At 47.2% G+C, this 230,686-nt stretch carries 228 protein-coding genes, 7 tRNA genes, 1 rRNA gene and 2 riboswitches (1 of these 238 cut by a window edge); of the genes, 78 read left to right on the top strand and 158 right to left on the bottom strand.

Annotated features, from left to right (window positions below):
- From KNQ11_RS12665 to msrB, 3 genes are all read right to left on the bottom strand, one after another.
- Positions 1-407: the 5' portion of a HAMP domain-containing sensor histidine kinase gene (locus tag KNQ11_RS12665; protein ID WP_082874248.1), read on the bottom strand. The gene continues 2,164 nt to the left of window position 1, outside the view; only the first 407 of its 2,571 coding nucleotides appear in the window; its start codon is at positions 405-407; its stop codon lies beyond the left edge, outside the window.
- A 145-nt stretch (positions 408-552) separates the two neighbouring features.
- Positions 553-3,450, bottom strand: a complete 2,898-nt coding sequence (locus KNQ11_RS12660; protein ID WP_214772129.1) for a S8 family peptidase — start codon at positions 3,448-3,450, stop codon at positions 553-555.
- A gap of 144 nt (positions 3,451-3,594) precedes the next feature.
- Positions 3,595-4,695, bottom strand: a complete 1,101-nt coding sequence (gene msrB / locus KNQ11_RS12655; RefSeq protein ID WP_214772127.1) for a peptide-methionine (R)-S-oxide reductase MsrB — start codon at positions 4,693-4,695, stop codon at positions 3,595-3,597.
- 186 nt (positions 4,696-4,881) lie between these two features.
- On the opposite strand from msrB, the gene KNQ11_RS12650 reads away from it, so the two are divergent.
- Positions 4,882-5,268 (top strand): DUF302 domain-containing protein, encoded by a 387-nt coding sequence (locus KNQ11_RS12650; RefSeq protein ID WP_064300582.1) that lies wholly within the window; start codon positions 4,882-4,884, stop codon positions 5,266-5,268.
- 64 nt (positions 5,269-5,332) lie between these two features.
- Here the strand turns inward: KNQ11_RS12650 and KNQ11_RS12645 are convergent, their stop codons facing one another.
- From KNQ11_RS12645 to KNQ11_RS12605, 9 genes are all read right to left on the bottom strand, one after another.
- Positions 5,333-6,109: a sulfite exporter TauE/SafE family protein gene (locus KNQ11_RS12645; protein ID WP_214772119.1), complete on the bottom strand. Its 777-nt coding sequence runs from the start codon at positions 6,107-6,109 to the stop codon at positions 5,333-5,335.
- 51 nt (positions 6,110-6,160) lie between these two features.
- Positions 6,161-6,388, bottom strand: a complete 228-nt coding sequence (locus tag KNQ11_RS12640; RefSeq protein ID WP_029343316.1) for a sulfurtransferase TusA family protein — start codon at positions 6,386-6,388, stop codon at positions 6,161-6,163.
- 43 nt (positions 6,389-6,431) lie between these two features.
- Complete coding sequence (locus KNQ11_RS12635; RefSeq protein WP_064300580.1) at positions 6,432-7,568, bottom strand: MBL fold metallo-hydrolase; 1,137 nt, start codon at positions 7,566-7,568, stop codon at positions 6,432-6,434.
- Positions 7,569-7,603: 35 nt separating this feature from the next.
- Positions 7,604-8,179, bottom strand: coding sequence for a sulfurtransferase TusA family protein (locus tag KNQ11_RS12630; protein WP_064300579.1), 576 nt, complete (start codon positions 8,177-8,179; stop codon positions 7,604-7,606).
- Between the two features lie 28 nt (positions 8,180-8,207).
- Positions 8,208-8,504 carry a rhodanese-like domain-containing protein gene (locus tag KNQ11_RS12625; RefSeq protein WP_023466941.1) on the bottom strand — a complete coding sequence of 99 codons (297 nt, stop codon included), beginning with the start codon at positions 8,502-8,504 and terminating at the stop codon, positions 8,208-8,210.
- A 25-nt stretch (positions 8,505-8,529) separates the two neighbouring features.
- The gene (locus KNQ11_RS12620; protein ID WP_047391640.1) at positions 8,530-8,889 is read right to left on the bottom strand and encodes a rhodanese-like domain-containing protein; all 360 of its coding nucleotides are present in this window, start codon (positions 8,887-8,889) and stop codon (positions 8,530-8,532) included.
- A 22-nt stretch (positions 8,890-8,911) separates the two neighbouring features.
- Entirely contained in the window at positions 8,912-9,391 is a 480-nt protein-coding gene (locus KNQ11_RS12615; RefSeq protein WP_023466937.1) for a DsrE/DsrF/DrsH-like family protein, read from the bottom strand.
- Positions 9,392-9,446: 55 nt separating this feature from the next.
- On the bottom strand, positions 9,447-9,710 hold the full coding sequence (locus KNQ11_RS12610) for a metal-sensitive transcriptional regulator (protein ID WP_023466936.1): 264 nt from the start codon (positions 9,708-9,710) through the stop codon (positions 9,447-9,449).
- A 144-nt stretch (positions 9,711-9,854) separates the two neighbouring features.
- Positions 9,855-10,703: a LysR family transcriptional regulator gene (locus KNQ11_RS12605; protein WP_064300577.1), complete on the bottom strand. Its 849-nt coding sequence runs from the start codon at positions 10,701-10,703 to the stop codon at positions 9,855-9,857.
- A 133-nt stretch (positions 10,704-10,836) separates the two neighbouring features.
- Between KNQ11_RS12605 and KNQ11_RS12600 the strand changes: the two genes are divergently transcribed.
- Complete coding sequence (locus tag KNQ11_RS12600) at positions 10,837-11,667, top strand: sulfite exporter TauE/SafE family protein (protein WP_251139694.1); 831 nt, start codon at positions 10,837-10,839, stop codon at positions 11,665-11,667.
- A 50-nt stretch (positions 11,668-11,717) separates the two neighbouring features.
- Here the strand turns inward: KNQ11_RS12600 and KNQ11_RS12595 are convergent, their stop codons facing one another.
- Complete coding sequence (locus KNQ11_RS12595; RefSeq protein WP_023466934.1) at positions 11,718-12,575, bottom strand: YihY/virulence factor BrkB family protein; 858 nt, start codon at positions 12,573-12,575, stop codon at positions 11,718-11,720.
- A 187-nt stretch (positions 12,576-12,762) separates the two neighbouring features.
- Between KNQ11_RS12595 and KNQ11_RS12590 the strand changes: the two genes are divergently transcribed.
- From KNQ11_RS12590 to KNQ11_RS12580, 3 genes are all read left to right on the top strand, one after another.
- The gene (locus KNQ11_RS12590; RefSeq protein WP_214772115.1) at positions 12,763-13,857 is read left to right on the top strand and encodes a nitric oxide synthase oxygenase; all 1,095 of its coding nucleotides are present in this window, start codon (positions 12,763-12,765) and stop codon (positions 13,855-13,857) included.
- Entirely contained in the window at positions 13,854-14,300 is a 447-nt protein-coding gene (locus KNQ11_RS12585; protein ID WP_214772113.1) for an NUDIX hydrolase, read from the top strand. Before KNQ11_RS12590 ends, KNQ11_RS12585 begins: the two co-directional genes overlap by 4 nt.
- Before the next feature lie 66 nt (positions 14,301-14,366).
- Positions 14,367-15,050: a hypothetical protein gene (locus tag KNQ11_RS12580; protein WP_133208313.1), complete on the top strand. Its 684-nt coding sequence runs from the start codon at positions 14,367-14,369 to the stop codon at positions 15,048-15,050.
- A gap of 96 nt (positions 15,051-15,146) precedes the next feature.
- Here KNQ11_RS12580 and KNQ11_RS12575 read toward each other — a convergent pair whose 3' ends face one another.
- From KNQ11_RS12575 to KNQ11_RS12550, 6 genes are all read right to left on the bottom strand, one after another.
- Positions 15,147-15,929: a GNAT family N-acetyltransferase gene (locus KNQ11_RS12575; RefSeq protein WP_214772111.1), complete on the bottom strand. Its 783-nt coding sequence runs from the start codon at positions 15,927-15,929 to the stop codon at positions 15,147-15,149.
- Positions 15,930-16,022: 93 nt separating this feature from the next.
- A complete protein-coding gene (bcaP, locus tag KNQ11_RS12570) occupies positions 16,023-17,411 on the bottom strand; it encodes a branched-chain amino acid transporter BcaP (RefSeq protein ID WP_023466930.1) in 1,389 nt (462 codons plus the stop codon).
- A 216-nt stretch (positions 17,412-17,627) separates the two neighbouring features.
- Positions 17,628-19,424 carry a mechanosensitive ion channel gene (locus KNQ11_RS12565; protein ID WP_214772110.1) on the bottom strand — a complete coding sequence of 599 codons (1,797 nt, stop codon included), beginning with the start codon at positions 19,422-19,424 and terminating at the stop codon, positions 17,628-17,630.
- 215 nt (positions 19,425-19,639) lie between these two features.
- Positions 19,640-21,496 carry an ABC transporter ATP-binding protein gene (locus KNQ11_RS12560; protein ID WP_285800985.1) on the bottom strand — a complete coding sequence of 619 codons (1,857 nt, stop codon included), beginning with the start codon at positions 21,494-21,496 and terminating at the stop codon, positions 19,640-19,642.
- Positions 21,493-23,217: an ABC transporter ATP-binding protein gene (locus KNQ11_RS12555; protein WP_214772108.1), complete on the bottom strand. Its 1,725-nt coding sequence runs from the start codon at positions 23,215-23,217 to the stop codon at positions 21,493-21,495. The genes KNQ11_RS12560 and KNQ11_RS12555 overlap by 4 nt, the downstream gene beginning before the upstream one ends.
- Positions 23,210-23,695, bottom strand: a complete 486-nt coding sequence (locus tag KNQ11_RS12550) for a MarR family winged helix-turn-helix transcriptional regulator (RefSeq protein ID WP_029343299.1) — start codon at positions 23,693-23,695, stop codon at positions 23,210-23,212. The genes KNQ11_RS12555 and KNQ11_RS12550 overlap by 8 nt, the downstream gene beginning before the upstream one ends.
- 157 nt (positions 23,696-23,852) lie before the next feature.
- On the opposite strand from KNQ11_RS12550, the gene KNQ11_RS12545 reads away from it, so the two are divergent.
- Positions 23,853-24,194 (top strand): ASCH domain-containing protein, encoded by a 342-nt coding sequence (locus tag KNQ11_RS12545; RefSeq protein WP_214772106.1) that lies wholly within the window; start codon positions 23,853-23,855, stop codon positions 24,192-24,194.
- A gap of 46 nt (positions 24,195-24,240) precedes the next feature.
- Here KNQ11_RS12545 and KNQ11_RS12540 read toward each other — a convergent pair whose 3' ends face one another.
- Entirely contained in the window at positions 24,241-25,110 is an 870-nt protein-coding gene (locus KNQ11_RS12540; RefSeq protein ID WP_058703546.1) for a cation diffusion facilitator family transporter, read from the bottom strand.
- A 299-nt stretch (positions 25,111-25,409) separates the two neighbouring features.
- On the opposite strand from KNQ11_RS12540, the gene KNQ11_RS12535 reads away from it, so the two are divergent.
- Positions 25,410-25,733 (top strand): thioredoxin family protein, encoded by a 324-nt coding sequence (locus KNQ11_RS12535; protein WP_023466923.1) that lies wholly within the window; start codon positions 25,410-25,412, stop codon positions 25,731-25,733.
- A 38-nt stretch (positions 25,734-25,771) separates the two neighbouring features.
- On the opposite strand, the gene KNQ11_RS12530 is transcribed toward KNQ11_RS12535, so the two are convergent.
- From KNQ11_RS12530 to KNQ11_RS12480, 11 genes are all read right to left on the bottom strand, one after another.
- A complete protein-coding gene (locus KNQ11_RS12530; protein ID WP_029343294.1) occupies positions 25,772-26,068 on the bottom strand; it encodes an excalibur calcium-binding domain-containing protein in 297 nt (98 codons plus the stop codon).
- 114 nt (positions 26,069-26,182) lie between these two features.
- On the bottom strand, positions 26,183-27,037 hold the full coding sequence (gene rsiV / locus KNQ11_RS12525; RefSeq protein ID WP_214772104.1) for an anti-sigma-V factor RsiV: 855 nt from the start codon (positions 27,035-27,037) through the stop codon (positions 26,183-26,185).
- Complete coding sequence (locus tag KNQ11_RS12520; RefSeq protein WP_047392144.1) at positions 27,021-27,524, bottom strand: RNA polymerase sigma factor SigV; 504 nt, start codon at positions 27,522-27,524, stop codon at positions 27,021-27,023. The genes rsiV and KNQ11_RS12520 overlap by 17 nt, the downstream gene beginning before the upstream one ends.
- Before the next feature lie 124 nt (positions 27,525-27,648).
- On the bottom strand, positions 27,649-27,798 hold the full coding sequence (locus KNQ11_RS12515; protein ID WP_156772485.1) for a hypothetical protein: 150 nt from the start codon (positions 27,796-27,798) through the stop codon (positions 27,649-27,651).
- A 30-nt stretch (positions 27,799-27,828) separates the two neighbouring features.
- Positions 27,829-28,302: a hypothetical protein gene (locus KNQ11_RS12510; protein WP_214772102.1), complete on the bottom strand. Its 474-nt coding sequence runs from the start codon at positions 28,300-28,302 to the stop codon at positions 27,829-27,831.
- Positions 28,303-28,679: 377 nt separating this feature from the next.
- The gene (locus tag KNQ11_RS12505; RefSeq protein ID WP_214772100.1) at positions 28,680-31,037 is read right to left on the bottom strand and encodes a carbohydrate binding domain-containing protein; all 2,358 of its coding nucleotides are present in this window, start codon (positions 31,035-31,037) and stop codon (positions 28,680-28,682) included.
- Positions 31,038-31,098: 61 nt separating this feature from the next.
- Positions 31,099-32,445 (bottom strand): GH1 family beta-glucosidase, encoded by a 1,347-nt coding sequence (locus KNQ11_RS12500; protein ID WP_214772098.1) that lies wholly within the window; start codon positions 32,443-32,445, stop codon positions 31,099-31,101.
- A gap of 23 nt (positions 32,446-32,468) precedes the next feature.
- Positions 32,469-33,392, bottom strand: a complete 924-nt coding sequence (locus KNQ11_RS12495; RefSeq protein ID WP_214772096.1) for a carbohydrate ABC transporter permease — start codon at positions 33,390-33,392, stop codon at positions 32,469-32,471.
- Positions 33,393-33,395: 3 nt separating this feature from the next.
- On the bottom strand, positions 33,396-34,292 hold the full coding sequence (locus KNQ11_RS12490) for a carbohydrate ABC transporter permease (RefSeq protein WP_023466912.1): 897 nt from the start codon (positions 34,290-34,292) through the stop codon (positions 33,396-33,398).
- A gap of 60 nt (positions 34,293-34,352) precedes the next feature.
- Positions 34,353-35,660: an ABC transporter substrate-binding protein gene (locus tag KNQ11_RS12485; protein WP_058703541.1), complete on the bottom strand. Its 1,308-nt coding sequence runs from the start codon at positions 35,658-35,660 to the stop codon at positions 34,353-34,355.
- A gap of 204 nt (positions 35,661-35,864) precedes the next feature.
- A complete protein-coding gene (locus tag KNQ11_RS12480; RefSeq protein ID WP_214772094.1) occupies positions 35,865-36,878 on the bottom strand; it encodes a LacI family DNA-binding transcriptional regulator in 1,014 nt (337 codons plus the stop codon).
- Positions 36,879-37,099: 221 nt separating this feature from the next.
- On the opposite strand from KNQ11_RS12480, the gene KNQ11_RS12475 reads away from it, so the two are divergent.
- Positions 37,100-37,528, top strand: coding sequence for a VOC family protein (locus KNQ11_RS12475; RefSeq protein ID WP_214772092.1), 429 nt, complete (start codon positions 37,100-37,102; stop codon positions 37,526-37,528).
- Positions 37,529-37,605: 77 nt separating this feature from the next.
- Here the strand turns inward: KNQ11_RS12475 and KNQ11_RS12470 are convergent, their stop codons facing one another.
- The 8 genes from KNQ11_RS12470 to KNQ11_RS12435 all read right to left on the bottom strand — a co-directional run bounded on the left by KNQ11_RS12470 (position 37,606) and on the right by KNQ11_RS12435 (position 49,124).
- Positions 37,606-37,950 carry an IS3 family transposase gene (locus KNQ11_RS12470; RefSeq protein WP_214772089.1) on the bottom strand — a complete coding sequence of 115 codons (345 nt, stop codon included), beginning with the start codon at positions 37,948-37,950 and terminating at the stop codon, positions 37,606-37,608.
- A 52-nt stretch (positions 37,951-38,002) separates the two neighbouring features.
- A complete protein-coding gene (locus KNQ11_RS12465; protein WP_214772082.1) occupies positions 38,003-38,257 on the bottom strand; it encodes a hypothetical protein in 255 nt (84 codons plus the stop codon).
- A gap of 331 nt (positions 38,258-38,588) precedes the next feature.
- The gene (gene drmB / locus KNQ11_RS12460) at positions 38,589-40,463 is read right to left on the bottom strand and encodes a DUF1998 domain-containing protein (RefSeq protein ID WP_214772080.1); all 1,875 of its coding nucleotides are present in this window, start codon (positions 40,461-40,463) and stop codon (positions 38,589-38,591) included.
- Positions 40,464-43,991 (bottom strand): helicase-related protein, encoded by a 3,528-nt coding sequence (locus tag KNQ11_RS12455; protein ID WP_214772078.1) that lies wholly within the window; start codon positions 43,989-43,991, stop codon positions 40,464-40,466.
- Positions 43,984-45,513: a hypothetical protein gene (locus tag KNQ11_RS12450; RefSeq protein WP_214772076.1), complete on the bottom strand. Its 1,530-nt coding sequence runs from the start codon at positions 45,511-45,513 to the stop codon at positions 43,984-43,986. The genes KNQ11_RS12455 and KNQ11_RS12450 overlap by 8 nt, the downstream gene beginning before the upstream one ends.
- Positions 45,488-46,453, bottom strand: a complete 966-nt coding sequence (locus KNQ11_RS12445) for a hypothetical protein (protein WP_214772074.1) — start codon at positions 46,451-46,453, stop codon at positions 45,488-45,490. The genes KNQ11_RS12450 and KNQ11_RS12445 overlap by 26 nt, the downstream gene beginning before the upstream one ends.
- Positions 46,454-46,479: 26 nt before the next feature.
- Positions 46,480-48,804, bottom strand: coding sequence for a DEAD/DEAH box helicase family protein (locus tag KNQ11_RS12440; protein WP_214772072.1), 2,325 nt, complete (start codon positions 48,802-48,804; stop codon positions 46,480-46,482).
- Positions 48,801-49,124 (bottom strand): nucleoside triphosphate pyrophosphohydrolase, encoded by a 324-nt coding sequence (locus KNQ11_RS12435; protein WP_214772070.1) that lies wholly within the window; start codon positions 49,122-49,124, stop codon positions 48,801-48,803. The genes KNQ11_RS12440 and KNQ11_RS12435 overlap by 4 nt, the downstream gene beginning before the upstream one ends.
- 89 nt (positions 49,125-49,213) lie before the next feature.
- Here KNQ11_RS12435 and KNQ11_RS12430 point away from each other — a divergent pair, with 89 nt between their 5' ends.
- Positions 49,214-49,603: a RidA family protein gene (locus tag KNQ11_RS12430; RefSeq protein WP_047391772.1), complete on the top strand. Its 390-nt coding sequence runs from the start codon at positions 49,214-49,216 to the stop codon at positions 49,601-49,603.
- Positions 49,604-49,637: 34 nt separating this feature from the next.
- Here the strand turns inward: KNQ11_RS12430 and KNQ11_RS12425 are convergent, their stop codons facing one another.
- From KNQ11_RS12425 to KNQ11_RS12415, 3 genes are read right to left on the bottom strand one after another with little or no spacing between them, the layout of a single operon-like run.
- Complete coding sequence (locus KNQ11_RS12425; protein ID WP_214772068.1) at positions 49,638-49,901, bottom strand: hypothetical protein; 264 nt, start codon at positions 49,899-49,901, stop codon at positions 49,638-49,640.
- On the bottom strand, positions 49,891-50,253 hold the full coding sequence (locus KNQ11_RS12420; RefSeq protein ID WP_214772067.1) for a hypothetical protein: 363 nt from the start codon (positions 50,251-50,253) through the stop codon (positions 49,891-49,893). Before KNQ11_RS12420 ends, KNQ11_RS12425 begins: the two co-directional genes overlap by 11 nt.
- The gene (locus KNQ11_RS12415) at positions 50,250-50,690 is read right to left on the bottom strand and encodes a hypothetical protein (protein ID WP_133208284.1); all 441 of its coding nucleotides are present in this window, start codon (positions 50,688-50,690) and stop codon (positions 50,250-50,252) included. The genes KNQ11_RS12420 and KNQ11_RS12415 overlap by 4 nt, the downstream gene beginning before the upstream one ends.
- Positions 50,691-50,836: 146 nt before the next feature.
- On the opposite strand from KNQ11_RS12415, the gene KNQ11_RS12410 reads away from it, so the two are divergent.
- The 5 genes from KNQ11_RS12410 (at position 50,837) to KNQ11_RS12390 (ending at position 55,769) form a co-directional block, all read left to right on the top strand.
- On the top strand, positions 50,837-51,517 hold the full coding sequence (locus tag KNQ11_RS12410) for an ABC transporter ATP-binding protein (protein WP_214772065.1): 681 nt from the start codon (positions 50,837-50,839) through the stop codon (positions 51,515-51,517).
- Positions 51,510-52,541: an ABC transporter permease gene (locus tag KNQ11_RS12405; RefSeq protein WP_214772063.1), complete on the top strand. Its 1,032-nt coding sequence runs from the start codon at positions 51,510-51,512 to the stop codon at positions 52,539-52,541. Before KNQ11_RS12410 ends, KNQ11_RS12405 begins: the two co-directional genes overlap by 8 nt.
- Before the next feature lie 79 nt (positions 52,542-52,620).
- The gene (locus tag KNQ11_RS12400; RefSeq protein ID WP_214772061.1) at positions 52,621-54,693 is read left to right on the top strand and encodes a methyl-accepting chemotaxis protein; all 2,073 of its coding nucleotides are present in this window, start codon (positions 52,621-52,623) and stop codon (positions 54,691-54,693) included.
- Positions 54,694-54,714: 21 nt separating this feature from the next.
- The gene (locus KNQ11_RS12395) at positions 54,715-55,365 is read left to right on the top strand and encodes a Type 1 glutamine amidotransferase-like domain-containing protein (protein WP_214772060.1); all 651 of its coding nucleotides are present in this window, start codon (positions 54,715-54,717) and stop codon (positions 55,363-55,365) included.
- Positions 55,362-55,769, top strand: coding sequence for an NUDIX hydrolase (locus KNQ11_RS12390; RefSeq protein WP_214772058.1), 408 nt, complete (start codon positions 55,362-55,364; stop codon positions 55,767-55,769). Before KNQ11_RS12395 ends, KNQ11_RS12390 begins: the two co-directional genes overlap by 4 nt.
- A gap of 47 nt (positions 55,770-55,816) precedes the next feature.
- On the opposite strand, the gene KNQ11_RS12385 is transcribed toward KNQ11_RS12390, so the two are convergent.
- Positions 55,817-56,908 carry a GGDEF domain-containing protein gene (locus KNQ11_RS12385; protein WP_214772056.1) on the bottom strand — a complete coding sequence of 364 codons (1,092 nt, stop codon included), beginning with the start codon at positions 56,906-56,908 and terminating at the stop codon, positions 55,817-55,819.
- Between the two features lie 145 nt (positions 56,909-57,053).
- Between KNQ11_RS12385 and KNQ11_RS12380 the strand changes: the two genes are divergently transcribed.
- Positions 57,054-57,230, top strand: a complete 177-nt coding sequence (locus KNQ11_RS12380) for a hypothetical protein (RefSeq protein WP_023466867.1) — start codon at positions 57,054-57,056, stop codon at positions 57,228-57,230.
- Between the two features lie 89 nt (positions 57,231-57,319).
- Positions 57,320-58,969: a methyl-accepting chemotaxis protein gene (locus KNQ11_RS12375; protein ID WP_214772046.1), complete on the top strand. Its 1,650-nt coding sequence runs from the start codon at positions 57,320-57,322 to the stop codon at positions 58,967-58,969.
- 47 nt (positions 58,970-59,016) lie between these two features.
- On the opposite strand, the gene KNQ11_RS12370 is transcribed toward KNQ11_RS12375, so the two are convergent.
- Positions 59,017-59,544: an NUMOD4 domain-containing protein gene (locus KNQ11_RS12370; RefSeq protein WP_214772044.1), complete on the bottom strand. Its 528-nt coding sequence runs from the start codon at positions 59,542-59,544 to the stop codon at positions 59,017-59,019.
- Between the two features lie 132 nt (positions 59,545-59,676).
- On the opposite strand from KNQ11_RS12370, the gene KNQ11_RS12365 reads away from it, so the two are divergent.
- Positions 59,677-60,255, top strand: a complete 579-nt coding sequence (locus KNQ11_RS12365; RefSeq protein ID WP_214772041.1) for an AAA family ATPase — start codon at positions 59,677-59,679, stop codon at positions 60,253-60,255.
- Between the two features lie 38 nt (positions 60,256-60,293).
- Here KNQ11_RS12365 and KNQ11_RS12360 read toward each other — a convergent pair whose 3' ends face one another.
- The 3 genes from KNQ11_RS12360 to KNQ11_RS12350 are packed head-to-tail and all read right to left on the bottom strand — an operon-like array spanning position 60,294 to position 62,722.
- Positions 60,294-60,635 (bottom strand): GNAT family N-acetyltransferase, encoded by a 342-nt coding sequence (locus KNQ11_RS12360; protein WP_149426706.1) that lies wholly within the window; start codon positions 60,633-60,635, stop codon positions 60,294-60,296.
- Positions 60,636-61,682, bottom strand: coding sequence for a DNA alkylation repair protein (locus KNQ11_RS12355; protein ID WP_214772040.1), 1,047 nt, complete (start codon positions 61,680-61,682; stop codon positions 60,636-60,638).
- Positions 61,679-62,722: a bifunctional transcriptional activator/DNA repair enzyme AdaA gene (locus KNQ11_RS12350; RefSeq protein WP_149426704.1), complete on the bottom strand. Its 1,044-nt coding sequence runs from the start codon at positions 62,720-62,722 to the stop codon at positions 61,679-61,681. The genes KNQ11_RS12355 and KNQ11_RS12350 overlap by 4 nt, the downstream gene beginning before the upstream one ends.
- Positions 62,723-62,885: 163 nt before the next feature.
- Between KNQ11_RS12350 and KNQ11_RS12345 the strand changes: the two genes are divergently transcribed.
- From KNQ11_RS12345 to KNQ11_RS12330, 4 genes are all read left to right on the top strand, one after another.
- Positions 62,886-63,461, top strand: coding sequence for a class I SAM-dependent methyltransferase (locus KNQ11_RS12345; RefSeq protein WP_214772038.1), 576 nt, complete (start codon positions 62,886-62,888; stop codon positions 63,459-63,461).
- Entirely contained in the window at positions 63,439-64,128 is a 690-nt protein-coding gene (locus KNQ11_RS12340) for a response regulator transcription factor (RefSeq protein WP_058704642.1), read from the top strand. The genes KNQ11_RS12345 and KNQ11_RS12340 overlap by 23 nt, the downstream gene beginning before the upstream one ends.
- Positions 64,125-65,474, top strand: a complete 1,350-nt coding sequence (locus KNQ11_RS12335) for a sensor histidine kinase (protein WP_149426702.1) — start codon at positions 64,125-64,127, stop codon at positions 65,472-65,474. The genes KNQ11_RS12340 and KNQ11_RS12335 overlap by 4 nt, the downstream gene beginning before the upstream one ends.
- Positions 65,475-65,609: 135 nt before the next feature.
- Positions 65,610-67,403, top strand: coding sequence for an acyltransferase family protein (locus KNQ11_RS12330; protein ID WP_149426701.1), 1,794 nt, complete (start codon positions 65,610-65,612; stop codon positions 67,401-67,403).
- A 51-nt stretch (positions 67,404-67,454) separates the two neighbouring features.
- Here the strand turns inward: KNQ11_RS12330 and KNQ11_RS12325 are convergent, their stop codons facing one another.
- The 3 genes from KNQ11_RS12325 to KNQ11_RS12315 form a co-directional block, all read right to left on the bottom strand.
- Positions 67,455-68,444, bottom strand: a complete 990-nt coding sequence (locus tag KNQ11_RS12325) for a copper resistance D family protein (protein ID WP_149426700.1) — start codon at positions 68,442-68,444, stop codon at positions 67,455-67,457.
- Positions 68,441-68,968 carry a copper resistance CopC family protein gene (locus tag KNQ11_RS12320; RefSeq protein WP_149426699.1) on the bottom strand — a complete coding sequence of 176 codons (528 nt, stop codon included), beginning with the start codon at positions 68,966-68,968 and terminating at the stop codon, positions 68,441-68,443. Before KNQ11_RS12320 ends, KNQ11_RS12325 begins: the two co-directional genes overlap by 4 nt.
- A 63-nt stretch (positions 68,969-69,031) precedes the next feature.
- Entirely contained in the window at positions 69,032-70,399 is a 1,368-nt protein-coding gene (locus KNQ11_RS12315; RefSeq protein ID WP_149426698.1) for a copper amine oxidase, read from the bottom strand.
- A gap of 245 nt (positions 70,400-70,644) precedes the next feature.
- On the opposite strand from KNQ11_RS12315, the gene KNQ11_RS12310 reads away from it, so the two are divergent.
- On the top strand, positions 70,645-71,664 hold the full coding sequence (locus KNQ11_RS12310; protein ID WP_149426697.1) for a hypothetical protein: 1,020 nt from the start codon (positions 70,645-70,647) through the stop codon (positions 71,662-71,664).
- A gap of 66 nt (positions 71,665-71,730) precedes the next feature.
- On the opposite strand, the gene KNQ11_RS12305 is transcribed toward KNQ11_RS12310, so the two are convergent.
- The 3 genes from KNQ11_RS12305 to KNQ11_RS12295 all read right to left on the bottom strand — a co-directional run bounded on the left by KNQ11_RS12305 (position 71,731) and on the right by KNQ11_RS12295 (position 74,434).
- The gene (locus KNQ11_RS12305) at positions 71,731-72,216 is read right to left on the bottom strand and encodes a FixH family protein (protein ID WP_149426696.1); all 486 of its coding nucleotides are present in this window, start codon (positions 72,214-72,216) and stop codon (positions 71,731-71,733) included.
- Positions 72,209-73,576 (bottom strand): PepSY-associated TM helix domain-containing protein, encoded by a 1,368-nt coding sequence (locus KNQ11_RS12300; protein WP_149426695.1) that lies wholly within the window; start codon positions 73,574-73,576, stop codon positions 72,209-72,211. Before KNQ11_RS12300 ends, KNQ11_RS12305 begins: the two co-directional genes overlap by 8 nt.
- 276 nt (positions 73,577-73,852) lie before the next feature.
- Entirely contained in the window at positions 73,853-74,434 is a 582-nt protein-coding gene (locus tag KNQ11_RS12295; RefSeq protein WP_058704651.1) for a DedA family protein, read from the bottom strand.
- 272 nt (positions 74,435-74,706) lie between these two features.
- Here KNQ11_RS12295 and KNQ11_RS12290 point away from each other — a divergent pair, with 272 nt between their 5' ends.
- Positions 74,707-75,492: an NUDIX domain-containing protein gene (locus tag KNQ11_RS12290; RefSeq protein ID WP_149426694.1), complete on the top strand. Its 786-nt coding sequence runs from the start codon at positions 74,707-74,709 to the stop codon at positions 75,490-75,492.
- A gap of 48 nt (positions 75,493-75,540) precedes the next feature.
- Here the strand turns inward: KNQ11_RS12290 and KNQ11_RS12285 are convergent, their stop codons facing one another.
- Positions 75,541-76,389, bottom strand: coding sequence for a VOC family protein (locus tag KNQ11_RS12285; protein WP_149426693.1), 849 nt, complete (start codon positions 76,387-76,389; stop codon positions 75,541-75,543).
- 121 nt (positions 76,390-76,510) lie between these two features.
- Here KNQ11_RS12285 and KNQ11_RS12280 point away from each other — a divergent pair, with 121 nt between their 5' ends.
- On the top strand, positions 76,511-76,861 hold the full coding sequence (locus KNQ11_RS12280; RefSeq protein ID WP_058265500.1) for a winged helix-turn-helix transcriptional regulator: 351 nt from the start codon (positions 76,511-76,513) through the stop codon (positions 76,859-76,861).
- Between the two features lie 103 nt (positions 76,862-76,964).
- Entirely contained in the window at positions 76,965-77,747 is a 783-nt protein-coding gene (locus KNQ11_RS12275; RefSeq protein WP_149426692.1) for a nucleotidyltransferase domain-containing protein, read from the top strand.
- Between the two features lie 259 nt (positions 77,748-78,006).
- On the opposite strand, the gene KNQ11_RS12270 is transcribed toward KNQ11_RS12275, so the two are convergent.
- From KNQ11_RS12270 to KNQ11_RS12260, 3 genes are all read right to left on the bottom strand, one after another.
- Positions 78,007-78,591, bottom strand: a complete 585-nt coding sequence (locus tag KNQ11_RS12270; RefSeq protein ID WP_149426691.1) for a DUF4352 domain-containing protein — start codon at positions 78,589-78,591, stop codon at positions 78,007-78,009.
- Positions 78,592-78,760: 169 nt separating this feature from the next.
- A complete protein-coding gene (locus tag KNQ11_RS12265) occupies positions 78,761-79,696 on the bottom strand; it encodes an NADP-dependent oxidoreductase (RefSeq protein ID WP_214772036.1) in 936 nt (311 codons plus the stop codon).
- 112 nt (positions 79,697-79,808) lie between these two features.
- Entirely contained in the window at positions 79,809-81,278 is a 1,470-nt protein-coding gene (locus KNQ11_RS12260; protein ID WP_149426689.1) for a methyl-accepting chemotaxis protein, read from the bottom strand.
- 154 nt (positions 81,279-81,432) lie between these two features.
- Between KNQ11_RS12260 and crcB (KNQ11_RS12255) the strand changes: the two genes are divergently transcribed.
- Both crcB (KNQ11_RS12255) and crcB (KNQ11_RS12250) read left to right on the top strand, forming a co-directional pair.
- Positions 81,433-81,831, top strand: a complete 399-nt coding sequence (crcB, locus tag KNQ11_RS12255; protein WP_214772034.1) for a fluoride efflux transporter CrcB — start codon at positions 81,433-81,435, stop codon at positions 81,829-81,831.
- Complete coding sequence (crcB, locus tag KNQ11_RS12250) at positions 81,832-82,182, top strand: fluoride efflux transporter CrcB (RefSeq protein ID WP_149426687.1); 351 nt, start codon at positions 81,832-81,834, stop codon at positions 82,180-82,182.
- 53 nt (positions 82,183-82,235) lie between these two features.
- On the opposite strand, the gene KNQ11_RS12245 is transcribed toward crcB (KNQ11_RS12250), so the two are convergent.
- The 11 genes from KNQ11_RS12245 to KNQ11_RS12195 all read right to left on the bottom strand — a co-directional run bounded on the left by KNQ11_RS12245 (position 82,236) and on the right by KNQ11_RS12195 (position 95,255).
- Positions 82,236-83,090: a DegV family protein gene (locus KNQ11_RS12245; protein WP_058265493.1), complete on the bottom strand. Its 855-nt coding sequence runs from the start codon at positions 83,088-83,090 to the stop codon at positions 82,236-82,238.
- A gap of 70 nt (positions 83,091-83,160) precedes the next feature.
- Positions 83,161-84,192, bottom strand: coding sequence for an aldose epimerase family protein (locus KNQ11_RS12240; RefSeq protein WP_244290085.1), 1,032 nt, complete (start codon positions 84,190-84,192; stop codon positions 83,161-83,163).
- Between the two features lie 89 nt (positions 84,193-84,281).
- Positions 84,282-85,958 carry a LytS/YhcK type 5TM receptor domain-containing protein gene (locus KNQ11_RS12235; protein ID WP_149426686.1) on the bottom strand — a complete coding sequence of 559 codons (1,677 nt, stop codon included), beginning with the start codon at positions 85,956-85,958 and terminating at the stop codon, positions 84,282-84,284.
- A gap of 179 nt (positions 85,959-86,137) precedes the next feature.
- Positions 86,138-87,454, bottom strand: a complete 1,317-nt coding sequence (locus tag KNQ11_RS12230; RefSeq protein ID WP_047391857.1) for a hemolysin family protein — start codon at positions 87,452-87,454, stop codon at positions 86,138-86,140.
- 36 nt (positions 87,455-87,490) lie between these two features.
- Positions 87,491-87,859, bottom strand: coding sequence for a MerR family transcriptional regulator (locus KNQ11_RS16930; RefSeq protein ID WP_149426685.1), 369 nt, complete (start codon positions 87,857-87,859; stop codon positions 87,491-87,493).
- 155 nt (positions 87,860-88,014) lie between these two features.
- A complete protein-coding gene (locus tag KNQ11_RS12220) occupies positions 88,015-90,150 on the bottom strand; it encodes a (Fe-S)-binding protein (RefSeq protein WP_149426684.1) in 2,136 nt (711 codons plus the stop codon).
- Between the two features lie 178 nt (positions 90,151-90,328).
- Positions 90,329-91,663, bottom strand: a complete 1,335-nt coding sequence (locus KNQ11_RS12215; RefSeq protein WP_050677287.1) for an alkaline phosphatase — start codon at positions 91,661-91,663, stop codon at positions 90,329-90,331.
- A gap of 104 nt (positions 91,664-91,767) precedes the next feature.
- Complete coding sequence (locus tag KNQ11_RS12210) at positions 91,768-92,205, bottom strand: NUDIX domain-containing protein (protein WP_214772032.1); 438 nt, start codon at positions 92,203-92,205, stop codon at positions 91,768-91,770.
- A gap of 55 nt (positions 92,206-92,260) precedes the next feature.
- Complete coding sequence (locus tag KNQ11_RS12205) at positions 92,261-92,680, bottom strand: hypothetical protein (protein ID WP_050677289.1); 420 nt, start codon at positions 92,678-92,680, stop codon at positions 92,261-92,263.
- A complete protein-coding gene (locus KNQ11_RS12200; RefSeq protein ID WP_244290083.1) occupies positions 92,670-93,092 on the bottom strand; it encodes a YwiB family protein in 423 nt (140 codons plus the stop codon). The genes KNQ11_RS12205 and KNQ11_RS12200 overlap by 11 nt, the downstream gene beginning before the upstream one ends.
- A 504-nt stretch (positions 93,093-93,596) precedes the next feature.
- Positions 93,597-95,255 carry a glycoside hydrolase family 13 protein gene (locus KNQ11_RS12195; RefSeq protein WP_167507599.1) on the bottom strand — a complete coding sequence of 553 codons (1,659 nt, stop codon included), beginning with the start codon at positions 95,253-95,255 and terminating at the stop codon, positions 93,597-93,599.
- Positions 95,256-95,646: 391 nt separating this feature from the next.
- On the opposite strand from KNQ11_RS12195, the gene KNQ11_RS12190 reads away from it, so the two are divergent.
- From KNQ11_RS12190 to KNQ11_RS12150, 9 genes are all read left to right on the top strand, one after another.
- Positions 95,647-97,083 carry an NAD-dependent succinate-semialdehyde dehydrogenase gene (locus KNQ11_RS12190; RefSeq protein WP_023466816.1) on the top strand — a complete coding sequence of 479 codons (1,437 nt, stop codon included), beginning with the start codon at positions 95,647-95,649 and terminating at the stop codon, positions 97,081-97,083.
- Positions 97,080-98,708 carry an acetolactate synthase large subunit gene (locus tag KNQ11_RS12185; protein ID WP_149426680.1) on the top strand — a complete coding sequence of 543 codons (1,629 nt, stop codon included), beginning with the start codon at positions 97,080-97,082 and terminating at the stop codon, positions 98,706-98,708. Before KNQ11_RS12190 ends, KNQ11_RS12185 begins: the two co-directional genes overlap by 4 nt.
- Before the next feature lie 5 nt (positions 98,709-98,713).
- Positions 98,714-99,040: a bacillithiol system redox-active protein YtxJ gene (gene ytxJ / locus KNQ11_RS12180; protein ID WP_029343222.1), complete on the top strand. Its 327-nt coding sequence runs from the start codon at positions 98,714-98,716 to the stop codon at positions 99,038-99,040.
- Between the two features lie 304 nt (positions 99,041-99,344).
- Positions 99,345-100,880 carry a DHA2 family efflux MFS transporter permease subunit gene (locus KNQ11_RS12175; RefSeq protein ID WP_214772030.1) on the top strand — a complete coding sequence of 512 codons (1,536 nt, stop codon included), beginning with the start codon at positions 99,345-99,347 and terminating at the stop codon, positions 100,878-100,880.
- Between the two features lie 117 nt (positions 100,881-100,997).
- Complete coding sequence (locus KNQ11_RS12170; protein ID WP_149426679.1) at positions 100,998-101,294, top strand: metal-sensitive transcriptional regulator; 297 nt, start codon at positions 100,998-101,000, stop codon at positions 101,292-101,294.
- 13 nt (positions 101,295-101,307) lie between these two features.
- Entirely contained in the window at positions 101,308-103,437 is a 2,130-nt protein-coding gene (locus tag KNQ11_RS12165; protein ID WP_149426678.1) for a heavy metal translocating P-type ATPase, read from the top strand.
- Positions 103,434-103,640 carry a cation transporter gene (locus KNQ11_RS12160; protein ID WP_035399161.1) on the top strand — a complete coding sequence of 69 codons (207 nt, stop codon included), beginning with the start codon at positions 103,434-103,436 and terminating at the stop codon, positions 103,638-103,640. The genes KNQ11_RS12165 and KNQ11_RS12160 overlap by 4 nt, the downstream gene beginning before the upstream one ends.
- An 86-nt stretch (positions 103,641-103,726) precedes the next feature.
- Positions 103,727-103,951 carry a hypothetical protein gene (locus KNQ11_RS12155; RefSeq protein WP_023466807.1) on the top strand — a complete coding sequence of 75 codons (225 nt, stop codon included), beginning with the start codon at positions 103,727-103,729 and terminating at the stop codon, positions 103,949-103,951.
- 171 nt (positions 103,952-104,122) lie between these two features.
- Positions 104,123-105,424, top strand: a complete 1,302-nt coding sequence (locus KNQ11_RS12150; RefSeq protein WP_149426677.1) for a protoglobin domain-containing protein — start codon at positions 104,123-104,125, stop codon at positions 105,422-105,424.
- A 56-nt stretch (positions 105,425-105,480) separates the two neighbouring features.
- On the opposite strand, the gene KNQ11_RS12145 is transcribed toward KNQ11_RS12150, so the two are convergent.
- Complete coding sequence (locus KNQ11_RS12145; RefSeq protein ID WP_029343216.1) at positions 105,481-106,089, bottom strand: class F sortase; 609 nt, start codon at positions 106,087-106,089, stop codon at positions 105,481-105,483.
- Positions 106,061-106,849 carry a DUF4397 domain-containing protein gene (locus tag KNQ11_RS12140; protein WP_023466804.1) on the bottom strand — a complete coding sequence of 263 codons (789 nt, stop codon included), beginning with the start codon at positions 106,847-106,849 and terminating at the stop codon, positions 106,061-106,063. Before KNQ11_RS12140 ends, KNQ11_RS12145 begins: the two co-directional genes overlap by 29 nt.
- Positions 106,850-107,066: 217 nt before the next feature.
- On the opposite strand from KNQ11_RS12140, the gene KNQ11_RS12135 reads away from it, so the two are divergent.
- Both KNQ11_RS12135 and KNQ11_RS12130 read left to right on the top strand, forming a co-directional pair.
- Entirely contained in the window at positions 107,067-107,528 is a 462-nt protein-coding gene (locus KNQ11_RS12135) for an Lrp/AsnC family transcriptional regulator (RefSeq protein ID WP_244290082.1), read from the top strand.
- A complete protein-coding gene (locus KNQ11_RS12130; RefSeq protein WP_149426676.1) occupies positions 107,528-108,121 on the top strand; it encodes a LysE family translocator in 594 nt (197 codons plus the stop codon). The genes KNQ11_RS12135 and KNQ11_RS12130 overlap by 1 nt, the downstream gene beginning before the upstream one ends.
- Before the next feature lie 45 nt (positions 108,122-108,166).
- Here KNQ11_RS12130 and speB read toward each other — a convergent pair whose 3' ends face one another.
- From speB to KNQ11_RS12115, 3 genes are all read right to left on the bottom strand, one after another.
- Positions 108,167-109,039 (bottom strand): agmatinase, encoded by an 873-nt coding sequence (gene speB, locus KNQ11_RS12125; protein ID WP_149426675.1) that lies wholly within the window; start codon positions 109,037-109,039, stop codon positions 108,167-108,169.
- A 115-nt stretch (positions 109,040-109,154) separates the two neighbouring features.
- Positions 109,155-109,997, bottom strand: a complete 843-nt coding sequence (gene speE / locus KNQ11_RS12120) for a polyamine aminopropyltransferase (protein WP_149426674.1) — start codon at positions 109,995-109,997, stop codon at positions 109,155-109,157.
- 144 nt (positions 109,998-110,141) lie between these two features.
- The gene (locus tag KNQ11_RS12115) at positions 110,142-110,813 is read right to left on the bottom strand and encodes an NAD(P)H-dependent oxidoreductase (protein WP_214772028.1); all 672 of its coding nucleotides are present in this window, start codon (positions 110,811-110,813) and stop codon (positions 110,142-110,144) included.
- A 377-nt stretch (positions 110,814-111,190) separates the two neighbouring features.
- On the opposite strand from KNQ11_RS12115, the gene KNQ11_RS12110 reads away from it, so the two are divergent.
- Positions 111,191-112,747 (top strand): BCCT family transporter, encoded by a 1,557-nt coding sequence (locus tag KNQ11_RS12110; protein WP_214772026.1) that lies wholly within the window; start codon positions 111,191-111,193, stop codon positions 112,745-112,747.
- Between the two features lie 90 nt (positions 112,748-112,837).
- Positions 112,838-113,683: a metallophosphoesterase gene (locus tag KNQ11_RS12105; RefSeq protein WP_149426672.1), complete on the top strand. Its 846-nt coding sequence runs from the start codon at positions 112,838-112,840 to the stop codon at positions 113,681-113,683.
- Positions 113,684-113,718: 35 nt separating this feature from the next.
- Here KNQ11_RS12105 and KNQ11_RS12100 read toward each other — a convergent pair whose 3' ends face one another.
- Both KNQ11_RS12100 and KNQ11_RS12095 read right to left on the bottom strand, forming a co-directional pair.
- Positions 113,719-114,213 (bottom strand): YwhD family protein, encoded by a 495-nt coding sequence (locus tag KNQ11_RS12100; protein WP_149426671.1) that lies wholly within the window; start codon positions 114,211-114,213, stop codon positions 113,719-113,721.
- A gap of 65 nt (positions 114,214-114,278) precedes the next feature.
- Positions 114,279-114,803 carry a hypothetical protein gene (locus tag KNQ11_RS12095; protein WP_058265479.1) on the bottom strand — a complete coding sequence of 175 codons (525 nt, stop codon included), beginning with the start codon at positions 114,801-114,803 and terminating at the stop codon, positions 114,279-114,281.
- 168 nt (positions 114,804-114,971) lie between these two features.
- Here KNQ11_RS12095 and KNQ11_RS12090 point away from each other — a divergent pair, with 168 nt between their 5' ends.
- Both KNQ11_RS12090 and KNQ11_RS12085 read left to right on the top strand, forming a co-directional pair.
- Entirely contained in the window at positions 114,972-115,157 is a 186-nt protein-coding gene (locus KNQ11_RS12090) for a 2-hydroxymuconate tautomerase (RefSeq protein ID WP_023466792.1), read from the top strand.
- A 72-nt stretch (positions 115,158-115,229) separates the two neighbouring features.
- Entirely contained in the window at positions 115,230-115,874 is a 645-nt protein-coding gene (locus KNQ11_RS12085; RefSeq protein ID WP_149426670.1) for an NAD(P)-dependent oxidoreductase, read from the top strand.
- Between the two features lie 55 nt (positions 115,875-115,929).
- Here the strand turns inward: KNQ11_RS12085 and KNQ11_RS12080 are convergent, their stop codons facing one another.
- From KNQ11_RS12080 to KNQ11_RS12070, 3 genes are all read right to left on the bottom strand, one after another.
- Entirely contained in the window at positions 115,930-117,108 is a 1,179-nt protein-coding gene (locus tag KNQ11_RS12080) for a NupC/NupG family nucleoside CNT transporter (RefSeq protein ID WP_023466789.1), read from the bottom strand.
- 122 nt (positions 117,109-117,230) lie between these two features.
- Positions 117,231-118,058 (bottom strand): phosphotransferase family protein, encoded by an 828-nt coding sequence (locus KNQ11_RS12075; RefSeq protein ID WP_244290081.1) that lies wholly within the window; start codon positions 118,056-118,058, stop codon positions 117,231-117,233.
- Between the two features lie 26 nt (positions 118,059-118,084).
- Complete coding sequence (locus KNQ11_RS12070) at positions 118,085-119,392, bottom strand: HD domain-containing protein (protein WP_075642766.1); 1,308 nt, start codon at positions 119,390-119,392, stop codon at positions 118,085-118,087.
- Positions 119,393-119,537: 145 nt separating this feature from the next.
- On the opposite strand from KNQ11_RS12070, the gene KNQ11_RS12065 reads away from it, so the two are divergent.
- Positions 119,538-120,359: a lipoate--protein ligase family protein gene (locus KNQ11_RS12065; protein WP_214772025.1), complete on the top strand. Its 822-nt coding sequence runs from the start codon at positions 119,538-119,540 to the stop codon at positions 120,357-120,359.
- A 16-nt stretch (positions 120,360-120,375) separates the two neighbouring features.
- Positions 120,376-121,224: a DegV family protein gene (locus tag KNQ11_RS12060; protein ID WP_214724861.1), complete on the top strand. Its 849-nt coding sequence runs from the start codon at positions 120,376-120,378 to the stop codon at positions 121,222-121,224.
- A 68-nt stretch (positions 121,225-121,292) separates the two neighbouring features.
- On the opposite strand, the gene KNQ11_RS12055 is transcribed toward KNQ11_RS12060, so the two are convergent.
- From KNQ11_RS12055 to KNQ11_RS12015, 9 genes are all read right to left on the bottom strand, one after another.
- Positions 121,293-121,508 (bottom strand): hypothetical protein, encoded by a 216-nt coding sequence (locus tag KNQ11_RS12055; protein ID WP_149426666.1) that lies wholly within the window; start codon positions 121,506-121,508, stop codon positions 121,293-121,295.
- Positions 121,501-121,911, bottom strand: coding sequence for a hypothetical protein (locus KNQ11_RS12050; protein ID WP_149426665.1), 411 nt, complete (start codon positions 121,909-121,911; stop codon positions 121,501-121,503). The genes KNQ11_RS12055 and KNQ11_RS12050 overlap by 8 nt, the downstream gene beginning before the upstream one ends.
- The gene (locus KNQ11_RS12045; protein ID WP_023466783.1) at positions 121,911-123,431 is read right to left on the bottom strand and encodes a flotillin lipid rafts scaffold protein FloT; all 1,521 of its coding nucleotides are present in this window, start codon (positions 123,429-123,431) and stop codon (positions 121,911-121,913) included. Before KNQ11_RS12045 ends, KNQ11_RS12050 begins: the two co-directional genes overlap by 1 nt.
- Positions 123,428-123,949, bottom strand: coding sequence for an NfeD family membrane protein (locus tag KNQ11_RS12040; RefSeq protein WP_055969938.1), 522 nt, complete (start codon positions 123,947-123,949; stop codon positions 123,428-123,430). The genes KNQ11_RS12045 and KNQ11_RS12040 overlap by 4 nt, the downstream gene beginning before the upstream one ends.
- A complete protein-coding gene (locus tag KNQ11_RS12035) occupies positions 123,939-124,166 on the bottom strand; it encodes a hypothetical protein (RefSeq protein WP_035399178.1) in 228 nt (75 codons plus the stop codon). The genes KNQ11_RS12040 and KNQ11_RS12035 overlap by 11 nt, the downstream gene beginning before the upstream one ends.
- Before the next feature lie 152 nt (positions 124,167-124,318).
- Positions 124,319-125,506, bottom strand: coding sequence for a multidrug effflux MFS transporter (locus tag KNQ11_RS12030; protein ID WP_244290080.1), 1,188 nt, complete (start codon positions 125,504-125,506; stop codon positions 124,319-124,321).
- An 11-nt stretch (positions 125,507-125,517) separates the two neighbouring features.
- Positions 125,518-126,651 (bottom strand): YfbR-like 5'-deoxynucleotidase, encoded by a 1,134-nt coding sequence (locus KNQ11_RS12025; protein ID WP_023466777.1) that lies wholly within the window; start codon positions 126,649-126,651, stop codon positions 125,518-125,520.
- Between the two features lie 51 nt (positions 126,652-126,702).
- Complete coding sequence (locus tag KNQ11_RS12020; RefSeq protein WP_029343196.1) at positions 126,703-127,467, bottom strand: TerC family protein; 765 nt, start codon at positions 127,465-127,467, stop codon at positions 126,703-126,705.
- Between the two features lie 165 nt (positions 127,468-127,632).
- Complete coding sequence (locus KNQ11_RS12015) at positions 127,633-128,490, bottom strand: TerC family protein (protein WP_041255251.1); 858 nt, start codon at positions 128,488-128,490, stop codon at positions 127,633-127,635.
- A gap of 329 nt (positions 128,491-128,819) precedes the next feature.
- On the opposite strand from KNQ11_RS12015, the gene folE2 reads away from it, so the two are divergent.
- The 4 genes from folE2 (at position 128,820) to KNQ11_RS11995 (ending at position 134,211) form a co-directional block, all read left to right on the top strand.
- Complete coding sequence (gene folE2 / locus KNQ11_RS12010) at positions 128,820-129,725, top strand: GTP cyclohydrolase FolE2 (protein WP_023466774.1); 906 nt, start codon at positions 128,820-128,822, stop codon at positions 129,723-129,725.
- Between the two features lie 109 nt (positions 129,726-129,834).
- Positions 129,835-131,601, top strand: a complete 1,767-nt coding sequence (locus KNQ11_RS12005; RefSeq protein ID WP_214724849.1) for a LytS/YhcK type 5TM receptor domain-containing protein — start codon at positions 129,835-129,837, stop codon at positions 131,599-131,601.
- Positions 131,582-132,277 carry a LytR/AlgR family response regulator transcription factor gene (locus KNQ11_RS12000; RefSeq protein ID WP_029343193.1) on the top strand — a complete coding sequence of 232 codons (696 nt, stop codon included), beginning with the start codon at positions 131,582-131,584 and terminating at the stop codon, positions 132,275-132,277. Before KNQ11_RS12005 ends, KNQ11_RS12000 begins: the two co-directional genes overlap by 20 nt.
- 140 nt (positions 132,278-132,417) lie before the next feature.
- Positions 132,418-134,211: a carbon starvation CstA family protein gene (locus tag KNQ11_RS11995; RefSeq protein WP_029343192.1), complete on the top strand. Its 1,794-nt coding sequence runs from the start codon at positions 132,418-132,420 to the stop codon at positions 134,209-134,211.
- A 61-nt stretch (positions 134,212-134,272) separates the two neighbouring features.
- Here the strand turns inward: KNQ11_RS11995 and KNQ11_RS11990 are convergent, their stop codons facing one another.
- From KNQ11_RS11990 to pta, 12 genes are all read right to left on the bottom strand, one after another.
- Positions 134,273-135,097, bottom strand: coding sequence for an energy-coupling factor transporter transmembrane component T family protein (locus KNQ11_RS11990; protein WP_214772023.1), 825 nt, complete (start codon positions 135,095-135,097; stop codon positions 134,273-134,275).
- Positions 135,088-136,791 (bottom strand): ABC transporter ATP-binding protein, encoded by a 1,704-nt coding sequence (locus KNQ11_RS11985; protein ID WP_214772021.1) that lies wholly within the window; start codon positions 136,789-136,791, stop codon positions 135,088-135,090. Before KNQ11_RS11985 ends, KNQ11_RS11990 begins: the two co-directional genes overlap by 10 nt.
- Positions 136,792-136,861: 70 nt before the next feature.
- Complete coding sequence (locus KNQ11_RS11980; RefSeq protein ID WP_058704610.1) at positions 136,862-137,413, bottom strand: ECF-type riboflavin transporter substrate-binding protein; 552 nt, start codon at positions 137,411-137,413, stop codon at positions 136,862-136,864.
- Positions 137,410-138,267, bottom strand: coding sequence for an SAM hydrolase/SAM-dependent halogenase family protein (locus KNQ11_RS11975; protein WP_214772019.1), 858 nt, complete (start codon positions 138,265-138,267; stop codon positions 137,410-137,412). Before KNQ11_RS11975 ends, KNQ11_RS11980 begins: the two co-directional genes overlap by 4 nt.
- 373 nt (positions 138,268-138,640) lie before the next feature.
- On the bottom strand, positions 138,641-139,084 hold the full coding sequence (locus KNQ11_RS11970) for a GDYXXLXY domain-containing protein (protein WP_214772017.1): 444 nt from the start codon (positions 139,082-139,084) through the stop codon (positions 138,641-138,643).
- Complete coding sequence (locus KNQ11_RS11965; protein ID WP_214772015.1) at positions 139,081-140,268, bottom strand: DUF2157 domain-containing protein; 1,188 nt, start codon at positions 140,266-140,268, stop codon at positions 139,081-139,083. The genes KNQ11_RS11970 and KNQ11_RS11965 overlap by 4 nt, the downstream gene beginning before the upstream one ends.
- Before the next feature lie 169 nt (positions 140,269-140,437).
- Positions 140,438-142,417, bottom strand: coding sequence for a methyl-accepting chemotaxis protein (locus KNQ11_RS11960; RefSeq protein WP_023466764.1), 1,980 nt, complete (start codon positions 142,415-142,417; stop codon positions 140,438-140,440).
- Between the two features lie 155 nt (positions 142,418-142,572).
- Positions 142,573-142,872 carry a rhodanese-like domain-containing protein gene (locus tag KNQ11_RS11955; RefSeq protein ID WP_023466762.1) on the bottom strand — a complete coding sequence of 100 codons (300 nt, stop codon included), beginning with the start codon at positions 142,870-142,872 and terminating at the stop codon, positions 142,573-142,575.
- A 120-nt stretch (positions 142,873-142,992) separates the two neighbouring features.
- Positions 142,993-144,369 carry an amino acid permease gene (locus tag KNQ11_RS11950; RefSeq protein ID WP_035399195.1) on the bottom strand — a complete coding sequence of 459 codons (1,377 nt, stop codon included), beginning with the start codon at positions 144,367-144,369 and terminating at the stop codon, positions 142,993-142,995.
- 221 nt (positions 144,370-144,590) lie between these two features.
- Positions 144,591-145,892 (bottom strand): nucleobase:cation symporter-2 family protein, encoded by a 1,302-nt coding sequence (locus KNQ11_RS11945; RefSeq protein WP_214772013.1) that lies wholly within the window; start codon positions 145,890-145,892, stop codon positions 144,591-144,593.
- The gene (locus KNQ11_RS11940) at positions 145,889-146,473 is read right to left on the bottom strand and encodes a xanthine phosphoribosyltransferase (RefSeq protein ID WP_035399199.1); all 585 of its coding nucleotides are present in this window, start codon (positions 146,471-146,473) and stop codon (positions 145,889-145,891) included. The genes KNQ11_RS11945 and KNQ11_RS11940 overlap by 4 nt, the downstream gene beginning before the upstream one ends.
- 75 nt (positions 146,474-146,548) lie before the next feature.
- Positions 146,549-146,648: riboswitch (purine riboswitch) on the bottom strand.
- Between the two features lie 70 nt (positions 146,649-146,718).
- Positions 146,719-147,705 (bottom strand): phosphate acetyltransferase, encoded by a 987-nt coding sequence (pta, locus tag KNQ11_RS11935; protein WP_214724837.1) that lies wholly within the window; start codon positions 147,703-147,705, stop codon positions 146,719-146,721.
- Positions 147,706-148,050: 345 nt separating this feature from the next.
- Here pta and hemQ point away from each other — a divergent pair, with 345 nt between their 5' ends.
- Both hemQ and KNQ11_RS11925 read left to right on the top strand, forming a co-directional pair.
- A complete protein-coding gene (hemQ, locus tag KNQ11_RS11930; RefSeq protein WP_214772011.1) occupies positions 148,051-148,827 on the top strand; it encodes a hydrogen peroxide-dependent heme synthase in 777 nt (258 codons plus the stop codon).
- Positions 148,828-148,930: 103 nt separating this feature from the next.
- The gene (locus tag KNQ11_RS11925; protein WP_023466754.1) at positions 148,931-149,080 is read left to right on the top strand and encodes a hypothetical protein; all 150 of its coding nucleotides are present in this window, start codon (positions 148,931-148,933) and stop codon (positions 149,078-149,080) included.
- 97 nt (positions 149,081-149,177) lie between these two features.
- Here the strand turns inward: KNQ11_RS11925 and KNQ11_RS11920 are convergent, their stop codons facing one another.
- Together KNQ11_RS11920 and KNQ11_RS11915 are read right to left on the bottom strand one after the other, a co-directional pair.
- A complete protein-coding gene (locus KNQ11_RS11920; protein WP_023466753.1) occupies positions 149,178-149,546 on the bottom strand; it encodes a DUF423 domain-containing protein in 369 nt (122 codons plus the stop codon).
- Between the two features lie 2 nt (positions 149,547-149,548).
- The gene (locus KNQ11_RS11915; protein WP_023466752.1) at positions 149,549-150,154 is read right to left on the bottom strand and encodes a trimeric intracellular cation channel family protein; all 606 of its coding nucleotides are present in this window, start codon (positions 150,152-150,154) and stop codon (positions 149,549-149,551) included.
- A gap of 165 nt (positions 150,155-150,319) precedes the next feature.
- Between KNQ11_RS11915 and KNQ11_RS11910 the strand changes: the two genes are divergently transcribed.
- From KNQ11_RS11910 to KNQ11_RS11895, 4 genes are all read left to right on the top strand, one after another.
- The gene (locus tag KNQ11_RS11910) at positions 150,320-151,948 is read left to right on the top strand and encodes an ABC1 kinase family protein (RefSeq protein WP_058265463.1); all 1,629 of its coding nucleotides are present in this window, start codon (positions 150,320-150,322) and stop codon (positions 151,946-151,948) included.
- Positions 151,949-152,090: 142 nt separating this feature from the next.
- Positions 152,091-152,942, top strand: a complete 852-nt coding sequence (locus KNQ11_RS11905; RefSeq protein ID WP_174514744.1) for a GRP family sugar transporter — start codon at positions 152,091-152,093, stop codon at positions 152,940-152,942.
- A 17-nt stretch (positions 152,943-152,959) separates the two neighbouring features.
- Positions 152,960-153,745 (top strand): glucose 1-dehydrogenase, encoded by a 786-nt coding sequence (locus tag KNQ11_RS11900; RefSeq protein WP_149426654.1) that lies wholly within the window; start codon positions 152,960-152,962, stop codon positions 153,743-153,745.
- A 32-nt stretch (positions 153,746-153,777) separates the two neighbouring features.
- Positions 153,778-154,755: a cation diffusion facilitator family transporter gene (locus tag KNQ11_RS11895; RefSeq protein WP_149426653.1), complete on the top strand. Its 978-nt coding sequence runs from the start codon at positions 153,778-153,780 to the stop codon at positions 154,753-154,755.
- 41 nt (positions 154,756-154,796) lie between these two features.
- Here KNQ11_RS11895 and KNQ11_RS11890 read toward each other — a convergent pair whose 3' ends face one another.
- The 3 genes from KNQ11_RS11890 to KNQ11_RS11880 form a co-directional block, all read right to left on the bottom strand.
- Positions 154,797-155,492 carry a thermonuclease family protein gene (locus KNQ11_RS11890; protein ID WP_251139692.1) on the bottom strand — a complete coding sequence of 232 codons (696 nt, stop codon included), beginning with the start codon at positions 155,490-155,492 and terminating at the stop codon, positions 154,797-154,799.
- Between the two features lie 90 nt (positions 155,493-155,582).
- Positions 155,583-156,233 (bottom strand): SDR family NAD(P)-dependent oxidoreductase, encoded by a 651-nt coding sequence (locus tag KNQ11_RS11885; protein WP_214772007.1) that lies wholly within the window; start codon positions 156,231-156,233, stop codon positions 155,583-155,585.
- Positions 156,234-156,293: 60 nt separating this feature from the next.
- Positions 156,294-156,560, bottom strand: coding sequence for a DUF5327 family protein (locus tag KNQ11_RS11880; protein WP_050677319.1), 267 nt, complete (start codon positions 156,558-156,560; stop codon positions 156,294-156,296).
- Between the two features lie 57 nt (positions 156,561-156,617).
- Here KNQ11_RS11880 and KNQ11_RS11875 point away from each other — a divergent pair, with 57 nt between their 5' ends.
- Both KNQ11_RS11875 and KNQ11_RS11870 read left to right on the top strand, forming a co-directional pair.
- Positions 156,618-157,586: a Gfo/Idh/MocA family oxidoreductase gene (locus KNQ11_RS11875; RefSeq protein WP_149426650.1), complete on the top strand. Its 969-nt coding sequence runs from the start codon at positions 156,618-156,620 to the stop codon at positions 157,584-157,586.
- 32 nt (positions 157,587-157,618) lie between these two features.
- Complete coding sequence (locus KNQ11_RS11870; protein WP_149426649.1) at positions 157,619-159,280, top strand: glycerol-3-phosphate dehydrogenase/oxidase; 1,662 nt, start codon at positions 157,619-157,621, stop codon at positions 159,278-159,280.
- A 46-nt stretch (positions 159,281-159,326) separates the two neighbouring features.
- Here KNQ11_RS11870 and bcaP (KNQ11_RS11865) read toward each other — a convergent pair whose 3' ends face one another.
- The 6 genes from bcaP (KNQ11_RS11865) to KNQ11_RS11840 form a co-directional block, all read right to left on the bottom strand.
- On the bottom strand, positions 159,327-160,763 hold the full coding sequence (gene bcaP, locus KNQ11_RS11865) for a branched-chain amino acid transporter BcaP (RefSeq protein WP_047391976.1): 1,437 nt from the start codon (positions 160,761-160,763) through the stop codon (positions 159,327-159,329).
- Between the two features lie 225 nt (positions 160,764-160,988).
- On the bottom strand, positions 160,989-162,284 hold the full coding sequence (locus tag KNQ11_RS11860; protein ID WP_214772005.1) for a DUF2252 domain-containing protein: 1,296 nt from the start codon (positions 162,282-162,284) through the stop codon (positions 160,989-160,991).
- Positions 162,285-162,351: 67 nt separating this feature from the next.
- Positions 162,352-163,299, bottom strand: a complete 948-nt coding sequence (msrA, locus tag KNQ11_RS11855) for a peptide-methionine (S)-S-oxide reductase MsrA (protein ID WP_214772003.1) — start codon at positions 163,297-163,299, stop codon at positions 162,352-162,354.
- 69 nt (positions 163,300-163,368) lie between these two features.
- A complete protein-coding gene (locus KNQ11_RS11850; RefSeq protein WP_035399267.1) occupies positions 163,369-163,551 on the bottom strand; it encodes a hypothetical protein in 183 nt (60 codons plus the stop codon).
- 60 nt (positions 163,552-163,611) lie between these two features.
- A complete protein-coding gene (locus KNQ11_RS11845) occupies positions 163,612-165,372 on the bottom strand; it encodes a solute:sodium symporter family transporter (RefSeq protein ID WP_214772001.1) in 1,761 nt (586 codons plus the stop codon).
- Between the two features lie 543 nt (positions 165,373-165,915).
- On the bottom strand, positions 165,916-167,397 hold the full coding sequence (locus tag KNQ11_RS11840) for an amino acid permease (protein ID WP_055969897.1): 1,482 nt from the start codon (positions 167,395-167,397) through the stop codon (positions 165,916-165,918).
- A 131-nt stretch (positions 167,398-167,528) separates the two neighbouring features.
- Positions 167,529-167,717: riboswitch (Lysine riboswitch) on the bottom strand.
- 165 nt (positions 167,718-167,882) lie between these two features.
- Between KNQ11_RS11840 and KNQ11_RS11835 the strand changes: the two genes are divergently transcribed.
- Both KNQ11_RS11835 and KNQ11_RS11830 read left to right on the top strand, forming a co-directional pair.
- On the top strand, positions 167,883-168,338 hold the full coding sequence (locus KNQ11_RS11835; protein ID WP_087682215.1) for a MarR family winged helix-turn-helix transcriptional regulator: 456 nt from the start codon (positions 167,883-167,885) through the stop codon (positions 168,336-168,338).
- 138 nt (positions 168,339-168,476) lie between these two features.
- Positions 168,477-169,568: a diguanylate cyclase gene (locus KNQ11_RS11830; RefSeq protein WP_231884709.1), complete on the top strand. Its 1,092-nt coding sequence runs from the start codon at positions 168,477-168,479 to the stop codon at positions 169,566-169,568.
- 42 nt (positions 169,569-169,610) lie between these two features.
- Here the strand turns inward: KNQ11_RS11830 and KNQ11_RS11825 are convergent, their stop codons facing one another.
- Positions 169,611-170,216: a TetR/AcrR family transcriptional regulator gene (locus KNQ11_RS11825; protein ID WP_050677328.1), complete on the bottom strand. Its 606-nt coding sequence runs from the start codon at positions 170,214-170,216 to the stop codon at positions 169,611-169,613.
- Positions 170,217-170,408: 192 nt separating this feature from the next.
- On the opposite strand from KNQ11_RS11825, the gene KNQ11_RS11820 reads away from it, so the two are divergent.
- From KNQ11_RS11820 to KNQ11_RS11805, 4 genes are all read left to right on the top strand, one after another.
- Positions 170,409-171,065 carry an HlyD family secretion protein gene (locus KNQ11_RS11820; RefSeq protein ID WP_149426645.1) on the top strand — a complete coding sequence of 219 codons (657 nt, stop codon included), beginning with the start codon at positions 170,409-170,411 and terminating at the stop codon, positions 171,063-171,065.
- 12 nt (positions 171,066-171,077) lie between these two features.
- Positions 171,078-172,769, top strand: coding sequence for a DHA2 family efflux MFS transporter permease subunit (locus tag KNQ11_RS11815; protein ID WP_058265449.1), 1,692 nt, complete (start codon positions 171,078-171,080; stop codon positions 172,767-172,769).
- 345 nt (positions 172,770-173,114) lie between these two features.
- Positions 173,115-173,672, top strand: coding sequence for a hypothetical protein (locus KNQ11_RS11810; protein ID WP_149426644.1), 558 nt, complete (start codon positions 173,115-173,117; stop codon positions 173,670-173,672).
- Between the two features lie 125 nt (positions 173,673-173,797).
- Positions 173,798-174,355, top strand: coding sequence for a nitroreductase family protein (locus KNQ11_RS11805; RefSeq protein ID WP_023466727.1), 558 nt, complete (start codon positions 173,798-173,800; stop codon positions 174,353-174,355).
- Positions 174,356-174,475: 120 nt separating this feature from the next.
- On the opposite strand, the gene KNQ11_RS11800 is transcribed toward KNQ11_RS11805, so the two are convergent.
- Genes KNQ11_RS11800 through KNQ11_RS11790 form a run of 3 tightly spaced genes read right to left on the bottom strand, consistent with a single transcriptional unit; the run spans position 174,476 to position 177,445 of the window.
- Positions 174,476-175,678 carry a CDP-glycerol glycerophosphotransferase family protein gene (locus KNQ11_RS11800; protein ID WP_149426643.1) on the bottom strand — a complete coding sequence of 401 codons (1,203 nt, stop codon included), beginning with the start codon at positions 175,676-175,678 and terminating at the stop codon, positions 174,476-174,478.
- Positions 175,679-175,709: 31 nt separating this feature from the next.
- Positions 175,710-176,735 carry a ribitol-5-phosphate dehydrogenase gene (locus KNQ11_RS11795; protein ID WP_064300479.1) on the bottom strand — a complete coding sequence of 342 codons (1,026 nt, stop codon included), beginning with the start codon at positions 176,733-176,735 and terminating at the stop codon, positions 175,710-175,712.
- Positions 176,732-177,445, bottom strand: a complete 714-nt coding sequence (locus KNQ11_RS11790; RefSeq protein WP_056064491.1) for an IspD/TarI family cytidylyltransferase — start codon at positions 177,443-177,445, stop codon at positions 176,732-176,734. Before KNQ11_RS11790 ends, KNQ11_RS11795 begins: the two co-directional genes overlap by 4 nt.
- Positions 177,446-177,737: 292 nt before the next feature.
- On the opposite strand from KNQ11_RS11790, the gene KNQ11_RS11785 reads away from it, so the two are divergent.
- The 3 genes from KNQ11_RS11785 (at position 177,738) to KNQ11_RS11775 (ending at position 182,133) form a co-directional block, all read left to right on the top strand.
- Positions 177,738-179,510 carry a CDP-glycerol glycerophosphotransferase family protein gene (locus tag KNQ11_RS11785; RefSeq protein ID WP_214772000.1) on the top strand — a complete coding sequence of 591 codons (1,773 nt, stop codon included), beginning with the start codon at positions 177,738-177,740 and terminating at the stop codon, positions 179,508-179,510.
- Positions 179,507-180,568, top strand: a complete 1,062-nt coding sequence (locus tag KNQ11_RS11780) for an acyltransferase family protein (protein ID WP_214771998.1) — start codon at positions 179,507-179,509, stop codon at positions 180,566-180,568. Before KNQ11_RS11785 ends, KNQ11_RS11780 begins: the two co-directional genes overlap by 4 nt.
- A 368-nt stretch (positions 180,569-180,936) precedes the next feature.
- Positions 180,937-182,133 carry an MFS transporter gene (locus KNQ11_RS11775; RefSeq protein WP_214724823.1) on the top strand — a complete coding sequence of 399 codons (1,197 nt, stop codon included), beginning with the start codon at positions 180,937-180,939 and terminating at the stop codon, positions 182,131-182,133.
- A gap of 64 nt (positions 182,134-182,197) precedes the next feature.
- On the opposite strand, the gene KNQ11_RS11770 is transcribed toward KNQ11_RS11775, so the two are convergent.
- The 3 genes from KNQ11_RS11770 to KNQ11_RS11760 are packed head-to-tail and all read right to left on the bottom strand — an operon-like array spanning position 182,198 to position 183,884.
- Positions 182,198-182,692, bottom strand: coding sequence for a DM13 domain-containing protein (locus KNQ11_RS11770; RefSeq protein WP_353049818.1), 495 nt, complete (start codon positions 182,690-182,692; stop codon positions 182,198-182,200).
- Positions 182,693-182,752: 60 nt separating this feature from the next.
- Complete coding sequence (locus KNQ11_RS11765; RefSeq protein ID WP_023466724.1) at positions 182,753-183,205, bottom strand: DUF4385 domain-containing protein; 453 nt, start codon at positions 183,203-183,205, stop codon at positions 182,753-182,755.
- A 49-nt stretch (positions 183,206-183,254) separates the two neighbouring features.
- Positions 183,255-183,884 (bottom strand): TetR/AcrR family transcriptional regulator, encoded by a 630-nt coding sequence (locus KNQ11_RS11760; RefSeq protein ID WP_214724822.1) that lies wholly within the window; start codon positions 183,882-183,884, stop codon positions 183,255-183,257.
- A gap of 108 nt (positions 183,885-183,992) precedes the next feature.
- Here KNQ11_RS11760 and kynU point away from each other — a divergent pair, with 108 nt between their 5' ends.
- The 4 genes from kynU to kynB are packed head-to-tail and all read left to right on the top strand — an operon-like array spanning position 183,993 to position 188,160.
- Positions 183,993-185,270, top strand: coding sequence for a kynureninase (gene kynU / locus KNQ11_RS11755; protein ID WP_214771996.1), 1,278 nt, complete (start codon positions 183,993-183,995; stop codon positions 185,268-185,270).
- A 10-nt stretch (positions 185,271-185,280) separates the two neighbouring features.
- Complete coding sequence (locus tag KNQ11_RS11750; RefSeq protein WP_152995538.1) at positions 185,281-186,660, top strand: amino acid permease; 1,380 nt, start codon at positions 185,281-185,283, stop codon at positions 186,658-186,660.
- 23 nt (positions 186,661-186,683) lie between these two features.
- Positions 186,684-187,523 carry a tryptophan 2,3-dioxygenase gene (gene kynA, locus KNQ11_RS11745; RefSeq protein WP_149426635.1) on the top strand — a complete coding sequence of 280 codons (840 nt, stop codon included), beginning with the start codon at positions 186,684-186,686 and terminating at the stop codon, positions 187,521-187,523.
- Positions 187,524-187,536: 13 nt separating this feature from the next.
- Positions 187,537-188,160: an arylformamidase gene (kynB, locus tag KNQ11_RS11740; protein WP_214771994.1), complete on the top strand. Its 624-nt coding sequence runs from the start codon at positions 187,537-187,539 to the stop codon at positions 188,158-188,160.
- A 40-nt stretch (positions 188,161-188,200) separates the two neighbouring features.
- Here kynB and KNQ11_RS11735 read toward each other — a convergent pair whose 3' ends face one another.
- The 3 genes from KNQ11_RS11735 to cydD form a co-directional block, all read right to left on the bottom strand.
- Positions 188,201-188,842 carry a cyclase gene (locus KNQ11_RS11735; protein WP_214771992.1) on the bottom strand — a complete coding sequence of 214 codons (642 nt, stop codon included), beginning with the start codon at positions 188,840-188,842 and terminating at the stop codon, positions 188,201-188,203.
- Between the two features lie 125 nt (positions 188,843-188,967).
- A complete protein-coding gene (gene cydC, locus KNQ11_RS11730) occupies positions 188,968-190,677 on the bottom strand; it encodes a thiol reductant ABC exporter subunit CydC (protein WP_214771990.1) in 1,710 nt (569 codons plus the stop codon).
- Positions 190,674-192,404 (bottom strand): thiol reductant ABC exporter subunit CydD, encoded by a 1,731-nt coding sequence (cydD, locus tag KNQ11_RS11725; RefSeq protein ID WP_214771988.1) that lies wholly within the window; start codon positions 192,402-192,404, stop codon positions 190,674-190,676. Before cydD ends, cydC begins: the two co-directional genes overlap by 4 nt.
- 208 nt (positions 192,405-192,612) lie before the next feature.
- On the opposite strand from cydD, the gene KNQ11_RS11720 reads away from it, so the two are divergent.
- Both KNQ11_RS11720 and KNQ11_RS11715 read left to right on the top strand, forming a co-directional pair.
- Positions 192,613-193,095, top strand: coding sequence for an Rrf2 family transcriptional regulator (locus KNQ11_RS11720; RefSeq protein ID WP_214771986.1), 483 nt, complete (start codon positions 192,613-192,615; stop codon positions 193,093-193,095).
- A gap of 22 nt (positions 193,096-193,117) precedes the next feature.
- Positions 193,118-193,486 carry a nuclear transport factor 2 family protein gene (locus KNQ11_RS11715; protein WP_029343141.1) on the top strand — a complete coding sequence of 123 codons (369 nt, stop codon included), beginning with the start codon at positions 193,118-193,120 and terminating at the stop codon, positions 193,484-193,486.
- A gap of 63 nt (positions 193,487-193,549) precedes the next feature.
- Here KNQ11_RS11715 and ypfJ read toward each other — a convergent pair whose 3' ends face one another.
- Positions 193,550-194,392: a KPN_02809 family neutral zinc metallopeptidase gene (gene ypfJ / locus KNQ11_RS11710; protein WP_029343140.1), complete on the bottom strand. Its 843-nt coding sequence runs from the start codon at positions 194,390-194,392 to the stop codon at positions 193,550-193,552.
- Between the two features lie 183 nt (positions 194,393-194,575).
- On the opposite strand from ypfJ, the gene KNQ11_RS11705 reads away from it, so the two are divergent.
- Complete coding sequence (locus KNQ11_RS11705; protein ID WP_214771984.1) at positions 194,576-199,021, top strand: polysaccharide biosynthesis protein; 4,446 nt, start codon at positions 194,576-194,578, stop codon at positions 199,019-199,021.
- A 48-nt stretch (positions 199,022-199,069) separates the two neighbouring features.
- Here KNQ11_RS11705 and KNQ11_RS11700 read toward each other — a convergent pair whose 3' ends face one another.
- Positions 199,070-200,242: a glycosyltransferase gene (locus KNQ11_RS11700; protein WP_214771983.1), complete on the bottom strand. Its 1,173-nt coding sequence runs from the start codon at positions 200,240-200,242 to the stop codon at positions 199,070-199,072.
- Between the two features lie 49 nt (positions 200,243-200,291).
- Between KNQ11_RS11700 and KNQ11_RS11695 the strand changes: the two genes are divergently transcribed.
- The 3 genes from KNQ11_RS11695 to KNQ11_RS11685 are packed head-to-tail and all read left to right on the top strand — an operon-like array spanning position 200,292 to position 203,473.
- On the top strand, positions 200,292-201,458 hold the full coding sequence (locus KNQ11_RS11695; RefSeq protein ID WP_214771981.1) for an MATE family efflux transporter: 1,167 nt from the start codon (positions 200,292-200,294) through the stop codon (positions 201,456-201,458).
- A 12-nt stretch (positions 201,459-201,470) separates the two neighbouring features.
- On the top strand, positions 201,471-202,610 hold the full coding sequence (locus KNQ11_RS11690) for a glycosyltransferase family 4 protein (RefSeq protein WP_214771979.1): 1,140 nt from the start codon (positions 201,471-201,473) through the stop codon (positions 202,608-202,610).
- A complete protein-coding gene (locus KNQ11_RS11685; protein ID WP_214771977.1) occupies positions 202,607-203,473 on the top strand; it encodes a glycosyltransferase family 2 protein in 867 nt (288 codons plus the stop codon). Before KNQ11_RS11690 ends, KNQ11_RS11685 begins: the two co-directional genes overlap by 4 nt.
- Here the strand turns inward: KNQ11_RS11685 and KNQ11_RS11680 are convergent.
- Positions 203,457-204,068, bottom strand: a complete 612-nt coding sequence (locus KNQ11_RS11680) for a response regulator (RefSeq protein ID WP_214771975.1) — start codon at positions 204,066-204,068, stop codon at positions 203,457-203,459. The genes KNQ11_RS11685 and KNQ11_RS11680 overlap by 17 nt on opposite strands.
- Positions 204,069-204,108: 40 nt before the next feature.
- Here KNQ11_RS11680 and KNQ11_RS11675 point away from each other — a divergent pair, with 40 nt between their 5' ends.
- Positions 204,109-205,443, top strand: a complete 1,335-nt coding sequence (locus tag KNQ11_RS11675; protein WP_214724799.1) for a sugar phosphate nucleotidyltransferase — start codon at positions 204,109-204,111, stop codon at positions 205,441-205,443.
- A 41-nt stretch (positions 205,444-205,484) separates the two neighbouring features.
- Here KNQ11_RS11675 and manA read toward each other — a convergent pair whose 3' ends face one another.
- From manA to KNQ11_RS11610, 13 genes are all read right to left on the bottom strand, one after another.
- The gene (gene manA / locus KNQ11_RS11670; RefSeq protein WP_064300458.1) at positions 205,485-206,435 is read right to left on the bottom strand and encodes a mannose-6-phosphate isomerase, class I; all 951 of its coding nucleotides are present in this window, start codon (positions 206,433-206,435) and stop codon (positions 205,485-205,487) included.
- 176 nt (positions 206,436-206,611) lie between these two features.
- Positions 206,612-207,253, bottom strand: a complete 642-nt coding sequence (locus tag KNQ11_RS11665; protein ID WP_214724797.1) for a peroxiredoxin-like family protein — start codon at positions 207,251-207,253, stop codon at positions 206,612-206,614.
- A gap of 40 nt (positions 207,254-207,293) precedes the next feature.
- Positions 207,294-208,361 carry a YcjF family protein gene (locus KNQ11_RS11660; RefSeq protein WP_214771973.1) on the bottom strand — a complete coding sequence of 356 codons (1,068 nt, stop codon included), beginning with the start codon at positions 208,359-208,361 and terminating at the stop codon, positions 207,294-207,296.
- Between the two features lie 98 nt (positions 208,362-208,459).
- Positions 208,460-208,942 carry a GNAT family N-acetyltransferase gene (locus KNQ11_RS11655; RefSeq protein ID WP_214771971.1) on the bottom strand — a complete coding sequence of 161 codons (483 nt, stop codon included), beginning with the start codon at positions 208,940-208,942 and terminating at the stop codon, positions 208,460-208,462.
- Between the two features lie 64 nt (positions 208,943-209,006).
- Complete coding sequence (locus KNQ11_RS11650) at positions 209,007-210,365, bottom strand: DUF4179 domain-containing protein (protein ID WP_214771969.1); 1,359 nt, start codon at positions 210,363-210,365, stop codon at positions 209,007-209,009.
- Positions 210,340-210,882, bottom strand: a complete 543-nt coding sequence (locus KNQ11_RS11645; RefSeq protein WP_214771968.1) for a sigma-70 family RNA polymerase sigma factor — start codon at positions 210,880-210,882, stop codon at positions 210,340-210,342. Before KNQ11_RS11645 ends, KNQ11_RS11650 begins: the two co-directional genes overlap by 26 nt.
- Before the next feature lie 102 nt (positions 210,883-210,984).
- Positions 210,985-211,422, bottom strand: coding sequence for a GNAT family N-acetyltransferase (locus KNQ11_RS11640; protein WP_133208220.1), 438 nt, complete (start codon positions 211,420-211,422; stop codon positions 210,985-210,987).
- Positions 211,423-211,529: 107 nt separating this feature from the next.
- A complete protein-coding gene (locus KNQ11_RS11635; RefSeq protein WP_214771966.1) occupies positions 211,530-212,231 on the bottom strand; it encodes a YjjG family noncanonical pyrimidine nucleotidase in 702 nt (233 codons plus the stop codon).
- A 2-nt stretch (positions 212,232-212,233) separates the two neighbouring features.
- A complete protein-coding gene (locus KNQ11_RS11630; RefSeq protein WP_133208219.1) occupies positions 212,234-212,704 on the bottom strand; it encodes a DMT family transporter in 471 nt (156 codons plus the stop codon).
- Between the two features lie 12 nt (positions 212,705-212,716).
- Positions 212,717-213,379, bottom strand: a complete 663-nt coding sequence (locus KNQ11_RS11625; RefSeq protein ID WP_058713385.1) for a Crp/Fnr family transcriptional regulator — start codon at positions 213,377-213,379, stop codon at positions 212,717-212,719.
- A 12-nt stretch (positions 213,380-213,391) separates the two neighbouring features.
- A complete protein-coding gene (locus KNQ11_RS11620) occupies positions 213,392-213,817 on the bottom strand; it encodes a DMT family transporter (protein WP_023466686.1) in 426 nt (141 codons plus the stop codon).
- Between the two features lie 190 nt (positions 213,818-214,007).
- Positions 214,008-214,862: a PPK2 family polyphosphate kinase gene (locus tag KNQ11_RS11615; protein WP_050676896.1), complete on the bottom strand. Its 855-nt coding sequence runs from the start codon at positions 214,860-214,862 to the stop codon at positions 214,008-214,010.
- Between the two features lie 74 nt (positions 214,863-214,936).
- Positions 214,937-215,791: an NAD(P)H-binding protein gene (locus KNQ11_RS11610; RefSeq protein WP_214771964.1), complete on the bottom strand. Its 855-nt coding sequence runs from the start codon at positions 215,789-215,791 to the stop codon at positions 214,937-214,939.
- Between the two features lie 122 nt (positions 215,792-215,913).
- Between KNQ11_RS11610 and KNQ11_RS11605 the strand changes: the two genes are divergently transcribed.
- Positions 215,914-216,246, top strand: a complete 333-nt coding sequence (locus tag KNQ11_RS11605; protein WP_353049817.1) for a winged helix-turn-helix transcriptional regulator — start codon at positions 215,914-215,916, stop codon at positions 216,244-216,246.
- Positions 216,247-216,306: 60 nt separating this feature from the next.
- Here KNQ11_RS11605 and KNQ11_RS11600 read toward each other — a convergent pair whose 3' ends face one another.
- The 4 genes from KNQ11_RS11600 to KNQ11_RS11585 form a co-directional block, all read right to left on the bottom strand.
- On the bottom strand, positions 216,307-217,299 hold the full coding sequence (locus KNQ11_RS11600) for an NAD(P)/FAD-dependent oxidoreductase (RefSeq protein WP_214771960.1): 993 nt from the start codon (positions 217,297-217,299) through the stop codon (positions 216,307-216,309).
- A gap of 64 nt (positions 217,300-217,363) precedes the next feature.
- Positions 217,364-218,257: a phosphotransferase family protein gene (locus KNQ11_RS11595; RefSeq protein ID WP_214771953.1), complete on the bottom strand. Its 894-nt coding sequence runs from the start codon at positions 218,255-218,257 to the stop codon at positions 217,364-217,366.
- Positions 218,254-218,736, bottom strand: a complete 483-nt coding sequence (locus tag KNQ11_RS11590; RefSeq protein ID WP_214771951.1) for a GNAT family N-acetyltransferase — start codon at positions 218,734-218,736, stop codon at positions 218,254-218,256. The genes KNQ11_RS11595 and KNQ11_RS11590 overlap by 4 nt, the downstream gene beginning before the upstream one ends.
- A 13-nt stretch (positions 218,737-218,749) precedes the next feature.
- Positions 218,750-219,310, bottom strand: a complete 561-nt coding sequence (locus KNQ11_RS11585; protein ID WP_214771949.1) for an isochorismatase family protein — start codon at positions 219,308-219,310, stop codon at positions 218,750-218,752.
- Between the two features lie 129 nt (positions 219,311-219,439).
- On the opposite strand from KNQ11_RS11585, the gene KNQ11_RS11580 reads away from it, so the two are divergent.
- The gene (locus KNQ11_RS11580; protein ID WP_155960197.1) at positions 219,440-219,613 is read left to right on the top strand and encodes a hypothetical protein; all 174 of its coding nucleotides are present in this window, start codon (positions 219,440-219,442) and stop codon (positions 219,611-219,613) included.
- A gap of 38 nt (positions 219,614-219,651) precedes the next feature.
- Here the strand turns inward: KNQ11_RS11580 and KNQ11_RS11575 are convergent, their stop codons facing one another.
- The 18 genes from KNQ11_RS11575 to rrf all read right to left on the bottom strand — a co-directional run.
- Entirely contained in the window at positions 219,652-220,251 is a 600-nt protein-coding gene (locus tag KNQ11_RS11575; protein WP_050676890.1) for a short chain dehydrogenase, read from the bottom strand.
- A gap of 38 nt (positions 220,252-220,289) precedes the next feature.
- Positions 220,290-221,057: an alpha/beta hydrolase gene (locus KNQ11_RS11570; RefSeq protein WP_214771947.1), complete on the bottom strand. Its 768-nt coding sequence runs from the start codon at positions 221,055-221,057 to the stop codon at positions 220,290-220,292.
- Positions 221,058-221,080: 23 nt separating this feature from the next.
- Entirely contained in the window at positions 221,081-221,647 is a 567-nt protein-coding gene (locus tag KNQ11_RS11565) for a hypothetical protein (protein ID WP_214771945.1), read from the bottom strand.
- A gap of 75 nt (positions 221,648-221,722) precedes the next feature.
- Positions 221,723-223,519 carry a glutamine--fructose-6-phosphate transaminase (isomerizing) gene (glmS, locus tag KNQ11_RS11560; RefSeq protein WP_214771943.1) on the bottom strand — a complete coding sequence of 599 codons (1,797 nt, stop codon included), beginning with the start codon at positions 223,517-223,519 and terminating at the stop codon, positions 221,723-221,725.
- 412 nt (positions 223,520-223,931) lie between these two features.
- Positions 223,932-225,287 (bottom strand): phosphoglucosamine mutase, encoded by a 1,356-nt coding sequence (gene glmM, locus KNQ11_RS11555; protein WP_029343107.1) that lies wholly within the window; start codon positions 225,285-225,287, stop codon positions 223,932-223,934.
- 29 nt (positions 225,288-225,316) lie between these two features.
- Entirely contained in the window at positions 225,317-226,603 is a 1,287-nt protein-coding gene (locus KNQ11_RS11550) for a CdaR family protein (RefSeq protein WP_035411620.1), read from the bottom strand.
- Positions 226,603-227,463, bottom strand: coding sequence for a diadenylate cyclase CdaA (cdaA, locus tag KNQ11_RS11545; RefSeq protein WP_050676886.1), 861 nt, complete (start codon positions 227,461-227,463; stop codon positions 226,603-226,605). The genes KNQ11_RS11550 and cdaA overlap by 1 nt, the downstream gene beginning before the upstream one ends.
- Positions 227,464-227,542: 79 nt before the next feature.
- Positions 227,543-228,163, bottom strand: coding sequence for an anti-sigma factor (locus KNQ11_RS11540; protein ID WP_023466661.1), 621 nt, complete (start codon positions 228,161-228,163; stop codon positions 227,543-227,545).
- Positions 228,164-228,179: 16 nt separating this feature from the next.
- Complete coding sequence (sigW, locus tag KNQ11_RS11535) at positions 228,180-228,743, bottom strand: RNA polymerase sigma factor SigW (RefSeq protein ID WP_023466660.1); 564 nt, start codon at positions 228,741-228,743, stop codon at positions 228,180-228,182.
- 125 nt (positions 228,744-228,868) lie between these two features.
- Positions 228,869-229,777 carry an arginase gene (rocF, locus tag KNQ11_RS11530; RefSeq protein WP_214771941.1) on the bottom strand — a complete coding sequence of 303 codons (909 nt, stop codon included), beginning with the start codon at positions 229,775-229,777 and terminating at the stop codon, positions 228,869-228,871.
- 211 nt (positions 229,778-229,988) lie between these two features.
- Positions 229,989-230,064, bottom strand: a tRNA-Ala gene (locus KNQ11_RS11525).
- Positions 230,065-230,073: 9 nt separating this feature from the next.
- Positions 230,074-230,145, bottom strand: a tRNA-Gly gene (locus KNQ11_RS11520).
- A 6-nt stretch (positions 230,146-230,151) separates the two neighbouring features.
- A tRNA-Lys gene (locus KNQ11_RS11515) sits at positions 230,152-230,224 on the bottom strand.
- Between the two features lie 4 nt (positions 230,225-230,228).
- A tRNA-Tyr gene (locus KNQ11_RS11510) sits at positions 230,229-230,312 on the bottom strand.
- A 37-nt stretch (positions 230,313-230,349) separates the two neighbouring features.
- Positions 230,350-230,422, bottom strand: a tRNA-Thr gene (locus KNQ11_RS11505).
- 13 nt (positions 230,423-230,435) lie between these two features.
- Positions 230,436-230,510, bottom strand: a tRNA-Glu gene (locus KNQ11_RS11500).
- Between the two features lie 2 nt (positions 230,511-230,512).
- Positions 230,513-230,587 (bottom strand) — tRNA-Asn (locus KNQ11_RS11495).
- A gap of 11 nt (positions 230,588-230,598) precedes the next feature.
- Positions 230,599-230,686 (bottom strand): 5S ribosomal RNA (rrf, locus tag KNQ11_RS11490); the annotation flags it as partial.

Here is a 230,686-nt window from a genome sequence, read left to right as displayed (position 1 = left end):
TCATTGACGTAAGACTGGGTCAACGGGAACAAGGCATCATAGTATAACTCATATAAATTCGTCATTTGCGCTGCGAATTCTTCTTCTTCATCTGTTTTTGCGTTTCGCATGAACCAATCCGTCTCACTTTTGATATCTGTTCGGAGCGCCTGAATCTCATCAAACCGTTCTTGGTTACCAAAAATGACGAATCCTCGCAATCCAAACTGGACGGTTTGCCAATTGTCCCACAAATCATTGGCCCGGCGATTTTGTTCACTGATCGTCTCGAGATTCTGTTTTGATGTTTCGATTCGTCCTTCCATATAGTCATAGACAAAGAACGAAGTAATCGATACTACGATCAGTACCGCATAAAAAACAGTCAGCAACTGCCGACCGATTCGTCGCCGAATCCAATTCACCATGAATGTATCCTCCTCATCATTCATCGAATGATGCTTTTTCATTTGTTTCTTTAAATATAATAGAAACGCTTTCGAAGCAACAGCTAGGATATACAAAAAAAGACCTTTTCTCGGAATGTACCCGAAAAAAGGTCTTTTTATCCGCTTATTTTTTTGCTTTCTTCACGGTCACAGAAGTCACAGGGCTCACTTGACCACGTGTATTCTTAACGTAGACGGAAAGCTTCGCTTTTGCTTTTTGCTTCGGAATTTTGACAGAATAGTTGCCTTTTGCAGAAACTGTTCCTTTTCCGATGACTTTTTTCTTCGCATCTTTTACATAAACACTCAATTTCTTTTCAGCTGTCCCGGTTACTTTCGTTTGTCCGGCATAGACTGATTTCACTTTGGGTGCTGTTGGTGCTGGTAGGACTTTTACGATCGTCGGTTTACTTGTGCGTTTGGCAATATCCGTCACTGTGACGATCAAGCTTGAACCACCGACTTGTTTTGGTAATTTCGCACTGAAATGACCTTTTGCATCAACTTTTGCTGTGGCGACTTTCTTTTGTTTCGCATCTTTGACAGTAATCGTACCGCCAGCGAGAGCTGTACCTGTCATTTTTGTCGCACCAGCAAGAACCGGTTTGACCTTCGGTGCTTTTGGTGCTTTTCCAGGAAGGACTTCTGTCCGTTCCGACGTGACGTCTAGTCCATTCGCATAGCGAACCGTCAAGACCGTCTTTTGGTTTTGCCGCGGAATCTTGACGCTGTATTTTCCTGCTTGAGCCGTTGTCGTAGCTAGCTTTTTATTCGTCGTCGTTTCTTTACCATTCTTATCTTTCGTTACGAGTGCTGCCCACACTTCAACTTTCGTTCCTGTCTTGACTGTTCCAGAGACAAACAATTGGTTATCATAGACGTCATTGACATTCCCGTTCAAGTTCAACTGAGAAATCGCGCGTGGAATACTGACTTTTCCGTATCCAGAGACTGGGCTGACGTAAGCTGGGAATTCAGGTTCCATCTTTTCCCCGTCTTCATCTTCTTCAAAGTCGAACCAGTCGTTTGGATTTTCAAACGCAAGCGGCTCTGCACTCTTACGCAAGATCTGTTCGATTTGTGTTGGTGTCAGTTTCGGGTTCAGTGACTTCAAGATTCCCGCTACTGCTGCAACGTGTGGTGAAGCCATACTTGTTCCATCCATGTATACCGTGTTACCGTCTGGAATCAAACTAGCGACTTTCGATCCTGGTGCTACGACATCAAGTCCAACACCATAGTTCGAATAATCAGCGACCATTCCGAGTGGGTTCGTCGCTCCAACAGAAATCGCATATTCCGAGTTCGCTGGGTAACCGACCATCATGTCATAGTCGTTTCCTGAAGCCGCAACGACCGTAACACCATGATCTGCTGCATATTTCATCATATACGCCATCGTCCGGCTCTCACCACCACCAAGACTCATGTTGATGACTTTGGCGCCATGATCGACTGCATATTTAATCCCGAGTGCGATCGCGTCTGTTTCTCCTTCGCCGTTTGCATTCAAGACTTTAACCGGTAGGATTTGTGCTGATTGATGAATCCCTTGGATCCCGTAATCGTTGTTCATCGTTGCTGCGATGACGCCTGCCACGTGTGTTCCGTGACCGTTATCATCGATCGCATCCCCGTCTCCATTAACAGAAACGTAGTTCTTTTCATTTGCGATATCAACTTTTCCTTGTAAGTCCTTTAAGCGATAATCGACACCTGTATCGATGACTGCAATCTTCACAGGCGCTAACTTCTTCGAACCGAAACGTTGTTGGAACGCTTCAAAACCGATTCCAACGTTATCAAATTGCTCAAAGACAGTCTTTTTGTTGACGGCCCATTGATAATCAAAGTTGATGTCCTTCGTTGCGCGGTACGTCTGAACTTTTTCAACATACTCGACAGCTGACGAACGGTTGAGTGATTGTTTTAACGCGGTTGCCGATTGTCCTTTGACAGTCGGATCTTCTGTTACGATGACGAAGTCTCCTGCATTACCAAGAGATAAACGTTCCACGTCCGTTGCCTGAACACCCGCAATCTTCATCGAACGATTCATTTTACCTGGTTTTAATTTAACGATGTAACGTGTCGCTTCTTTTGATTGAATGTTCATACCCATTGACTTGAATGTCTCGCTTAACGAACTACCACTTAATGTAGAGACATCCATTTTGTTGGCATATCCATCAATCTCTTCCGCAATCACAGCAGGAGATGCGTCACGTGATAATTTGTAGAGACGATCGACAGCTTGTTGATCGGCTTTCGTCAACGTGTACGATGTTCCACGTACGAGTGATTCCATCGCTGGCTTCAATGTTTTTAAATCTTCATATGCTTGTTGACGCTTCTCTTTATTGAATAAAAGCGTTTTGACGACGTAAGGAGACGCTTTGTAGTAAAGCGATGTCAAAGCACGTCCTGCATCCGATTGGCTCAACACTTGCTTTTGGATCGAGTGCATGAGTGCAAGCATCGGCTTTTCTTCTTTTGTTTGCTTGAGTGCTTCTTCTGCCATACAGCTGATGTCATTGATCGGCTCGTACTCGACAGGTAGTTTGACATTGTTATACGTCAATTTGACATGAGCGGCTTTCGTCGTCTTACCTTCTTCGATGTTCGGGTAATATTCGACTTTGACATAATACGGTCCATCCCATGCATATGGAACAGCTAATTTCGTCAGATTTTTTTCATCTGGCTCCGCTTCTGTCCGGTAACGATCAAACGTATCGTCTTCCGCAGCCATCGCTTCACTCGGATACGCTGTTACTTGAACAGGTTGATCCGTATCGATCGATAGTTCGAAGTGAGACGCGTTCTTCTCTACACCCGCTTCATGATTGACGCGGTACCAATATGTATTTTTTTCTTCCGTTCCCGTTTCAAGCGTCGTCTCTTGTCCTACTTTCAAGAGCGTTGCTTTAGCAAGGGCTGTTTCCGCCTTTGCTGTCGTAGGTCCTACTCCAAGCGTCAAAATCAGACAGCTCAGCATGACCCAAATCATCAGTTTCTTCACACATGTTCCTCCTTCAAGATGGATGTACTTTATCTTGATTATAAACAGGATATGGATAAAATGGATATTTATTTTATGGATGTATCTTACAATTTTGAAAGGAAAGGCATCCTATGCATATGAGCATCGGATGCCTTTTAATGATTATTTAAAATCTGCTAGATATTCACCGTATCCTTCTTGTTTCAAGTCCTCTTTCGGAATAAAACGTAAAGCGGCTGAGTTCATACAATACCGAAGCCCCGTTGGCTCTGGACCATCCGAGAAGACATGTCCAAGATGGGCATTTCCATGTCGACTCCGGACTTCCATCCGTTTCATGCCGATTGAAAAATCACTTTTCTCAATGATATTACCTGGCTCAAGTGGTTTCGTGAAACTTGGCCATCCTGTCTTCGAATCATATTTATCGTTTGATGAAAACAATGGTTCGCCAGAAATCAGATCGACATAGATACCATCTGCTTTCAAATCGTGATACGGATTATCAAACGCCGGCTCCGTCCCATCTTCTTGTGTCACCTTGTACTGGATGTCGGTTAATTTCTTTTTGATTTCTGCGTCTGATAATTTTGGATAGGTTGGAAGATCAAGTTTGGGTTGATCGTTCCAGTAACGGTTGATGAAGTCGTCGCGTCCAGAAGCTGCTCGGTAAAATTTATATTTCTTCTCACTCTTCAAATAGTAGTCTTGATGATACGCTTCCGCTTCATAAAAAGGACCTGCCGCAATCAACGGTGTGACGATGTTATCATCGAAGACTTGTTGCTTCTCTAAATCTTGTTTCGATTGCGCTGCGATTTCTTTTTGTTTCTCATTCGTATAGAAAATCGCCGTCGTATAAGACTCACCACGGTCGACGAATTGACCATCTGCATCCGTCGGATCAATCTGGCGCCAGTAGACATCTAACAATTGCTTGTACGAGATGACGTTCGGATCAAATGTGATCAATACAGCTTCCCGATGACCTGTCGTCTCCGCTGACACTTGGTTATACGTCGGATTTTCAACATCACCGCCTGTATAACCAGAAATGACGGACTTGACTCCTTTTAACTCTTCGAACGGGGGTTCCATACACCAGAAGCATCCGCCAGCTAAAATCGCTGTTTCTTCCGGTTGATAACTTAATTTTTTACTGCCGCTTGATTTTGCCTGCTGTTGCTGGAACACGAAGTATCCCCCGACCATGATGACGATGAGACCGATGACTGATACAATCGTCCACATTCGTTTCTTCATCTCCCTTCGCCTCCTTTATTTAGCTTACGTCGCATGACGTCTATTGGATGTTCTTTTATTTAACTGTACCGCGCTCATGCCGTCTTGTCGTAGCATGTGCTCAAACGGAGCACATTGGACCTTCCGGATTAAAGAAGTTCAATCAGGGAATAGACTATATATCAAAAAACACCAGGAGGGGTATTTATGTTTGATTACACTGTAACGTCACATCACGATTTGGATCACGTCATGTCTCAACTGAAGCAAGCTCTCTCAGAGGCATCGTTCGGTGTCTTATGGGAGTTTGATTTAGCAAACAAATTCGAAGAAAAAGAGCTCTCTTTTAATGAAAGTTATCATATTTTAGAGGTATGCCAACCCAAAGAGGCGCACCGCGTCGTTTCTCATGACTTACGGGCCGGTTACTTTCTTCCATGTAAAATCGTCGTCTATACCGAAAAAGGACAAACGAAAGTCGGAATGCCAAAACCAACTGCCTTGATGGACTTAGCAGACGAGGCAGCACTTCAAACTGTCGCCAAAGAAGTCGAACATACGTTACGACACGTAATCGATCAAGCTACACAATAACAAAACGCTCTACCTGTACATTGTTTCGTAAAGGAAACATCATACAAGTAGAGCGTTCTTTCGTTCACAGGATGTCGATCCAAATCTTCACGGCTGTCGCTAAAATCAGGACAGCAAGAATGACTTGGAGAATCTTCGTGTTCATCTTCTTCCCGGCGATTGCGCCAAGTGGTGCTGCAATTAAACTAGCAACGACCATGATTGCCGCAGGACCCCAGTCGACTTGTCCGGTCGTGATTTTACCAACCGTTGCGCCGATCGACGAAATGAACGTGATCGCTAATGACGAAGCAATCGTCATCCGTGTCGGGATTTTCAAGAGGACGAGCATAATCGGGACGAGTAAAAAGGCACCTGCCGCACCGACGATTCCGGCTCCGACACCTACGATGAATGCCGATACCGCCGCAATAGTTTTGTTGAACTGGACCTGATCAAGTGGAATGTCGTCGATTCCCTTTTTCGGAACGAACATCATGATCGCTGCCGTTAACGCAAGAACACCATAGACGATGTTGATTGTGTCTTCAGCCAGGATATTTGAACCATACGCACCGATGAAGCTACCGATTAAAATCGATCCCCCCATGTAGACGATCAATGATTTATTCAAATAACCGCCTTTTCGGTAAGCCCAGACGCCACCAATCGTCGCAAAAAAGACTTGAATCGCACTGATTCCAGCAACCTCATGGGCAGAAAATGCTGCAAAGCCGAGTAGCGGCGGGATGTACAATAACATCGGATATTTAATGATTGAACCGCCAATTCCTAACATTCCTGAAATGTAGGATCCGACAAATCCGATTAAGAAAATCGTCACGATAAAACCGAATTCCATCGTTTATCACTCCTTAAAAAAGAGAGCCGTAAATCAGCTCTCTTTTCGAAATTAACCTTTTTGAATCCAGAATTTGAGGACGCTTGCTTCTTCTTCATGTTTGACGAGTTCATGACCACCTGATGTCGCCCACGCCTGAAGATCGTTTTTTGCCCCTTTATCCGTTGCATGGACTTCAAGGATTTGACCTGATTCGAGTCCAGCGATGGCTTTTTTTGTTTTTACGATTGGCATCGGACAAGCAAGTCCTTTTGCGTCGAGTACGAGTTCTGATTTCATGTTGTATTCCTCCTGAATGATTTGATGTTCGTTATGCATCGGCTTAGCGTACCGCACAGCGGTTCGGTCCGACTTCCATTTCCCGTTGTGTTTCAAGATCGGGTGTCTGTTTCCCCATGTTTGTTTCACGGATATCTTGATACGCGTTCGGTTGTGGCGGCAGGTTCTCTGTGACCATTTTCCGGAATGTTGCTTCATCGTCGATGTTGAGACCATGATTGTTCGCAAGCAAGATGCTTAATTTTTCCGCTACACTACCATCCGTGTTCAATTCTTCAATGATCATGAAATGTGCCGGTAAGACGATGAGTTCTGGTGAAAGATCACGATACGTGTTGTAGAGCGAATCGCGTAAGTCACCAACCCAGTCTTCCGCGAGACCGGCTAAATCCGGACGACCAATCGAGTCGATGAACAAGATATCACCCGTCAATAAATAACGCTGATCGACGATGAATGAAGTCGATCCAATCGTATGTCCTGGGGAATAAAGAGCGCGTACTTCAATCGCTGTATCCCCTACTTGAACCGTACTACCGTCTTCAAGTGGTGCATAATCGAATGTGACATCCGTCGCATCTTTTGGCGGCAACCAGTATGTCGCGCCTGTTTTTTCGGCGATGTCGCGTCCTCCAGAAATATGATCCGCATGAAGATGTGTATCAAACACATGCTTAATCGTGACGTTGCGTGATGCGGCATAATCCAAATACACATCTGTCATTCGTGTCGCGTCGATGAGTACGGCCTCTCCTTCTGAGATGACCATATACGAGAGACAACCTTTACCGATTCGAACGAACTGAACGACTTCGCCTTGATCAGTTCCTGTTTCGTTCAGCGTTCCGAGTGAAATCGGTTCTAGATGTTCACTCCATGCTTTCATACCGCCTGACAGATACGATACGTCTCGTCCTGCTTCTTCTAGCATATCGGCGACGAAAATCGATGAACCTTCTTTTGCGCAAACGACGAGAACATCCTGATCCGTCGGAAGCTGATCGAGAATCTCCTCGACACCATCCAACAATTCAAAATACGGAATGTTGAGGTACTTGAAGTTCTCTCCTTCGATTTTCCAATCTTGAAACGCATCCTCATTCCGGACATCTAAGATGAACAGAGACTCACGTCCAATGATTTTTTTTGTAACTTGTGCGGCTGTCATTGCTTGTGCCATATCTACTCGTTCCTCCTCTACTTTACGCTGTTGTATTATTTCGCTGAAACGAGTGTCGTCGTCTCAGACGCCCATTCCTGCATACCCGGTACGACATTGTGGACCGTATACCCCTTGTCACTGAGCTGTCGGCATGCCATGTCACTTCGGCTACCTGTCCGGCAGATGACATAAATCGTCTGATTTGAATCCAGTTCTGCATGGCGTGTCTCCAGTTCGCCTAACGGAATATTGATGGCTCCCGGTACATGGGCGAAGGCATATTCTGCTTGTTCACGAACATCAAGCACCGTGATCGAATCGTCTTGGCGTGCTGCTTCGACTGTTGCGTTGTCGACGGTTTGAGCGAATGCTGCTGGTTCCGTGACATCACCTGTTGATTTCCGAACGTAATGACGGAGCACTTCGCCTTCTTCAATCGTGCCTAAATAATGATTGCCGGTGCTGTTTGCCCAGGCACGGAGATCTGCAGTTGATCCTTTATCCGTCGCCTGGACTTCGATGACTTGTCCTGGTTCTAACGTCTTGATCGTTTTTTTCGTCCGAACGATCGGCATCGGACAAGCGAGACCTTTGGCGTCCAATACGATATCTGATTTAATCCTAGTCATACAATTCGCTCCTTTACGGTGTGGGGTATTATTTCGTTTCGCCTTCGTACGACATCATGCCGCCATCCATGTTCGTCACGTCATATCCTTGTCCTTCGAGATATGTCGTTGCGCGACCACTGCGCGCACCAGAACGGCATACCATGACATACTCTTTTTTCTTGTCGAGTTCGTTCATCTTGAATTCAATCAATCCGAGTGGAATATGGATCGCTCCCGGAATCATTCCTTCTTTGACTTCATCGACTTCCCGGACATCAATGACGTTCAGTTGTTCACCACGTTCGATTTTTTCCTGTACTTCTGTTGCTGTCATGCGTTTCATGTTCAATTCCTCCTCTTGATTCGATTTAGCGCCAGGCATTCATTCCGCCACGGACTTCCGTGACATTTGAATAACCGGCTTTTTTTAGTACTTTGACGGCTTGTTTGCTTCGCATCCCGCTTTGACAGATGACGAGCACTTCTTTGTCTTTCGGGATTTGATTCAGTTGACTGTTTAGCGTTTGTAACGGAATGTTCTTAAATCCTTTGATGTGATTGCCTTTGAATTCTGCCGGTGTCCGAACATCGAGATAAAATCGTTTGCGGTCGTTTAGTAACGGCTTCAGTTCCGTGGTCGACACTTGCTTGACGCCTTTTGTTGGGGCGAACATCTTATAAGCGAGATAGCCGACGACGAGCAACAAGATAATCGATAGTACATCCATGCGTCATTCCTCCTTCAGATCATTAGATGAATAGATTGACGTTTCCGTTCTCCGCATCGGCGAGGTAGGCGGCAACACCTGCATACTCAATCCCGTCGTGTAATTCTTCCTGTTTCAAACCGAGTAAATCCATCGTCATCGTACAGGCGACGAGTTTGACATCCTGCTCTTTCGCTAATTCGATTAAGTCCGGAAGCGGCATCGCATTGTGCTTCTTCATGACGTTTTTAATCATTTTTTGACCTGCACCACCGAAGTTCATTTTCGAGAGTGGCATCTTATCAGCACCGCGTGGCATGAACTTACCGAACATCTTCTCAAGGAATGTTTTATCCGGCTGGATCGGTTCATCTTTACGCATCGCATTCAAACCCCAGAAGGTATGAAAAATCGTGACTTCGTGATCGTATGCGGCTGCACCGTTGGCAATGATATAAGCTGCCATGACTTTGTCGTACTCTCCACTAAATAAAACGATGGTTGTTTTTTTTGTATCTGACATGAACGTAATTCCTCCAAGTTTTTACCCTAAGGGGTATATTAATTCATAAAAAAATTTATCTGCTTTTCATTAAGAGTTGAACAGCCTCTGCAACGGCTTGTTCATGATTTTCCGTCGCATCATCCTGACGAACACAGTCGATCAAGTTCTCACTGACGACGAGACCGATGACGCGATCGATTGCACTACGTGTAGCGCTCAGTTGTGTGACGACATCCTTACAAGACGCCTCTTCTTTCATCATTCGAACGATTCCGTGGATTTGTCCTTCAATCCGATTCATCCGATGAATGATGCGATCTTCATAACCGTTTTCCATATGAAGTCCATCTCCTTTTTTAAATGTGACATGCGTCATACCTCGTTGGTACATTTCATACAATAATACCTACAGGGGTATAAGTCAACGAAAAAGATTTCCGATTTTATCGCCATTGTAGAACGTCCGGAAATCTTTTTACATTTAACCTTTCCAATTCGCCTGTAAAAAAGTGATCCAATGTTCTGCAAGGCGAGTCGGCATCTTCTCTGGTAACAGGTAGCGAAACGTTCGTTTAGAAATCCCTTTCGCATGAAGCGCAAAGGACTCGGACGGGAAAGACGTGACGAGTCGTTCCGACAAGGCTGCAATGCCACTCCCATTAAAAACAAGTTGACGCACTAAATAGTTGGCATCGACTGTAATCGTTCGTGCGGGAACGATCGACGAAGCATCTAGCCAACGATCGAGCGCATAGCGGGATGCAGATCCTTCTTCGCGAACGATCCACGTTGCATCGTTTAACGAAAGGTGAGCCGCACCAATGATGTGCAGTTGATCTTTCGCAAAGACGATTTGTTTGATCCCATCAAGTGTCAGTTCTCCTTCGATCATCCCGAGATCAATCTCACGATGTCTTAAGGCTGCTGCCACTTGATCGTGATTCATTAATTGGATATCTAGTGATACCTCGGGATGAGCGCTCGAAAACAGATGAATCATGTCATCGAGCAACATTTCGTGAATCGTATGCGTTGCTCCAATCCGTAAGGTTCCGCGGAAGACACCTTCCGATTCATCCAGCTGGGACTGCATCTGTTCGAGCTGGAAAAGAACTTCTTTTGCGTGGCGATAGACAATCCAGCCCATTTCCGATACCTCGACCCCTATTGCGAATGAATCACGTATTAATAATGAATGTCCGATCTCTTCTTCTAGTCGTTTGACGTGAACACTGACCGTCGGTTGCGATAGAAATAACTGTTCCGCTGTTTTCGTAAAATGACGTGTTTCAACAAGTGTGACGAACGTTCTCAGTTCAGTTAATTTCAACAATACCCCTCCTCATTACATTTCATAATCATTTGTATGTAATTAATTCATTTTTATAATCTTGTATTCCTCTTTCATACTCAAGGTATCACGTATTAGAAAGAAGGACAGTTTCATGATGTATATCTCATTTATGTTATTAGGAGCAACCATCGGCATACTCTCCGGCTTTTTCGGAATCGGTGGCGGCATCATCCTGACCCCACTTTTATTGATTCTCGGCTATGAAGCCAGCACCGCGATCGTCCTCAGTCTGTTGCTGACACTCGGATCGACTGTGACCGGCACGCTCTCGCATCTTCGATTAAAAACATTCCGTTTTCGTGATGCCGGGATCATTGGTCTGTCTGGCATCATCGGTTCTGCGTTGATCACACCAGTCGTCTTTTGGCTCGAGCGTCATGCTGGTGCTGATGTCGTCTTATCAAGTCTCTACATTGTCTTACTGATTGGTTTTTCGATTCAGTTCCTTCGTCCCCGTTCAAAGGAACGTCCGTCTTTTCCGGTCCATCATGCTTCCGTCGTAAAGCTCGCCGTCATCGGACTTGCTGCCGGAATCCTCTCGTCGTTGATGGGTGTCAGCGGTGGATTCTTGTTGACGCCGCTCTTGCTCGCCTGGGTTCGCTTCCCGCTCAAACAAGCAATCGGAACGAGCATCGCCTCTGCGACATTGATTGTTCTTGGAGGCGTGACGAGTTATGTTGCTTCCGGAACCAGTGCTCCGTTATCACTCGGGATTGCTTTAATCGTCGGTGCGTTCATCGGCTCACCACTCGGTGCTTCACTCTTGCATCGCTTCAATGAACCGTTCGTTCAAAAGACGTTAGGAATCTTTTATGGTGTCGTCGCCTTAAGCGTCATCGTCAAAGTATTCGGTCTTCCTTATCTGTCACTCGTCTTACTCGCTTTATTCACACTCAGCCTGTTGAGCGTCTTCGGTTACCGGATTCTTAAAACGGCCTAAATGAAAAAGCAGCTGACACATCGTCAGCTGCTTTTGTGCGTGCTCAATGATTAACGCACGCTTTCTTCTTTGATTTTTTGTGGTTTCATGATTTTTGCCTCTTTTTTCTGACGCATGCGTTCCGCATTCATCAATCCCCCTAACATCAGGACGACAGCGGACAAATAGAACCACGTCATCAAGACGATGATTCCGGCAAGCTGACCGTAAAGACGATCGTAACTCCCGAACTCAGCATAGTAAGAGAAGAATTCCGAAACGACTTGCCAAGCGATCGTCGCAAAAATGGCTCCAGGGAGTACTTGACGAACCGTTAGTCGGACACTCGGTAAAATCCGATACAATAAGATGAAAAAGACAAGTAAGAACAACGTCCCGAGTCCCCAGCGGAATAAGAACCAGATCCACGAATAGTTCGTCACGAAATCAGCGACGATTGCAAAGTGGTTGATGAAACGCCGTGTTAACTTTTCTGAAATCGGAACAATCAATGAAATCGGTAAGATGATCATCATCCCGATCGTAAAAGCGAAGTCTTGCAACAGTCCGCGCCAGAATGGCGCTTTTCGTGTCACTTCGAGCGCATCGTTTAGCGAGCGGACAAGTGACTGGACCGACATCGAAGCAAGCCAAAAGGCGGCGAGAAAACTGATCGAGGCAAGTTTAAAGCCGCCTTGATCAAAGATTCCAACGACGTTCCGCTGAATCAAATCATACGTTTCTGCCGGAGCAAACGGTCGAATTAAATCCAGCACGTTATCGGACGTAAACGGTAAGAACGAGACGATCCCAACTACGAATAATAAGAACGGGAATAAGGACAACATCAGATAATAGGCGAGCTGAGCCGATTTATCAAAAAAGGCTTCACCAAAAAAACGGGCAAATACAGGTTTGATTAAAGACATACAAATTTCCTCACTTTCAACTAATTCTCTACACTATCCCCCATTTCATACCTCCTTTAAACTTTTGGAAGTCTTTTGAACTTATAACAACCTTATACATCATTCAAGTTTGGCGCTTCGGTTCTGCGCGGGGTACACTAGGAACAGAGATTGTATCGTGCTTGTTTTTTAGAAAGGATTTCGATTCGTGTACTCACTCATTCAAACCGAAGCAGAACGCTTCTTTACTTCTTATATAGAGCAATACCCCGAAATGGCCGGACGTCAGCAAGAAGTCATCCGTTCGATTGAAACAACAGGAACGTACGAACAGACGGCTTCCGAGCTAGCGTTCGGTGCCAAGCTCGCTTGGCGGAACAGTAACCGATGTGTCGGACGTCTCTTTTGGGAACAACTCCATGTCTTTGACGCGCGGGATGCGTTGACCGTTGAAACGGTCCGCGACGCGTTATTTGAGCATATCCGGTTCGCGACGAACGAGGGACGAATTCGCTCGACGATCACGATTTTCCATCCGACACGTGTCCGGCTGCATAATCACCAACTGATCCGCTACGCTGGTTATGAAACCGCAACAGGAATCATCGGTGATCCGGCTTCTATCCAACTGACGCGACAATGTGAAGCACTTGGCTGGACCGGAGCGCGTACACCCTTTGATATCCTGCCCCTCTTGATTGAACTTGATGGACAAGTCAGCCTGCATCCGATTCCAGATGAGCTCGTGCTCGAAGTCAGCATCACACATCCTGACTATGATCTGTTCGGTGGTCGCGAAGTCCGCTGGTATGCCGTGCCGATGATTGCCGACATGCAGCTTGAGATCGGTGGCATCGTCTATCCGTGTGCTCCGTTCAACGGATGGTACATGGGAACAGAAATCGGTGCCCGTAACCTCGCTGATACGGATCGTTACGATCTGTTACCGCTCGTCGCGACACAACTCAGTCTGAATACCTCACGTGAACGATCGCTTTGGAAAGACCGAGCGCTCGTCGAACTGAACGTTGCCGTACTCGAATCGTTCGAACGAGCCGGTGTTACGATCGTCGATCACCATACGGCTGCCAAACAGTTCGCTCGTTTTGAAAAAAATGAAGCCGCGTGTGGTCGTGATGTCACCGGGGAATGGTCCTGGCTCGTGCCACCGATGAGTGGGGCAACGACGCATATGTTCCATAAGGATTACGACCCAGAAATCAAACGACCGAACTTCTTTCCAAAATCAACACAGACGGCACCTGTGACCGGCTGTCCGTTTCACCAAGGAGCATTGAAATGAATTATGTCGAACAGTTACGTCAAAAAATCGGTCATGACCCAGTCATTCTCGTCGGTTCTGTCGTCCTCGTCGTACAAAATGAACACATTTTGCTCGAACAATGGAACGAAGCACAAGCCCGCTTTGGTTTACCAGGAGGATTGATGGAATGGGCGGAATCACCGGAAGAGACCGCGCGTCGAGAGCTTAAAGAAGAGACTGGCTTAGAGGTAAAACGATTAACGTTACTCGATGTCTATTCCGGTCCGCAATACGTGACGACGTTAGCGAACGGAGACGTCTTTCAAAGCGTCACCCTCGCCTATATCGGTGAACATCCGATTGGAATGTTAAAACAAAGTGATGAGAGTATCAAGCTCCAGTTCGTACCGCTTGATGACTTACCTGATCATTTGGTCGGTTCTCACGCTCGAATGATTGAAGACTACAAAAACCGCTGCTGAACTATAGCGGCGGTTTTTCATTTGTTATAAAATGGAATTAATTCATTATTAGAAAGGAGCTTTCCGATGAAACCACTTGTAATTGCAGTCATGTCCACCCTCCTCAGTCTTTCATTGATCTCTTCGGCAGAAGCTGCTGCTCCTAAATCCGTCAAACAGACGTATACGATTGTCGATGCAAAAAACAAAAAGTACACCATTTCTGTCCAATCCAAAGCAGCAACTTGTCGCAAAGCGACGGCAGACGATTTTTGGTGGATGAAAGGAAAAGACACGTTGTGCACTGGAAAGTTTTCTTTGTACTTAAACAACAAATCGACAGCTTACCACTATACGTTCTCGAAGGATCGTCCGTATGTGATCGCCACTCACGATTTTCGCACGAGCGGGAAATTGAAAAATGTGTCCAGCAATCCGACCGTCTTTTCACTTTCTTTCCGCGAAACATCTTCTTACATGAGTTTAACTACATTCTCGATTCAGAATGGAAAATTAATTCGTCATCCAGGAACATTCATGTCTTACGGTATGCGACCAAAGATGAAAAGTGACTTGTTACAAGTTCCAATCTACTCGAACGCTGGAGACGAAGTCGGCTTTTTGTTCCAAGATAAAAAATTATCTAAAGGAAAATGGGTAAAAGGCAAAGAACATTCATTCTTATCTTCCAGTTTTAATAGCAAAACGTATAAAAAAGGAGTCCAAGAGTGGAACGCCTACAGTTCTAAGACGAGCTATTTCGTAAAGTAACGCTAGCCTATGTAATAAGGAAGCCCTTATATTTTTATGCACTCTATTGGCATACATAAAAATATAAGGGCTTTTATAGTCAAAATCAGTCACTTCTTATTTTAACGACTGACGCATGATGTATTGCTTCAAATCCCGCTGAGTCCACCCTTCAGAACGTAACGCCTCCCAGATCTGCACATCTGTTGATTGATAATGGTAGGTCGTTCCCGGTAAACGACGGACGACTTCTGTCGCATGTCGTGCTTTTTGTTCTGCTGGACCTACGACTGACAAGAGAGATGATCCGGCTACTGCCACTACACTTGCTTCTAATTGGTAATAATCCGTTTGTAATTGCTGCATGACATGAGGATCTTGCTGCCAGATGTATTCTCCTTGTCCATGGTATTGTTTTAAAAACTCCACTTCTTCGATCGTCGGCAGAGCGACCTCTTGACGTTCATCTGTTAAATGAAAATAACCAATTTCTCCAACAATCGTGTAGTGAAGCGATTCATACAAGCGAATCGCTGGGTCGTTCCCTTGAATGACTTCAAGCATCAGACCATCCATTCCGATTTCTTTAGCATGGCTCAGTTGTGCTTGATACAAGGCTTTCGCGATCCCAAGACGACGATACTGTGGTGAAATCCCCAGTCCCCCACACCGCATGATGCGTTGACCCTCAATCTCCTTCCAACCGTTCAGCCAGAGACCGACTGGTATTTCTCCATGATAGGCAACGAATGAATGCTCCAATTGGTTCCCGTCTCGTTCGATGATGCGCTCTTGGAATTCTGCTTCCGATAAGTGCAGTGGAATCAAATAATCTTGGAATCCATCCTGCATCGCTTTGTACGCCGTTTTTACGCCAGGTGCGCGTTGAATATGAATCATCGAAAAACCTCCTTTTCCACTGAGCTGTTTCGCTTTCGTTCGCCTCATTTCCTGCATACAAAAACACCCTTGTCGCCAAGGATGTTAGTCGATTCATTGATGGAGTTTCGAACGCTTGCGTCCATATCCGAAGTACAACAGTAATCCAATGGCTGTCCAGACAAAGAAGGCAATCCACGTGAATGGTTGTAAGTTGAACATGAGCATGATACAAGCAAGGACTGACAAAATCGGTAAGACTGGGACAAATGGAACTTTAAAGGCGCGCTTCAAATCGGGACGCGTCCGGCGTAGGACGATGACCGCGATCGAGATGAGCGAGAAGGCTGCCAGTGTTCCGATGTTGATCAATTCAGCAAGTGTACCAAGCGGCACGAATCCAGCGATTAAACCAGCAGTCGTTCCGAGAATCCAAGTCGCTTTAACTGGTGTGTGTGACTTTTCATTGACGTCTGAGAAGACTTTCGGTAATAATCCGTCACGGCTCATCGCGAACAAGAGACGGACGAGACCAAATGTCATGACGAGGATGACCGTCGTCATACCAACGATGGCTCCTAAGTCAACGAATCCAGCGACCCAGTCTTGGCCAGCCACTTTTAAGGCAAGGGATACTGGGCTATCAACACCTTCAAACTGTTTGAATGGAACGATTCCGACCATGATAGCAGAGACCACGACGTACAAAACGGTAACGATCGCAAGCGATCCTAGAATCCCAATCGGTAAGTTACGTCCCGGGTTTTTGACTTCTTCTGCTGCCGATGTAACGGCATCGAATCCAAGGTAAGCGAAGAAGGCAATCGCTGATGCTTGCAAGACACCGCTCATACCGAACGGCGCAAACGGTTTGTAGTTGCCTGGTTCGATATACCAGATCCCAACGACGATGAACAAGACGACGACGGCAACTTTGACGAGTACCATGATGTTGTTGACGCGTTTTGTCTCTTTAATCCCAAGCGAAAGCAAGAGCGTAATGACCATCAGAATCAAGAATGCTGGTAAGTTAAAGAACGTCTCGCTTCCTGGTACAGCACCTGGAGCAGCGGTTAAGGCTGTCGGTAAATGGAGACCAAAACCTGCTAACAGTGACTGGAAGTACCCTGACCAGCCAGTCGCAACGGCACTCGAAGCGAGTCCGTATTCTAAAATGAGACACCAGCCGATGATCCAAGCCACGACTTCCCCAATCGTTGCGTATGTATACGTATATACACTACCTGAGACGGGAATCATCGACGAGAATTCAGCATAACAAAGGGCTGCGAGCGCACAGACGATAGCGGAAATAATAAATGAGATCGGTAAAGCAGGTCCTGCATAAAGAGCGCCCGTTCCTGTCAGAACGAAAATCCCGGTACCGATGATGGCACCGATTCCAAGTAAAATAAGGTCAAACCCTGATAAGTGACGTGCCAGTTTGGAATGTTGTTTCATGTCCATCATCACACTGACATCTTTCTTGCGAAGCAAACTCATGTTTCATCCTCCGAACTTTTCTCTTTTTTCTGAATATTCAAATCATTGAGGTAATTGACTTTCTTATCATAACAAACGATGTCAGGTTCGATAAGTCTTTTTTTCTGTATTTTTTCACAAAGTGGTCAAACCACTTTTGTGAAAATGCGACAACGCTTTGATGCGTCAACGCAAAAACACCCTTTCCTCAAAATGAGAGGAAAGGATGTACTCGTATTACGGACGATCGTTTGGATGATCGAGGTTAGGACCTTTATGATCATCTGGATCGATCGGGTAATCATCTTGCTGTGCTAAATCGTTTTCTGGCAATGCACCTTTTGGTGTACCATGTGTCGTCTCATCTGTTGAAGAAGAGCGCGCTGAACGTGGTGCACGATCTGGTGTGACATCATCTGCTGCTTGTGAAGCTGCACCTTTTGCTGCATCTTTCAAGCTCGGTGATGAAGAAGTCGATGCTGACTTACTTGGAAGGTTCGATGTGTCGACTTCCGTGTTCTCTGCTTTCTTTTGCAGACGATCGAGGTAACGCGATGCATTATCACGTCCACCAAGACCAAAGGCAAGACCGAAAGCAAGCGCAAGTGCTCCAAGGATCAAGATGAAGGCTGAGTTGACAATCGTATCAGCAACACCCAATTGATCAAGTGCCATGAAGACAGCAAGTGCAAGAATCGCATACTTCGCAACGTTTGAGAGGACTTTTAGTTCAGAGTTGCCGAACAGGCTGTCCATCGTACGTTTGACGAGGTTGCTGACGATGATCCCGATTGCGAGAATGATGATCGCTGTCAAGACGCTCGGTAAGAACGCAAGGACGGCACGACCGAGGTCGACCATGAAGTCAAGACCAATCAAGTTGAATGCTTCGACGACGAAGAGAACGACGATGACGATCTCAACGAGTGCACCTACGATTGAAGCTGGTGATGTAGAAGCTTGGTTCGCATCCCATGAACCGATCTTCAAGTGACGTGTCAGGTTGTTGAATCCAAGACGTGATAAGAGATCCGTAACGAATTTCTTGATGAAACGTCCGACGTAAAGACCGACAAGAATTAGAACGACACCAACGATGATGTTCGGAATCATACCAAGGACATCGTTCAACATGTTGATCGCTGGTCCTGTGATTCCTTTAATGTTCAATTGATCAAGTGCTGAAATCGTGATTGGAATCAGAATCAAGATGAAGACGACTGTTCCGAGAATCGACGAAAGTGATTTCGCATCTTTTTGATCCGTTGATCCAAGGTTGAAGCGAGCTGCAAATTTATCCGTTCCAACAGCATGAAGGAAATTCGTCACGATATCGCGGACGATTTTCGCTACGAGGAAGCCGACGAAGAAGATGGCTGCCGCAGCAATCAAGCGTGGAATGAATCCAAGGAATGACGATAACAATTGGCTGAACGGTTGTGAGACACTCTCAATGTTCAACGCACCGAGTACACCCGGTAGGAACAGAAGCAAGACGAGGTAGAAGACGATCTCCCCTGCTACTTTTGGATAAGCTGAAAGATCCGTCTGACCTTGAAGCATCTTGTTCGAACGCACTTTGTCGTTCGCCATCAACTTCGTTCCTGCTTTGACGATGATCATGCGGAGAACGACCGCAATGACGTACGCCAAGAGAAGAATGAGGGCTGCTTTCAAGATATTCGGGATTGCCGCGAGTAATGTACTCATCGTATCCGCAAGTGGTCCAGCAATGATGTTCAGATCAAGGATGTTGAAGACCAAGATAAGAACGAAGACCATGAGCACCCAAAAGACGACGGTCCCGATGATTTTTTCAGGTGTCCACTTTTTCTTCTTTGGTGGCGTACCCTCTTTTTGAGGTGACAACTTGTTGACGACCCCAGACTTCTCTAACGCTTTTTGAACTCCGTTCGCGATCAGCTTGGCAATGAGCCATCCAATCAAGAAAATGATGATCGCTCCAAGCAAGTTGCCGAGTGATCCGAGAATGCCGTTCAAGTTCAACGACGTTCCGTTCCAAATGTTATTCATCCTGCCACACTCCTTCACCTAAATAAAATTATATATTTCTGACACTTCTTTAATTTCCCCAGCTAAAGGATTTATTAAACCCGTGTCCGTACCAGAATGTGGCGTTTTTTGTTTTCAATACAAAAAATGGGATGTTTGCTATATGTGAGGATACACTGCTACAACAATCATTTCGGAAAAAAGCAGTATCGTCTAAATGACGACACTGCCTTATATCAAACGACTTCTTTTTCAGAGAACTGACTGTTGTACAGATCTGCATAAAACCCGTCTGCCTCGAGTAATTCTTCATGTGTGCCCTGTTCGATGACACTTCCTTGATTCATGACGAGAATCAGATCGGCATCCTTGATCGTCGAGAGACGATGGGCAATGACGAAGCTCGTCCGCCCTTCCATCAAGCGACGCATCGCTTGCTGGATGAAGACTTCCGTCCGTGTATCTACACTAGAGGTCGCTTCATCGAGAATCATGATCGGCGGATCGGCAAGAACGGCCCGCGCGATCGTCAACAACTGTTTTTGACCTTGCGAGATGTTCGAGGCTTCCTCGTTCAAGACCGTATCATACCCGTCCGGCAACGTCCGGATGAAGTGATCAGCGTGTGCCGTTTTGGCTGCAGCGATGATTTCCTCCTCGGTCGCTCCACTCTTACCGTAAGCAAGATTATCTCGGATCGTACCGTTGAAAAGCCACGTATCTTGTAAGACCATCCCGAACGTCGTCCGTAAGTCTTCGCGTGACATCTCGCGGGTATCGATGCCGTCAATCCGGATCGTCCCCCCGTTCAACTCATAAAAGCGCATCAATAGATTGATCATCGTCGTCTTACCGGCACCCGTTGGTCCAACGATCGCGACCGTTTGTCCCGGTGCGACATCGATGTTCATATCCTTGATCAAGAGATCGGTTCCGTAACCAAAATCAACGTGTTCGAACGCGACCGCTCCTTCAGCCTGCGCGAGACGATGTGTCGTCACTTCCTTGATTTCTTCTTCTTCGTCTAGTAATTCAAAGACACGTTCTGCTGCCGCAACCGTCGATTGAACGATGTTCGCGATGTTCGCCGTCTGTGTGATCGGTTGCGTGAACTGGCGTGTATAGGTGATGAACGCTTGGATATCCCCGATCGAGATCGCCCGTTGCGTGACGAGAATCCCGCCGACGATACTGATCAGGACGTAACTGATATTTCCGATGAACATCATCATCGGCATGATGATCCCGGAGATGAACTGTGCTTTACGTCCTGCTTCATACAACTCTTCATTGACGGCATCAAACTGCTCGACCGCTTTGCGTTCATGTCCGAACGCTTTGACGACTGAGTGTCCGGTATACATCTCTTCGACGTGTCCGTTCAATTGGCCAAGTGTCCGTTGTTGGTCAGCAAAATACTTTTGAGAACGTTTCAAAATCGGTCGGATCGCAAAGATCGAAACCGGTAACGAAACGAGCGAAATCAGTGTTAACAGCGGACTGATCGTCAACATCATGATCAGAATCCCGACGATTGTCACGATTGAGGTGATGAACGATGTCACACTTTGTTGTAACGTACTGCCGATCGTATCGATATCGTTCGTCACGCGGCTGAGTGTCTCCCCGTTCGGACGACCATCGTAGTATTTCAACGGCAGGCGTTCGAGTTTATGATTGACGTCTTCGCGTAAATCGTAGACTGTTTTTTGAGCGATACCTGACATCAAATACTGTTGCAAGTAATTGAACAGACTACTGATGATATACAGTCCAGCGAGCCAGAGCAGGATTTGTCCGATTTTTGTGAAGTCGATCGCCGCTCCCGGCACACCTTGGAACTTCGCATATGCCCCTTCAAACAATTCCGTGATCGCTGTTCCCATGATTTTCGGACCGGCAATCATGAAGACCGTACTGAGGATGGCTGCAAGGAAAACACCAACGAGTGCTGTCCGACGCGGACGCAGATACCGAAGCAGACGACGGAACGTTGCTTTGAAATCCTTTGGTTTTTCTCCGAGCATCATCATATTTCCGCCACCGGGACCACCAGGCGGAGGACCGCCGGCAGGTCGTTTTTTCTCACTCATGCGATTTCCTCCTCTGATAGTTGTGACTTAACGATTTCCTGATAAACGGCATTGTCAGCAAACAATTCATCGTGCGTCCCGATTCCAGCGACTTTTCCTTCATCAAGGACGATGATTTGATCGGCATCGATGACGGTGCTGACACGTTGAGCGACGATCAAGACGGTTGCTTCGCGTGTTTCTTCCCGTAACGCTTTCCGAAGTGCCGCATCAGTTTTAAAGTCGAGCGCTGAAAAACTGTCATCAAAGACATATAAATCTGGTCGACGAACGAGGGCCCGCGCAATCGACAACCGTTGTTTCTGTCCACCGGAGACGTTTGATCCGCCTTGTTCGATCCGCGCATCGTAACCGTCCGGCATCCGTTCGATGAAATCGGTCGCTTGTGCGATTTGCGCTGCATGCGCGACCTCTTCGTCTGTCGCATCTTCTTTCCCGAAACGAATGTTTTCTGCGATCGTACCCGTGAACAGTAATGCCTTTTGAGGAACGAAGCCGATTTTCGACCGCAGTTCTTCTTGCGGTACATCCTGGCTATCGACACCGTTAACCCGGATACTCCCTTCCGTCACGTCATAAAAACGGGGAATCAAATTGACGAGTGTTGATTTACCGGAACCCGTTCCACCGATCACAGCCGTCACTTCACCTGGTCGTGCCGCAAAGCTGATGTCGGATAAGACGGGTGACTCAGCACCTGGGTAACGGAACGTGACACGATCAAAGACGAGCGTTCCTTTTTCACGGTCAGCGGTTTGTGTCCCCTCATCTGTCATCGTTGGTGTCATCTCGAGAACTTCATTGATCCGTTTCGCCGAGACAGCTGCTCGCGGAATCATGACGAACATGACCGACGCCATGACGAGCGCGAACATGATTTGCATGACGTACTGGATGAATGCCATCAAATCCCCGATTTGCATGCCGCCATTATCGATCCGAATGCCCCCGAACCAAATGACACCGACGACCGTCAAGTTCATGACGAGCATCATCACTGGCATCAAGAACGCCATGATTTTATTGACCTTGATCGAGACTTCTGTCAAATCCGCGTTCGCTTTTGTCAATCGTACTTGTTCATCACGTTCCCGGTTAAAGGCACGGATGACACGGATCCCCGTCAAGTTCTCCCGCAGGACGAGGTTCAGACGGTCGAGTCGTTTTTGGACTTTCCCAAACAACGGAACCCCTTTCCACAGGATCAACAGGATTGAAATCACAAGGACCGGCATCGCCGCGACGATGACAAGTGATAGTTTGGCATCTTTTGAGACAGCCATGATCAATCCACCGATGAACATGATCGGCGCACTGACGACCATCCGTAACATCATGATGACGACTTGTTGGACTTGCGTGATGTCGTTCGTCGTCCGTGTGATCAATGACGCCGTTCCGACTTGGTCGAACTCTTGCAGGGAGAACCGTTCAACATGGTTGAAGACTTGGCGACGGATATCCCGTCCGAGTCCCATCGACGCCTTCGATGAATAATAACTGGCGGCAACGGCAGCTAACGCCCCGACACCGGTTATCCCGAGCATGACGGCACCAATTTTCCAGATATACGCGGTATCGCCGGTAACGACGCCTTTATCGATGATGTCCGCCATCAGTGTCGGTAAATACAAATCGGACATCGACTGCGCAAAAACCAAGACGAGCACAGCAAGGACCGCCCATTTATAGACCGTCAACCGTTTGAGTAACTTAATCATCCGAACATCCTCCTTTCAGATCTGGACGTAAAATCTGACCGATTCCCTCAGCAATCACTGCGTGTGTTTCAAGCATCTGTTCGAATACGTCCGGGTCAATCGTCGCAAGCACTTGCTCCAGTTGACGTTGCATCCCCTTCTCTTGTTCCTTGATGTCAGTGACGAATTGCTGCCCTTGATCACTAAGCTTTAAGACGACTTCCCGTCGATTGTCGGGATTCGTCTCCCGAATGACCCAGCCCGATTGGACGAGACCTTCAATCGACTGACTGAGGGTACTTTTCGGTAAGTGCGTATGTGCGGCGAGCTCTTTTTGCGAGATCGGTCCACGCGGTGCAATCGTCATCAAGCTATGAAATTGCGGTAAACTGAGTCCGTTTTCCTGTGCCGTCTGATGCGCTGCTCGGACCAGATGGCGCTGGACATTCCAAAACGACTGCATCATCGCAGTCGAACGGGTCGTTTCCGTTTGATCCATCTTGTTTCGCCTCCTTGTTCCATTTCAAATCGTTCCAAAAGGAACAATTACTTATATGAATTAAATTACGCCGATTATTTTTGATTGTCAACGAAAAGGCAATGTGAAAAATCACATAGTTTTTGCTATGCTCAAGGAACACAAGGAGTGAGCATAGATGAGACATGAAATGGGATTATTTGAAGAACCGTTTCGTTCGATTGAACAAGGACGAAAGACCGTCGAGATTCGACTAAATGATTTAAAACGACAACAGGTAAAAGTCGGTGATCAGATTCGGTTCACGCATACGGAAACGAGCGAGACACTACTTGTTCGTGTAACAAAACGACAAGTCTTTCCTGATTTCCGAGCGCTTTATGAACAGATTCCAAACGAAGCTATCGACTGTATCGGTTGGTCGCTCGACGAACTCGTAACGTCAACTTACTCGATCTATTCAAAAGAAGCCGAGCAACAGTACGGGGCACTGGCTCTGACGATCACATTAGAACCATAAAAAAACGTCTTTTCTACGCTTACAGTAGAAAAGACGTTTTTTCGATTCATTCCGGTTCGACGTGAACATGGATATCGTAGACACCATATTCTTCCGTCAGCGTATCCTCGACACGTGTCGCAATATCGTGCGCCTGATGGATATTCAATGTGGAGTTGACGAGGATAACAACATCGACGACTTCATTGTTGCCGTAGTTACGTCCTTTAATTGACTTGATCCCTTTGACACCTTCGAGATCGAAGATGACATCTTCATACATCTTCAGCTTCTTCTCATCGAAGCCATCCGTCAGTTCGTGTGACGCTTCCGTAAAGATGTCCCATGCTGTCTTACAGATCAAGAAGCCGACGATGATCGCGGTCACGACATCGAGCCATGGCATACCGAACTGTGAACCGACGATCCCGATTGTCGTCCCGACACTGACCCACGCATCGGATAAATTATCTTTCGCTGCTGCCATGACGGCTTTACTATCAATCTCCTCGGATAATTTCTTATTGTAGCGGTACACGAAGTACATCACGAGGGCTGAACCGATTCCGACGTATGCTGCGAGGATATCCGGTGACTCCTGTTTGCCTTCGAACAACGTCGAGATTGTATCGATCAAGACTTGAAGACCGACTGCCATCATGATGAAGGAAGCTACGAGCGAGGCAATCGTCTCACTTTTCCAGTGTCCGTACTTGTGATCGTCATCTGCCGGACGTTGCGAAATCCGTAAGCCGATCAAGACAGCGATCGACGCGATGATGTCCGTCGCGTTGTTCAAACCGTCCGCCCGGAGTGCGGCAGAATCTGCTGTATACCCAATGATTAATTTTAAAGATGATAACAAGATATAAGCTGCGATACTGATCATCGCACCGCGTTCGCCGCGTTTTAGATTATCGTATTTTTGTTGTTCCATTCTCGTCGCCCCCACTTTCTCTGCGATTAGCAAACCTCATCGTACCAGTCAGAAATCGAGTGGGTCTAGAGAAATCATTTTGTTTCGAACTAGGTAATTAACAAAAGCACAATAATGTTTCCCTACACCAAAACAGGTTCAATAGAGCCATGTGGCGTTTTTGAAGAAAATCAGCAACATTACCTTAAAGAGCAACCAACTTTTTTGACTTGTCAGACTCTTTAACAAACATAATTCGTGCAAGTTCTGAAGGGAATCGGTAGACTAAAGATACAACACCAAGAGGAGGAGTTCTCACAATGGCAGAATTCATTAAGAGTGAAGAAACATTCAAGGAATTGATTTCAAGTGATGCACCGGTCATCATTAAGTTCGAAGCAGACTGGTGCCCAGACTGCAAACGGATGGATTACTTCATGCCGGACGTCGAGTCACAATTCGACCACTTACCAATCCACACGATCGACAAGGATGAGTTCCCTGAAATCGCATCGAACCATGATGTCATGGGAATCCCAAGCTTGCTCGTCTTCAAAAACAATGAAAAACTGGCGCACTTGCACAGTGCAAATGCTAAAACACCAGAAGAAGTTACAGCCTTCTTAAAGCAAAACTTCAACTAAGCAAAAATAACCTGACGCCGCAGCGTCAGGTTATTTTTTTAACGTTCACACGCGATGCCGTCTTTATCCCGGTCGCTCTTCGTGTTTAAGTTATACGTCGCAAGGCTCACGTACGCCTTGTACTTCGTTGCTTTATAGATCGGTTTTCCGTTCTTGTCATACCCTGTCCGATTTTTTAGACCCGCTTTTTTGGCGACACCGCCTTTGTATGTCTTTTGCATTTCCGTACAGTTCTTAAAGGCTTTCGCTTTCGTTGCCGCTTCACTGGCTGCTGGAACATGGATCAAGGCGAGACTGACGACACCCGCTAGTACGAGCCGACTCCATTTTTTCATAAGGCTTCCTCCTTTTTTCAAAAAACAACGATTCGTCTTTTGATTATAAGAGGTCATTTTTAGAAATTGTTTCCTTTTTTCATTTTTACATCAATGTTTTTTAAAATCTGACAATCAACGAATATAGGTCGAACTGACGAGATCGTCTTTTAAGATCGACGTCGGGATCTTGAATTCGACGATGCCCATATATCCTGGAGCGATGCTGTACTCATCAAACGACAAAACTAATTTGTGATCTGCCGTAATATAGAAGTTTTGCTTCGCTGAAATGTGCTTGAACTGTTCGTCCTCTGGCACATCTGATGTTCCTTCGACGAAGTAGACCTTTCCTTCATCGGCTTTCATTTGACGACGCATCTCTTCTTTTAGATAATCACTGATCGTCGTGATGTATCCGTCATCCTTGAACAAGGACGGTAACGTCAGGACCAGCTGTTGTTTTTTGTCGATCGTATCGTACTGGACGCTTTCCGATGCACTTGCCCGTGTTTCAGTGACAGTCCGCCCGATCGACAACAAGTCGTCCGTATCCGTCTTGACGTCATAGCGGCTATCGACGGCAAATGCCCCTTCCTGTCCGTTCGTCTCCTGTTTGAACTTTTCGTAGAGCGCTTGTCCTTCCGCGATATATTTTTCGTTCAATTGTTGCTCGAGTGCTTTGTCCGGTAACGTCACTTGAGGGGCTTTAATATCAGCCGCCTGCTGTGTCTTCGTCTCTTTCCAGTCAATCGTCACGATCTCGGTCAGTTGACCAAAGACCGGCACCTTCGCCATCGCGTCCGCAAATGATGTATTACTATTTAATCCACCAACGAATAACGTGATCGCGGCGGCTGTAATCAATACGGATCGTTTCGTCCGCGAAGGACGCGTCCGGTGCTCGACTCGGGCAATCATTTCATCGAGTTCTTTTGGAACTGGTGGTTGTTGGTATGCCTGCTTCAGATCATCAAGTTTGTTCGACATCTAAATCATCTCCATTCAATTTCATTTTCAGTAAGGTCAATCCTTTATACAGCCGGGACTTGGTCGTACTTAAATTCAGCTCTAAAATCGTCGCGACGTCTTTTAAGATCAAGTCCTCGAAATAGTGTAAGATGACGACTTCCCGGTACATGACCGGTAGCTCCTCAAGCGCCTGTCGTAAATCGGAATCCGGGTATGTATCTTCTTTCGTCGCGACGAGTTCGATCAGTCGATCCGTGTCGTAACTGATACTATGCTGACGCTTCCGGATTGCATCAATCGCTGTTCGTGTCAAAATCTGATAGAACCAGGCTTTCATCCGTTCCTCATCCTCGAGTCGATCGAGCGACTGTAACGCTTTTTGGATGCTATCCTGAATGACATCCAGGCTATCCTGTTCATTTTTCATATAACTGTAGGCTAACCAGTAGAGATTCGGTTTGTATTGCTTTAAAAAACGGACGAATGCTTTTTCCCGTTTTCTCATTTGACGAGAGGTCATAGGCCGCGGCTCCTTTTTTCGATATCGTTCTGTGTATACATCATTAAGACGGGCGAGTCGAGAAAAAAGTTGACGACACAACAAAAAAAGGTGACACCAGGTCACCTTTTCATGGAGCAGACTTCATTAAGATAAGAATGATCAACAGAAACGGAACGATGAAAAGTAATGGAATGCCGACGATCGTGACGCATCCCACATCGATTTTCCGTTGTTTTCGGCGTTCACGTTTCCCCGTCCGTTCTTCGCGCTCATTCACGGGACTCAACATACCATTCACCTTTTCTACTTAATAATGCAAATGCCGTGATGTATCATTCCAGACCTTTACGTGGAGCGTAATCAAGGCGATACCGTACAAGACACTCATGTATAACGAAAACTCACCAAACAATACATCGGTCCAGGCATTTAATCCAAACAATGGGACAACGAAGAGAAAATAGAACACGAACTGAACACTCGCCAATGCATCAAACCAAATCGTTTCAGAAAATGCGCCTTCGAGTAACGAAACACCATAAATGAATAACGCTGCAGCGAGACCAATCCGGATATACCAGACCACGAGGCGAAGCGCCTTTTCTTCCTTCATATAGAACAGCGACCCGACTAGAATAACGAGCCAGACGACGGAGGCGATGCTTTGCCATCCGTTAATCGTGCCGTCCGGATAGAGCATGGCGGACCATCCATTGATGCCGATCATGCCAAGTAAACCTACGATGAAGATGAGCCGATACGGTATGTACCTTTGACGCATGACGTTTCCTCCTCTGAAAACGAATAGATGTCACTTCTACGTTGTATATTCCATATGATGGGTTTTATTCCTTTTTCATCACGAAAAATAGTTCGGCTTTTTTGTTTAAGCTGATGACACTACAACAAGGGCTAACTCATCAGTCAGTCTATACAAAAGATAAGGGTGGCAGAATGATGATCTGCCACCCTTATCTCGTAAAAAAGAATGACGCGTTGCACGCCACTCCTACAGGAAGAAGCGCATTTTTGCGCTGTCAGAGACAAACAAGACCCGCTTTCCTGCTTGGATGAAGCAGGAAAACTGGCTTGTGTCTCGCCTGTGGAAAGAGCGTGCAAAGATGAGTCATTCTTTTTTGAGTCAAACCCTTGTTTCGGTCATTCCTTCACTTTAAGATTCACATCATCAATCGTCACGTCATGCGCGGCGAATGGCGAACCTTCCGCGCGTCCCATTAAGAACTTCAACGCCCCTGTATCGGCTTGTCCCATCGTGAAGGTGTAGCTGTACGTCTTCGGCGTTGTCGTGATCGGCTCGACTTGGCTGAAGTAACGCGTATACGAAGAATTTTCGATCGTTACTTCGATCGGACGCGGTACGGTCGACGATGCCGTGAAGCTTAGCTCATATGTTTTGCCTTTCGCGAGTGACAAGTTTCCTTGCTCGAGCAAGACACTCCATGGTTCTTGTCCTTCCGCTCCGATTTGGATGCGTGCGGCTTCATTGACAGCTTCGATAGCGGCTTGTGCATCATAGTGGACGTATGACGACCACGACGTCAATCCGTTCGCAAACGAACCGTTCTTCAGTGGTGACGGATCGACCGGCACTGGTGTGACATCGATCAACTCCACATCATCGAGCGAGATTTTCCCAGCTTGTCCACTGAAGTCAAACACAAGCTGATTGTCGTCTGCCGTTTGTGTAGCCGTAAACGGAATGTCGACAGTCGTTGCTTGTTTCGTCAACGGTACAGTCGTCTGTTTCAATTGCTCTTGTGCCCCAGTGATTTTCACCTGAAGTGACTTCGCTTTTTTCGCACCTGCCGTGAACCGCAGTTGATACGCATGCCCGGCTTCCAGTTGAAGTCCCTTTTGTGTTAAGCGCGCCGTCGTTTTTTGTCCATGTCCTTCATAACGGAAATGACGTGACTCGGGATCAACAGATCCCGTCGTCCGTTTGCTACCGTCGAAATGCCAATACGTCAAACGATCCATCGCCCCTTGATCGAACGTCCCGTTATAGACGAGGTTCCCGTCCGCGAGTGCCGGTTTTGTTGTATCTTCATCGATGACACCGCGTGGAATCTGCTCGACACGGACGTTCCCGATCTGAACGTTGGCTTTCTCAAGTCCGAGGTTGAACTCAAGACGTGCCGCGAGATCCGTCTCTGCTGCCATATCAAACGTGAACGTATGCCGTTTGACGCTTGGTGTCAGAGCAATCGACTGTTCATTTGAATATTTCGTATAGCCACGCTCTGCTCCACCGCCGACTTTGACCATCATCTTCCGGTCTGCTGTGCTGCTCGCGTCAAAGCTGACTTGGTAACGTCCACCTTGCGCGAGTGCTACGTTTTGAATCAGTTGATGAGAATACGTCTGTGAACCAGGCTGATCAATCGTGACGTCCGCCATCCGTTGCCCCTCTTTTTCAATGATCGCAAGACTTCCTTTGCCACCGAAGTCCGGGAGCGTGACGTAGTTCCAGTACAGTGGATCAAACGACTGATTCCCGGTGATCATCGTGACCGGTTTTTCAAATGCTGCATCATAGACGAGGTTCCCCTCAATCGGTTGCTTGGCTCCGTCCGGTAACGTCACGTTTTCGTAGGTCGGTTCGACCGGTTCACGGTACGCTCGGTTTTTTAAATCATAGACACGGACGTAGTCGACTTCCATCTCGGCTGGGAACTTCGTCGTCGCATCGACTTCTCCATCGAACCAACCGCCGACCGCGAGGTTCATGACGAGATAGAAGTTTTGGTCGAACGGTGCCGGATAACTATAGTTCGTTGCTGCGTTCAAGCCTTTGCTGTACCAATCGTTTTGTGTTTGATAGAGGTTGCCGTCAACGTACCAACGGAGTTCGCCCGGCTCCCACTCGACCGCATACGTATGCCATTGGTCGATTCGTTGTCCGTCTGGGAAGTGATAGTCTTTCCCCGTATATTTATTGTTCGGCCAGTTTTCTCCGTAGTGAATCGTTCCGGCGACCTTGTCCGGCTGACTGCCCCAAGACTCCATGACGTCAATCTCACCGGACGCTGCCCATGCCCCGTATTTATCTTGCTCCGGTAACATCCAGAATGCAGGCCAAAGCCCCTTTCCGGTCGGGAGCTTCGCTTTGATTTCATAACGACCGTACGTCTTACTGAACAACCCTTTCGTCTTCAGCTTCGCTGACGTGTAATCGTATGTACCGAGATCATCCGTCGTCTTTTCCTGCTTTGCCTTGATGACGAGTTTCCCGTTGCGAATAAAAGAGTTGTCCTGCTTCGTCGTGTAGTATTGTTTTTCATTGTTGCCCCAACCTGGTGAGACCGGTTGTCCGTTCGCATCCTTGATCCAGTTCCCCGTATCATATGTCCATTTCGTCCGGTCGAGTTGTTTCGCCTGAAACTCATCCGACCAGACGAGCTTCCACTTCGTCTCTTTTTTGTCTGCCTTCGCGTCGACCGCTTGACCGCTCAGCAATAAACCCGTCCCGACCGCCAGTGCTACCCATGTCTTCATATCTGTTTCCTCCTCTTAGTCAAAAAGAGGCAAGGACGAATGTTCGACCTTGCCTCCTTTGTCACGCTTCTTGCGGAATCGTTGCCTTATGCTGCTCGATGACGCCCGCATACCAGTGAGCGCTGTCTTTCCAAATCCGTTCCTGTGTCTCGAAATCGACGTAGAGAATCCCGAAGCGCTTATCGTAGCCGAAGCTCCACTCGAAGTTGTCGAGCAGTGACCAAAGATAATAGCCTTGGATGTTCATCCCTTCTTCGTTTAAATCAGACACGGCTTGCAAGTGTTGTGCGACGTAATCGATCCGGTTCTGGTCAGCGACGCGACCATCGACTAATTCATCGTCGAATGCCGCACCGTTTTCTGTGATATAGATCGGTAAATCCGTATACTCGGCGCGCAAGCGACGAATCAAGTCCTTGAATTCGCTCGGGGCGATATCCCAGCCCATGCCTGTTTTGTCATAATCCGAGTACGCATCCTTCTGCAGGAAATCGTTCGCAGCACTGAACTCGACGAGGTTGCGGCTATAGAAGTTGATACCGAAGAAATCACACGGGACGGAGATCGTCTCCATGTCGCCTTCCTCGATGAATGCGTACGAATGGACGTATTTCGAGAACAGGTTCATCATATCGACCGGATACTGACCTTTGAAGACTGGGTCGAGGAACCACCGATTCGCGTATCCGTCTGCATTGTTCATGGCCAGCTGATCGTTGACGGAATCCGTCTTCGCATACTTCGGTGCCAAGTTCAACGTGATACCGATCGGTGTGACCGATTTGAATTCACCCTTCAACAGTTCGACTGCTTTTCCGTGCGATAACAACAAGTGGTGCACGGCACGAACGGCTTCATTCATGTCCGTATGACCTGGTGCATGTTGTCCGAGATGGTAGCTGAGGAACCCGGCACACCACGGTTCATTGTGTGTGATCCACGAGTCGACGATCCCGTCGAGCTCCGTGAAACACGCGCGGGCGAAGTCGAGGAACCAGTCGACCGATGCTCGGTTGACCCAGCCGCCTTCTTCATGTGCCCAAAGTGGTAAGTCCCAGTGGTACAGCGTCACGGCTGGCTTGATGCCTTCTGCCCGCAGACGTGTCGCGAGTTTCTTATAGAACGCCATGCCTTCCGGATTGTAGACCCCTTTTTGTGGGAAGATCCGTGGCCAGGCAATCGAGAAGCGGTACGTGTCGACGCCAAGACGTTTAATGTGCTGAATGTCTTCTTCATAACGGTGGTAATGGTCACAAGCGACATCCCCGTTATGTTTTTCGAAGACTTTTCCGTCCTCCTCACAGAAGGCATCCCAGATCGAAGGCGTACGTCCGCCTTCGTTGTGGGCTCCTTCGATCTGATACGACGACGTCGCCGTTCCGAATACGAAGTTCGGTGCAAATTTCATATGTGTAATCTCCTTTAAGCTACTTATTCTTTAACGGCACCTGCCGAGATACTGCTGACGATATATTTTGAAAGGAACAAGAAGGCGATCATGATCGGTACGACGGAAATCGCGATCCCGAGATAGAGCGAGCCTAAATTCTCTGCGACTTGCGACCCTTTCAAGAAGCCCATCAAGACCGGTAACGTATACTTCTCTGGGGAGAAGAGTAAGACGAGCGGCATGATGTAGTTGTTCCATGAACCGATGAATGTAAAGATCGACATCGTCGCGATCGCTGGCATCATCATCGGCAAAGCAATCGTATGGAAGATCCGGAACTCACTCGCTCCGTCCATCCGTGCTGCCTCGATCAAACTCGGGTGCAAGACCGTCTGAACATACTGTCGGACGAAGAAGACCGTGAACGGACTCGCGATCGCCGGAACAATCAATGGGATATAGCTATCAAGCAAGCCGAGATTCTTACTTAGTTCATAGAACCCGATCAAACCGAGTTGACCCGGAACCATCATCATGACGAGCATGAAGACGAACATCGCATTCTTCCCTTTGAACTGATAGAATGCGAATCCGAATGCTGTCAACGCTGAGAAATACCCTGATAGGACGGTAACGAGAACGGCGATGATCAAGCTGTTCTTGAAACCGGACCAGATGTTGACGTACGAACTGAGTGCGGCGTAGTTCTCAGCAAGCGAGTTCCCCGGAATCAACGAGAACCCGGACAAGACTTCTTCGTTCGAGCGCGTCGCGTTGATGATCATCATCAAAAACGGGATGATACAGGCGATCGTCAAGACGACGAGACCAATATAGATGACACTTTTACCGAACCAGGATTTCTTTTGTTTCGGTGGTGGCGTCAACTTGAGCGGGCGTTCGGAACGCTCCGGTTGTTCCTCCGTTTGTGGCACGATCCGACGTGCTTCTGCATTTCGTTCCATCGGTCAGGCTCCTTTCGGTGAACGTTCTTTTCGGAACATCCCTTTGAAGACGATGATTGAAAAGACGAGCGTGATGGCAAACAGTCCGTATGCGACAGCAGCGGCGTAGCCATAGTTGTTGTATTTGAAAGCTTGGTTATAGAGATAGAGCACCATCGTGTTCAAGGCACCATCTGGCGCACCGACACCATCCGTGATCAACATCGGCAGGTCGAACAATTGCAGACCACCGATCAACGACGTGATCATGATGTAGAGCAAAATCGGTTTTAAGAGTGGCAATGTAATGCGTGAGAAGATTTGCCAACGTGTCGCTCCGTCAATCAAGGCTGCTTCGAAGTAATCCTTCGAGATCCCAGATACGCCTGCCATGACAACGATGAACGAGTGCCCGAGCCACATCCATGTCAGGATGAGCGAGACGGAAATTTGTGCCGTCACCGGTTGCGTCAACCAGTTGATCGGCTCCGAGATGATTCCGATTTTCATCAACATCATGTTCAGTGAACCATGCTGCCAGTCGAGCAAGATACCGAACAATAAGGCGACCGAGCTGATCGTGATCAAGTTCGGTAAGTAGAACGTCGCCCGGAAGAAGGCAAGCCCTTTTAATTTCAATTGGAGATCCGAGAACAATAAGGCGAGTAATAACGCGCCGCCAATCTGAAGGATGAAGTTAAGACCCCAAATCTTCAGCGTGTTAAAGAACGCTTCGATGAAGTACGTATCCCCGAGTAACCGCGTATAGTTCGCGAGTCCGACGAGTTGTTCGCCTTCAGCGCCCGTGTAGTTCGTGAAGCTGTAATAGAAAGTCAAGGCAACCGGATAGATACTGAAGATCAAGAAGACGATCCAAAACGGTGCGATGAACAGATACCCATGGCGATCGAGTTTTTTCACAGGTCAAACCCCTTTCTTAAACAAGAAGAGGTGAGGCGAGGATCGCCCCACCTACTCTCCTTATTCCGGTACTTTTACGTCCGGATACGCGTTTTTGACTTTTTTATAGAACTCAGCAAGTGCTTCGTCTTTTGATTTTTTACCTTGGACGTATTCCATGACCGATGCACCGTACAATGTATCGAGCTGTTGGTCATATTTCGTGACGATCCCTGGTGTGATCTTATCTGCTTGATCAAGGAAGAACTCATAGTTGTTCTGTCCGCCGAGGAACTCATCTTTGAAGTCGGTCTTGATTTTTTCAGTAACTGGTTTGTACGCTAACACGTCACCTGTTTCTTTTGCCCAATCTGTTAAGAACGCTTCGTCTTGTGTCATCATCTTGACGAAATCATACGCAAGCTTTTGTTTCTTCGAATCTTTGTAGACACCTAACCATGTACCGCCCCAGAAGTATGGGCTCGGTCCGCTTGTGACCGCCCAGTCACCCGCTGATTTTTTCGCGTTTTCTTTGAGGACACTGTGAAGACCCCATGTCGGGAGAACGTAAGAGAAGACTTCTGTTTCCGTCTCTTTACCGTTTTCTTTAACTTTGACCGGTTTATCCATGCCTGCGAACCATGATGGTGACCATTCTGGTGCAAGTGCTGTGTATTGTTTCGTCCGAAGCTCTTTTGCGTAATCCATGTAATCTTTCTTGTCTTGCGTCAAGACGAGCTCTTGCTTATCGTTGACCCAAGGTTGTGGGTCGTTTCCTTGTGCGAACCAACGGATCGATCCTTCATCCGGGAACATCTTGTAGCCTTTGCTCTTCATTTTTTCAGCGACTTCGAAGACGCCGTCCATCGAGTCCATCATGCCACCGATTTCTTTTGGATCATCTGTACCGAGGACTTTTTTCGCGATGCTGCGTTTGTAGTAGACGCCACCTGGTGTCGTTTGCCATGACAGCGCACGCACGTTGCCGTCTTTATCTTTTCCCATGTCATAGACGTACGGGATATAGTCATCTTTGACTTCGTCTGCGTTAAACGGTTTTTCAGAGAGGTTCGCCCAGTAGCCGGCATCAACCCATTGTTTGAGGAACGCGATCTCGCCTGTGAAGATATCCGGTGCTCCGACGCCACTTTCAAGGGCTGGTTTCAATTTCGTCGGGTAGTCAGCGATCGGTACGATCGTCAATTCGACTTTGACACCGTTTTTCTCTTCGAACTTTTTGATAGGCTCTTTTAACTCATCCGTGAACGACCAGATTTTTAGGACGTCTTTGCCGCCGCTCGTCTTTTCTTCGCTGCTCCCTGAACATCCAGCAAGGACACTTGCTGTTAACGCACCGACTGTTAACACGCTAACTAATTGCTTCTTCATCTCATCTCATCCTTTTGTTAAGTATTCCGCTCATAGGTAAGCGGTTTCAATTTGTTATTCAAAAATATCGAAAGCGCTTTCGAAAAGGCTTTAAAGAAAATTCCCGAAAGCCCTTTCGGAAAAAGTGATAAAAAATGATTTCGAAATCGCTCTCGCTTTTCCTCACTGACAACGAGCGAGAGCGATTCCGAAACAACCATTGTGTTATTCAAGTACTGGACCTGTCGATTGACGAACCATCAAGTTAACCGGGATGACATCACGTGTCGTGACCCGTTTTTTATTGACGATTTGTTCAATCAAGACTGATGCTGCTTGCTGACCGATCGTTTCCGTATCTTGCCGGACTGTCGTCAGTTTCGGTGTGATGTACTGCGACATGTAGATATCATCGTACCCAACGACTGAGATGTCTTCCGGAATCCGTAACCCGGCTTCATGAATCGCCTCAATCGCACCGATTGCCATTTCATCCCCAGCAACAAAGACTGCTGTCGGTCGTTCAGGTAGTGCCAGCAACTCGTTCATTGCCCGCTTGCCTTCTTCCCCGGAAAAGAATCCCCCGTTAACGAGATAACCGTCCAGAATCGGTAAATCAAGTTGTTCCATCGCTTGCTGATAGCCTTCAATCCGCGCTCTTCCCGCATCTGTCGACGTATCTCCCGCAATGTGGGCGATCAACCGATGACCGAGTTCGTGCAAATGATTGACGGCGAGCGTGCCACCGGTGATGTTATCCGAGTAGACGACACTACAATCGGCACTGTCCATGTCGACGACGACGATTGGAATCGTACTTTGAATCAACTCCTGGACGTGCTGGTCCATCTGATCGGAACAGATGACGACAATGCCGTCGACTGCTCGGTGCCGGAAATGCTCGAGGTAACTCATATCGCGATTGCGTAAGTTCCGCGATGCGAAGATGAGGTCATACCCTTGTTGTTCTGTTGCTTTTCGGAAACTCTCAATGATCGCGTTGAAGAACGGATGCATCATTCCGACGCCATGTGCTTCCGAGAACATGACACCGATCGTCCACGAACGTTTCGTCGAGAGCGACTGGGCGTGCGCGTTCGGTAAGTATCCCATCTCGGCTGCTGCCTGGACGATTTTTGCTTTCGTCTTTTCGCTGACATCCGAATAATTATTTAAGGCTTTTGAGACCGTTGTAATCGAAAAACCGGTCATCTTCGCTAAATCATAAATTGTTCCCATGCTACTCACTCCATTTCACCGAAAGCGCTTTCGATAAATTTAGTATACGAAGTCTCTCTGGAAGTTGCAACCTATTTTTTAATGAAAAATCAGATAAATTGAAAACGTTATCATTTATACTGGATTCAATACAAAAAGAAATCGATTTTTCTTTTAATACGAACAAATGTTTGGTATACTTAAAAAAACACACTTCGCCTTTTTTAGAGAGGAGCTTTCCCATGCCAATCAATCCGTATCTTGTCTTCAACGGCAACACGCGCGAGGCAATCACGTTCTATGCACACGTTTTCGGTCAAGAACTACCGGACATCATGGAGTTCGGACCAGGTCCCGGTCCTGACGGTCAGCCCTACCCAGAAGAGATGCAGTCGCTTGTTCTACATGCTGAACTGATCGTTCATGGTACCCGCTTAATGTTCTCAGACGCAATGCCACATGATCCGGTCACGATCGGTCAGAATGTTACCTTGGCGCTCCACTTATCTGACGTGGATGTGTTACAGAAGACATTTGATCAACTCGCAAAAGACGGTAACGTCATCATGCCGATCCAAAAGACATTCTGGAGTGAAGCATACGGAATCGTCGAAGATGCGTTTGGTGTCCAGTGGCAAGTCAATCATGTAGTGAGTGAAGTGTCGGTGTAACAACAGATTTTATATGTTAAGTAAAAGGCGATTTCGTAATGAACTGAACCAAAAAAAATTAGATAATAAATAATTTTTCAGGCAACCTTGAGGACCTGAGTCCAGTATTCCACCGGGCTCAGGTTTTTTAGTCGTCTCTTGATACGACGATGGTTATAGTACTCAATGTAACGCTTGAGCTCACATTTGAAGTCGTCCATGTCATTGAACTCATTGAGGTACAAGAGCTCTGACTTGAGCACGGCGAAGAAGCTTTCGATGGCTGCGTTGTCGAAGCAGTTGCTCTTACGGTACATGTTTTGCGTAATACCGTTCTCGTGGAACGTACCGACGAACGCTCGATACTCATAATGCCAATCTCGGTCGGAATGCAGAATCGGTTGGGCTTTTCCGTCGAGCTTCCCGATTGCCTGGTCCAACATTTTGCCAACGAATCAATATGTAGGGCAGTCCAATATGGTATAGGCAATAATCTCACAATTTCCCACGTCCATCATTGAGCATCTCCCCGAACAGGCGAAACTCAGTGACGTCAGTCACCCATTTATAGTTCAGACCAGTGGCCATGAAGTCACGTCGAAGAAGATTCGGTGCGATCTCTCCGATCCTTCTTTTATAGGAGCGGTATCGCTTCATGCTGACGAGACATTTGAGACCGAGCTCGTTTAGTTTTAGGATCGTGCCGGAAGCCCTGGCGTTCGAGAAGTGCGTGGATGCGACGATAGCCACATCGTCCCTAGTATTCGTGGAATAGGGTATGAATGGCTTCCTTCACCTCCGTATACTTGTCTTCGCCCGTCAGGTAACGTTCAGCGCCCTTGATCGTAAATGTCTTCGTATGTTTGACCATAAAAAACACCCCACAAAAGTTAGAGTTTTATGTCCAACTTTTATAGGGCAGTTCATAATAGAAAACGTCCTTTTACTTAGTTACTTTCTAAGGAGGTTGAATGTACAATCAAATTGATTACAAGTATGTACTTTTTACTAATTTAAAAACGTTTTTTAAGGTAGGTAGTGAATTAATTTTTCTGTCTTTATTAAATACTCGGTTTTCTGATTAAAATTTAAAGTATCCTATTTTTTCATCTATCAGTAAACTTCTGTCTAAATATAAATTCCAAATTTCACATGAAGTTTCAGGAATATAAGAACAGTTGTAACAAGAAGAACCATTTAATCTATTTACACCTTGTCCTTGTGTTTGTCCAATTTCGGTACATACTGGATCAGAACTACACCATTCAGCATTATTTTTTGCTTTGTCTAATATGGAGAAAAACTTATCCTCTATTCCTAATCTTACAAGTCCGCCTAATGTACCTTCCGAATCCCCATCAGATATATAAAGTAGGACTCCTATTTGATTATTTTCTAAATACAATCGTTCTTTAATAGATGAACGGTTATAACCACATTTATTTGCAAATTCATCAATCAAGAAGTGTGACAAAGTGTGCAACATAATATTTCTTGGATTTAACTCAATAAGATTTTGCTTTTCAATATGATTTACTCGATCTAAATATTTCTGAAAATATTCTTTTACAGGAACAGAATTTTCCCATTGGTCAACTTTCTCAACATTCAATTGCAAAAATATCCCTTCCCCATACACTTCACTTACGGGTAGCCAACGTTCTTTACAATCATCATAATTTTTATAAAGTAAGGGATAATATTTACTAAATTCAGTATCAATATTGTAATTTTTTCGATCGAATCCGTATAAAGCCGTTGTTTCTTTTAACCTTACTACTCTAGATATTCTTTCTAGATAGGATTTGTAATAATGATTTTCATAATTTTTATCTTTTTCGTAAATCCACTCAGGTTCAACTTTAAGTTCTTGAGAATTTACTCTTGATATAAGCTTTTCAAATTCCTTCTGTTTTATTAATCTTTCAGGATTCTCCATCTCCTCTTCAGTAAATTTATAATCGTCTCCAGATTCTAGATACATTAATGCATCCTCAATTTCTTGGTCTAAAATATTTTGGTTAATATCAAATCTAAGATGTTGTCTAACGCAATTAATCTTCTCCTTTATTTGTTTGCTATTATAAGAAAGTAACATTGTTCTTAATAAATTTTTATTTGGAGATTGAATTTTCGATATAACAAGATCGATATTTTCATTATAATCTCCGGGAATTGCAAGAGAACTGACATTTTTAGACATATACACGCTAATCGAATTTCTTAAAACTGCAACTGGTGCTGCAAAGCATTCGTCTCTCTCATCGCCACACCACGGTCGTTCTCCTTCACAAGTATATTTTTCAAGAGATTTTTTATTCAAGTTATCTCCAAGAAAACTTGTTTTAGTCTCTTCGTTGCTTGAAGTGATTCCTTTTAATTTTCGATTAATGCCACATTCATCACATTCTACTCTCCAAGATTCAAGTGTAGTACCACCAATCATACGAATTCTCAAATTACCCCTACACTCAGAATTTTGATTTTTATGGACCCACTTATTCCAAGGAAAATCAGATAAATGACCTTGTTCACAAATAACTACAAAAGGAACTTGTTTGAAGTATTTTTTAGTCATACAAATTGAGCAATCTAGATATACCGAGGTTTGATCTAGCTCTAATTTCTTGAGAGACATACATGAACTACAAAAATGCCATCTAGGAAAGCGCATCAACGGTATCACTAAATTACTATTAGGAATGCTATCTATACTATCTATACCACTCTTTCTAAATTCTGGAGGTTTATAAAACTTATCTACTTTTAATATTGCTTTTAAACGAGGTTCATGTACCTCAAATTCTTCAATACTTTTTGAACGAATACCTTTATAATCTCTAAACCAAAGATCTAAGGCCCCAACAACTGCAGTTTCTCCTTCTGGACTTATAACTAACGATCCAGGACCTTCTGTTCCAACCAACTTAGAACGCCTCATCGGTAATTGTCTCATTTATTCATCGTCCTCCCAAGTAAACTCATCTTCTTCTTTAAATAAAACAATTGATCCTCTACTTTCAGCATCAACACTTCTTAAAGAATTAATCACCGGGATACTTTCATAATATTTTTCTCCATCAATTAAATTTCCTGCTTGATACATTAATCCTCTTGACGTATCAGAAACCATCCAACTCTCGTATCTGTTTTGTAATAGTCTATCAATAAAAATTTTGAAATTATTTCTAAATATACTTAATTGAGTAGGATCTATTAACTTTATACGATCATTAAATCTCTTTTGAAAACTCTTAAATATTTCGTCATTTATAACCTTTTTTATATTTTCATTTGTTGGGTATGTTGATACCTGCATATCTATTCTTTGACGTATAAATCCAATTATTACAGCAGTTAATCCACGCTCTAAAGAAGAGGTAGAAAATGGCGTTAAGCTTGTTGTTTCAACTTGGGCATAAAGTCTTTGATGATACTCATTAAAGTGCTCAAAATGAGACTTATCGCGAGAATTTTGATTAGAGTACACAGTTACAATCAATCCGGGTCTTTCCTGTGGCTTTCTTCCTACTCGACCACTCACTTGAATATATTGAGCAGTCTGTTTGGGTTGTCCGACAATCCCCATTAGAGATAACCTATCAATATCAATACCAACTTCAATAATATTAGATGCTAAACATGAAGTTAATGCCTTAGTTCTATTTTTATTATCTTTAGTATCATAAGAAATATTTAGGTCATCGATTGTTTTAGAAATTTCGTTACTTTGCTTTCGTGAAGTCAATTCTAATGGTGTATTTAAAAATCTTTTACTTTTTAATCTTTCCCTTTTAAAAACTGAATCTATATAAGTTGGAATATCACTATTAAATAAACTTAATCCAGCTCCTAAATCTCTTAAACTATTGTAAAAAGATAATAAAGTCCAATAGGGATCACGTTCATCCTCTTGAAAATTTTCTACATTTTGTAAAATCGCTGAATAAGTCATTACTTGTGCCATTAAAACTTTTACTTTTGATGTAAATACTCCAATATATTTTCTTCCTGGTAAGTTCGTGCCTAACTCATCAACTGCTACTTTAGAAAAAAATGAATCATCAATATCAATTCCTGGACTAGGAAACAGCCTAGAACTTTCCCTTCCAAATAGGCACTTTGCTTGTTCCTCGAATTCTTTAATTGTAGCTGTAGCGGAAATAATCTTAGGTTTTATAGGCACTTTACCACGATCATCAATACATAGCTCTTCAATTAATACTTCATACAAACCAGCTAGTGTACCTAATGGACCGGATATTAAGTGTAATTCATCTTGAATAATTATTTGAGGTGGAGATACAATTCGCATACCTTGTTTATTTATACCAAACAAGGTTCGAGCATCTGGTTTCCAAGATAATTGAACGAACTTATCTATAGTTCCGATTAAAAAAGTAGGTTTCTTTTCATAGATAGTCTCATCAACAAAATAAACTGGTATTTCTTCATGGAAATCACATTCACTATCAGGACATGCTACTAATAGCTGATCATTTTTATTTTTAAAACCAATTACCTTATTATCTTTTTGTCTTGTTTTCTTATCTTTAATATCAACTTTCCCTATCTGACAACCACACCATGGGCATTTTGTTACAATTAAGTTATCAGATCCTTTTGATTTGCTCATTTCATTCAATTTTCTTAAAGCTTCTTTATTATTATTTGGTGACGTTGATGAACCAACCCAAATTCCAATAGAATATGGCGTATCTCCTAGTTCATCACTATAATCGCGCCTAATATATTCCATTGAACAAATCAGCCTTGATGCTCTCTGAAATTGATCTGCTGTAAGTAAACGTAATGTATAACGCATCATTATATCTACACCGACATCATTAGAATCTAATAATCTTCTATAAAACATTTGAAAGGCTGCTACTCCAAGATAAGCCTCAGTTTTCCCTCCACCTGTAGGAAACCAAATTAAATCAATGGTTTCTCGATCAAAAGATTCTTTTTCAACTAAAGATTGAATAGACAATAAAAAAAATGCAATTTGAAAGGCTCTCCAACTATTATCGTAAGAGTTTAAATTATTTTTATTAATGACTTCTGAGAATGTCTTTTCAAAAACTAAATTTATTCCATGCTCAGTTTTGTTATAGTAAGCATTACGATGGGTCTTACCATTAATTTGTTGTAATAAAATAGCTCTATTTGCCATTTTAAAAGCTTTTAAAACTTTTGGTTTTTTTAATAATAGTAAGCCTTTTTGAATTCTATTTAAGCTTTCTGTGCATAATTCTAAATTTTTGATTGCCGCTTCTTTTAATTCTACCCTTAGGCTTTGAATTTCTTTTTCACGAGTTTTGATCCACTCTTCATATCCTTTTATCATAGGAATTAAAATATCAGACAATTCCTCGTGATTTTGTACATCCATTAACATTTTCATTTCAATTTTTAAATTTTTGTTTATTCCATTCACATTTAAATTGATATCCGGAGTCATGCTTTCGGTTTCATACCTTGGGATAAAAGTTGATTTGATTTCTACGATATTACTTTGATGTTGATTCCAAAAAACAGAACATCCATGACCAAAAGCATAATTAACTTTATTTTTAAACAACAGCTCATTATTCCACTCATCTTTTGATAGTTCTAAATTTCTTTGGAGATTTTTAGGATAATTCAAAAAACCAACATCTTCATTTATTATCTTCAAACATGATTGAAAAACTGTAAATTCATCTAAATTACCATTTGAAGGTATTTTTGTTGTGTTTAATATTGTCACTGTTAAAAGACTAAACTCTTCTTTATAACGAAGTTGAATATGTACGTCTAATTTAATTTTATCAATTCTGGAATTTTCTTTATCGTATACTTGTAACGCAAATACTTTTACAATACCTTCTTTATTATCTGTAAAATCTGATAACTTTATTTCTTTTGATGCATATATAGATGTTCGAAACCACCAATCTTCTTTTGTTGATGTTTTTTCAATATCTTTATAAATTTTACGTTTTTCATAAATTCCGCCCTCAAATTGAATCTTAAAAGTGTTAGTTTTTTTAGATAGACAGAACGTAATTCCCATGCTTGATGGTATCGAATCTCTTTGTCGAAGTTCTGATAATGCACTCACATATTCGGAAGAATCATATACTTCCTCTCTATCTACTTCATCAATCTGATTTAAGATAGTTTCTGTTTCTATACCATAAATTGTATCACTTAATAATTCCTCTAATTCGGATTCTGAATCCATAATTGCTTTAGGATATAACATCCCTGCTGCATATCTACGAGAAGGAGGTTCTCTTTGAAGTATTTCTTCTTTGAGCGTAGCCGTATTCCAATAATAATTTATATTTAACTCATTATAGCTATTAAAGTTTATTTTTTCTGTAACATTTAGCAGTTTTTCGCAGTTATTAATATCTCCTGGTCCTACAATTTCTTGTTCTATTGCATTAATAATACTTTCTCTATTCATTAAAGATTTTTTCAATATATTATTCATTAAATCCCTCCGTTCTTTTGATAATCTTTAATATATTTTCTTCTGAGATAAAATAATTATTACTTGAAATACTCTTTATTTCTTCAACGTTAAACGATGCACCTTCAAATTCTTTTGATTTAAATATATAATATCCATTTTCATCAATTATACTTTCTAGATTTTCATCTATACTTTCTATCAGTGACTGAGAGATGTGTCTACCAGCTGATATGTGTGCTCCAACAATTATTTCAGCAGCCTTTAGTATTTCACTTCTATCTTTCGAATCAAATTTAAGTGCAAATAGTAGTTCTTCTAAACAGGAAGGTTTGATCGAGTAGTCGTTCATCCAGTTTTTGATATTGTTTTCTTTTGCGATTAAAATATTATATTTAGAAATAAAAATACTTGAAACCTTGGATAAACCTTTCTTCTTAACATTATATCTTAGTCTTTTTTTCCATTTCTCAAGTTTGTTTCTATATTCACTTGCACGATCTCCAATAATTTTATCAGCAACTTCCTGAACTAACTTTATCGCATTTTGATTTCGAAAAACTAACAAGTCTTTATTTTGAAGATTATTAACACTTATATTAATAACTTTAAGTATTTCTCTATCTATTATATTTACATCATGTATTAAGGGTAAAAATATATAATTCCCATTCGAAACGGTTACTAATTTAGTTTCTATTCTTTTATGATTAGAATTATATTTTTTTTCACTAATATTATTAATAATGCTGCTAATATCTTTTTGGATATTTAAATTACCCGAACCTTCAAAAATCCCTCCAGAAAAATTATTATTAAAAGTAACATTTTCATATGTAGTATTTATAATCTCATTTTCATTAATTAAATCTGGAAACGTATTTTTAAGCTTTATTCTATTCTCAAAACAAGAATATCCTAGGAAATAAATATTTTCCGCATAGAAAACTTTACTGAATTTTTCATCAAAATAATTAGGCGTACCTAAAAATATTATATTTTCAACAAAAATACCTTTCTTTAAAAATTCGTTAGCATTAATTGTTTTTATGTAATTTTTATCAATATTCAGAAAACCACTTTCAAGTTTATGTTTAATCAAAACGTACGTACTATCTAAATCAAATTTTTTTTCTTTTACCATTTTTTCTAAAGTTTTTATATACGAATTAGATTCATTTTTTCTAATGATTTTCAAAGATGTAATTATAGGTACTATCTTATTTTTAAATAGATCTGTATACTTCTTTTGTTTCATAAAGCTAAAATAATTTACTATTACTTCATTATTTTCTTTTAAGTAGGAACTATACATTTTTTCAGTTCCTAAAATCTTTCTGAAAACTCCCATAATCTTTTCAGTTTCTTCTATTAAGTGATAATCATTTTCGTAGTATATAATAATTTCTTTTTTTAATTCACTTAACCCTTTCATTAAGGTTTCAATCTGCTCTTCCTGAATTTTTATAAATTCTACTTCTACTTTTGAAGAGTAAAGTTTATTTGTTAAATTTAGATTATTTCTTACAACTGAACCATGCAAATAACTTAACCCCCTTTGGTATTAAAATCTTGTTATCTTTCATGTATTTAATAATTTCTTTATTATAAATTTTACTATTTCCCATTAAAAAATCTTGTTCTATTTTGAATTTCAATTCTTCAATTTTTTCAATAGAATCATGTTGGTTAATAATGAAAATACGTTTATTACCCATAAATTCATCCATTTTTTTTATTGTTCTACTACTCCCAATAAAAATAATTACCGATTCTGTAGGCAAATTTATATTCTGATTTCTTTCAATAAATGACATATTTTTAAAATCATGTGTTGTACCATCAAATAATAAATCACTAAGATACAGATGTTCTTGATTTATATTAAACTCCAAAATATTTAGATTGTTCTTCCATTCTTTCTTATTAGTAAATAAATAAGTATTTGGAGTATTTCGTATCATTGCTAATTGTAAGTTTTCTTTACCATATATATTTTTTAGTTTAATGTTTTCGGATATATTTTTCACTTCGTTAAACTTTCTCATCCTTTTTAATTCGAAAATTTCATTATTTTGAATCCTTACATATTTAATCCATCTTTCTTCAGGAATGTATGTTTTTGAATTGGAGCGATCTTTAATTACTATAGCTCTTTTATCATTAATAGGCATTTTTGTAACTTTAATTACAGAGAAGGATATCCATTCCTCCCCAACTTTATATAAAATACGCTGCCCCTTCTTTAAGTTTAAATATTCTTCTAGCAGTACTTCATTAGAAATATTATCAAAGTCAAAATTTACAGATCCTAAAACATAAAAATATGAAAAAAGTAAATTAGAAGGTACAGATATATATATGCTTAGCTTTTTTTTTGATTTTTTCATAAAATTTGCTAATTCAATACTAAACTTCATCCAATCTTCTAAAATAGTATATTCGTTCTCTCCATTTTTATATTTTATTTCATCTAAATTCATTATATCACATCCATTTTTATCTATTTTTAACTGAAATATAAGTATATCCTTAAATTAACAATATCATTTAGTATTTTTTTTAGTACAGTCATACTACACTTTTTAGAAGGTATCTTTAAAAATAAACTTCCAAAGTTTTTGGGTGTTTTAAATGAATCTCCCATTTTAGAAAAAGGTTGTTGCTTCAATAATGTCACTATTTTTGATTCATTGTATCCATTCTCAAATACTTTACCTTGTGCATCCTTCAATTCCCGATACTTCTCCGCATGCAGATACTCATAAAAGAATGGTGCTACTTCTTCGGCCGTAATCGGCTCCATCCAACGCTCTTCTCCCCGCTCAAGCATCGCTAACAGAACAACCATCTTATAACTCCGATTCATGATCGTCTTTTCGACCTGCTCGATCAATTCGCGATTTGCATCGTATGCCTCGATTTCTTCGTGTGATAACTCCCTATGCTCCTTCAAGAAACCAACGTAAGAACCCCATTCTTGTTTATAGCCTTGCGGAACAGCTGCGTATTCTCCAATCTCAACATAGGATGGTCTACGACCGAGTTCGTATTTGATTTGCTCATATTGTTCAATCAGTCGTAACTTCCGCTGACTTGGTTGCCGGAGTCGATGAATCAATTCCAGTGCCCGCGTATCGAACTCAATCACACAGCCGGGCGGTGGCATAATCGGTTCTGTCTCCCCTCGCTTGAACGATTCTTTCATCGTCCCGAGTAGTTTTAGTTTCGTCTCGACGTTACGATAGTTCCCGATCAAATCAATGATGACGCAATGCGATTTATCTTGCGCTAAACGTAAGCCACGTCCGATTTGTTGTGTATAGATGGCGATCGATTCAGTCGGTCGACAGAACAGCAGTGTATCGACTTTTGGAATATCGACACCTTCGTTGAACAGATCGACGGTAAAGAGAACGTCAATCTCGCCTTGCTCGAATGCTTGCATGTACTTTGCACGATTCGTCGTCTGCCCTGTCAGTGCAAACGTCGTCGTTCCTTTGTCCCGGAATACTTGCGCCAAATATTCCGCCTGCTTGATCGACGAACAAAAGCCGATCGTCTTCGTTTGCCGATGCTTCTCCCATGAATGATAGATATTATCCGCGACCTCACGATCAAGTTGTCGATGCTCAAGTTCCGATGCATCATACGTTCGACCAATTCTTCGAATCTGGGAATAGTCGATCGTGTCATGAATACCGTAATAATGAAACGGCGTCAAAAATCCTTCAGCAATCGCTGCCGTGAAATGCATCTGGAAAGCAACGTTATGGTGACAGATCGCATAGACATCCGCACCGTCCATGCGGTCTGGTGTCGCCGTCAGACCAAGTAAGAAACGAGGCGTGAAATGATCAATGATTTTTCGGTAACTCGTTGCTGCCGCGTGATGGAACTCGTCAACAATAATGAGATCAAACTGATCAGTTGCAAAACGGTCCAAGTGACGCTTTTGCGCCAACGTCTGGACGGAAGCGAAGACGATCTCTGTCGTCTCCGTGACGGTCCGGTCACTGCCGATGTAGAAACCAGTCTGCCACGCCGGATTGACTTTTTTAAACGAACGCTCGGCCTGCAGTAATAATTCTTTTTGATGTGCCAGGAACAGGACTCGTGTAAAATCTCCCGCAAAGAACGCACTGAGATAGGTCTTCCCTAGTCCAGTCGCAAGCACTGCCAACGCACGTGTCCGTCCTTCTTCCATCGTTTCCCGTAACGCATGGAGCGCTTCTTCCTGAACCCGGTGCGGCAGGATCTCTGGTGCGACGACGACCGTTCCTTCGTCATACTCGACTTCCGGTTCCGCGACATATTGGCGCGCCGCGTACTCTTGACGGTAAGCGTCTAAGACCACTGGATTCAGTTCTTCTGCCGATTCACTGAGGTAAAGGTCCATGAAGGCATCAATCGCATCATCAAGAATCTGTGGAGCGACAGCTTGTGGTAGATGAACGTTCCATTCGATACCGGACCGAAGCGCACTGTTCGAGATGTTTGACGACCCGACGATTGATAAGCCAGTCTCTGCGTTTCGAAACAGGTATGCTTTCGGATGGAACGAGCGTCCGCCTGACCGATAAAAGCGAACTGATAACCCATCAAGTGCAAGCAACTGCGCCAATGCTTCTGGATCCGTGATGTGTAGATAGTCGCCAATCAACATCCGAATCTCGGCTCCTCGTTGCAAGGCGCGACGAAACGCTGGAACGAGCAAGGCGACGCCTGACTTCTGGGCAAACGCTGCGACGATATAGACTTCCTCCGCCTGATCAATGGCCTCAACGAGTGAGTCATATAAGTGATGCGTCGTCAGCTTCGCTTCCGGGATCAATCCTCGACCTCAATCAGGTAGAGGCGTTCTTCGAATCCACCGCGTTGTTGCTGTTTCTTCGCCCGGACAGCTTCCAGTTCCTTGACTGTCACGCCATGTGTCTTCGCTAACGCTTGAATCAGCTCCAGTAAATCAGCTAATTCCTCGACAGCATCTATGTCTGTCGTCGCTTCCTCATATTCAGCTAGTTCTTCATGTAATTTCTTTTTCGCTTCCACTAGGAATTCATTTTCGTCCAACGTGCGGAACGTCGCTCTTTTCCCGTTTTGGTCTATGATGTTTGGAATCGCGTCTCGAACTAATTTATGATAAAGTGGCATATCAATTCACTCCTTTGAAGGGTTGAGGGATATCCGAGTCGAATCACTCGGTGTCGTACATATGTATTTTATAAGAGGAGGTTCTTTTCATGTCTACATTCAAACAAATCGACACAACGAACGCCCCTGCTGCGATCGGTCCTTACTCACAAGGCTTTATCGCGAACGGGACACTCTATGCTTCCGGTCAAATCCCGATTGATCCGGCAACGGGTGAACTCGTACCAGGTGGCATCACCGAGCAGACAGAACAAGTCATGCGAAACGTCGATGCCATCCTGAAAGAGGCAGGACTGACACCTGACCGCGTCGTCAAGACGACATGCTACTTAACGAGCATGGAACACTTCGCTTCTTTTAATACGATTTACTCCGATTACTTCGCACCGCACAATCACTTCCCAGCTCGGTCTTGTATCGCTGTGAAGGAACTACCAAAAGGTGCATTAGTTGAAGTCGAGATCTTAGGACTCGTGTGATCTGAACGCTACGCACTCGTTGCGTAGCGTTTTTTTATCGTAGTCCCCAGCGTCCTGTTCCTTTTCCGGTCTCACTGTAAAAAAGGTCCTGCTCTCCCTGGTACAATTCACACTCATTCGCATGCAGGTAAATCAATTTTCGAATGCGTGCCTCGAGTCCTGCTTCTGATGTAAAGCGTGATAAATCCAAATGCTCTGTTTGTCTGACACGCTGGTAGATATCAATTAAGTCGAGTGGCGATTGTCGTTCGAGGATTCGCTGAATTACATCAAGTAACTGCTGGCTCTCATCCGTCATGTCCTTCTAACTCCTTTTTCATCACTTTGTTTTGAATCGCATTCATCACAATTGGTATTTGTACGACCAGATTCAAGACGCTGACTCCAAGAACCAGTTGACTGGCTGTCAATGGTTTGAAGTATCCTTCTCCATATCCTTCCCCTACACTAAGTGCGATCCCATACGAAATCGCAAACGAGACCATGTTGCCGATGACGATGTATTTCGGTTTTCCACTCCGTGCAAGTGAATATGATAGAACACCAAGTCCAAACAAAAATAAGGCATACCCTAATATCGAACCCGTTTTCCAATCGAGGTAAGGTCCTAGCCACGCAAACGGAATCAGATACAATAGTGCTCTTTTCATTGTTCATCCTCCCATTCTTCATCTTCTCGATTACTCCCCGCGTCATAATAACCGTATAGCAGTTCTCGAATCATCCACCATCCAGGTGGATAGATATTTGATCCTGAAAGTTTCTCTGTACCATTTTCTGTCGTCACATGAATTTCCCAATCCGTGCCGTCACAAATCATAACGCCTTCAGGATACGGATAGTTTCGCCAAACTTCTGCATCGAACCGATCCGACCACATGTCGATTAAGTAGATGTCCTCTTCTGTCAGTTCTATCAGTAACGGATTCAATTCCTCTGGTAAATTTAGTTCTTGAAACCACCATCCGAATAATCGTCTTTCCTCATCTTCCGCACGAACCGTCCGACTTGCACGGTCCCACCAAAACGTCTGTCCTCTTCCCATACCGGACTCACGGAAATAAATTCGTTCGACTGTTTGCATCATGATCATCCTCTAAAATTGATATTTCCATTATAGCCCATTTGTTATTTTTAACCTGTTACATTTTTTACTATGGTTCTGCTGACTTCTGTTCCTGTGAAACATTTTTCTTCTTCTATCAGTAGATGTAGTGAAAGGAGATGTTTCACATGCATGTATCCATTCAACAAGCCGGTTATGACGTCGGTCAACCTGTCTTACAAGAGATTGCGTTTACCTTATACCCTGGATCCATCACCGGTTTGATCGGTACAAACGGTGCGGGAAAAAGTACGACGATTCAAGCGATGTTCGGTACGCTACCTTGGGTCGAAGGAGAGATCGATTTACCGGTCTCACTTGCCTATATTCCGGAACAGCCAACCTATTATGAATATTTGACGCTCGCCGAGCACCTTGAGCTGGTCGCCTCGCTCCACGAGACGGATCATGCCTATACCGAACGACTCTTAAAGACGTTCGAACTGCATGCTGTCACGAGTGACTATGTATCTTCTTTCTCTAAAGGAATGAAACAGAAGGTGATGCTCGTCTGTGCCTTGATGCAACGCGCAGACTGCCTGATCATCGATGAACCGTTCGTTGGTCTCGACGCGGTCGCGACGATTCGGTTGTTGCATTTACTCGAATTAGAACGAACGCGTGGCGTAGCGATTCTGCTCGTCACTCATGTCCTTGATTCCGCGGAACGTCTGTGTGACGACTTCGTCTGGATTGATCAGGGGCGCATCAAACATCAAGGAACACTCGCTCAAATCGGTGAAGCCTCCGGTCAGCCAGGCGCTCGCTTGTTCGACATCATGGAAGCGATGGTGCTCGAGCATGATTAAAACCTTTTTGAAGCAACGGATCCGTCGACGGCATGCGGAACAGCGTCGCTTCTTTCGAGAAATTTTTGATTGGACGATTTTGCTGTATCTCGTCATTCCAGTTGGTCTGTTCATCATCTATGAGACGGTTCAGATCTTAAACGGTCAAGCGGACTGGGTTCAAACGGTTCCGGTCGCTTGGATTTTACTCGGATGGATTCTGTATGGATTCCTGCCCGCCTTTTACGCCTGGTTCGAACCAGCAGATCGCCTCTTCTTCAAACCGGTTCCTGGAGCGATCGTTCGAATGAAGTGGTATTCCGTTCGGTATCACTTTTTGCGGATTTTTCTAATGACTGCCGGATTACATCTACTCTGTTTTCCGTTACATAGCATCCGGTTTGACCAATCTAGTATCACAGTACTGCTGATTAGTCTCGTGCTCTCTTTGCTCCAACCGTTCTTTAGCTTTTGGACATATCGGTTATCTGGACAACGATTCTTGCGGAAATGGAGCGGTCATCTCGTCCTGGCAACAGGACGCATCACTCTGTTGCTCCTGCTTTGGCTTCAACCGTATCCTGTCCTCTTCGTCGTCGCACTGTGTGTGGTGCTGCTCGGATTCCTTCATGTCCGGCACTGGTCACGGCGTGAGGACGGATTAACGGAGGATATCCTGTTGTCGATGAAACGACAGTCGAGTTTATCGGCGACCGTCCTTGAATTGAACGGTGCCTTACCGAAGCCGTCTCACCGAAAGCGTCCGTTCCTTCATCTGCGATTATTCAAACAGACGCACCAGCAACTTCCACTGATCACGTATCTGCGGGATTCGAGTAAGCGTCGCTTCTTGCTCCAGCTATTTGCTGCGATGAACTACGGTCTTCTCGTTTTACCATGGATCGGACGCGGACTCGTTTTCGCTTTCGTCCTGTTTGTTCTTTATCAGGAAGTAAAACAACATACCCAGTGGTTCAGACAGCAACGTTTCTATCGGCTCATTGACTCGAATTCTAAAGCACATAAGGAAAATAAAGTAATTTAAAATATATGGTAATGTAGTACTTTCCCCCTGTTTCCTTTCGTACACTAAAAGAAATCTAATATGAACGGAGTGTGTGCGGATGAAGTGGGGTCTGTATCCGAAAATGTTACTCGCTTTTCTCGGTCTTGCAATTGTACCGATCGTCTTGATCGGCTCGTTCTTGTATGTCGAAACAAAAGGTGCCTTAACGGACGAAGCCTATTCAAAGCTCGAGGCGATTCGTGATGCTAAAAAAGCAACGGTCACGCAACATATCGATGAGAAGTTCTTGAATCTCGAAGCGTTAGCTGAGAACGAACAAGTTCAGCAAGCATTCGCCCCCTTGACGAAACAGTTTGCAGACGGTGGACTTGCGAACGACGCCTACAAACAAGAAGCAAAGAAATTCGATACGTATTTCAATCAGTACATCGAACAGTTTGGCTTCTATGATGTCTTCTTCATTGATCCAGACGGAAATGTCGTCTACACAGCATTCAAGGAACCGGACCTCGGTCAGAATGTTGTCACGGGTGATTTAAAATCGTCTGGGCTCGGAAAAGCCTATCAGAATGCCTTAACACAACAAAAAGGCGTCATCGCCGATTATGCGTATTACGAACCGTCACAAGCTCCAGCAGCCTTCTTTGCGATCCCCTATGTTGATCCAAAGACGAAGCAACCGCGCGGAGTTCTCGCGCTCCAGCTCGACGGAAATCAAATCAATCAAATCATGAAAACAACAGCTGGTCTCGGTAAGACCGGCGAATCCTATCTCGTCGGCTCTGACCAACGCTTACGCTCTGATTTCCGAGCGACAAAACAGACGGAAGTCGGTGAAAAACGCATCCAATCGACGACGGTCAAACAAGTCATTGCCGGTCAGACGAAAACGACAGAATTGACGGACACAGATGGTCACGAAGTCGTGACGTCCTTCACACCCCTAAAAATCGCTGGTGTTAACTGGGGATTGATCACAGAAGTCCATACGGAAGAAGTGTTTGCTTCTTTATCTGATTTCGTCCAAAAGCTATTGATTGCATTAGTGGCGTTAATTGCTCTCGTTGCACTTGCTGCGATCCTCTTTACACGCACACTCGTCCGACCAATCCGCGCGTTACTGCACAGTGCGGGTGCGATTGCCGAACACGATTTATCACAGCCCGTCGTTGCGACGTCACGTGATGAGATTGGACAGCTCTCCCGTTTATTCGAGACGATGCGCCTATCTTTGATTGATCTCGTGAAACGGGTCGATACGATGTCACGGACGATTGATGACTCTCTCGCAGAACTTGTTGTTGAAGCCGAAGAAACAGGACATGGAACAAAAGAGATGGCACACGCGATGACCGGCATCGCCGCGACCGCCCAGCACCAATCTGGTGCGTTCGATGGACATACAGCGTCCTTACAATCCTTGACGGCAACAATCGAGCAGACCGCGCAGACATCGGCTCTCGTCGTCGATAGCGCCAGCCGTTCGGAAAGTCTTGCGACAACCGGACGTTCGGATTTACATGCGGTCACAGAACAGATGCAATCGATTCAAAATGCGATTGACGAAGCAGCCGATAAATCACGCCGCGTTCAAACCGCTTCTCAAAATATCTTAGAAATCATCAGCATCATCGAATCGATCGCTAACGAAACGAACCTCCTCTCGTTGAATGCTTCGATCGAAGCGGCACGTGCTGGGGAACAAGGTAAAGGATTCGTCGTCGTCGCGCGTGAGATTCAGAACCTTGCCAATCAATCAAAACAATCGATGGGACGTGTCCAGGAGACGATCGATTCGATCCAACGCGAGACAAAACAACTCGAAGACGCGATGGCACGCGGAACCATCGCTGTTCAGGACGGTGTCGTTCGTGTCACGGAAGCAACGCAGTCGTTTGATTCAATCGTCACCCAGTCCAAAGGTGTCACCGTTGATATGTCGGCCCTTTCGGAAACGAACCGGGATGTCTTATCGACCGCTTCGCACCTCGTCGCGCAAGCCGAACAGTTACGCGCCGGAATCATTGCCAGCGCCCAAGACAACCAACACGCATCCGAGCAATCGCTCGCTTTCAGCGAACGAATGGATGTCGTGCATACGCTGACGGAAGAGATTTATACGCTCTCACGTGAGTTGCACGAGACAATCAACCGCTATACACTCGATTAAACTTGAAAGGAGACATGCCTCATGCCGACTCACTTATTCCTCTTTGGAGGCGGTCCTCCTTTTAGACCGAACTTACGAACACGATTTGCCGCATTAACGAATGGTGGACCGGTCGCGATTCTATACGTTCCGCGGACCGGTAAGGACTGGACGAGCTACGCCTCAATCTATACGAAGCCGTTAGAGGAAGATGGCATCTCGTCGTTCGTCCATCTGCCACTGTCTGACGCACCAACGGACGAACAACTTGCACAACTACAGCAGTGTCAGGGCATCATCATCTCCGGTGGCGAGACCGAATTGTATCAGCAATACTTGGTCGCTACACCGATCGGTGACATCATTCAGTCGCGTTTCGCAGATGGTGTTCCGGTCGCCGGCTTTTCAGCCGGTGCCCTCGTTTCGCCCGAACGGTGTGTGATTCCGGAGATCGACCAACGCGACAATCGACGCCTTCGCTTACCTGGTCTTGCCTTACTGAAAGACGCGGTCGTCTGTGTCCATTATGAGACGTGGGGCGAAGCTGCTCATCTCACGCAATCCTTTACGGAAGAAAGCACAGACCGTGCCTTCGGACTAGCTGACGAGAGTGGGATCTATCTACGCGATCAGTACCTCGTCGAAACAGAAGGAACCGACCCTGTCGTATTATCGCGGAGTCTCGTCAGATGACGGCGATCGTTCCTGCCGTCAAAGGCATCATCATTCACGAGCAATGTCTCCTGATCGTCCGCCGGGCTGCTGCTGACTTCGGTGGCGGAACATGGGAATGTCCGGGTGGCAAGATCGACTTCGGTGAATTGCCAGTCGACAGTCTTGTTCGCGAGATTGAAGAAGAGACACAATTGACGGTGACGCCGGAGCGTCTACTCTATGCCTCGAGCTTCCTGACGCATCCCGATCGGCAAATCGTTCTCTTGATGTACGTCTGTTCGACGCATCAAACGGACGTTCAGTTATCAGAAGAACACGACGCTTATCTCTGGGCGGACGAAGAAACGATTCGTCAGTTGATTGCACCAAATATTTTGGCTGATTTTGAACGCCATGATGTATTTTCGTTACTGCATCGCTAAACACAACTGCCCCGTCTGACCATTTGGTCGAACGGGGCAGTTTTTATTTACAGTAAGGGATCTCGGTAACAGACGACGCGATTTCGTCCGGTTTGTTTGGCTTCATACAATGCTAAGTCCGCTTTCTGGACGGTCTCAAATACGGTTGATGCCTGATCAGATGAAGCAGCACCTAGCGATAATGTGACATGAAAGACGGGATGCTCCTTATAAACGAAGTGTTGATCGGCGCATGCAGAACGAATCCGCTCCCCGAGTCTTTCCGCTTGTCGGAGTGGTACGTCCGGCAACAGTAAGACAAACTCTTCACCACCGTACCGACCGACGACGCCCTGTTCTGGACAATACGATTGCAAGAGATGGCTGAGTTGCCGTAAAACGACGTCACCCCCTTCGTGTCCGTATGTATCATTGATTGATTTAAAATGATCGAGATCAAGAATCAGGACGGAAAAGACCGTTCCGTTCTGAGCATACTCGGCTAACGTTTCATCTAGCTTCCGGCGGTTTCCCAGTTGCGTCAGCCCATCCGTTAAAGCCAATTCTTGTTGCGTGTGGACGAATAAAAAATGCTTTCTTAGTTCCTGTAAGAAACGATAGGTGACGTAACCACCAATCATGATGACAATAATATAGACGAGCGCAATCTCTAAAAACCGCTCGAACGTGTTCGTCAATAAATAGAGCGCCGGTAAGCTATATGCGATACCTATTCCAAGCAACACGAGATAATCTTTCATCCGTTGAGCAGCAAACCGGCGATAAATCGTCGCTGTTACGAGTAACGCGACACAGATCAAGGTCGTCAGAATCAGTCCTTGGTATTCGCCAGCTGGTGTCACCGCGAATCGGGCACCGATGATGAACAGCATCGTGATGCTCCCGCTAACTAATCCCCCATAAAAGTACGCTGTGACGAGTGCAACAAGACGCAAATCAATCTTTGCAACGTCATAGGAGATACTGTTGAAAATCAACAGTGCACCAATCACACCGGCGATACAACCGATCGCGAGTCGGACTTGTAAGGAAGAGTTAGGCGAGATGCGCTCGATCCGTCTTAGTGGTAAAAACGCAAACAGCAATGTCGCAATCAACAGTGAGAAGTTCAACAACAATGAATTAAGCAACGTAAGCACGACGACATCCTCCTCATTCCATTTCAGATAGTTACTCTATTCCCGTCAGATTACACATTCCCCTCTTTTTCCAAGGTTTTCAAACAAGAGGAGAGGGAATCAAACAAATATGTCTATCGTCTACATCATTAAGGGGGAATCTTTCATGGACCGTCAAGCCGAAAAACGAAAAAGTAAGATGCCATTCTTCATCATTCTTGTCATCGCTATCTTCGTCATTGTTGCTGCTGCGTTGATCATTTACGTCACATCTGAACCAAAAGAAGAGACACAAGCACTTATGACCCATCTTGCAACTGTCCTTCCGATTTACGTGAATTAGATTCACAAGACCTTTACACAAGCCGTACAACACCTTCATACATGTTGTTTCTTCTCCTTCCGATAGGTACACGGGAGGAGATGTTTTTTATGCTTACGAAAAAACGATTACTAGCACAACAACTAAATGGGTGGTTGATTCCGATTGTTGCCATCGGATTGATCATGATCAGTGGACTAAGCGTTTACGCATCGTATCAACAATCCGTCGCAGCGACTGAGGAGCGACTAATGCGTGAGTTAACGATGTTCGACGCGAACGTCCGGGCAACGTTTCTCGCGTATCCGGAGGACGCGAAAGACCGCTCGCGTGCCATCAAACGATTGCAACAGCAACAGCGAACCGACTTATCACGTGACGACTACACGGTTCGCTTCCAAAGCCTGAACACGAGTGAGGCGTTCCGACCGTTGACACTCGAACCGGCAAAACGAAAACAACTACTACAGCACTTAAAGAATGCACGTACATATGCCTTTTCGTATCAAGACCAATTTCTTGTCGCGATGACGATTCCAGAACTCGATGACGTCATCTTACTGACGACCGACCGTGATAAATTAATCGCCCCTGCTCGAGATTTAGCTTGGACACTCGTCTGGGTGAGCGTAGTCACACTTGTCAGCATCAGCCTGTTGATTCGCTGGCGGATTCAACGCCAACTGGCACCGTTATCGAAACTCGCCTTACAGATTGAAGAAGCGCATGCGAAGCGATCGTATCGTCCATTAACGCTCAAGACGACGACCTTTGAGTTACAACAGCTGACGTTTCAATACAATCAGTTGATGCAACAAATTAATGACTTAACGACGGAGATGCAACAAGCCAGTCAGGAACTTGAAGCCGTCCAGCCCCACTTCTCTTCGCGCTTATCCGCGATGGATCAATCGGTCCAAGCCGTCGATGAAGTCGCCAGTTCCTTACTTGCGCAATCGACGCAGATGGATCAGACGATCGTCGCCTCGACACGTTTGACTGCCCAAGGACACGATGCGTTAAGCGAAATGCAAACGACACTTCTGAACAGTCAACATGCCGTAACCCGTTTTCAACATACTGTTCAGACGAATCACACGACACTCGAGACCTTACAAGAGGAAAGCCAGTTACTGAAGGAACAATCCGCGACGACAGAGCAGATTTTGCAACAGACCTCACACCTACAGCAACAGATGGAAACCTCGATTTCGCATATCCAGCGCGTTGCTGAAGAGACGCGCCGCTTGTCGCTGAACGCGTTAATTGAGGCAACCCGTGCCGGAGAAGCTGGTCGCGGCTTCACAGTCGTCGCTAAGGAGGTCGAAAAACTAGCGATCGATATCCGAACGAGTACGGACCATATCCGGCAGGTCAATCAGACGTGGACGACAGGACTCGATCAAGTCGAACAAGCGCTCTCGCAGATGACGGAACGGTTTCTCTCGACGTCACAACAGCTCGAGACGGCAACGGAGCATTTAAAACAGATGCTAACCGAAGCGACGACGATTGAGACGACACTGGGTACCGTGGAACACCAACGACAGATCGTCGCAGATGTTCAGTCGAACATGCAGGAACATCTACAGTCGGTTCAGCAATTGATGTCGGAGCTCTCATCCTACAGCCAGGTGCTCGGGGAACAGATGCAACACCATGTAACCCAGCAAACAGAACTGAAGACACATAGCGAGGTACTCGAGTCACGGATCAGTTCGTTGCAACAGACCGTTCGTTCGAGTGAATCGCCATCCTAACCAAAAGAGCGCCTGCCATTCTTGGCAAGCGCTCTTTTCCTCTGTTCTCAGCCGATATAACGTGCTTCCTTCTTATCGATGATGTTGCGAATCCGGTTCTCCGTCACCTGATACTGCTCTGCCAATTGACGGGTTGTTTTCCCTTTTTCGTACTGCGCGCGAATCGTTCGAATCTGAAAAGGTGACAGCGTCACACGTTGACCTAACAAGAGATCAAACTCACCAAGTAGTTCAGTATACTGCTGATCGATCGAAGGCAGAACCTCTAAGTTCGACAACTGATCGTCAGCCCGTTTGCCGTTGCGCCGGACGAGTCGCGCTTCCGTGACATCCGCCGTCAGAAAAGCTTGTGCGACGAGTAGACCGACCTGCACCCGCTCTCCTCGACCACGTTGGTAGAGCGTGACTTTGCGGTATCCTTCCCGATTGAGCCGTGGACGGAGCATGACACCTTTTCGTCGTTGCTGGACACCGCGACACGTCACGATCGTCCGGTCGAGCGACCTTACGCGACCAAGTGATGAGACTTCATATATACCTACATAGCCGATGACGGCTTTCCATTGTTCTTGCATGGTTGTCCTCCTTCAGACAAGGACACGACGGGACTTCATACTTGAATTATATCAAATCACGAACAAACGTTCTAGCGATGTCACTCGTCGGAATGTGCTATTCTTAGCAGAAAAAGGAAATGAGGTTCGTCCATGAAATTTGTCTTGTTACTTGGTCCGCAAGCGGTCGGAAAGATGACGATCGGTCAGGAAATCGAACGGTTGACGGAGATGAAAGTCTTCCATAACCACCAGACGATCGACCTGTTATTGCCTTATTTTGATTTCTCTGAACCCGCACACCACCGCTTAAAGGATACGATCCGCCGCGAGATGTTCAAGGAAATGGCGAACAGCTCGCTCGAAGGTGTTCTGTTTACATTCCTCTGTCTATTCGGCGTCGAAGGCGGTGGTCTCGAGTTCATTGAAGAGACAGTCGAATTATTCGAACAAGCGGGTGCTGACGTCTATATCGTTGAACTCGATGCGCCGGTCGCAACCCGTCTGCACCGGAACACGACCGAAAACCGATTAACGCACAAAGTAACGAAGCGTGACCTCGCTGCTTCTGAACAGGACTTACGCGAGACGGCGGACGGATACCGGACACGCTCGCTGCCGGGTGAATTGCCGGACGTCAACTATCTCTTCCTCGATACGGAACAGTTAAGCGCACGTGAAAGCGCTGAAGCGATTTGCGACCATTTCAACTGGTCCAAAGCAACGGTCTAATCACAACTAAGCCCCGTCCTGCTCAAGCAGGCGGGGCTTTAGTGATGGAGTTCGCGTTCATACCGATTCGACTGCAACTGAAATCCGTTTCGACGCCAGACCGCCGTACTGCCTGCTTCGCCGTAGACATGCGTCAGTAATAAAGTCCGTGCGAGATACGATAGAATCGATGTCAGTGCTTCCCTGATGTACCCGCGCTGATCGTCCTCATCCGTCGTCGTGTAACGTAAGTTTCCGGTCGATCCATTCCATGTGAAGGTAATCGTCCCGACGATCGTTTTCTCACGCAACGCATGCAGTGTCCACTTACAACCCGATTCGTCATCCGTTGCTTCGACAAACAGTCGTGACGTCGTAAAATCCGGATGTCGTCCTTTCATTCAGCTCTCCTCCTCGACCTCAAACGTTGCTGTCGCGTAAGCCTCTCCGTTAATCAAAATCGTCAATGTATGTGTACCAGGATAATGGACACGCGTCGTCATGTTCCGAAACGATTGGCGTCGTTCGACTTGTAAGACACCTTTGACTTCCCGCTCCCGCAGTTGAAACACCTTTCGACTCGTTCCACGTTGTTTGACGTAATCGATCGCGTATTCAAGACGCAGACGTTGTTCAACGGAACTGTGCACTTGAAACGAAAACTGTAACTCCTGACCAATCGTCACCGATGAGACGACTAAATCCGTTACCTCGACCTCACCTTGCGTGACATGCCCGAATAACTGCAACACGTCTGGGTTCCCACGCTTCAGTAACGTCCGGGAAGCGTGACGTAAAATCCAGTCCGTGTTCGGACCTGTTCCTAAGTGACGTCTAATTCGTTCGATCAAGTATTCCGGATGTGTCTTTGAAATATCATTCAAATGATTGGCGACACTTTTTCGGACATAGAGGGACGGATCCTGTAATAAGGCGTCAAGAATTGGTAACGCTGGACGCGGATCAGCAATCAGACGCGGGATCGCTTGTCCCCATGGTAAACGTGGTCGTGTCCCTTCGGACGCTAAACGACGGACGTGTTCATCGTCTGATCTTGTCCATTTAAGTGCCTGCTCGAGGAAACGTTCCTGATCAGCAAGTAAAAAGCGGCGAACGGCGAACTCCGACGTCGAATGCGGCGTCAACTTGGCAAGTGTCGCTAACGCAAGCGTCCAATCAGCAAGGTCTGCCGTCCGTTCGACATACTCTGGAAAAACAATTCCCGGTAGCCCGGTAAACTGCGGTGCGAGCCGCTCTAGTTCTCCCGCTGCGTCCGGAAACGGCGGCAAGATTGTCTCGAGTGTCTCCGCCACACGACGGACACGTTGCTTAAACGCGAGTTCTTCCCAGTCCCTCTGTTCGACTCGTCTTCGAAAATCCGGTACGTCGACCGCTACTCCTAAGCGGTCGAGCCAACTCGGTGAAAACACATCTTTAATCAAACTCATCCTTCATCCAGTCCCCTCTGTGTGCGCTCCAGTTTGAGCAATGTTTCCTTGCGTGCGAGTCCACCCGCGTATCCACCTAAATCGCCATTCGTCCGAATGACCCGGTGGCACGGAATGACGATTGCCAGTTGGTTCGCTCCATTCGCTCGTGCAACGGCGCGAACGGCAGTCGGCTGACCGATCCGGATCGCCAGTTCTTGATAGGAGATCGTCTCCCCACTCGGAATCCGTTCGAGTTCTTCCCAGACGCGACGTTGAAATGGCGTCCCGTACCGCATCAGTGGCGTCTGAAACGATACCGACTCTCCTTTGAAGTAACGACGAAGCTCCGCTTCAATCTGTCCAAAGACCGGTGATTCCCCGGGAACGATGACAGCGCGCGCTTTTAGACGCAATTGTTCAATTTCTCGCTCCAACCCGCGTCGGTCGACGAACTCGAGCAGATGTAAGAGTTGATCGTCGGCAATCGCCAGCATCGAACCGAGTGGTGTATCGAGCCATTTCGCGCGTAAGACCTGTCCGTCAAAGCGCGACGGTGCCTGTCCGAGAATCCGTGCTGACGCCTCCCGAAAACCGCTACTGGATTCATAGCCTCCGGCCAACTGCCCTTCGATGATCGGCTTACCGGTCCGAATCTCCTTCATCGCAAGCCCCATCCTCCGTGCTCGGGCATACGCGACGAACGTCATCCCGAAGCGTTTCTTGAACTGACGACGTGCCGTTGATTCGTCGAGACCAAGTGCTCTAAAATCGGCTTCCTTGAACCGTTTGTCCGGTTCTGCCTCGACCGCTTCGATCAAGCGCTGAATCGTACCATGATCCCCGGGATAAGCGAGCGGATGACAACGACGGCACGGTCGATAAGAGGCAAGCAATGCCTCTTGCGCCGTCTCGAAAAACTCACAGTTCTCCGCTTTTGGTTTTCGTGCCGGACACGTCGGACGGCAAAAGATGCCGGTCGTCTTGACGCCTACGAAAAACGTTCCTTCATACGTCGCGTCTCGGCGAACGAGCGCTTCATAATACGTGTGATGTTCCATCGCCTTCCCCCTCCTTTGTCTCTAGTATACCGGCTTGTTCGGTCACGATGTCGCCGAAAATCAGGCATCGATATATTTAAGATTCACTTAAGAAACATCGTCCTGTTTTCGAAAGGGACGATGTGCATACTACATGATATACTCAACGGAAAGTAGGGTTTTCATGTTTGATTTCTTAAAAGAAGCACTTCACGCACCACTGCGTGTCGGAGCGGTCGCACCGAGCAGTCCACGTCTTGCCGAAATGATGGCGCGCCGCGCCGTCGCCGATCGTCCGCATCAGATTCTCGAAGTCGGAGCGGGTGACGGGGCCATCACAAAAGCTTTGCTAGCCGCTCGTTCACCGGAGACACATCTCTTGATTTGCGAACGGAGCGAAACGTTTCGCCCTGCACTCGAGCAGTTGCTTGCTGACGAAACGAATGTCACTCTCTTGATTGGTGACGTTCAAGGATTATCCGATTCATGGAGCGGACAAATCGACATCATCGTCAGTGGTCTCCCATTCGCGTCGTTCTCGGCAGCGTTACGGCATGAATTATTGGCACAGTTCCAAACGTTATTACGACCAGGCGGTCACTTCATCGCCTTTCAATACACCCGATTCCAGTTCAAGATGTTCCGGGATTATTTTCAAGAACACAGTTATTCGCATACGCTTTATAATCTGCCCCCGGCTTACGTTTTCGAAGGGGTACAACAGGAGGAATCTACACATGCCCACGCTCTTAATCGTTGATGACGAAGCCGACATCCGTCAATTGCTTCGACTGTATTTAACAAATGAGGGCCACGAAATCATTGAAGCCGACAATGGCGAGGAGGCGTTAGCGATCCTCGCTTCGCGTCCAGTCGATGCGATGTTGCTCGACGTGATGATGCCCGTCCGCGATGGTTTCTCGACCGTTCAGGCAGCACGCGCTGCCGGACATACGTTACCCGTCTTGATGCTGACGGCGAAACGCGAAGACATGGATAAGATTCAAGGTTTGACCTTCGGGGCGGACGATTACATCGGTAAACCGTTCAATCCGCTTGAGGTCGTCGCCCGCGTCAAGGCACTGTTACGCCGCGTCAGCCAGTATCATGTCCCAACTACGGCTTCAGCAGTCCAGGTGGGACCATTCACGCTCAAAGAAGACGAACGCGTCATCTTTAAATATGATGTGCCACTTGCCCTGACCCGCCGTGAATTTGATTGCCTGGCGCTGTTCTTGAATCATCCCCGTCGTGTCTTCTCGGCTGACGACCTCTATGAACGGGTTTGGCAGGAGGAAGCACTCGGTTCCGCGTCGAACGCTGTCATGGTCCTGATCCATAAGCTCCGTGACAAGATCGAGGACGTCCCAAAAGAACCACGCTACCTCCAGACGGTCTGGGGCGTCGGTTATAAGGTCGAGCTATGAGACGGATCAAACTGACGATTTGGATGCTTGTCTTGTTGCTACTCGCGGCTTTCTTGAGCACAGCGCTTGCCTGGTTATTTGCCAGTCAGTTGCCGATTGGTACAAAGACACTTCCTCGTTATTACTACACGACAGAGCAAGAAGTCGTTCAAGATGTGAAGCGTGATATCACCCGCTACGAAAATGGACAGTCGCCCAATGGTCCTTATGAATGGGCTATCTACGATGCGGATAATCGTCGCATCGACGCTTCTGATAAGTATCCGGAAGATTTAACACCAAGTCGGTTGCTCGCTGCTCAAACTCCCACCGAAAGGGACCCGTCCGACACCGGAAAGATTCGGACTCTTCATCATATCGAAGCGATTGATTTATCAGAGAACGAACCCGGGTATTTTTTAACTGTACAATCAGAAAAGCCTAAACTGAACGAATATCAGATTGGGAATTCAAGTACTTTTTTCCTCCTACAATTGACGCTGTTCATCCTCTTTTTACTACTGTTAACGCGGTGGATTGCCGGATTGTTCCGGGAACTCGAGCGACGGCTTGAGCGGTTGACGGTCGAACCAGCGCCAACAGAACCGTTACCTCCCGTCAAAGGACCGAAGGAGTTCAAATTGTTCGCTCAATCGATCGAACGAATCGAACAGGAACTCCGAACGTTACGGATGCGTGATCAGGAGCGGTTCGTTCAACAGTTGCGGTTGATTACCAGTCTATCGCATGACTTACGGACACCCTTGACCTCAATCCAAGGCTTCATTCAGTGGCTGACGGAAAAACACGAGACGTTATCTGCGACAGAACGCACGGAGCTTCTAGCGATCGTCACCCGCCAATCGGAAACGCTCGCTGCCCGGATCGATGAACTGTTCACGCTCGCTAAATTATCGAACACCGATTATCCGGTCGAACCGATCTCACTCGATCTCGTAACCTTAACGGAACAAGTCCTGGAACTGTTTCCTGGCACTTCCGCTACTGTCAATGGTCCTGCACACGCGACTCTCTTCGCCGATCCGATGCTCTTACGGCGCTTGCTTGAGAATTTGATTCGCAATGCAACGCTTCACGGGACGGGGGATCTTCGAATTACGATCAAAGAAGAAGCAGAAGGCATCCAGCTGATCTGTTCGAATGCGATTGAAGCGACTTATACGCTAGAAGAACTAAACGAATGGCTAACACCGTTCGGGACGTCCGATGCTTCCCGCTCGTCTGGTGGCTCCGGTATCGGTCTGTCAATCGTTCAACAAATCATGGCGCGTCATGGGGGGAGCGTCGCGTTGACTTCACAAGACAACCGCTTCATCGTGACCTGTCGTTTTCCACATGTTTCGTAAGCCTGCATCCGACGCTTTCGTCGGGTGCTTTTTTAGTCAGGTTGTTACTTCTTAGACACTTCTTTGAAATTGGAATTCGATACACTAAAGACTGTTAGAAATTAGTTGTCGTTTTAAAGGAGTTGTTCGTGTTTTATGAAATCCTCGTCTCGTTCGATTACATATATGCCAGGGCTTGATGGCTTGCGTGCCTTCGCTGTCCTATCTGTCATTATCTACCACTTATCCGTTTCATTCTTCTCCGGTGGTTTCCTCGGTGTTGATCTCTTTTTCGTCCTATCCGGTTACCTGATTACCGGTCTCTTGTTGCGCGAGTGGCAAACGAGCGGACGCCTCGACTTGAAACGGTTTTGGATTCACCGCTTCCGTCGCCTGTTCCCAGCCCTATTCGTCATGCTGTTACTCGTTCTCGGGTACGTGACCATCTTTGAACGCGAACTGTTGCATACGGTTCGCCAAGATAGTGCCTTTGCGCTCATTTACGGGACGAACTGGTGGTATATCTTCCATGACGTCTCCTATTTCGATTCGTTCGGCAAACCATCACCGATTCAAAATCTTTGGTCGCTCGCAATCGAGGAGCAGTTCTACCTGCTATTCCCGATCTTACTTTGGTTCGGAATGAAAAATCGTCGCTTATTTTTGCAATTGATCGGTGTTGCGATCGGTGCATCCGTGCTCGCGATGGCGATTCAGTTCACATCTGGTGAAGATCCAAGTCGTGTCTACTATGGCACGGATACTCGCTTATTCGCCCTATTGATTGGGAGTCTGCTCGCTTTCGCGTGGCAACCGACCCGCTTTAAGCTCGATATCCCAAAACGTGGTGTCCGGTTACTGAATCAAACAGGTGCCGTTACTTTGCCACTCTTGCTTATATTAATGATCGTCACAAGTGAGTTCGGAAGCTTCTTATACCGGGGTGGTTTTTTCCTTGTCGCCGTCCTTGCTGCACTAATGATTGCTACGATTGCTCACCCGGCGTCGATCTGGAGTCGCTGGTTTGCACATCCAGCACTCGTTGCGATCGGTAAACGATCGTACGGTCTGTATCTATGGCATTTTCCCGTCATCACGCTGCTGACACCGGTCGAACAGATCGGCACGTTCTCGTTGCTCCGGACCGTATTGATCGTCGTCGTGCTTGTCGCCTTAACTGAAGGATCGTATCGCTTCATCGAGCGTCCGATTCGTCAGCACGGACTGTCCGGTTACTTAAAACGTCTATCGTTACATCCGCAACAGTTACGTCAGTTTTCAACGATGCAGTGGACGAGTGTTGCCATGTTGACGATTCTTATCGTCAGCTTCATCGGTAACTTATCGATTCTTGCTGTCTCCGATACGCCAAAGCCAGAACCTGCTTTCGAAAAGATAGCAGCGCCAAAAGAAAAACCGAAGCCGGTCCTGAAACCGACGACACCGAAAGCAACATCCGATCAGCGAAAAATCTGTCGACCGACGCTTGCGATCGGGGACTCGGTCCTGCTTGGTGTCGAAGATTATCTCGGTAGTACACTCAAGCAATTGACGATCGATGCGAAACTCGGTCGCCAGCTCCGGGAGGCGATTCCATTGAGTCAACAATACGCCGCATATAACCAGCATGGACGACAAGTCATCCTTCATCTCGGAACGAACGGTAGCTTCCGGAAGGATCAGTTGAACAGTTTGCTTGATCAATTCGCAAATGCCGATCACATCTATCTGGTCACTGCACGCGTCCCGCGTCCGTGGGAAGCGGAAGTCAATCAGATGTTACGCGAGGCATCAAAGCGGAAACGAGTCGAACTGATTGACTGGCATGCCGTTGCCGTCAAACATCCATCTTACTTCGAAGCGGATGGTGTTCATTTGAATATCAAGGGTGCACGTGCCTATTCGAAGATTCTTGCGAAAGCGACGAATTGCGCTGTTTCAACGAAATAAAACCACGTCAAACAAGGTAGCGGAACGATCCGCTACCTTGTTTTTTTGTACTCACCCTGTCGCTAGCAGCCCAAGATAGATCAAACTGACGCTGAATAAACTCAGTAAGACACCCACTGCATGCCGACGATATCCGAGTAAAAGCAATGGTAGCGTGGCGATTCCCATCATCAAGACCCACCTGTCCCCTGCTGGACCACTGACCGGTAGTTGCCCTAGCGTCGGTTGTTCCAGACGACTGAGTGAAGCGCTCGCCATGAACAGCAATACTAAAATGATACTCTCCATCCGGAGTAGTGGCCGCGGATCGTACGTTGAGTCAAAACGCAACCGACGCCGGACAAGCGTGCCATTACAGAAGGCATAGAATAAAAGTGGCAACAGCAGGAGGTGCTTCAGCAACAACGCTTGACCGTATGGCATACCCCAGAGATTCGGATAACGTTCAAGCGGAATCGCCAGTTGCATCAGTAACAGCCCTGACAGGATGACACCGGTAAAGGCGATCCGGGCAAACGGACTGAACCAACTTAAAAAGGCAGACCAATGAGCGGTCGAGCGAGCACCGATGGCTAACCAAAACACGACGCCGATCCAAGCCGTCACACATAAGAAGTGGCTAAATTGGAGTGTCCATCCGAGCGCACCGTATTTGGTCGCCGCGTGACTCGTTCCTGCGATACCAATCCATAACGGGATCGTCAAGAGTGCAAGTAGGATGGAGCGTTGTTTTTGCCATGCGAATACGATCAATAGGAGTAAAGCAGAGAAGTAAACGACAAGAAACATCCGACCGATATGCAACTCCAGTATCCCCGTTCGTAGAGCTTCCGTTATCGTTTGCGTCGAAAGTAGAAAACGAACGGCACCAAAGACCGGGATGCTTGTTCCAAGAACAAGCATCCCGAGTCCCGCTACCGCCCACGACGTACCGCCCATCAATGGCGGTTTCCGTTTCCTTGGGATGAAGCATAATACCAAATAGCCCATCCAAAGCGCTCCACCCATGTAGACAAGTAGTTCGCCTAGAAACGTACTCATGTCGAACGACGACGTAACAAGAGAAGGATGACGATACTGATTAACAGTCCCCCGACGATCCAAGGAAGCAGTGTCGGAACAAGTCCTTTTGAAACTGGCTCCGCTTCAGGAACGACTGCTGCTTTTGTTTCCATCGGCTCAGCCTTTTCTACAGTGCTTGTTTCAGCTTTTGCTGCACCTAGTACCGTAAAACGAATCGTTCCTTTCACAGGATGACCATCATCTGAAATCGACGCCCACTTGATCGTGTATTTTCCTTCCGTTAAAGGCTCTGAGACGACGGCACTGAGTTCATTTCCAATGATCAGTGGTTTTGCGAGAGGCTGTTCGACGCCATTCGCGTCTACTACACGTAAGGTACTTGTTTTTTCAACAGCCTCACTGAACGTCAACCGGATCCGATCGACGGGTTCAGATAATGCCGATCCCTCTGCCGGATTCGAGCTTTTTAAACTCGTGTGTGCTTCGACGGAGATGGGCAACAGACAAATGACGAATAGAAGTACAATTCGGATGATACGCATGTCGTTTACCTCCTTTCTGCTTGATGTGTACAAGAAAACCCGCTGTTGCCAGCGGGTCGTCCTTTATTGTTGCGGGCGACGACGGAGTGCGAAGAATCCAAGGATCGATGCTGCTGTGATACCAAGCAATGACCAAACGATACCTGTCGTCGATGCTTTTTCTTGCATACCACCGAGACCTGTGTTCGGCATTCCAGGCGCACCTTTGAATTTATCTGGGAACTGATCGACGATTGCTGTCGCAGTCCCTTCCCCTACACCGTACATATGCGCGTACGCTTCGCGAATCGCTGGGTACGCTTTGTCGTAATCTTTTTCATTGTAGCTATTGAAGGCAAGCAAGAGTTGGTCAATATGAACCTTCAATCCTTCTTCCAAATCTTTCGCTTTTAAGCGTCCTTCCGTTGCTGCATCGAGGAATGCTGCCTGTTCGACACGGTACTCATCAAGTTCCTTCACGGCCATGTCGCGTGCTTGATCATCTTTCGCACCTGTTGCTTTGACATAGTCGACGAAGTAGCCGATGTGGCTCGACCAGATTTTCTTGAATTGTTGCGCTGCTTCGCTACCATACACAGAACCAATCGAAGCAGTCAGGTCATCCGTATTTTGATTCAAGGCACCGGCTGCAGCATCAAAGTCTTTTGCTCCGTCAATCCCTTTTTGCATTGCGAGCACTGCAAGCGCCGCGTGTTCCGAGAAGTTTCGGTTCAGTCCGGCACGAAGATCAGCTGCTGGTGTATCCACTTTCGTATTTTTGAATTTATCTGGGTACTGATCGACGATCGCACCAGATAACCCTTCTCCTACCATATACATATGCTCGATAGCTTTGCGTAGATTACTGTAGGCAGCATCATAATCACCCGCTACATAGCTATCAAACGACGTTAACAGTTGTGTGATATGGACTTTAAGTCCAGCTTCGAGATCCGCTGCCTTTAGACGTCCTTCCGTTGCTTTATCGAGGAACGCAGCCTGTTCGACGCGGTACTCATCAAGCTCTTTTAATGCTTTTTGTTTCGCATCTTCGTCCTTAGCACCCGTTGCTTTGACGTAATCGACGAAGTAACCGATATGGCTCGCCCAGATTTCTTTGAAGGCAGCGCCTGCTTCTTCCCCGTAGACGGAACCAACAGCTGCCGCTAAATCATCCGTGTTTTGATTCAAGGCACCAGCTGCTTGCTCAAAATCTTCTTTACCATCGATCCCTTTTTGCATTGCAACGACTGCGAGATATGCATGTTCAGATAGAATTTGATCGAGTGTCGCTCGTAAATCCGATGCTGGAGATGAGACATCCAGTGAGACTTTTCCTGAACTGTGGGACATCTTACTATGGTCCTCATGACCATGGGCACTGACACCTGCTGCTGGAATCAACAATGCGGCACTAAGCGGAACAGCGAGATACGACTTTTTCATCTTCATCTTATGAACACCCCTTTGATTTTTTGGACTTCACATAGATAACGTAAGGAGTTCACGAATGGTTTTATCTTTTTACATTTTTTATTTAAAATATTTTTTGTGATGAAATAAACCTATGCAGCACTTTCATTATTTTTTAGTTTTTATTTACTCATTTCGCGAAACAGCCAACTTATTTTCTAATCAATTCATTAGAATCTTCTTATAACCCCATCTTTTATCTTTTATAGAACAGGAGTGAACTCATGAAACGGATTATCATTGGCGCAGTACTTGCTTTGCTCGTCGTCTCGCAAACAGTTGGACCTGTCGAAGCAAAAAGTAAATCGAAAAAGAAACCTGTCGTGCAAGTCGATCGAGACAATAACGGGATTCCGGATGCTTGGCAAAAACAATATCATTTGGGATATGGAAAACAAGTCGCAACAAAAGATCACGATCGCGACGGTTTGATGAATGTACAAGAGTATCAGCTTCGTCTCAACCCCACTAAATCGGATTCGGATCGTGACGGGATCAAGGATGGGAAAGAGGATTCGGACCGCGATTCACTAACAAACACGCAAGAATACAGTATACGTCTCAATCCATTGAAGAAGGATTCTGATCAAGATGGTATTTCTGATGATAAAGAAGACCAAGATCAGGATCGATTGACGACACGCGAAGAGTTCATCGTCGGTACGCAACCACTGAAAAAGGATTCAGACCGTGATGGCATCAAAGACAATGAAGAAGACCGGGATCGGGATACGCTTATCAACGAAGATGAATTTGAACTCGGTTCTAATCCAACAAAAGCCGACAGTGATCAGGACGGAACACGAGATGATCAGGAAGATACGGATCAAGATGGCGTTCAAAATAACCAAGAACTCAAACGGATCATGATCAAAGTGACGGATACGAATAAGAAAAAATTCGAGTGGCGTTACAGCAATGAACATCAACGGAAAGAACTGCGCTTTAAAGACGAAATCGGTATTACTGATGTCGCGACGTTAAAAGACCGCCTTCTCGTCACGCCATCGATGACGGAAGAAGAAGTATTAACGTTAGTCGCACAGGCACTTCGATTGCCAAACATTAAAACACTACACGTCCAAGTCAAGTTCTACAATGGACAGGAACTCGAATCGGAAGATGAACACTCGGATGACGATGATTCTTCGGATGACTCAGAAGATGATGATCAAGATGATGATTCAGACGATCATGGAGACGATGACGGGGATGATCACGGAGATCATGGTGATGACGATTAATCGTCTATACGAAAAATGAGAGGATGGAATAGTATTCCGTCCTCTCATTTTTTATTTCCTATTTCTTCAATGATGGTGACCGCTACTCCCACCAGCTGGTTTGGCTCCACCTTGTAAAATCTTTAAATCTTCTTTCGATAACTCACCGACGATGAACTGCCGCGTTGGCATGATCATCGCGCCTTCACTGCTTGCATGTGCTTTAACATAATACAAGCCGGATTTCGGTAGCGCCTTCGCAATCGTATAGACACCTGGCTTCGTCTCCTCTGCCGGTTCCATACTATAGCGCACTGTTCCATCCGCTTTCCAGATTTCGAAGTGGACATAATCGACTTTTTGAACCGGTTTGGCTTCACGCCAGACCGTTGCTTCAAACGTCTGCTTTTTCTTGGCGTCCGGTTGTAAGTCCTTTGGGATATTCATTTTGATCGATAACGGCTTAGCTACGGCATACTGTTCTGCTGCATCGGAATCGACCGCACACCCGGCAAGGCCCGTCGTCGTGACGAGCAGTCCGCCGAGCACGAGTGCTTGCATCGATTTACGCATTGAAGAACCTCCTTACACTCGGAATACGACGGATGATAATAAAATCGAGTAGCCAGACGATGAGTAATGAGAGTCCAACAAGCGGGAACAAAATACCGAGCACGACGAGTACCACAAGGAATCCTTTTAACATGAATGCTTTCGGACCTTTTGGCGCCCCCATCCCTTTATTTGGTTTCCGCTTCAGCCAAAGATAGAAACCACTGACTGCCACGAGAATGATCCCAAGACAAATCAAGAGACTGATCAATTGGTTGAACCAGCCGAATTCCGTTCCTTTGTGGAGCGTGATTCCGGTCGCAACAATTTTCCCGACGACACCATAGTTGTCATAACGGTAGTCGGCGAGCACGGCACCAGAATATTGATCGAGATGAATCGTTGCTTCATCCTGTGCTTTCGCTGGATACGCAGACAGCGTATAGACTCCACTCGGATCACTCGGGATGCTGATCTTAAAGCTTGGGTCCATCCCTTGTTGTTTACCGATCGCAACGATATCATCGATCGAAGCCGGAACAGCACCTTCGACTTTTGACTGCGGGACATCAAGTGTTTCAGCAGCCCACGGAACCTCCGCGATATCCTTCGTCTGAAGCGTCGACGTCGGTGCCTCCCCACCCCAGATGGACGGTGGATAACCCAGCCCTTGGTTGGTGACGAGTGACTGGAAGTTCGTTCCCCAGAAACCGGACCACGGTAAGCCAGTCAAGATCAGGAACAGCATCCCTGCTGTGATCCAGAATGCTGGAACAGCGTGGAGGTCACGACGGAATAACTTCTTGCCTTGACGAAGACGTGGGAACAAGACACCTGACAGTCCCTTTTGTTTACGTGGGAACCACAGGAACAGTCCCGTCACGATCAAGACGATTGCCCAACAGGCGACGAGTTCAACGATCCGGTCGCCAGTCGTTCCCGCCATCAGTTCCCCGTGGATCTCTTCGATTTTATTCATGATCCGGTCATCGTCTGATAATGTTCCGATGATCTTACCAGAATACGGATTGACGAAGACCGTCGCCGACATGTCTGGTGACGAGACCTTCACTTCACTTGATCGATCGTCAGATTCACCCGGTCGGTACGACGTGACAAGTGCATCGGGATACTTCGCTTTAACGCGATCAATCTGTTCCGTCGCAGTGATGCGATCTGCTTGTGGTGTAACTTCATAATACGATTGATACAGGACGTTTTCGATTTGTGGCTTAAAAAGATAAATGGATCCTGTCACAGCAAGCATGACGAGGAACGGTGCAAAAATGATACCAGCATAAAAGTGCCACCGCCAAATCGTCCGGTAAGCAGAAGAAGTTGGTGCTTTTTTGACCGTCTCTTCCGTCTGCATGAGATTCATATGTATCCTCCTCTAGCAATAAATATGTCCACTCTGTGAACACCTCCTAGTATAAGCGTTTACAATCCAATTTCAGCCACTTGCTTGTGACGATAAATTGCCAATACAGTGTGTAAATCAGGTAGCTTTTAAGAAGTGAAAAACGTCTTTTTTTGACAATGATTTCACTTTTCTTGTAGATTACTTCTTATTTCAAAAAACTATCCTTATTCATAAAACCAAACTTCATCTAAAAAAGCGAATCCTGATCTGGATTCGCTTGCTCGTGTGATGTTTTTATATTGAAGAACTTTCCTCGACGGAATCCTTTTGACGGCGATGATGCACGATACCGATGACGGCAATCCCGATCACAATGATCACGACAGAGCCGACGATCCCTGGATTCACCTGGAGCCAGTTCCATAGCTCCGACCACGTCACGGCTTCTCCGATTCGGACGATCAAAAAAGTCCAGAGTCCTGTATACACGCCTGCTGCTAAGAATGTCATTACTAAATAGCGCGGTAACGGATAACCGAGGAGTCCGGCGACATAATGAATCGGGTGTCTGACGCCGGGTAAGAAGAACGATAGTCCGATTGCCCATAATCCCCGTCGTTCAATGATCGTTTCTGCTCGTTCTAAGAAACGTGATTTCATCCAGCGTTTGACGAGCGGAATCTCACGGAAGAACCGAGCAAGTAGATAAAACCACGTAAAGGCGATGAAGAAGACCGGCCAAGCGGTCAGCCAGATGACGACCGGGTACATCCCCTCTCGTAATCGAAGTGCTGCAAAACTCATCATCAAGACATCGTCCGACAATGGGGTGAACATGATTCCGCCAGCCAGGCGGACGAGTGCCATGATATCCATCACGTATCCCTACTTTCTGTTTCTCTCTATATTCAGTATCCCCGATTTTTCTGAAGTTGAGCCCTATCCATTTCTTAAGTTCTTCTTTAGTTATACTTTTCTGATCAAAAGAGATCATCATCGATGATTTAAAGTCACTTAGACCGGATGACATGTATACGCAATCGTTTAATAAAACATCCTTTTCCCACATCGAGAAAAAGGGTTTCCTCCATCCGTTCGAGAAGGGGTACAACGTACATCTGAACGCTCATCTGATAGGAGGAATTTCCATGCTACATCGCCGGAAGACCTATACGATTCGTCCCGAACGCCTAGAAGAATTCACTGAGTTTTTCCATACCTATTTGTACCCGCTTCAAGTCAGTCATGGGGCCCGTCTTGTTGGGCGCTGGGTGACGGAGGCAGAAGATGAAGTCATCGCTATCTGGGAATACCGCGACCGTGAACATTACGAACAAGTCGATCGTGATGTCCGCAACAGTGCCTTACGTCGCGAAGCGATGAAGAAGCGCGCCCGACTCGGCAAAAACCTCTATATCAAATCCTATGAAGATTTCATGACGTCGACTGGTACGTATGCTCCCCCTCGCGCGATCGTCAGCGTGACCGCGTATATCACGAACGATGCCGGTGAAGTCCTCCTCGTCCGCAACCTACACCGGGGTGATACGTATGAGATGCCGGGTGGACAAGTCGAAAATCATGAGTCAATTCTTGACGCCATCAAACGGGAAGTCAAAGAAGAAACCGGTGTTGATGTCACGATCGATGGCATCACCGGTATCTATCAAAATGTCTCAAGTCATGTCCTGTGCGTCTGCTTCCGTGGGAAAGCGGTCGGTGGTGAACTCGCAACACAAGAAGGCGAGACGACGGACGTCGGCTTCTTCCCGCTGACACGTGACTCGCTGAGTGAGTATATCAAACGGGAACACTTCCAGTTGCGGACGCTTGATGCGATGGATCCCCATTACTTCCCGCATGCCTTATATAAAGTCAGACCGTATGAACTGATCAGCCGGTACGACGGTAACGCGACGTCGTCTTCACGGTAAACCAAAAATCCCCTTACCGTGTTTTCACGGTAAGGGGATTTTTTTCGGTTACGTTGTCAATCGAGCGGTAATTCCGGCATCATCGGTGACATAGACATCGCCTGCTTGATCCGTAACGGTATAAGCGGAAGACTTCAACGCCTCGATCGCTGCTTGGAGCGTCGCTTGATCCGGATAACGTAGTGTCCAGTAGACGAGTCCGACCGCATCTTCCGGATTCGTCGGTGCGTTGACACCAGACCAGACGTTCAGACCGATGTGATGGTGATAGCCACCGGCAGCAACGAACAACGCACGCATTCGCGAAGCGTCAGCGGCAACGTCAAAGCCGAGCGTCTCGACATAAAATGACCGCGCTGCTTCGAGTGTCTTGACGTGGAAATGGACATGTCCCATGACCGTCTCGCTCGGCATTCCATACCAATCTTCTTCTCCCGCTTCGACGAGCATGCTTTGCCAATCGACGGGATCCGTCGTCATCTTAACGTCGCCATTCGCTTCATACGTCCATGTCTCACGTGGACGATCGGCATAAATCTCGATCCCGTTCCCGTCTGGATCCGACAGATAAAAGGCTTCACTGACGAGATGGTCACCTTGACCAATCTCGATTCCTTGTTCGATCAAATTCCGGATGACGAAACCAAGTTCTTTTCGGCTCGGTAGCAAAATCGCAAAATGGTATAACCCGGCGACCGAGTTCGGTGGAAAACGGCGGGCATTCGGATGGACTTCAAGTTCAACGAGTGGTGTATCTTGTGCACCAAGTACCGTTAGCTGATCCGTTTGCGTCAGCACGCGTAATCCAAGTGACGTTGTATAAAATGAAATCGAACGATCGAGGTCCGTGATTCGCAAGCGAACAGGACCGAGTGTGATTTGTGGATGAATCGACATGGTGTTTCCTCCTTCAATGAAATAGCTCGTATCCCTATTATTACGCGGAAGCGATCGAAGCGGAAGTAGGCACGAATAAGTGGTATAGTATCCTAAACGATACCATGAAGGAGGAAGACCGATGGAAGAGACACCAAGCTGTCGGGTCGAGACAGCGCTCGAAATCTTGACCGGAAAATGGAAGCCGTCGATTTTACTCGTCTTGATCACACACGGAACGCTCCGCTTCAGTGAATTGAAACGACAATTGCCGAACATTACGCAAAAGATGCTGACGGCTCAACTACGCGAACTCGAACTGAACGATATCGTTCATCGCGAGATTTATCAGGAAGTTCCACCCCGCGTCGAGTACTCGCTGACGGATTATGGTCGGACGCTTATCCCGGTTCTTGACGCCATCAATGCATGGGGGGAACAGCATGTCCTCCATCTTGAACAGAAAGAAAAACTTGCTTCCGCTTCCCAATGAGGAATCCATTTCGATGTGATTTCTCATTTTTTATGGAAAAACCTGTCTATTATCACGTATACTGACGTAATAGACTTCTGTTTTCGGAAAGGAATGAGTCCTCATGCATCAACTTCATGCGATCGAGCAACTGGTTGCTCGACTCAAACAAGATCCTGCAGTCGAAGCTATCTTCTTGAAAGGATCTTTTGGACGGGGAGAAGAAGATGTCCATTCAGACATCGATCTGTACTGCCTCGTCTCGGAAGAACGTCAAACAAAATTCTTATCGCGTCGTTTGTCCCACCTTTCTGCTTATCGTTCAATCATCTGGAAAGATGAGATCGATATCATCGCCCCTCAAATGATCGTCGTCTATGATGATCTGCTACATATTGATTTATTCACGGTGACGCTTGATTCGCTGAACCATAAGGATCAATTGCGTGTCTTATATGATCCACAAGAACAGTTGACGGACTTTACCGATACATGTGACTTAACGCTTTCTGCTCAAGAAGCGACCGATGAAGCAATCGATGCTGTCTGGTTCTTGTTCCAATATAAAAAAGCAGCAGCACGGGGAAATGACTTATGGGCAGTCGAGATGCTCCGTAGTGCCTTCATCAAGTTCGCAAAAGTCTTACTCCATCATCATACTCCTGAACGAGCGCAACTCGGATTAAAGACGATTCCGACGACATTGCCAGACCATCCACGCCTTGCTCTTGAAGCAATCTACGACGTCCTGACACCTGCAACGCACGCTGAAGCGGCTCAACGTTATCTAGCATGTCTAGAGACTGAACGGAACGCGCTCGACCAGACGCTCGCCACTCATCCAGAGACGCTCGCTTTACTCGATCGATTAACGCCTGAACTCTCGATCCAACAATCAGGACGGTAACAAGAAGGGGCTGACTCAAAAGTCAGTTTCCACAAAGATAAGGGTGGTAGAATGATGATCTGCCACCCTTATCTCGTAACAAAAAGAATGATGCGTTTCACGCCACTCCTACAGGAAAAGCGCATTTATGCGCTGTCAGAGACAAACAAGATCCGCTTTCCTGCTTAAATGAAGCAGGAAAACTGGCTTGTGTCTCGCCTGAGGAAAGGGCGTGAAAAGACGCGTCATTCTTTTATTGAGTCTCTTCTATGGTCACTCATTACTGTGTCAATTGAATCTCTTTTGATTGTCCACCTGCCCAGCCAAAGCCAGACGAGACTTCAAGCATCGGATTTTTCACCTGTTTCGGTAATTCAAAGACGATGTTGCCGGTTTTCTCGATATTCGGGTTGATCGTCTCCAAGAAGAAGCCCATCCCGTCTTCATTCGCATAGAGATCGAGCTCCGTATCGGCTGAGTATTCCGTATCGCCGACATTGACTTTAAACATGTTGCTGTCGACGAATCGCTCTTCCTTATCTCCGTTTAGAATCGTCAGACCGATGACTAAGAATTGTCCTGATGTTTTCTTTTCGCCGAGAACGTTCGACAACGTATCGACCATCTTGACGTCGTTGACGACGTACGTCAGTTTCCCGACCTTTACCTGATCATTCACCCCGTACGTTTTCTTGACCGGTTTTGCAGCTGCTTTTGCCTTCACTGGTTTTGCTTCTGATTTGACTGTTTCTTGTTCGACTGCTACTTTTTTCTCCGGTGCTGCCTGTTCTTCGTCATCTCCTAGGTTTCCTAAAATGACTGCTCCGATCACGATGATTCCTGCCCACTTCAATCCTTTTTTCATGATACTTCCTCCTTTTGATATGGCTGACTCACGTCTGATAGCCCTAGTATAGGAAGAAGCAACCCCTTATCCTTTACACTTTTTTAACCTGGTTATTTTTTGTTTATGGTTCAAGAAAAAGAGTGACAAAAAAATAAAGGAGAACGCTGATTTCAGCGCCCTCCTCTTCTTATTCTCCTTTGACTCGGATGACGATTTTGCCTTTTGCGTGCCCTTCTTCGCCATAATCATGTGCTTCCTTGATTTGATCCAGATCAAAAATCCGATCAACGACAGGTTGTAGCTCGCCACGTTCGACGGCTTTAGCGATATTCTGTAAACGCTCACCCGTCGGTTGCATGAAGACATATGCAGATCGCGCATTATGCTCTTTCGCTTGCTCTTCATCCGGTGGCGTAGAAATCGAGACGAGCATGCCATTTGGTTTCAGCATCTGATACAGTTCTCCTTGCTTGTCGCCACCCATCGTATCAAATACAAAATCGACGTCGCGAACACGATCGGCCGGATTTTCCTGTTTGTAGTCAATGACTTCGTCGGCTCCAAGTGCTTTTACCCAGTCGACGTTTTTCGTACTTGTTGACGTGATGACGTACAAACCGTTCGCTTTCGCAAGTTGAATCGCAACCGTTCCGACGCCTCCTGATCCGGCACCAATAAAGATCCGGTCACCCGGCTTCGCATCCATCACTTCGAACATGACTTGCCATGCTGTATGTGAGACGAGTGGCAGAGACGCTGCTTCAGCAAAACTGAGTGATTCTGGTTTTTTGACGACGAGATGCGCATCGACTGCGACATACTCTGCATACGTTCCTTGACGAGCGATTTCCGGACGGCTGAAGACGGCGTCTCCGACTTGAAGATCCGAGACATTCGCTCCGACTTCCTGAATCACACCAGCAACGTCCCAACCGATGACGAGCGGCATTTCGTAGCTCAACATCTGACGCAAGTAGCCTTCGCGTAGTTTCCAATCGACCGGATTCACACTCGCGGCATAGACTTCGATTAAGACATCATCTGGTCCGATGACCGGCTTTTCCAGTTCTCCGACCTTGAATTGTTCCGATCCACCATACTGTTCAATGTAAGCTGCCTTCATCCGTTGACTCCTCCTTCAATATTCGTTCCCTATCTTCTTCCCCGTCCGTTCCACCGACAAACAGTCTGAAGATACACAACAGCTCCCCATCGATCGATGAGGAGCTGTTTCGTTAAGCATTCGTTTGTTGAAGGGTTGATGCCGTCTCGTTCAAGCCATGAATCGCCTGCTGCAGTTCCATGACCTGACCGACTTGATGACGTGTCAGACCAGATAACGACTCACTTTGTGCGAGCAAGGCATTCATGAACGTGTCGAGTTGACCGGTTGCTGTCGTGATAGCAGTAAGACTGCTCGTCATCGTCGCGAACTGAGTCTGCGCCGACTGGATCGAACCGACGACTTCCGTCGCATCCATCTCGATCGTCTGTAGTGCTAACTGACTCTCTGCCATCCGCTCTTCCTGCTCACGTAGCAATGTCGTACTGGCATGAATCGAGTTGCCGGTTTGCGTGACGTCCTGATCAACACGTTCGATGATCGCATTGATTTCTTTCGACGCTTCTGCCGTCTGTGCTGATAGATTACGAATTTCTTGCGCAACGACCGTAAAACCTTTTCCGAACTCACCCGCACGAGCTGCTTCGATCGATGCGTTAAGACTGAGCAAGTTCGTTTGCGCCGCAATCGCATTGATGCTCGACGTGATGGCGACGATTTCCTGGAACCGTCCGGCGAGTTGTCCGAACGACGTGACCGACTCATCCATGCTCGTCGTCAATTGTTGCAGGGATTGTCCGGCAAGACCAATCGTCTGTCTGCTCTTTTCGGCTGTCGTTCGCGAGGATGAACTGCGCTCGAGTGCGTGGTCGACTGAAACGGTCACTTCCTCCATCCGGTTAACTTGCTGTTCATTCAATTGACGGATTTCACGAATCGCTTGGACGCTACCTGCTGCATCATCTGCCAGCTGTTGCATCGCCAGATCAACCTGACTAAAGGAATCCTTCGCTGCGTCGACCGTTTCACTCATCTCTTCCGTGAATGTCGTTACTTCCGTTGCGGTTGCTGCCGTTTGCTCGAGGGCAATTTGCGACGTTGCCGCGTAGGCTTCCGACCGTTCTTGTTCTTGGCGGACGGCTAGCATGACGTTTCGTCCAAAGACAGCGACGAAAACCGCCGCTGAGAAAATCATCAAATAGATGACATAGGCGACGATCAAATCGAATGCATTCGTAAAGACAATCGTTCCAAGCATTGTGAATACAGCCATTTCAACGAGTCCAAGGATTCCGGCGAGAATGACCAAACGCGGAATCAAATAGACGATTGAAATCGTCAAGTAGAGATAGGCGATCGTCCAAATGCTCGGCGACGGCAAGGTCATCAAAACGAGAGCGAGGACGAAATACGTTAACGTCACTTGGACGTACTTCCCGCTCGGACGATGTCCAAGTAGGCGGTTGCCCACAAGCAACGCGACCGTCAAGATCAAACCACCGACTAAAAACTGATAAAACACACTGATTGGGACGTAATTCATTTGCGCAAATAAGAAAATCAATGGATGCGCGATCGTAATTAACGTTGCAATCAGGCGGGACAAAATCTTTGTACTTTGTTGCTCGAGGGCAGATACCATCTTGTTCAAACTCCTTCACCTTATTAAAGTCATACAGTTGTTCATCGGCAGAAAGAATTCATTCGTTAAGTCTCTCCAGTGACTTTTTTTTCTTGACGCTTTCTTGAAAGCGGGAGTACGGTTAACGTAGACTTTTTCAGAAAAGAGGATTTCTATGCTGTATGTACTCGTAGGTCTCGCAGGTGTTCTCGGTGCCTCGGCACGGTATGGACTCGGACTGCTGATTGGCGACTTGACGACTGGTCCGTTCCCGTGGCCGACGCTTGTCATCAACTTGATCGGGAGCTTTCTCCTTGGCTATGCGACACATTTTTTATTTCGAACGAAACTCTTACATCAATATGCGATCACAGCCATCGGCACGGGTTTCATCGGCTCATTTACGACGTTTTCGACATTTAGCGTCGAGACCGTGACCTTACTCAACGAACATCATTTAGCGGACGCGTTCCTCTACGTACTCGTCAGTCTATTCGGCGGTTTGTTCCTATCTTATCTTGGTTACGCGCTCGGAACACGACGACTTCGTCACGTGACGAAAGGACGTGAGTGAATGACGCTACTTGCTCTTGCCATCGGTGCTTTTTGCGGCGCCATCAGTCGGTTTGCCGTCAGTCAATGGATGAAGACGGTTTGGAAACGTGAATTTCCACTGGCGACGTTCCTGATTAACGTACTCGGTTCATTTTTACTTGGACTCGTCATCGGGGCGCATCTCGATACGACATGGACGTTACTGTTAGGTACCGGCTTCCTCGGATCATTTACAACGTTCTCGACGTTCAAAATCGAGACGTTGCAGTTATTTCAGGACGGAAATCGTAAAGTACTTACCCTCTATCTCATCTCAAGCTACGGTTTCGGAATTCTTGCAGCTTTCCTTGGAATCACACTTACAGCTTGAACGAAACAAGAGGCGACGGAAAATCCGTCGCCTCTTGTCGTATCCGTTTCAGTTTAATCATTCATCCAGAATAGACCAACCGTCTCTGCTCCGGCATGCGTCCCGATTGCTGGTCCGAACGTGCCCTCGAGAATCGTCAAATCCGGGAACTTCGCTGCGACTTGCTGCCGCAGTTCCGCTGCCATTTCCGGTGCCATCGTCGTCGCGACATAAATCCGGTTCTTATAGAACGTGTGCTGACGCATCGATTCATCGATTTGTTTAACCATTTCGATGTAAGCTTTCTTTAAAGAACGTGCTTTTTTGAATGGTACGATTTTTCCTGCTTCATCCGTCGTGATGATTGGTTTGATGCTGAGTAGGTTCGCAAGGAACAAGTCACCGGATGAGACACGTCCACCCCGGCGCATCGTTTCCATATTACCGACGATCATATAGAAATGGGTCTTTTTCGTCAACGCTTGTAAGGCTGCGACGATTTCCTCGACGGATTTCCCCTGTGCCGCGAGCTCCATCCCGTAACGAATGAACTCTTGTTGGTTCTCAAACGCTGTATGCGAGTCGATGATATGAACCGGGAAACTGGCTGCTTCCGCTGCTGATGCTGAACTTTGGACGGTACTTGAGAGCCCATTCGTACAGTGCACTGCAATGGCACAGTCATAACCTTCTTCTTTCAGACGTTCATATGTTCCAACGAACTCCCCAAAGATTGGTTGTGATGTTTTGGCAATCAGTTTCTTATCCGCATCAAGCGCACGGAATAGTCGCTCGACCGTGATCGCATTCTCTTGATACGCCGTATCACCGAGTAAGATTTGAATCGGTACGACATTGACGCCGATCGCTTCTGCCTCTTCCTTCGTGAAATAGGCCATACTATCGGTCACCCATGCTATTTTAGTCATTTTCCTTAGCCTCCGTTAGATTCTTCTCGCTTTATCCTACCATATACAGAAGTGGAAATCGCAAGAAACGTCATGACATCATCTGAAAATGAAACGATGTACGCTTATGATAGTGCTCGTCGGCATGCAAGACGACGGAAGGAAAATTCGGTTGGTTGATCGCATCTGGTAATCCCTGTGTCTCAAAACAGATTCCGAGGTATGGGGTTGCTCGTCTTCCACAAATCGTAAACTCGCCTGACAAGTGATTGGCGGTATAGACGACGACTCCCGGTTGATCGGTCACGACCCGTAATCGTCGACCACTGATTGGTTCGTCGAGAACGATTTCCCCACCATCTCTGAGCAGGAAGGGATGATCAACCCCACTACCTGCTTGCCGGAGTTGTTCGTCTGGTGCGTGTGTCACTTCGTGTAGCGAACGCGCTTCCGAAAAATCAAAGACAGTTCCTGCCACAGGGAGAATATCACCGGTCGGTACCGCATCTTTTGTCAACGGAACATAAAAAGGTGCATCCATTCGTAACAGATGCTGTTCGATCGTCGTTTTTGCCTCACCCGTCAAATTAAAGTACGTATGATTCGTCGGACTGAATGGTGTCGAAGCTGTCGTCTCCGCTTCATAATGGATATGCAGGACGTTCTCGTCAGTCCATTCGAAGGTCAGTGTGAACGACAAGTGACCGGGATACCCGTTCTCACCGCTTGGACTATCTAAGCGCAGGACGAGTCTGTCATCGTTGATTTCGTGCGTGAACATCCGGTTCGCCCAGTTTTCGCTTCCTCCATGGAGGTGATGCTCGCCCTCATTTTGTTCGAGTACATACGTCATTCCTTCTAGCGCAAACGCGCCGTTTGCGATTCGCCCTCCGACCCGCCCGATCGTTGCGCCTAAGTGATGCGGATCATCTTGGTATTCTGATAGATCGTCAAACGCGAGTACGACATTTTCGATCATTCCATATTGATCCGGAACTCGGATGGCAAGAATTTTTGCGCCTCGGTTCAAGATATCGATACTATGTCCATGCATATTCTCTAACGTGAATCGTAACAAGGACTGATCACCTAGTTGCCCTACTTCTGTTGTCGTAATCATCATCTGTTTCCTCCTGTACGATACATTTTCCTGTTTTCGTATTTACCCTCGGAACGAGACAAAAAAACAACAATGGCAAAAGACCATTGTTGTTACAGAGACGGAAGTGGTAATCGCACTTCGATCCGAGCCCCTTGATGGATGATCGAGTGGACGTGTAATGTTGCAGTCGGACCGTATGTCACGTCTAATGCGCGTCGAATCAGGAACAGATTCGAATCCCCCGTTTCCTGTTGATTCAGTTGTTGCATCACGGCAAGCGGCATCCCCTGTCCATTATCCGTGACTTCGATGACCCAGTCTGTCGTCGTCTTGAAGGCACGGACATCAATCCGATGATGTCGTCCTGCCTTTACGAATGCATGACGTAGTGCATTATCGACGAGCTGTGTCACAAGGAATGGAAACACGAAGTATTCTTCAACAGCGGTCTCGATATCAAGATCAACCGTGATATCAGCGGAGGTCAGTTGATTCGGGCGACGTCGTGTTCCTTCTAGTGATAAATAGGCCTTCAAGGTCGCCAGTTCCTCGCGTAGTGGATGTTCATCATGCCGCGTCGCTGTCGTCAACAGTTGAAGCAGCGCATTCAGTTGATGTTTCACAGGAGTTCCCGGATCAGCTGTCCGCTGGATTTCTTCGATGATCCCTTTCAGATAGCTGACGTGTAACATCGGTTTCATCTTTCTTCCGTTTAACCGGAGCAACTGATCTTCTCGATGCATATGCAGCTCTCGTGCTAATAAACGGACGAGTTGTTCCGTCATTCGCTCGACGGTGTCGTCAAATAGGTCTTTCGAAAAGTAACAGATGACACCTGCTTTTTGACCGTTAATGCGCATCGGATGAAAACTTAGAATTTGTCCCGTCTGCTCGTCTTCCTGTCGGACGGGTTCTTCTGCTTCGATCCATCGTTGTTCCTCACGTCTCGGTTGCTCGCCACAGACTGCTGGTTGCTGGTCCGTCATATCGATGACGACCTCTGTCGCACCGAGCACGACGATCCGTTGCATCTTCGTCTCCTTCAATAACGTCGCTCCGATTTGCCGCGCGACTTCCGAAGTCAATCCTTGCTTTCGTAAGGGTTGTAATGCTTGCAGTAGACGATCGGAACGCTCGGTTTGGCGGACGAAGAGTGCTCCTTCGAGTCGAAGTTGTGTCCGTAAGATCATGATGAATAGTACGACCCCACATATATTTGCGAACAGTAACGGAAAAGCGGCACGACTCATCAAATCCAGTGCCTCCGCTGTATCAGGGGCAAGTAATAATGTAATCCCACTTTCGAACAATAATGCCGTCAATACGATACCGATTGGTGGAACGAGCGCATAACCATCATGCAAGCGCCAGCGTTTTCGATACCAGCCGCTCGCAAGTCCAGCGAGCATGGCGATGATCCAACCGGCTTCTGCCCCTAACGAACCGAGTACGTAGCGGTGTAAACCAACCAAACATCCCGTAATGCCGCCGATCACTGGTCCACCAATCAATCCGCTCGTCACGATGACAGCGAGTCGGGTATCGAGCAACAAGGCATCCTTTTCGACAGCTAATCCGAGTAACGGATCAATCGTCGTATCTTGCGAAAGTTCAATTCCTGCGTAGTTCATCAAAATACCGGATGATACGAATGCAAAGAGCAGTGGAAGATTCATTCCGCGGTCCATCTTGAATATGTATCGGGAAATGCGCCACTGGGACAATAAAAAGGCTAACAGTGCTAACATACCTAAACGACTCAGTAAGAATGGGATCTGCTCGAGCACGGAATACCTCCTCGTTTCATAGGACGCGAATCAACAATAAAGTCGTATTAGATTACATTCCCGCTCCTCTCTGCATTTTCCTATCACGACTACCGAAAGTTCGCACAATCCGTCCATTCTTGATTTTTTGACTGATGCGATGAAAAAAAAGCCGGTTCCTCCATGAGGAACCGACCATCTTATGCTTCTGCTTGTTCAGCTGGATGCAACCAAATCTTGACGCGGTTGATTTGATAGTTTTCCATCTCCATCACTTCGACGGAGAAGTCTGGTGTGTCGATATGCTCACCTGGCTGAAGATCAATGTTATGCATCTGAATCCAGCCACCGATCGTATCAACATCTTCGACATTCGTAAAACGAATATTGAATCGTTCTTCCAAGTCAGCGAGCAAGACTGTACCGTCGAGTAGGAACTCGTCCGATTTGACCTGTTCGATTTCTTCGACTTCATCTGCGTCGAATTCATCACGGATTTCACCGACGATTTCTTCGAGTAAGTCTTCCATCGAGACGAGACCTGCCGTTCCACCGTATTCGTCGACGACGAGAACGAGATGGGTCCGGGTCCGTTTCATCTTGCGAAGTGTCTCTTGAAGCGACGTTACTTCCGAAACAACCGGTAAATCCTTCAGATAATGTGTCACCGGATGCTCATTTCCGTTCGCATAATCCGTCAAGACTTCCTTGACGTTGACGTATCCGAGAATCCGGTCTTTATCATTTTCTTCTGTAACCGGATAACGCGTGTACGGATTATCCATGAAGATTTCCATCAGTTCATCCTTCGTCAAACGTTCCGAGATCGTCTCCATCCGCATTCGCGGTACCATCAAGTCTTTGACGATGTGTTCATCAAACGCAAAAACATTTTGCATGAGGGCAAGTTCCGTTTGGTTGATCTCACCACTTTGGAAACTTTGCGCCATGATGATTTTCAATTCATCTTCCGAGTGGGCTTGTTCGTGCCCTGCTGGTTTGACACCGAACAGACCGAGGAATAAGCGCGCTGAACCGTTGAGTAACCAAATGAATGGGTACATGATTTTACCGAACACATAAAGTGGACGGGCGAACAACAATGTCATGCGTTCTGCATACTGAATCGCAAGCGTCTTCGGAGCGAGTTCACCGATGACGACGTGTAAGAACGTTACGGATACGAATGCGATACCAAACGACAAGAGTGTCGAAACAGCAGCAGAGATCCCGAAGTCGTCGAAGACAGGGTGCAAGATCTTTTCGACGGTTGGTTCACCAAGTGCCCCAAGACCAAGTGCCGTGACCGTGATACCAAGCTGACAGGCAGACAAGTAGTAATCGAGATCGCCCGCGATTTTTTTCGCAAGGACGGCACTTTTGTTCCCTTCTTGAATCATTTGATCCAAACGCGACATGCGAACCTTAACGACAGCAAATTCCGATCCGACGAAAAACGCCGTCAACGCAATCAACAAGACCACTAAAAATAAATTGATGAATAATATAGTATCCAAAATCCCCTAAACAGGGGTCACCTCCATTGTTTTGTATTAAAGCTGTGCAATCAAGGAAGCAATCAATGTTAGACGCCGGGACAGTTCTAAGCGGATCGCTTGTTTTTCGACGTCCGTCGAATACAACAAACGCTGCTCGAGTCCTTCAACCGTCGCCTGAAGTTGTTTCACTTCCTGATAAATCGTCTCCCCTGTTTTTTGTTCCCGTTCCGTAAAAGAAGCAAGAATCTCTTGCAGGGAAAGCCGTTGAGACTTCAAATATTCAATCTTTTCGATTTGATGAATGACCGATTCGTCATACAGACGGTAGCCAGACGCGGTGCGCTCTGGTGTTAATAGACCGAGTGATGTGTAGTAATCGATCGTTCGTTTTGATAAGCCGGTGGTCTCCGCGACCTGACCGATTCGAAGTAACGCCTTCCCAAAAGATTCTCACCTCCTTTCCATAGCTAGTTCTTTTATCTTATCACGTCAAAACCATACAGTAAAACGTCGCGCTTTTTCAGAGAAAAAAACGACTACTCTCGTTCGCACGAGAATAATCGTTTCATCCCACTTTTTCATACGGTTACGACAGGTTCTTCGACTGGTACACCGACAATCGAGCGTTCCAGTAATTCGACGACATCGTACGTAGCAACCGCCTCGTCGACTTCCTTCGCCTTTGTGCCGTCACTGAGCATCGTCAGACAGTACGGACATGCTGACCCAATGACAGACGGTTGGACCGTCAACAATTGTTCCGTCCGTGCGACGTTGACGCGTGCGCCGACTTTTTCTTCTTGCCACATCATCCCGCCACCAGCACCGCAACACATCCCTTTTTCCCGGTTGCGTTCCGTCTCGACGAGCGTGATTCCTGGAATCTTCTCAAGAATATAGCGTGGTGCGTCGTAAATATCATTGTAGCGACCAAGATAACATGAATCGTGATAGACGACACGCTCCTTGACTTCATGGAGCGGTATGATCCGTTTTTCGTCAATCAGTCGTGCGAGCAATTCGGTATGGTGATAGACTTCAACGTCCGGACTCAGTCCGAAGTCAGGATACTCGTTTTTAAATGTATTGTAGGCGTGCGGATCAATCGTGACGATCTTTTTAACGCCGTATTTCTCAAATGATTTGATGTTGGCTTCCGCGAGTTCCTGGAACAAGACTTCGTTCCCGATCCGGCGCGGTGTATCCCCTGAGTTTTTCTCATCGTTTCCGAGAATCGCAAACGAGATGTCTGCCTCATTTAGAATACGTGCAAACGCCATCGCGATTTTTTGACTTCGGTTATCGTACGATCCCATCGCACCAACCCAGAACAGATACTCGAAGTCTTCGCCCGCTTTTTTCTTCTCCTTTGCTGTCGGAACGACGAGTTCATCACGGTTTTTCCGCCAGTTTTCGCGTTCTTTCCGGTTCATCCCCCATGGATTACCTTGACGTTCGATGTTTGCCATCGTCCGTTGCATCTCCGGATCCATCTTGCCTTCCATCATGACGAGATGACGACGGAGGTCGATGATCTTATCGACATGTTCGTTCATGACCGGACACTGATCTTCACAGTTCCGACACGTCGTACACGCCCAGATCTCTTCTTCTGTAATGACGTTCCCAATCAATGAATCTGGAACGATATCCATCTGTCCGGCTGCTGCCAGTGAAGCGATTTGGTTGCCTTGCGATCCTTCGAACGCAAAGGCAGGTGCCCATGGCGAGCGCTGTGTGATGGCTGCCGTTTTCATGTTGAGATGGTCCCGTAATTTAACGATCAAATCCATCGGCGACAACATCTTTCCCGTTCCACTCGCTGGGCACATGTTCGTACAGCGTCCACACTCGACGCAGGCATATAGATCAACGAGCTGTTTCTGATTGAAATCTTCGATTCGGTTGACCCCGAAGCTAAATTCCGCTTCGTCGTCTTCTGCCTCTTCCATGACCGATAGATCGATCGGTGCCAAACGCCCGACTTTCGATGTTCGACCGAGCCAGACGTTTGCTGTGCCGGCAATCAAGTGCGCATGTTTACCTTGCGGGATATAGACCATGAAGCTAAGTAAGAACAGTAAATGCGCCCACCAGAAGAAAACGAATAGTCCGAACGCAATTGACTCCGGCACCCAACTGAATAAGAACGCGATGCTTGAAGCAACCGGTTCACCGAGCGTCGAATGATTCTCATAGACAAGGAAGAATCCATTTCCGAACAGGACGGCGACCATCAAACCACCGATGAAGATCAACGCAAGACCTGCCATGAAGTTTCGTTTCAAACGAACGAGTTTCTCGACGTACCGGCGATAAAATCCCCAAACGACGGCAATCAAGATGACGAGCATGACGATTTCTTGGAAGAATGTAAAAATCGGATAGAGCGGACCGAGTGGGACGTGCGGGAAACGCTGACCGACGGCGAGTCCTTTCCAGATAAAATCGATCGCTCCGAATTGAACGAGTAAGAAGCCATAGAACATCATGACGTGGATGGCGCCACTTTTCTTGTCCTTTAATAATTTCTTTTGACCGAAGACATTGACTAAGACTGCGTCTAGTCGTTCTTTGTTCGTCAGTGTCCATTCCGCCTTTTTCCCCCGTTTAATAGCGGCATAACGACTTTTGACGAGTGACGTGAACAGATAGCCTGCATAGCCGATGACGAGTAGGAAGGCAATCCAGTTAATGAGTAAAAACGTATTCATGTTCGAACAAACCCCTTTCCCCCTAAAGCAGTTGTGTTGAAATGAGTATAGCATATAATGAATGGCTATTCATTCATTTTTTTCATTTAGTTTTTACTGCGTCACACAAGCAGATACGTACTCAAAAAAAAATCAAGCGGTGGATGATCCACCGCTTGATTTAATCACGTCCAATACGTCATTTTTTTAATTTCATTGCATTGGCCATCAGACCAGGGATGTCCGTATTTTCATGCAACCCACTGAACTGTTCGCTTTGTGGACCGTACGCGTAGAGCGGAACGTCAACACCTGTATGCACGGCAGTCGTCCAGCCGACATACGCTCGTTTACTGATCATCTCATTCAATGTCATGACGCGTTTCTTCGCATCTACTTTTTGCAACGTCTGAATTTCTTCAGCCGTCAAATCAAACGTCGTTTCTCGTTTGACGACAGTTGCGATGTTCGATAAGTCGTCGTTGAACTGACGAACCATCTCATCCCCCGTCGCCTTGACGTTTTTCAAGACTTCTGGTTTCGCTACGTACTCATCGTATCCACCGACGGACATACCACCTGTATCATGGTCACCGGCGACGACGACCAATGTGTGTTTATCTTTTGCTGCAAAACGAAGCACTTTTTCGACTGCCTGGTGGAACGCTTCTGCATCCTTCATCGCCCAAGCAGCATCATGCGCATGACCCGCCCAGTCGATCTGACTTCCTTCTACCATCAAGAAGAAGCCATCGCGATCTTTCTTCAATGTTTGCAAGGCTTTCGACGTCATCGTCGCAAGACTCGGTTGATTCGTGTTTTCCCGGTCCAGTTCTGGTGCCATTCCTTCTTCTGCAAACAATCCAAGAACTTTACGACCATCCGTCTCATTCAGACTTTCGAGTGAATCCGCATACTGGTATCCTGCTCGTTCTGCTTTCTTCACTAGATTACCAGCCTCTTGAACGCCACCATTCTTTTGATCAAAAAAGAACTTCTGACCGCCACCCAGTAAGACGTCGACTTTCATTTCATCCATGTATTGTTTCGCGATGTCCGCTTCATTCGCACGCGTTGCGACGTGCGATGCAAAAACAGCTGGTGTCGCATGGGTGATGGCTGATGTCGAGACAAGTCCTGTTGCTTTGCCGGCCTGATCCGCTCGATCAAGAATAGACGCTACTTCTTTTCCACTTGGATCCATACCGATTGTTCCGTTGTTTGTTTTTGTTCCTGTTGCCATCGCCGTTCCGGCAGCTGCTGAATCGGTCACTTTCGTGTTTGCCGAATACGTCCGCATCATTCCTTTTAAGTGACCGTCGAGTTCCGTCTCCTCGCCTCCTTGATACCAGCGATAATTCGTTGCATAGGCAGCCGAATAACCGTCCGGAATCATGAAGATGACATTTTTAACCTTCGCTTGTTTCGTGTTTTGTTTGGCCTCGACCGGTTGAGCCGATTCATATGTATAGCCCGCAACTCCTGTCATAAGCACTGTACCGAGAATACCTGTCGCCATCCATTTCTTGTTCATTTGTGTTTCCTCCCTGTTCACGATGATGGTTTCATCATACCGAGCGAATGTAAATGAACGATGGAGACGGCTTTAAAGAATGTAAAGAAACGATGACAGCCGAGTTACCACTTCATCTCTTCAAACATGTAATAGCCTTTATGCTGTTCTTCTAAATATGCCGATAACGGAAGACGGACGTCTTCACTCGTGATGTACTCCGCTAACTCCGTTTGATCGATCCACTTCGTCTCAATGATTTCTTCATCGGGATCATTTGGATCAAGTACACCACTCACTTCGCAATCAAAATACGTCACGAAGCTGTGCGCTTGATAGGTCGGCATGAAGTTCTCCGTTAAGAAAGCAAACGATGACGATGTGATCGTCAAACCGGTTTCTTCTTCCACCTCGCGACGAAGTGCTTGCTCGAGTGTCTCTCCAGATTCAATCTGTCCACCGGGTAAGCTCCAGCGTTTCTCCTGACCCGATTGATTATTGACGATGAGCAGTTGATCGCCCTTGCGGATGATCGCGACGATGATTCGATAGAGTGGATACATGACGTTTCCTCCTAAAAAGACCACCTTGCCTAGAACAAGATGGTCCCCTGATTGTTTATTCTAAACCGAGCGATTGTGGCAGACGAACTGCACGTGCGAAGGCATTTTTATAGTCCTTTTTCGCGACTAATTTTTCGACTTCACGGATTGCTGGGTGCTGTTCGTCCGCGAACGCACCAAGGATCGTCAAGTAACGCTCGTATACTTGATCGTCTTCCTGACGTGCTTTCAAGAGCGCTGTATACAGCATGACGGTATCTTCGCCGTATAAGACCGGTAATTCTTCATTGATTAAAAGTAACGTATCGATGGACTCTGGATCGACCTTCGGATTGTATTCCGTGATGACCTGTTCTGCGAGTCCTTCGAGTTGATCGCGCCATTCGTTGTAGCGCGGCTCATCATTCTCGAGCCACTCAAACCATTCCTCTTCCAACATCTGCTCCATTTGACGTACTGTTTGTTCAAATGCCATTCGTCTCACTCCGTTCCCAAGTTAAATCAATCGTATACGTACCGACTGCTTGTCCATTCATCTTTAATGTATAGCGAAACTGCATCTGCTGCCGTTTCATATCAATCGTCTCCGTGTCCGTTTCCATCAACATCTGACCGAATTGACTACCATACTGGCTTTTGGTCGTCTCTCCTAAAATGAAGACGTGATGCATCGCAACAGGACCTTTGCGATTCAAAGCGATCTGGTCTTTTGACCATTTGATCGTCGTATCGATCGGTTGTTCATCCGGCTGAACGAACTTCACGGCAAAACCGTCTTTTGTTTCGAACAACGTGCCGTCTGCCTCAAGTTCGACCGATTCATGCATCGGACCATCTTCGATCGTCGTCACCTGTCGTAATGACACCGGGTACTTTACTGGTTTCACTTCTATCACCTCATCGTTTAGCGTACACGATTTTTTCGTCTGATGCACCTTCTGCTTACATGCAGGAAAAAAACGGATCCGATGTACGTCGAATCCGTTCCAGATTGTAGACAAATGGACTGACTCAAAAAATGACGCACCTTTTCACGCCCTTTCCTCAGGCGAGACACAAGCCCGTTTTCCCGCTCCATTCGAGCAGGAAAACGGGTCTTGTTTGTCTCTGACAGCGCAAAATTGCGCTTTTTCCTGTAGGAGTGGCGTGTAACGTGTCATTTTCTTTATACCCGGAAGGAGAATCAGAAAAGCGTTTTGTTCACTCGACATCGCTTCCTAGGGAAAAACAAGCAAGAGCGACCCTGCAGCGAATCGAAGCGGCGCGATGCTTGTCCCAGGAAAACGATGCGAGACGAACAAAAAAAAGCGCAATCCTTCTCGTTAGAGAACAATTGCACTTATCTTCAGTCTCAAACGGATTCGATGTACTTCGAATCCGTTCAAAACATATTAGCGCACACGGTACAGACGAGCTTCGAATGGACGAAGGACGAGTTCTGTTCCTTCGTGGTGCATCGTCGGATAGTTGCCAAGCAACATATTGTCCGAGTGCAAGATGATGTCCGTATCGATTTCTGCTGTTTCGCCTTTTAAGTTCGTAACGATCAAGAATTGTTCGTCACCAAGCGTCCGTGTATACGCGTAGACTTTCGTGTCTTCCGGTAAGATGAGATCGTACGCGCCGTAAATCAACGTCTCTTCCATCTTGCGGATTTGGATCATTCGTTTGTAGAAGTTCAAGATCGAATCTTCATCTTGTTCTTGCGACGCGACGTTGATATCCGCGTAGTTCGGGTTGACACCAAACCATGGAGATTGATTCGAGAAGCCACCGTTTTGCTCATTTGTCCACTGCATTGGTGTGCGTGAGTTATCACGGGACGAGTTCCAGATGACTTCCATGATTTCCTCATGTGTTTTCCCAGAAGCAAGTTGCATGTCGTACATGTTTTTCGTCGCGACATCATCATAATCCGAGATGTCCGGGAATTGAACGTTCGTCATCCCGATCTCTTGTCCTTGATAGATGAACGGTGTGCCTTGCATGAAGAAATACATCATCGCAAGCGACTTCGCGCTCTCTTTCCAGTACTGTTCCTCGTCACCCCAAAGAGAGACCGAACGAACCTTATCATGGTTTTCGAGGTACAAGGCATTCCAACCTGTTGCTTCAAGTCCTTTTTGCCATTTCGTCAGCACTTGTTTCAGTTTGACGACGTCGACGCCTTTTTCCGCATCGGCACGCCAGAGATCCATGTGCTCGAACTGGAAGACCATGTTCATCTTACCGTTCTCTTCCCCGACCCAGAGATCCGCTTCTTCCGGTGTGACGCCGTTTGCTTCTCCGACTGTCATGATATCGTATTTCGAGAACGTCTCATCCTTCAACTCTTCGAGATACGCATGGATGCCTTCGACGTTCATATGCATATCGAATGAAGGGACATACGGCATACCGAGCGGATTCGGGAGATCAGCGAATGATTGATCCTTGTTGATGTGACTGATCGCATCGATTCGGAAACCGTCGATACCTTTATCGAGCCACCAGTTGATCATCGTATAGACCGCTTGACGCATGTCGCGGTTTTGCCAGTTCAAGTCTGGTTGACGACGAGAGAAGACGTGCAGGAAGTACTGCTCTGTCTTTTCATCATATTCCCATGCTGATCCACCGAAAATACTTTCCCAGTTGTTCGGTTCTCCACCATTGACCGCATCTTTCCAGATGTACCAATCGCGTTTCTCATTGTCTTTCGACGAACGTGATTCAAGGAACCACGGGTGTTCATCCGATGTGTGGTTAACGACGAGATCAAGCAAGACCTTGATGTCGCGCTTATGCGCTTCTTCCATCAAGAGATCGAAGTCCGTCATCGTACCGAACTCATCCATGATGTCTTCATAATCACTAATGTCATATCCGTTATCGTCGTTCGGTGACTTGAACATCGGGCAAATCCAAAGAACGTCGACGCCAAGATCCTTCAAATAATCCAATTTTGCGATGATACCCGGAATATCGCCGATTCCATCGTTGTTTGCATCGTAAAAGCTGCGTGGATAGATTTGGTAAGCAACTGCTTCTTTCCACCAAGCTCGTGTAATTGTTTGTTGGGCCGTTTCAGGGCGCGGTATCATTTGTGTCATGTGTCGTGAATCCTCTCGTAGGTCAGTCTTTGGGGTGTTGTTTTCATCAGTTATTGAACTTCTATACACATAGCGCAACCGATTGCGCAATTCCTCTACCTTCATCTTATCAAATCCACTTTTAAAGTCAATGTTTCGGGGGTGATTCCACCATTTCACATCAACGGTTGTCACTCTTCGTTCACACTGAATATTTCAGGTTGTTTTACATTACATTTACTGAATTATCCTACACTGTTTATCGGTCGATTTCTACCCTTTTGCATAACCTTTCCTTCCGAAAGTGAATCTTTTTTTCTTCGTTCGGGTATACCCTTACCAATGCATGTAAAAAAGGGGGATTTTCAAGATGAAGGGACAATTCTTTATTGGTGGACAATGGCTAGATCATGGACGAGAACGGACGGATGTTACGAATCCAGCTACTGGAGAAGTCGTCGGTAGTGTACCAAACGGAACAAAATCAGACGTCAACGACGCAGTAGAAGCAGCACGGAAGGCATTTCCTGATTGGTCGAAACGGACAGTCTACGAACGTGCCGAACTTCTCGAGAAGTTATATGCGAAGATGATTGAGAAAAAAGATGAACTGGCTCGCCTGATGACGCTTGAAATGGGGAAACCGCTCGCTGAGTCAGAAGGTGAAGTGCAGTATGCCGCAAACTTCGTCAAATGGTTTGCAGAGGAAGGAAAACGCGCTTATGGACGTGTCATTCCAACACATGATGCTTCTAAACGACTTCAAGTCATCAAACAGCCGGTCGGTGTCGTTGCTGCGATCACACCATGGAACTTCCCGGCTGCCATGATTACCCGAAAGCTTGCTCCGGCACTCGTCGCCGGATGTACGTTCGTCATCAAACCACCAACAGCGACTCCGCTTACCGCGCTTCGTCTTCTTGAACTCTGTCAGGAAGTCGGGATTCCAGAAGGCGTCGTCAATGCCGTTACAGGGAGCGGGAAAGCACTCGGTGAATCACTCGCGACACATCCGCATGTCGATAAGATCACCTTCACTGGTTCAACCGAAGTCGGACGGACGCTGATGGCTCAGGGAGCAGAGACGATCAAGGCGATGTCGCTTGAACTCGGCGGACATGCACCGATTCTCGTCTTTGATGACTGTGACCTTGATTTAGCTGTCGCTGAGACGATTAAGTCGAAATTCCGTAATGGCGGTCAAACGTGCGTCTGCGGAAACCGGATTTACGTATCCGACTCGATCTATGACGCGTTCGTTGAAAAACTCGGGCAAGAGACAGCGAAGCTGAAGACCGGAAATGGTCTTGATGCTGAGACGAAGATTGGACCGATGATCAATAAAGCGGGTTACGATAAAGTCAAAAAACATGTCGATGATGCGACATCCGCTGGTGCACGAGTCGTCACGGGCGGAACAGGAACGACGGATGAGGAGAACGATGTCTATTATTATGAAGCAACCGTTCTCGCGGACGTAAAACCCGGCATGCTGATCATGAACGAGGAGACGTTCGGACCTGTTGCTCCCGTCCAGCGTGTCAGTTCTGATGAGGAAGCGGTTCGTTACGCCAACCAGACACCATTCGGTCTCGCTTCGTACGTCTTTACAAAGGATTACGCGCGTGCCATTCGTGCAATCGAGGGGCTTGATTATGGAATCGTCGGCTGGAATGATGGCGTTCCTTCTGCTGCGCAAGCACCATTTGGTGGAATGAAACAATCCGGTCTCGGACGCGAAGGTGGTAGTGAAGGACTCGAAGCGTATCTCGAGACGAAGTACATTTCAATCGGTGGACTAGCGTGAACGCGGCGGATTGGTTCGTCCAATGTTTAGAGGCAGAGGGCGTCACGCATATCTTTGGTGTTCCCGGTGAGGAAAACATCACATTACTCGAATCATTCAGTCGTTCGTCGATCACCTTCATCACGACGCGTCACGAAACGAACGCCGCTTTCATGGCAGCGATGTTCGGTCGCCTGAGTGGACGACCGGGTGTCTGCCTATCGACACTTGGTCCCGGTGCGACCAATATGATGACCGGTATTGCAAGTGCGACGATGGATCATTCCCCTGTCGTCGCGATCACTGGTCAAGGAGCGACAGCACGGCAACACAAAGCATCGCATCAAATGTTTGATCTCGTAGACCTCTATCGTCCGGTCACGAAGTCCAGTACGTCCGTTCTGTCAGCGGAGGTCATTCCAGAAATCGTTCGACGTGCCTTTGCGACAGCAAAAAGCGAAAAACCAGGGGCAACCCATATCTCTTTTCCAGAAGACATCGCAAAACAAGAACGTGATCAAGCAGCGACACCCTTGCAACAAGATAGCACGCCAACACATCTCCATTCCCTGACGATTGATGATCCCGATGCCTTACGTCTGATCGAACGAGCAAAACGTCCGGTCATCATTGCTGGATTTGGCATCCACCGGCAGCAAGCACTCGATGCGTTTCGAGCATTCGTCGAAAAGCTCCAAGCTCCCGTCGTCGAGACGATGATGGGAAAAGGAGCGATTTCTTCACACCATCCGCTCGCTGCACACACGATCGGTTTACCAGACGTCGATTACAACCAGCGGATTCTCGATGCGAGTGACCTCATCATTACGGTGGGCTACGATATTACGGAGTTACCTCCACAAAAATGGAACCCAAAAAAGACACCGATCGTCCATTTGGATACAAATCCTCACGAAATCGATGCCTATTATCCGGTCGTCGCGAACGTAGTCGGACCACTCGTCGATATGCTGACTGTATTGACTCCTTTACTGCCCGAGCGTGCGTGGAACGACTGGCAACAAGATCGCGATAAATTACGCAACGAGATTCAAGAAACGTACTCGCTTGCCTTGCCTTTACATCCTCAAAGTATCGTTCGTGAACTCGAACGAACCGTCGGGGAGGATGGCATGGTCTTCTCGGACGTCGGTGCACACAAAGTCTGGCTCGCACGCCATTATCAAACGACACGTCCGGATCAGTTATTCATTTCCAACGGATTTGCTTCGATGGGCTATGGTTTATCGAGTGCGCTCGCAGCCAAACTATTGTATCCGGACCGGCGAATCGTCTGTGCCGCTGGAGATGGTGCCTTTTTGATGAATGGTCAGGATCTCGAGACCGCCGTTCGTTTGAAGCTTCCACTTGTCGTGTTGATTTGGCGTGACGGTACCTATGGACTGATTGAATGGAAACAACAACAAGCGTATGGGCGGTCGTCCTACATCACGTTTGACAATCCAGACCTCGTTCAACTGGCTCATGCTTTCGGCGCACTCGGTCTCCGTGTCGGTGAACATGGCTCCCTCGCACATTGTCTTGACCAAGCATTTGCAAGTGATGGACCCGTTTTGATTGACTGTCCGGTCGATTACCGGGAAAATCTAAAGTTAAGTGAACGTCTCCGGACGTATGGAGGGTGATATACATGACACAACCACGTAAACTGCAATCTATTTCTGATTTTGATCAATTTGCGTCCGAACATACCGCGTTCGTGATTTGCAAACACAGCACGACATGCCCGATCAGTGCCGCAGGATTCTCGGAGTATACGAAGTTCGCGGATGAAACGTCTGTTCCAACGGCGTATCTTTTCGTCCAAGAAGCTCGAACGTTATCGAATCACATCGCCGAACATTACAGCGTTCGACACGAGTCACCACAAGTCTTGTTCATTCAAGACGGTAAATCGGTCTGGACAGCCTCTCATTACGACATCACGAAAGATGCACTCGAAACGAACGTCCAGTAATGCTAGCTATGAAACAAGCCTCCGGCTGTTTCATACTGAAGACAAAGCGCAATTTTTCTTTAACGAGAAGGATTGTGCTTTTTTGTTTACCTTGAATCGTTATCCTAGGAAGCGATTTCGAGTGTACAAAATGCTTCTCTCCTCGTTTAGCCTACTAGAAAAACGCTTTCAATCTTACATAAAAAATAAAATTATCTTTCTTAGCTATTATTATTTGTAATTCGAACTAAATCGGATTAAGATAAACTACAGATAGAACGACCGTATAGAAATATGTACCGTTAGTTTAGTTAGGAGGATACTTATGCAACAAAGTGCAACTCACACAGCTCGAGCTCCTTACGGCATTCTCGCCGTTTTGATGATCGGGGCATTCATTGCTTTCTTAAATAATACATTGCTCAACATCGCCCTTCCTTCGATCATGAAGGATCTTGTGATTGAACCATCGACTGCTCAATGGCTGTCGACTGGTTTCATGCTCGTCAACGGTGTCTTGATTCCGACATCTGCGTTCTTGATTCAAAAATATTCGGTTCGTCGCCTCTTCTTACTCGCGATGACTCTCTTCTCGGCTGGAACGATTCTTGCCGGCTTCGCAGAAGTCTTCCCTGTCTTGCTTGCAGGACGGATGATTCAAGCATCTGGTTCTGCGATCATGATGCCGTTACTGATGAACGTCATGCTCGTCAGTTTCCCGATTGAAAAACGCGGAACCGCAATGGGATTCTTCGGATTAATCATGATGGGTGCCCCAGCGATCGGACCGACGTTGTCTGGTTGGATCATCGAGCACTACGATTGGCGGATGTTATTCCACTTCATCACACCAATCGCCTTGATCGTACTCGTCGCTGGTTTCTTCTTACTTCGTGACGTCAAGGAACGGTCTGCCACTCGGATCGATCTCGCTTCCGTGGCACTTTCGTCACTTGGTTTCGGTGGCTTACTGTATGGATTCAGTTCTGCCGGCTCTAAAGGTTGGGACAGCTTCCACGTCTACGGTGCGCTGATCGTCGGAGTCATCGCACTCGTAACATTCATTTACCGTCAGCTCCATATGGAACGTCCGATGCTCAACTTCAAGATTTATCGTTACCCGATGTTTGCCTTGTCTTCTGCCATCTCGATGGTCGTCACGATGGCGATGTTCTCGGGCATGTTATTGCTTCCGATCTATGTCCAGACGATTCGCGGTATCTCACCACTTGATGCGGGTCTCATGCTATTACCGGGTGCCATCTTGATGGCCGTCATGTCACCAATCAACGGGAAACTGTTTGATAAGATCGGTGGACGTCCTCTTGCGTTGACTGGTTTGTTCATCACAGTCGTTACCAGCTACTACTTCAGTCAGCTTGAGATGGATACGACGTATACACATCTGATCGTCCTGTATTCGTTACGGATGTTCGGGATGTCAATGGTCATGATGCCAGTCTCGACGAACGGTTTAAACCAGTTACCAACGCGCTACTATCCACACGGAACAGCGATGAACAATACGCTGCAACAAGTATCCGGTGCGATCGGAACCGCGTTGCTTGTAACGATCATGTCGACGCATGCGAAGACACGTGGAACAGAACTCGCGTCTGAAGCGGCGAAGAACATGACGAGTCAACCGACAGCTGAAGCGGCTGCTGCTCTGAAACAACAGATCACAATGCAAGCGACGCTTGACGGAATCAACTATGCGTTCTTCATCTCGACGTTCATTGCTGGTCTAGCATTCGTCCTTGCTTTCTTCATTAAACGGGCGACACAAGCTGAAGACATCATTAGCGATCAACGTTCATTAAACGAAACGATCGTCAAACCACAAGTTTCCAATCAATAAGTACAAAAGCAGTCGCCTCTCGCGACTGTTTTTTATTTCTTAAGCTAAATACTGGTACCCCCCATACCTATATGTTACAGTAAAGATAACAACAAGATCACTAAAGGAGGTACGGCTATGACACACGATCACCCCGTCGTTCCACGAACGAACGAAGAACAAGATGCGTTGATGAAACGACTAAAGCGCATCGAAGGGCAAGTCCGCGGGATTGCCAATATGGTATCTGAAGATCGGTATTGCATCGATATCTTAACGCAAACGGCATCGATTCAAGCAGCTTTGCGGCAAGTCGAACTACAAATCATCGAACGCCATGTCAAGATGTGCATGCATGAAGTCGCCACCCGTAAAGATAGTACGGACGCTTACGTCGATGAATTGATGGCGGTCATCGCTCGATTGAAAAAGTAAGGAGGGTTTTCTGATGTCAAAAACGATTGAGTTTGATATTGAAGGCATGACGTGTGCCGCCTGCTCCGCCCGGATTGAAAAAGTCCTCAACCGGATGGACGGGGTCGAAGCCACGGTCAACTTGCCGCTTGAAACCGCTCGTGTCTCGATTTCTGATGCCTATGACGATCAAGCAATCATCGAAAAAATCCGAAAAATCGGCTACGGGGCAACGGTCAAACAAGCACCACACGCAACAAAATCAAATCGCCGGATGCTGTATCGCTTTATCATCGCGGCTATTCTATCGTTACCGTTGCTCGCGAGCATGCTGACGCATATTCCGAACAGTCCGTTCCACCTTCCATTCTTAATGAATCCGTGGCTACAGTTTGCTTTAGCGACACCGGTGCAATTCATCATCGGAGCGCCCTTCTATAGTGGGGCTTATAAAAGTTTACGGAGTGGGAGTGCCAACATGGATGTCCTCGTTGCACTCGGAACATCGGCAGCCTACTTTTATTCCGTTGCTGAAATGCTACTCGTTTCTGATATGCCGCATCTCTACTTTGAGACGAGTGCGATTCTGATTACACTCGTCTTACTCGGGAAAGTCCTCGAAGATCGTGCGAAACAACAGACGACGGGAGCGATTAAAAGTCTGCTCTCCCTACAAGCAAAAGAAGCCGTCGTCTTAGAGAACGGACAGGAACGAACGGTCTCCATCGATGCAATTCAAACTGGGATGATCTTACTCGTAAAACCTGGAAATAAAATTCCGACAGATGGTGTCATTCGTGCAGGCGACGCGTATCTCGATGAGTCGATGTTGACCGGTGAATCTGCGCCTATTCATAAAACGGTTGGAGCATCCGTCATTGGTGGTACGCTGAATACGAATGGATCTTTACAAGTCGAAGCGACAAAGATCGGACAAGCGACGGTTCTCGCACAAATAATTCGCGTCGTCGAACAAGCGCAAACTGAAAAGGCACCGATTCAACGACAAGCCGATCGAATTTCTGGTGTGTTCGTGCCGATCGTCGTTGCCATCGCGCTTCTGACGTTAGCCGCTTGGTGGATGATCAGTGGATCCTTTGCGGAAGCGATTCGTCCTGCCATCGCGGTGCTCGTCATCGCTTGTCCATGTGCACTCGGACTTGCGACACCGACTTCGATCATGGTCGGAACCGGAAAAGGGGCTGAACGAGGGATTCTCTTTAAAGGGGGCGCTCAACTCGAGAATCTTCAACACGTCGATGCTGTCGTCTTTGATAAGACCGGAACACTGACAGTCGGTCGCCCTGTCGTCGTCGAAACGTTCGGTACGGAGACAGCGCTCGATTTCGCTGCTGCGCTTGAACGGCAATCGGAACACCCTCTTGCTCGCGCCATCACAGCAGAACGGGATGTCGTCTTTGATATCGAACGGTTCCACGTCGAATCAGGACGTGGGATTACGGGACAAATCATGGGACATGATCTCATCGTCGGATCGGCGCGAATGATGCAGGAACGAAACATCGTTCTTCCTGATTGGACATCACCTGGAGCGACTCTCGTATACGTCGCTGTTGATGGAGAAGTCGCGGCCGGATACGCCATCCGTGACGCGCTAAAAGATTCAGCGAAAGAAACGATCCAGCGTTTGCGCCAGACAAAAGAAGTATATCTCTTGACCGGTGACCGCCGGGAAGTCGCCAATCATTTAGCAACAGAACTGGGACTGGATCCAGCGTTCGTCTTTGCTGACGTTTTGCCGATTGAAAAGGCAGATGTCATTCAGTCACTTCAACAAACGAAACGTGTCGCGATGGTCGGAGACGGTATCAATGATGCCCCTGCTCTCGTAACAGCGGATGTCGGCATCGCGCTCGGTAGCGGAACGGATGTCGCTCTTGAAGCAGCCGACGTGACGTTGCTTGGACACGATTTGAAACAAGTTTTACTTGCGATCGAGCTGAGTGAGCAGACGATGAAAAACATTCGTCAAAATCTCGTCTTCGCACTTGGCTACAATACGATTGGCATTCCGGTCGCTTTTCTCGGTCTGCTTGCCCCATGGCTTGCGGGTGCCGCGATGGCATTCAGCTCTGTCTCTGTCGTGACGAATGCGTTACGATTAAAACGTACCCCACTATCTGAAGGAGGAACATCATCATGAAAGAAACAACATTATCTGTTATCGGCATGACATGCAATCACTGTAAAGCGAGTGTCGAATCCGCTCTATCTGAAGTCGAAGGTGTGCAACAGGCAACTGTCTCACTCGAACAAAACCAGGTTACAGTCCAGCACGAGGATGTACCTCGTGAACGTCTCGTCGATGCGATCGAAGAGATTGGCTACGATGTACCGACTGCTTAAATTTTCATGCCAAACTGCTTCTAACACGCAGTTTGGCTTTTTTATTTTTTGAAAAGCGGGAATGTACGGAGTAAGGAGGGGTTCGTATGGTACCGAAAATCGAATTCGTAGAACACTTCGACGACAACAAAGGAAAACGATTTAAAATCGAACTTTGGAATCTCGGAACCTTCACATTCAGTGCCGAGTCAGCTCGTGGACCTGTCACCCGTTTCACCTCCATTGACATTCAATTCGTTCAAGCTTGCGTTCAACGAATGCGCTCCATCGTGGACGCCAAAAAAGCATTTCAGGAAGACCAACCAGTCTAATCCTGTTCTTTTTCTATTCTCCTCATGGCGCTTGCCATGAGTTTTTTTGTTTCCGGTCAATGTTTTTCAATATTCTCGTCTTTTTTTCGAAAATCAGTATCGCTTCGTCAAGATGAACCGATAAAAGACAGACATCATTTTATTCACATCTTGAGTATTGGAGGCAACTACGTGCGTAACCCTTTTAAAAGTAAGACTACTGCGGCTTATCAAGCTACCATCGGCTTTCCTGATTCCCGTCTCATCACAAAGACGGCAGATCCTGATCTCACATCCCGTCTCGTATACATGGGATATACAGAAGAACAGCTACAGACGCTCAAATCGATGGCACCTGTCGTTCAAGGGATTTTAGATGAGGTCCTTGAACAAGTTCTCGATCACCTTCTCTTAAATCCAGAGATGGCAACGATTGCGAAACAATCATCGACACGCGAACGACTGAAGAAAGTCTTCGCCGACTACTTCACGAGTCTACTGACAGGAAACATGGACGAGTCGTTCCTCGCGATGCGGACACGGATGGGACAGACGCATAAACATAACTTCGTTCCTGTCACTTGGTTCATCGCCTCGTATGCTGCGTTTCAGACGTTGTTGATTCCAAAAATCGTCGAACATTATCAGCATGACCCAGCGCAACTGACGACAGCCGTACTCGCTTTGACACATGCGATGAACTTAGATGCTCAAATCGTGACGAGCCAGTATGTCGATTCTCGTCTTCATGAAGTGACAGCAGCGAACGAGTCGCGTCGACAACTTTTGACAGACGTCGTTCGTGTCAGTCAAGAAGTTGCCAGTTCGGTCGAGCACACGGATCATGCCATCATTGAGACGAGCCGTCGCGCCTCACAAGTATTAGCAGAAACAGCTCAGACAGAGCAGACGAGTCAGCAGCTCGTCCAAATGACGATTGCCAACGAACGACAGATGCAACAGATGGAGCAACAATTCGCTCAATCGACACAACAAGTCGGTACTTCGCTTGAAAGCATCCATGAATTGAAGACGACGTCGGATGACATCGTCCAGATGACGCAAAGCATCGAAGCAATCGCCAATCAGACGAACTTACTCGCGTTGAATGCTTCGATTGAAGCAGCACGTGCCGGTGAACACGGTAAAGGTTTTGCTGTCGTCGCGACCGAAGTTCGGAACCTTGCTGAAAATGCCAAGTCATTAAGTAGCAGTATCAATGGTCTTATTCAAAAGAACAATGGTAATATCACACAACTCGTTTCTCAGATGGAAGACATCACACGCGCCAACACCGCATCTCAGCAAGAACTGCAACAAGTCAAACAAGGAATCCAAACCGTCAAGAGTGAGATGGAAAACTCTCTCACCTTATTTGGACGAAACAAGGAAAACCTCGGACAAATCGTCGAGACGATCCAAGGTCTCAGTAAGACGACACAAGGATTGACGACACTGACGACGGATCTTGTCGCTGCTTCCGAAACACATTAAAAAATAGGCAATTCTTATTCTCGGTTTTAACCGAAATAAGAATTGCCTATTTTACTTTACTCGTCTTGTTCTGCTGTGACGACAAGACGCTGATCGTATCCTTTTGACTCTGAAAACGTACCTATACATGAAATGAGTGTCAGTTTATTCATGACGGTCGCACCGAAGATTGATCCGACAGGTGCTTCATCGACAGGATAGGACATGACGTTCGTCACCACGTACGATACCTGTTGTCCTGCTTTTCCCGTCACTTCAATCCGTTGCCCTTTTTTCATCTTGGCTAAATCATAAAACACAGCGGGACCTTCTTGATCATCCAAGTGCCCGGCTAGTACGACATTTCCGGTTTGCCCGGCTTTTGCTCCGTACTTGTACCAAGCAACCTGATCAGTCTGTTTCGGAACATCCATCCGTCCTTGTTTATCCTTCCCGACGACTTCGATGTTCGCTTTCACATCGAGCGTCGGAATTGTAATACGCGTTGGTATGAACGCCTCTTCATCCACCTTTTCAGATGGAGTGGACGAAGAAGACGTCGTTGTTTCGGTTTGTTTTGGTTTTTCCGGCTTTGTAGCATCTGGAGGTGATCCCGATTGACATCCGGCTAATACGAGTAAGAGAAGAAGACTACTCTTAAGCGTTTTGTTTACGACGGACGACATACGCTGTTCCTACTAACAAGGCAGCTGCTGCTGCGACTGCCCATGGTGTAGCAGAAGCCGTATCAGATGAACCACCAAGTCCTGTTTCTGGCATTGATGCCATTTCACCACCGTCTGGGATCAAGAGGACTTCAAATGCTGGTTCGCCTTCAAGTAAGCCGATTGCGAGTGCTGTATAGTTTTTGCCACTGTCAAGTTTGACACCATCCAGTGCTTTGACGACATCCGTTGCGCCTGCAGGACGGACTTCAAGGTCATACGTACCTGCATCGAGTGTACCGTAGTCAGAGACTTTCGAGAATTCAAGGTTACTGAAGAGTGGGTCTCCACCTTTTGGTGCGACATCAACAGCTGGTGCATCTGGTGCAAAGTGTGCGACACGAACCATTGATTTTCCATCTTCGCCTTTACCGTTGTCTTCCATGACCGCAAGTTTGATATCAGCTAGTTTGCCGATTGCTGCGACCGAATAGAATTTACCAGCTTCTACGTTGAGTGTTTGAGAGAGCACAGGATCTTTCGTAGTTCCTGCAGCGAATACTTCTACTTTATGTTCGCCAGCTGGTAGTGTGAGATAATCTGTGACATCTTTGAATTTTGCTCCTGATACCGCTTTTTTGCCATCGACCGCGATATCGACTGCCGGAGCATCTGGTGAAGCATGAATGACACGAACCATTGCGTCATCTGCTGCGCCTACTGGTAGCACGAATAGTGCAAACAGTAACGTAGCGGTCACAAACGATAAGAGTTTCTTCATCTTTTTTCCACCTTTCTGATTGTCAAATGTACATCGCTCTCAAACCAATGTTCTTACACTTCTGAACATTTCCTTCGTGGTGACATCTTAAACTTAAGATACTTCCGTATATGTGTAAAGATTTCAGTGTGCTATGAACTTGTTTTGAAAACACATTGACTTTATCTTTATTTTCAAAATAAAATATGTAGTAAATCCGTTGAAAAGAAGGTTGATTATGATAGATTCTTACGATTTAAATATTATCTATTTATTAAGACAAGATGCCCGGATGAAATGGTCAACACTTGCACAGCACATCGGCTTATCGGCACCGGCTGTTGCAGAACGTGTCGCCCGCTTACAAGAGCAAGGTATCATCTGTCAGTTGACGACGGTGCTAGACCCTTCCTCCTTTGACTATCGCCTTGCTGCATTCGTCGCTGTTTCACTCGAGCGACCGGAACATCGGGCACCGTTTCTAAAACGAGTTCAAGAACTTGAGTATGTACTGGAGTGCCATCACGTCGCCGGGGACGATGACTATTTACTCAAAATACGCTGTCGGGACACGGAACAGCTTGATGAAATCATCACCTACCACATCAAAGAATTAGCAGGTATCCTACGGACGAAAACGACAATCATCATGCGGACGGAAAAGGAATCGCTCCATTTTCCGTTACCCGAGGTCGACTGATGTTTACGACTGGTTTTGGTATCGGTTTTGCCTTAGCCGCCCCCGTCGGTCCGATCGGCCTCTTATGCATGCAACGAACTCTTCGACATGGAAGAGTTTCTGGCATCGTTTCCGGACTCGGAGCCGCTACGGCAGACTTCACTTACGGGATACTCGCGTTATCTGGTTTTTCACTCGTGCAATCTTTACTCACCCAAGCATCTTGGATGCAATTGATTGGCAGTCTATTTTTGTGTTACATCGGCTGGTCGATGTTTCAAGCTTCTTCGAACGCCTCGATTTCTGATACGGCCACGTCACGGTTAAGTGCCTATCTTTCCGTCTTACTCCTGACGTTTTTAAATCCGATGACGATCACACTGTTCCTGGCGTTGTTTGCACGTTTTGAGTTAACGATGACGAACGGACAGGATGCGTTTTTGTTTCTAATCGGTATTTTTCTCGGTTCTGCCGCCTGGTGGGTCATTCTAGCGAACATCACGCACCTGCTCAAGCACCAGCTTGCGATACCCACTTTACGTATCATTCAGTGGACGTCTGCCAGTCTAATCATCGGATTCGGTGCATTCGGGGTCATTCAGTTCTTCTTCTGAGCAAAACAAAAGAGACCGACATCACGTCCGGTCTCTTTTGCTTTTTCATTTAATGAATCCAATCATCATTTCGCGTAATACTTTTGCTGCCGCGATCGCTGTCATATCGGATTGATCGTACGCTGGGCATACTTCTACCAAATCCGCGCCGATGACGTCAACGTCTGCTCGTGCGATCATGTGAACGACTTCAAGTAATTCCTTCGTCGTCACTCCACCGATTTCTTGCGTCCCTGTTCCTGGTGCTGCTGACGGATCGAGAACATCGATATCGATCGTGACGTAGACTTTTTTACCGGCAAGTGTTGGAAGAACTTGACGAAGCGGCTCGACGATCTCGTATTTGAAGAGGTTGTAGCCTGACGTCTTCGCCCATTCGAACTCTTCTTTCATACCTGAACGAATTCCGAATGAATAGCAGTTCTCTGGTCCGATCAAGTTTGCGATTTTCTTAAGTGGCGTCGAGTGCGACAATGGCTCTCCTTCATACTCATCGCGTAAGTCTGTATGCGCATCAAAGTGAAGCACGACGAAATCATCGTAGTGTTTATCGAACGCTTTGACGACCGGCCATGTGACTAAATGTTCGCCACCTATACCGAGCGGGAACTTGCCTGCTGTCAGTAACGAATCGACGTATTCTTCAATCATATCAAGTGATTTTTGAGCATTCCCGAATGGTAACGGGATATCTCCCGCGTCAAACAATTTCGCGTCAGCGATGTCACCATCTAAGTACGGGCTATATTCTTCTAAACCAAGTGAGACTTCACGGATACGTGCCGGACCGAATCGTGAACCCGGACGGAAACTGACCGTCCAGTCCATCGGCATGCCGTATAAAATTCCTTTTGCATCTTCGTGAGTCGGTTGACTCGCGATAAAGACTTTTCCTGAATATGCTTCATCAAAACGCATGATCCATTCCCCCTGTTCATTTGCCGCTTGCTGATGCAAACGCCTGTTTACCTGACAACAGAGCGATTTCGAAGATCGAAACCGCTCTGTTCATGTGTGTCTATAGTGACTGAACTCAGCCGTTCGTCAAATCTTTAACGAACTTCGGTAGCGCGAAAGCTGCCGTGTGAAGCTCAGGCGTATAATACTTCGTGTCGATCTCGTGGAAACGCTCTGCTGCAACTGCAAGCGGATCGTGTTTCTTTGATCCGATCGTGAACGTCCAAAGACCACTTGGGTATGTCGGAACGTTAGCGATGTAGAGCTTCGTGATCGGGAAGATTTCTTTGACGTCGCGTTGAACATCACGGATCAAGTCTGGTGTGAACCATGGGTTATCCGATTGTGCGACGAAAATGCCGTCTTCTTTCAATGCTTTTGAAATACCAGAGTAGAAGCCTTTCGTAAACAAGTTGACCGCTGGACCAACTGGTTCTGTCGAGTCGACCATGATGACATCATACTCGTTTTCTGCTTCTGCGATATGCATGAATCCATCCCCAACGATGACTTCGACGCGTGCATCGTCCAATCCACCTGCAATGTTCGGGAGGTATTTTTTCGAATACTCGATGACTTTTCCGTCGATCTCAACTAAAACAGCTTTTTCGACGGACGGGTGTTTCAAGACTTCACGGATGACTCCGCCGTCTCCTCCACCAACGACCAGAACCGATTTTGGATTCGGGTGTGTGAACAATGGGACGTGCGCGACCATCTCGTGGTAAACGAACTCGTCCTTATCTGTCGTCATGACCATTCCGTCAAGTAACAACATCGTACCGAACTCGTCCGTTTCAACCATCTCTAGGCGTTGAAACTCCGTTTGTTCGCTCTCATAAACGTGGTTGACACGGAATGTGATACCGTAATCTTCCGTTTGGTGTTCCGTGAACCATAACTTTAATTTTTGTTCCATTTGCGATAGAACCCCTTTCTTTCATCAAGACAAAAGTTGTTCGTATGCGAGTGGCGTTTACGGCGCTTCTTAATCATACAAATGCGAGTATACCGAATTTCGAAAGAAACTTCTATATAATTCGAAAATTTTTGTCTTCCGTCTTTACTCGACGAACGTCACGATTTCCTCAAGCGGACGACGTTGCTTCCCACGTTTTGGTTCTTCTGCCCGGTAACCGAATGCGACCATGACCGGCACCGTGAAAACAGAACGATCGAGCAGTCCACGATCGACGAGTAATTGCTCGACAGCTTGCTGGTCGAATCCTTCGATTGGGCATGAATCGACACCGATTTGTGCTGCCGTCGACATCATCTTCCCAAGTGCGATATAAGCTTGTTTAGCTGCCCAGTCTTCCATCGCTTTTGGGTTATCACCAATCGCGAAATCCTCCTCTAAAAACAGACCATAACGCTTCGTCCGTCCGGCCTTTGCTTCTTCGGATAGACCAAGGAAATCCATCATCTGCGTGACATGTGGACCATTTGCCTGCATTTGTTCTCCTGTCCGGGCGAGGAACAAGACAAAGTGACTCGCTGTCGGCAATTGTCCTTGTGCGCCCCAAGAGATTTCTTTTAAGGCGTCTCGGATTTCTGGATTTTGAATGACGAGCATATTCCATGGCTCATATCCGAACGAGCTCGGTGACAGACGCGCCGTTTCTAAAATGAACCGAAAATCGTCTTCTGGGATCATTTGACCATTAAATGCCTTTGTCGCATGACGAGATTGAAATGCTTCAAGAATTGTTTGTTTTTGTTGTTGTTTTTCCATTGGAAATGCCTCCTTCAAAATGATGACTGCTTTTGTTATATCAAATCTGATTTCAGACCGCCTCTGATTTGCTCACGTCAAGCTTTACGTTAGTTTTAAGACGAAACGGGAAATAATAGTATTAACGTTTTCCTTTTTTTATTTCCACATTATTTAAAAAACGCTTGATTGCAATCTTTTTTGCTTATCCTTCCATGAAAAACATTGATCTCTTTGTTCTCATTTCCCGGTCGATTTGCTTTTCCACACAAATGTTTGTTACGGTAGTACCCTGCGTGATTAGGTTTTGTTATCGGATCGACGGGGTAATGATAATGTCGTTGCCATCATTTGATACAGAACAACTATGTAAAATTCGAAAGAAGGTGTTGAACACGATGGAAAATAATCGAAAAAGTAAGATCACAAAAGTCTTTATGGTATCCGTCATTTTCTGTGTGCTCTTTACCATATGGGGAATCTTACCGGAATCCCTAATCGGTGCAGCTAGTCTCGGAAATGTCACAGCTCAAGCACAATCCTTTGTCTCTAACGGATTTGGCTGGCTTTATCTTCTCGGCATGAGTGCTTTTTTAATCATTGCTATCTTTTTAATCTTTTCCCGCTTTGGTTCCATCCGACTCGGTAAGGATTCGGATCGTCCTGAATATGGTCTCATTTCTTGGTTTGCGATGCTCTTCAGTGCTGGTATGGGAATCGGGCTTGTCTTCTGGGGTGTCTCAGAGCCATTGACGCACTTCCATACACCGCCAGTCGCAACAGATGATCCAACGGAAGCAGCACGCCTCGCAATGCGCTATTCATTCTTCCACTGGGGATTACATCCTTGGGCCTTATACGCGATCGTCGCGCTTGCTATCGCTTACTCGACATTCCGAAAAGGACGTCCAGCTACGATTGGTGACACTGTCGCTTCATTGATGAAGCCTCGGTATGCTTCTGCCGGTAAAGGTACCGTCGAAGTACTCGCCATCGTCGCAACAGCATTTGGTGTCGCGACGTCGCTCGGTCTCGGTGCACAACAAATCTCAGGTGGATTGAACTTCCTAACGAGTAGTATTCCTAACTCCTTCCTGACACAAATGATCATCATTGTCGTTGTGTCTGTCCTTTACATGATGAGTGCGGCATCAGGACTCGATAAAGGAATCGTTCGTCTCAGTAACGCCAACATCGTCCTCGCCGTTCTATTGATGATCGGCGTCCTGTTCCTCGGACCATTCAGTTTCATCATGGACCTCTTCGTACAAACAACAGGTGCTTATTTGCAAAACTTACCGGTCATGAGTTTCCGGGCATCTGCCTTTAATCCAGACGAACGAGGCTGGATCAACGATTGGACGATCTTCTACTGGGCATGGTGGATTTCCTGGTCACCATTCGTCGGTACGTTCATCGCCCGTGTCTCGAAAGGACGGACGATTCGTGAGTTCGTCATCGGGATTATGCTCGTCCCAACGATCTTTGGTCTCCTTTGGTTCTCTGTCTTCGGTGGATCAGCGATTTGGAACGAATTGTTCCAAAATGTCGATCTAATCTCGACGGTCAACGATAAAGGAGTCGAAACCGGTATGTTTGCTCTATTTGAAACATTCGGTGGCTTAGGCACGTTCCTTAGCATCGTCGCTGTCTTCTTGATCACGACGTTCTTCATTACGTCGGCTGACTCCGCGACATATGTTCTCGGTATGCTATCGTCTGGTGGTAGTCTCATGCCAAGCTTACGCATCAAGCTTGCTTGGGGTATCATCCAGTCTTCAATCGCCGCCGTCTTACTTTATGCCGGAGGATTGAGTGCCCTACAGGCAGCAGCTGTTCTAGCCGCCTTCCCGTTCATCTTCGTCGTCGGAATGATGGTCATCGCCCTGTTCAAAGATTTATCGGAAGAACCCGATGCGCAAAAAGAAGTCACAGACTTAAAACAAGATGCCTAAATCGTTTTGAATTCCTCCTTCCGTCGCATACGGAAGGAGGTCTTTTTTGTTATCCTGAATTATGCAAAGTAGAAAGAAATGAGGTGGCTCATGCGAAAACGTACACGCTGGTTAGTATCCCTCAGCGTCCTCGCATTAGGAAGCTGGTTTTTATATCGTGAAAATAATATCATCGATGTCTCACAGGTGACGGTTACGTCAAGTCGCTTACCGGAAGCATTTGATGGTTATCGTGTCGTCCAAGTAGCAGATTTACACGGCAAGGCGTTCGGGAATGAACAAGAACGACTACTGAAGAAAATTGATCGCGAAAAGCCGGATCTCGTCGTCATGACTGGCGATTTGATTGACTCGAGGCGAAACGGTGAAGAAGCTGCCCTTACACTCATGAAAGCGCTCGTTGATCGATACCCGGTCTACTTCGTCACCGGGAATCATGAGGTTCGGCTCAATCTAACGATTTTGCCAAAGCTTGAGCAACTGGGTGTCACCGTTCTCCGAAATCAATCACGTGTCATCGAATACCAAGGTCAATCAATTTCGCTGATCGGTATCGATGACCCGACGACGACACGGTGGCGCGAAGGGCTATCAGAACCGGATGGCATTCGTCAAAGTCTCGATCAAGCATTGCAAGACGTATCACCTGATGCGTTTCGACTTTTGCTTGCGCATCGTCCGGAATATAAATCCTTGTATGCCGAGCGTTCCGTTGATCTTGTCTTATCCGGTCACGCCCACGGCGGACAGATCCGCCTGCCGTTTACGGAAGGTCTGTATGCGCCTGGTCAAGGATTCTTTCCAACCGTGACGGCAGGTCGCTATCAGGAACAGCAGACCGAACTGATCGTCAGTCGTGGTCTCGGAAACAGCCTGTTTCCGTTTCGTCTGTTCAATCATCCAGAACTCGTCGTCTTGACGCTGAAACGACCATGAAAAAAGAACGTGTGCCGCGGCACACGTTCTTTTGTTTAGACCAACGCTTCATGTAAAGCAGCGTCAGCATTTTCCCACATCTCAGGTTTATGTGTCTGCAAGAAATCACGTAACAATTCTTTTGAACGCTCATCCATATGATCGACGACAATCCGTCCTTTAAGAGATTTATCCATCTTATTGACGTGATCAGCAAGAATCTTGAATCCGCGACGCGCTTCCGCATCGACTAGCAGATCGCACGCAGCCACACCGCCGTAATAGAATCCTTCTGGCTTACGACCGACCGTCACCCAGACGATCCAGTACAGTTTACCGTTTGGCGTTTCGGCTTTGTCCGTCGTGAACTTGACGCGTTTCTCGATGGCTGCTTTCGCGTGCATCGCACCCATGTCGATGTAAGCTTCGCCGTCTTCCGGAGAAATGATGACGGGTGACATACTATTTAAGCTAAGTGTCCCGACACCAAATCCACCATGACCGTCTGTTGAGTTATCTGAAATGATATTGAAGTTAATCTTTTTTTCCATCGTGTTTTGTCCCCTTTTAATCCTGTTGCTTCTATCATACCGTATTCCGAGGTGTCTGCAACCAGTCACTCATAACGAAGTAACTGTAATTGTTCCTCTGATGCTCGGCGAATCGTCGGGAGACGATAACACGTCATGGACGCAATTTCCTCATGTGCCGGGGGATTAACCTCTTCAAGATGAAGCAAAGCGCGGTCAAACAGGGTTTGCGCCGCGCGACCGAACAAGAAGAGACGTTCCAGCGAGGAACACCGCGACCGAATCGCACGTAACTGATGTGCGAGTTCTCGTACCTTCGCCTCGACCTCTTCTTCCATGTCAGCTGTCGGTTTTCGATTTTGAAACAACGGTTTGAAACGTACATCGTCTTCAAGCAACGTCAACATCCCGTATCGCTTTGCTTCTTTTTGATTCAGCAGTTGAGCGAGTTCTTTATCCGTTACGAGTCGTCCGAATGGAATGTTCTGTTCAAAAACGATATCTGAGACTTCGAGTCCTTTTGCACCAGACAACGGATAATTCGTATCTTCCGGTAACGCCCGATCAAAAATCAGTAACGTATGAATCTTCTTCCGTATGATTGCGTCCATATGTCTCTCCTTTTCTGCCGTATGTGTATGACTACCTTCGCTTCCGACAATAATAGCTCCTACCTTATACCCTTCTTTTTCGAAAACGATGTTCGAATTGACGAATCCCCTATCGAATGCGCTATACTGATGGCGTATCGTCATCATGCTAGAGGGGGAAATGAAGTCATGCCATATGTTACGGTTAAAATGTTATCGGGTCGTACAGTCGAACAAAAACGCGCTTTGATTGAAAAAGTTACGGAAGCGGTGTCGGAAACGACGAATGCTCCTAAAGAAAACATCACGGTCTTCATCGAAGAGATGGAAAAAACAGATTACGGTCAAGCTGGCGTCATGTTCGCAGATAAATAAACAACAAGAGACGTCCGGTCGTTACCGTGCGTCTCTTTTTCCCATCTACTTGATCTCTAAGGAGGAATTCTTATGACTACTGTTACTGTACTTGGTGCGACCGGTCGAACGGGTCGACCTTTGATTGATCGATTATTAGAAGATGGCTACGACGTTCGTGCACTCGTCCGTTCCACGTCACCGGGCTTACCCGTCCATGATCGCCTTCATATCCTGACGGGTGATGCGACAAATCCAGATGATCTCGAACAAGCACTCGCAGGAAGTACCGCTGTCTTCAGTTGTCTCGGTACCGATCAACAGCAGGTCCTTTCGACAGCGATTCCACATCTCGTCACGAAGATGAAGGAAGCAGGCATTGAACGAATCGTCTTCATTGGTACAGCAGGCATTCTCGATGCGTCAGAAGAACCTGGGAAGTATCGTTTCCAATCGAGTGAGTCCCGTCGCCGCTCGACGATTGCAGCAGAGGATCACTTGAAAGCTTATTTGACGTTAAAGGATGCAGACGTCGACTTCACCGTCATCTGCCCAACACAATTGACGGAAGACAAAGCACTTGCTGCTGACGACCTGTTGATCGAGACGACACGCTTCACGGCACCGACAGGTCCGATTCCCCGGGAAAACGTCGCCCAGTTCGCCTTTGAAGTTTATCGTGACGGAACCCATCATCGCGTCCGTGTCGGGATTGCTTCGCATGGATCAACTGAATGAAAAACAAAAAGAGCAATGGATCTGCTGATCCATTGCTCTTTCATATGTGTAACGATTATAGCAAGACGCTGACGACGATTGCCGTCAAGACACTAACGAGTGTTGCGCCGTAGAGTAACTTCAGACCAAAACTAGCCGCAACGCTTCCTTGGCGGTCGTTCAATCCTTTAACCGCACCAGCGATGATTCCGATCGACGAGAAGTTCGCAAACGAGATCAAGAAGACAGACACGATTCCGAGTGTGCGTTCCGAGAATTCTTTTGAGTACTCTGGAAGGCTCAACATCGCAACGAATTCGTTCGTGATCAATTTCGTTGCCATGACACTACCGGCACTGACAGCTTCCGCCCATGGAATACCCATGATGAAAGCGAACGGTGCAAAGATGTATCCGAGGATTTCTTGGAACGAGATGTTTAGAACCATCAAGAAGATATCGTTGACCATTCCGATCAAGGCGTTGTAACCAATCAACATCGCACCGACGATGATTGCGACTTTGAATCCATCCATGATGTATTCGCCGAGCATCTCGAAGAACGTTTGTTTTTCTTCGACGATTTCAAGAATATCTTCTTCCGGATCAACCGTGTATGGGTTGATGATCGAGACGATCATGAAACCACCGAACAAGTTCAAGACGATTGCTGTAACGACATATTTCGGTTCGACCATCGTCATGTATGCACCGACGATCGACATCGAAACCGTCGACATCGCTGACGCACACAATGTGTAGAGGCGGTTTGCTGGTAATTGACCGATTTGTTTTTTGACTGTGATGAATACTTCTGATTGTCCGATCGCAGCTGAAGCAACCGCGTTGTAAGACTCAAGACGTCCCATACCGTTGACTTTTGATAGGACGAAACCGATACCGCGCATTAAGAGTGGTAAAATCTTCGTGAATTGTAGAATCCCGATCAAAGCAGAGATGAAGACGATCGGGAGCAAAACATTGATGAAGAATGGTTGTGCGCCTTCGTTCGCTAAACCACCGAAGACGAAATCAATTCCGATTGCCGCATAACTAAGCAGTTTTTCAAAGACTTTCGCGACGCCACGAATGACGATATATCCGAACGATGTATTGAGTAAAATGAACCCAAGTACGAGCTGAAGAACTAGCATGACCGCAAGCGGTTTCAATTTGATGCCTTTACGGTTACTGCTGACAAGGAGTGCCAAGCCGAAAACGATAGCTAGTCCGAGTAGTGCGATAAGATATTTCATGAAGTACCCCTCTATCTATTAGTTGTTTATCAGTTGTACATTCGTACGATGTCTGACGTTTAATCTCTTTCCAAGTAATAGAATAATCAATATTTCGAAGAACTACAAGAGGAAAAGTTCATTTAGTAACCGCTTTCGTTATTTTCATAGACTTTCAAGACAAACTTTTCCAAGCGTTCCCGAACATTGTCCTGACTAAGGTTTTGCCTTCCATATGCTTTCCACCCCGGATAGACGTCGATCGTTTCCGGTCCAAAATCAAAAATAGCCCGAATATCCCAAGCGTGATCGTAAGAACGTTTCGTCTGTTTAAGGTAACTTTTTAAAAAATGATCCGCCATCTCGACGGATTCGAGCAAGGCAAGATTCAAACGACAATGCGCAAGGTCGACTTCAATAGGTCCTACACACGCATTAATCCAATCAATCGTATGACACGTTCCATTCATTTCGTATAACACATTGACCGGGTGAAAATCCCGATGAATGAACCGGATCGTTTGACTTTCGTCCGGTTCGACCGCCAGTAGCTGACGCCATCTCTCCGGATGCTGCGTCCACGTCGGAACGTGACGCTCTGTCGCATACGGCTGATAGACATACCGAGATTCTGGTACCGGTAGCGCATGGATCGCAGCAAGCATTTGTGCCAGTCGATCGACATATTGCTCATCCACCTGATCAAGCCGGATCTCTCCCGGCGAGCGGGTCATATATAACCACGGCGGGACTTCGTCTCTAACATCGGTTTGATAGTCCAACACATCTGGTGCTAAGTCACCTGCTGCTTGTAACGCAAACACTTCATGCAAGACAAGATCCGGCTCCTCATGTAGCCAGTCTTGATTCGTATGGACGCGAAGAATTCCCTCATCGACTCGAAAAACAAGGGAGGATGTCGCGCCTTTTAAGACTTCGACCTCTCCTCCCTCCTGTCCAAGCTGTTGCAAGATTTTCGTAAGGACAGCGGACGATATCATGATGTCACGCTGCCAATCAATAACTGGTCGATTTGCATCTTCTCATTCGCATGTTCGCGCAAGTCATGCAAAATTTCTTGCGGGAAGAACAGCTTCTCATCCGTCTGGCGTGACGTCGCAATGGCTTGAACGAGCGGTGAAACTTGCGAAATTTCTTTCATCTGTCCATCCTTCATCTGTAACATGATCGGTTGCTTACTGATTTCACCGTTGTCTCCATATAAATCGTAAGGAAGACGACTGAGTTTATCTTCAAGCAGATAATAGGTCGGATTCAAGCCGATTGCTTCAAACAACTCACACAGTTTATCGTGGACGAGTTCACGTTTTTCAGCCGGATAATCGACATACTTGAACAACTTCCGGTCAACGAATCGCCCCGATAGATCTGCAAGGATTGGATCCTGTTCATTCGCCCACTGCTGAAAATAGAAGTAGACGATTGTCTCATCCAGCCCAAGGAAATCACGCAACTCCATCTTCTGATCAAATAGCGGCATCAAATGGATTGGTGCAATCGCAAACGGATATGCGGACAGGTACAACTCCTGTGCCCGTTCGAGAATGGCTTTTAATAGGTAATCACTCGATCGTGTCACCGGATGCAGGTAGACTTGCCAATACATCTGATACCGCCGCATGATGTAGTCTTCGATCGAATGCATTCCGGATTGTTTGACGACCATCTGATTATGGGCTGGACGCAATACTCGAAGCATCCGCTCGAGATCGAATTTTCCGTAGCTGACACCGGCAAAGTGCGCATCGCGCAATAAATAATCCATCCGGTCGACGTCGAGTTGTGAGCTGATCATCGTAACGAGCAGTTGATTCGGGTGCGTCTTGTTGATGATCGATGCTACTTCTTCCGCAAATCCGTCTCCGACTTGGTCGAGGACTTTCTTGATTTCCGTATCCCCGAGAATGATCCGCTCCGTCCACGTTTCGTGATTAACACCGAAGACGTTCTCGAATGCGTGCGAAAACGGACCGTGTCCGACATCGTGTAAGAGTGCCGCAGCCAGCGTCAACTCCCGGTACTGATCGTCCCAATCGGCGCGACCATTGAAGACATCGATCAGTTGACGCGTGATTTCATAGACACCGAGCGAATGATGGAACCGTGTGTGCTCTGCTCCATGAAACGTCAAAAAGGATGTTCCGAGTTGTTTGATTCGGCGTAGTCGCTGAAATTCACGTGTACCGATCAGTTGCCAAATCAACTGATCACTGACATAGATATAGCGATGAACCGGATCCTTGAAGACCTTCGTTTCCTTTAATTGTCCTAATGATTGATACATATGTTTCTCTCCTTTAAATCGTGTCTATGTCGTTGTTGTTCGGTTTTGTTTCCAAGGATTCCTGTCTCCCGCGGCGCTTCGCACAGAAACTTTACACACCCTGTGCTATAATGATGTCGCAAATCTACAATAAAGGAACGAGCCTATGGGAATCGAACTCTTAAAACAAGAACATTATCGTATTTTTGATCAAACGTCACTCGGAACTGCTTTCCATGCGACACAATCGTTTGCGATGGACGACACATTATGTGCCTCTGTTGCAACAGAAGGAGCCGCACTTCGCTCTTGGATTCACCACGAAACCGTCGTCCTCGGCATCCAGGATGCCCGTCTTTCTCATCTTACTGACGGTGTAGCCGTTCTGCATGAACATGGTTTCTCGCCCGTCGTCCGTAACTCAGGTGGTCTTGCCGTCGTCCTCGACGCCGGTGTCTTGAATATTTCACTTGTCCTACCGGAACGCGGCGGCATCGATATCGACAGTGGTTACGAAGCGATGCTTGCGCTCGTCCGCCGTATGTTCGCACAAGAAACGGACGCGATCGTCGCTGGTGAAGTCGTCGGATCGTATTGTCCCGGTTCTTATGACTTATCGATTGCGGGTAAAAAATTCGCTGGTATCTCCCAGCGTCGTGTCCGTGGCGGAGTTGCCGTTCAAATCTATCTTTGTGTCAACGGAAGTGGAAGTCAACGCGCCGCTTTAGTCCGTGACTTTTACGCGGCAGCGCTTCAAGGTGAAACGACGAAATTCGTTTATCCGACCGTCGTGCCGGAAACGATGGCGTCACTCGAGGAACTGCTTGGTACTGCATTGACAGTCGAGGAGTGCTTACGTCGTGCATATGAAGCGTTACTTGCGCTCGGCGCTGATTTGACGCCCGCAACTTTGACGGAACTCGAGAATGAGCGTTTCGGCGTCAACTTGAGTCGGATGCTTGATCGAAACGAAAAAGCCCTAGGTTAAGAAAGGAGAGAACGTGATGATCCGATTGATCACAGATAGTGGTGCTGATGCACCAAAAGCCATGTTAGATGCTTATGATTTTACGGTCATGCCATTCGGCGTATTGATCGACGAAGACACGTTCTTCGATGGAGAATCGATATCTCCAAAACAACTGTATGATAAGATGCGTGACGGTGCAGCACCAAAGACATTCCAAGCAGAAGTCAGCCGGATGGTCGAGGTGTTCACGCGTCACTTCGAACAAGGGGATCCCTTCCTCTACCTCGCCTTCTCGAGCGAATTATCGGGAACATATCAAACCGCGAAGATGCTAGCAGAGGAACTCGCCGAAAAGTATCCGAACGTTCCTTATCTCGTACTCGATACGAAAACCGCTTCGACAGGACAAGGATTGTTCGTTCTCGACGTCGCAGAATACGCACAAACGCATTCGTTTGAAGAAACAGTGGCTTATGCTGAAGCCAAGGTAAATACGATTCGTCATCTGTTTACAGTCGAATCACTCGAATATTTGATGCGCGGTGGACGCGTTTCGCGAGCTAGCGCCTTCATTGGTGGCCTCTTATCGATCTTGCCACTATTGACAGTCGAAGACGGGAAGTTGATTCCAAAAGAGAAGATCCGTGGTCAGAAAAAAGTCATGAACCGGATCGTCGAGTGGATGGAAGAAGCACGTCCCGCAATTGACGGACATCGAATCATGATTGGTCATGGGGATTCGATCGAACGCGCAGAACAATTAAAACAATTGATTGAAGCACAGTTTTCACCAAGCGAAGTCATCTTGACGATCGCTGGCGCAGCGATCGGTTCACATACAGGACCGGGACTCGTAGTCATTGGGTATGACCTTCCACGTTAACGGCACTCATTTTTATCTTATAGTACGACAAAATGGGACAGACTCTGTTTAGAGCCTGCCCCGTTTTTTTATGAATTGTATCCGAAGAACAGCAATGCCATGCTTAATCCAAGCGAAGAGACGATGAACACGATCGCCATCCCACCCATTCCGAAAACTAACAGCTTTGGTAAATCACGTCGCTTCTTCAGAAGGGCAGTCAATAACCCGACGTTGATCAAGAGGACGACGAGGAACGGAAGCAACAGCATCCAACGTTCTTGCAGTAGAAATAAACTATCCATTTCTTTGCTCCCTTTTTTCAGACCCCAAGAATGGTCGGAATAGATTCAGACATAAGAAACGGAATAAGACATAAGCGAACAGAAGTGTCGATACTACTTCGAAACCAACATATCCGACATCACGCCACGTGATTCCTGTCGTCACCCCAGCGAACCAGTACGGGAAGTCGACCGTCAACAAACTGCACATCAAAGCGAGAACGGCTTCCTGACGTGTTTGTCGATCGTAAAGTGAGTAAGATACCTTCTTCATGTTAAATATATTCGCGATTCCGTCATCCGATGTGTACCCTTTGATGATTCCAATGACGCCACCTAGTACCGCCAGTGCATACCATGGAAGCGGCCAAGCGACATGAAAAAGCAGGAGTGCGAACACAATCAATAAGACGCGGATTGCCATCAGTCTTCTGTTTTCGACGCTGCCACCGCATCATGGGAATTCAAGTTGACCGTCAACGGTTTTGCTGTTCCTTTACCGGAGAAGTTCTCGATCAACTCTTTGACATCTAATCCTGACGACGCTTTTAACGTTTCTTGCAGTGACGCCATCAAATCCGTTGCGTAACCGGTGACACGGTTCGCACCGCCACCTTCACCACTACCTGTATCAACGACTGTAATTTTATCGATGTTGCCGAGTGGTGCTGCAATCTCTTTCGCGTACTCTGGCATCATCCGAATGACCATGTCGAGAATCGCTGCTTGTCCGAATTGTTCGAACGCCTGCGCGATTTTTTCTTTTGCTTCTGCTTCCGCAAGACCCTTCAAACGAATGATCTCCGCTTCTGTTTCCCCCTGTGCCCGCTCAGCGTCCGCTTTCGCAAGACCATCCAGACGAATTCGTTCTGCATCTGCTTTTGCCGATGCCTCGATCCGGTATTTCGTTGCATCTGCTTCCGCATATTGCTTCGCACGGTCCGCTTGGGCAGCTTGCTCAATCGAGTACCGATCGGCATCGGCGCGTTTTTTGACTTCCGCATCATATTGTTTCTCACGACGGAGGATTTCGCGTTCTTCGAGCTCGATTTGTTTTTGACGCTCGATGATTTTGATTTGCATCTGTTGCTCGGTGACTTCTTGTTGCGCGCGTGCATTCTCAAGATCATACGCTTGGTCGGCTTTCGCCTTCGCGATATCTTGTTCACGGCGGTAATCTGCCATCTTCAATTGATTTTCTTTTTCCGCTTCAGCGATTTCTGTCGCACGTTCGAGTTCTGCTTTTTTCGCATCTTTTGAAGCTTCCGCCCGTTTGATGCGTGTCTCTTTTTCCGCGTCTGCCGTTGCGATGTCCGCATCACGGCGAACCTGTGCAATCCGCGGTTTCCCGAGTGATTCTAAGTATCCGTTCTTGTCACGGACGTCTTTGATCGTAAAGGAAACGATGACGAGTCCCATCTTCGCCAGGTCTTGAGACGCGACCCGCTGGACTTCTTGTGAGAACTTATCACGGTTCTTATAAATTTCTTCGACGGTCATCGACCCGAGAATCGAACGCAAGTGTCCTTCAAGAACTTCACGTGCTTCGCCTTCTCGCTCCTCCTTTGATTTTCCGAGGAACTGCTCCGCTGCCGTCGCAATCTCAGAAATCGAGCTACCGATCTTGATGATCGCTGTACCGTCTGCCATGACCGGTACACCTTGCTCCGTATAGACTTCAGGTGTCGTGACTTCGAGTTTACTCGATAACAAACTCAGTGGTGTCGCCTGTTGGAAGACAGGTAACACGAATGTTCCGCCACCTCGAATAATTTTTACCCGGTTACCGGACTCATCCGTATTGACGTTGCGTCCTCCGAGATAACTACCGGATACGATCAACGCTTCTTCCGGACCGACCGTTCGGTACTTCGTGATGAATAAGACGATTAAGGCAACGATCAACGCGACCGCGACGATCGATACGATTAACACTGGATTCATGTAAACATCTCCTTTTTCCATTGTTGGGGGTACGTCACGACAGACGCGACGCCTTGTTTGATCTCAATGACAAGCACCTTCGTGCCTTGTGGTAAGGCAGGTCCTTCAAACAGAACGGCTGACTTTGATACGCGCCCTGAGACGTCATCAAGTAAGATTTCACCATATCCTTCAGTCGGAATCGGCACGATGACGGTTGCGCTGCGACCTTCTAGCATCTGTTCCGAAAATCCAAGCGACTGTTCAGCTTGTGCCATCGGAACGAATAAAAAGATGTGCATCAGCGTCGTCACTAATAACGCAATCACACTGCTGATGATTAAAATCAACATCGAACGCAGCGGACTGAGCTGTTCGAGTCCGAATCCGATGGCTGACGTGATGATGACAAAAGATAAGATCAACGTGGGATGAAAGATTTGATCGACGCCTGGAATGACGTCTGAGAATAGGATGGACACAAACACACCACAAGCAGCGGCCGCTAACGCATATAAATAAAGTGTACTAACGTCCATCTTCGTTCACCTCGATGTAAGGATGTGAGCCATACAGTTCGTGGTAAGCCCTTTGATAAGCAGCCCGGTTTTCCTCAAACAATAAACGAGCCACTTCTTTGTCTCGTTGATCGATTGCCTCTTCTTGACGACGTAAATATTTTTTCTGTGCGGCAAAATGACGTGCTAATCTTGCCTCAATCGACGGCTCTCGTTCACGCTGCAACTCCTGTTTCATCGCTCCACTCCTTTCTGAAGTACTGGCTTTCTTTCTCTTCTACGCTTATTTTTTAGAAAATGTTTCAAAATGAATTCCAATTCTTTTCCTTTCATTAAAAGAAAAAAACGTTCATCCCATACAGAGGACAAACGTTTTTGAATAATTAGCGTTTATGAACGATTCGGTCGACGAACAATCAGACCATAATAGAGAATGAGCGCCAGGCAATCTAAGGTCATGATGATCAGTCCCATCGGAACAGCCGATTGTTCTCCCATGATCCCGACGAGTGGTGACACGAGCGAACCGACGAGCATCGGCAAGAGCCCTAAAAGAGCCGAGGCACTGCCTGCCGTTGCTCCGTAATTTTGCATCGCTAAGGTAAAACCGAGCGTCGAGATCAAACCGACGCTTGAAACGACGAAGAATAGTGGAATCATAACGAAGATCAGCTGATTCGTTAACGTCAAGGCGAGGAACAATAAGATGCTCGCACTCGCAACGATCGTCAAACTGATTCGCATCAGCCGCTCTGAATCGACACGACCAGCAAGGCGACCAGCGATCTGTGCTGCTAAGATGATTCCGATTCCGTTTAAACCGAACAAAAAACTGAACTGTTGCGGCGAAGCGCCATAAATATTTTGTAAGACGAATGGTGAACCCGAGATGTAGGCAAACATCGCGCCCATGACGAATGCTTGCGCGAACGCATAGCCGATGAAGACGCGATCCGTCAACAAGCGTCCGAACGTCTTCAACGTCGTCGTCAGGTTTCCTTCGACACGTCTATCAAGCGGAAGCGTTTCCGGTAAACGGAGTGCGACGGCAAGTAACATCATTGTGCTTAAAATCGCAAGCAAGTAGAAGACGAAATGCCAGTCACCGAACCGAAGCAACTGTCCCCCGATGACGGGTGCGAGAATCGGTGCCGTTCCGTTGACGAGTGACAAGGCAGCAAAAAACCGCGTCAATTCAGGTCCGTCAAACAAGTCACGAACGATTGCCCGGGAAATGACGATTCCTGACGCTCCAGCTGCCCCTTGGATGAATCGAAGCGCGATCAACACTTCGATCGTTGGTGCCATCGCACAGGCGAGAGAAGCGAGCAGATATGCGAGCAGAGCAACCATCAGCGGTCGTTTACGTCCGCGAACGTCACTCAGCGGACCAACAATCAATTGTCCGAGCGCCATTCCGAGCATACAAGCCGTCAAACTCAATTGAATCAGTGATGCACTCGCATCAAACGAGCGTGACATATCCGGAAAAGCAGGTAGATACATGTCGATCGAGAGCGGTCCGAGTGCAGCAAGCGAACCGAGGATCAAGATCAACGTTAAGCGGCGTGGGGTCATGGTTTCTTTCGTCATGACGTCACGTAATCCAAATCGTGCAAGACATAAGCGAGGAAAAAGACGACCGATGGATTTTCATATGTCATCTGAACCTTTTTAAGTTGTGCGCGGTAACCGGTCTCATACTCGACCCCGTTCAACTTCCGTTCCATGTTCATTTTAATCAATGCGTCGAGTTTATCGATCACATCGACCATCTGTCCTTCGTATGTCTCGTCTTTTGCTTCAACGACGAACCGACGGAACGGTGCTCGGATTTCTTTCGGTAGATTATTGATCAACGTCTCTCCTTCTGCCCGTTCGTAAGCTTCGAAGGCTGCTGCTGTGACCGGTGTCGCATGTTTGACAGGTCCAAGAACATCTCCCGTCGTTCCTTCAACGAGATCATGACACAAGAGACGCGAGACGACTTCTTCGATGTCGATCGTGACGCCGTACTTCTCTGATTCAATCAGACCATTGAAGATACCAAGCGAGGCTGCTCGAAACGCATGTGTCGCGTCGTTATCATCAATCGTATTGAAACGTCCTTTCCAGCGCCGAATCGTATCCATCATCAAGACGTTTTCAATGAAATGAGACATCTCATCCTCTTCCATGACCGACTGTGTCAAGCGACGGATTGAAACGAGTGGGTGTCGTTCGAGAACAGCCTGTAATTCCGCTGCTTTTTGTTCGAAAAAGACGGACTCCGTCATCCGTGCTTCTCGGCGTGCGTACAACATCGCATCGAACGTATCGATGGCTTCGACGATCCGCCCTTCCGGCGATTCATCCTCTGCATGCACGAGGTATGTCGTGAACGCTGGTTGAAGCGACTTTGAGAGTAAGGCAACGAGCTGTTCACTTGCTTGTTGTTCCATTGCCTGAATGTGTGCATGTAACGTTGGCTCTTTTTTTGTCCGGTGTTTGATTGGTCCGGTGATGACTTCGTTCATGTCATGGAATAGAGCTTTTCCGAGCAATGTCAGGCGATCGACTGGTGTTTGCCCGTCTGCTTCTTCTAAATAGCTTGCCATCAAACTGAATAAGGCAACACGAAAGCTGTGACTGGCTGCGTTATCCGGAAAACGTGGTGCATATTCATCCCACCGTGGAACGTTTTGCATCCGCGTCAGCATCCTAATGAAATTACCGTTTTGCATGAAATCTCTCCTAACGAAAGACGGACAGAGAGTACCCTGCCCGCCATTGTATTATTTTGCTGATTTGGTTGAACTGCTTCCGCTACGGAACCAACCAATGATTAAAATCAGAGCAAGTACGACCCAGAAGATCGTTTGCCATAGTGTACTCTCTGGAAACTCATGCGGCAAGACGTCGATTGACGGATGCGCGAGTGTCATGACGACCAGTTTTACACCAACCCATGCGACGAGCCAAAAGGCAGCTTCTTCGATGCCTGGTCGCTTTTGGAGCAAGACGACGAACCAGCTCGCGAAGTAACGCATGATGACGAGACCAATGATCCCACTGAAGAAGACGACCCAGAATTGTCCTGTATTCAGACCACCGATCGTTCCACCAATCATCGGTAATGTCGTTGCCATGGCGACAGCAGCAAGCGTTGAATCGACCGCAAACGCTAAATCAGAGAACTCGACTTTAACGACGGTCCACCAAAAGTTCGGTGAGGCTTTTTGTGAGGCAATCGTGTCCGGTACTTGGTGTTTATTCGATCGTGCCTCGACGATTCCTTTAAACGCGACATAAAAGAGATAAATCGCCCCGAGTGCTTGAAGTTCCCAAATCGTCGCTAAGTACGAAGCAAAGAAGATTGCCACGAAACGTAAGACGAGTGCTCCGACGAGACCATAGAAAAGCGCCTTTTTACGTTGATCGTCTGGTAACGGTCGGACGAGGACCGCCATGACCATCGCATTGTCGGCGGATAGTAATCCTTGCAAAATGATCAGTACGAGCCCGACGGTCGCATACTGTGTAATTAATCCAATATCCATACTAACGAATCCCCTTTATTGTTCAGTCTATTTATTATATGCCGGTCGATCGGAAAGAAAAAGATGAAAGCTCGACTCAAGTACTTAACCTTGTGTTTTATTCCCATTGTTTAAGAAAACCTAACACAAAAAAACGACCCGTCATCGACGGATCGTTTCCATTTCTTATAAGTTTTGATCAACTTTCTTTTCAGCATCTGGATTTGGTTTCGTTTTTGGTGAAGAGAACCAACCCCAAAGAGCAAGACCGACCATGACTGTCCAGAAGAAAGCCTGCCACGGTGTACTGTGGGCAAATCCTTCAGGAAGTTTTAAGGCTTCAAAGATTGTTCCTTCGATTGATGCGTGGTATTTCGGGTGTTCGAGCGCAAGAACGGCTAGCTTCACACCAACCCAGGCAACAATCGCAAACGCTGCTGTCTCAAGACCTGGGCGATCTGCGAGCAATTTAACAAAGACACGTGCTGCGAAACGCATCAAGACGACACCCATCAAACCACCTGTTAAGATGACGATGAAGTGACCTGTGTTCAAACCACCGATTTCGCCTGATCCCCAGTTTGGAAGGGCAACGGCAAGTGCTACTGCTGCAAGAATCGAATCGACAGCAAACGCTAAGTCTGCGAATTCGATTTTCGCGACTGTCCGCCAGAATTCACCTTTTGAAACTGGCTCTTCCGACTTCGGTTCTTCATCTAGCTCATTTTCAGCCCCATGGTTCTCACCGAGCTTTCTGGCTTTAACGGTCTTATAAATATGCCGTAGTCCCATGATGAGCAAGTACGCCGCTCCGAGTGCTTGGATTTGCCAAATATCGACGAGGAACGAAATCGCGAACAATGCCGCGAATCGTAAGACGAACGCTCCAGCTAGTCCATAAAAAAGTGCTTTCTTTTGTTGTTCTCCTGGTAAGTGCTTGACCATGACCGCGAGTACGAGTGCATTATCCGCTGAAAGTAATCCTTCAAGCGCGATCAAGACGAGTACGACCCAGGCGTACTGTAATAGTAACTGCCAATCCATCTCTGTCATCCCTTTCTCTTACTACCTGTAAAATAAAAAAACTTCAATTATTGACCATGACAAAAAAACAATGATTACACGTTCACCTGAACATATACTATAGGATAGTATACCCGATTGCAAGTAAGTTATTCCTATAGATATAGAATGTGTCGATTTTGAGTCGTGCGAGTTTCGTTTATCGAACGTTCGTGATAAAATTCAAGACAATACTTCTAGCGATGAAAAGATGAAACACATTTGCGGAATCATCAGACTTGCTCGTCTCTAGCATTCCTGTCATGTTATTACTATTGAAACACTACAAAAGGACAAAGGGGCCAATGAATATGTCTACCTACCCGATTACGTTACCAACAAAAGAAGAGCGCCATAAGCTGTTCGGTTCGGTACCACCAATCAAAGGAACAAAACCGACTGAAAAAGATAAGATGGTCGACTTGCAAAATACACCGAAGAACTTCTTGTTCGCACTAGATGCTGTCGGAATCTCAAACGTCAAACATCCTGTCGTCATCCAAGACGGAGACAAAACACAAGCGACAGTCGCGACGTTTGAACTGTCGACATCACTCGTACAAGACCGTAAAGGGATCAACATGAGCCGTTTAACGGAGCAACTGGATCAATACCATAACGAAGGTTGGACGGTCACGAACGAGTCACTCATTCAATTCGCGCGTGATTTAGCAGACCGCATGGAACAAACGGAAGGTCAATTGACGATCCGTTACCCATGGTTCTTCACACGTAAAGCACCTGCAACAGGTCTTAGCGGCTTGATGAATGCTGAAGTATGGCAAACGGTCAGCGTCAACACGGAAACGGACGAAGCGACGTTGTCTGTCGGCTTGACGATCAACGTCACGACACTTTGCCCATGTTCAAAAGAAATTAGCGAATACAGTGCTCACAACCAACGTGGTTACGTCACGATGGAAGCATCGTTACGTGATGAAGCAGAAGACTTTGACTGGAAACAATCATTGCTTGATGCAGCTGAATCCAATGCCTCAGCGCCACTTCACCCAGTACTCAAACGTCCGGATGAAAAACGCGTGACAGAGATGGCATACGAAAACCCACGTTTCGTAGAAGACATGGTTCGCTTGATTGCTGCTGACTTGTACGAAATGGACCCAATTGCTTCGTTCTACGTCGAATGCCGTAACGAAGAAACGATTCACCAACATGACGCGATCGCACGGATCACGTTCGATAAAGACGCACAATAAGTAAGTCTGCCGTACTCCCTCTTAAACCGAGCGAGTACGGCTTTTTTGTGTGCCGGCATTGCTCTCCCTTTTGCGAGCGTTTACACTTAACTCGAATGGAGGAATGCACATGTTGGAACTGATTCCTTTTTTACTCGAACGACTCGGTATCATGATCATCTTAGCGTTCATCCTCGCCCAGTGGGGACCGACACGACGGCTGCTGCGTCAACCGGAAGCGGGCTGGCAATTTCGTGTCCTCGTCCTGTTTTTTGCGACGTACGGTATTTTAAGTAACTATACAGGGGTCAAAGTCGACTTAGCTGAATTCTTACCTCATGCTTGGCTCGAAGAAGTCGACGGGACATCAGCGATTGCAAACACACGAACGATGATCGTCGTCATCAGCGGATTACTCGCTGGTCCGCTCGGTGGATTGATGACCGGATTGATTGTCGGGGTTCACCGGTATTCCCTCGGCGGATTCACAGCGTTCGCTTGCGCGCTTTCCACCGTCATCGCCGGTGGTGTCAGCGGTCTCTTACGATCCTATTGGCGCGACCGCCTCAGTAGCCAAGCGTTATTGCCCGTGTGTCTGACTGCTTTTTTAATGCTGTTTGAAATGTCATTGATTTTACTATTCGCCCGCCCCTTTGATGCGGCAGTCGAACTCGTCCAGTTCATCTTCGTACCGATGACACTGATCAACGTCCTCGGTGTCTGGTTGTTCTTATCGATCATCCGTCTTGCTGCACGAGAAGAGGAAACGGTTCGGGCACGAGAAGCAGAACGGTCGTTGCATATCGCCGATTTGACGCTTCCGCATCTGACGCGTGGTCTACATATCCATACGGCAGAAGCTGTCGCGGAAATTCTGTTGCAGCAAACGCGAGCCGAAGCCGTCTCACTGACGGATCGTTCCGTCATCCTGGCCCATATCGGTATCGGGAGCGACCACCATCAAGCTGGGAGTCACTGGACGACGAAACCGACCGAGCATGTCTTGCAGGACGGACAAGTCCGTCTTGTGACGGAACGACTCGATATCGGCTGTCCCGTAACGGATTGTCCGCTTCAAGCCGGCATCATCGCTCCGCTCATCGTCGGGGAAACGACGATCGGGACGTTGAAAGTCTATTATCCTCATGCCGAATTGCTCGACGCCGTCGAAGTCGAACTCATTGAAGGGTTAGCGAAATTGTTCTCGACACAACTAGCACTCGGGAATGCCCAGCGGCAAGCCGGTTTACTGAAAGATGCCGAGATCCGGGCACTCGAAGCACAAATTCACCCCCACTTCCTGTTTAATGCGATCAATACGATTTATGCACTGTGCCGGACGGATGTCGAACAAGCACGCACGTTGTTGCTCGAATTGTCGACGTTCTTCCGCAGTAACCTCCAAGGCGCACGATCGACGAAAATTCCGCTCCAAAAGGAACTCGAGCACATCGAAGCATACACATCTCTTGAAGCCGCTCGTTTTCCGAATCGTCCGTTTCTCGACATTGATTTAGCAGACGAGACGACGTCTTTACTCGTTCCACCGTTCATCTTACAACCGTTGATCGAAAATGCGTTCCTTCATGCGTTTTCTTCTGAACAGACAGGATATGTCGGTGTGACGGCATGGTGTGAGGCAGACCAGCTGTGTCTCGAAGTCGTCGACAACGGACGCGGCATTGACGCTTCGCGCCTTGCTCGTCTCGGTCGAGAAGTCGTTCCGTCCTCGGGCACCGGTACCGCATTATTCAATACGGCAGAACGGATTCGAAGTTTATATGGTGAAAAGGGACAGTTTACGATCACGAGTGACGGTCAAAACGGCACAACGATCGCGATTCGTCTCCCGATTGAACTCAGAAAGGAGATCCAGCATGCGCACCTTGTTGATTGAAGATGAACCGCTCGCACGCGACGAGCTCCGTTATCACGTGACCGCAGCCGGTCTTGAAGTCGTCGGGGAAACCGGCAGTGTCGAGGAAGCCGAACGACTCGTTCGCTCCCTTCAACCTGACTTAGTCTTTCTCGATATCGAGCTAACGGACGGAAGTGGTCTTGAAGTCGCCAAACGCTTGAAATCGATGCCACGTCCACCAGCTTTGCTGTTTGTGACGGCATATGATGCTCATGCGCTTGAAGCGTTTGAGCTCAATGCCTATGATTACATCTTGAAACCGTATGATCCGGCACGGATTGTCCGTGCGATTGAAAAAGTTGCGCGACCGCTTCCGAAAAAAGCACCTCGACTTGAACGTTTAGCCGTTGAGACGGGCGAACAACTGAAATTATTGTCTCCTCAAGATATCGATTACATCGTCGCTGAGAACGGGAAGACGAAGATCGTCACGGAACATGAGGCGTATCCATCGAACGAGACCTTACTCGAACTCGAACGAAAGCTTCAAGATCATCGCTTTTTACGAGTTCATCGCTCATATCTCGTCAACTTATCAGCAATCGATGCCATCGAACCTTGGTTCAACGGAGCCTACAACTTAAAAATTCATCAGATTGATGTGCCAGTCAGTCGGACGTATGTCAAACTACTGAAAGAAGCGCTCGGTATTTAAGCGCTTCTTTTTTTGTGATTCAAGGTCCATTTTCAACCTTTCATCGAACAAAACCGACAACTCATCTAAAAATCAAAGAAAGCGCTTCCATAACTTGTATACTAAATCCATCATAGTTCATTCAAGAGGAGGAATTTTAGATGAGCGCTACTCCAATCGTTATTGCTGTCATCTGTATCTTATTAATCGCGTATCGTCTCTACGGCACGTTCATGGCTGCGAAAGTCTTAAAAATCAAAGATGATCGCGAAACGCCCGCTCATAAATTAGCGGATGGAAAAGATTACGTCCCAACGAACAAATGGGTCTCGTTCGGACACCATTTTGCGGCAATCGCTGCTGCCGGTCCACTCGTCGGACCTGTCCTTGCTGCGCAGTTCGGATATCTCCCCGGCTTACTGTGGCTCTTAATCGGTGCCGTCATCGGTGGAGCGGTCCATGATATGGTTGTTCTTTTTGCCTCGATGCGCCAAGACGGTCAGTCGCTGTCTGAAGTCGCTAAAAAAGAGCTGGGACCAGTCGCTGGTTTTTGTGCCGGTCTGGCGATGCTCTTCATCATCACGATCACGATGGCCGGTCTATCGATGGTCGTCTTGCACGCACTTGAACATAATCCATGGGGTACATTCGCTGTCTTCTCGACGATTCCAATCGCGATGTTCGTTGGGATTTACTTACGTAAAGGTGGCAATTTAGCACTTGCTTCAACAGTTGGTTTTCTACTGATTCTAGCTGCGATTGGTTTTGGTCCTCAGTTAACGGAAACATTCATCGGTGACTGGTTCGATCTTTCGTCCCGTCAACTCGCGATTGCTTTACCGATTTATGCATTCTTCGCTGCTGCACTGCCAGTGTGGCTCTTACTCGCACCTCGTGACTATTTATCGAGTTTCATGAAAATCGGTGTCTTCCTTGCCTTGATCGTTGGTGTCTTCATCATCAACCCAGACATTCGATTCCCAGCATTCACGAAATTCGTTGATGGTGGTGGTCCAATCATCGCTGGTCCAGTCTGGCCATTCATCTCGATCACGATTGCCTGTGGTGCAATCTCTGGTTTCCACGCTTTCGTCGGTTCTGGTACGACACCGAAGATGATCAATCGGTGGAGCGATATTAAACCCGTTGCCTTCGGTGCCATGCTTGTCGAATGTCTCGTTGCCGTCATGGCATTGATCGCTGCGACATCGCTTGAAGTCGGTGACTACTTCGCCATCAACTCAACTCCAGAAGTATTCGCGACGCTCGGTATGAGCACAGTCTATCTCGATGATCTATCCCGTGAAATCGGTCTCGATCTGGCAGGTCGAACAGGTGGTGCCGTCTCACTCGCTGTCGGTATGACATTCATCTTCCGCGCCATCCCGTGGTTCAAAGAGATTGCCGGATTCTTCTTCCAATTCGTCATTCTATTCGAAGCGGTCTTCATCTTAACCGCAATCGATGCAGGAACACGCGTCGCCCGTTACTTGATTCAAGATTTCTTCGGGGAGTTCTACAAACCACTCAAACGTGTCGACTGGATTCCAGGTGCGATCTTCGCTTCGGCACTCGGGACGTTCTTCTGGGGCTATCTCCTGTTCTCGGGTGACATTGGTTCAATTTGGGCATTATTCGGGGTATCGAATCAGCTGATGGCGTCGATTGGCTTAATCATCGGAACGACGATCATCTTGAAAATCGCCGACAAAAAAATCTATGCCCTGACGACGTTTATCCCGCTCGTCTATCTTCTGATCACGGTAACGTTCGCGGATATCTGGATGGTCGCAAACGTCTATGCAAACCCGGATTCTCCAGGTTTCAGCATCTTGAATACGGTCTTGTCTGTAACGATGGGACTGCTCGCGATCGTCATCACGATCTCAGCCGTCAAGAAATGGATTGAACTGTTGAATTCACCACGTTGGGAAAATCAAAAACGATCTGCGTAAGCGGATTGGTCATATGACAAAAGGCAGTGGACGCATCCACTGCCTTTTTCGTATCTCATTTTTAAAACGGATTATAAAAGCGATTACCATCATAGAAAGTGACGACGAATGACAAAACCGTCAAAAGTAGCACACAGCCAATCGCGACATAATCGATTCGTGTCATCGTCTGTTGGTTGTACCACGTTCGCTTTCGTCCGGCACCGAATCCACGGAGATCCATCGCATTGCTGACGGTCTCAATCCGCTCCAAACTCGTAAATAGCAACGGAAGTAAAATCTGGATGCTATTGCGTGCCCGCTGCCAAAGGGAGCCGTGTGAGACAGCAATCCCTCGTGCTTCTTGAGCGTTCGCGATCGTCCGGAAATCAGATTGAACGTCCGGAATATAACGGAGCGCTAAGGAGACCGCAAATGCGATCTTATACGGAACACCAATCCGATTCAAAGAAGAAGCGAACTCCGTCGGATGGGTCGTGACGAGAAACAACACAGCAATCGGAACGATCACACTGTATTTTAAGATGAGATTAAACAGATAAAACACTTGTTCTGCTGTTACCGTAAATCGTCCAATACCCTCAAGTAACACGTGACGGGATCCGTAGATTCCAACGCCTTGCTCCGGTTCGAACAAATAAACGGCAAGCGCATTGATCAGGACGAATATCGCTGTAAAGATCAATACGAACCGAACTTCCCGATACCGGATACGCGACAAGCGGAATAATACGATACTGACTAACCCCATCACAAGTAAGACACGTGTATCATAGGTGAACATCGTCGCTGTCGTAAATAACAAGAATCCGATTAGTTTCGTCGTTCCCGTCAAGCGATGAATCGGTGACGTTTTTTCAATATAACCAAGCATTTCTACAGCCATTGTTCCCGCTCCTTTCGCTCCGTCGTAATCACGGACTCGACGAATCGTTCCGGATCGATGTCGAGGTGTTGCGCTATCGTAAAGAGCGATGTTTGTTTTAAATGGGCGTGATGCAGTAATTGTTCTTGATTCAGCAGTCCAAATGATGTCCCAGCATAACGGATACGCCCGGCTTGCACGAGGCAGACTTGATCGCTGTACTCTAAGACGAGGTGCATGTCGTGCGTGATGATGAGTAACGTCATCCCGTCCTGCTTCAATCCTTCTAAAAAGTCCATCATATCCGAATAATGACGGTAATCTTGACCGGCTGTTGGTTCATCGAGAATCAAGATATCCGGTCGTCGAACGAGAATCGAAGCAATCGTCACTCGTTTCTTCTGACCAAAACTCAGTGCTTGAATCGGCCAATTACGAAACGGATATAATCCGCAACGACGTAATGTCTGCTCGAGACGCTCGTTTTCTTCCGCCTCACTTAATCCGAGCGCCTGCATCCCGTAGCGGATTTCCTCCTGCACGAGGTGCTTTGAAATCATATGATTCGGATTTTGCAGAACGAATCCGATCGCCCCCGCCCGCTCTGCGATCGATTGGTTCGTGATGTCGGTTCCGTCAAGTAGGATCCGACCACCTGTCGTCCGTTGGTAACCACTCAACACTTTCGCAAGCGTGGATTTCCCGGCACCATTCTGACCGACGATCGTCGTCAGCGTTCCCTTTTGAAAAGAGGCTGTCACGTTCTCAAGCACCGGCGTTCCTTGGCGATAATGAAACGCCAACTGTTCAAGTTCGAGCCATGCAGTAGAGGTTACAGTCTCTTTTTGAGGCGCTTCCTCTAAACGCTCCAACACGTCCGTCTGATTGAACTGCTTTAAAAAGGGATCGATGCGGCTCGGCTGATCTGAAGGTTGAACGGCAAGCCCAGCCCAGCGCGCGGCACTGACATAGAGAGGTTCACGTAAAATCGCTTGTTGAAGCACGCCATTGCTTAAGATGACATCCGGATGGTCATCGGCAATGATTTCCCCATCGACCATGACGATGATGCGGTCAAACGGAATGACGAGTACATCCTCGATTCGATGTTCGACGACGATCAGTGTGCGGTTCGTATCACGTTGCAGTCGATCCATAAGCGCCATCGCTTCTTGTCCCGCTACCGGATCGAGATTCGCGAGCGGTTCATCAAACAGTAAAATGTCCGCATCTTCGACGAGGACTCCGGCTAATGCTGCCCGTTGCCGTTGTCCGCCTGATAGATCATTCAATCGTGCGTGCAAGAGCGTCTCGACATCCGTCATTCGTGCGACGCGTTCGACGATTTCCTGCATTTCTGGTCGCCTAGTCTGTTTGTTCTCGAGCGAAAAGGCGATGTCTTCGCCAACCGATAAACCGACGAACTGCGCATCTGGATCCTGTAACACCGTGCCAATATGCAACGAACGATCAAATAACGATAACTCCCGGGCATCTTGTCCTTTGATCAGGACCTGTCCTTCCCACGTTCCCGGGTACGAGAACGGAATCAACCCATTGATGCACTGGGCGAGCGTACTTTTTCCTGAACCCGACGGTCCAACGATTAAGATGCGTTCTCCTGCTTGAATCGTTAATTGAATCTGCCGGAGTGTCGGTTCCGACTGACTCCGATATGTAAATGAAAAATCCTGAAATTCAATCACGTTTGTCATGTCTTTCTCCCCCCAAGCCAAATGAGCTATGATCCTGCCGACTCTTCGCACAGGATCATAGCTCATTCGGTCAAACTTCGCGTTTCAAGCTGCCTGCTTTACTTCTTGTTTTGGCATACGTGACGAGCAACAACGTTCCAATGACACCGACTGTCAAGATATTTGATGTCGCAGCGACAGCACCTTGGACGAAGACTTTATTCGCTGGCTCCGAGTAAATTAAGATATCGAGTACCGGTGCGATGATGATCCAACCGATCGCTTGCACGATGGCTTGTGTCGCATTGAATAAGACGATTTTACGTGTCGTCAATCCACCTTCTTCTAAGCGAATCCGGTTAGCGATCAATCCGATACCAAACCCGACGAAGCCGGAGACGATGACCCAACTCCACCACGGGGAACCATATAAAATTGCATCTTTTAATCCATGACCGATTAAACCAATCAAACCGGCTGTGACCGGTCCGAACAAAACTGCCATGAATGCGAGAAATGCATAGGCTGTCTCGATTGACGTGTTCGGTACGCCTGTCGGAATCGCAGCGAATCGACTTAAAATGATGAATACAGCTGCTCCGATCCCGGTTGCGACGATCTGTTTTGTCGTAAATCCTTTCATGTTCGATCTCCTCCTTTGATTTGTTGTACGTTAACACTCCAATCATTTCCGATCCCAACCTCAAATGCATGCGCAAACGAACCTTGATTCAAGGCAAGAGCAATCTGATCTAGCGAATTGATGTAAACGACGCCTGAACCGACTGGTACGTCGGCGAACGAATGACCAAAGAGCAGTGTCTGTTCATAGACGATTCGTTCCCGATACGAAATCATTACCTTGACGTGGCTGCCGATGTCGAGACCCGCCTGACGGACGAGAGCGACCGGAATATTCGTCCAGACATTTCCGAAGCGAACATCGAGAATCTCGACGATACCAGTAACACCGCTGTCCGACGACGAGGCAACTGTCCGATCGAGCAAAACGATGTCCGAAGCAGGTAAAACAGGTCCCACTTCCTCGAAGGTGATGACATGGCTTGATAATCGAGCTCCCGTGAAGGCAAAGATATCTCGTCCGTGGAACGTATACGATTCCCCCATCCGCGGTAAGCGATGCCGTCGATCATCGAGTTGCCTCACTTCAGCAATGTATCCGGCTTGCCAAAGATGCGTCAACGTCCCATTATCCGGTGTGATGATGTATTGATTCGCATGCGTCCGCGCGACGACACTCTTTCGACTTGATCCGACTCCTGGATCAACAACAGAAACGAACACCGTTTGCTCCGTCCAGTACGGTACCGTCTGCAGTAACCGATAGGACGCTTCCCAAATGTGGAAGGGCGGAATGTCGTGCGTCAAATCAAAAATCCGAATCTCTGGATTGATGCTGTGGGCTACTCCATACATCGCACTCACTGCCCCGTCACTCACGCCAAAGTCTGATTGCAATACCAATGCTTCTGCCATCTCGTCATCCTCCTCCTGCGCGAACGTCCCCACAAAAAAAGACACCACGCCCTCATCTCTCAGGACGTGATGTCTGATCACGTGGTACCACCTTCGTTCATGGCTCAACTCACGTTCAGCCACCTCTAGGAGTACGAGACTCCATGGAATGCTAACGGTATCCGTCCTACCGGTCGGTTCTACTGATGAACACGGTTCACGTTCTTCCGACTGCTCCGGGACCATCTTCAAATGACGAAATCGTCTCATTTCCAGCAACAGAGACTCTCTATCGATTTCTGATCACTTTACTCTTCCCGTCTACGCATGCAGATTTAGTTGTCTGAAAATTTAAATTAATAGTACAACCGTTTCATTCCTGACGCAAGGTTTTTTATTCAGAAATTTTTAAATTCGTCGTCCGGATCGTTCCCCATGGTGACACATCCGCACGGACTTCTAGTGCTTTAGCTTTCTCGTATTGTTTTCCGCTTCCCTGTTCGACATAATACTGCGTCAACTGTGGAATCGACACGTATTGATCGTAATAGTCGCCAGCAACACTTCCGAAGAATCGTTCATTCGAAATCCGGTCGATTTGAGCATAACCAGAAGCATCTGTCTTGAAGCTGACATAAACACGTCCATTTTGAATCGTCGGACCTGGTTTTAAATCCGGATACTGAAGCATCACGTATTCACTGTAAACGGGATCAAACGGATCAAACGGCTCTGCCCGAAAACGGTACGATGTTCCGAACCAGGAGGTCGCAAAAAAGCTGACGATCAACAGACCAACGGCGCACGTCTGCAATACAGGCATTAGATAGCGCTTCATGACGTCACACCTCCTCTACGGCGTAACCACCATAAGACACCGGACAATAGGAAGATGAGGAGCGCACCGATGAGGAAAAACAAAGACATGTTTAAACGATCCCACGCATAGATGACGTATATCGCGATTTGAACGAGAATGAAATAGAGGAAGGCTGGCCAGATGACGGCATGACGACGTTCTTGATACAACAGATACAGTAGCGCGGATAGTTCAACGAGAATGGCGAGTAGAATGGCCTGTTCATCAAGCCACAGGACTCCAACGAATCCAAGCGGAACGATAAACAATAAGGAGCGACGTTTTTGATAGAGGAAAATTCCTAACCCGATGGATACGATAGCTAGCAGAATCGCTTCTGTCATGGATGGTAATGCGGCATTTGATTCCGCACGTACAGACAGATAGACGATCGAACTGATGGCAGCAACGACCAGATAGACCATTTCGACGATCCGACGATTGGACTTCTCACGAACAAGCCAGAGAACTGGAACGAGTAAAAATAGCGTCCAGACTGGCCACAGGAATCCGTCATATGATACAAGGAGAAACAAGGAGAGACCACTGAAGAAGAGAAACAGCCAGCTAAACAAAAGCGATGGCAGACGTTGGCTGAAGTAAAACCAACTGAACGACAGCACGACCATCAGACCGAACGATGTCCAGTCGAGATAACTCGCCTGTTCTTGACCAAAACCACCGAGACTCGTGAAGATCGTCCATCCGGAAAGGAAGGCGACGACACCGTATGCTTCATGACGCCAAAGCACATAATGCGCTAACGCGGCGACAAACACACACCATCCGAGTAATGATCCTTCCATCGGCAAGTTGAAACTTTGAACAACGACGAGAATCGAGGCGCCAAACGCTAGGATTCCACCGATTCGGAAGACAATCGGATGCAACATACTCCGACGTTCTGAAAGATCCGCCATGACGTAACAGCTCCACATGAGTGCTACGACAAGTCCGATTTTCCATCCGACCGGCATGACTTGCCAGTTGGCGGCTAAAAAGCTGAACACAGCCAATACGACGAACGTACCCCCTACAATCAACAAGAGCGGTAGACGTTGCTTTTCCTTACGATTGTTCTCATAATCGACGATTCGTTTGACGGTTGCTTCGTCCAAAAGCCCCGCTTCACTCCACTCTCTCATCTTGCGTAACTGCTTCATCGCACCCACCTCCTTCGAAGTGTTTAGATATTTATTAAATTCCCGATTTAGTACCATCTCAAGCCCGGATTCACAAGGATTCCAAGCTATTTGTTCAGTTTGTCACAAAATGGTGACAGACAAAAAAAAGCAAGGAAGAATAGCTTCCTTGCTTTGTATAATCGATGGCTTAAACACGGAAACGGGCAACGAGCACCTGTAATTCTTCCGCCATATCGGATAATGCTTTGGCTGATTGCGAAATCTCTTCCATCGCACTCAACTGTTCTTCTGTCGTCGCTGCGACTTGTTTCGACGCCGATGAATTCTCTTGCGCGATATGTGCGATTTCGGTTGCAGAGGCAGAAACCTCTTGAACGTTCGCTGCGATTTCCTCGACAGTTGCTGTCACATCTTCGATTCGCGGTGTCATCTCTTGCGTCCGTTCGAGAATCTTCTGGAATCGTTCTGCTGATGCTTCTGTCGTCGATAAACCGGCTTTCGTCTGTCCTGATACTTCTTTCATCATCGTGACTGACTGATCTGTCTCCTGCTTGATGTTTTGAATCAGCTGTGCAATCTGCTTCGTTGAATCCTGTGACTGCTCTGCTAGTTTACGCACTTCACTTGCGACGACGGCGAACCCTTTTCCGTTTTCGCCTGCCCGTGCTGCTTCAATCGCCGCGTTCAGTGCCAATAAATTCGTTTGTTCGGCAATGCCGTTGATGACATCGACGATTTTCCCGATTTCATTCGAACGATGTGCGAGTGAGCTGATGACACCACCGAAGTTTTGAACGGAGGCATCGATTTCTTTCATCTGCTGGACGTTCTGTAGTACAGCAACCGTTCCGTTCTCGGCTTCTGTTGCCGTTGAACGTGATAGCTCTGACACATCGGTTGAGCTCTCAGCAATTCGCATGATGCCCGCTGTAATCGACTGGAGCGAAACGGCATTCGCATCGAGTTGACGTTTCGATTGATCCGCCCCTGCTGCGACCTGTTGAATCGATCCCGCGATCTGTTCCGATGCGGACGTCGTCTGGGCAGAGTTCGCCATTAATTCCTGCGACGAGCCGGCCACTTGTGTGATCGACTGGTCGAGATTGATGATGATCGAGCGGAGTGAATCGACCATGACGTTAAAGCTTTGCGCAACTTGCCCGACCTCATCGTTTGATTCAACGATGACGGGTTCCGTCAAATCACCAGATTGAATCCGTTCTGCCCCACGTGTCAAATGACCGAGTGGGCGTAAGATCGAGCGAAGGATGAAGTAAATGAAGACGGCTGCGACGAGTAACATTCCGCCGATGACAGCAAGCGTTGTCCACAGAATACTCGACGTCGCATCGGTGATTTCATGATCGTACAGGGTTCCGGCAACCTTCCACTTCGTTAAATCGTTCGTCATGAAGTCCATCTGTTTACCTTCATTTTCGAATTCATACGAAAATTGTCCGGCTGGGTCATCGTAGAGTGGCGCAACCCAGTTCCCTGTTGCCTTTTCACCTGGTTTTAGCGTCGGGTGCGTAACGAACTTCTTATTCGAATCGAGAATCGTCACATAACCCTCTTTACCAATTTTAATCTTTTTCGCGATTTCCGCGATGCGGTCGACATCGACATCAATCGCCACGACACCTCTTCCGTTTCCGGTCGTTTGTGACAATGTCACCATCATCTTGTTCGAGGCAGCATCGACGTATGGATCCGTGATGACGACTTTTCCACCGGCTGCTTCAGCCGATTGGTACCACGAGCGCTCACGTGGGTCATAATCCTCGGGCATGACTTGTTCCGGGAAAATGTTCATATCCCCTTCTGTCGTCGCGAAATAGATGTTCGCCGCTTGCGGATGCATGTCGAGATATTCCGTCATTTTTTCCTTCAACGCTGCATTTTGTTTTCCTTTTTGATAAAGCGTTCCGTCAATCCGGTCCGCAAAAAAGGCGACATCGCGTCGCATCGGATCAATGATATTCTGAATCTCATCATTCATCCGATCGACTCCACCATGTGCCGATTGTAGAATTTGCTCCGTCATCGTTTGTTTCGCCTGATTGTAGGCAACAAATCCGATCACAAGTGCTGGAATTACTAATAGGAGAATTGATGTCAGAATTAATTTTTGTTTGATGCTCATCGTGCGTTTGATCTTTTGTTCCATGTGTCACTCCATTCCCGAGTGCAAGGACTCGCTATTCTACCTTCTTTATCGGAAGAATAGCGAAGAATATTCATAGTAAAAATAATAATCGTTCATTGATTCACATGAAAAAAAGACGACCCGTATGGAGTCGTCTTCCTTGGTAACGCTTACCCTTATGCTTCTTGATCGCCCTTCCAGTTCATCATGCCGCCTTCGACGTTGACGATATCATATCCATACTGCTCGAGGAAACGACCGACGTTTTCGCTTCGCGCGCCCGCTTTACAGATTAAGTAGTAGGTTTCACCTTCTTGCAGCTCCGTATAGCGTTCACCGATTTCAGACATCGGAAGGAAGCGGACGTTCGGAATATGTCCTGCATCGTATTCATCCTGCTCCCGGACGTCAACGACGTGTAACGCTTCGCCTGCCTCTAATCGCTCTTGTAACTCATCTACATGAATCGTTTTCATTTCGTATGACCTCCTGTATGGTTCTGCCGTAAGTGTAGCAAATTCATCATCAAAACAAAACGAAACCGTTTGATACGAAGTGATGAAAAAGCGGACCCGTTTGCGGATCCGCCCATCTCATTATTCTCCTGATGCTCGACGCGTCGATTGACGTGTCTCCTTATGCATTCCCCGTGCATAATAGACAGCAATCAGAATCGCGTACCATAGTGGTCCAACGACCAAAGCGATGCGTGTACTTGCGTCAAATGCCATCAAGACGATGACACCAGCAAGTGCCGCGAGGGCAATGTAGTTCGCGACCGGGAAGAATGGAACAGCGAATTCTGCTGAACCGTGTACTTTCCGCGCCCGCATCTGAGCGATCAGAATCATCGCCCACGTCCAAACGGCTCCAAACGTCGCGATACTCGTAACGATCGCAAAGACGTCTTCCGGTAAGAAGTAGTTCAAAGCGACACCAACGAGCAACGCAACACCTGAAAGAATCGTCGCCAGTGCTGGGACACCGTTTTTCGAGATTTTCGAGAAACGACGTGGTGCTTCACTGTTCTCGGATAAGTTCATCATCATCCGGGCTGTCGAGAAGATACCGGAGTTACATGACGAGAGTGCTGCCGTTAAGACAACGAAGTTGATGATGCCGGCTGCTGCTGGAATACCAAGTGAATCAAATAATAATACGAACGGACTACTATTGTTCGCTCCGACTTGATCCCACGGATAAATCGATAAAATGACGAAGAGCGCACCGATGTAGAATACTAAAATCCGAAGGAAGACGTTATTGACGGCTTTTCGAATCGTTTTCTTCGGGTTCTTCGCTTCCCCTGCTGTGACCCCAATCACTTCAATTCCTAAGAACGCAAACATGACCATCTGCATGGCAAGGAGTACTCCACCGAATCCGTTCGGCAGGAATCCACCATGTGACCACAGGTTTGAAATTCCAACCGGTGTGCCGCCGTTTCCAAGACCAATGACAATCGTCAAGGTCCCTAAGATGATCATGGCGACGATCGCGACGATTTTAATCAACGCAAACCAAAATTCGAATTCACCATAAAATTTAACAGCAATGAAGTTGATGCTCGTCATCAAGACAAGTGCTGCTAGTGCCCATACCCACCCCTGAGAATCCGGGAACCATACTTTCATGTAAATACCGACTGCTGTGATTTCCGCCATACACGTAAAAATCCAGAGTAACCAATAATTCCAACCTGTTAAAAAGCCAGCTAGTGGACTGACATACTTCCGGGCATACTCCGCAAAACTACCAGCCACCGGCTCCCGCACTGCAAGCTCCCCAAGTGCTCGCATGATAATGAAAATGATGACACCACCAATCAGATAACCAAGTAAGATCCCTGGTCCTGCTAATTGGATCGCTTTTGCTGACCCTAGGAAGAGTCCGACACCGATTGCCGCCCCCAGCGACATCAGTGTAATATGACGTTCTTCCAGTCCCCGATTCAACTCTGTCTGTTGTTTCATTTTTACGACGTCCTTCCCGTCTCTGTTTGTTTCTTAGCAGTTCCCCGTACCGCTACGTTGTCAGTATAAAGAAGATGTGTCGATTTTGTAAACGTTTTCATATGATATTTCTTACCAAAATCACATACTCGGAATATTCTGATTACGTTAGCATTATAAAAAAAGGAACCTCCTGCTACTAAGTAGTATACAGGACGGCTCCTTTCGGAAAGTTACAATTGTTAATCAACTTTAGCAAGTGGCGCGTCTACTGACTCCGACTTACTCGTCAATCGGAAGATTCCATTTAGCAATAATGCCGTTAGCGATCCTGCGACGATCGGGCTGTCCGTCAAGACACGGATTTGTGACGGGAGACCGGCTACGATCTCAGGATTCATACTGATTCCTAAACCAATTCCGAGCGCGAGTGCCACCGTGATGACGTGTTCGTTCTTCGAAAAATCGACCCGCGACAGAATACGAATCCCGCTCGCTGCGACCGTTCCAAACATGATCAACATTGCCCCACCTAGCACAGGTTTTGGAATCAACGTCGTGAACGTCGCCACTTTTGGTAAGAAACCGAGCAAGATTAAAAATCCACCCGCAAATAAAATGACTTTACGTGTCTTCACGCCAGTCAACTGAACGAGACCGACGTTTTGGCTGTATGTCGTATACGGGAAACTGTTGAAGATACCGCCAACAATCGTCGCGACACCCTCTGCCCGGTAGCCACGTGCTAGATCCTTATCCGTCAAGCGACGATCCGTGATCTCACCGAGTGTCAAGAACACACCTGTCGATTCAACCATCGAGACGAGACCAACGAGCGTCATCGTCAAGATCGCCGTCGTATTGAATGTCGGTACACCAAAGTAGAACGGCGTCACCATTTGGAACCAAGACGCTTCCGCCACCGGACTGAAGTCGATCATCCCCATGCCGAACGCGACGAGTGTACTGATCATCACAGCAATCAAAACGGCTGCTGCTTTTGAAAAGACCGTGCCGTAGCGATTCAAGATTAAAATCAAGACGATCGTTAGTCCGGCGAGTCCAAGATAACGTGCGTCACCAAAGTCCTTCACCCCTTGTCCGCCCCCGATATCGTTGATTGCAGCCGGAATCAAGGAAATCCCAATGATCGTCACGACAGAACCAAGGACGACTGGCGGGAACAGGACTGCAATCTTACTAAACCAGCCTGAGATGACGAGAATGATCAAACCACTCGCAATTAAAGCACCATAAATCGCCGTAATCCCTTGAAGACTACCGATCGCGATCATCGGACCGACTGCGGTGAAGGTACAACCGAGGACGACAGGAAGACCGACGCCTGTATATTTCGTGACGAGCACTTGTAGTAAGGTCGCTACGCCACACATGAAGAGATCAATCGCAACTAAATAAGCAAGTTCTTCTCCCGACAATCCGATCGCACTACCAACGATCAGCGGAACGACAGCTGCTCCTGTGTACATCGCGAGCACATGCTGAAGTCCGAGACTAGCGGCTTTGAAGTTCGATAGTTTCATACGGTCACCGAGTCAACGAACGTCGCTTTTCCATCCTTCAACGACTTCACGCGAGCGAGTGACTCGACGCGGAACCCGGCTTCGATTAACTTTTGACGTCCCGGTTGGAACGACTTTTCAATGACGATTCCAAAGCCGGCAACTTCCGCACCTGCTTGTTCAACAAGGCGAGCGAGACCAAATGCCGCTTCTCCGTTCGCGAGGAAATCGTCGATGATCAGAACTCGTTCACCCGGTTGTAGGTATTTTTCTGCAACCGTAATCGTACTCGTCTGTTGTTTCGTAAACGAGAAGACTTCAGCTGAAATCGTTCCTTCATTCAAGGTGACGGATTTCGTCTTACGGGCATAAACCATTGGTACCCCTAGACGGAGCGCCGTCATCATTGCCGGGGCAATACCACCTGCTTCGATCGTCAAAATCCGCGTGATACCGGCATCTTGGAAGCGATCCATGAACTCATAGGCGATTTCCCACATCAAGGTCGGATCGACCTGATGGTTTAAAAAGGCATCCACTTTCAATACTTGATCCGATAATACGATTCCCTCTTGATTAATCATGTCGTGTAGACGTTTCATACATGCATTCTCCTCTTTAAAAACGAAAAAACGTACAGCCGCTACCCGGGGGCAGCCACTGTACGCCAAAAAAGAGAGCAGTAACTCACCACCCGTAGTCGGACCGTTACGGCGATCCGGTAGAGACTCGTGGGCCAATTCCCACTATTATACGAGCGTTGCTATACGTTTACGTTTCGTGATTTTCGTGATGTGTACCATTGTACGGGGTTTAGCGAAAAAGTAAAGACTTTTTCACACCGTGCTTAGGCTTGGCGTTCTTCGACTGCTTGCGCTGCCGTGATGATCGCGAGTTTGTAGACATCCTCTTCGTTACAACCGCGTGAAAGATCGTTGACCGGTTTGTTCAACCCTTGAAGGATCGGACCGATTGCTTCGAATCCACCAAGACGTTGTGCGATTTTGTAGCCAATGTTTCCAGCTTCAAGACTTGGGAAGATGAAGACGTTCGCTTGACCTGCGACATCTGATTCTGGTGCTTTTGATTTCGCGACGCTTGGAACGAATGCTGCATCGAATTGGAGTTCCCCATCGATTGCAAGCTCTGGTGCACGTTCTTTAGCAATGCGAGTTGCTTCAACGACACGCTCTGTCTCTGGTGATTTTGCTGAACCTTTTGTCGAGAAGCTGAGCAATGCCACTTTCGGATCGATACCGAATGTTTTCGCTGTTTTCGCAGATGCAATTGCGTTCTCTGCTAGATCGTTCGCATCTGGTGCGATGTTGATTGCGCAGTCTGCGAAGACGTATTGCTCATCGTCACGTACCATGATGAAGACGCCTGATGTTTTTTTATAGCCTTCTTGCATCTTGATGATTTGAAGTGCTGGACGAACTGTATCGCCTGTTGCGTGCATGGCCCCCGATACAAGACCTTCTGCTTGCCCTGTGTGAACGAGCATCGTACCGAACGTGTTCACGTCTTTTAAGATGACAGCACGTGCTTGCTCTTCTGTTGCTTTCCCTTTACGACGCTCAACGAACGATGCGACGAGCTCATCGATTCCAACGTAAGAAGCAGGATCAATCGTATCAAGTCCCGTGACATCGATTCCGTTTGCTGCTGCTGTTTCTTCAATTTGTACACGTGGTCCGATGACGACCGGTGTGACGAGACCGTCTTTCTTCAAACGGACAGCTGCGCCAAGAACACGCGCGTCAATTCCTTCTGGGAAGACGATTTTCGGTTGGTGCGCTTTAATCTTTTGTTCTAACATATCGAATAATTGCATGAGTTTCTCTCCTTTTTAGGTAAACACGACGTCGTCGATTTGATCCATTTTCTTTTCCATCGTTTATTATACACAGTTCTCAATCGTTGTTAAAACAATTTGCAAAAAAGTTATCTAACAAAAGCACTGAAGCCATATTCACCGACTATTACAGTCATTTTCAAGAATGGTACAGAGACTATTTCCAAGCAACGTAATCTCCACTCCCCCTTTTACCCACTCTCTGCTTTTTTCATGTGTTACGATCTCATGGACAAAGACCTTTTCGGGCGAAGCGTTTCAATAGAATGTGATAAGATAGGATATGGAAAAAGACAATTTATTTCAGACTCAGGAGGTCATCCCATGCAACACCAAACATCTGAACCGACTGCTACGCAACAAGCCGCTGAAACACTCGACGGCTGGTATACATTACATGATTTCCGCCGGATCGATTGGTCACGCTTGAAACAAGTCGACGCGACAGAACGCGCGCGCATGATTGAAGAGTTCCAAGCCTTCCTCTCAGAGCTTTCTGGTGTCGAAGCGGCAAAAGACGGAAGCCATGCACTTTACACGATCATCGGTCAAAAAGCCGATCTCGTCTTGATGGTTCTTCGTCCAACGATGGAACAAATCCAAGACGTCGAAGTCAAAATGCAAAAACTCGATCTCTATGATTACTTGATCCCGACGTATTCTTACGTTTCTGTCGTCGAACTCGGTACGTACCGTGGTTCAGGCGAAGGAAACCCATACGAGAACCCTTACGTGCGTGATCGTCTCTATCCAATCTTGCCGCAAGCGAAGCACATCTGCTTCTACCCGATGAGCAAGTCGCGTCGCGATGGCGACAACTGGTACACGCTCTCAATGGAGAAACGTAAAGAGCTCATGTATCGTCATGGTATGATTGGTCGGAGTTATGCTGGGAAAATTCAGCAAATCATCGGTGGATCAACTGGATTTGACGATTGGGAATGGGGCGTCACGCTCTTCTCAGACGACATTCTCCAGTTCAAGAAAATCGTCTATGAAATGCGTTTTGACGAAGTCAGCGCGAAGTACGGTGAGTTTGGTGAGTTCTTCATCGGGAACCGTCTCGAAAGTGAACAATTAAATACTCATTTTGCACTTTAATGTGTTGAATGACGTTTGATTGAAATATCTCATGGGAATATACTCCTTGCGGCTATAAAACAGGCTATAAAATAGTAGGTTGATTACGTAAGGAGGAATTACCATGGGGAATGCTATGAACCGATCGACACGATCGCGTGAATTGCAATTCGCTGTGCTTTCAAAAGAGCTGAAACCGGTTGCAGATCGTGTACTGGATCGCTATGAGCAAGCATTATCGAAGCTAAACAAAACACAAACGACAAAACGATGAACTCGTTTTGATACTTACGCCTACTCCATCGCGAGTAGGCGTTTTTCATACAAAAAAAGACCGTTCTTCTCCATGACGGAAGAAAAACGGTCAATCATCATAGTCCTTTGTAGGCACCAATCGCGACAAAGATCCATGCTGCGATGAACAAGACGCCACCAATCGGTGTGATGGCACCCAGTTTTGTTACATTCGTCAATGCCATGACGTACAGACTACCGGAGAAGAAGACGATTCCGGCAAGCATCAGCCATGCAGCCAACGACCATTGCGGGATCGATGCTTTTAATAAGAGTCCCCCGAGTGCTAGGATACCGAGCGAGTGTACCATCTGGTAAAGTACGCCTGTCTGCCAGTTCGCGAGCATCCGTTCCGTCAACATATCTTTTAAGGCGTGTGCACCGAATGCACCTAGTGCGACCGATAACATCATCGAGATCGCGCCAATCATAATGAAAACTTTCATGCTTATTCTCCCCCTAACCGTCGTGCTGGTAAATTCCATTCATAATAATACGATAGCATACGTAAAACAGTGATGAGTCCGAGCAATGTGAACAAATGTAGAGGATTCGTCAATTGGAAACGATCAATCACAAGTGCTGCCATGACGGCCCACATCGCATAAATCTCTTTATGCAAGACGAGTGGTTTCCGACCAGCGAGTAAATCGCGAATCACTCCACCACCAACACCAGTCAGCACAGCAGCCGAAATCGTTGCTGACAATGGCAGTCCTTTTGCTGTCGCCATCAAAGCACCTTGAATCGCAAACGCAGACAATCCGAGCGCATCCGCGAGGACGCCCCAACGTGTCCAGTGCGGCAAGAACAACTGGGGTAACATGAAGATCAACAACGCAACGAGAATCGCGACTAAAAAGAGACCACCTTGCGACCAGAGAGCGGATACCGGTACACCAATCAGTAAATTACGAATGGCACCCCCGCCGAATGCTGTGATCAAAGCAAGTAACCAGACACCGAATAAATCATATTTTTCTTCCATCGCAACAATTGCACCACTCATCGCAAAAGCGACCGTGCCGATGATATTCAATAAGTCCCAGGACATGCGCACATTTCACCTTTCTACAAAGAAATTCCAATACTTACTATACTCTCTTTTTAGTTTCCGTAAAGCATTAATTTTCTGTCACCGTTTCGACCGTTTGCGAGTGACGTTTTTAGGTAAAGTAACCTATACTGAAACAAACTGTACAGGAAGCTAGGTGACCGTATGAAACGTTGGGCGCTTTATCGCATCGTCGTCATCGTGACGATGTTCGCACGTTACATCTTTACGATCTATCGATTCACCCGGAAAAACCGGCCAGGTACGAACAACGAAGAGTTTGAGCGCATCATGATCCGGATTGCGCGTGACTATAAGAAAAAAGCATTACGGTTAGAAGGGTTACTGATCAAGCTCGGTCAGTTCTTGTCGATTCGAGCCGATCTATTTCCTCCGTCCGTCTTGATGGAACTGACCGAACTCGTCGATAAAGTTCCTTCAAGTAAACTTGGAGAGTCACGTAAGATCATCGAAGAGGATTGGGGTATGCCGATCGAAGAGATCATCTCGGATATCAGTTCCCGTCCTGTCGCTTCTGCCTCGATTGGTGAGGTGTACAGCGGAACCTTAAAATCAAATGGTAAAAAAGTTGCGATCAAAGTTCAGCGACCGAACATCGAACAAATCATCAAAACCGATTTCCGTGCCATGCGCATCGTCATTGCCATGTTACGCCGGACTTCATTAAACAAATCGACTGATTTACAAAGTCTGTATCGCCAAATGGTCTTCGTCATCGGTGATGAATTGAATTACCGAACTGAATTAAAAAACGGTCTCTACTTTAAAAAAATGTATGAGACGAATCCTGTCATCTATATTCCGAGTTATTATGAAGAACATTGTACGAATCGTGTGCTCGTCATGGAATGGATTGACGGGACACGTATCACCGATCTCGATTATTTAGCGGAACATCAGATTGATCGTGACGAACTAGCGCGTAATCTCTTCTTGAACGCTGGTGAGCAATTACTGTTCGGCGGGAAATTTCACGCCGACCCACACCCGGGCAACGTCCTCGTCCAGTCCGACGGCAAAATCGTCTTGCTTGATTTTGGGATGATTGGAGCGACGACGCCTGATGACATGCGAGCGATTCAACGAATCCTCCAATCCTTCGTCACATTAGATTATGATGCAATCGTCGATGGTCTCGAAGATTTACGATTCCTGTTGCCGAATGCGAATAAGCAAAATATCCGACAAGCAATTGAAAAAGCGGTCACGTTCTATCTCGAGAGTGATATGGAAAACGTCGACACGAAACTGATTGAGAAGGTCTTATCCGATATCGAATTGCTCGTCCGAAACGAACCGATCCAGCTCCCTGCCGAGTTTGCGTTCTTCGGTCGTGCTGCCTCGACGATTCTTGGGATTCTTCAGATTCTTTCACCGCAAATCAACCTGCTCGAGTTAGCCAAACCAATGGTTCGGCGTTGGCTCGATGACGAAGGAAAAAACCAAAATCGTTATCTCCAGATTGCCGGTTCTTACGGTGCGCGATTGCTCGCCTTCCCGCGTCTTGTTAACGATGCCTTAAGCGAACCGACACGTTGGCGCATCATGGAGCAACAAAAGTTCTCTCGTGTCGCGAACATCGAGTCACTCAAAATCCGGCAGTGGACGAGTTCGCTCGTCGGAATCATTAGTCTGCCTTTTAGTTATCTCGGCTATTATTTTACGCAGTATGACGTCATGGGCATTTCCTTGACGATCGCCGTCATCGCTTTATGGAATGGTAGACGGATCGGACGACAAATCGTCCGGATCGCCGATGAACCGTTCCGTTAAATAGAACGACAATATGCGTCCACTTCGGTGGACGTTTTTTTATTTCAGAATAATTCCTCTTTGGGCTTCGAGGTTTTTCCTCGCGTCTCGCGGGGTACAGCTTCAAGTAGAGAGATAACAATAAGGAGAGGTGAAACACTTGATTGATATTTTAATTGCCATCGTTCCTGCATTAATGTGGGGATCGTTGCCGCTCGTCGTCTCAAAAATCGGAGGTTCAACGGCGCAACAAATTATCGGTACGACTCTGGGTGCGTTGCTTTTCGCGATCGTCACCTTCTTTTTTGTCAGCCCAGAGCTGTCGACGACTGCTTGGGTCGCCGGATTCTTTTCTGGTGCCTTCTGGGCGCTCGGTCAAAAAAATCAGTTTGCCGCATTCCGTCAAATGGGTGTCTCAAAGACGATGCCCATCTCAACAGGGATGCAACTCGTCGGAACATCGTTGTTTGGTGTTCTCGCTTTTGGAGAGTGGTCAACGACAACTGCGTTGATTCTCGGAATCAGTGCCCTTGTATTGATCATTGCCGGAGCAGCTTTCACGTCTTACAAGGAAGATAAGAGTAAAGAAGATGAGAATATCGGAAAAGGACTGACGCTTCTTCTCATCTCGACTGTCGGGTATGTCGGCTACGTCGTCATTGCCCGTTGGTTCGATATCAATGGATGGGAAGCAGTCTTACCACAAGCTGTCGGGATGGTCGTGAGTGCGATTCTCCTTTCTTTACGAGAAGGAGATCTCTTCACGAAGAAAACAGCCGGCAATACAGTCGGTGGACTCATGTGGGCTGTCGGGAACGTCGCTTTACTGTTTGCCACAGCAAAAGTCGGAGTCGCAACGAGCTTCTCCTTATCTCAAACAGGAGTCGTCATCTCAACGATTGGCGGTGTCCTCTTACTAAAAGAAACGAAGACAAAGAAAGAAATGACCTTCGTCATCATCGGTTGTATTTTAGTCGTTGCTGGTGGGATCATGATTGGATTTACGAAACAATAATGAAGGAGTGAAGCATCATGTATGAAAGTTTAAAGGGAAAAGTAGCCATCGTGACAGGTGGATCAATGGGAATCGGTGAAGCCATCGTCCGCCGTTATGCAGAGGAAGGTATGCGTGTCGTCATCAACTATCGCAGTCATCCGGAAGAAGCGAAGAAAATCGCAGAATCGATTCAAAAACAGGGTGGCGAAGCCATCACGATTCAAGGAGATGTCTCAAAAGAAGACGATATGATCAATCTCGTCAAAGAGACTGTCGCTCACTTTGGTCAGTTGGATGTTTTCGTCAATAACGCAGGAATCGAGATGCCGTCAGCATCTCATGAAATGTCACTCGAAGACTGGCAAAAAGTCATCGACGTCAACTTAACAGGGGCATTCCTCGGTGCGCGTGAAGCACTGAAGTACTTCGTCGAACATGATGTCAAAGGTAGCATCATCAACATGTCGAGTGTTCATGAAATCATTCCATGGCCAACGTTCGTCCACTACGCTGCAAGTAAAGGTGGCGTTAAATTAATGACACAAACCCTTGCGATGGAATATGCACCAAAAGGAATTCGGGTCAATGCGATTGGACCTGGTGCGATTAATACACCGATCAACGCTGAAAAATTCGAAGATCCGGAACAACGAAAAGAAGTCGAGAGTATGATTCCAATGGGCAATATCGGAAAACCTGAGGAAATTTCAGCCGTTGCCGCATGGCTTGCGTCGGACGAAGCGAGTTATGTCACTGGTATCACACTCTTTGCGGACGGCGGAATGACACTTTATCCATCGTTCCAAGCAGGACGCGGTTAACCTATTTTGAATAGACAAGGAGAGAACCGCTCATGGCCACTTTTTTCTCATTGATCCGTCGCGGCAATAAGTCAGCACTTGCTGCTGCTGTCGTCAACACGATCATTGCTATCATCAAGTTCGTCGCTTATATCTTGACTGGGAACGTTGCAATGTTCGCTGAAATGATGCATACGATCGGTGACGCGGCGAATCAGTTTTTCGTCTATATCGGTTCTGCTCTCAGTAAAAAAGCACCAACGAAACGATTCCCGAACGGATTCGGTCGGCTTGTTAACCTCGTGTTACTTGCTGCAATCATCGTCGTCGCACTCCTTGCGTATGAGACGATTCGTGAAGGCATCTTGCATATCGCACACGGTCCTGGCGAAGAGACGACTGGGCTTTGGATCATTTTGACGGCACTTGGAATTGGTGTTGTCCTCGAAGTCGGCGTCTTTTATAAAGCAATGATCGAGATTGCTCATGAAACCGGGCTCAAATCCCGAGGATTGACGCTTGTCGGACAAAGCTTCACCCATCTTGGGCAGGCAAAACCAGCTACACGTCTTGTCTTCATGGAAGATCTTGTTGCGACTCTCGGTGGTATCATCGCGATCATTGCCGTTCTGATTTCGCATTACACATCGTTTTATCAAGCAGAGGGCATTGCATCGATTTTGATTGGTCTGATGATGTTCTACGTCGTCTATAATGTCTTTATTCAAAATGCTGCCGGTGCGCTCGGTGAGATTGATGAAGTACTGACTGCTAAAATCGGTGAAATCCTATTACGTGATGAAGCGGTTCGTGATATTGAAAAGCTTGAAGTCATTAAGGAAGGGGATCACTTCCATGTCGAGACAGAGATTGAAGTGGATCCTAACTTAACGATTGCCCAAGCGGACGACATCAAGGACCGGCTTGAACTTCAAATCCGAATTCTTAAAGGGATCACCGATGTCACGATTTCCTTTGATGAAGATGATAAAGTACAGCAGTATCAATCCCCCTCACCACCTGTAGAATAAACAAAAAGCCATCGATTTCGATGGCTTTTTGTTTGCATTCATTAGCGTGCAGCGCGGACGAATCCGGCTTCTTCTGCTTCTTTTTCCGTACAGAACTGTTGCTCTGGCTTCACTTCATCGTAGGACTGACCTCCCGGTACATGGTAGATTTTTTTACCCGACCGATTAATGTTGCCTTTGATTTCGCAGGATTTCGTTTCTGTAATCGCTTGAGCGTCGAAGCCACGATTTGTGACGTAGCCATCGTGCTCCCAAATCTTTTTCTTCGCCTGCTTGGCTTCCTGTTCGATCTGTTTGAACATATCGACATAACGTGTGTCTGGCTCATAGACGAACGCTACACGTGCGAGTCCTTTTCGAAGTAACTCCTGATTCAACATCTTATCGCCGTACCAGACGTATGCGAGTAATCTTCCGTATCGATCAGTCCGGGAATGATCACGCTCCAACCGAATGGCTGTCCCACTCGGTAAGGTCTCTTTCGTAAATGCTGAAGCTTCCGTTCCATATGGTTGAATCGGTGTATTCGGTTTGACGGTTTCCGGTGTATCAACGAGCAGTAAACGAACGTCCTCCGTTTTCCCATCCGCCAACTTTACTTTTAACGTATCCCCATCGATGACGCGTTCGACCGTCGCCTTCGTGATTTTTTCGCCATCCGGTTGCTTAATGCCAAGCAAATCGGTTTCTTCTGATGCACAACCGATGAGAACGAATAAAAAAAGTAGACTCATCATTGCATATCGTCTCACTTCTGTTTCGCTCCTTTCCATGAAAATACGGATTCGGTCAAAGCCCGAACCCGCATACGCTATCTTGTTTATTCGTTAGTCTGCTGAAAGAACCGTTTCAACTTCATTTCGGTTCGTATAAAGTTGATAGAACGCTTCCGCTACATTTTTCGGATCAAGTGCCGTTCCACGCTTCACTTCCCCGGCAATCGTGACAGTTCCGACGTAGACACCATCTTCCTTCAACGTATCATGTAACATATGCGTCACTTGGCGAACGCCTGCCTTCCCGATTGAAAGCCCTGGTAACGATTTGATCGCTTGCATCGCAGCGCCGCCTCCAGTAATCAGGATAACGCCGTCTTTCCGTTCCTGCATCGACGGAGCAACGAGTTGTGCGGCATGCAGTGCACCGAGTACGTCGATTTCGAACTCTTTCGTAATCTGTTCTGCCGAAACTTCGAGGACAGACGCTTGATGTAAAATCGAAGCATTGTAGACTAAGACATCGACTTGTCCGTATTGCTCCTCTGTCCATTCGATGAGTGATGCGACATCGGCTTTTCGAGAAGCATCACATTCCACTCCAACCGCTTCCACGCCCGCTTCTTTTAGTTCCGTGATGACGGCTGCGAGTGTTTCTTGCGTCCGCGCCGCACAAACGACTTGAAAGCCTTCTTTTCCGAATCGTTTACTGATTTCATATCCGTTTCCTGGCCCTGCTCCGATGACGATTACTGTTTTCATGACGTATCTCCCCTTCTCATTTCAACTGTGATGGTTATTCCCTGAATCGCGTCATTTCATTCAAAAATCGAGCAATGAAGTGCCTTTTTCTTCTTTCTCCTGCGAAACACCCATGAAACGCGCTAACATCGGATCGACTGTTGGTGTTGCCTGAGGTGTTGACGTAGGTAGCGATATCGTTGAACTTGATGTCGCCTCAGATTCAAGTAATAGTTCACAGTACGTTTTCATTGCTGCAATCTGCTCTTTCTGCGCGGCTCCTGTCGTTTGCTCAATGCGTTGCATCGCTTGACGCATCTTTTCGATGATGTGTTGTTCCGTAATCATCTTGTATTCCTCCTTATGGTAGATTGAGGGTATGAACTTGAAAAGGATGTGTTTTCCATGATTCGTACCGCTTTAGTTGGTTTTGGTATTGCCGGTGAACATTTACATGCTCCTTATTTACACGCACCTGATTATCAGTTAGTCGCTGTTCAGTCGAGTCGTCCGGAAGCAGTCGCTGCTTACGACGCGACGCTACCTGTTTATTCGACACTTGAAGCCCTGCTCGCTAAAGAACAGATTGATTTAGTCGTCATCGCGACAGCAAATGAGCTACATTATCCACTTGCGCGTCTCGCTTTGCTATCGGGCTGTGATGTACTCGTCGAGAAACCGTTCACTGTCACGCTCGAAGAAGCCGAAACGTTGACAGAACTAGCACGTGTACACGATCGGTTACTGACAGTTTATCATAATCGTCGGTATACGAAGGACTTTCGAACGCTGATGACCTTACTCGAATCCGGACGTCTCGGCACGATACAAACGTTCGAAGCGCATTATGATCGCTATCGTCCAGACGTTGAAAATCGTTGGCGCGAACAGGACGTACCCGGTGCTGGTCTCTTGTACGATCTTGGATCACACTTGATCGATCAAGCACTCGTCGCCTTCGATGAAATTCCGGATCGCGTCTTTTGTGACCAAACGATTCAACGGCAAGGTGGGATCGTTGATGACTATACACATCTGATTTTAGCATTCGGTACACGACGCGCTATTTTACACATCGGTTCCATCGTTCCGGCTGTTGGTCCTTCGCTAATGGTACATGGGACAAATGCTAGCTATTTCGTCGATGAAGTCGATACGAAACGCGCGACGTATCAATTGGCTGAAGCAAACGGCCCCCTTGAAGACTTTCCTTTTGTCTCCGGGCAATTTGGGGATTATTATACAGACCTTGCGCCAACCATTCGACAGCGAACAACCCCACCTGTCTCTCCGAAACAGGCTGAACTCGTCATGAAAATCATTGATCGTGCTCAAAAGAGTGCAAAATCGGGTACATGGATAGAAGTAGACTAACTATCCATTCAGACGAACAGGGGGAAGACAAGATGTTTTCAAGTACGGAACGGACAGCTTGGTTAGAAGAGATGGGACAAGAACTTTTAGACGTGCTCGTCATCGGGGGCGGTATCACAGGAGCCGGTATTTTGCTTGACGCACAAAGTCGAGGCATGCGGACAGGATTGATTGAGATGCAGGACTTCGCCGAAGGGACATCGAGCCGATCGACGAAACTCGTCCATGGTGGATTGCGTTATCTGAAGCAGTTCGAAATCAAACTGGTTGCCGAAGTCGGAAAAGAACGTGCCATCGTGTATGAGAACGCCCCACACGTGACGACGCCGGAGTGGATGATGCTTCCACTCGTCGAAGGCGGAACGTTCGGCAGCTTCTCGACATCAATCGGCCTACGCGTCTATGACCAGCTCGCAGGCGTCAAACGCAATGAACGCCGGACGATGCTCAGTAAAGAAGAAACATTACGTTACGAGCCACTATTACGTTCGGAACACTTAGTCGGTGGTGGTCGTTATGTCGAATATAAAACGGATGATGCCCGATTGACAGTCGAAGTCTTAAAGGCAGCCGTTGGTTACGGTGGACGTGCCGTCAACTATACGAAGGCTGAATCGCTCGTCTACCACAATGGAAAAGTTGTCGGTGTCGAAGTCCGTGACATCTTAAGTGACAAAACGTATACGATTCGGGCGAAGAAAATCATCAATGCAACCGGTCCGTGGGTCGACGAACTACGTGAAAAAGATGGTTCGAAAGCTGGGAAATCGCTCCACCTGACGAAAGGGATTCATCTCGTCATCGATCAAGCGCATTTCCCACTCCAACAGGCTGTTTATTTCGACGTTCCAGATGGTCGGATGATCTTTGCGATTCCACGCGAAGGGAAAACCTATGTCGGAACGACTGACACGAACTATAAAGGAGATATTCTTGAGCCGGGTGTCACTGTCGAGGATCAGGATTATATCCTAGAGGCGACGAATCAAATGTTCAACGTCGAGTTACGACCTGAACACGTCGAATCGACATGGTCTGGACTACGCCCACTCATTCATGAAGATGGAAAGGACCCGAGTGAACTGTCTCGAAAAGATGAAATCTTCGTCTCGAAATCCGGTCTGATGTCAATCGCTGGTGGGAAGTTGACCGGGTACCGGAAGATGGCAGAACGAATTATCGATATGGTCGCAGACCAATTCAAGACAGAAGAAAATCGGATTTACCTCGCTTCCCGTACGCACGATATCTTGCTTGGTGGTGGTCATCCACAAGGAAGTAAAGGATTTGCCCGCTACTTGAAAGAACAACAACCAAAAGGAGAAGCACTCGGATTGTCACCGAATGAGGCGACATGGCTCATCCAACGTTACGGTACGAATGTCGAACGTGTCTACGAATTGATTCGGACACGTGGTGACGAGGCGGCTCGTTATCAATTACCGTTACACTGGTTCGGCGCCCTTCTATATGGATTAGAAGCTGAGCTCGTCATGCAACCCGGCGACTTCTTGAACCGTCGTGCCTCGGCCGTCTTCTTTGATTTCCCTCACGCTGAACAGTACGCAGATGGTGTTCTCGCCTTGATGCGTAGCGAACTCGGCTGGTCGGCAGAAGATGAAGCGAGAGCCAATGAAAGCATTCGTCGTGAATTTGATGCGGTCCGCGTCAAAGGACCTGTTCCACTTTCATAACATCAGAAGACCCGATCGCCTTCAGGCGACCGGGTCTTCTTGTATGTTACTGTTCTTCTTTCGAAGCAGCGAGTTCCGCTGCCGGCATGTTGCCTGGGTGTAAATTCGAACTCTTACGTGCAAACGTAAAGTAAAGGACTAAACCAATAGCAAGCCAGATTCCAAAAGCAATCCATGTCTCGAGTTTCAAGTTGAACATCAAGAAAAGACATGCAGCGATTGCTGCGATCGGCACATATGGCATACCTGGACATTTGAACGCACGCGGGAGATCGGGCTGTGTCTTACGAAGAATCAAGACAGCGACAGAGATCAAGACGAATGCTGCGAGTGTACCCATGTTGACGAGGTTTGCGATGACATCGAGCGGAACGAATCCAGCAACGAGTGAGCTACCCAGTCCGATCATCCAAGTCGCCTTGAATGGTGTTTGGTACTTCGGATGCACTTCAGAGAACACTTTCGGGAACATTCCGTCACGCGAGATGGCGAACGCAAGACGCACCATTCCGTAAGTCATGACGAGAATGACTGTTGTGATTCCGAGGATCGCACCGAGATCGATGAATCCAGCTACCCAGCTTTGACCGGCCATTTGAATCGCAAGTGAGACTGGATGATCGACACCAGCGAACTGTTGGTACGGTACGATACCCGTCATGATGGCTGCGACGATGACGTAAAGGACTGTACAAACAGCGAGTGAACCGATGATCCCGCGTGGCAAGTTTTTTTGCGGATCGCGGACTTCTTCAGCTGCTGATGTGACGGCATCAAAGCCGATGTACGCGAAGAAGACGATTGCGGCACCCGAGAAGACGCCTCCCCAACCAAATGGTGTGAACGGTGTCCAGTTCGATGGCTCAACGTAGCCGACACCAACAACGATGAAGAGAATGACGACTGCGACCTTGATGACGACCATGATGTTGTTGACACGTTTCGTTTCCTTGATTCCCATCGACAACAATGCCGTAATGGCAAAGAGGATTAAGAATGCTGGAAGGTTGAAGTATGTCTTGGCTCCTTCGACTGCTCCAGGAGCTGCTGATAAGGCTGTTGGCACATGGATGTTGAATCCTGCAAGTAAGGACTGGAAGTACCCAGACCAACCGGCTGCAACGGCACTGGAGGCGAGTCCATATTCGAGGATCAAGTTCCAACCGATGATCCAAGCGAAGATCTCTCCCATCGTTGCGTACGTGTACGTATAGACGGATCCACTGACCGGAATCGTTGATGCGAATTCAGCGTAAGCAAGAGCAGCTAGACCACAGGCGATGGCAGATAGAATGAATGATACGATAAGTCCTGGTCCTGCAGTCAATGCTCCTGTTCCTGTCAAAACGAAGATTCCGGTTCCGATGATGGCGCCAATTCCTAAAAACGTTAAATCCATCGCGCCAAGATTTCGAGCAAGTCCACTGTTTCGTTTACTTGCAGCAATCATAGCGGAAACATCTTTTTTCCGCGTCAAGCTCATGATGTACTTCCCCCTATGTCTCTTTTGATTTGTCCTACGGAGCGAGTCGTCCGTAAGAACTTAATCAAAAATTTACGAATTTTTCTGATAAATTGATATAGGTCATTATACCTATTTCTATTTTGTTGAACGCTTTCATTCGTTAAACAAAAAAATCTGTACAAAAAAGATGGATATGTAACACATGTTACACACCCATCTAACGAGCCTTAGTTTGTTAAATTTTCAAATTGTTTTTCGGGTCTTCATCCACTCTAAAAACACTTGGTAATCCAGCTTTGTTCGTGTCACGTAGGCTTCTGACCAACGCTCGATTTGCTCTAAAAAAGCAGTGTCCGAAACACCAATGGCTTGGATGATTTCAACATCCGCATGATGTGTCAAAATTTTTTCTTTAATCCCGGCGTCCTGATCTGCCCGCGCATGGATTTTCGCGGTAATTTGACCTTGAATACACAACACGTTCTCAAGGTCTTCCTGACTTTTGATATGCTTTGCTTTTAGTTTTTTCTTATATGGCGAGCGCTCACGTACATAATATTCCTTTTTCCCAATCGTCAGGTAGCCAAGATATGGATCCTCATGTGCCTGCATCGCTTTTTGGGACGTGATGATCCGGCGTCCTTGATGAACTGTTTCTGCTTCTGGACGATAGACGGGAAGGAACAACGAAGGGACAGAAGTCTGAGCTTGTTTCATCTCTAGAATCAAATCTTCTTCCCCTCCCTCCCCCTCAATCAAGATGTAATAGCGTTCAAGACCAATCGATGCCGTTCCACTGTCTAGTTTCCGGACGATATCCTTGATTGTATAGAACGCTTCGTCACGACGATCCTCTGCGTCAATCGTCTCGATATAGGAGGACCAAGCAGACTCAATCGCTATTCGCGTCGGATCATCTATCGCTTGCATATCCGGTAATGTACAAAAACGTCTCACGCCACCCACCAGTTTCGTCCGCTCTCCCATTAATTCCTCACGTTTCTTTTCTGCTTTTTTGATCAACTTCTTGATTGGTCCTTTCGTATTATCCCGCGTAAAGCAGACATCACTCGGATCTTTTCCGAGAGCGTACTTTTTTAAATCGTGTAAGTATTCCAGGACATAATTTCGAATCGCAGGAGCCGGATCGTATCCTGCCTCTTCAGCGAACAACCGGACGGAGACCGCCATGCGAATCAAATCGTATAGATAAGATCCTAAGTACCCTTCATCAAAGTCATTGACGTCGTAGATGATCTCTCCCTTCGCATTGCCATGGACACCGAAGTTTTCAAAATGAAGATCTCCCTGAATCCACGTCGGTTTATCACGAGGCGTATCAAAACCAAGGGGGATTCGCGTCACGTCATAATAAAACAGATGCGAACTCCCACGGAAAAAGCGAAACGGACTCAAGCTCATCTTGTCGTACTTTTCCTGACGTGCTTGCTCATCGAGCTGACGGATTTCGTGATCGTAGAAATCAAGCACCTTCGCAATCGTCATTTGTCGAATCTCTTCATATACGGGTCGAAACATTCGATTCTCTCCCTCCCATTTGAAAAAAGAGCAGTCAAAACGAAATCGTTTGACTGCTCCTTACGTGTTACTCGAAATGTTTTTTATATTCCCCATATCCTGCCGAATCAAGCTCTTCAAGCGGAATAAATCGTAATGCTGCTGAGTTGATACAATAGCGAAGACCACCAAGTTCTGTCGGACCATCATCGAAGATATGACCGAGGTGACTATCCGCATTCGCAGAACGCACTTCCGTCCGCGTCATCCCGTGACTCGTATCGAGTTCGACTTCCATCTTGTCTTCTGAGATCGGTTTAGCGAAACTCGGCCAACCACAGTTTGACTGGAATTTATCTTTTGATGTGAAGAGTGGTGTACCATCGACGATATCGACGTACAGTCCTGGACGTTCTTCATCCCAGTATTCGTTACGGAAAGCGGGTTCTGTCCCGTTCTCTTGTGTGACTTTATACTGAATTGGTGTCAGACGCTCTTTCAGTTCTTTTTCCTTACCGTGGTCCTTCCACGCTTCCTTGATGAATTTCGCGCGACCTGAGCCGACACTATACATCTGATAACGGAACGGATTCTTTTTATAATAATCTTGGTGATATTCTTCGGCTGGCCAAAACGGCTTTTCTGGACGAATCTCTACCGCGATCGGACGCGAGAAGCGTCCTGATGCGTCAAGCGCTGCTTTCGAACGTTCAGCTGCTTCACGCTGTGCTTCATCGACATAAAAGATAGCCGGTTGGTACGATTCACCACGGTCATTGAATTGACCTCCACCATCTGTCGGGTCGATTTGACGCCAGAAGATCTCGAGTAATTCTTCGTACGTAATGACGGACGGATCGTACGTGACTTCAACCGCCTCCAAGTGACCTGTCGTTTCCGAACAGACCTCTTTATAAGTCGGGTTCTCTGTATGACCACCGGTATATCCTGAAATGACCTGCTCTACACCATCATATTTATGGAATGGCTTGACCATGCACCAGAAACAACCACCTGCAAATATTGCTTTTGCCATCTATCTTCCCCTCCTCTGTATGTGTCTATTTTACCGCGTTCAGAGAATGGACTCGACTTTCCTGCTCATTCAATCCTCTGGATTCGCTTTTAGACGACGCATGACGAAGTAAATCGCTGCAAAGACAAGAAGAAGTCCTCCAAGCGAATACCAGATGTTATTCAAACGATAAATCATTTGGTACAAGGCAAGCGTCACAAGCAATAATGCGATCGGTAAGAAGGCACGCTTGAAGTGGTACCAGTAATTCACGAAGATCGCCTCCTGTTTTTCTTTCATCTTACCCGATATGTCATGCCTTCTGCGAGAGGATTATTCGGCTTGACGGTACTCTTCTTCGAGATAGGTCCGGTACTTCGCTTCCCAAGCGTTTAGCGACACACGCCATAATGCGATCGTTGCAATGACAAGTCCTAACGTGACCGGCCAGAACCAAATCGATACGATTCCTGCTGTCGAAGCCAGTCCGATTTTTGAAAACAAGACGTACGTCCAAATGATGGATGTACATAATAAGATCGAGACTGGAATCGCAAATTTCCATGGAGTGAGCTCGACAGATTGTCGTCGATTGATTTTTCTTGACTGGACGGCCGGGTAACGATACCCCATGAATACCATGAACAGCACTTCAATCACAAGTAGAATACCGTACCCATGAATGTAGCTAATGCCATGATCCCAGCCGAACAGTTGTTTAAAACCGAAGACGAATAAGTAATACGCGAATACGTGAAAGACAATGACGATTTTCGCTGCAATTGCCGGAATTCGTTTCATGAAAATCCCCATTAATACGATGACGAGAATCGGAATATTGAAAAATCCTGTGAATTGCCGGATCAAACTCCATAAGCCGTCCGGCGCGTACATCAAGAATGGAGCGATAACGAAAGAGATTAAGGCAACGATCGTTCCGAACCATTTACTGACACGAATCAAATGTTCATCACTCGCCTCTTTCGCAAACACCGGCTGATAGATATCGAGGACGAAAAGTGTCGCAATACTATTTAGCAACGAGTTAAACGAACTAAAGACGGCTCCGAGTAAGACAGCTAAGAAAAATCCCATCAGCGAGACAGGCAGTAACTCCGTAATGAGTCGAGGATATGATAAATCACCGCTCGTTAGTGTGTTCCCATACAAGTGATAGGCAATGATCCCAGGAATCAGCATGAAGATCGGAACTAATAACTTCAAGAATCCTGTCATGAGGACGCCCTTCTGTCCTTCCTTCAAATCTTTTGCCCCGAGCACACGTTGAATGACATATTGATTGAGTGACCAATAAAATAAGTTCGCAAATAGGATACCCGTGAAAATCGAGAAGAACGGAACGGCATCGGTTGAGCTTCCGATTGCGTTCAGCTTCTCCGGTTGCACAGTCGCAATCGTCTTCATCCCTTGAAGTAAATTCCCGTCACCCAGTGCAATAAAGCCAAGCACCGGAACTAAGAATCCGACGAAGACAAGCCCGATCCCGTTCAAGGTATCCGAGACAGCCACCGCACGTAGCCCTCCAAAAATCGCATAAATTGCTCCGATGATCCCGACGACCCAGACGACTAACCAAAGGGATTGCGTATAACTGAGACCAAAGAGTTCCGGAACATCGAATAGCTGCAAGACAGCAATCCCACCTGAATAAAGCATCGAAGGAATCGTGACGCACATATATCCGAGCAAAAAGAGTAAGACTGTCATCCGACGAACCGTCTCGTCATACCGGTGACTTAAGTATTCCGGTAATGTCGAGATCCCAAGCCCGAGAAATTTCGGAAGCAGATAGATGGCCATGATGATCGCAGCAAATCCCGCCGTGACTTCCCACGCCATACTCGACATGTTTCCCATGAAAGATTGTCCGTTTAGTCCAATCAACTGTTCTGCCGACAAATTCGTCAGTAGTAGTGATCCGGCAATGAAAACGCCACTTAGCCCTCGACCTGCTAAGAAGTATTCATCGACGCCTTGTGTTTTCCCACGCGTCAATCGGTAGGATATGTAGGCAACGAGCAACATGAAAAACGCTGCAGAACCTAATGTAAAAAATAAATCAGATGTAGTCATGCGTCTCCCCCTGTTCTTTATTCATTTTTCTATTTTTGAATATGTATTCATTAATTCCTTTTTTATACTTTTTCAAAACTATATTTTAGAGAACGTTTTCATTTAAGGGAATAAAAAAACACCCTCATTCTAGAAGATGGTTCCGATTGCAGAAAAATGGGCTGACTCAAAAATGTCTCGTCTTCACGCCCTTTCCTCAGGCGAGATACAAGCCAATTTTCCCGCTCTATTCGAGTAGGAAAACGGGTCTTGTTTGTCTCTGACAGCGCAAAATTGCGCTTTTTCCTGTAGGAGTGGCGTGTAACGTGTCATTCTTTTTTTATACCCGGAAGGAGAATCAGAGAATCGTTTTGTTGACTCGACATCGCTTCCTAGGGAAAAACAAGCAAGAGTGACCCTGCAGCGAAGCGGCGCGATGCTTGTCCCAGGAAAACGATTCGAAACGAACAAAAAAGCGCAATCTTTCTCATCAGACTCATCAGAGAAAAATTGCACTTTGTCTTCAATCTCAATCACCTTCATTTATAGAAGGTGGTTCACACATTATGATTGACGTGGATGTTCTGGGAAGTCCATCTCGTCATAACGAACGATTGACGTCCGATTTTTGAATTTGTGTCCTAACCAGAAGGCAAGGAATAATGGAATACCAACATACGTTGCGGCAATTCCGACCCAATCGATTTGATCCGCAAGGAATGCTGCGTAGTTTTGACCAACGATGACGAGGAAACAAAGACCGAATGCGAACAGCGGACCAAACGGGAACGCTGGTGCAACATATGGTAAGTCTTTCAACGAGTGACCTTGTGCAAGGAATCCTTTACGGAAACGATAGTGACTGATTGCAATCCCGAGCCATGCGATGAAGCCTGTCATCCCCGAAGCATTGAGTAACCACAAGTAGACTTGTCCACCAAACATCGACGTCAAGAAACAGAGTGCACCGATTGCTCCTGTTGCGAGCAAAGCGTTACGCGGTACACCGTTTTTCGATACTTTCGCGAACAACTTCGGTGCATCCCCTTGGCGAGCAAGCGTATAAAGCATCCGAGTCGAAGCATACATACCTGAGTTTCCGGCAGATAGAACAGACGTCAAGATGACGGCGTTCATGAGTGCTGCTGAGAAGGCAAGACCCGCTTTTTCAAAGACAAGCGTAAACGGACTAACCGCTACGTCCGTAATGTCATTGGAAACCAAGTTCGGACTCGTATACGGAATGAGCATTCCGATGACGAAAATCGCGAAGACGTAGAAAAGCAAGATGCGCCAGAAGACTTGTTTGACTGCTTTTGGAACATTCTTTTTCGGATCTTCCGACTCACCCGCGGCAATCCCGACCAGTTCTGTACCTTGAAAACTGAATCCGGCAACGAGAATGATACCGATGACGGCAGGAATCCCACCGACGAACGGTGCATCGCCAAGTGCAAAGTTTTTAAAGCCAACCGGTGGCTCTGATGTAAAGACACCAAAAATCATCGCAACACCGACGACTAAGAAGACGATGACGGTAACGACTTTAATCATCGCAAACCAATACTCCGCTTCCCCGAATCCCTTAACGGAGAAGTAGTTCAAGCCAATCATGAGTAAGAGGAACAAGGCACTGAAATAAAATCCAGGAACATCCGGGAACCAATATGTCATGACGATTTGTGCTGCGACGAGCTCGACTGCGATCGTGACTGCCCAGTTGTACCAGTAGTTCCAGCCGAGCGCAAAGCCGAATGATGGATCGACGAATTTCGTTCCATAGGTCGAGAAGGATCCAGCGACCGGCATATACGCTGCCATTTCACCAAGACTTGTCATGAGGAAGTAGACCATCAGACCAACGATTGCATACGATAGGAGCGCCCCACCTGGTCCTGCTGCTGCGACGGAAGCACCGGACGCAATGAAGAGTCCTGTTCCGATCGCTCCACCGATGGCGATCATTGACATATGACGGGCTTGTAATCCACGTTTTAATCCTTCTGCTGTCGAATCTGTTGTTTGTTTCACATCTAGATTGTTCATTTCGTTCGCTTCTCTCTTTAATAAATTTTTGAGAGGACACTTTTTGAATGAAAAAACAAAAAGCGCCCTCATCTTCCAGATGGAAGATGAGAACGCAACATAATAAAATGGATGCGCCTCATTCTACCGTCGTGAAAGATAGCTCTCCACAAGTAGGTGATACCCGACTTGTGACAGTATTAGACCTATTTGATCTAATCCCAATCGATCATCTTCAAAGCGATGATTGATTTCGGCAATTCTTCCTTTCAGGTCACCTCATCTGTCGCTTGACGACATCCGTAACCGTACTCTTAAGAACTGCAACCTCCATCCCACTGGTTGAGTGAGAACTGAATTAAGTTAGTTATTACTACGCCATATTACACAAAACGCCACGAAATTGTCAATTGCCTTTTTCGAATCTGGGGTAGTCGATGGTAAAAATCCGATATGTTTAGTACACTAAATGGTAGAAGTCCACTGAGAGAAAGGATGCTGCTTGCATGCCACAGGAACGTGATTTGCTAACTTATCGACTCGAGGAACAAATGCGTGTCATTCTTCGTACCCTGCGACGTGAACTTAACCGGCTATTTGAAGGAACGGCGACCCGGAGTGAGTTTTTCATCTTACGAAGCCTTTCAGAAAATGGTCCTCAGCGCCCGACGCTTCTTGCGGAACAATTTGAGCTCGCGACGAGTCAAGTCACTGCTTTGACGGATAAGCTGTATAAACAAGGATATGTCACACGGACACGTTCGACGGAAGATCGTCGTTCAATCGTACTCGCTTTGACGGAGGACGGGGAACGTGCATTTCGGGATCTCGAAATCGTCCGGAAAAACTATTTACAAGACCGCTTCGGTACATTGACGGAAGAAGAGCTCGAAACGATGATTCATGTCTTTGATAAAATTTTACAGACGATGGATGAGGATACCCTTACTTCATCTTCTTAAAAACGGTAGATTTTCTACCGTTTTTTCTATTTTGGTCTAAAGATTTCCCTCTGTCTAACCGTTATCTACTTGAGTATACTGGAAGTATATATATGGAAATCTGTTAGCTGGGGGAGTTGGGAGGATTTGTTGTCCATCATGAATCAATTCATCATTAACTTTTGTCTACTGTTCACAACGATTACTCTCTTGTTCTTACCGTTTCGGAATCAACCGCGTATTTCATTGAACTCCAAATGGAGCATTCGACTTATACTCGGAGCAGTCTCTGGTCTGATTGCGGTCTTATTAATGTTCAATGGGATCCAAATCGATGTCGCCCGTGTTGATTTACGTATCGTTCCCGTCGCGATCGCCATGCTGTTCGGTGGTTTCCCAAGCGCCATCGTTGCAGGAGCAATGATCATCGGGACACGTTACTTTTTAACACCAGTTGATCAAATGGAAGGATTTTATTTATCTACGCTGATCATCGTCTTATTCATCACGACGATTGGGATCATTCGTCGATTCGTCCATGTCTCGATGCGTCATTTTCAACTTATGGTGTTGGTCGGTATTCTCTATTCGTTACCCGCCATCTACATCTTGACGCACAGCTGGTCGACATTCTTTAAAATCTCGATTGCGTACGTCTTCTTTAATTTATTAGCTGGCTTTGTTGCCTTTCGATTACTGACGGAATTACGCCGTCACTTCGAAAACATCCAGTATCAGCAGAAACTCGCCATGACGGATGCTTTGACAGGGCTCGCCAATCGCCGTCGTCTGGATGACTCGCTATCGCTTGTCGGTTCGACCGATCAAGGCTATTCACTTGTGCTCATCGATATCGATTTCTTCAAGCATGTCAATGATACATATGGTCATGATGCGGGCGATGATGTGTTACGCCAACTCGGCATGACTCTCGCTTCCTTGACGCGTCCAGACGACCTCGTCGGACGGTACGGTGGTGAAGAATTTTTAATCATCTTACCAAGTACTTCGGCGAAAGAAGCGCAAAAAATAGCAGAACTAGCTCGGCTGACGGTCGCACGTAACCTGTTCCCGACAGCAGATGTACCTGATCTACAAATTACGATCTCACTTGGGATTTCACATTCCAGTGGTTCGCATACGTCACTTGAAGCATTACAACAGGCAGATAAAGCGTTGTATTATTCAAAAGAAAGCGGACGGAATCGGAGTACGATCTATACGAAAGAACTCGCATTCCGACAGGCTTAAACTGATTGGACACTTCCGCAGGGAAGTGTCTTTTTTACGTCCTCATTCCGTCTCTTTAGGAAAACCGATACTCTCAACCGTTCCAAAGACGATCATCCGACTTAATTGTTCTGCCATATACTCTGATGAATACGGTCGACCGTTTCGTAACCAAGAAATCAACAATCCCAACTGTCCACCAATGACATAATTCAATAATAAGTCCCGATCGACGAACGTAGCTTCTTCTGTGATTTGCGGTCGAAACACAAGACGATAGTTATCTTTCAATGTATCGAGAAAACGGGAGATGAACGTTTTGATCGGTCCTTGAACGAGCATCGTTTGATAGAATAATTCATTTTCTTCGATATGAATGAACAAACGAGCAAAATAGCGACTCACCTGCTCGACTGTCGGAAAGACAGTTCCTGTACCCGTGATCCGAATTGCTTGTTCAAGTGCCTTCATTTGCTCCTCAACGATTTGGTCGAGCAAATCATACTTATCCGTATAGTGTGCGTAGAAGGTCGAACGGTTCACACCGGCTCCATCCGTCAGCATTTTGACAGTAATACTCGAGAAGCTGTGCGTCTTCAATAAACGAAATAATTCCATTGTAATACGGTCACGTGACCGTTTTGGTCGGGGATCACGGCTCTCATTCATCCATATTTCACTCCTTTTTCATCCTCTTTTCATTAATGAATCCGTTATCATCTATTTTTCCAACATTTTGTCGGAAATTGTCGGTTGTTTGTTAGCTAATGATCCATATAATTAACTATATTAATTACTCCTCCCCCCAGAGGAGTACTTTTTTTGAATCGATTGTACACAAGAAAGGATGCTAACACACCCATGAGTATGAAAAAATTATTGATCATCAATATCGTGACACTCATCGTTTTAATCGGTGGTGGTGTTGTCGGATACTACTATTACGATCAAGCAACGAGCTATGTCAAAACAGACAATGCGAAAATCGACGGTAAGATGATAACGGTTGCGAGCCCAAGCGCTGGTAAATTAACAGACTGGTCTGCGAAAACAGGCGAATCACTCGCCAGTGGAGCAACAGTCGGACACGTCATGACGGCACAAGCCGGACAAAAATCGACGGACCTCTCTGTTTCAATGCCCTCAAAAGCAACGATCGTTCAGTCGATGGCGACAAAGAACGGCTTCGTCGCAGCAGGTACACCTCTCGCCTATGGTTTTGACTTAAACGACCTTTGGGTCACAGCGAACATCGAAGAAACAGAAATCGATGAAATCAAAGTCGGACAAACAGTGGATGTCTATGTCGACAGCTATCCGGACACGACACTTTCTGGTGAAGTCGAGCAAATCGGTATGACGACGGCTTCCACGTTCTCAATGATGCCTTCTTCAAACGGAAACGCGAACTACACGAAAGTCGCACAAGTCATTCCAGTTAAAGTATCACTCTCGCAAGAAAAATCACTCGACATTCGACCTGGTATGAATGTGACCGTCCGCATTCATAAGGATTAAGGAGGGACGTTCATGTCTACTACCTTCTTGTTCGGATACAGTGCGTTCACGATTCTGATCATCATCGGCGTCAACTGGATCGCCCGTCGAAGTCGCTCATCCGACACGGCGCTGGCGACGGACGGACCGACTCTTGAGGAATCCCTCGAGGCGGAACCGACGATGACCGTGACACCACCAGTCGCAGCACCTTCAAAACAGGTATCGACTGAAAACGTCAGTATTCCGAAAGTACTGACGGTCTTACTCATCGGTATGTTCATTGCTATTTTGAACCAAACGTTGATTAATGTCGCGTTACCAGTTCTGATCAATGACTTCAACGTGTCGACGTCCACTGCCCAGTGGTTGACGACGGGCTTCATGCTCGTTAACGGGATTTTGATTCCGATCAGTGCCTTTTTGATGCGAAGCTATACGTTCCGCCAGCTGTTCCTCGCTTCGATGACACTGTTTTTCTTCGGATCGGTCATCTGTTCGATGGCAATGAACTTCCCGGTCATGATGATCGGTCGTGTCGTTCAGGCAGCGGGGGCTGGTATCTTGATGCCACTCGGATCAAACGTCTTCATGACATTGTTCCCACCGCATAAGCGCGGTGCTGCCATGGGAATGCTCGGAATCGCGATGATTCTCGCTCCTGCTGTCGGACCTACGATCACAGGATATGTCATCCAAAACTATGACTGGCACGTCATGTTTTATGCGATGTCGTTCTTTGGATTAGTGACGTTGTTACTCGGTACGGCTTGGTTCCGCCTGACGCAGCCACTCTCGAAACCTTCTTTTGACGCACTGGGCGTCTTATTCAGTACGATCGGATTCGGGAGTCTCCTTTACGGATTCAGTGAAGCCGGGAATGACGGCTGGGATAGCCCGATCGTCATCAGCACGATCGTCATCGGCTTAATTGGAATTGCTGCTTTCGCAATGCGTGAGCTGTCGATGGAAGATCCGATGTTGAATATTCGCGTGTTGAAAGTGCCGGAATTTTCGTTCACCCTCTTTATCAATGTCATCGTTACGATGGCGTTGTTCGGTGGGATGTTACTTTTACCGATTTACCTTCAAAGCATTCGCGGTTTTTCACCGGTCGATTCAGGTCTTCTCCTTTTACCCGGATCACTAATCATGGGAATCACCGGACCGATTGCCGGTCGTTTATTTGACCGCTTCGGTATTCGACCGCTCGCTATCTTCGGTTTGACGTTGATGACGTACGGGACATGGGAATTGACGCAATTGAACATGGATACATCGTATTATTCCATCATGGGTATCTACATGCTTCGGTCATTCGGTATGGCATTCATCATGATGCCAATCATGACTGCCGGTATGAACGCTTTACCGATGAAGATGATCCCGCACGGAAACGCGACACAAAACACACTTCGTCAAGTCGCCGGCTCCATCGGAACGGCAATTCTCGTCACCGTCATGACCCGTCAAACGACGGCTCACTTGGCAGACGACGCGAATCAGTTTACGACGCTCGACCCGACGCTTTCGCAACATTTAAACGATCTTGGACAACAGCTGGGTAGCTCACAAGCCGCTTCAACGAGTTGGTTTACGATGCTGACGAAACAAGCAACGATTCAAGGGATCACCGATGCGTTCTGGATTGCAACCGTCTTATCTGCGCTTGCACTGATTCTGTCCTTCTTCTTGCACGGAAAAAAAGAACCGAATCTGGATTGATTGACGAAAGGGGCTGACTCAAAAGTCAGTTTCCACAAAGGTAAGGGTGGCAGAATGATGATCTGCCACCCTTACCTCATAACAAAAAGAATGACGCGTTTCACGCAACTCCTACAGGAAAAAGCGCATCTTTGCGCTGTCAGAGACAAACAAGACCCGCTTTCCTGCTTGAATAAAGCAGGAAAACTGGCTTGTGTCTCGCCTGAAGAAAGGGCGTGAAAAGACGCGTCATTCTTTTTTGAGTCAGCCTCTTTTCTTATACTTTACGAAAAGTTCTTCTTTGCACTTCAGCCTTAAAATCGATACACTAGGGACAATGAGTTTCATATCTAAAGGAGATGCTTTATGGTTGCCTTTCTGCAATTTTATGCGTTCATCTTTGCTTGTTGTTTTGCTTGGCAAGTTGGTCGACCATCCCCTTGGTCACAAAAGATCGTTCGTGCCTTTTTAACAAGTGTCAACGGGCTCTTCGTATTCGCACGTGCCTCGATTTCAATCTTTTTATTAGTTGGACCACTATTACTCGTCACCTATCTTGTCTTCCCACGGTTAATCGCTTTTGAAAATGGTTTAGCGATGGTGATCAGCGTGCTTGTCATCGGACTGGTTGATCGTCTCGTCAGTCTCGTCGTTCTGCCACTCATACGTTCCTTTTTCTTAAAACGTCAACGCGTCATGCCACAATCGGTGGAAATGGTGCTTTATACGATGGCAATGGCTGTCTTGCTCTTTATACAGCTTCATGCTGTTCCTGGCGTTCAACTTCATGTAGCGTTAACGATTTTCCTTGGTTTTACGATCTATTTCGCCCATTATCTATTTGCCTTATACCGGATTCGTCTTATGAAAAAGAAGCTAACGACTGTTGCTCAAGATCAAGACGAGGAACGAAAAGTCTCTTAATTCGAATGCAACGAAAGATGATTTCCTATCGGGAATCGTCTTTTTTTGTTTTCTGACAAATAACGTTGACAATGATAATCGTTATCATTTATAGTGAAAAAGTACTCAGTGAGGAGATGAAACGGATGCATGCCCAACAAGTGATTGAAACACGCCGGTCGATCCGGTCCTATACGGAACAACCCGTTCCGGTCGAATTGGTAGAAGCATTACTCGACACGGCGATTTATGCCCCGAATCATAAATTACGAGAGCCTTGGCGCTTTGTTCTCGCAATCGAAGACGGACAAACACGGTATGTCGATGCCTTGATGGAATTGCTGACAGCGCGTGGTCAATTCGAGACGAAAACGTCTGAACAACGTCAACAGGCTGAACAAAAATTACGGGAAGTCCCGGTTTATTTAACGGTACTTTGTCAGGTACAAGGGACACCGGATCAACAGCTAGAGGATACACTTGCAACTGCTGCGATGATTCAAAATCTGCAGTTGGTAGCAACAGAACGAGGTCTTGGGTGTTGCTGGAAGAGCGGAAAACACTGGTTCACACCAGAGTATGCCTCACTCGTTGACGCTTCTGAAAACGAACGCGTCCTCGGCGTCATTCAAATCGGCTGGCCTGCCATCGTTCCACCTGTCAAACCTAGAACGTCCGCAAAGGACAAGTTGACGCACTTTTAAGAGGTGCGCATTCTGCGAGCTACCCCTGCTCGCGCCAATCAAGCCCCAATTCAAAAATAAAAACGTTCCGATGACGTCTCTCTCCCCAAACGGAGACGCAATCGGAACGTTTTTCTGTATTCACACTGGTGTTTTCGTATAGACAGGCGCCTCTGGAATCGTGTCATATAACATATGGTCGACGATTCGTTTGGTCGCTTCTCCGTCCTGATACGTAAAGAACTGATTCGCAAATGTCTCGATTTTCTGTGTATCGAATTGCCCACGTTTAATCCAAGCAATGACGTCTTCGAACGTCGACACGATTGGTCCCGGTACGAACGTTTCATATGGGAAGTAGAAATCGCGTTCTGCTTTATACGACTGAAGATCGTTAACGAGAAAAATCATCGGCTTCTGCAACAAGGCAAACTCAAAGATGACAGACGAATAATCCGTAATCAGAATATCCGCAATCTGCATCAAATCATTGATGTCCGGATAGTCTGTCATGTTAATGATTTGATCCGTATACGCGTCCGGTACGACGGGTGGATTGAGAACAAACGGGTGCATGCGAAGCAAGAGGACTGTATCCGGTCCAAGCTCTCGACGGAACTTCTCAAAATCAAGCTCTTGATCGTAATGTGCCGTTGTCTGTCCATTTCCTCGGAACGTCGGCGCGAGTAAGATGATTCGTTTCTTGCGCCATTCTGGATATCGGTCATACAACTTTTCTCGAACACGGGCTTGACGTGCTGTGTTCAGTAGCTGATCCGTCCGTGGAACCCCTAATGGATAGATCCTTTTCTGCTCCATTCCGAAAGCATCCGCATATGGTGCGATACATGCTTCACCAGAAACATAGACCTTGCTATAGTTCCGGTGAATCTGGACCATCTTCAAATAATCATCATCCGGTGAATAGGATTTATCAAGCACACTATAGCCGAACTTTTTAAAGGCTCCACAAGCATGCCATAGCTGAATGACTTCTGTCCCTTCCCGTAAGGACGACACATATACAGGGTAATAATAATCATCAATGATGAAGTAACGAGCAGTCGCTAACTCGTACGTCGCTCGCATCATATGAAAGACGTATTGAATTTGTCCCGCCAACGATTGAGGGAATCGCTTTAACAAAAAAACGTATTCATACCCTAAGTCGCGACGTTCGAGTTCATCGTAGACGGCACGAAAGTTATCGACAAGACGATCGGAACGATACGTCGCAAAGACGACTTTTTTCGGTTGAATCGGTAACCGTTTCGTCAACCAGTACGTCACAGCAAGCAGATAGTGGACCGTCCGTCGTTGCAATAACCGAATTTTTTGTTTCATAGACGATTCTCCTCTTTTTCAGCGCACATCGTTACATGCACCATTCCATGACCGTCTTTCCGAACCGGTTCGTTAAATCGTTTTCAAACGCTTTATGGATATCTTCGATTTGTCGAATTTGGAAGACGCCTGAAACAAGGTTCGATAAATAAGCTGGAATATCAGGATGTGCTTGATACAATTCCATCGTCCGTGCGAAATCAGCCGGTGTACTCCGACTTGAACCATAGACACGAAGACCTTTTTCAAGAATCATCCGCGTGTTGATCGCGACGGCATCCTCTGATACACCGAGTAACGCCATCGTGCCTTCCGGAATGATATAGTCGATCATCTGATTGATCGCATATTGACTGCCAATTCCCCCAACACATTCGAAACCGTGGTTGAAGGAGACATCGGCTGGAATCTGATCGATGTGGTACGTCTCGTCTGCAAACGAGAAATAGTCAAGCTTCGACTGCGTTTTGCCAAAGACAAGTAATTTCGCTTCCGGATACAACTTACGTAGCAAGAGTGCTGTGATGAAGCCAAGGTTCCCGTCACCCCACACTCCGAACGTCTCCCGACGCGGATGGGCAATCTTTTCGAAACGAGTCAAGGCATGGACCGATACACTGACGAGCTCAGTGAATGCCGCGACTTCAGGGTCAAGATCAGCCGGTACCTCGACAAGACGATCTGCTTTTAAGAACACATAGTCTTGCATATAGCCATCATATCCACTCGAACGGAAACGACTCGTTCGCAAATAGTTTTCACCGATGATGTCATCTTCTTCCGTCGGTGTATTCGGAACCATCGCGACGAGTGTTCCCTTCTTGAATGTTCCACTCGGATCATGTACGACTTTTCCGATGCCTTCATGAATCATCGCCATCGGTAATTTTTTCGCCAATACTTCCGCACTACGGCTCCCCGTGAAGTAGCGTTGATCCGCGTGACAAATCGATAAATACGTTGGACGCACGACAACACGATCGGTATTCAATGACCGTTCATCATATGTCACTTCGATTTGACGCGGGGCGACGAGTTGATAGACTTGGTTAATCATTGATGAATCCGCTCCTTCAAGATAGCATTCGCAATCCGTAGGTCGTATGGTGTCGTCACTTTAATATTGAACAGTTCACCCGTGACGAGCGCCACATCTTCTCCTTTAAGTAAAAGAATCTTACAAGCATCCGTCAAAATCGCTCGTTCTTCCGTCGAAAGCGACTCATAATGCGATTTCAACTTCGTGATCTGGAAACTTTGTGGTGTCTGCCCTTGATACATTTGATCACGAACCGGAATATCTGTGATCGTTTTACCGTTCGTTGACGCGACGATCGTATCGATTGCTGAAATGACTGTGTCGCATGAACCGAATTCTTGTGCTGCTTCAATGTTTTCTTTAATGATGCGGTGCGTCAAGAACGGACGGACAGCGTCGTGTGTGACGATGATATCTTCCTCAGACAGACCGTTTTTCTCTTCGATCCAGTTCACCGCTGCCATGATCGATTCATTTCGATCCTGTCCACCCGGTGTAATGACGAGGCGTTCATCTTTTCCAATGTATTTCTCCAAAATATCGCGCGTATAGTTAATCCAAGCAGTCGGTGTGACGATGATGATGCGGTCAAAATCCTCATGTAATAGGAATTTCTCTACTGTATGGACGATGATTGGACGTTCTCCGATCGATAAGAATTGTTTCGGTCGATCGACATTCCCCATCCGTGTTCCTTTTCCTCCAGCTAAAATGGCTGCATAAATCATCTTCTGGCGCAGTGTCTCGTTGACTCTTCCAAACGAGACGACCTGCTTCCCTCCCTTATGAAATAATCGAATTTCGGTTTTCTTTCCCTAGCGTTCAGGGTATGTGTAATGGTGCAGTCTGTGTTGAAGTGTTATTTTACAAAAACACAAAAAAATAAAGAAATCCCTATTAATTTTAATGTCTCACGATATAATGAGTGGTGATTTCTAGTTTCACTATACTATGTTCACGTAAAATTTAAAAATCTATCATGATTGTGTAAATGCATTGTAATTATTCGAGCGAGGAGAGATGGTTTTGATCGAAGAGACACTAACCCCTACTTTACATGCTGAGGTCACCTACTTGGAATTAGCTGGAACGACGTTTCGTTTCGAAGCACGTTTAAGTGGATTGGCTGATTTTTTGCGTGCCGAACAAACGTTATTTGAAAATCCTACATCGCAACAGCAACCTGAACTTGAGGAACATGACGATGAGTATATTCAGTCTGAACCTGCCGAAGCATTGATACCGCTTGAACGTGCCATTGTCTTCCGTAATAAACGAAACAAACGGACGTTCATTTGTCGCTTTCCGTTCGAAGGTGACTGGACGGAAGAAGCCTTTACAGGCGAATTGAATCTGAATCATATCACGCCGACCGGTCGTCCATTGCCGATGGGCTATTTTGATGCGTTCTTCGCCATCGTCCAAGGAAAGACGATCTTACATGAAGCGCCTTTTGGTGATACGCGTTCGTTAATCCCAGTCGCTTACCGCGTCGATACAAAACATAGTAACGCCTTGATCTTACTCGAATATGAACTTGTCGTGCAGTATTCGGAATACAGCAACTCTTTAGGTTTCCATTCCCTGAAGAAAGGCGAATCGAAACGTCTAATCCAAGTCATCGATCGCTATAAGAAGTGGAAGAAGAACATGAAGAAGCGCGCGTTCAAGTTCCGCCGTTTCACATTTAAGGCGATTTATAACATCACGAAATGGACGCAACCGATCCAAGAGAACAAAGTCATCCTCGCTTCGGATTCACGGAGTGATATCAGTGGGAACTTTGCTTATATCTTGGATGAAGTCAAGCGTCGTGATCTCGATCTCGATGTGAAGACCTTCTTCAAACCGAATCTTCAGTCTCGTCGTGATTGGCGTGACAAGTTTGCCTTGCCATACCATTTAGCGACAGCAAAGACGATTCTGGTCGATGACTTCTATCCGATGATCTATCCGTTGAATATTCGTAAAGGCAGTGATTTGGTTCAAGTCTGGCATGCCGTTGGCGCCTTCAAGACATTCGGATACAGCCGTCTCGGAAAACCAGGTGGTCCAAGCGCAAACTCGCTCAGTCATCGAAACTACACGAAAGCCATCGTCAGCTCCCATAATGTCGCCCGTCATTATGCAGAAGGCTTCGGATTACGGGAAGATCAAGTCATCGCGACCGGTATTCCACGGACGGATATGTTCTTCGATCAACCGTTCATCGAGGAAGCAAAAGCACGTATCTATGAGGAATATCCCATCTTCAAACAAAAGAAAGTCATTATGTTCGCGCCGACGTTCCGAGGAAATGGTGCGAAGAGTGCCTATTATGATTTTGATCAACTCGATCTCGATGCGCTGTACGAAGCACTTCATGAGGAGTATGTCTTCGTCCTTAAACTGCATCCATTCATCCGCCGCCGGATGGAGATTCCAGAAGTCTACGCCGACTTCTTCCTCGATTTGACGGATCATCGTGAAATCAATGAGTTACTGTTTGTCTCAGACATCTTGATTACGGATTACTCATCGACGTGCTTTGAGTTCTCTCTATTGAATCGACCGATGTTGTTCTTCGCGTATGACCTTGAGGACTATATCTCAAAACGTGATTTCTATTACGACTTCGAGGAATTCGTTCCGGGTCCAATCGTCAAGACATCAGAAGAGTTGATTGAACGGATTAAAAACAAAGACTTCGAAATGCATAACGTCAAAGCATTCGCAGAATATTTCTTTGAACATCAAGACGGGAAATCGAGCGCCCGGTTCGTTGATCAAATCCTGCTGGGTGAGAAAAAATGAATCGCTCCATCAAACCAGTGACCACACCAGCGTACGATCATTGGCTTGGGAACTATAAGGTCTTACTCATCTTCATGGTCGTCTTCGGTCATTTGATCGAGACATTCCGTGATTTACCAGGAAACGATAGTGTGAGGATGGCGTATAATGTCATTTACTTGTTGCACATGCCCGCCTTCATTTTCATGAGCGGCTACTTTTTCAAACAAGTTCGACCGCAACGCATCCTCGCCTTCGTTGCCCTGTACTTCATCTGGCAATCGATTCACGAAATCTATTTGTCCTACACGCAGGATGATTCCTTACGTGAGATGCTCGATGGGTTACTCCATCCACTCGTTCCGAATTGGACGCTTTGGTATCTGCTCGGGATCATCATTTGGCAAACCGTCACACCGGCATTCCGGGTGATGCGTTTCCCGCTGATCGTCAGTGTCTTATTTGCCTTGTTGATCAATGCCAATCCAGACTCGATCACGAACTTCCTGTCGTTACAAAAAGTCGTCAGTTTTTATCCGTTCTTCTTGATGGGTTACCTCGTCAAAGAGCGTGGTTGGTTAACTGACGCTGGCTGGCGAAAGCAGATGACGGCACCGATCGGTCGACTGATTGGACTAATCGTCTCACTCTTGATTGCCGTCTTCATGATTGTCTGGACGAAAAACGGATTTGATACGGTCTGGCTCTTCTACCGCGACACCTACGGGGAATTTGAAGTCTCGCTTCTGAAGGGAGCAGCGATTCAATTGTTCCTCTATGCTGTCAGTACGATCATGATTTTCTCGGTCTTGTTGCTCGTGCCACACCGGTCATTCGGAGATCGATTCGACCAGATCGGCATCCAGACGCTTTCGATCTACTTGATTCACTCGTTCATCGTCCGTTTGTTCCGTGATTCAGTTCCACCAGCCATTACGGAGTCGCCCCTGTTACTGATTGGACTGTCCTTCTTGCTCGCTACCGGATTCGTCTGGTTGCTGTCGAGTCGCCCCGTCGTGACAATCTTCCGACCGTTGCTGTCACCGAACATCAAATGGTTATTAAAAAAAGACCAATAAATCTGAACCGAGGCTGACTCAAAAGTCAGTCTCTACAAAGATAAGGGTGGCAGAATAAAAATCTGCCACCCTTATCTCGTAACACAAAAAATGGCGCGTCACACGCCACTCCTACAGGAAAAGCTCATTTATGCGCTGTCAGAGACGAACAAGCCCCGCTTTCCTGCTTAGCTTAAACGAAGCAGGAAAGCTAGCTTGTGTCTCGCCTGAGGAAAGGGCGTGAAAAGACGCGTCATTCTTTTTTTGAGTCAGCCCCTTTTTCGAATCCTCGACTCGTCTGCGTTGACAGGCGCTTTAGCTTGAATCTAAGATAATGAAGGTGAAACAAATAACCGCTTACAGAAAGCGGGTCGAAAGAAGGGGTCCCCTTGCACGCGGATCAACGAAAAAAATTAACGGTCCTCATGATCAATATGTTTATTGCGGTCGGGAGCTTCGGGATCATCATTCCGATTCTACCCGCTTACTTAGCTTCGATTGGACAAGGTGGGACGGCGGCTGGGTTAATGATCGCCATCTTTGCCGGAGCACAACTCGTCATGTCACCGATTGCCGGAAAATGGGCGGACCAATACGGTCGTCGCAAGATGATCATCTATGGATTGATCGGCTTGACGCTCTCGATGTTCGTCTTCTACTTCTCCAATTCCGTCACGGTCCTCTACATCTCGCGCGCAATCGGCGGTGCCGGTGCTGCACTTCTGATTCCAGCGATTTTTGCTTACGTCGCGGACATCACGACGATGGATCAACGCGCAAAAGGAAACAGTTACGTCTCAGCTGCGATGTCACTCGGAATCGTCATCGGTCCTGGAATTGGTGGATTCCTTGCCGAATACGATTTAAAATTGCCACTACTCGTCTCAGCCATCGTCTCGGGGGCAGCCGTCTTATTCAGCGTTCTGTTACTTCAAGAAAGTGAAAAACACGATGCGACAGCGATGGCACCAGATGAAGGGTCGATGCTTAAGAAACTGGGGACATCGTTTAAGAAACCGTACTTCGTACCGCTCGTCATTACACTCGTCATGAGCTTCGGTCTCATGGCATACGAATCAGTACTCGGTCTATTCGTTGACGACCAATTCGGCGCTTCACCAAAAGATATCGCCATCATGGTGACGTCGACCGGTATCATCAGCGTCATTGCTCAAATCTTCATCGTCGATAAGCTGTCACGTAGTCTCGGAGAAGGAAAGGTCTTGAATCTGTTCCTGTTCATCGCGGCACTTGGTTTCTTCTTATCGTTATTGACATCAAGTTACGGTGGATTCTTTGCAATCACCCTCGTCATCTTCCTCGCGACGTCAATTTTACGTCCTGTCTTGAATACGATGATTTCAAAGCTTGCTGGAAATGAACAAGGGTTTGCCATGGGGATGAATAATGCCTATATGAGTATCGGGAACGTACTCGGACCGACGCTTGCAGGTGTCCTGTATGACGTCAACATTCTCTATCCGTTTGCACTCGGTCTGATTTTCCTCGTCGTAACGTTCATCGGATCGTTCATCTGGCAGAAACGTCAATCGCGTTTAATTAAAAAAGTCGAACAAACTTCTTAACGTCAAAAAAGCAATGCGTTCCCGATTTTTTATTCGGAAGCGCATTGCTTTTTCATTCATTCATTCATTCATTCATTACTTTTAAATCACCTGTTCCAAAGTCAGCATCAAAGGCACGACACCAAATGACGACACGGCTATGTTTTGTCAAATCGACGTCTTTTGGAATCATATAGTTCTGATTTCCTTGATTCCCTTTTAAGGCACCGAGACGAATTCCATCTGCTGTATCTTCACCGGGTTCGACCAAATACACAAACAGATCCGGACCGTTCGTCGTTTGAAAATCTTCAAAACGTAGATACAATGCACCGTCTACAGTTAGCGTCTTAACGTCACCTGATGTTTTGTAATTTTTTTCACCGTTCATGAATGTACCTGAAAATACAGTTTCTGTTTCTTCAGGAGAAGATTGTGACGTTTCGGGAGTGCTTTCCTCCTCTTTTTGTTCCACTGTCGAAGAACCTGGCGGCAGTCCTTCATCAACTGATTCATTCAAAAAAAGGGGTGATGCGAGCCACCAAACTAAAGCCAGTACGAAAACAATGACGATTCCCACAATGACTTTTGATCCTGTTCGCACTACTTCCACTCCATTCCTCTATTAGAGAATCGCAATTTAACCGTATTGTTTTTGATGTTCCCGTTTTAACGCCAAATACTCTTCATCCGCCCGAATCAAATCCCATTTTTCTTGGAAGATGGCCGCAGATTTTGCTTTTTCTTCGTCGATCTCGCGCGTGTGCAATTCTTTAGTCTCTTTATCTTTATATTTGCGCCCACCCTTATAGTTCGCGTAACGTCGTGCGCGCGTATGTCCCATCTGAATGAACTTCCGCGCCATATCCATGCCGACGAAGTCCCCGTCTTCTTTATAAGCTAAATACATCTCATAAATTTTCTCAGACGATTCCTTTGCGATGTCCGGCGTCTTAAAACGCCAATGCGGCAAAATCTCACTTTTATAAGGTTCGACGAGTAAGACCCCTTGCTCCCCGCGTCCAACCCGATACTTTTCCGGCTCCTTACGAAAATCCGTCGTCTTGAAATCGAGATCGTAATCAAACGGCATCCCGGTCACGCTCCCTTCTACTTCGAAACGTTCCCTTCCCGTCCGTTCATCAATCCTCGATCCGGTAGAGTCCTTGCGTATAAATCGTCGCTAAGACGTGCGCAATCTCTTCGATCGTCGCTGTCGCCTCTTCGCGGACGACTTCGAATAAATACATCTCATTCGCAAAGAACCAACCACGGGCGACGAGTTTCGAGTCGACATCCTGCCGCGCAAGTCCTGTCTCCTGCGCATACTGGATATCCTGACTGATCCGATCAATGAACCGTTCCCGAATCGCTTTCCATTTAGCACGGACGATGTAAGACATGCCGATCGCTTGCTCGACAACCCGTAGTATCGCTCGTTCTTCTTCCGCGAGACGCAAGAAATCCGTCGCTTGCGTCACGATGCGTTCCTTTGCCTCTAGCGGCGTCGTCGGTTCGAATGTTCGTTCCGCGATCGCGTGGAAGCGGCTCATGACATCTTCCATCAAGACGACGAGCAGCTCATCTTTTCCTTCAAAATGGACATAAGCCGTTCCGTAGCCGACGCCAGCTTGTTTAATCACTTGTGAAATCGTTGCCGTTTGAAACCCTTGTTCTAAGAAGACGTCACGTGCCGCACTCAACAGTTTCTCGCGTGTCCTCACTGTGCGCAGATGACGTTTATCGATTTTTTCTGGTTGAGAAGATGACATGTCCTTCACTCCTTTTGTTTTCTCTATTCGATAATATTGACACAATGTCAATTTGTTTGCTACGCTTTTGTCAAAATTGATTGAACATTCATTTGAGGAGGATGACGTATGACACTGCAAGCAAAACGGAGCGATGCTGTTACTCAGGATGAGCAAGATGCACTCGCTGCCTATCGTGATGAGTTTTATCTGCAACCGGGTAGTATCTATATGGACGGAAACTCGCTCGGCTTATTGTCGAAGCGTGCCGAGAAGACGTTGCTCGAGTCGCTATCAGACTGGAAAGAACTCGGAATCGATGGCTGGATGAAAGGACGTCATCCTTGGTTTGAATTATCGGAACGTCTCGCTGCTCTCAACGCTCCGCTCGTCGGCGCACAAGCTGAAGAAGTCATGGTAACCGGTTCGACGACCGTCAATCTCCATCAACTCGTCGCGACATTCTTCCAACCAACAGAAGGACGAGATAAGATTTTAGCGGATGCGCTGACGTTCCCGTCGGATATCTATGCCCTCCAAAGCCAACTTCGCTTACGTGGTCTGGATCCGGAGACACATCTCATCCAAGTACCGAGTCGGGACGGTCGCTTTTTAGAAGAAGACGATATCATCGCCGCGATGACGGATGATATCGCGTTAATCGTCTTGCCGGCGGTACTTTACCGAAGTGGACAAATTCTCGATATGGAGCGTTTGACGAAGGCGGCACACGACCGTGGCATCCTGATTGGTTTTGATGGTTGTCATTCCGTCGGAGCCGTTCCCCACGCGTTCCATGACTGGGGCGTCGACTTTGCCTACTGGTGTAATTACAAACACTTGAACGGTGGTCCTGGAACGGTTGGTGGATTATTCGCCCACGAACGTCATTTCGGAACGTTGCCTGGTCTGACGGGCTGGTTTGGTTCGCGGAAGGATAAGCAGTTCGATATGGATCATACGATGACACCGGCGGCACATGCCGGTGCCTTCCAGATCGGGACACCACACGTCTTAAGTCTCGCTCCACAAATCGGTGCATTAGAGATGTTTGACGAAGTCGGTATCGAAGCCGTTCGGACAAAATCACTCGCGTTGACGCAGTACATGATGGAACTCGTCGAGCAGGAACTCACACCGTACGGTTTCGTCATCGGAAATCCGGTCGATGATAAACGCCGTGGGGCGCATCTCAGCCTCGAGCACCCGGAAGCAGCACGGATTTGTAAAGCACTCAAGGAAAATCGGATCATTCCCGATTTTCGGGCGCCGAACATCGTCCGTCTAGCACCCGTCGCTCTCTATAATACGTTTACCGATGTCTATGACGTCGTCGCGACACTCAAACGAATCATGAAAGATAAAGAATACGAACGTTTCGCGAATGAACGCGAAGTCGTTGCTTAAGGAGTACACCATGGAACAACCTACTGAACTACGGCGTGAACTCAAGACACGCCAACTCACGATGATTGCGATGGGCTGTGCGATCGGAACCGGTCTTTTCCTCGGAAGTGGACTTGCGATCGGGCTTGCCGGACCGAGCGTTTTGATCAGTTACGCAGTCGGCGCCTTCATCGTCCTACTTTTAATGGGCTGTCTCGCTGAAATGACGGTCGCTCATCCAACATCTGGCTCGTTCGGTACGATTGCCGAACGATACATTAGTCCATATGCGGGTTTTCTCGTCCGCTATTCATACTGGATCGCAAACGTTCTCGCGATCGGTGTCGAAGTCAGTGCGATTGCGATCTATATGAAATACTGGTTCCCCGACGTTCCCGGGGTCGTCTGGATTCTCGTATTCGCTGCCGCGTTGATTTACATCAATGCCACGACAGTCAATACGTTCGCGACCTTCGAATACTGGTTCTCAGTCATTAAAATCAGTGCCATCTTGCTATTCATTTTGCTTGGTGCCTACTTGGTCATCGGTAGTCCAAGTCCTGAGATTGGTCCACAAAACTTCACGAACGACGGTGGTTTCATGCCGTTCGGCTTCTCAGGTCTCTGGATCGCAATCTTCATCTCCCTGTTCAGCTTCCTCGGAACGGAATTGATTGCTGTCACTGCTGGTGAAGCGAAGGACCCAGATGTCGCCGTACCGAAAGCATTAAAAGCGACGGTCTTCCGTCTCTCGACGTTTTATGTCGTCACGATTGCTTTGATGTTGATGATCGTCCCATGGCAACAAGCAGGCGGTGTCGATCAAAGTCCGTTCGTTAAAGTAATGGAGATGCTATCGATTCCATATGCAGGCGGTATCATGAACTTCATCATCCTGACAGCGGCGCTGTCTGCGATGAACAGTCAACTGTACGCTTCGACACGGATGATGTATTCGTTATCGAAGGCAACGTATGCGCCAAAAGTATTTGGACGCTTGAATCGAAAAGGTGTACCACTCTTCGCACTCGCCTTATCGACACTCGGCATTTTTCTCGCAGCGATCATCAGCAGTCAATCGAGCGTTTCTTATCCATTCATGATGGGGATTTCGATGTTCGGGGCGATTTTCACATGGTTCATGATTTTCATCTCCCATCTGTACTTCCGTAAAGCCTGGGAACGTGAAGGTGGACGGACGTTACCGGTTCGGATGATGGGCTATCCGTATCTGACTGCCCTCGGTGCATTGTTGTTATTCGCACTCGTCCTAACGACATGGTTCACGGATTTCCAAATCGTCTTGAAGTTTGGTGTACCGTGGTTAGTGTTCTTATCGATCGCCTATTTCTTCTGGAAACGGGCGCATCCGGAACAACCACAGACCGCTGAAAAACGAAAACTAAATTAATTCGATAAAGGGGATGAACGGGAATGACAAAGACAGATCCTACGTCTATTGAAGCATCGATTCAAACGGATTTTAAGAAAGATATGTCCTACGGGGATTATTTGCAACTAGATCCATTGCTTACGAGTCAACATCGCTTATCGGGGCATCATGACGAGATGCTGTTCATCATCATTCATCAAACGAGCGAACTCTGGATGAAGCTGATCCTGCATGAGATGCGAGCAGCGACGCAAGCGGTCGCAAACGATGATCTCGAATCATCGTTTAAGATGCTCGCACGTATCTCAAAGATTCAACACCAGTTGATTCAGTCGTGGAATGTCTTGTCGACCTTGACCCCTGCCGAATATCTGGAATTCCGTGATGCGCTTGGTCACTCATCCGGTTTTCAATCGTATCAAAACCGTCAAATCGAATTCGCGCTCGGCTTCAAGAATGAGCAGATGCTAAAAGTGTATGCGCATGACGAAACACTCTATCCGATGATGCTCGAAGACTTGAAGACACCAAGCATCTACGACGAAACGATCCGGGCGATGGCGCGCCATGGGCTACCGATCGATCAATCCGTCCTTGATCGTGATGTCACGCAAGACTGGACGCCGAATGCAAGTGTCGAAGCAGCTTGGGCGACCGTCTATCGGGATGTCGAACAATACTGGGATCTGTATGAGCTCGGTGAAAAACTACTTGATATCGGGAGCCAGCAGCAGATGTGGCGCTTTAACCATATGAGTACCGTCGAACGGATCATCGGACAAAAGCCAGGAACGGGCGGTTCTTCTGGCGTCAGTTATCTACGACGTGTGCTCGACCACCGATTCTTCCCGGAACTGTGGTCAGTCCGCACGACATTATGAGGAGGATGAAGCGATGACACGATGGATTGATGTTTCACAACCACTTGATCGCCACGTCACGACGTGGCCGGGAGATACACCTTTTGAAGCGACATTGACATGGAATAAGGCAGACACCGGTTCCGTTAACGTCGGAAAGGTAACGATGAGTCTGCATACTGGCACTCATGTCGACGCGCCGTTTCATTTTGACGATGCTGGACAAAAAATCATCGACCTTGATCTGGATCTCTACATCGGACATGCGCGTGTCATTTACTTACCAGGTCGTACAGAAATCACAGCCGCTGATTTAGATGGCTTTGAGCTAAATGACGTACAGCGCTTGATCATCAAAACGGATGGTTGGATCGACAAATCAACTTTCCCAGAAACGATTCCCGTCTTGACGCCAAGTCTTGCTGAGCGTCTCGGAGAACTCGGGATTTCGCTGATTGGTCTCGACTTACCAAGCGTCGATGCGATCGATAGTAAGGAAATGGCGGCCCATCACGCACTGGCGCAGCATGGAGTCCATATCCTTGAAGGACTCGTCCTTGATGCGATCACGCCTGGTGATTACCACCTCAACGCTGTTCCACTTCCGCTCGTCGACGGCGACGGTAGTCCCGTTCGTGCCTTACTTCGTCCATACTAAAAAATCCGTCCAGCAGGCTCTCTGCTGGACGGATTTTTTGTTACTTAGGTAGTGGTTCGAACAAACTAGCTTCGATTTGACGAACGACATGCCCAAGGACTGCAAGCGATGGATCAACCTCAAATCCTTGATCCAGAGAATGATTTGCTCCTTCAATAACATCAATCGTCAGTTGTGAGGTGCGACACGTTTCAAGTGCCGCTTCATCATAAAACTTATCGGCTGTTCCGATGACAAGGAGTCCAGCTTGCGACGAGGTGGCGATTTGTTCGACTACTTCGGCTTCAAGAACGGGTGTTAAGAAGACGAAACGTGCTGTCTGTAGATTCGGCTTAGCGAGCAATGCCGCTAGCGGAATTGTTCCTAACGACTTTGCGATGAACTGAACGTTTTCATATGTATGTGTCGCAAGCACTTCTGAGACGACGGCGTCGACCCGTTGCGTCATGCAGACATTCGATTCTGCGTCTGTCATCGAAAAGAGCTCTTCTGTCACATAATGAATACAGATGACATCGATGTCTCGAGCTAGTAGTGCCATCCGGCTGTAGTAGAAGTAAGGATGGTCGTAAAGGTACGATGCTCCCGAAATCAAGAAGCAAACCTGTTTGGATCCCATTTGAAAATGATCATATGAAACGGTTGTCTGATCGACGACGATGGATGATTGTTCAATATGCATGAAATCCCTCCACACTTTTTCTAGACTTTACCATTTCAAAGATAGACTGTCATGTCTTTTTCGGTTCTCCCTTATAAACTAAAAAAGGCGATGTACCAAATTGGGTCATCGCCAATCCTATATCTTTATCCAATCGGAGCAAACACGGACTGTTCGACTTGTTTTAATTCATAGAACGGTCCTTGTCGCGCCATCAATTCGGTATATGTTCCGACTTCGATGACGTGACCTTGATCCATGACGATGATTTGATCCATCGCTTCAAGACCCGCTAATCGGTGGCTGACGAGGACAAGTGTCGCGTTCTCCGCTCGCGTGAACAATCGATCGAGAATCATCTGTTCTGTCAAAGCATCAACGGAAGACGTCGGTTCGTCAAGCAAGTAGAGCGACGCTTCCCGTAAGAGCACACGAGCAATCGCTAAGCGTTGTTTTTCTCCTCCAGACAAGTTCTCTCCTTTTTCAAATACACGATCGTTTAATTCGAACGTCGTTAACCCAACATCATCGAGTGCTTGACGCATCGCCTCGTCCGTTGCTGCTTCGTTCGCAAGCAATAGATTATCGCGAAGCGTTCCATAAAAGTAATGATTCTGTTGCAGGACGACATTTGCGTGTTGCCACAGTCCTTCCGGATCAACCGTCTGACTCTCTTGACCAGCAATCGTTAATCCGTCTGTCGGATACATCCGTAACATCAATTGAAGTAACGTGGATTTCCCGGAACCACTCGCCCCGACGATTGCCGTCTTCTTGCCGGCAGGAATTGAGACGGTGATGTCACGTAAGACCGGACGCGGTGCATCAGGGAAAGTGAACGTCAACGCGTTCGTTTCAAAGGATGGTGCCTGATCGAGAACAAACGTGTCATAAGTTGGCTCTTCTTGCTCGGTCACGACTTCATCAAGTCGTTTCGCAGCATGCCGGCTATCTTCGAAAAAGCCCGGTAAAATCGCCATCGGTGCGGCGTTTTCAAAAACGGTCAGCGATGTCATGACGAGTAAAGCGAGGAAGACCCCTTCGAGCTGTCCGCTCGCGACAAGATAGGCACCGACACCAAGAACGAGCCAAGAGATGATCAGCGTCACCATCGTATTCAAGACCAAGTTCGAAACAGCATGTAAACCATTACGTTTTTCTTCTTCGACATACCGTTTTGCGACGGCATTCAAGTCCTGTTCTTTTTGATCAAGTTGCTGATAAATCTTTAAATCCCGATAGCCTTGGAACAACTCTGTCACTTCTGTCGACAGATCACCACGGCGGACACGAACTGAACGTGCGAAACGTTGTTCGCGGTACGCGAACCAACCCGGAATCAAGAAACCGGTCAGAATCAGACCAAGCAATAACAGTCCGGCAATCGTCCACGAGAAGAAACTGACGAAAAAGATCGTACAGAAGAAGACAAGCAGCAACACGATCGGTGGATAAAGGACACGTAAAAACGTATTTTGCAGACTCTCGACGTCCCCGACAATCCGGGCAAGTAAATCCCCACTCCGGTATTTGCCGAAAATTCCTGGCGCGAGCGGCTCGAGTCTCCGGTAGAACGACGTCCGGATATCACTGAGGATCGTAAACGTCGCCCGGTGCGAATAATAACGTTCCGCATATCGACTGACGGCGCGCGTCAGACTCGAGATTTTTTGCAGGGCAATCAAGACAGCGAGCGTCTGGATCGGTGGCAACAAGGCTGCCTTTGAAATCAGGTATCCACTTGCTGCGAATAAACCGACCGCTGTCACTCCGGCGAGGACACCGAAGAAGATCGACCAGGCGATATCGCGTTTTTGATGCACCATCAACCGAAAGACTCCTAGTAGTTCCTTCATCGTGTTTCATCCCCTCTCTGGACGCTGCGCATCCGAGCATATTCCGAATCACGTCCAAGCAGTTCATCGTGAGTGCCACAATCGACGATTCGTCCGCCATCGAGGACGACGATTTGATCTGAGCGCTCGATCGTATGCAGGCGGTGTGCGACAGTGATGACTGTCGCTGCTTGTCCAAGCTGTTCGATCGCTTGTTGAAGCAGTCGCTCCGTTTTGACGTCGAGTCCTGTCGTCGGTTCATCAAAGACGATGACGTTCGGTCGTTTCAAGAACGCTCGTGCCAACGCAACGCGCTGTTTCTCGCCACCTGATAGACCACGTCCGCCTTCTCCAATTACTGTGTCAATCCCTTCAGGTAACGTCGCAATCAACTCCTCGAGTCCTGCCGCCTGCGCCGCCTCAAAAATCTCTTCCGGCGTCGCTTGACGGAGTTCACCGATTGCGATGTTTTCTGCCAGCGTTCCGGCATACAGATACGGATGCTGCGAGATGTAGCTCAACTGACGGAACCAGCTCGCTTCCTCCACCTGACTGCGCTCGATCCCGTCAAGCAGAATCCGTCCTTCTTTTGGATCCGCGAGTCCGGCAATCAACTGTAAGACAGTCGACTTACCGGCACCACTGCGACCGATCAATGCCACCTTTTGATACGGTTCAATCGCAAGTGTCACGTCTTGTAAGGCAAAACGTCCTTCTTGATACGTAAAATCAACTTCATCCAAGACGATTCGTGGTGGACGGTTCATCGAAAGTTCTGATTGACCGAAGGCGACAGGACGATCGTCTGCTGTTAGTTCGGCTGCGATCTGTTTCGCTGCCGCGACACTACCTCGTCCCGTATGGAAGGCAGTTCCCATCTCTTTTAAGGCAAGATAGTATTCTGGTGCCAACACGAGCATCAAGAACGCCGGGACGAAGGTAATGCTTTGGAACAAAATCAAGCGCAGACTGACTTCAAGTGCAATCATTCCCATGCTGAGCATCGAGATGAACTCAAGCATCAACGACGACAAGAAGGCGAGCTTCAAGACCGTTAACGTCGCATCCCGGAAATCAAGACTACTTTTTTCGATGACGTCACGTTGTCGTTTCGCACGACCAAATAACTTCAAGGTCGTCAATCCCTGCAACGTATCAAGGAATGTTCCCGAGAATGCCGTCATCTTTTCGAGTTGAGCATCGGCCCGCTTTTGCGTCATGATGCCGATGATGATGTAGAACAACGGAATGAATGGTGCCGTGATCATCATGACGAGACCGGTGATCCAGTCATAGCTGAATGCCGCGATCAAGACCATCAAGGGAACGATCGTCGTCTGGACGACTTTCGGCAAGTACTGACTGTAGTAGCTGTCCATCTCGTCTACAGCGTCGAGCAAGACACTGACCTTCTGTCCCGCTTGCCCTTGTAGCATCATCTCGACCGAACGACCTGTGTATTTCGCGACGAGTGCTTCCCGAAGCGCCTGCTTCATGTGTGCAGATAACGTCGTACCGAGACGACCGTTCCAATACGTCACGGCGACTCGGAGCAACAGCATCCCGAGGACGACGAGTAGTAACGGAATGACGGCTTCAAACGGTTGTTCTTTCAAGAAAATCCGATCGACCGTCAACACGATACCATACGATTGACCGACGACCGCAACCCCCATCAGGAAAGCTGCAATAATGAATTGAATGAGAATACTGCGTGGAATCTGGACGATTCCTTTTAATGGATTCATATACAAACGTCCTTTCACAAAGTGTGAACGACTTTTAGTGAATATTTTCACATATCGTACATTTAGTATACCGAATCCGGAACGGGGATGCCATGCAGATGCTGTCGAAAAGGTGTGACGGTTTTGTGAGAGCATATGATTCGACAATTCTTTCGAATGAAACTATTATGGATATACATTATCCACGTTTAACAAAAGGAGACTTCTCATGCAAATGAAAACCGGAGTCGAGCAATCCGTCTACGCGATGTTGCTCTTGACCTTCCTTCCGGATCGCGCTGTGTTGCCCGGTGAATTCATCAGCCAGCAACTCGGTGCCTCGCCAACCTATTTTCAAAAACTCTTACGAAAACTCGTTCAGGCGGATCTGTTGTATTCCGTACCGGGTGTCAAAGGCGGCTTTCGCTTACGGCGTCCAGCAGACGAAATTCAAATCTTTGACGTCTATCAAGCGATCGAGGGCAAACAGACGTTGTATGCGTCAAGCGGTGTCTTCGAGGATTTGATGGGAATTCAGGAACAGGAAATCGGTCTACTCTCGAATCTGATGACAGAGGCGGAAGACGCGTGGCAATCGACGTTGAAGCGCGAGTCGATCGGCTCGATCCGTCAAGCAATCGATGCCTCCTGTCCACCGGAACATTTAGAACGGTTGCATACGATAATCACAGACCGGATGATGACACTTTAATGAACAGAAAGAGGTTTTTACCATGGTATTGAATCGTTATTTTGACTTATTCGACGCGTCACGCACGGACGCACAAGCTTTTGAGGATCTCGTTTCCTTATTCACGACAGACATCACGTTCGTTCTGAACGGACAACCAAAGCACGGCATTGACGCCTGGAAACAGTTCGTCCGTCATGTGTTCACGGCGAATCAGGATATTAAGCATATGTATGCGGGCTGGGAAGAAACAACACCAGGAACGTATGAAACACGCTGGGCAGTTTGCGGAAAACGGGCAGACGGTAGTGTCTTCACGCAAGACGGAAAAGATATCGCACGTCTCGATGAAAACGGACGGATCGCTTACCTGGAGAACGTTCCAGATGATCCGACGATGTTCCGTTCATAAGATTACTTTTAAGTAACGAAAACCTGTGTTCCGCGAAAGCAGAACACAGGTTTTTTGGTATTCTTATAGGTTCTTCGCTTTGAATGTGTCTCCACCTTCGATCGTGCCGTTATCAAAGCCTTTTTGGAACCAACGTTCTCGTTGCGCCGATGTGCCGTGGGTGAAACTTTCCGGTACAACATATCCTTGTCCCTTCTCTTGTAACGTATCATCCCCGACAGCATTCGCTGCCGTCAACGCTTCTTCAAGATCGCCTTCTTCGAGCAAGTTTTCGCCTTGCGCATGATGCGCCCAGACGCCGGCATAATAATCGGCCTGTAGCTCGAATCGAACGAGGTACTTGTTGAACTTCTCCTCACTCATTTGCTCTCGAAGTGGCATGATCTCGTCCGACTTTCCAAGTAACGTCTGGACATGGTGTCCGACTTCGTGCGCAATGACATAAGCCATCGCAAAATCGCCCGGGGCCCCGTACTTCGTCTGCAGTTCATCATAAAAGCTTAAATCAATGTATAATTTCTGATCACCGGGACAATAAAAGGGACCGACGGACTTCCCTGCTTGTCCGCAAGCCGAACTGACTTGATCCGTATATAAGACGAGCTTTGGTTTTTTATATGTTTTGCCATCTTCTTTAAATTCCTTCGTCCAGACCCGTTCCGTATCCGCTAAGACGACAGAGACGAAATCCGCTGCTTCTTTTTCCTGTGCTGTTTCTTCGTACGTCGTATTTTGCTGATCCCCACCGGTTAAGTCTCCGAGTAATTCAGCTGGATTACCGCCCATCAAGGTGATGACGATCAGCAGGATGATCCCAACACCACCACCGATACCGGCGATTCCTTTCCCTCCCATTCCTCGTCGATCCTCAACGTTCGAACTCCGTTCTCTTCCCTTCCATTTCATGCGCTTTCCTCCTACTCGTTTCGTTGTAGGTCTTTACCCGAAAGCATTCGTCCGTAACGCTCCGTCTTAGGATGGACGTTCCTTCTCGTATTCATTGCTAAAATAAGTACATCCATTTCTAGGAATATCGCCCTCCTGTAGAGAAGAAGTTCAGCACGGATTTTCGTAGAAAGGAGTTGTCCGATGCACTCGTTCCGTCAACACCTCAAGAACTTCATGCATACGTACCGTAAGGACATCCTTGTCCTATCTGGTATGTTTGTATTCATCCTAATTTATAGCTTCCCGTTGTTTCGTTCCGGTATGGTGACGTTCAGCGATCTATCCTTCGGACTGTCCTCACATCGCTATTTAGAAGAAATCTACGGTGCCTGGAACAATCGCTGGAGCACGACGACGCTTCTGAATGTCGCACGATTGCTCTACATCCTACCGTTTTATGTACTCAGTCTATTGTTTGGCTCATCCGGTCCCGTCTTGATCAAGTCATTCATCATCGGACTGTTGACGATCTCTGCTTTATCGATGTTCGCTTTTACGAAACGGCTCCATTCGGTTTATGTCTCGAAGCACTTTTCTTATCTCTCACTGATTGCCTTTGCGATTGCCGCGTTGTTTTATGCCTTGAACCCATGGGTGATTACGCGGATTCAACATATCTATTTACTATGTGGTTATTCCGTCTTCCCTTACGCTTTGATGTTGTTCTTCAACATCTTCGACCCGAAGTTTCGGGAACAACTCGATCCTGGTTTTCGTTTGTCTGATCGGTTGAGCCGACGGACATGGATTGATATTACCGGACTATCGATCGTCTTCGCCTTCATGGCGGCGGGGATCCATTATTTCTTCTTCTCGCTGATCTACATGGGAATCATGGTCGGACTCATTTTCCTAAAGACGAGTTGGACCCGTCGCAAAGAACGGATTTGGTCACCGTTACTGTGGTTTTATGTTCGGGCGACTTGTGCGTTTGGTCTCGTTTTTCTACTATTCAATGGATATTGGTTCTTGATGTACGTCGGCTCGATTCTGACTAGCTCACAAGCTTCACAACACAATATCAATGTCTCTGATACATTGATGTTGTTCAGCCGACACTCGAGCTGGGCGAACGTTTTATTTTTAACGAGCTACTGGTGGCCGATGTTTGATTTGACGACGTTACCGCTGACGTTTTGGATTGCTGGCGCGATTACACTTTTACTCATCTTGCTAGGAGCCGTCGTCGCGTATCGGCAACCGATCCATCTATTCTTTAGTCTGCTTGCGATTCCGCTGATCGTCTTTGCGACCGGTACCCATGAACAAGTTGCCGATGCTTTCGTCCTGTTCGTGACGAAGACACCGTTGATCGGCGCGATGTTCCGCGATCCGAATAAGCTAGTTGGTCTCTTGATGGTCAGTTACAGCTTGTTGCTCGCCGTCGGATTGAATGCCGTCTTTATCCGTGCGTCCCGGACGATTCCACTGAAGTTGTACCGGGTCGTCTCGATCGTCGGAACACTGATCGTCGTCGCCTGCTTTTTCCTCCCTTACCGGACTGTCTATATGGAAGGTTTTTATCATCCAGTCAAAATGCCTAAGGAGTACACAGCTATCCAAAAAGAAGTCGATGGGAAATGGTTGCAATTCCCGATTGCGGACGAGATGACACAACCGAGTACCGGCATCGCGACTCCACGCTGGAATCAAAATCCACGAAAAGGTGGCGAGATCAAGGCTACGGGTGACGTGCAAGTCTACACGTCGGCACACGATACCGTCTTTCATCATGAAGGGGCGTCGCCGACGATTGGTTACATGATGACGTTCATGCAATATCTACTCGACACCGGTCGGTCGGAACAAGCCGGACAGATCGCAAAAGCATTCGGACTGAAACAATTCGCCTACCGGGATGAGTACACGGGGATGAAGGACCGACAAGACTTCAATCTAAAGGTTCTACAGGAACAACGTGATCTCGTACAAACGAAACAAGTCGGCTTGTTCACCTTATTCGACTTGATTGCACCGCTCGATACCCGAACCGTTCCACAATTGATTTTGACCCCTTATGGACTCGAACGGTCAATCAGTTATCCGACACTGGATGGCTACGATCTCGGTCGTCAATCGATTTTGTATGCGACACAAGCACATCAGGATAGCCTCTCCTGGATGAAAAAGGGGGATATCGTCGAGATGATCGAGGAAAACGACCTTGTTCTCAGCCAAGTGCCGGACGAATACTACTGGAAACCGTTCGATGCGATTGATTCAGCCAATGCTTTCCTGAACTGGGGTAAGACGTTTCTCGCCAATAATGATTGGCGCTGGTATTTACGGACGCAAGGTATGACGAACCCGTCGTTTGACCTCGATTTTGGAGACGGGATCGGTCTCTCGTTTGCTTCCGCCCGGATTGACGCGCCGGTCTACAAATTAGACGGATTAAAGGCGAAGCAGGTCGCCTCCTTTAATTCGATGCTTGAGGATGAGACGTTCTTTAAAGCCGATAACCCGGACATCGTCGACTTGTCTCCGAATCCGATGTCAAAAGATAATAACCTGCCTGTCCTTCATGCGGAAGTCGCGGAAGGCGACCCAAAATACATCTGGCAAGTCGCGAAATCCGATAAGCTACCGGCACGACCGAATAACGCCTACCGCTTTGATATTACAGCGAGCGGTCGCGGGGTCGACCGGCTCCACGTCAAGGTCCGGTTCTTTGATGAGAAGGATCGCGAGCTGAATCAGACGTATGTCGTCGCTCCGCGTGATTCCGGTGATGTCGACGCGATTCACTTGCAAGGTGAATATGTCACACCACGAAACGCAAAAACGATGCGGATTGATCTACTCAGTTTCCAGCGCCCCGAGCGGAAAACGTATTGGTGGGTCCATGATATTAAAATCTTCAGCTATGAGGATTATATGATCCCGAACACGTTTACGATGACGAAAGACCTGCCAGCCGGTCGTTACGCTGGGTTTGCCCGTGTGCTGCTGAACCAAAAAGGTGGACAACTCGATTTAACCTTCAATAAACGAGGCGTCACGATTCCAACTCGACAACGATCCGGTGCTAAACTCGCTTGGGTTCCGATCGGTTCGTTCACGACGCCGAGCGGTCCTGCGACGCTCAGCGTGACGAACACGGAAGGCTTTAATGCCATCCAAAACATCGTTCTGATTCCGGAAGAAAGGCTGACTGCTTTACGAAAACGCGTCGATGATACACTCGCCTTCACGAAGACCTTGATGGTACTCGAGGCAGAGACCGGATTCGATTACACCGGTCACTTGCAGTCGGAACGAAACTATCCTGGACTGAGCTTTGGGAAAGGAGTCGCTGCGCAACGGGGACGTTTACAGCGTTCGATCGATATTCGCGAAGCGACCGACTATCAGCTTCAACTAATGTTGACTCCACCGCCAGGAAACGATGGTCAAATCACTGTCAAAATCCGAGACGGAAAGCAGGTCGTCTTCGAACGCGCTTTGTCTCGTGCTGATATTCTAAATGGTCAAAAACATCAACAGCAGATCGGGAATCAGACGGTGACGTACGATCCGCTACATTTAGCGTTTCCGTACCGGATGACAGAGTTGAGTGATGTCTACCAAACGTTATACGAGGTCAAGTTGTCCGATATCCCACTTGCGAAGGGACGCTATCAGCTAGAGCTGTCCTATGCGAGTAAGGTACCGTCACTCGTCGATTGGAAGGATCTGCACAAGTTCGACCCAAACGAGATCGTCACCGATAAAGCCCTTGCCGCTCCGGAAGCAGCAGCGAATTGTGCGACGTGCGTCTCGATCACGGATGATATGTTCGACGCGAGTGAGACCGAAGACGGCTATACGATTGATTACGAGCCGACCTGCTCCTGTGATTGGTATATTTATGCCTCGCAAAAAATGAAGGTGAAACCATATCACGAATATTTGATCCAGTTCGACGCCGTCAGCAAGAACGTCCGTCAACGACACCTTAAAGTGTATTACCTGGATAAAGATGATCGGGTCATCGGTACGGATTTCATCAATGAAGTCGAAGAAAAGAAAAAGAAGCAGTGGAACCATTATGAACAAATCGTCATTCCACCGAAGAAGACCGTCCGGATGCAACTGCATATCTGGACTCGCGGAAATGAGAAAAGGGCTGGGCAATTGCGTCTGAAGAATTTAGAAGTGCTACCGTACGATCAACTGATTCTAGTCGATCAACTCGTTCTCTCCGAGCAAAGCGGTACGCTGTTCGCAACAGAACCTGCCCGTGCGCTTGATGTCGATGCATCACAGATGGGACGGGATATAAAAAGTGATGCGCCACTCGGTCGCTTCACGGTCAATGATTCTCCGACACCGTTATTTAAGCTCCAGACAGATCAGGAAACGATGCGTGGTGACACGGCATTAAACGGCGTTAGTCAGTTGTATCGTTCGAACGAAAAGACGGCACATGTGACCGTCGTACTACGTCCGATTTATTACGCCGGACTGACCATCCTCGTCTTAGCACTCCCACTTAGTATCTTGTTAATTTATTTCATGACGAGCAATCGTGGTCTGGCTATGCGACAACGCCTATCGTCTGTGTTCAAGCAACGTCTTCCTCGTCTGAAACGAAACCAAAAATAGTGTATCGAAAAAGGACAATGGAGATCCCTCGGATCCCCATTGTCCTTTTCATTTGACCGGTACTTCCTCTTTTCGGTGGCGCTGATATAGGCTGACCATCGTCTTCAAGAAAGCGACGGAATCTTTGACGAGATTGACGTGCGATCCTTCGCGCTCGATGCAGGTCACGGGTTGTTGATAGACTCGTAAGCGTTCTTTTTTCGCTGCATACATCAGCTCTAAATCAATCGCGAGACCGCTCTCGACGTGTAGATAAGGCAACAGACGATGGACGACCCGTCGGTTGATGATCTTCAGACCGGTCTGCGAATCAGTCACTCCTCTTGGTAAGAAGAACCGTGTCAGATTTCGTTTTCCAAAGCTCATGAAACGCCGAACGGCTCCCCGGTCTTCAATCGTCAAATCTTTCGTCCCGACGACGATGTCATAGTATCCTTCTTGAGCGATCGTTAATAGCCGTGCGATATCTTCGATTCGAAACGAGTTATCCGCATCGACGAAGACGTAATAATCACTCGAGACGTTTTTCATTCCCTCGATGAACAGACCGGCCTTCCGTGTATTTTGCTCGACCTGATGTACTTCGAGATACCCGACCGTGAACAACGTATCGGTCGCTTCCATGACGATGGATCGATACTCCTGTAAGAGTGCTTTCGATCGATCCGATGAAGCATCATCAAAGAAATTGATTGAAGCGTGAATATAGTCTTCGCTGATGAAGGTCGCAAGCGACTCTAAAAAATCTTTTACATAATTAAAACGTTTCTCTTCGTTAAATATTGGCAATATAAAGGCTATAGTATCCTTTAAAATGGGATATTCAGGATGGATGATATGCTGGATTTCAGCAAACAATTCATTTGGATATGCTGGGCGATAGGAAAACAGACGAAGCATCCCGTCTCCTTGAACCCTGTGATACGGGAAATCTCCTTTTAAGCGAATCGCTTCTTTGATCAACAGAATTTTGGAGCGAGGCCGTACGGATCGAATTTGATTGGCAATTTTAATCTGCTCTTCACGCGTCTTATAGTCGACGACGTACAACAGAATCTCGTGTTCTTCAGCTTCTTGAATTTCAGTGCTGGCGATTTGTTCGAACGAGGCAGGACATCTACCAGGTTGTGTATAAAACAAAACTGGATAATAGGAAATCAATGATTCGTATGGAATATGCCGAGAGTGATCGGTGAAAACAGCAATATGCCCTTGACTCATAAGTCTCATCCTTTCCGTAAAACAGCTCTAACTGATGGGAGATGGCTCCATGACAAGCTTCATTCAGCGACATGCCGTCCTGTTGATTTTTCCGATTCTCGATGTAGCGTTAAACCTCGTAAACTATGCCTATCATTTGTTGTTAGCCCGCGAACTTTCTAGTGCTGTTTATGGATTACTAAATGCCTATTTGGCTTTCTTGGGTCTCCTACTCATCATTGGTGGCGCCTTACAATGGACCGTGACACGTGACTACAGTCAACAGAAGACAAATGATTATCAAAAGCTCCGTTTTCGTATACTGGTGGTTACAGGGTTCTTCTTACTTATTTTACTTTATGCATTACCTTATTTCCTGCCGTTTACCAAAATAAACCTACTAATTGTTTATTTCATCATCGTGTTTCATATCCTTCTGTCTTTTCGCCGTGGTGTCTTACAAGCGACTAAACGCTTCTATGCCCTGAACCTTTCTTATTACATCGAATCCGTCGTCAAAGTTTTAGCCACATGGCTTTTGATTCAACAAACGGATGTCAGCTATGCATTGTTATTCATTTTGGCTGGCATGATCGCGTCCTATCTATTAAGCCTGATACAAGTCACGTTCCCGGTTAGTAGCGGGCGTATTCATGCGAACGGACTCGTCCATATGATCCATACACAGGTCGTCATGACACTATTTTTCACTCTCGATAGTCTTCTCGTCACCCGTTACTTCCCGCAATTAGCCGGAGATTATTCCGTTGCCTTACGGTTTGGTCAACTCCTGTTGTTCGTTGCGTTATCACTCGCCCAATTGTTGTTGCCACGCTTAAGCCAAAAAAGTCAGGACGAAGCCTTTCTTCTTTGGGAGCGTCGCTTTTACCGCATCTTATTAGGTGGAATGGCTCTTGCTGTTTTGGTGTACTGGACGATCGTCCCTTATCTGATTCCGCTTCTATTTGGGAGCGGCTACGACATGGCAACTCATTACATCAAATATATGGTTTTCGTTTATGTCGGCATCACATTGATTCAATACGAAGCACTTGTTCAGTTTTCCCTACATCGAACTGGTTACTTGAAAGGCTATTGGCTGATTCTGGTTCTGTTCGTCCTTGTCTTGACGACATTTCACTCGACCGTCGAGATTTGGTTGCTTGCACAAGCAGGTGTCTTTTTACTTGGCGCCCTGATTTTACGTTTCACTTTACCTCGACACCCCATCCCGTGAAGGAGGCATAACATGAAACCCCATCTACTTTTTTTATCTTGGCGCGATATCAAACACCCGAAAGCAGGTGGCGCAGAAGTGTTCACCCACGAGATGCTCCGACGTGTCAGTGATGAGTATGAAATCACTCATTTTTCTCCCGCATTCGAAGGCGGACACGATGTCGAGTATTTGGATGGAATCACTTATATCCGGAGAGGTACTGCGCTTTCCGTCGTTCCGCTCGCCTTTTCTTATTATCAGTCGCATGCTGCGACGATTGATTTAGTCGTCGATCAGATGAACACACATCACTTTTTCACACCCTTGTATGTTCCATTAGCGAAACGTGCCCTCTTCATTCATCAACTGACACGTGAAATCTGGCAAATCAATGTTCGTCCTCCGTTTTCATACGTCGGCGAATGGACGGAGACACCGCGTCTGCAGCTGTACCGGACCGGTCGCGCGTTGACGGTCAGTCAGTCCACGGCAGACGATCTACTTGCTGTCGGCTTCTCCAAGGACGACGTGACGATTCTACCGGAAGGTCTCTCCTTTACCCCATGGAACGAAGAAGACTGGAAGCCGAAAGAAGCACATCCGACTTTTTTATACGCTGGACGGATGTCGGCCTATAAAGGAATCAATGATGCACTCCAAGCTTTCGTCATCGTTAAACGGGAGTATCCTGACGCTCGTTTCTGGGTTATCGGAAAAAAAGACGAGGCGTATATCACCGAGCACCTTCATCCAATCGTCCCGGAAGAGATGCGTGACGCCATCACCTATTTTGGATTCGTCAGTGAGGAAGAAAAGCTCGAACGGATGAGTCGCGCGACGGCGCTCCTGTTTCCTTCTAAACGAGAAGGTTGGGGTCTGACGGTCAGTGAAGCGGCGGCTGTCGGTACACCAACGATCGTCTATGACGCCCCTGGACTGCGTGACGCCGTCCAGTATGGTATGACTGGTTACATGGCAAAAAGTCAGACCCCGGGCGCCCTCGCTGCCGAGATGCGGGCTTGCTTACGTGACCCCGAAGAATACGAAATGATTCAAGCAGCCGGTCATCGTTTCGCTCAGACCTTGCACTGGGATCATACAGGTCAAGCGTTTCGCAACTGGTTGCAACGCGAATTGATACCCGTCGCACTGAAGGAGGATTTTTCATGATTGGAATCGCTATGTCCACATACGAAAATGAAGCAATCATCACGGAAACGATCCGCTCACTTCAGACACAACAGGCTTCTTTCCTTTGTGTCATCGCGGATGATGGTTCGACCGATTCGACTGTCGCGACGATGCGTCGATTGACCGCAAATGATACGCGATTTGAAGTGCTTGCGCTACCGCACGGTGAACGAGGTATCGCTCGCAAGACTGCCATTGATCGCTTAAAGCAACACGATGTCGAATACCTCTATATCATTGATTCCGATATGGTACTTGAAGAACAGTTATTAAAAAGCTGCCTCTTATATCTTGAGGCACATTTAGAGGTCGGAGCACTCGTCATTCCCGAACGCGCGTACAGTGATTATGATAATTACTTCAGTCAAGTGAAGGTCTTTGAGCGTAACCTGTTCAACGTTCCGACGGATCAACTCGACACGCATACGATGGAAGCTGCTCGCTTCTGGCGGCTCGAGGCGTACGTCGCTTCTGGCGAGATTGATCCGACGCAAATCAGTTTCGAAGAGACGCAGCCGACAATCCGTTATTTGGAACAAGGCGGGATCATTCGCCGTGCGACGTTCACCTACGTACACCACAACGAAAAGCAGGTCGAATTAAATGACCTGCTTCGAAAGAAACGCTATTACTTTGATGTCATGCCCGCGACGCTCGACGCGGAACAGGGTGGCTTCATGAAGGCCTTACGACGTTGGTATTTCTTCCGTCCTGTTCTCTATCATCAGGCTAACTTAAGAAAATACAGCCGTCATCCGCTGTTGACCGTTGGCGTCATCTACATGTACTTGCGTCTTAGCTTCATTGGTGTAGAGTCCCTCTTCTTCAAACGGGTTTCGTAAGACTGCCGGTCAGCGATTGATAGAGGATGTACGTTCCGAACTGTGTAGGGAATTCGAAGCGGTGAATACCGTTCTGGTCTTCTAGAATCTGTTCATGATGATCAATCGTCAGGGCACGTTGACTGATGATTGATCCATCTTCGTAAAAGAGACAATACGGACGATTTGAATTGATTAACACATCGGTAAAATGTTGTCCCAGATTCCGTTTACGTTGTTTCGTTTCCACGACCTCATCTCCGATGCGGGTCATGATACTAAGAACCCGATCGTCAATCTTCAATGGTTTCGTCATCATACGACTGACATTCCCTGCATTTACTGCTGCGAGCAGCGTATGCACCTGCATATAATCAGTCAACACGATTTGTTTCGTTAATGGCGCACGTTGTTTGGCAATACGTAACAGCTCGACACCATCCATTTCCGGAAGTCGAAGTTCCGTTAGTAAGACATCAACGTCGGAATTGCTGAGTTGTTCCAAGGCCTCTTCTCCTGATCCTGCTTCCTGTACGTCTTGTCCCGCTGCTAAAAGTTTACGACGTAAAATCCGTCGTGTCGGTTCATGTGAGTCAACTAATAGATAAAGTGCCATATGCTATCGCCTCCGTTTTAAAAAGAAAGGATGGTCGTCAATGTATATTCTTTTACTATCAGGTGGATCTGGAAAACGGCTTTGGCCGCTCTCGAACGATTTGAACTCGAAACAGTTCTTAAAGATCCTGGAAGATCGCGATGGCAATAAACAATCCATGATGGAACGTGTCTTTCAGCAGCTTCAGGAAGTCGGTCTGGACGACCGGACCGTCATTACGACGACGAGTTCACAAGTCGATGCAATCGAAAATCAGCTGGGCTTTCGTACTTCCATCATTCAGGAACCGTCACGTCGCGATACGTTCCCTGCCATCATGCTCGCGACGAGCTATTTGGCAGAACGGATCGATTTAGAAGAGACGGTCATCATCATGCCGGTCGATCCTTACGTTGACTTATCGTTCTTTGAACGCTTCGAGCAACTGGACCAAGCCGTCCAAGAACATCCAGATGCGCTTCATTTAATGGGTGTGGAACCTTTACATCCCACATCAAAATATGGCTATATCATTCCGCGAACCTCCGAAAACATGTCCATCGTCGAACGCTTTCAGGAAAAACCGACTGTTGAGGTCGCGAGTGACTTAATCGAACAAGGTGCATTATGGAACTGTGGTGTCTTTGCCTGTCGCCTTGATTTCTTGATACAGTGTCTAGAAGCGCAAGCTGTGCCGACTACATTCGAAGCGCTTCGTTCGAACTATGAGGCACTAGAAAAGACGTCATTTGATTATGCGGTCGTTGAAAAGACCGATTCTTTATTCGTTCATCGGTATGATGGCTACTGGAAAGATCTCGGAACGTGGAATACATTAACGGAAGAGATGCCGCATCCGCTTCATGGAAACGCCCGGATGCTCCACTCGAAAAATACGCATATCGTCAATGAATTACAAGTTCCTGTCCTTGGAATCGGACTCGATAACTTAATCGTGTCGGTGAGTCCAGATGGTGTCCTCGTTGCGTCAAAAGACGAGACACCTGCCTTAAAGGAATATTTGACGAACGACACTTTGCCACCACAATTTGAATGGAAACGCTGGGGATATGCAACGATTTTACATCAACAGCAACTAGAGGACGGACGTTATGCCGTGACCCGACGGCTGCATATCAAGGCGCATCAACAAATCAGTCATCATTATCATGCGCATACCGACTCGACATGGAGTATCTTACAAGGTCGCGCCGAGGCACTGATCGATGGTCAGTCACAGCAACTCGGACCGACTTCTGTCGTACACATTCCACAAGGTGTTCCGCATACTCTGACAACACTAGAAGATCTGATTATGATTGAAATCAAATATTCCATCGATTGGACAGAGCAGGATAACTATCCGCTCCCGACCTCCATCCGGTCCAAACCATGATGTTAGAAAGGGCACCTCCTAGTGGTGCCCTTTCGTCTGCTCTAGTCTAAAAACACTTCACTCGTCACGAATGTGACGGATCCAACTATCTCGTAATCTCCCGCTCGACGCGGTACAAAGAATTGTTTCCCTTTCTGTAAAGGAATCACGCGATTTCCTTGCCGCGCTTCTCCTTTACCATCGATGACAGTCAATAAACGAAAGACCGGATGATCATGCAATGCATACCGACCGGTCACTTCATGACGGATCACCGTAAAGGAAGGTACTTGAAGCAACTTCGTCATGATGCCCCCCTCCTTGATGATCGTCTCTGGTTGGTTCGTCCACGGCTCATCTGGAATCGTCGTGACAGCGATTGCCTTCTCAACGTGTAATTCTCTCGGTTTCCCGTCATCTCCTAATCTGTCGTAATCATATAGTCGGTAAGTCCGGTCGCTCATCTGTTGAATCTCAAGAAGAACGATGCCTGGTCCTAGAGCGTGGATTGTACCACTCGGAATGTAATAGAATTCGCCAGGTTTAACTTTTTGATGCCGAAGTGACGTCTCCCAGTCCTTTTCTTGAGCGCACCGAAACAGGGCATCTCGTGATTGTAGATTGTGACCAAGAATGATTTCTGCCTCTGGTGCAGCCTCTAAGATATACCAGCACTCATTCTTGCCGTACGGTTCTCCTTCTAGCCGTCGTGCCTCCTCATCGTTCGGATGGACTTGAACGGATAAGTAGGCGGACGAGTCCAGAAATTTTACATGAAGCGGAAATGCATCAAGCAGATAATCACCGAATAGTTCTGTCCGTTTCGTTTGCCATAATTCATCTAGCGTCTTACCCTGATCAGGTCCATCTAAGAAGTACGTCCGCCCACTCGCATGAGCGGATGCTGTCCAACATTCTCCAATTTGTCCTTCTGGTAACTCAAACTGAAACAACGCTTCTAAACGTCGACCGCCCCAAATTCGTTCTTTGAAAATTGGTTGAATGGCATACATATCGACGCGGACTCCCGATAGACTAGGAGCGACGCTTCACCTCCATCTATACGTTTGGTTACCTCTTTATACCCATTTTTATGTCTATATTATCCAAATAAAACAGATTGAATCATAAAAAAACCAACTCTTAGTGCGTCCCTAGGAGTTGGTTTTCGTATATTTGACTGGCTCTTTTATTGTTCAAGGTAATCAATGATCATCTGCGGATCAACGCGTTTTGTATAATCCGATGGTACTTCTGCGAAACGAATCACACCGTCCGTATCAATAATGAACGTCGCCGGTTTCGGCAACTGCCAATCCTCATTTCCGTTGTGTTTTGCTACATCAAGTCCCGATGCCTTGTAAATCTCGATCAAGTAATCTGGCAGGTCGAAGACCAAATCAAATTGACGGGATACATGTAAATCAACGTCACTCAAGACAGGGAAGCTTAACGTATTCTTGTTTGCTGTCTGCTCAGCAAATTCAGGTTTCTCCGGACTGATTGCAACGACAGTCGCTCCCTGAGCGCGGATTCGGTCGATTTCTCGTTCGTACGCGCGAAGCTCGAGATTGCAGTATGGACACCAGCCACCCCGGTAGAACGTTAAGATGACAGGACCTTGCTCGAGTAATGTCTCGATCGCCACAGGCTTGCCAGATACATCGGGTAACGTAAAGTGTGGAATCGTATCACCGACACCTAGACCTTTTGCGATACCAGAAGCAGTTAGTTCTGCTGTCGCTTCCGCCATCAACCGTTGTTTCTCAGCAGGTGCCTTTTGTCGGAATTCCGATTGATACTGTTTGATTTCTTCGAGTAATCGTGTCATATGTTCTCCCCCTTTATTGCTGTATAGAATAACAGGGAGATTACTCGTTTGTCTCTTCTGACGACTCCTCCGCCTTCTTTCGGAATCGTTTCACAAACCCCATTAGTTGTTCGGGTGTTAATTCGAGCTTATTCTCATAGACATATTTCGTTCCGTATCCGAGTGCAAAGGTGGCGGTCGAAGCGACTCCCGCTGCAATGACGGCACCATACCCAGGAACAAACTTCGCAATTTGCCGAAAAGCAGTCTTTCCGGAGTTTCCGACGATCGTCACGACAAGTAACTCCTTCGCACTCTCTTTGGATAACTGCCGTTCGTACAGATTCGATAACTTGAGCATCAAGCCGATTTGAATTGAAGTCAGCGGAATGATATCAGCTCCTGGAAACGGCACGGCACCAATCGCACCTGCGGCTGTTCCAGCACCTACGATCCAGTTGTTAGCGATTTTCCCGCGAACGGTTGGATCCATCTGGCGAACGAACACATTATCCTTGTCGAACTTTTTTAAGATATCGAGGACCTCCCGGCGGAGCCGATCAATGTTCGTTCCTTCTCGTGCTGATACGGGAATGATTTTGGGTCCTGGTAGTTTTTCTGCAATATGGTGGACGATCGTGTCGACATCATCCGTCGCATCCATCTTCGTCACGACGATCAAGACATTTTGGTTATGTTGATAGATTTTTCGAAAGTTTTTCGTCTCCGTCTCAGATAAAACGGTACCTGCCGCATTTAAAAAATAAAGGATGACATCGGCACTTTGATAGTACGTCCACGTCGCTTCCGAGTTCTGTGTATTGGCATCATTCAATCCTGGTGTATCGACGAAGATGACTTTATCCTCCGGATGCTGCCGGACTTGATCGATGCGAATCGTTTCACCCGGGCGCGCCCCGACCGTTGCGACTTCGCGACCAAGAATCGCGTTCAAGGTTGAGGATTTCCCCGCATTGACGTCTCCGATCAAAGCAACCGTCACGTCCTGCTCCAGCGATTGATTGAAATCCCGTCGCTCCGATTCAAACGACTGATCAAAGATTTCCTCCAGTTTGCGTTTCCGTTTTTGTTGATTGGTCTCGAGTCCTTCACCAAAAAAATCATCCATCGTGATCCCTCCCCCTTCTTCTGCTGTCTGTCTTTTCCCGTTATCCCTCGCTTTCAACACAAAGAAGGCAAGGGAACATTGCGTCCACTTGCCTAATTTTAGAGATATGTGCTGCGTCGCTCGAGCAATACCGTATCGCGCCATCTGCCTCCGAGCCGACCAATTCGCTCCCGGCGACCGACTTCCCGAAAATCAAAACGTTCATGAAGGCGCAGACTCGCTTGATTTTCCGGAAAAACTTGCGATTGCAACGTCCAGATTCCGGCTGCTTCACTTGCTTTAATGACGTCTTCCATCAAGCGTGTGCCGACACCTTTACTGCGTGCTTCTTCCGCGATATAGAGGCTGATTTCAGCGACACCAGCGTATGCCGGAATCGAAGAGAATGGACTTAACGCGACCCAGCCGAGCAATTGCTCGTCTTCAATCGCAACGAGACGACTGTGTTCATGGTGATGCCTCGTCCATTCTTCGTACGGTAATGCCTCCGTGCGAAACGTCGCGTTCTCCGTCTTTATCCCTTGTTCGTAGATCCGAACGACTTCCGGGTAATCGTCCGCTGTCATTTGACGTACTTCCATCTCATCAGGCTCCTTTGTTGCTCACTGTTGATTCTAGTTCGACAGCATGCCAGGAGTCTCCTGTTTAATCGACGGTGAACGGAATCGGCTTCAAGTCGATTGGTGTATTCGTCACAGTGTTGGAATAGCCGGTTTGTAGATAGAAGTCATCGATTGCATCTATTTGTGACGCCGATAACGTGAACGTCGCCCGTAGTAGCTTTTGTTTCGCATCGATGACTTCAACAGTCGGTTTGATTTCGCGACCATCCGGTGGTTCGTTTCCTTGAATCAGGAACATACTGTTTTTAACATCCAACTTGATATCTGAATTTTTTTGATCCGAGTTCGTCAAGAAATCGACTTGTACGTGAGAACCGGACGTCTCTACCTTTTGAATCGTCATCTTCAATGGATGATGCGCATCTTGTTGCGTATAAGGGAAGGATGTCTTCTTTAGTGACAGCCAATGTGTCTTCGGTGAAAGGCTCAAAGAAGGATGCAACGTATAGGACCCGGATGGAATGACATAATTTCCGAATCGAATCCGCGAGACATCCGTTCGTTGCGACCCGGTAACTGTACCACTTACTAACGATGTTCCGACTGACCAGTTTTTGATGATTTCTTTCCCTTTATCATCAAATAGAGCCAGTTCTAGCCAATACTGATCCGCCTTCGGATAAACTGCCGTATAATCAAACGTCGTACTTGCCTGTCCTTTTGTCATCTGTTTCAACGTGATATCGACCGCATAATCAGGATTCTTCACCGTCGTATTAAACGTCTGTTCAATGGCTTGCAATCGTTTGACCGGAACCTCGAATTGCCAGTTCCCGTCTAGACCAAACATTTCCGAAATCACGAGTGGCACCTGCATGGAATCACTTAATTTCTGTAAGCCGACATCATATTCGATTCGCGCTTTCCAAACCTTACCGTCCTGTTTGAAATATGCCAGTTCTTGATTTTCAGTACCTTCGAATCGTTTATCCCCTTTGAACACTTCATAAAAAGCAGCTCGTTTCGTTTCGTTGACGTCTGGTACACCAGTTGCCGTCAAGTTCATCCCGATCGTCGTACCATCATAGTAGGCGTCGACGATCTTGATCGTAATGCCTTGATCCGTTACCGTCTGATCAATTGCTGTTGCAAGTTGTTTCTTCTCGATTTCCGTACCGACTGTGCCCTGTTCTATAAAGGGACGATACAGTCCACCAATCAATGGAACATGCGACATCGCGGAAGCGAACGGTGGAACGATGAACGTCGTCACGAATAGCGAGGCGGCAAGACCCGCAATGGCTACGTACTGTTTCCGACGAGGACGTACGTGTTGTCGTTCCGCTACACCTTGCGTAATGCCTTGACGAATCCGGTCTTGTAAGGCGTTCGTTGGAACAGGAATTTTTTCATAGTCATTTCGTAGATCGTGCTGTGCCATAATCCATTCCTCCTAACTGTATCTTCAATTCTTCGCGTCCTCGCTTTAAGTACGTCTTGACCGTATTGAGGGTAATGCCGATGAAGCTTGCAATCTCTTTCATCGGAATATCATGAAAATAGAAAAGAACTAAGACATCCCGATATTCTTTTCGCAAATGCGATAAAGCATGCACGAGATCGAGATGTTCGTCTCGCGATTGGTCTTCCTGTACCGGAGCATGAAGTAAGATGTCATCTATTGGTTGTTGTTTTTCCAACACACGATAACAATTACGAATGAGGATTTTCGTGAGCCATGTCACGAAATGTTTCGGTTCCTTCACTTGTTCGATGGAGATGAACGCTTTATAAACTGTCTCTTGTACGACGTCTAAGGCATCGTGTTCATTTTTTACGTATAGATATGCTGTTCGGTAGAGTTGTTCGCTATGTAGGAGCACCAATTGCTCAAACGCCGCTTCATCGTGCTTCATCGCACGGCGGACGAGTGTCGTGTGCTCGTTTCGTAAGTCCATCGTGTTCCCTCCCTTTACTTATTAGAGCATGATGAGCCGAGAAAAGTTTCAAAAAATATCCAAAAGAAAAGGACTCTTGCGTTTCAAGAGTCCCTCCATCCTTCAAATGTCTAATCGTACTGCCATTTCCCGACCGAATCGATCCCCGTGGTCGATGAAGCCGAGACTCGCATACAGACGGTGTGCCGCCTGATTATCCGGTCGATAGCCGACGACGATTCGTTTTGCAGCAGGTAACGCGCGCATCTCGTCAATCACGGCTTGCATCGCTAATCGTCCGATCCCGTTCCCTTGCTGCGCTTGATCGATCATGATGCGGTAAATCCAGTAGCCGTCGAGTTCTTCTAGCTCCGTGTTGTACATCACAAAACCAACGACGGCTTCACCTGCCATGATCGCCCGAAGGACAAGGCTCGGTTCGAACTTCGCTTGCGCGATCGAGTAGACATTCGCTTCCATGAAGTCTTGCTGTTCTGCTGTCAGTGTCAGCTCACAACACGCTTCCCAGTTTTCTGCTGTTACCGGTACAAGTTGAATCATGTTCATTTCCCCTTTTAGTTAGACGGGAGTTGCCTCCAGCGTCTGTTGATCACATCGTTGCACAGTGATCGCCCCCTTTCCTTCTCTCTCCTATCGGTTGGTTTGATTCATTGTTGAAGGACTGCTGCGTTTTCAAGCAAAGCAGGTAGTTCGACTAACGAAGTAATCATAAACGTCGGCGTGATATCCGTTGCTGATTTTCCTTCTGGATTAAACCAACACGTTGCGATACCGGCTTGATTGCCACCTGCGATATCAGCTGACAAGGAATCCCCGACGATGATCGTTCGCGCTGGGTCGAATTGCGGAATTCGCGCAAACACATGATTGAAGAATCCTGCCATCGGCTTTTGAAAACCCGTCTCCTCTGAAACGAAAATCCCTTCAAAGAAGTCCGTTAATTCGGCGCCCTCGAGCCGTGCGCGTTGCGTCTTCGAAATACCGTTCGTGACGACGTACATCGTGACGTTTCCGGCTAGCTGCTCAAGCAACTCAGTCGCACCCGGAATCAATTCCGTTCCTTGTGCGAGATATCCGCGATACGTTTCGTCAACTTCTCGTCCGTCGACCGTCCGTCCTTCTTCCGCGAAGAACGTCACGAACCGCGAGTGAATGACTTCCTCGCGTGTCACCTCGCCTCGTTCGAGTGCTTTCCAAAGCGCTTGATTGAGTGCTTTATAGCGCGCTTCTCGCTCCGGCGTCCACTGCAACTCTTGTTGCTCGAGCAGGCGGCGAAAGGCAATCCGTTCCGTCGCTTCAAAATCGAGTAATGTATGGTCAATATCGAATAATACCGTCGTGTAAAACATATTCAAGCTCCTTTTCGTACGTGTTGTACAGTCGTTGTTTTGCCACCTAATTGAAATAACAGAACTCCGCCACCAATCAATAGGACACCGAGTGCTTTCGTCCACGTAAACGGAACGGTCTGTAAACCGAACCAGCCGAGCGTATCCCATAGTAAGGCAAACAGGATTTGCGATACCATGACGATCGAAATCGCACGGCTCGGCCCGAGTTGTTGAACGCCTTGCGTCACACAGAGGACGACACCGACACCAATGATTCCGCTGAACCAAAACCAGGTTTGTGCCTCTTTTAGTGCAAATAGTTGTGATCCTTCGACGATCAAACCAATCATCAGTGAAGCGAGGAACCCGAGTCCAAGGACTAGTGTTGTCGTCGCCCAAGCGCCGACGTGTTCTTTGACTTTTGCGTTAAACGTATTTTGAATACAGACGAGCATGCCCCCACAAAGGGCAAGGATGATTCCCGTAACCATGTCGCACCTCCTTCATTCGTAAATGCTTTCTCCGACTCGCTCCATCAATCCGTCTCGATCAATGATCTCAATCGTATGCTGCGTCCGGCGAATCAACCCATCGTCGACGAACTGGCGTAAGACACGATTGACGTGACGGTAACTCGTCCCGATCAAATCTGCTGCATCGACGAGTTCTTTACTCGCAAAAGCATCCGTATTAGGTGTCATCGACAGCAAATAACTGGCTAGCCGGACTTCGACCGGGTACAGCAGATTGAAGCTGAGCGTATGCGATTTCAATTCAAACTTTTTCGTGATCGTCTCGAGTAAAAATAATAGAAAGGCAGAATGATGTACACGTGCCTCTTCCAAATCTGGATAGGCGATGCGTAAGACGGTCACTGGTGTCACTGCCTCGACCGTGTTCATCAAATCAATCTTTCGGACGAACTCAATATCGCCGACGAGATCAAACGGATGCTTGAAGGACAACACGAGACGTTTCCCCGTTGCCGACATATGCGTGATCTTCAATTTCCCCTCGACGAGCAGGTAGAGTTCATGCGCAACATCGCCTTGTCGGCATAAAGCCTCACCCGGTGCGAACGTCTGAATGTGCATCGCCTTGCGTAGGGATGCATCAAAGACATGCGTTAACTGATACCGTTCCAAATAGGTCACAATGTCCGTCACTTCTTCTCCTCCTTAGCTCTTTAAGATGAAGATGCCTGCGACCATCATCAAGATGCCGATGATCTGCGGTCCTCGCAGTCGACGTTTCATGACACCGAACCAGCCTCTTCCGTCAATCCAGAGTGCCAGCGCCAATTGCGCCAATAAAAAGAGCGAAATCGTCAAGGTCACGCCCATCCGGTGGACCGCCGTCATGTTGCTGAATAATATGATCGCCGCAAAGGCACCGCCTGCCAGATAAAGCGGTTTGACACGTCGCATCGCTGAAAAACTGCGATCCCGTAAGACGATCGCTAAGAGGATCGCAACGATGAACCCGGTCATCTGGGTAATCGTCGCCGCTTGCCACGTACCGATCGTTTGACTAATCCGAGCATTAGCGACACTTTGAAGCGTCAAGAAAAAGCCACCAGCAATCGCAAATAAGACACCACGCATGTGCATACTCCTCTCCTGTTCCATGATACTTTCATTTAACGAGAGTCCTTCTGATTTGAACAGGACATTTGTCCTGAGATATTTAGAAGTTCAGACTTTATGTTGACTAAAAAGGATTTCATACAAAGCCAAGTGTATCAAAAAAGCGATTGTTCTCAGCAAGAGAACAATCGCTTTTGGTGTAAATGATTTATGCTTCTTCTTCCAATCGTTTAATCGCTTCATCTAGTTGTTCCTGATCCTCTTCCGACAACTTCGGATATTGTGGATCAATTTCCTTCAAGACGTCATTCATGACTTCGGTGACGATATAGCGAGAATACCATTCGTCATCTGCCGGCAGGATGTACCACGGTGCATACGATGTCGACGTCGCTGAGACAAGCTCAGCAAAAATCTCATGGTATTCATCCCAGTGCTTGCGTTCCTCAATATCACTGAACGAGAATTCGAAGTTTTTCGTTGGATCCTTCAGACGAGTCAACAATCGTTGCCGTTGCTCCTCTTTTGAGACATGGAACAAAAACTTGACGACCCGGAAGCCATTCTCGACGAGATAGCGTTCAAAGTCATTGATTTGGCGATAGCGCATCTGCCACACATCTCCGTCATCCGGCTTTTCCTCTTCCTCGAGCAAATCATGGATTCGTGGCGCAATGACTTCCTCATAATAGGAACGGTTCAAGATGCCGACTTCCCCTTTTTCCGGTAGTCCTTCGTGGATCCGCCATAGATAATCGTGTTTTTGCTCCGTATCCGACGGTTTTTTGACTGAAATCGTCCGGAGTCCTTGTGCGTTCAAGTTAGAAAAGATGTAGCTGATCGCCTCATCCTTCCCCGCTGCATCAATCGCTTGCAGGATGACGAGGACGCCGTTCTTCTCTTCGGCATGCAACCGCCAGTGTAACTCTTGTAAGGTCTCGACACTTTTCGGAATCCGCTTCTCTCGCAATTCCGCTTCCGAAATCTCATGTTTTTCTGATGTCGGGTAATTCGAAAACGAGACTTGCTCGCCTTCCTTAACACGATAGGATGACAGTTTCATGGTAGGGCTCCTCCTTTAATTGCTTCTAAAGGGGGTTTACCCTACTCGTTCGTCCTGAAAACGTTCAGATGAACTTATCTTTTCAAAAGGAGATGGACTCCCTCTTCTAGCGTCGCCACAGGACGACCGAGTAATTCTTTAAAATCAGTACTTTCTACTGACAGAGTTCCGGCCGCGATATCTGCCTGGATACCCGTCAACATTGGAATCAAGAAGTCAGGTAAGCCAGCTGCTTTCATCCGCTCGCCATAGGTCGTGCTATCTACTTCATCTACAGCGACCGATCGGTTAAGCACTGTTCCGACTGCATTCGCGAGTTCTGCTTGTGTATGCAACGGTCCAGAGAGTTCATAGATCGCTTTTGGATGCTCAAGTGTCAGTCCCGTCGCAATCGCCAGCGCATACTCATCTTGTAACGCCCATCCGACTTTCCCTTCGCCCGCTGCCGTTAACCAGTCTGCGCCTTGTGCGACGGCATCCATCGTTCCAAGTTCATTTTCGAGATACCAGTTGTTGCGGAAAAAGACATACGGGATACCTGTCGCTTGAATCGCTTCTTCTGTGACCCGATGTGTTCGCGCAAGTCCGTTCGTGCTGTGTGCCGCATTAGCGATGCTCGTATAGCCGATCAGCTTGACGCCTGCCGCTTGTGCTGCCGTGACAGCGGCTTGGTGTTGCCGGATCCGTGTTGCTTCTTCACCGTCCGTCGAGATGATCAGCAGACGATCGATGCCTTGAAACGCGTGTCCGAGTGTTTCTGGCTGATCGAAATCACCATGCCGGACGTCGATTCCTTGCGCTGCAAGCGACGCTGCTTTTTCAACGTCACGGACACTAACCGCTACATGTTCGTTGCCGACTTGTTCACTGAGATGTTGCACGATCCGTGCACCTAATTTTCCGGTTGCGCCTGTAATTAACCATTTCATGATGAAACCACTCCTTTTAAGTTTGATGTTGTTCTTCATGATACGCCAGGTGATACACTAAAAAAAGTAGGCACTTATCTGAAACTAGGTCCCTCAAAACGAACCAATGGGAGAGGATGAACGTGGCTGTATTCGATTCAACAACCAATCAACGGACGGCTTGTCCAGTCACTCGGGTCCAACAGATGGTCGCTGGCAAATGGAAGATCATCTTGCTGTGGCACCTGACACACGGGACGCATCGTTTTCATGAACTACAACAATTAACAGGCATCTCTAAAGGAACATTAACGCGTCAGCTTCGCGAGCTCGAGGCGGATGGTTTTATTCAACGACACGTCTTTGGCGAAGTTCCTCCTCGCGTTGAATATTCCCTGACGGATGCCGGACATAGTTTTTTACCGATTCTTGATCAAATGGCAGTCTGGAGTGAACAACACTTCCAAGCGGAATGATCGTGAGTAACAAAAAACATGCGCTTCTTCTCGATTCAGAAAAGAAGTGCATGTTGTCGTTCATTCCGTCGCTGTCACCGTCTGACGTAAGTGGGTATCAATCGCCTCCGCGACGCGTAATCCGGAGATGACAGCACTCTCGACGCGCGTCCGTCCTGACGCATCATCGGCTTCAAGGAACGCATCACCAGCAAGCCAAAGCGGATGTGCCGCCAGTTTCAAATGCGGTGTCCGGTAAACCGCGCGTGCCTGGGCGTAACGCCAACGCTTGAGCTGACGCGAGATAATCGTCACCGGTCCGAGTTGCTGTTGTAACAGACGCTCGACTTCAGCGAGTGTCTCTTCTTCCGGGCGCGTGTACCAGTCTTCACTGAAGCGGGCTGTCATATAGACGCTCAAGAGTGTCGTCTTCGAAATCTTCTTCTCGGCATTATTAACGAGCTTCAACATCCCATCGACGAGATGTTCGTCTTGTAGACCGACTTCTCCGATCGTGAGTCGCTCTTCGATTTCAAACAGACCAACGAATGTCGGCTCGAACGTCACTTGACGTAACTGCTCATGATCGTCATCTCCGAGCGCCAGATCAGAAGACTGCAACAGTTCATATGCTTGCGGCACAGGCGCCGTCACGAGTAACGCATCATACGCACCTTGATGATCTGTCGCTTGTGTGACGAGTTCGCCCTCCGTTGCCGTAATATGCGTGACCTGTTCATTCAACTGGACGGGAATCCCTCGACCAATGGCTTGTACGAGTTGATTCATGCCGTTCGTCGCGACATAGCGTGGAAAATCTGTGCCGAACCACTTACGAACCCATCCCTTCTCAAGCCATTCGTCGACTTCGCGTCCTAACTCTTCCGTCCGGACCGTGAAGAAGACGGCACCATGATCCGCTGTTCCTTCATCAATCCGACGAGTCGCCATTCGCCCCCCGACGCTCTGGCTTTTTTCGATGATTTCAACAGCATGTCCTGCTGCCTGCAATTGACGTGCCGCAAAAATCCCGGCGAGTCCACCGCCGATGATTCCGATTCGTTTCCCTGTCATCTTGCTTCCCCCTCATATTCCTCATTTCCCTAAGTATAGAGGTTTCTTCCAAGACATGGGTGAATCAATACCCGTCCGATATGCTCGTCGTCTGTAATTCCTGCTTGATGAGCACGATGTTCTCCTCAAAGAACGCCTGGTGCTCTTCTAGTCCACGTTTGATGCACCACCCGACGGCCGTGAGTGCTTCCCACAAACGATAGTATGCCAAATACGTCTCGATTGGCACGTCTGGGTGTAGCGTCGCGTATCCTTCTTGAAATGCCGTTACGTAAATGGAATCGAACGTATTGAGATTACGGACGATCTTCGTGAAGTCCATCTCGATCGCCCCATAGCGGGTCGTCTCGAAATCGATCACCCCTGTGACTTGATCACTTACCGTCAGTAAATTCGCTAGGCGGAAGTCACAATGTGTGGCAACAGGACGTGAAGGCTCAGGTAACGACTGTTCTCGTCTGACTAACTCTGTTTGGATGTTCTCTAAAAAAACGGGGTCGAGTTCGGACGTGATGAACGGCATGAATCCATCGAGTTTTTCATTCCGGAAACGTCGCCAATCCTGAACCGGATAGGCATAAAATCCATCTTCCGTATACTCGCCATAGGCTTCTCCTGTACACGTATGCAGCATTGCGAGCGTTCGACCAATTTCGAACGCCAATTTTTTAGTCATCGTGATCGGTGCCTGTCCCGGTAAGGCAGCAAGCACGAACGCCCCGGTCGTCTGCCCAGGAGCTGCTTCAGCTAAGATGTGCGGCACGGGTATAAACCCTTCTAGTGCATGAATCCAGCCACGCTCCCGGTACCACTTTTCAGCCGTATACGGGCGCTTCAAGAAAACGACCTGACCATCCGCTAAAACGAGACGATCGACTTCAGAACTATACGATTCGTCGACGGTCGCGCATGCTGCGACATCGAGTTGAAAATGTTCAATCCATTCGTCTCGCGTCATTCTGTCGTCCCCACTATTTTCTGTAGCGTTTCACCTGGTAGACTGTCAATCGGTCCAACATAGGTCGATTCAAAACCTAATCCGATCAAAATACGGCGCGACGCTTCATGTGCTGGATCAATCGTCGCCGTGACGACCTGTAACTCTTCTTCTGTCGCTAACTGTAAGAGACGCTCTGCAATGGCTGTGCCGTATCCGCGTCCCCACTGATCGGGTAGTAGCATGTAACCGAGCTCTGCTTCGAACGGTTGCGTTTGATTTCGGGTCATGTGCCCGATTCCAATCCATGTCTCTTCGGCATAAATCAGATACGATCCTAGTCGGTCGTGCTGTTGTTGCTCAAGGATTCGGTCAAAGCGCTGTTTCGTTTCTGCGTCTGTTAATGCCTGCTCCGTGATGTAACGCATGACACGTTCATCTTGGACGAGCGTTGCGTAGCGTTCGTAATCAGACGTTGTTATTTTTCGTAATTCAATCATCCTATTCTCCTCTTCATGTCCGGTAGTCATTGTGGGTTGGGGTGAAGACATCTTCCGTCGACGGACGAACGATCGCAAAGTGTTCGACGTTATAATGACCGTGCAAGACTTGATTGTGGTGGGCGATCATTTGCTCCGGCGTCAGGACATCGGAGCCGTTCGTCGTATGCCCGTCTGCGACGAGTGTGACATCAAAGCCATGCACCGTCGCACTGCGCACTGCGGTATCGATGCAGTGCTCCGTCTTACAGCCTAAGACGATCAGATGTTCAATCGATGCTTGGCCTAGATAATCGAGCAAGGGGGTGCCATGAAACGCATTCGTCGCCGCTTTATCAAACGTGACACTGGACGTTGGAACGGGAATCGAGTCATGGACTGCAAACCCAGGTCCTGTTCCGCCAGCGACGTCCAGATCCCGAATGAAGACGACCGGGATGTTCCGTTCGTCTGCTTCAAGTACGACTGCTTCGATGACATGCGCGACTTGTTCTTTTAAATATACCGGACGCTCTTCCGTGTTTCCGTCGACGAGTTCCTGTTGAAAATCAATCACTAGGACCGCTTGTTTCATCGTCATGTTCCTCCTTGTAAAATCGACTGCTTGTTTCCTTCCCGTTCATCTGAATGATTTCCTGCTCCTGACAGACGCGAAACTTTTTAGCTGTTGGATTCGTTAAGAAGAAGGAAAGGATGTGTCTGGATGATTTGGTTTGGCGTCATCTTCTTATGTGTGCTTCTTGTCAATCTGACACTGGAGAAACTGATCATGAACCGGACGATGACAGGTCGCTGGTTCGTACGCAACTTACTCATTTGTCTCGGGATCACTCTATTGCTATTCGGGATCGAACGTTATATCCTATCCGGTCTGTAAAAAAGCAGATAGCGATTTTTCGCTACCTGCTTTTTTATTTAATAGACTTCGTAATTTTGCCCCGTCTGCGCCCCTTCGACACTCTTTTCGAACGCCGTCGTGACACGTGACGCCGGAACGGCTTCAAAACCACGGAAGAAGGGTCCGTACTTCTCGAGCGACTCAATCAGTACGTTCGGACTGACGCTGTTGATTCGAATACCTCGTGGCATCTCGATTGCTGCTGCATGAACGAACGCTTTAACCCCACCGTTCGCAAGAGCAGCAGATGCGCCTTGGCGAATCGGATCGTCCATCATGATGCCGGTCGTCAGCGTAAAGCTTCCTCCGTCTCGTACTGACGGTAAACCAAGTAGGACCAGATTGACCTGACCTTTTAGTTTACTGTCGATTCCAATTTGATTAAGCTCCGGTGTTAAGTCCGTCAATGGACCAAAATGAGCGCCACCTGTGGCACTGATAACAGCATCAACAGAACCGACTGTTTCATACATCGCTCGGATACTTGCTTCTGACGTAATATCGACTTGCACATCCGCTCCGCTTCGTCCGGCACGAATGATGTCATGCCGCTCACTCAGCCGTTCGACGACTGCCTGCCCAATCGTTCCGCTTGCTCCTACTACTAAAATTCGCATGATCCCTTCCCCTTTCACGTCTAGCTTACCTATCTAGCCTACTGCACAGCAGATGATGGTTTCAAGGATTCTACCGGATGCGTCTTCAAGAAGATGAGGACTTCTTCGAACAAACGTTGTTTATCCCGATCGAGTGTCAGTAGATGTTTACTGTTCGGAAGAAGGACCTTTTTCTGATCTCGGCTCGGCACTGTCGTTTCGATTCGCTCGAGACTTGCATGATAGACGGCATCATCTAAGGCACCAAGGAATAGAGCGATCGGCTGTGTGATCTTCGGCAAGACGACTCCCGTGTCGAGGATGAACTGTTGCAGTGCCCGTAAGTCTTTTTCCGGGCGTGGAAAATGACGGTCGACAAAATCTAAGATCCACTCTGGCGAACGATCGTCAAATTGAAAATACCGTTCCGTATACCGACGGACGCGGTGCTCAAGTCCGGCAATCGTCCGCTCAAGAATCGGCGTCGAGAGTAAGATGAGTCCAGCGCATCCTGACTGTTCTGCTAGTCGAAGTGCCATTACTCCACCGAGTGATTGTCCGATCAAAAAGATGTCGTTGTGTCCTCGATCTTGTAAAAACGCGAGTCCGACTTGCGCGGACTGCCAGACGTCTTCGATCGTCGTCTCAAACAAGCGCTCCGGCGATTCCCCGTGCCCGGCGTAATTGGGCGCGTAACAGGTATAGCCGGCTGCATGTAAAAAACGAGCGAGTCCCCGCATCTCATTCGCACTTCCAGTAAAACTATGTAACAACAAAACAGCAGGTCCGGGTCCTTCTAAGTACAGATCCTTTGATTTTGTAATCAAGTGCGCCCCTCCTTTTCATCTCTTCACACTTCCTCTACCGAAGCATCCTCCCGTAACGATTCTATAATCCGAAAGCCTGGGTAGTCCGCTTCGGATCGTCGTTCGCCACTTGACCGATAATAAGCATTCCAGTAACTGATCATCCGGTCTTCGATTCGCTTCATGTATGCCGGATCATCCTCGACGAACCGCCGCTTCACTTCCGGATCCCATTGCTCGATTGCGGGTACGATGATGTCGACGATGTCACGGACGTATTCACTAGCAAGTTCGATGATATAGGCGAGAACCCATCCGTCGTGCGGATGGTTTTTAAGTAACTGCTGGAGATAATACTCACGAACATGACCATCATGGTGACGGGTGTAAAGACAAAATAACATCGTCTGTTGCGTCGACGTCAGCTGCTTAATTCGCTCCGAGTCGACCTCTGATAAGTACAAACGCGTCGGAATCTGTATCCGTTCCTGCTCCAGTCTCATTTCAATCGATCCGGATGATAAACGTGTCCAGGCAAACGGTAGACACGCTTTAACGACCCGAACGTCCTGTTCATATCGTTTAGGAAATGCAGCAATCCAGCGATTCATCTCGTTCTCCTCCTAATATAAAAACTCCAAACGGCAGACGCTTACACGCCTGTCATTTGGAGTCGATTTGTTTCCTTATTCAACCGTTACTGACTTCGCCAAGTTACGTGGCTTATCGACGTCACAGTCGCGACCGAGTGCCGCGTAGTATGAGATCAATTGAAGTGGTAAGACAGACAAGAGCGGTGACAAGAGTGGCTCGACTGCTGGGATGACGAATGCATCTGTCGGCAATTCAAGACCTTCTGCTGCGATGACACATGCGTTTGCCCCACGTGCGACGACTTCCTTGACGTTCCCACGGTTGTTGAGGTGAACGTGTGGTTGTGTCACGAGCGCGATAACCGGTGTGTTGTCTTCGATCAAGGCGATCGGACCGTGCTTGAGCTCTCCACCCGCGTATCCTTCTGCTTGGATATACGAGATCTCTTTGAGTTTCAATGCGCCTTCCATCCCGACGTACGCATCTTGTCCGCGACCGATGAAGAACGCGTTGCGTGACTCAGACAAGTATTCTGTCGCGATTTCTTGGAAACGATCTTTTTGAGACATGACTGATTCCATCGCACTTGAGATTTTACCGAGTTCCTTCATGAGATCGAAGTTGACGGCAACCCCTTTCGCTTGAGCAAGGTCAAACGCAAGGACAGCAAGAACAGCGATTTGAGCTGTATAGGCTTTTGTTGAAGCAACGGCGATTTCTGGACCCGCGTGGAGCAACAATGTTGCGTTTGCTTCACGTGACAATGTTGATCCTGGAACGTTCGTGATCGTCAGTGCCGGGTGACCAAGTTTTTTCGCTTCGACGAGAACAGCACGGCTATCCGCTGTTTCACCTGATTGTGAAAGGAAGAGGAAGAGCGGTTTCTCTGTCAATAATGGCATGTTGTATCCGAACTCAGAAGAGATGTGCACTTCTGTCGGGATGCCTGCGATTTGTTCGATCAACTGTTTCCCGATCAAACCAGCATGGTAGCTTGTTCCGCAACCAATGATATAGACACGGTCACGACCGAGTACGAGATCACGGACCGATTGGTCGAGTGTGATGTCGCCTGCTTCGTTTTGATATTTTTGAACGATGTTACGAATGACCGCTGGTTGCTCATCCATCTCTTTGAGCATGTAGTGCGCGTACGTTCCTTTTTCGATGTCTGATGCATCGATTTCAGCCGTGTACGCTTCACGCTCTTGGACGTTCCCATCGAGATCTTGGATCGTGACGCTATCACGCGTCAAGATGATCATCTCGCCATCATGCAACTCGATGAATTGATCCGTTACTTGTAACATTGCCATTGCGTCTGATGCGACGACGTTGAACGTACCATCACCGAGACCAACGAGAAGTGGTGATTTGTTTTTTGCGACGTATAAGACGTCTGGATTTTCAGCATCGATCAATGCGAGGGCATACGAACCGTGCAAGACACGGAGTGTTTGACGGAATGCTTCCGCGACGTCACCTGTCTCGTTGAAGTTCTTTTCGATCATCTGAACGATGACTTCTGTATCCGTGTCGCTGAGGAGATCGACATTCAATTCTGCTTTTAGCTGCTCATCGTTTTCAATGACGCCGTTGTGAACGAGTGTGAAACGTGCTGACGCACTTTGGTGCGGGTGCGCGTTTGGTACGCTTGGGACACCGTGTGTCGCCCAGCGTGTGTGTCCGATTCCGACTGTGCCGTCTGCATTAGCAGGAACGACTTCGCGTAGCGCAGCAATCCGGCCTACTTCTTTGTGGACTTGGACGCCGTCGTTGACGAACGCAAGACCTGCCGAGTCATAGCCGCGGTACTCGAGCTTCTCGAGACCTTTTAATAAAATTTCCTTCGTGTTGACCTGTCCGATCATACCTACGATTCCGCACATGTTACATCTCTCCATTTACAAGTATTTCCCTAAAGAGGAAACGGCTCTTGTTGAGAGGATCCCGATCGGTCTGTTTGTCCGTCCAATCACTTGAACGATTTCAGAACGATTTACGGTATGGATCTGGTACCGGGAGGCATCCGCCGAATGATTCGATAAACCTCCACCTCGTCAGCTTTCATCCTACGAAGAAAGCCCTGGCGCTTCTTGTTTCCGTCTGACCCCGTTTCTGTCCGACTTCACCATCATACGAACTTTAATCTGAAAAAGCAAGAAAGGTAACGTATTTGTAACTATTCCCGATATTTTTCTAATCAATACGTATAATCCCTATATTTTGTAAAAATCTCAATCTGTTTTTCTAAAATAATTGTAAAAAAAGAAGCAGAGCAATCGCTCTGCTTCGGGCTACTTAGTTTTCTTGTAACGCGTAGTTCTCACGAACGACGTTCGCGATCCGCTCGACGTATGCATCACATGCTTCTTGTGTCGGAGCTTCTGCCATGACACGAACGAGTGGTTCTGTTCCTGACGCACGAACGAGGATCCGTCCGTTCCCCGCCATCTCTGCTTCGACTTCAGCAATGATCGCTTGCACGGCAGGACCGCTCATTGCGCCATTTTTGTCTGAAACACGGATGTTTACGAGACGTTGTGGGAAGATCGGCATCTCAGCTGCGAGTTCCGATAACTTCTTCCCTGTCGCTTTCATGATTTGCAACAACTGGACGCCCGACAACATGCCGTCCCCTGTCGTTGAGTAATCCATGAAGATGATATGACCAGACTGTTCGCCACCGAGTGTATAGTCGTTCTTACGCATCTCTTCGACGACATAACGGTCACCGACTGCTGTCTGAAGCGCCGTCATCCCGTTTTCTTCGACGGTTTTATGGAAACCGAGGTTACTCATGACCGTCGCAACGATCGTGTTGTCTTTCAGACGACCGAGTTCGTTCAAGTATTTCCCGCAGATGAACATGATTTTATCGCCATCCACGATATCGCCGTTCTCATCGACTGCGATCAAGCGGTCGCCGTCTCCATCAAACGATAAACCAACGTCTGCGCCTTTTTCCTTAACGAAGGCAGCGAGATGTTCAGGGTGTGTCGAACCGACACCATCATTGATGTTGAGTCCGTTCGGAGTTGTACCGATCGTCGATACTTCCGCTTCTAAGTCACCGAATAGACGTGGTGCGAGGCTTGACGTCGCCCCGTGTGCACCGTCGATCGCGACATGGATGCCTGAGAAATCTTCATCCGATGTCTGACGAAGCATGTGGAGATATTTCTGAGCCCCTTCATAGTAATCATGAACGAAGCCGAGTTCTTTTCCGGCTGGACGTGGCAATGTATCTTCTGCTTCATCGAGCAATGCTTCGATCTCAAGTTCTGTTGCGTCATCGAGCTTAAAGCCGTCTGAACCGAAGAACTTGATCCCGTTATCTTCCACTGGATTGTGCGATGCAGAGATCATGACTCCGGCTGTCGCATCCATCGTTTTTGTCAGGTATGCGACACCTGGTGTCGAGATGACACCAAGACGCATGACTTCTGCACCGATTGATAACAGACCCGCGATGAGTGCATTCTCAAGCATTTGACCAGATACACGTGTATCGCGTCCAATCAAGACTTTTGGTCGTGTGCTTTCGTGTTTCGTCAACACGTAACCACCTGTTCGACCGAGGCGATACGCAAGTTCCGGTGTCAATTCTACGTTTGCGACGCCGCGTACGCCGTCAGTTCCAAAATACTTACCCATGTGTTATTTCCTCATTTCACTAATTTGTTTTAATTGGTCGGAATCGATGTCCGGGGAATCGCTTTTAATGTGACATCCATATTATCCGGACGCAGGACATCAAAGGCTTTTGATGTCTGATACGAGATCGGCAATCCATGCGTTCCTTCTTTTAATCCTGTCACATCGATGACCGCTTTGATATCCGTCGCATCAATCGATGCTAAATCAGATTCTTTCCCACGGACGACGACATCAATCGTTTGATTATAATCAATCGTATACTTTGATTCATCGAATCCATTCAACGTGACCGTCACACCCGGAATCGTTTTCTCCGCTCGATCCTCGACGGTTTCTGTCGTCGAATTGGCATTTTCTTTTTCGACGACGATATTGACGGTGACCTGTGTCGGATCCATCGCCGTCGCGTTTTCCGGTTCGACGAGTTTGACGGTTTTTTCTGTCGTCTTCGTCAATCCTTTGAGCGAGACCGCTTCCGTATCGACGGAACCGATGCGCTCTAATTCTTCTTTTGTTCCATATAGACGAGCTTCCGTCGTGACGGGAACGATCTTGACGACGGTATACCCTTTTTTGACGTTGTCTTTTGTCTTCACATTAATCGGTACCGTCTTACTTTCCTTATAGATCGGTACTGTGATTTCTAATTGTTCCGGTTGATAAGATGCATTGATCGTATTCCCGTTCGTATCAGTCGCTTTAGCATTGAACGTCTCTTTGAACGTCTCTGCCCGACCGGTCACATCGATCGGTACTTGGATCGCTGAAATCGCCTGTAACTTCTCTGCGCCTCCCGTGACTTCAACAGTTTGTTGGTTCGGCTGCGCTTCCCCAGCGACATATCCTTCAGCGATTTTGTTTTTATTGAGTAAAGCGACTTGTACCGGTACTTCCTTTGTAATCTTCTTATCGAGGAAAACTTCGATCGTCTCCTGTTTTGGTGTCACCTCGACATCTTTTCCGAAGCCAGTTGCTGTGACACGGACACGATGATAGCCAGGGTCGAGTCCTTTCAAATCAATCGATAATCCAAAATCTTGGACGAGCCGGAGCATCGTCAAGCTACTCGACGGACCTTTGACGGTCACTTCCATACTATCTGGAATATTATAGGCGACCCACTGCGATTCATCATACTGGACCGTGACCGGCACGTCAAATTTCGTCGAACCTTGTCCTGCGATCGGTAATAGACTAGCAGCATCACTTTTTCCCGTCGTATTCGAACCTGCGACCATCAAATACAACATGACGGCTAAGGCGACGGCAACGATGCGTAAAAACCAGCGTTCATTGAACCACTTTTCGAACATTATTTTTTCGCCCCCATCCAGTTCAAGAAGGAAGTATTCGTCGGTTCGGCCTTGACGATCGTCTCAAGTAACTTTGTCCGTAATGATTCTTCGTCGAGTTCCCGGTACAGACGTCCATTGATAGCGAGTGAGACACCACCCGTTTCTTCCGAGACGACGAGCGTGACGCTATCCGTCACCTCACTGACACCGATGGCAGCACGGTGACGTGTTCCAAGCTCTTTTGAGATATGTGCACTCTCAGACAGCGGTAAGTAACAAGCGGCTGCTGCTAACTTGCCTTGCTGGACGATGACGGCACCATCATGTAAGGGTGTATTCGGAATGAACAAGTTGATCAGCAACTGACTCGTGATTTGTGAACCGAGCGGAATGCCCGTCTCCACGTATTCACTTAGTCCTGTCTCGCGTTCAATCGTCACGAGTGCTCCGATACGACGTTTTGACATGTACTGGGCAGACGATACGAGTGCATCGACGATTCGAACTTGTTCATCTTCATCACTGATGGCACTACGTGAGAAGAATTTACTCGTTCGTCCTAAGTGTTCCAGTCCACGTCGGAGTTCAGGTTGGAAGATGATGATGATCCCCAGTAACCCGTAGGTGATGATTTGATTCAATAAGAATTGCAATGTTTTGAGTCCAAAAAAGCCACTCAAGAACCAACTGATCAAAATGACCGAGATCCCTTTAATGAGCTGGACTGCTTTTGTTCCTTTGACAATGATCATGAGACGGTAAATGACGAACGTCACGACCGCAATATCAATCACGTCATTAATATAATCGTACCAATGTACGTTTTCTCCCAGTTTCAACAATTGAAATTGAAGTGGTTGCCAGCTGAAGTAATTCACCAACCGTGCCCCCTAACTCATCTGATTTAAACAGTTTCCATTATAGCACAAAGGGACGAGTTCGACTCGTCCCAGCTGATTATTGAAATAGACGCTTGATTCCGTACCAAACGCGTTCGAATAATTGATCAATTTCCTTGATTTCTCCGGTCACGCTACCAGCACTCGCCGTGTAAGCTTTCCCGTCAACGGTCATGACATCGCCATTGACTTTCCCTTCGATTCGGACGTTCCCACCTTCGACATATAGATCTTGATCGACCGTGACGCCTTTCGGGACGACGACCTCGCCATTTTGAGCGACGATACCTGGTGCATTCGTATAGGATAAGTCATGTTCTTCTTGTGCCATATAACCACCTAGGCTACCGACCGACAAGAGTAAGAAAACAGCCGCTGCCGCGAGCAATGGGTACTGCTTCATCTTACCTCCAAAACGAGACGGTTGCGGTTGGTGTAGCAAAGCAGCGCTTGGCGTCTCCACCTGTTCAGGCAATTGTGCCAGCACGCGGGATGTAAAATCTGCCGATAATTTAGGCGCTGGAAGTTGACGCAGTCGAGCATCAAGGAGCCGATACTCTTCGAACTCGTCCATCGCGTCTACTTCTCGTAACTCTGCTTCTAATCGCTCGAATTCCTCAGGTGGTTGGTTTTGGTCTAAATAATCCTGGATCCGTTCATGTACATGCTCTCGTGACATGGTGAGTTCCTCCTTCTCATCGTTTGGCAAAATGCTTCTTCAGCGCTTCTCGTCCACGATGAATTCTAGTTTTGACAGTAGCGACAGGTAATTCGATCATTTCACTGATTTCCTTTAGCGAAAGATCTTCTACATATTTCAGGACGAGTGGGACACGGTATTTTTCTGGTAAAGCTGCAATCGCGTCCCCGACTTCGTTTCGTTGCTCGTTATCGACCACTTGGTCCTCCGGCAAGGTGTCCTTGCTCTCGAGTTGTGAATACAATGTCAGTCCTTCAGTACCTGACATCTCAGCATCAAGAGAATAGTCAGGTTTCTTTTTCCGTAATCGGTCAATCGATACGTTCGTGACGATTCGGTACAACCAAGTCCGGAACTTCCATTGTGCATTATACGAATCAATCTTCGTAAATACACGGATGAAGGCTTCCTGTGTCGCATCCTCCGCTTCCATTCGATCGCGCAAGACGCGGAAAGCCACAAGAAAGGCACCTTCCTTATATAGATCAACAAGTGCCGCGAATGCATCACGGTCTCCCTGTTTCACTCGCTCAATTAAGCGTAGTGTCGTTTCTTCCACTTTGAATACCCCCCGCTCTATGCGGTCAATCTCTTATACGAAGTCGACCGATAAATGTTTCATCTCCTTTTAAATTGTAACAAAAAAAACTTGAACCCCGATGAAAAGAGTTCAAGTTCTATCCATTATTTTACTAAGCGATGTGTTTCCATTGCCAAAAGTAGATCTCCGATCAGTTCATTCGCAAGTTCTGCTGTTCCGTTTCCTTCTTCAAGCAACGGATTCACTTCAACGAATTCAGCTGCAATGAAGTCTTCTGCCGTTGCGCAATGCTGGAGCACCGTCTTCGCATCGTCTAAGAAAATGCCATCGGCGACACGTGTTCCTGTACCAACGACGAGTGATGGATCGAGACCATCCATATCAAAGCTAAGATAGAACGCATCCGTCGTTTCCTTCAAATAGGCAATCGCTTCTTCCATGATCGCGTCCATTCCCCGAGTTCGGATCGCTTCCATATCATAGACACGAATACCAAGACGATCAATCAGCTCTTGTTCGCCTGGATCAACGTCACGTAATCCGATGAAGACGAGATGTTCCGGTTGCAGCTTGACATCTGTTCCTCCGACTTCCGTTAAACGCTGATGTCCTTCCCCAAGGGCTACAGCGAGCGGCATACCGTGGATGTTTCCAGACGGTGATGTTTCCGGTGTATTCAAATCACCGTGTGCATCGAACCAGATGACGCCAAGACGTGGTACAGTCTGGCGTAATCCTGCAATCGTTCCGATCGCCATGCTGTGATCACCACCGACTAATAACGGAAAACGTTGCTCCGATAACGCATCACGTACAATTAGATGCAAGTCATTCGTCGTATAGACGACGCCTTCAAGACGTTTCAGCTTCGGATCTTCTTCTCGGACCGCATCCTCGGATAAGACAGCCGCTTCCCCGTAGCGTACTGCTTCTTGTCCCCGTGCTTCGAGTGTCGCTAGTAGACCCGCTTTTTCGACAGCAGCAGGTCCGTGTTCAGTGCCCGGCTTTCCTTGTCCATAACGGTACGGTACGCTGATATACGCGATGTTCATACGATATTCCCCCTATGTCATAGTCACTTCTACCTGTATTGTAAGCGGTAACAAACAAGTGGTTCAACTCAACAAAAAAACGCATGAATATACAAAAAAACACCGTGAAGGGAATCACGGTGTTCTTGCGTACGTACTCTGGTTATGCTTGGCATTTCATATAAAAAAAACTTAAGACGAACGAAACTCGCTTAAGATCTTTAAATAAAATTGGTGGAGCCTAGCGGGATCGAACCGCTGACCTCCTGCGTGCAAGGCAGGCGCTCTCCCAGCTGAGCTAAGGCCCCAAAAGAAAAAGCGGAAGACGGGATTCGAACCCGCGACCCCGACCTTGGCAAGGTCGTATTCTACCACTGAACTACTTCCGCAAGAAATGAGCCATGCAGGATTCGAACCTGCGACCCTCTGATTAAAAGTCAGATGCTCTACCAACTGAGCTAATGGCTCGACATGGTGGGGGGGGGCGGATTCGAACCGCCGAACCCGAGGGAGCGGATTTACAGTCCGCCGCGTTTAGCCACTTCGCTACCCCCCCAGTTTGTCTAGGAAACTTATACAATTGAGAAAAACAGTGCCGGCAACAGGAGTCGAACCCGCGACCTACTGATTACAAGTCAGTTGCTCTACCAGCTGAGCTACACCGGCACAAAAAGTATAATGGTGACCCGTACGGGATTCGAACCCGTGTTACCGCCGTGAAAGGGCGGTGTCTTAACCGCTTGACCAACGGGCCATTGGCTCCGCAAGTAGGATTTGAACCTACGACCTACCGGTTAACAGCCGGTTGCTCTACCACTGAGCTATTGCGGAATAAATTAAATGCCTGGCAACGTCCTATCCTCACAGGGGGAAGCCCCCAACTACTTTCGGCGTTCAAGTGCTTAACTTCCGTGTTCGGCATGGGAACGG

Source organism: Exiguobacterium sp. s39 (genome assembly GCF_018618925.1).
GTDB lineage: Bacteria > Bacillota > Bacilli > Exiguobacteriales > Exiguobacteriaceae > Exiguobacterium_A > Exiguobacterium_A abrahamii.
This window is presented reverse-complemented; position numbering and strand designations above follow the sequence as displayed.

Excerpts from the sequence above, each read along its gene's own strand:
- KNQ11_RS12330 (WP_149426701.1), top strand. The coding sequence starts at position 65,610 with ATGAAATCCTCGTCTCGTTCGATTACATATATGCCAGGGCTTGATGGC.
- KNQ11_RS11720 (WP_214771986.1), top strand. The coding sequence starts at position 192,613 with ATGCAAATGAAAACCGGAGTCGAGCAATCCGTCTACGCGATGTTGCTC.
- KNQ11_RS12265 (WP_214772036.1), bottom strand. The coding sequence starts at position 79,696 with ATGAAGGCAGCTTACATTGAACAGTATGGTGGATCGGAACAATTCAAG.
- KNQ11_RS11975 (WP_214772019.1), bottom strand. The coding sequence starts at position 138,267 with ATGGCAGAAGCATTGGTATTGCAATCAGACTTTGGCGTGAGTGACGGG.
- KNQ11_RS12055 (WP_149426666.1), bottom strand. The coding sequence starts at position 121,508 with ATGGATAGTTTATTTCTACTGCAAGAACGTTGGATGCTGTTGCTTCCG.
- KNQ11_RS12165 (WP_149426678.1), top strand. The coding sequence starts at position 101,308 with ATGTCAAAAACGATTGAGTTTGATATTGAAGGCATGACGTGTGCCGCC.
- KNQ11_RS12085 (WP_149426670.1), top strand. The coding sequence starts at position 115,230 with ATGACTACTGTTACTGTACTTGGTGCGACCGGTCGAACGGGTCGACCT.
- cydC (WP_214771990.1), bottom strand. The coding sequence starts at position 190,677 with ATGAAGGAACTACTAGGAGTCTTTCGGTTGATGGTGCATCAAAAACGC.
- KNQ11_RS12040 (WP_055969938.1), bottom strand. The coding sequence starts at position 123,949 with ATGGACGTTAGTACACTTTATTTATATGCGTTAGCGGCCGCTGCTTGT.
- bcaP (WP_047391976.1), bottom strand. The coding sequence starts at position 160,763 with ATGAGCTTGACGCGGAAAAAAGATGTTTCCGCTATGATTGCTGCAAGT.
- KNQ11_RS12370 (WP_214772044.1), bottom strand. The coding sequence starts at position 59,544 with ATGCAAGAACAATGGAAAGCCGTCATCGGCTATGTAGGTATATATGAA.
- KNQ11_RS11920 (WP_023466753.1), bottom strand. The coding sequence starts at position 149,546 with ATGAAAGTTTTCATTATGATTGGCGCGATCTCGATGATGTTATCGGTC.
- KNQ11_RS11630 (WP_133208219.1), bottom strand. The coding sequence starts at position 212,704 with ATGGTTACGGGAATCATCCTTGCCCTTTGTGGGGGCATGCTCGTCTGT.
- KNQ11_RS12535 (WP_023466923.1), top strand. The coding sequence starts at position 25,410 with ATGGCAGAATTCATTAAGAGTGAAGAAACATTCAAGGAATTGATTTCA.
- KNQ11_RS11735 (WP_214771992.1), bottom strand. The coding sequence starts at position 188,842 with ATGCATATTGAACAATCATCCATCGTCGTCGATCAGACAACCGTTTCA.
- KNQ11_RS11645 (WP_214771968.1), bottom strand. The coding sequence starts at position 210,882 with ATGGACTTACGAAACGAGCACACGACACTCGTCCGCCGTGCGATGAAG.
- KNQ11_RS11615 (WP_050676896.1), bottom strand. The coding sequence starts at position 214,862 with ATGAAACTGTCATCCTATCGTGTTAAGGAAGGCGAGCAAGTCTCGTTT.
- KNQ11_RS11835 (WP_087682215.1), top strand. The coding sequence starts at position 167,883 with ATGCCACAGGAACGTGATTTGCTAACTTATCGACTCGAGGAACAAATG.
- KNQ11_RS12510 (WP_214772102.1), bottom strand. The coding sequence starts at position 28,302 with ATGCGTCAAAGGTACATACCGTATCGGCTCATCTTCATCGTAGGTTTA.
- KNQ11_RS12325 (WP_149426700.1), bottom strand. The coding sequence starts at position 68,444 with ATGAGTACGTTTCTAGGCGAACTACTTGTCTACATGGGTGGAGCGCTT.
- KNQ11_RS11800 (WP_149426643.1), bottom strand. The coding sequence starts at position 175,678 with ATGAAACAAAAAATTCGGTTATTGCAACGACGGACGGTCCACTATCTG.
- KNQ11_RS11600 (WP_214771960.1), bottom strand. The coding sequence starts at position 217,299 with ATGACAGGGAAACGAATCGGAATCATCGGCGGTGGACTCGCCGGGATT.
- KNQ11_RS12610 (WP_023466936.1), bottom strand. The coding sequence starts at position 9,710 with ATGGAAAACGGTTATGAAGATCGCATCATTCATCGGATGAATCGGATT.
- KNQ11_RS12060 (WP_214724861.1), top strand. The coding sequence starts at position 120,376 with ATGATCCGATTGATCACAGATAGTGGTGCTGATGCACCAAAAGCCATG.
- ytxJ (WP_029343222.1), top strand. The coding sequence starts at position 98,714 with ATGACACAACCACGTAAACTGCAATCTATTTCTGATTTTGATCAATTT.
- KNQ11_RS11680 (WP_214771975.1), bottom strand. The coding sequence starts at position 204,068 with ATGGCACTTTATCTATTAGTTGACTCACATGAACCGACACGACGGATT.
- KNQ11_RS12615 (WP_023466937.1), bottom strand. The coding sequence starts at position 9,391 with ATGTCAGATACAAAAAAAACAACCATCGTTTTATTTAGTGGAGAGTAC.
- KNQ11_RS12565 (WP_214772110.1), bottom strand. The coding sequence starts at position 19,424 with ATGAATAACATTTGGAACGGAACGTCGTTGAACTTGAACGGCATTCTC.
- KNQ11_RS12495 (WP_214772096.1), bottom strand. The coding sequence starts at position 33,392 with ATGGAACGAAATGCAGAAGCACGTCGGATCGTGCCACAAACGGAGGAA.
- KNQ11_RS12540 (WP_058703546.1), bottom strand. The coding sequence starts at position 25,110 with ATGGAACAACAAAAATACGATAATCTAAAACGCGGCGAACGCGGTGCG.
- KNQ11_RS12390 (WP_214772058.1), top strand. The coding sequence starts at position 55,362 with ATGACGGCGATCGTTCCTGCCGTCAAAGGCATCATCATTCACGAGCAA.
- KNQ11_RS11810 (WP_149426644.1), top strand. The coding sequence starts at position 173,115 with ATGGTTGCCTTTCTGCAATTTTATGCGTTCATCTTTGCTTGTTGTTTT.
- KNQ11_RS12555 (WP_214772108.1), bottom strand. The coding sequence starts at position 23,217 with ATGATTAAGTTACTCAAACGGTTGACGGTCTATAAATGGGCGGTCCTT.
- KNQ11_RS11765 (WP_023466724.1), bottom strand. The coding sequence starts at position 183,205 with ATGCCGTTTGATTACGATCTCGATTTCAAGACGACGGATTTTCGTAAG.
- KNQ11_RS11690 (WP_214771979.1), top strand. The coding sequence starts at position 201,471 with ATGAAACCCCATCTACTTTTTTTATCTTGGCGCGATATCAAACACCCG.
- rsiV (WP_214772104.1), bottom strand. The coding sequence starts at position 27,037 with ATGTCGAACAAACTTGATGATCTGAAGCAGGCATACCAACAACCACCA.
- KNQ11_RS12415 (WP_133208284.1), bottom strand. The coding sequence starts at position 50,690 with ATGATGCAAACAGTCGAACGAATTTATTTCCGTGAGTCCGGTATGGGA.
- KNQ11_RS11695 (WP_214771981.1), top strand. The coding sequence starts at position 200,292 with ATGACAAGCTTCATTCAGCGACATGCCGTCCTGTTGATTTTTCCGATT.
- KNQ11_RS11995 (WP_029343192.1), top strand. The coding sequence starts at position 132,418 with ATGAGCGCTACTCCAATCGTTATTGCTGTCATCTGTATCTTATTAATC.
- KNQ11_RS12340 (WP_058704642.1), top strand. The coding sequence starts at position 63,439 with ATGCCCACGCTCTTAATCGTTGATGACGAAGCCGACATCCGTCAATTG.
- KNQ11_RS11610 (WP_214771964.1), bottom strand. The coding sequence starts at position 215,791 with ATGAAATGGTTAATTACAGGCGCAACCGGAAAATTAGGTGCACGGATC.
- KNQ11_RS12090 (WP_023466792.1), top strand. The coding sequence starts at position 114,972 with ATGCCATATGTTACGGTTAAAATGTTATCGGGTCGTACAGTCGAACAA.
- KNQ11_RS11945 (WP_214772013.1), bottom strand. The coding sequence starts at position 145,892 with ATGAAACTATCGAACTTCAAAGCCGCTAGTCTCGGACTTCAGCATGTG.
- KNQ11_RS11815 (WP_058265449.1), top strand. The coding sequence starts at position 171,078 with ATGTCTACTACCTTCTTGTTCGGATACAGTGCGTTCACGATTCTGATC.
- folE2 (WP_023466774.1), top strand. The coding sequence starts at position 128,820 with ATGTCTACCTACCCGATTACGTTACCAACAAAAGAAGAGCGCCATAAG.
- KNQ11_RS12410 (WP_214772065.1), top strand. The coding sequence starts at position 50,837 with ATGCATGTATCCATTCAACAAGCCGGTTATGACGTCGGTCAACCTGTC.
- KNQ11_RS11795 (WP_064300479.1), bottom strand. The coding sequence starts at position 176,735 with ATGATTAACCAAGTCTATCAACTCGTCGCCCCGCGTCAAATCGAAGTG.
- KNQ11_RS12130 (WP_149426676.1), top strand. The coding sequence starts at position 107,528 with ATGTTTACGACTGGTTTTGGTATCGGTTTTGCCTTAGCCGCCCCCGTC.
- KNQ11_RS11700 (WP_214771983.1), bottom strand. The coding sequence starts at position 200,242 with ATGAGTCAAGGGCATATTGCTGTTTTCACCGATCACTCTCGGCATATT.
- glmM (WP_029343107.1), bottom strand. The coding sequence starts at position 225,287 with ATGGGTAAGTATTTTGGAACTGACGGCGTACGCGGCGTCGCAAACGTA.
- KNQ11_RS12220 (WP_149426684.1), bottom strand. The coding sequence starts at position 90,150 with ATGAATACGTTTTTACTCATTAACTGGATTGCCTTCCTACTCGTCATC.
- KNQ11_RS12050 (WP_149426665.1), bottom strand. The coding sequence starts at position 121,911 with ATGGCAATCCGCGTCTTATTGATTGTGTTCGCACTCCTGCTTTTTCAT.
- KNQ11_RS11760 (WP_214724822.1), bottom strand. The coding sequence starts at position 183,884 with ATGTCATCTTCTCAACCAGAAAAAATCGATAAACGTCATCTGCGCACA.
- KNQ11_RS11845 (WP_214772001.1), bottom strand. The coding sequence starts at position 165,372 with ATGACTACATCTGATTTATTTTTTACATTAGGTTCTGCAGCGTTTTTC.
- KNQ11_RS11965 (WP_214772015.1), bottom strand. The coding sequence starts at position 140,268 with ATGAAGCAGTTACGCAAGATGAGAGAGTGGAGTGAAGCGGGGCTTTTG.
- KNQ11_RS11870 (WP_149426649.1), top strand. The coding sequence starts at position 157,619 with ATGTTTTCAAGTACGGAACGGACAGCTTGGTTAGAAGAGATGGGACAA.
- KNQ11_RS12600 (WP_251139694.1), top strand. The coding sequence starts at position 10,837 with ATGTTATTAGGAGCAACCATCGGCATACTCTCCGGCTTTTTCGGAATC.
- KNQ11_RS11805 (WP_023466727.1), top strand. The coding sequence starts at position 173,798 with ATGCATGCCCAACAAGTGATTGAAACACGCCGGTCGATCCGGTCCTAT.
- KNQ11_RS12355 (WP_214772040.1), bottom strand. The coding sequence starts at position 61,682 with ATGAGTTTGATTAAAGATGTGTTTTCACCGAGTTGGCTCGACCGCTTA.
- KNQ11_RS12045 (WP_023466783.1), bottom strand. The coding sequence starts at position 123,431 with ATGAATCCAGTGTTAATCGTATCGATCGTCGCGGTCGCGTTGATCGTT.
- KNQ11_RS12560 (WP_285800985.1), bottom strand. The coding sequence starts at position 21,496 with ATGAGTGAGAAAAAACGACCTGCCGGCGGTCCTCCGCCTGGTGGTCCC.
- KNQ11_RS12625 (WP_023466941.1), bottom strand. The coding sequence starts at position 8,504 with ATGAAACGCATGACAGCAACAGAAGTACAGGAAAAAATCGAACGTGGT.
- KNQ11_RS11665 (WP_214724797.1), bottom strand. The coding sequence starts at position 207,253 with ATGACACGATTACTCGAAGAAATCAAACAGTATCAATCGGAATTCCGA.
- KNQ11_RS12015 (WP_041255251.1), bottom strand. The coding sequence starts at position 128,490 with ATGGATTGGCAGTTACTATTACAGTACGCCTGGGTCGTACTCGTCTTG.
- KNQ11_RS12110 (WP_214772026.1), top strand. The coding sequence starts at position 111,191 with ATGGAAAATAATCGAAAAAGTAAGATCACAAAAGTCTTTATGGTATCC.
- KNQ11_RS11830 (WP_231884709.1), top strand. The coding sequence starts at position 168,477 with ATGAATCAATTCATCATTAACTTTTGTCTACTGTTCACAACGATTACT.
- KNQ11_RS11565 (WP_214771945.1), bottom strand. The coding sequence starts at position 221,647 with ATGAATCGCTGGATTGCTGCATTTCCTAAACGATATGAACAGGACGTT.
- KNQ11_RS12315 (WP_149426698.1), bottom strand. The coding sequence starts at position 70,399 with ATGAAGATGAAAAAGTCGTATCTCGCTGTTCCGCTTAGTGCCGCATTG.
- KNQ11_RS12505 (WP_214772100.1), bottom strand. The coding sequence starts at position 31,037 with ATGAAGACATGGGTAGCACTGGCGGTCGGGACGGGTTTATTGCTGAGC.
- KNQ11_RS12360 (WP_149426706.1), bottom strand. The coding sequence starts at position 60,635 with ATGAAAGGACGACATCCGGATTTTACGACGTCACGACTGTTTGTCGAA.
- crcB (WP_214772034.1), top strand. The coding sequence starts at position 81,433 with ATGCTGTATGTACTCGTAGGTCTCGCAGGTGTTCTCGGTGCCTCGGCA.
- KNQ11_RS12145 (WP_029343216.1), bottom strand. The coding sequence starts at position 106,089 with ATGTCGTCCGTCGTAAACAAAACGCTTAAGAGTAGTCTTCTTCTCTTA.
- KNQ11_RS12650 (WP_064300582.1), top strand. The coding sequence starts at position 4,882 with ATGTTTGATTACACTGTAACGTCACATCACGATTTGGATCACGTCATG.
- KNQ11_RS11540 (WP_023466661.1), bottom strand. The coding sequence starts at position 228,163 with ATGTCACGAGAGCATGTACATGAACGGATCCAGGATTATTTAGACCAA.
- KNQ11_RS12115 (WP_214772028.1), bottom strand. The coding sequence starts at position 110,813 with ATGGAAAAACAACAACAAAAACAAACAATTCTTGAAGCATTTCAATCT.
- KNQ11_RS11890 (WP_251139692.1), bottom strand. The coding sequence starts at position 155,492 with ATGATGAGTCTACTTTTTTTATTCGTTCTCATCGGTTGTGCATCAGAA.
- KNQ11_RS11660 (WP_214771973.1), bottom strand. The coding sequence starts at position 208,361 with ATGGATGATTTTTTTGGTGAAGGACTCGAGACCAATCAACAAAAACGG.
- KNQ11_RS11580 (WP_155960197.1), top strand. The coding sequence starts at position 219,440 with ATGATTTGGTTTGGCGTCATCTTCTTATGTGTGCTTCTTGTCAATCTG.
- glmS (WP_214771943.1), bottom strand. The coding sequence starts at position 223,519 with ATGTGCGGAATCGTAGGTATGATCGGACAGGTCAACACGAAGGAAATT.
- KNQ11_RS12240 (WP_244290085.1), bottom strand. The coding sequence starts at position 84,192 with ATGATGATTACGACAACAGAAGTAGGGCAACTAGGTGATCAGTCCTTG.
- KNQ11_RS11960 (WP_023466764.1), bottom strand. The coding sequence starts at position 142,417 with ATGGAACAAAAGATCAAACGCACGATGAGCATCAAACAAAAATTAATT.
- KNQ11_RS12405 (WP_214772063.1), top strand. The coding sequence starts at position 51,510 with ATGATTAAAACCTTTTTGAAGCAACGGATCCGTCGACGGCATGCGGAA.
- KNQ11_RS12030 (WP_244290080.1), bottom strand. The coding sequence starts at position 125,506 with ATGACCCCACGCCGCTTAACGTTGATCTTGATCCTCGGTTCGCTTGCT.
- KNQ11_RS12105 (WP_149426672.1), top strand. The coding sequence starts at position 112,838 with ATGCGAAAACGTACACGCTGGTTAGTATCCCTCAGCGTCCTCGCATTA.
- KNQ11_RS12500 (WP_214772098.1), bottom strand. The coding sequence starts at position 32,445 with ATGAAATTTGCACCGAACTTCGTATTCGGAACGGCGACGTCGTCGTAT.
- KNQ11_RS12270 (WP_149426691.1), bottom strand. The coding sequence starts at position 78,591 with ATGAAAAAAGGATTGAAGTGGGCAGGAATCATCGTGATCGGAGCAGTC.
- KNQ11_RS12530 (WP_029343294.1), bottom strand. The coding sequence starts at position 26,068 with ATGAAAAAATGGAGTCGGCTCGTACTAGCGGGTGTCGTCAGTCTCGCC.
- KNQ11_RS11585 (WP_214771949.1), bottom strand. The coding sequence starts at position 219,310 with ATGAAACAAGCGGTCCTAGTGATTGATTTTCAACAGGAACTCGTCGAC.
- KNQ11_RS12520 (WP_047392144.1), bottom strand. The coding sequence starts at position 27,524 with ATGAGAAAACGGGAAAAAGCATTCGTCCGTTTTTTAAAGCAATACAAA.
- speB (WP_149426675.1), bottom strand. The coding sequence starts at position 109,039 with ATGCGTTTTGATGAAGCATATTCAGGAAAAGTCTTTATCGCGAGTCAA.
- KNQ11_RS12430 (WP_047391772.1), top strand. The coding sequence starts at position 49,214 with ATGTCTACATTCAAACAAATCGACACAACGAACGCCCCTGCTGCGATC.
- manA (WP_064300458.1), bottom strand. The coding sequence starts at position 206,435 with ATGTATGCCATTCAACCAATTTTCAAAGAACGAATTTGGGGCGGTCGA.
- speE (WP_149426674.1), bottom strand. The coding sequence starts at position 109,997 with ATGGAACAAAAATTAAAGTTATGGTTCACGGAACACCAAACGGAAGAT.
- KNQ11_RS11925 (WP_023466754.1), top strand. The coding sequence starts at position 148,931 with ATGGGGAATGCTATGAACCGATCGACACGATCGCGTGAATTGCAATTC.
- KNQ11_RS12280 (WP_058265500.1), top strand. The coding sequence starts at position 76,511 with ATGGAAGAGACACCAAGCTGTCGGGTCGAGACAGCGCTCGAAATCTTG.
- KNQ11_RS12095 (WP_058265479.1), bottom strand. The coding sequence starts at position 114,803 with ATGGACGCAATCATACGGAAGAAGATTCATACGTTACTGATTTTTGAT.
- KNQ11_RS11970 (WP_214772017.1), bottom strand. The coding sequence starts at position 139,084 with ATGAAGCGCTATCTAATGCCTGTATTGCAGACGTGCGCCGTTGGTCTG.
- KNQ11_RS11575 (WP_050676890.1), bottom strand. The coding sequence starts at position 220,251 with ATGCGAATTTTAGTAGTAGGAGCAAGCGGAACGATTGGGCAGGCAGTC.
- KNQ11_RS11780 (WP_214771998.1), top strand. The coding sequence starts at position 179,507 with ATGAATCGCTCCATCAAACCAGTGACCACACCAGCGTACGATCATTGG.
- KNQ11_RS12035 (WP_035399178.1), bottom strand. The coding sequence starts at position 124,166 with ATGAAACAGGAGTTGCAGCGTGAACGAGAGCCGTCGATTGAGGCAAGA.
- KNQ11_RS12585 (WP_214772113.1), top strand. The coding sequence starts at position 13,854 with ATGAATTATGTCGAACAGTTACGTCAAAAAATCGGTCATGACCCAGTC.
- KNQ11_RS11840 (WP_055969897.1), bottom strand. The coding sequence starts at position 167,397 with ATGAACAATCTAGATGTGAAACAAACAACAGATTCGACAGCAGAAGGA.
- KNQ11_RS12190 (WP_023466816.1), top strand. The coding sequence starts at position 95,647 with ATGAAGGGACAATTCTTTATTGGTGGACAATGGCTAGATCATGGACGA.
- KNQ11_RS11985 (WP_214772021.1), bottom strand. The coding sequence starts at position 136,791 with ATGACAAACGTGATTGAATTTCAGGATTTTTCATTTACATATCGGAGT.
- pta (WP_214724837.1), bottom strand. The coding sequence starts at position 147,705 with ATGCAATTATTCGATATGTTAGAACAAAAGATTAAAGCGCACCAACCG.
- KNQ11_RS11550 (WP_035411620.1), bottom strand. The coding sequence starts at position 226,603 with ATGTTCGAAAAGTGGTTCAATGAACGCTGGTTTTTACGCATCGTTGCC.
- KNQ11_RS12245 (WP_058265493.1), bottom strand. The coding sequence starts at position 83,090 with ATGACTAAAATAGCATGGGTGACCGATAGTATGGCCTATTTCACGAAG.
- KNQ11_RS12260 (WP_149426689.1), bottom strand. The coding sequence starts at position 81,278 with ATGGTATCTGCCCTCGAGCAACAAAGTACAAAGATTTTGTCCCGCCTG.
- KNQ11_RS12485 (WP_058703541.1), bottom strand. The coding sequence starts at position 35,660 with ATGAAGAAGCAATTAGTTAGCGTGTTAACAGTCGGTGCGTTAACAGCA.
- KNQ11_RS12445 (WP_214772074.1), bottom strand. The coding sequence starts at position 46,453 with ATGAATTTAGATGAAATAAAATATAAAAATGGAGAGAACGAATATACT.
- KNQ11_RS12310 (WP_149426697.1), top strand. The coding sequence starts at position 70,645 with ATGAAACGGATTATCATTGGCGCAGTACTTGCTTTGCTCGTCGTCTCG.
- KNQ11_RS12380 (WP_023466867.1), top strand. The coding sequence starts at position 57,054 with ATGGACCGTCAAGCCGAAAAACGAAAAAGTAAGATGCCATTCTTCATC.
- KNQ11_RS11860 (WP_214772005.1), bottom strand. The coding sequence starts at position 162,284 with ATGTTTCGACCCGTATATGAAGAGATTCGACAAATGACGATTGCGAAG.
- crcB (WP_149426687.1), top strand. The coding sequence starts at position 81,832 with ATGACGCTACTTGCTCTTGCCATCGGTGCTTTTTGCGGCGCCATCAGT.
- KNQ11_RS12320 (WP_149426699.1), bottom strand. The coding sequence starts at position 68,968 with ATGCGTATCATCCGAATTGTACTTCTATTCGTCATTTGTCTGTTGCCC.
- KNQ11_RS11955 (WP_023466762.1), bottom strand. The coding sequence starts at position 142,872 with ATGAAAACGATTCATGTAGATGAGTTACAAGAGCGATTAGAGGCAGGC.
- KNQ11_RS12575 (WP_214772111.1), bottom strand. The coding sequence starts at position 15,929 with ATGATTCATATTCAACGCGCACCTGGCGTAAAAACGGCGTACAAAGCG.
- KNQ11_RS11875 (WP_149426650.1), top strand. The coding sequence starts at position 156,618 with ATGATTCGTACCGCTTTAGTTGGTTTTGGTATTGCCGGTGAACATTTA.
- KNQ11_RS12620 (WP_047391640.1), bottom strand. The coding sequence starts at position 8,889 with ATGGATGTACTATCGATTATCTTGTTGCTCGTCGTCGGCTATCTCGCT.
- KNQ11_RS11715 (WP_029343141.1), top strand. The coding sequence starts at position 193,118 with ATGGTATTGAATCGTTATTTTGACTTATTCGACGCGTCACGCACGGAC.
- hemQ (WP_214772011.1), top strand. The coding sequence starts at position 148,051 with ATGCAACACCAAACATCTGAACCGACTGCTACGCAACAAGCCGCTGAA.
- KNQ11_RS12070 (WP_075642766.1), bottom strand. The coding sequence starts at position 119,392 with ATGTATCAATCATTAGGACAATTAAAGGAAACGAAGGTCTTCAAGGAT.
- KNQ11_RS11705 (WP_214771984.1), top strand. The coding sequence starts at position 194,576 with ATGCACTCGTTCCGTCAACACCTCAAGAACTTCATGCATACGTACCGT.
- KNQ11_RS12635 (WP_064300580.1), bottom strand. The coding sequence starts at position 7,568 with ATGGCACAAGCAATGACAGCCGCACAAGTTACAAAAAAAATCATTGGA.
- KNQ11_RS12375 (WP_214772046.1), top strand. The coding sequence starts at position 57,320 with ATGCTTACGAAAAAACGATTACTAGCACAACAACTAAATGGGTGGTTG.
- KNQ11_RS11785 (WP_214772000.1), top strand. The coding sequence starts at position 177,738 with ATGGTTTTGATCGAAGAGACACTAACCCCTACTTTACATGCTGAGGTC.
- KNQ11_RS12645 (WP_214772119.1), bottom strand. The coding sequence starts at position 6,109 with ATGGAATTCGGTTTTATCGTGACGATTTTCTTAATCGGATTTGTCGGA.
- KNQ11_RS12100 (WP_149426671.1), bottom strand. The coding sequence starts at position 114,213 with ATGGAAAAAAAGATTAACTTCAATATCATTTCAGATAACTCAACAGAC.
- rocF (WP_214771941.1), bottom strand. The coding sequence starts at position 229,777 with ATGAACATCGCGTATATCAGCGTACCGTACCGTTATGGACAAGGAAAG.
- KNQ11_RS11820 (WP_149426645.1), top strand. The coding sequence starts at position 170,409 with ATGAGTATGAAAAAATTATTGATCATCAATATCGTGACACTCATCGTT.
- KNQ11_RS12300 (WP_149426695.1), bottom strand. The coding sequence starts at position 73,576 with ATGAATCTCATGCAGACGGAAGAGACGGTCAAAAAAGCACCAACTTCT.
- KNQ11_RS11900 (WP_149426654.1), top strand. The coding sequence starts at position 152,960 with ATGTATGAAAGTTTAAAGGGAAAAGTAGCCATCGTGACAGGTGGATCA.
- KNQ11_RS12205 (WP_050677289.1), bottom strand. The coding sequence starts at position 92,680 with ATGGCATTTGAACAAACAGTACGTCAAATGGAGCAGATGTTGGAAGAG.
- KNQ11_RS12350 (WP_149426704.1), bottom strand. The coding sequence starts at position 62,722 with ATGGAACATCACACGTATTATGAAGCGCTCGTTCGCCGAGACGCGACG.
- KNQ11_RS11885 (WP_214772007.1), bottom strand. The coding sequence starts at position 156,233 with ATGAAAACAGTAATCGTCATCGGAGCAGGGCCAGGAAACGGATATGAA.
- KNQ11_RS12135 (WP_244290082.1), top strand. The coding sequence starts at position 107,067 with ATGATAGATTCTTACGATTTAAATATTATCTATTTATTAAGACAAGAT.
- bcaP (WP_023466930.1), bottom strand. The coding sequence starts at position 17,411 with ATGAGTTTGCTTCGCAAGAAAGATGTCAGTGTGATGATGGACATGAAA.
- KNQ11_RS12025 (WP_023466777.1), bottom strand. The coding sequence starts at position 126,651 with ATGCAAAACGGTAATTTCATTAGGATGCTGACGCGGATGCAAAACGTT.
- KNQ11_RS12215 (WP_050677287.1), bottom strand. The coding sequence starts at position 91,663 with ATGAACAAGAAATGGATGGCGACAGGTATTCTCGGTACAGTGCTTATG.
- KNQ11_RS12550 (WP_029343299.1), bottom strand. The coding sequence starts at position 23,695 with ATGGATCAAACGGAAACGACCCGTTCGACTGCGATGATGCAGTCGTTT.
- KNQ11_RS12175 (WP_214772030.1), top strand. The coding sequence starts at position 99,345 with ATGCAACAAAGTGCAACTCACACAGCTCGAGCTCCTTACGGCATTCTC.
- KNQ11_RS11910 (WP_058265463.1), top strand. The coding sequence starts at position 150,320 with ATGAAACGTTGGGCGCTTTATCGCATCGTCGTCATCGTGACGATGTTC.
- KNQ11_RS12140 (WP_023466804.1), bottom strand. The coding sequence starts at position 106,849 with ATGAAGAAACTCTTATCGTTTGTGACCGCTACGTTACTGTTTGCACTA.
- KNQ11_RS11655 (WP_214771971.1), bottom strand. The coding sequence starts at position 208,942 with ATGGAAGTACGTCAAATGACAGCGGACGATTACCCGGAAGTCGTTCGG.
- KNQ11_RS12640 (WP_029343316.1), bottom strand. The coding sequence starts at position 6,388 with ATGAAATCAGAACTCGTACTCGACGCAAAAGGACTTGCTTGTCCGATG.
- drmB (WP_214772080.1), bottom strand. The coding sequence starts at position 40,463 with ATGAGACAATTACCGATGAGGCGTTCTAAGTTGGTTGGAACAGAAGGT.
- KNQ11_RS11915 (WP_023466752.1), bottom strand. The coding sequence starts at position 150,154 with ATGTCCTGGGACTTATTGAATATCATCGGCACGGTCGCTTTTGCGATG.
- KNQ11_RS12305 (WP_149426696.1), bottom strand. The coding sequence starts at position 72,216 with ATGCGTAAATCGATGCAAGCACTCGTGCTCGGCGGACTGCTCGTCACG.
- KNQ11_RS12080 (WP_023466789.1), bottom strand. The coding sequence starts at position 117,108 with ATGAAATATCTTATCGCACTACTCGGACTAGCTATCGTTTTCGGCTTG.
- KNQ11_RS11895 (WP_149426653.1), top strand. The coding sequence starts at position 153,778 with ATGGCCACTTTTTTCTCATTGATCCGTCGCGGCAATAAGTCAGCACTT.
- KNQ11_RS11880 (WP_050677319.1), bottom strand. The coding sequence starts at position 156,560 with ATGATTACGGAACAACACATCATCGAAAAGATGCGTCAAGCGATGCAA.
- KNQ11_RS11990 (WP_214772023.1), bottom strand. The coding sequence starts at position 135,097 with ATGGCTGTAGAAATGCTTGGTTATATTGAAAAAACGTCACCGATTCAT.
- KNQ11_RS12020 (WP_029343196.1), bottom strand. The coding sequence starts at position 127,467 with ATGGATATTGGATTAATTACACAGTATGCGACCGTCGGGCTCGTACTG.
- KNQ11_RS11675 (WP_214724799.1), top strand. The coding sequence starts at position 204,109 with ATGTATATTCTTTTACTATCAGGTGGATCTGGAAAACGGCTTTGGCCG.
- KNQ11_RS12065 (WP_214772025.1), top strand. The coding sequence starts at position 119,538 with ATGGGAATCGAACTCTTAAAACAAGAACATTATCGTATTTTTGATCAA.
- cydD (WP_214771988.1), bottom strand. The coding sequence starts at position 192,404 with ATGAATCCATTAAAAGGAATCGTCCAGATTCCACGCAGTATTCTCATT.
- kynU (WP_214771996.1), top strand. The coding sequence starts at position 183,993 with ATGACACTGCAAGCAAAACGGAGCGATGCTGTTACTCAGGATGAGCAA.
- KNQ11_RS12005 (WP_214724849.1), top strand. The coding sequence starts at position 129,835 with ATGTTGGAACTGATTCCTTTTTTACTCGAACGACTCGGTATCATGATC.
- KNQ11_RS12285 (WP_149426693.1), bottom strand. The coding sequence starts at position 76,389 with ATGTCGATTCATCCACAAATCACACTCGGTCCTGTTCGCTTGCGAATC.
- KNQ11_RS12295 (WP_058704651.1), bottom strand. The coding sequence starts at position 74,434 with ATGGATATCATGGCACTCGTCCGCCTGGCTGGCGGAATCATGTTCACC.
- KNQ11_RS12480 (WP_214772094.1), bottom strand. The coding sequence starts at position 36,878 with ATGGGAACAATTTATGATTTAGCGAAGATGACCGGTTTTTCGATTACA.
- KNQ11_RS11750 (WP_152995538.1), top strand. The coding sequence starts at position 185,281 with ATGGAACAACCTACTGAACTACGGCGTGAACTCAAGACACGCCAACTC.
- KNQ11_RS11590 (WP_214771951.1), bottom strand. The coding sequence starts at position 218,736 with ATGATTGAATTACGAAAAATAACAACGTCTGATTACGAACGCTACGCA.
- KNQ11_RS12290 (WP_149426694.1), top strand. The coding sequence starts at position 74,707 with ATGCTACATCGCCGGAAGACCTATACGATTCGTCCCGAACGCCTAGAA.
- KNQ11_RS11635 (WP_214771966.1), bottom strand. The coding sequence starts at position 212,231 with ATGTTTTACACGACGGTATTATTCGATATTGACCATACATTACTCGAT.
- KNQ11_RS12580 (WP_133208313.1), top strand. The coding sequence starts at position 14,367 with ATGAAACCACTTGTAATTGCAGTCATGTCCACCCTCCTCAGTCTTTCA.
- KNQ11_RS12345 (WP_214772038.1), top strand. The coding sequence starts at position 62,886 with ATGTTTGATTTCTTAAAAGAAGCACTTCACGCACCACTGCGTGTCGGA.
- KNQ11_RS12170 (WP_149426679.1), top strand. The coding sequence starts at position 100,998 with ATGACACACGATCACCCCGTCGTTCCACGAACGAACGAAGAACAAGAT.
- KNQ11_RS12595 (WP_023466934.1), bottom strand. The coding sequence starts at position 12,575 with ATGTCTTTAATCAAACCTGTATTTGCCCGTTTTTTTGGTGAAGCCTTT.
- KNQ11_RS11685 (WP_214771977.1), top strand. The coding sequence starts at position 202,607 with ATGATTGGAATCGCTATGTCCACATACGAAAATGAAGCAATCATCACG.
- KNQ11_RS11790 (WP_056064491.1), bottom strand. The coding sequence starts at position 177,445 with ATGATTTATGCAGCCATTTTAGCTGGAGGAAAAGGAACACGGATGGGG.
- KNQ11_RS11980 (WP_058704610.1), bottom strand. The coding sequence starts at position 137,413 with ATGAAAGGATTTACGACAAAACAGATCGTCGCAACCGGGATCGGAGCA.
- KNQ11_RS11595 (WP_214771953.1), bottom strand. The coding sequence starts at position 218,257 with ATGACGCGAGACGAATGGATTGAACATTTTCAACTCGATGTCGCAGCA.
- KNQ11_RS12000 (WP_029343193.1), top strand. The coding sequence starts at position 131,582 with ATGCGCACCTTGTTGATTGAAGATGAACCGCTCGCACGCGACGAGCTC.
- KNQ11_RS11640 (WP_133208220.1), bottom strand. The coding sequence starts at position 211,422 with ATGATTCAACTTGTACCGGTAACAGCAGAAAACTGGGAAGCGTGTTGT.
- KNQ11_RS11620 (WP_023466686.1), bottom strand. The coding sequence starts at position 213,817 with ATGCGTGGTGTCTTATTTGCGATTGCTGGTGGCTTTTTCTTGACGCTT.
- KNQ11_RS12275 (WP_149426692.1), top strand. The coding sequence starts at position 76,965 with ATGCATCAACTTCATGCGATCGAGCAACTGGTTGCTCGACTCAAACAA.
- kynA (WP_149426635.1), top strand. The coding sequence starts at position 186,684 with ATGACAAAGACAGATCCTACGTCTATTGAAGCATCGATTCAAACGGAT.
- KNQ11_RS12160 (WP_035399161.1), top strand. The coding sequence starts at position 103,434 with ATGAAAGAAACAACATTATCTGTTATCGGCATGACATGCAATCACTGT.
- KNQ11_RS12210 (WP_214772032.1), bottom strand. The coding sequence starts at position 92,205 with ATGTATCCACTCTATCGAATCATCGTCGCGATCATCCGCAAGGGCGAT.
- KNQ11_RS12425 (WP_214772068.1), bottom strand. The coding sequence starts at position 49,901 with ATGACGGATGAGAGCCAGCAGTTACTTGATGTAATTCAGCGAATCCTC.
- KNQ11_RS12455 (WP_214772078.1), bottom strand. The coding sequence starts at position 43,991 with ATGAATAATATATTGAAAAAATCTTTAATGAATAGAGAAAGTATTATT.
- KNQ11_RS11940 (WP_035399199.1), bottom strand. The coding sequence starts at position 146,473 with ATGAAACGTCTACACGACATGATTAATCAAGAGGGAATCGTATTATCG.
- msrB (WP_214772127.1), bottom strand. The coding sequence starts at position 4,695 with ATGAAGAAACGAATGTGGACGATTGTATCAGTCATCGGTCTCATCGTC.
- KNQ11_RS12545 (WP_214772106.1), top strand. The coding sequence starts at position 23,853 with ATGAGACATGAAATGGGATTATTTGAAGAACCGTTTCGTTCGATTGAA.
- KNQ11_RS12365 (WP_214772041.1), top strand. The coding sequence starts at position 59,677 with ATGAAATTTGTCTTGTTACTTGGTCCGCAAGCGGTCGGAAAGATGACG.
- kynB (WP_214771994.1), top strand. The coding sequence starts at position 187,537 with ATGACACGATGGATTGATGTTTCACAACCACTTGATCGCCACGTCACG.
- KNQ11_RS11950 (WP_035399195.1), bottom strand. The coding sequence starts at position 144,369 with ATGAAACAACAGACAGAGTTGAATCGGGGACTGGAAGAACGTCATATT.
- ypfJ (WP_029343140.1), bottom strand. The coding sequence starts at position 194,392 with ATGAAATGGAAGGGAAGAGAACGGAGTTCGAACGTTGAGGATCGACGA.
- KNQ11_RS12420 (WP_214772067.1), bottom strand. The coding sequence starts at position 50,253 with ATGAAAAGAGCACTATTGTATCTGATTCCGTTTGCGTGGCTAGGACCT.
- msrA (WP_214772003.1), bottom strand. The coding sequence starts at position 163,299 with ATGGCAAAAGCAATATTTGCAGGTGGTTGTTTCTGGTGCATGGTCAAG.
- KNQ11_RS12395 (WP_214772060.1), top strand. The coding sequence starts at position 54,715 with ATGCCGACTCACTTATTCCTCTTTGGAGGCGGTCCTCCTTTTAGACCG.
- KNQ11_RS12435 (WP_214772070.1), bottom strand. The coding sequence starts at position 49,124 with ATGCCACTTTATCATAAATTAGTTCGAGACGCGATTCCAAACATCATA.
- KNQ11_RS12470 (WP_214772089.1), bottom strand. The coding sequence starts at position 37,950 with ATGTTGGACCAGGCAATCGGGAAGCTCGACGGAAAAGCCCAACCGATT.
- KNQ11_RS12400 (WP_214772061.1), top strand. The coding sequence starts at position 52,621 with ATGAAGTGGGGTCTGTATCCGAAAATGTTACTCGCTTTTCTCGGTCTT.
- KNQ11_RS12475 (WP_214772092.1), top strand. The coding sequence starts at position 37,100 with ATGCCAATCAATCCGTATCTTGTCTTCAACGGCAACACGCGCGAGGCA.
- KNQ11_RS12155 (WP_023466807.1), top strand. The coding sequence starts at position 103,727 with ATGGTACCGAAAATCGAATTCGTAGAACACTTCGACGACAACAAAGGA.
- KNQ11_RS12335 (WP_149426702.1), top strand. The coding sequence starts at position 64,125 with ATGAGACGGATCAAACTGACGATTTGGATGCTTGTCTTGTTGCTACTC.
- KNQ11_RS12630 (WP_064300579.1), bottom strand. The coding sequence starts at position 8,179 with ATGACTAGGATTAAATCAGATATCGTATTGGACGCCAAAGGTCTCGCT.
- KNQ11_RS11825 (WP_050677328.1), bottom strand. The coding sequence starts at position 170,216 with ATGAATGAGAGCCGTGATCCCCGACCAAAACGGTCACGTGACCGTATT.
- KNQ11_RS11650 (WP_214771969.1), bottom strand. The coding sequence starts at position 210,365 with ATGGCACAGCACGATCTACGAAATGACTATGAAAAAATTCCTGTTCCA.